This window comes from Pseudomonas sp. BNK-7 (assembly GCF_048072025.1).
GTDB lineage: Bacteria > Pseudomonadota > Gammaproteobacteria > Pseudomonadales > Pseudomonadaceae > Aquipseudomonas > Aquipseudomonas danubii.
In genome coordinates this window covers 111842-339606 of the sequence record NZ_CP182252.1, presented here as the reverse complement: position 1 = coordinate 339606, position 227765 = coordinate 111842, and the positions used below count along the sequence as shown (strand labels likewise).

At 61.6% G+C, this 227765-nt stretch carries 205 protein-coding genes and 2 pseudogenes (2 of these 207 running past the window's edge); 102 read left to right on the top strand and 105 right to left on the bottom strand.

Annotated features, from left to right (window positions below; translation table 11 throughout):
* The 9 genes from secY to bfr form a co-directional block, all read left to right on the top strand.
* A protein-coding gene (gene secY / locus ACMGF8_RS01565; RefSeq protein WP_007924182.1) for a preprotein translocase subunit SecY crosses the window boundary here: on the top strand, positions 1-1299 show its 3' portion. 30 nt of this gene lie to the left of the window's left edge; the window shows 1299 of its 1329 coding nt (coding positions 31-1329); the start codon falls outside the window, past its left edge; it ends in the stop codon at positions 1297-1299.
* Positions 1300-1323: 24 nt separating this feature from the next.
* Positions 1324-1440 (top strand): 50S ribosomal protein L36, encoded by a 117-nt coding sequence (gene rpmJ / locus ACMGF8_RS01560; protein WP_002555468.1) that lies wholly within the window; start codon positions 1324-1326, stop codon positions 1438-1440.
* 130 nt (positions 1441-1570) lie between these two features.
* Positions 1571-1927: a 30S ribosomal protein S13 gene (rpsM, locus tag ACMGF8_RS01555; protein WP_003186020.1), complete on the top strand. Its 357-nt coding sequence runs from the start codon at positions 1571-1573 to the stop codon at positions 1925-1927.
* 30 nt (positions 1928-1957) lie between these two features.
* Positions 1958-2347 carry a 30S ribosomal protein S11 gene (rpsK, locus tag ACMGF8_RS01550; RefSeq protein ID WP_007924177.1) on the top strand — a complete coding sequence of 130 codons (390 nt, stop codon included), beginning with the start codon at positions 1958-1960 and terminating at the stop codon, positions 2345-2347.
* Between the two features lie 18 nt (positions 2348-2365).
* Positions 2366-2986, top strand: coding sequence for a 30S ribosomal protein S4 (gene rpsD, locus ACMGF8_RS01545; protein ID WP_011063772.1), 621 nt, complete (start codon positions 2366-2368; stop codon positions 2984-2986).
* A 22-nt stretch (positions 2987-3008) separates the two neighbouring features.
* Positions 3009-4010, top strand: coding sequence for a DNA-directed RNA polymerase subunit alpha (locus ACMGF8_RS01540; protein ID WP_007970428.1), 1002 nt, complete (start codon positions 3009-3011; stop codon positions 4008-4010).
* Between the two features lie 42 nt (positions 4011-4052).
* Positions 4053-4439, top strand: a complete 387-nt coding sequence (gene rplQ, locus ACMGF8_RS01535) for a 50S ribosomal protein L17 (protein ID WP_007924175.1) — start codon at positions 4053-4055, stop codon at positions 4437-4439.
* A gap of 176 nt (positions 4440-4615) precedes the next feature.
* Positions 4616-6064: a catalase gene (locus ACMGF8_RS01530; protein WP_416758472.1), complete on the top strand. Its 1449-nt coding sequence runs from the start codon at positions 4616-4618 to the stop codon at positions 6062-6064.
* Between the two features lie 155 nt (positions 6065-6219).
* Positions 6220-6684, top strand: a complete 465-nt coding sequence (bfr, locus tag ACMGF8_RS01525; RefSeq protein ID WP_025129396.1) for a bacterioferritin — start codon at positions 6220-6222, stop codon at positions 6682-6684.
* 117 nt (positions 6685-6801) lie between these two features.
* Here the strand turns inward: bfr and uvrA are convergent, their stop codons facing one another.
* Entirely contained in the window at positions 6802-9636 is a 2835-nt protein-coding gene (gene uvrA, locus ACMGF8_RS01520) for an excinuclease ABC subunit UvrA (protein WP_102882401.1), read from the bottom strand.
* Between the two features lie 177 nt (positions 9637-9813).
* On the opposite strand from uvrA, the gene ACMGF8_RS01515 reads away from it, so the two are divergent.
* The 3 genes and pseudogenes from ACMGF8_RS01515 to ACMGF8_RS01505 form a co-directional block, all read left to right on the top strand.
* Entirely contained in the window at positions 9814-11208 is a 1395-nt protein-coding gene (locus ACMGF8_RS01515) for an MFS transporter (protein ID WP_102865263.1), read from the top strand.
* Between the two features lie 9 nt (positions 11209-11217).
* Positions 11218-11727 carry a single-stranded DNA-binding protein gene (locus ACMGF8_RS01510; RefSeq protein WP_011063767.1) on the top strand — a complete coding sequence of 170 codons (510 nt, stop codon included), beginning with the start codon at positions 11218-11220 and terminating at the stop codon, positions 11725-11727.
* 132 nt (positions 11728-11859) lie between these two features.
* Positions 11860-12141: pseudogene (locus tag ACMGF8_RS01505) on the top strand (site-specific integrase); the annotation flags it as partial.
* A gap of 18 nt (positions 12142-12159) precedes the next feature.
* On the opposite strand, the gene ACMGF8_RS01500 reads toward ACMGF8_RS01505, so the two are convergent.
* A protein-coding gene (locus ACMGF8_RS01500; RefSeq protein ID WP_416758469.1) for an IS3 family transposase occupies positions 12160-13310 on the bottom strand; the annotation gives its coding sequence in 2 pieces (ribosomal slippage) (positions 12160-13067 and positions 13067-13310; 1152 coding nt in all).
* A 523-nt stretch (positions 13311-13833) separates the two neighbouring features.
* Between ACMGF8_RS01500 and ACMGF8_RS01495 the strand changes: the two genes are divergently transcribed.
* The gene (locus tag ACMGF8_RS01495) at positions 13834-15006 is read left to right on the top strand and encodes a radical SAM protein (RefSeq protein WP_416758467.1); all 1173 of its coding nucleotides are present in this window, start codon (positions 13834-13836) and stop codon (positions 15004-15006) included.
* On the opposite strand, the gene ACMGF8_RS01490 is transcribed toward ACMGF8_RS01495, so the two are convergent.
* From ACMGF8_RS01490 to ACMGF8_RS01410, 17 genes are all read right to left on the bottom strand, one after another.
* On the bottom strand, positions 15003-16028 hold the full coding sequence (locus tag ACMGF8_RS01490; protein WP_416758465.1) for a methyltransferase domain-containing protein: 1026 nt from the start codon (positions 16026-16028) through the stop codon (positions 15003-15005). The genes ACMGF8_RS01495 and ACMGF8_RS01490 overlap by 4 nt on opposite strands.
* A gap of 323 nt (positions 16029-16351) precedes the next feature.
* Positions 16352-17173 (bottom strand): hypothetical protein, encoded by an 822-nt coding sequence (locus ACMGF8_RS01485; RefSeq protein WP_416758463.1) that lies wholly within the window; start codon positions 17171-17173, stop codon positions 16352-16354.
* Positions 17170-18012 (bottom strand): DUF692 family multinuclear iron-containing protein, encoded by an 843-nt coding sequence (locus ACMGF8_RS01480; protein WP_416758461.1) that lies wholly within the window; start codon positions 18010-18012, stop codon positions 17170-17172. Before ACMGF8_RS01480 ends, ACMGF8_RS01485 begins: the two co-directional genes overlap by 4 nt.
* Positions 18013-18039: 27 nt before the next feature.
* A complete protein-coding gene (locus ACMGF8_RS01475; RefSeq protein ID WP_306383404.1) occupies positions 18040-18237 on the bottom strand; it encodes a hypothetical protein in 198 nt (65 codons plus the stop codon).
* A 924-nt stretch (positions 18238-19161) separates the two neighbouring features.
* On the bottom strand, positions 19162-20214 hold the full coding sequence (locus ACMGF8_RS01470) for a hypothetical protein (protein ID WP_102865264.1): 1053 nt from the start codon (positions 20212-20214) through the stop codon (positions 19162-19164).
* Between the two features lie 14 nt (positions 20215-20228).
* On the bottom strand, positions 20229-22055 hold the full coding sequence (locus tag ACMGF8_RS01465) for a hypothetical protein (RefSeq protein ID WP_102865265.1): 1827 nt from the start codon (positions 22053-22055) through the stop codon (positions 20229-20231).
* A 3-nt stretch (positions 22056-22058) separates the two neighbouring features.
* Entirely contained in the window at positions 22059-23345 is a 1287-nt protein-coding gene (locus ACMGF8_RS01460) for a hypothetical protein (protein WP_102865266.1), read from the bottom strand.
* 13 nt (positions 23346-23358) lie between these two features.
* Positions 23359-24306, bottom strand: a complete 948-nt coding sequence (locus ACMGF8_RS01455; RefSeq protein WP_102865267.1) for a hypothetical protein — start codon at positions 24304-24306, stop codon at positions 23359-23361.
* Positions 24307-24372: 66 nt separating this feature from the next.
* Positions 24373-26799, bottom strand: coding sequence for a hypothetical protein (locus ACMGF8_RS01450; protein WP_102865268.1), 2427 nt, complete (start codon positions 26797-26799; stop codon positions 24373-24375).
* A 12-nt stretch (positions 26800-26811) separates the two neighbouring features.
* On the bottom strand, positions 26812-27999 hold the full coding sequence (locus ACMGF8_RS01445) for a hypothetical protein (protein WP_102865269.1): 1188 nt from the start codon (positions 27997-27999) through the stop codon (positions 26812-26814).
* The gene (locus ACMGF8_RS01440; protein ID WP_102865270.1) at positions 27978-29423 is read right to left on the bottom strand and encodes an alkaline phosphatase family protein; all 1446 of its coding nucleotides are present in this window, start codon (positions 29421-29423) and stop codon (positions 27978-27980) included. The genes ACMGF8_RS01445 and ACMGF8_RS01440 overlap by 22 nt, the downstream gene beginning before the upstream one ends.
* Positions 29413-30651, bottom strand: coding sequence for a metabolite traffic protein EboE (gene eboE / locus ACMGF8_RS01435; RefSeq protein ID WP_416758456.1), 1239 nt, complete (start codon positions 30649-30651; stop codon positions 29413-29415). The genes ACMGF8_RS01440 and eboE overlap by 11 nt, the downstream gene beginning before the upstream one ends.
* Complete coding sequence (locus ACMGF8_RS01430; RefSeq protein ID WP_102865272.1) at positions 30648-31532, bottom strand: TatD family hydrolase; 885 nt, start codon at positions 31530-31532, stop codon at positions 30648-30650. The genes eboE and ACMGF8_RS01430 overlap by 4 nt, the downstream gene beginning before the upstream one ends.
* 54 nt (positions 31533-31586) lie before the next feature.
* The gene (locus tag ACMGF8_RS01425; protein ID WP_102865273.1) at positions 31587-32354 is read right to left on the bottom strand and encodes an EboA domain-containing protein; all 768 of its coding nucleotides are present in this window, start codon (positions 32352-32354) and stop codon (positions 31587-31589) included.
* Positions 32351-33235 carry a UbiA family prenyltransferase gene (locus ACMGF8_RS01420; RefSeq protein WP_102865274.1) on the bottom strand — a complete coding sequence of 295 codons (885 nt, stop codon included), beginning with the start codon at positions 33233-33235 and terminating at the stop codon, positions 32351-32353. The genes ACMGF8_RS01425 and ACMGF8_RS01420 overlap by 4 nt, the downstream gene beginning before the upstream one ends.
* Positions 33232-35115, bottom strand: coding sequence for a 3-dehydroquinate synthase (locus ACMGF8_RS01415; protein WP_102865275.1), 1884 nt, complete (start codon positions 35113-35115; stop codon positions 33232-33234). The genes ACMGF8_RS01420 and ACMGF8_RS01415 overlap by 4 nt, the downstream gene beginning before the upstream one ends.
* Positions 35116-35878: 763 nt before the next feature.
* Positions 35879-36427: a cysteine hydrolase family protein gene (locus ACMGF8_RS01410; RefSeq protein WP_102865276.1), complete on the bottom strand. Its 549-nt coding sequence runs from the start codon at positions 36425-36427 to the stop codon at positions 35879-35881.
* Positions 36428-36586: 159 nt separating this feature from the next.
* Here ACMGF8_RS01410 and ACMGF8_RS01405 point away from each other — a divergent pair, with 159 nt between their 5' ends.
* Complete coding sequence (locus ACMGF8_RS01405; protein WP_243433865.1) at positions 36587-37528, top strand: GlxA family transcriptional regulator; 942 nt, start codon at positions 36587-36589, stop codon at positions 37526-37528.
* Positions 37529-37634: 106 nt separating this feature from the next.
* On the opposite strand, the gene ACMGF8_RS01400 is transcribed toward ACMGF8_RS01405, so the two are convergent.
* A complete protein-coding gene (locus ACMGF8_RS01400) occupies positions 37635-41921 on the bottom strand; it encodes a DEAD/DEAH box helicase (RefSeq protein WP_102865278.1) in 4287 nt (1428 codons plus the stop codon).
* 220 nt (positions 41922-42141) lie between these two features.
* Between ACMGF8_RS01400 and ACMGF8_RS01395 the strand changes: the two genes are divergently transcribed.
* Together ACMGF8_RS01395 and ACMGF8_RS01390 are read left to right on the top strand one after the other, a co-directional pair.
* Positions 42142-43026, top strand: a complete 885-nt coding sequence (locus ACMGF8_RS01395; RefSeq protein WP_102865279.1) for a sugar nucleotide-binding protein — start codon at positions 42142-42144, stop codon at positions 43024-43026.
* Positions 43019-43948 (top strand): NAD-dependent epimerase/dehydratase family protein, encoded by a 930-nt coding sequence (locus ACMGF8_RS01390; RefSeq protein WP_102865280.1) that lies wholly within the window; start codon positions 43019-43021, stop codon positions 43946-43948. The genes ACMGF8_RS01395 and ACMGF8_RS01390 overlap by 8 nt, the downstream gene beginning before the upstream one ends.
* A 60-nt stretch (positions 43949-44008) precedes the next feature.
* On the opposite strand, the gene ACMGF8_RS01385 is transcribed toward ACMGF8_RS01390, so the two are convergent.
* From ACMGF8_RS01385 to ACMGF8_RS01365, 5 genes are all read right to left on the bottom strand, one after another.
* Positions 44009-44707, bottom strand: coding sequence for an OmpW/AlkL family protein (locus ACMGF8_RS01385; RefSeq protein WP_041120027.1), 699 nt, complete (start codon positions 44705-44707; stop codon positions 44009-44011).
* Positions 44708-44885: 178 nt separating this feature from the next.
* Positions 44886-45407 carry a DUF3299 domain-containing protein gene (locus ACMGF8_RS01380; protein WP_102865508.1) on the bottom strand — a complete coding sequence of 174 codons (522 nt, stop codon included), beginning with the start codon at positions 45405-45407 and terminating at the stop codon, positions 44886-44888.
* Positions 45408-45432: 25 nt separating this feature from the next.
* Positions 45433-46698 carry an ABC transporter permease gene (locus tag ACMGF8_RS01375; RefSeq protein WP_102865281.1) on the bottom strand — a complete coding sequence of 422 codons (1266 nt, stop codon included), beginning with the start codon at positions 46696-46698 and terminating at the stop codon, positions 45433-45435.
* Position 46699: 1 nt separating this feature from the next.
* Positions 46700-47410 (bottom strand): ABC transporter ATP-binding protein, encoded by a 711-nt coding sequence (locus ACMGF8_RS01370; protein WP_102865282.1) that lies wholly within the window; start codon positions 47408-47410, stop codon positions 46700-46702.
* Between the two features lie 64 nt (positions 47411-47474).
* Positions 47475-48068: a DUF2796 domain-containing protein gene (locus ACMGF8_RS01365; RefSeq protein WP_207166639.1), complete on the bottom strand. Its 594-nt coding sequence runs from the start codon at positions 48066-48068 to the stop codon at positions 47475-47477.
* Between the two features lie 134 nt (positions 48069-48202).
* On the opposite strand from ACMGF8_RS01365, the gene ACMGF8_RS01360 reads away from it, so the two are divergent.
* Positions 48203-48544, top strand: a complete 342-nt coding sequence (locus tag ACMGF8_RS01360; RefSeq protein ID WP_102865284.1) for a hypothetical protein — start codon at positions 48203-48205, stop codon at positions 48542-48544.
* 92 nt (positions 48545-48636) lie between these two features.
* Here the strand turns inward: ACMGF8_RS01360 and trxA are convergent, their stop codons facing one another.
* Genes trxA through ACMGF8_RS01345 form a run of 3 tightly spaced genes read right to left on the bottom strand, consistent with a single transcriptional unit; the run spans position 48637 to position 50706 of the window.
* Positions 48637-49509, bottom strand: coding sequence for a thioredoxin (gene trxA, locus ACMGF8_RS01355; protein ID WP_102865285.1), 873 nt, complete (start codon positions 49507-49509; stop codon positions 48637-48639).
* 31 nt (positions 49510-49540) lie between these two features.
* Positions 49541-50251: a class I SAM-dependent methyltransferase gene (locus ACMGF8_RS01350; RefSeq protein WP_102865286.1), complete on the bottom strand. Its 711-nt coding sequence runs from the start codon at positions 50249-50251 to the stop codon at positions 49541-49543.
* The gene (locus tag ACMGF8_RS01345) at positions 50248-50706 is read right to left on the bottom strand and encodes a hypothetical protein (RefSeq protein ID WP_102865287.1); all 459 of its coding nucleotides are present in this window, start codon (positions 50704-50706) and stop codon (positions 50248-50250) included. The genes ACMGF8_RS01350 and ACMGF8_RS01345 overlap by 4 nt, the downstream gene beginning before the upstream one ends.
* Positions 50707-50835: 129 nt before the next feature.
* Here ACMGF8_RS01345 and nrdR point away from each other — a divergent pair, with 129 nt between their 5' ends.
* The 12 genes from nrdR (at position 50836) to ACMGF8_RS01285 (ending at position 59513) form a co-directional block, all read left to right on the top strand.
* Positions 50836-51300 (top strand): transcriptional regulator NrdR, encoded by a 465-nt coding sequence (gene nrdR, locus ACMGF8_RS01340; protein ID WP_019095943.1) that lies wholly within the window; start codon positions 50836-50838, stop codon positions 51298-51300.
* Positions 51297-52430: a bifunctional diaminohydroxyphosphoribosylaminopyrimidine deaminase/5-amino-6-(5-phosphoribosylamino)uracil reductase RibD gene (ribD, locus tag ACMGF8_RS01335; RefSeq protein WP_416758448.1), complete on the top strand. Its 1134-nt coding sequence runs from the start codon at positions 51297-51299 to the stop codon at positions 52428-52430. The genes nrdR and ribD overlap by 4 nt, the downstream gene beginning before the upstream one ends.
* A gap of 47 nt (positions 52431-52477) precedes the next feature.
* Positions 52478-53143: a riboflavin synthase gene (locus ACMGF8_RS01330; protein ID WP_102865289.1), complete on the top strand. Its 666-nt coding sequence runs from the start codon at positions 52478-52480 to the stop codon at positions 53141-53143.
* A gap of 16 nt (positions 53144-53159) precedes the next feature.
* Positions 53160-54251, top strand: a complete 1092-nt coding sequence (gene ribBA, locus ACMGF8_RS01325; protein WP_102865290.1) for a bifunctional 3,4-dihydroxy-2-butanone-4-phosphate synthase/GTP cyclohydrolase II — start codon at positions 53160-53162, stop codon at positions 54249-54251.
* Between the two features lie 91 nt (positions 54252-54342).
* On the top strand, positions 54343-54819 hold the full coding sequence (ribE, locus tag ACMGF8_RS01320) for a 6,7-dimethyl-8-ribityllumazine synthase (RefSeq protein ID WP_003185938.1): 477 nt from the start codon (positions 54343-54345) through the stop codon (positions 54817-54819).
* Positions 54816-55316: a transcription antitermination factor NusB gene (gene nusB, locus ACMGF8_RS01315; protein ID WP_102865291.1), complete on the top strand. Its 501-nt coding sequence runs from the start codon at positions 54816-54818 to the stop codon at positions 55314-55316. Before ribE ends, nusB begins: the two co-directional genes overlap by 4 nt.
* 18 nt (positions 55317-55334) lie before the next feature.
* Complete coding sequence (gene thiL / locus ACMGF8_RS01310) at positions 55335-56300, top strand: thiamine-phosphate kinase (RefSeq protein ID WP_102865292.1); 966 nt, start codon at positions 55335-55337, stop codon at positions 56298-56300.
* The gene (locus tag ACMGF8_RS01305; RefSeq protein WP_102865293.1) at positions 56297-56800 is read left to right on the top strand and encodes a phosphatidylglycerophosphatase A; all 504 of its coding nucleotides are present in this window, start codon (positions 56297-56299) and stop codon (positions 56798-56800) included. The genes thiL and ACMGF8_RS01305 overlap by 4 nt, the downstream gene beginning before the upstream one ends.
* A gap of 10 nt (positions 56801-56810) precedes the next feature.
* Positions 56811-57569: a transporter substrate-binding domain-containing protein gene (locus ACMGF8_RS01300; protein WP_207815984.1), complete on the top strand. Its 759-nt coding sequence runs from the start codon at positions 56811-56813 to the stop codon at positions 57567-57569.
* A 113-nt stretch (positions 57570-57682) separates the two neighbouring features.
* Entirely contained in the window at positions 57683-58300 is a 618-nt protein-coding gene (gene ribA, locus ACMGF8_RS01295) for a GTP cyclohydrolase II (RefSeq protein WP_102865295.1), read from the top strand.
* Positions 58297-58716: an MFS transporter gene (locus ACMGF8_RS01290; protein ID WP_102865296.1), complete on the top strand. Its 420-nt coding sequence runs from the start codon at positions 58297-58299 to the stop codon at positions 58714-58716. Before ribA ends, ACMGF8_RS01290 begins: the two co-directional genes overlap by 4 nt.
* Positions 58716-59513, top strand: coding sequence for a cobalamin-binding protein (locus ACMGF8_RS01285; RefSeq protein ID WP_207815987.1), 798 nt, complete (start codon positions 58716-58718; stop codon positions 59511-59513). The genes ACMGF8_RS01290 and ACMGF8_RS01285 overlap by 1 nt, the downstream gene beginning before the upstream one ends.
* A gap of 16 nt (positions 59514-59529) precedes the next feature.
* Here ACMGF8_RS01285 and ACMGF8_RS01280 read toward each other — a convergent pair whose 3' ends face one another.
* The 9 genes from ACMGF8_RS01280 to ACMGF8_RS01240 all read right to left on the bottom strand — a co-directional run bounded on the left by ACMGF8_RS01280 (position 59530) and on the right by ACMGF8_RS01240 (position 72246).
* Complete coding sequence (locus tag ACMGF8_RS01280) at positions 59530-61422, bottom strand: TonB-dependent receptor plug domain-containing protein (protein WP_207815988.1); 1893 nt, start codon at positions 61420-61422, stop codon at positions 59530-59532.
* 101 nt (positions 61423-61523) lie between these two features.
* Positions 61524-63422: a 1-deoxy-D-xylulose-5-phosphate synthase gene (gene dxs / locus ACMGF8_RS01275; protein WP_416758442.1), complete on the bottom strand. Its 1899-nt coding sequence runs from the start codon at positions 63420-63422 to the stop codon at positions 61524-61526.
* 112 nt (positions 63423-63534) lie between these two features.
* The gene (locus ACMGF8_RS01270; RefSeq protein WP_102882371.1) at positions 63535-64422 is read right to left on the bottom strand and encodes a polyprenyl synthetase family protein; all 888 of its coding nucleotides are present in this window, start codon (positions 64420-64422) and stop codon (positions 63535-63537) included.
* Positions 64419-64661 carry an exodeoxyribonuclease VII small subunit gene (locus ACMGF8_RS01265; RefSeq protein ID WP_011063724.1) on the bottom strand — a complete coding sequence of 81 codons (243 nt, stop codon included), beginning with the start codon at positions 64659-64661 and terminating at the stop codon, positions 64419-64421. The genes ACMGF8_RS01270 and ACMGF8_RS01265 overlap by 4 nt, the downstream gene beginning before the upstream one ends.
* Positions 64662-64970: 309 nt before the next feature.
* Entirely contained in the window at positions 64971-66284 is a 1314-nt protein-coding gene (locus tag ACMGF8_RS01260) for an MFS transporter (protein ID WP_207815992.1), read from the bottom strand.
* A gap of 20 nt (positions 66285-66304) precedes the next feature.
* Positions 66305-67243, bottom strand: a complete 939-nt coding sequence (locus tag ACMGF8_RS01255) for a LysR substrate-binding domain-containing protein (protein WP_207815993.1) — start codon at positions 67241-67243, stop codon at positions 66305-66307.
* Positions 67244-67320: 77 nt separating this feature from the next.
* Entirely contained in the window at positions 67321-69327 is a 2007-nt protein-coding gene (locus tag ACMGF8_RS01250; RefSeq protein ID WP_207816001.1) for a CocE/NonD family hydrolase, read from the bottom strand.
* Between the two features lie 49 nt (positions 69328-69376).
* Positions 69377-70678, bottom strand: a complete 1302-nt coding sequence (locus ACMGF8_RS01245; RefSeq protein ID WP_207816002.1) for an OprD family outer membrane porin — start codon at positions 70676-70678, stop codon at positions 69377-69379.
* Positions 70675-72246 (bottom strand): BCCT family transporter, encoded by a 1572-nt coding sequence (locus ACMGF8_RS01240; RefSeq protein ID WP_207816003.1) that lies wholly within the window; start codon positions 72244-72246, stop codon positions 70675-70677. Before ACMGF8_RS01240 ends, ACMGF8_RS01245 begins: the two co-directional genes overlap by 4 nt.
* Positions 72247-72840: 594 nt before the next feature.
* Here ACMGF8_RS01240 and ACMGF8_RS01235 point away from each other — a divergent pair.
* From ACMGF8_RS01235 to nirK, 7 genes are all read left to right on the top strand, one after another.
* Positions 72841-73632, top strand: coding sequence for a YfaP family protein (locus ACMGF8_RS01235; RefSeq protein ID WP_207166630.1), 792 nt, complete (start codon positions 72841-72843; stop codon positions 73630-73632).
* A gap of 37 nt (positions 73633-73669) precedes the next feature.
* Positions 73670-75382 carry a DUF2138 domain-containing protein gene (locus ACMGF8_RS01230; RefSeq protein WP_416758437.1) on the top strand — a complete coding sequence of 571 codons (1713 nt, stop codon included), beginning with the start codon at positions 73670-73672 and terminating at the stop codon, positions 75380-75382.
* Positions 75367-76026, top strand: a complete 660-nt coding sequence (locus tag ACMGF8_RS01225) for a DUF1175 domain-containing protein (protein ID WP_416758435.1) — start codon at positions 75367-75369, stop codon at positions 76024-76026. The genes ACMGF8_RS01230 and ACMGF8_RS01225 overlap by 16 nt, the downstream gene beginning before the upstream one ends.
* Positions 76023-80600 carry an alpha-2-macroglobulin family protein gene (locus ACMGF8_RS01220; RefSeq protein WP_279381758.1) on the top strand — a complete coding sequence of 1526 codons (4578 nt, stop codon included), beginning with the start codon at positions 76023-76025 and terminating at the stop codon, positions 80598-80600. Before ACMGF8_RS01225 ends, ACMGF8_RS01220 begins: the two co-directional genes overlap by 4 nt.
* Before the next feature lies 1 nt (position 80601).
* Positions 80602-82245: a DUF2300 domain-containing protein gene (locus ACMGF8_RS01215; RefSeq protein WP_102865310.1), complete on the top strand. Its 1644-nt coding sequence runs from the start codon at positions 80602-80604 to the stop codon at positions 82243-82245.
* Between the two features lie 3 nt (positions 82246-82248).
* The gene (locus ACMGF8_RS01210; RefSeq protein WP_207816005.1) at positions 82249-83064 is read left to right on the top strand and encodes a YfaP family protein; all 816 of its coding nucleotides are present in this window, start codon (positions 82249-82251) and stop codon (positions 83062-83064) included.
* 113 nt (positions 83065-83177) lie between these two features.
* On the top strand, positions 83178-84269 hold the full coding sequence (gene nirK / locus ACMGF8_RS01205) for a copper-containing nitrite reductase (RefSeq protein ID WP_102865509.1): 1092 nt from the start codon (positions 83178-83180) through the stop codon (positions 84267-84269).
* Positions 84270-84322: 53 nt separating this feature from the next.
* Here the strand turns inward: nirK and ACMGF8_RS01200 are convergent, their stop codons facing one another.
* The 22 genes from ACMGF8_RS01200 to ACMGF8_RS01095 form a co-directional block, all read right to left on the bottom strand.
* Entirely contained in the window at positions 84323-85405 is a 1083-nt protein-coding gene (locus tag ACMGF8_RS01200) for a dienelactone hydrolase family protein (protein WP_102865312.1), read from the bottom strand.
* Between the two features lie 126 nt (positions 85406-85531).
* Positions 85532-85981, bottom strand: coding sequence for a DUF3828 domain-containing protein (locus ACMGF8_RS01195; protein ID WP_102865313.1), 450 nt, complete (start codon positions 85979-85981; stop codon positions 85532-85534).
* A gap of 10 nt (positions 85982-85991) precedes the next feature.
* Positions 85992-86363 (bottom strand): cytoplasmic protein, encoded by a 372-nt coding sequence (locus tag ACMGF8_RS01190; protein ID WP_102865314.1) that lies wholly within the window; start codon positions 86361-86363, stop codon positions 85992-85994.
* A 167-nt stretch (positions 86364-86530) separates the two neighbouring features.
* Complete coding sequence (locus tag ACMGF8_RS01185) at positions 86531-87652, bottom strand: sensor domain-containing diguanylate cyclase (protein WP_102865315.1); 1122 nt, start codon at positions 87650-87652, stop codon at positions 86531-86533.
* Positions 87653-88101: 449 nt separating this feature from the next.
* Complete coding sequence (locus ACMGF8_RS01180; protein WP_102865316.1) at positions 88102-89199, bottom strand: DegT/DnrJ/EryC1/StrS family aminotransferase; 1098 nt, start codon at positions 89197-89199, stop codon at positions 88102-88104.
* Positions 89196-89558, bottom strand: coding sequence for a sugar 3,4-ketoisomerase (locus tag ACMGF8_RS01175; protein ID WP_102865317.1), 363 nt, complete (start codon positions 89556-89558; stop codon positions 89196-89198). The genes ACMGF8_RS01180 and ACMGF8_RS01175 overlap by 4 nt, the downstream gene beginning before the upstream one ends.
* Complete coding sequence (locus ACMGF8_RS01170; RefSeq protein WP_102865318.1) at positions 89558-90490, bottom strand: glycosyl transferase; 933 nt, start codon at positions 90488-90490, stop codon at positions 89558-89560. Before ACMGF8_RS01170 ends, ACMGF8_RS01175 begins: the two co-directional genes overlap by 1 nt.
* Before the next feature lie 121 nt (positions 90491-90611).
* Entirely contained in the window at positions 90612-91418 is an 807-nt protein-coding gene (locus ACMGF8_RS01165; protein ID WP_102865319.1) for a methyltransferase, TIGR04325 family, read from the bottom strand.
* Entirely contained in the window at positions 91415-92311 is an 897-nt protein-coding gene (locus tag ACMGF8_RS01160) for a glycosyltransferase family A protein (RefSeq protein WP_207816008.1), read from the bottom strand. The genes ACMGF8_RS01165 and ACMGF8_RS01160 overlap by 4 nt, the downstream gene beginning before the upstream one ends.
* A 1-nt stretch (position 92312) precedes the next feature.
* Entirely contained in the window at positions 92313-92990 is a 678-nt protein-coding gene (locus tag ACMGF8_RS01155; RefSeq protein ID WP_102865320.1) for an FkbM family methyltransferase, read from the bottom strand.
* Positions 92987-94318, bottom strand: a complete 1332-nt coding sequence (locus tag ACMGF8_RS01150; RefSeq protein ID WP_180988633.1) for a flippase — start codon at positions 94316-94318, stop codon at positions 92987-92989. The genes ACMGF8_RS01155 and ACMGF8_RS01150 overlap by 4 nt, the downstream gene beginning before the upstream one ends.
* Before the next feature lie 17 nt (positions 94319-94335).
* Positions 94336-95658: a UDP-glucose dehydrogenase family protein gene (locus tag ACMGF8_RS01145; RefSeq protein WP_102865322.1), complete on the bottom strand. Its 1323-nt coding sequence runs from the start codon at positions 95656-95658 to the stop codon at positions 94336-94338.
* 547 nt (positions 95659-96205) lie between these two features.
* Positions 96206-96733 (bottom strand): inorganic diphosphatase, encoded by a 528-nt coding sequence (ppa, locus tag ACMGF8_RS01140; RefSeq protein ID WP_011063696.1) that lies wholly within the window; start codon positions 96731-96733, stop codon positions 96206-96208.
* A 239-nt stretch (positions 96734-96972) separates the two neighbouring features.
* Positions 96973-97785: a zinc-dependent peptidase gene (locus ACMGF8_RS01135; protein WP_102865323.1), complete on the bottom strand. Its 813-nt coding sequence runs from the start codon at positions 97783-97785 to the stop codon at positions 96973-96975.
* 5 nt (positions 97786-97790) lie between these two features.
* Positions 97791-98447, bottom strand: coding sequence for a DedA family protein (locus ACMGF8_RS01130; protein ID WP_102865324.1), 657 nt, complete (start codon positions 98445-98447; stop codon positions 97791-97793).
* Between the two features lie 236 nt (positions 98448-98683).
* The gene (locus tag ACMGF8_RS01125; RefSeq protein WP_102865325.1) at positions 98684-99142 is read right to left on the bottom strand and encodes a GNAT family N-acetyltransferase; all 459 of its coding nucleotides are present in this window, start codon (positions 99140-99142) and stop codon (positions 98684-98686) included.
* 106 nt (positions 99143-99248) lie between these two features.
* Entirely contained in the window at positions 99249-100073 is an 825-nt protein-coding gene (gene eutC / locus ACMGF8_RS01120; protein WP_102865326.1) for an ethanolamine ammonia-lyase subunit EutC, read from the bottom strand.
* A gap of 11 nt (positions 100074-100084) precedes the next feature.
* Positions 100085-101479, bottom strand: a complete 1395-nt coding sequence (locus ACMGF8_RS01115; RefSeq protein ID WP_102865327.1) for an ethanolamine ammonia-lyase subunit EutB — start codon at positions 101477-101479, stop codon at positions 100085-100087.
* 51 nt (positions 101480-101530) lie between these two features.
* Complete coding sequence (locus tag ACMGF8_RS01110) at positions 101531-103726, bottom strand: ethanolamine ammonia-lyase (RefSeq protein ID WP_102865328.1); 2196 nt, start codon at positions 103724-103726, stop codon at positions 101531-101533.
* A gap of 28 nt (positions 103727-103754) precedes the next feature.
* A complete protein-coding gene (locus tag ACMGF8_RS01105; protein ID WP_416758425.1) occupies positions 103755-105191 on the bottom strand; it encodes an ethanolamine ammonia-lyase reactivating factor EutA in 1437 nt (478 codons plus the stop codon).
* A 25-nt stretch (positions 105192-105216) separates the two neighbouring features.
* Complete coding sequence (gene eutH, locus ACMGF8_RS01100) at positions 105217-106497, bottom strand: ethanolamine utilization protein EutH (RefSeq protein WP_115581015.1); 1281 nt, start codon at positions 106495-106497, stop codon at positions 105217-105219.
* 177 nt (positions 106498-106674) lie between these two features.
* A complete protein-coding gene (locus ACMGF8_RS01095; RefSeq protein ID WP_207166619.1) occupies positions 106675-108195 on the bottom strand; it encodes an aldehyde dehydrogenase family protein in 1521 nt (506 codons plus the stop codon).
* A 376-nt stretch (positions 108196-108571) separates the two neighbouring features.
* Here ACMGF8_RS01095 and ACMGF8_RS01090 point away from each other — a divergent pair, with 376 nt between their 5' ends.
* From ACMGF8_RS01090 to ACMGF8_RS01075, 4 genes are all read left to right on the top strand, one after another.
* Positions 108572-110491 (top strand): sigma-54-dependent Fis family transcriptional regulator, encoded by a 1920-nt coding sequence (locus ACMGF8_RS01090; RefSeq protein WP_102865332.1) that lies wholly within the window; start codon positions 108572-108574, stop codon positions 110489-110491.
* A gap of 136 nt (positions 110492-110627) precedes the next feature.
* The gene (gene mpl, locus ACMGF8_RS01085; protein ID WP_102865333.1) at positions 110628-111977 is read left to right on the top strand and encodes a UDP-N-acetylmuramate:L-alanyl-gamma-D-glutamyl-meso-diaminopimelate ligase; all 1350 of its coding nucleotides are present in this window, start codon (positions 110628-110630) and stop codon (positions 111975-111977) included.
* Positions 111974-112606, top strand: coding sequence for a flavin prenyltransferase UbiX (gene ubiX, locus ACMGF8_RS01080; protein WP_102865334.1), 633 nt, complete (start codon positions 111974-111976; stop codon positions 112604-112606). The genes mpl and ubiX overlap by 4 nt, the downstream gene beginning before the upstream one ends.
* Positions 112599-112886: a YceK/YidQ family lipoprotein gene (locus ACMGF8_RS01075; RefSeq protein ID WP_102865335.1), complete on the top strand. Its 288-nt coding sequence runs from the start codon at positions 112599-112601 to the stop codon at positions 112884-112886. Before ubiX ends, ACMGF8_RS01075 begins: the two co-directional genes overlap by 8 nt.
* A 61-nt stretch (positions 112887-112947) precedes the next feature.
* On the opposite strand, the gene ACMGF8_RS01070 is transcribed toward ACMGF8_RS01075, so the two are convergent.
* From ACMGF8_RS01070 to ACMGF8_RS01060, 3 genes are all read right to left on the bottom strand, one after another.
* Positions 112948-113589 carry an oxidoreductase gene (locus ACMGF8_RS01070; protein ID WP_102865336.1) on the bottom strand — a complete coding sequence of 214 codons (642 nt, stop codon included), beginning with the start codon at positions 113587-113589 and terminating at the stop codon, positions 112948-112950.
* Between the two features lie 28 nt (positions 113590-113617).
* Positions 113618-115336 (bottom strand): C13 family peptidase, encoded by a 1719-nt coding sequence (locus ACMGF8_RS01065; protein ID WP_102865337.1) that lies wholly within the window; start codon positions 115334-115336, stop codon positions 113618-113620.
* A 103-nt stretch (positions 115337-115439) separates the two neighbouring features.
* Positions 115440-115895, bottom strand: coding sequence for a MaoC family dehydratase (locus ACMGF8_RS01060; RefSeq protein WP_102865338.1), 456 nt, complete (start codon positions 115893-115895; stop codon positions 115440-115442).
* 178 nt (positions 115896-116073) lie between these two features.
* Between ACMGF8_RS01060 and ACMGF8_RS01055 the strand changes: the two genes are divergently transcribed.
* Genes ACMGF8_RS01055 through ACMGF8_RS01045 form a run of 3 tightly spaced genes read left to right on the top strand, consistent with a single transcriptional unit; the run spans position 116074 to position 117750 of the window.
* Positions 116074-116436 carry a CidA/LrgA family protein gene (locus ACMGF8_RS01055; RefSeq protein WP_115581012.1) on the top strand — a complete coding sequence of 121 codons (363 nt, stop codon included), beginning with the start codon at positions 116074-116076 and terminating at the stop codon, positions 116434-116436.
* Entirely contained in the window at positions 116433-117149 is a 717-nt protein-coding gene (locus tag ACMGF8_RS01050; protein ID WP_102865340.1) for an LrgB family protein, read from the top strand. Before ACMGF8_RS01055 ends, ACMGF8_RS01050 begins: the two co-directional genes overlap by 4 nt.
* Before the next feature lie 10 nt (positions 117150-117159).
* A complete protein-coding gene (locus ACMGF8_RS01045) occupies positions 117160-117750 on the top strand; it encodes an LON peptidase substrate-binding domain-containing protein (protein WP_102865341.1) in 591 nt (196 codons plus the stop codon).
* 43 nt (positions 117751-117793) lie between these two features.
* Here the strand turns inward: ACMGF8_RS01045 and ACMGF8_RS01040 are convergent, their stop codons facing one another.
* Together ACMGF8_RS01040 and ACMGF8_RS01035 are read right to left on the bottom strand one after the other, a co-directional pair.
* Entirely contained in the window at positions 117794-119110 is a 1317-nt protein-coding gene (locus ACMGF8_RS01040) for a bifunctional DedA family/phosphatase PAP2 family protein (RefSeq protein WP_102865342.1), read from the bottom strand.
* Between the two features lie 47 nt (positions 119111-119157).
* Positions 119158-119844, bottom strand: coding sequence for a DNA-3-methyladenine glycosylase (locus tag ACMGF8_RS01035; RefSeq protein WP_102865343.1), 687 nt, complete (start codon positions 119842-119844; stop codon positions 119158-119160).
* Between the two features lie 175 nt (positions 119845-120019).
* On the opposite strand from ACMGF8_RS01035, the gene ACMGF8_RS01030 reads away from it, so the two are divergent.
* The 13 genes from ACMGF8_RS01030 to ACMGF8_RS00970 all read left to right on the top strand — a co-directional run bounded on the left by ACMGF8_RS01030 (position 120020) and on the right by ACMGF8_RS00970 (position 132433).
* Complete coding sequence (locus ACMGF8_RS01030; protein ID WP_102865344.1) at positions 120020-121285, top strand: glutamate-5-semialdehyde dehydrogenase; 1266 nt, start codon at positions 120020-120022, stop codon at positions 121283-121285.
* Complete coding sequence (gene nadD, locus ACMGF8_RS01025; protein WP_102865345.1) at positions 121285-121929, top strand: nicotinate-nucleotide adenylyltransferase; 645 nt, start codon at positions 121285-121287, stop codon at positions 121927-121929. The genes ACMGF8_RS01030 and nadD overlap by 1 nt, the downstream gene beginning before the upstream one ends.
* Before the next feature lie 60 nt (positions 121930-121989).
* Positions 121990-122412 (top strand): ribosome silencing factor, encoded by a 423-nt coding sequence (gene rsfS / locus ACMGF8_RS01020; protein ID WP_015637171.1) that lies wholly within the window; start codon positions 121990-121992, stop codon positions 122410-122412.
* A gap of 9 nt (positions 122413-122421) precedes the next feature.
* Positions 122422-122889 (top strand): 23S rRNA (pseudouridine(1915)-N(3))-methyltransferase RlmH, encoded by a 468-nt coding sequence (gene rlmH, locus ACMGF8_RS01015; protein ID WP_011063671.1) that lies wholly within the window; start codon positions 122422-122424, stop codon positions 122887-122889.
* A gap of 12 nt (positions 122890-122901) precedes the next feature.
* Positions 122902-124797, top strand: coding sequence for a penicillin-binding protein 2 (gene mrdA / locus ACMGF8_RS01010; RefSeq protein ID WP_102865346.1), 1896 nt, complete (start codon positions 122902-122904; stop codon positions 124795-124797).
* A gap of 31 nt (positions 124798-124828) precedes the next feature.
* Positions 124829-125932 (top strand): rod shape-determining protein RodA, encoded by a 1104-nt coding sequence (rodA, locus tag ACMGF8_RS01005; protein ID WP_102865347.1) that lies wholly within the window; start codon positions 124829-124831, stop codon positions 125930-125932.
* A 5-nt stretch (positions 125933-125937) separates the two neighbouring features.
* Complete coding sequence (gene mltB, locus ACMGF8_RS01000; RefSeq protein ID WP_371826211.1) at positions 125938-126960, top strand: lytic murein transglycosylase B; 1023 nt, start codon at positions 125938-125940, stop codon at positions 126958-126960.
* Positions 126960-127961, top strand: coding sequence for a septal ring lytic transglycosylase RlpA family protein (locus ACMGF8_RS00995; RefSeq protein ID WP_102865349.1), 1002 nt, complete (start codon positions 126960-126962; stop codon positions 127959-127961). Before mltB ends, ACMGF8_RS00995 begins: the two co-directional genes overlap by 1 nt.
* A 177-nt stretch (positions 127962-128138) precedes the next feature.
* Positions 128139-129296, top strand: a complete 1158-nt coding sequence (locus ACMGF8_RS00990; RefSeq protein WP_102865350.1) for a D-alanyl-D-alanine carboxypeptidase family protein — start codon at positions 128139-128141, stop codon at positions 129294-129296.
* 80 nt (positions 129297-129376) lie between these two features.
* On the top strand, positions 129377-129652 hold the full coding sequence (locus tag ACMGF8_RS00985) for a DUF493 domain-containing protein (protein WP_011063665.1): 276 nt from the start codon (positions 129377-129379) through the stop codon (positions 129650-129652).
* The gene (gene lipB, locus ACMGF8_RS00980; protein ID WP_102865351.1) at positions 129652-130299 is read left to right on the top strand and encodes a lipoyl(octanoyl) transferase LipB; all 648 of its coding nucleotides are present in this window, start codon (positions 129652-129654) and stop codon (positions 130297-130299) included. Before ACMGF8_RS00985 ends, lipB begins: the two co-directional genes overlap by 1 nt.
* Position 130300: 1 nt before the next feature.
* A complete protein-coding gene (lipA, locus tag ACMGF8_RS00975; RefSeq protein ID WP_102865352.1) occupies positions 130301-131323 on the top strand; it encodes a lipoyl synthase in 1023 nt (340 codons plus the stop codon).
* A 162-nt stretch (positions 131324-131485) separates the two neighbouring features.
* Entirely contained in the window at positions 131486-132433 is a 948-nt protein-coding gene (locus ACMGF8_RS00970; RefSeq protein ID WP_102865353.1) for a S66 peptidase family protein, read from the top strand.
* Between the two features lie 43 nt (positions 132434-132476).
* Here ACMGF8_RS00970 and ACMGF8_RS00965 read toward each other — a convergent pair whose 3' ends face one another.
* From ACMGF8_RS00965 to leuS, 5 genes are all read right to left on the bottom strand, one after another.
* Positions 132477-133799, bottom strand: a complete 1323-nt coding sequence (locus tag ACMGF8_RS00965; protein WP_250330503.1) for a lytic murein transglycosylase — start codon at positions 133797-133799, stop codon at positions 132477-132479.
* A gap of 63 nt (positions 133800-133862) precedes the next feature.
* Positions 133863-134024 carry an alternative ribosome rescue factor ArfA gene (gene arfA / locus ACMGF8_RS00960; RefSeq protein WP_007927093.1) on the bottom strand — a complete coding sequence of 54 codons (162 nt, stop codon included), beginning with the start codon at positions 134022-134024 and terminating at the stop codon, positions 133863-133865.
* Between the two features lie 156 nt (positions 134025-134180).
* Positions 134181-135218, bottom strand: a complete 1038-nt coding sequence (holA, locus tag ACMGF8_RS00955; protein WP_115581007.1) for a DNA polymerase III subunit delta — start codon at positions 135216-135218, stop codon at positions 134181-134183.
* Positions 135219-135257: 39 nt separating this feature from the next.
* Positions 135258-135863, bottom strand: coding sequence for an LPS assembly lipoprotein LptE (lptE, locus tag ACMGF8_RS00950; protein WP_102865356.1), 606 nt, complete (start codon positions 135861-135863; stop codon positions 135258-135260).
* 90 nt (positions 135864-135953) lie between these two features.
* Entirely contained in the window at positions 135954-138560 is a 2607-nt protein-coding gene (leuS, locus tag ACMGF8_RS00945) for a leucine--tRNA ligase (protein ID WP_102865357.1), read from the bottom strand.
* A gap of 260 nt (positions 138561-138820) precedes the next feature.
* Between leuS and ACMGF8_RS00940 the strand changes: the two genes are divergently transcribed.
* On the top strand, positions 138821-139141 hold the full coding sequence (locus ACMGF8_RS00940) for a hypothetical protein (protein ID WP_102865358.1): 321 nt from the start codon (positions 138821-138823) through the stop codon (positions 139139-139141).
* A 123-nt stretch (positions 139142-139264) separates the two neighbouring features.
* Positions 139265-140026 carry a YdcF family protein gene (locus ACMGF8_RS00935; protein WP_102865359.1) on the top strand — a complete coding sequence of 254 codons (762 nt, stop codon included), beginning with the start codon at positions 139265-139267 and terminating at the stop codon, positions 140024-140026.
* Between the two features lie 45 nt (positions 140027-140071).
* Here the strand turns inward: ACMGF8_RS00935 and lnt are convergent, their stop codons facing one another.
* The 5 genes from lnt to miaB all read right to left on the bottom strand — a co-directional run bounded on the left by lnt (position 140072) and on the right by miaB (position 145666).
* The gene (gene lnt / locus ACMGF8_RS00930) at positions 140072-141595 is read right to left on the bottom strand and encodes an apolipoprotein N-acyltransferase (protein WP_250330540.1); all 1524 of its coding nucleotides are present in this window, start codon (positions 141593-141595) and stop codon (positions 140072-140074) included.
* 190 nt (positions 141596-141785) lie between these two features.
* Positions 141786-142625 (bottom strand): HlyC/CorC family transporter, encoded by an 840-nt coding sequence (locus tag ACMGF8_RS00925; protein WP_011063653.1) that lies wholly within the window; start codon positions 142623-142625, stop codon positions 141786-141788.
* Between the two features lie 42 nt (positions 142626-142667).
* Complete coding sequence (ybeY, locus tag ACMGF8_RS00920) at positions 142668-143126, bottom strand: rRNA maturation RNase YbeY (RefSeq protein WP_102865360.1); 459 nt, start codon at positions 143124-143126, stop codon at positions 142668-142670.
* Positions 143119-144138 carry a PhoH family protein gene (locus tag ACMGF8_RS00915; RefSeq protein ID WP_102865361.1) on the bottom strand — a complete coding sequence of 340 codons (1020 nt, stop codon included), beginning with the start codon at positions 144136-144138 and terminating at the stop codon, positions 143119-143121. The genes ybeY and ACMGF8_RS00915 overlap by 8 nt, the downstream gene beginning before the upstream one ends.
* A 199-nt stretch (positions 144139-144337) precedes the next feature.
* Entirely contained in the window at positions 144338-145666 is a 1329-nt protein-coding gene (gene miaB, locus ACMGF8_RS00910) for a tRNA (N6-isopentenyl adenosine(37)-C2)-methylthiotransferase MiaB (protein WP_162884095.1), read from the bottom strand.
* Between the two features lie 134 nt (positions 145667-145800).
* Between miaB and ACMGF8_RS00905 the strand changes: the two genes are divergently transcribed.
* The gene (locus ACMGF8_RS00905) at positions 145801-146127 is read left to right on the top strand and encodes a DUF1820 family protein (protein ID WP_007927079.1); all 327 of its coding nucleotides are present in this window, start codon (positions 145801-145803) and stop codon (positions 146125-146127) included.
* Between the two features lie 47 nt (positions 146128-146174).
* Here the strand turns inward: ACMGF8_RS00905 and ACMGF8_RS00900 are convergent, their stop codons facing one another.
* The 4 genes from ACMGF8_RS00900 to ACMGF8_RS00885 all read right to left on the bottom strand — a co-directional run bounded on the left by ACMGF8_RS00900 (position 146175) and on the right by ACMGF8_RS00885 (position 149692).
* Positions 146175-146729, bottom strand: coding sequence for a tetratricopeptide repeat protein (locus ACMGF8_RS00900; RefSeq protein WP_102865363.1), 555 nt, complete (start codon positions 146727-146729; stop codon positions 146175-146177).
* A gap of 221 nt (positions 146730-146950) precedes the next feature.
* Positions 146951-148234, bottom strand: coding sequence for a glutamate-1-semialdehyde 2,1-aminomutase (gene hemL, locus ACMGF8_RS00895; protein ID WP_102865364.1), 1284 nt, complete (start codon positions 148232-148234; stop codon positions 146951-146953).
* A gap of 18 nt (positions 148235-148252) precedes the next feature.
* Positions 148253-148876 (bottom strand): thiamine phosphate synthase, encoded by a 624-nt coding sequence (thiE, locus tag ACMGF8_RS00890; protein WP_102865365.1) that lies wholly within the window; start codon positions 148874-148876, stop codon positions 148253-148255.
* Positions 148877-148894: 18 nt separating this feature from the next.
* Positions 148895-149692 (bottom strand): hydroxymethylpyrimidine/phosphomethylpyrimidine kinase, encoded by a 798-nt coding sequence (locus tag ACMGF8_RS00885; protein ID WP_042941299.1) that lies wholly within the window; start codon positions 149690-149692, stop codon positions 148895-148897.
* Between the two features lie 291 nt (positions 149693-149983).
* On the opposite strand from ACMGF8_RS00885, the gene ACMGF8_RS00880 reads away from it, so the two are divergent.
* From ACMGF8_RS00880 to ACMGF8_RS00865, 4 genes are all read left to right on the top strand, one after another.
* A complete protein-coding gene (locus ACMGF8_RS00880; protein WP_207166612.1) occupies positions 149984-152350 on the top strand; it encodes a hybrid sensor histidine kinase/response regulator in 2367 nt (788 codons plus the stop codon).
* Between the two features lie 74 nt (positions 152351-152424).
* Positions 152425-154077, top strand: coding sequence for an acyl-CoA dehydrogenase family protein (locus tag ACMGF8_RS00875; protein ID WP_102865367.1), 1653 nt, complete (start codon positions 152425-152427; stop codon positions 154075-154077).
* 137 nt (positions 154078-154214) lie between these two features.
* Positions 154215-155687: an AMP nucleosidase gene (gene amn, locus ACMGF8_RS00870; protein ID WP_162884094.1), complete on the top strand. Its 1473-nt coding sequence runs from the start codon at positions 154215-154217 to the stop codon at positions 155685-155687.
* 146 nt (positions 155688-155833) lie between these two features.
* Positions 155834-156400: a pseudouridine synthase gene (locus tag ACMGF8_RS00865; protein WP_162884158.1), complete on the top strand. Its 567-nt coding sequence runs from the start codon at positions 155834-155836 to the stop codon at positions 156398-156400.
* Here ACMGF8_RS00865 and ACMGF8_RS00860 read toward each other — a convergent pair.
* Both ACMGF8_RS00860 and ACMGF8_RS00855 read right to left on the bottom strand, forming a co-directional pair.
* A complete protein-coding gene (locus ACMGF8_RS00860; RefSeq protein ID WP_003228500.1) occupies positions 156395-156604 on the bottom strand; it encodes a DUF2788 domain-containing protein in 210 nt (69 codons plus the stop codon). The two genes, ACMGF8_RS00865 and ACMGF8_RS00860, sit on opposite strands and share 6 nt — an antisense overlap.
* Positions 156605-156708: 104 nt before the next feature.
* Entirely contained in the window at positions 156709-157188 is a 480-nt protein-coding gene (locus ACMGF8_RS00855) for an Lrp/AsnC family transcriptional regulator (protein ID WP_102865370.1), read from the bottom strand.
* A gap of 413 nt (positions 157189-157601) precedes the next feature.
* Between ACMGF8_RS00855 and ACMGF8_RS00850 the strand changes: the two genes are divergently transcribed.
* A complete protein-coding gene (locus ACMGF8_RS00850; RefSeq protein ID WP_207816023.1) occupies positions 157602-158681 on the top strand; it encodes a DUF6515 family protein in 1080 nt (359 codons plus the stop codon).
* Here the strand turns inward: ACMGF8_RS00850 and ACMGF8_RS00845 are convergent.
* Together ACMGF8_RS00845 and ACMGF8_RS00840 are read right to left on the bottom strand one after the other, a co-directional pair.
* Positions 158675-159571, bottom strand: a complete 897-nt coding sequence (locus ACMGF8_RS00845) for a cation diffusion facilitator family transporter (protein WP_207816025.1) — start codon at positions 159569-159571, stop codon at positions 158675-158677. The genes ACMGF8_RS00850 and ACMGF8_RS00845 overlap by 7 nt on opposite strands.
* A gap of 26 nt (positions 159572-159597) precedes the next feature.
* Complete coding sequence (locus ACMGF8_RS00840) at positions 159598-160017, bottom strand: polyribonucleotide nucleotidyltransferase (protein WP_102865373.1); 420 nt, start codon at positions 160015-160017, stop codon at positions 159598-159600.
* Positions 160018-160147: 130 nt separating this feature from the next.
* Between ACMGF8_RS00840 and hrpB the strand changes: the two genes are divergently transcribed.
* Entirely contained in the window at positions 160148-162667 is a 2520-nt protein-coding gene (hrpB, locus tag ACMGF8_RS00835) for an ATP-dependent helicase HrpB (protein ID WP_110596238.1), read from the top strand.
* Positions 162668-162674: 7 nt separating this feature from the next.
* On the opposite strand, the gene ACMGF8_RS00830 is transcribed toward hrpB, so the two are convergent.
* Positions 162675-163751, bottom strand: a complete 1077-nt coding sequence (locus tag ACMGF8_RS00830; protein ID WP_102865375.1) for an endonuclease/exonuclease/phosphatase family protein — start codon at positions 163749-163751, stop codon at positions 162675-162677.
* Positions 163752-163838: 87 nt separating this feature from the next.
* Positions 163839-164501, bottom strand: coding sequence for a YciC family protein (locus tag ACMGF8_RS00825; protein WP_102865376.1), 663 nt, complete (start codon positions 164499-164501; stop codon positions 163839-163841).
* Positions 164502-164681: 180 nt separating this feature from the next.
* Here ACMGF8_RS00825 and ACMGF8_RS00820 point away from each other — a divergent pair, with 180 nt between their 5' ends.
* The 3 genes from ACMGF8_RS00820 to ACMGF8_RS00810 all read left to right on the top strand — a co-directional run bounded on the left by ACMGF8_RS00820 (position 164682) and on the right by ACMGF8_RS00810 (position 166702).
* Positions 164682-165446, top strand: a complete 765-nt coding sequence (locus ACMGF8_RS00820) for a DUF2076 domain-containing protein (protein WP_416758403.1) — start codon at positions 164682-164684, stop codon at positions 165444-165446.
* A gap of 137 nt (positions 165447-165583) precedes the next feature.
* Entirely contained in the window at positions 165584-166063 is a 480-nt protein-coding gene (locus tag ACMGF8_RS00815; protein ID WP_060841231.1) for an NYN domain-containing protein, read from the top strand.
* A gap of 27 nt (positions 166064-166090) precedes the next feature.
* The gene (locus tag ACMGF8_RS00810) at positions 166091-166702 is read left to right on the top strand and encodes a PolC-type DNA polymerase III (protein ID WP_102865378.1); all 612 of its coding nucleotides are present in this window, start codon (positions 166091-166093) and stop codon (positions 166700-166702) included.
* Between the two features lie 15 nt (positions 166703-166717).
* Here ACMGF8_RS00810 and ACMGF8_RS00805 read toward each other — a convergent pair whose 3' ends face one another.
* On the bottom strand, positions 166718-167170 hold the full coding sequence (locus ACMGF8_RS00805) for an Lrp/AsnC family transcriptional regulator (protein ID WP_060841229.1): 453 nt from the start codon (positions 167168-167170) through the stop codon (positions 166718-166720).
* A 159-nt stretch (positions 167171-167329) separates the two neighbouring features.
* Between ACMGF8_RS00805 and yedA the strand changes: the two genes are divergently transcribed.
* Positions 167330-168238, top strand: coding sequence for a drug/metabolite exporter YedA (yedA, locus tag ACMGF8_RS00800; RefSeq protein WP_102865379.1), 909 nt, complete (start codon positions 167330-167332; stop codon positions 168236-168238).
* On the opposite strand, the gene ACMGF8_RS00795 is transcribed toward yedA, so the two are convergent.
* The 3 genes from ACMGF8_RS00795 to ACMGF8_RS00785 all read right to left on the bottom strand — a co-directional run bounded on the left by ACMGF8_RS00795 (position 168239) and on the right by ACMGF8_RS00785 (position 175446).
* A complete protein-coding gene (locus ACMGF8_RS00795) occupies positions 168239-169294 on the bottom strand; it encodes an alpha/beta hydrolase family protein (protein WP_416758400.1) in 1056 nt (351 codons plus the stop codon).
* Between the two features lie 178 nt (positions 169295-169472).
* Positions 169473-172679 carry a discoidin domain-containing protein gene (locus ACMGF8_RS00790; RefSeq protein WP_416758398.1) on the bottom strand — a complete coding sequence of 1069 codons (3207 nt, stop codon included), beginning with the start codon at positions 172677-172679 and terminating at the stop codon, positions 169473-169475.
* A 337-nt stretch (positions 172680-173016) separates the two neighbouring features.
* Positions 173017-175446: a discoidin domain-containing protein gene (locus ACMGF8_RS00785; protein WP_416758397.1), complete on the bottom strand. Its 2430-nt coding sequence runs from the start codon at positions 175444-175446 to the stop codon at positions 173017-173019.
* A 273-nt stretch (positions 175447-175719) separates the two neighbouring features.
* Here ACMGF8_RS00785 and ACMGF8_RS00780 point away from each other — a divergent pair, with 273 nt between their 5' ends.
* On the top strand, positions 175720-177054 hold the full coding sequence (locus tag ACMGF8_RS00780; RefSeq protein ID WP_416758395.1) for a DEAD/DEAH box helicase: 1335 nt from the start codon (positions 175720-175722) through the stop codon (positions 177052-177054).
* Between the two features lie 78 nt (positions 177055-177132).
* On the opposite strand, the gene ACMGF8_RS00775 is transcribed toward ACMGF8_RS00780, so the two are convergent.
* From ACMGF8_RS00775 to ACMGF8_RS00760, 4 genes and pseudogenes are all read right to left on the bottom strand, one after another.
* Positions 177133-178365 carry a TIGR03862 family flavoprotein gene (locus ACMGF8_RS00775; protein ID WP_416758393.1) on the bottom strand — a complete coding sequence of 411 codons (1233 nt, stop codon included), beginning with the start codon at positions 178363-178365 and terminating at the stop codon, positions 177133-177135.
* Positions 178366-178550: 185 nt separating this feature from the next.
* On the bottom strand, positions 178551-179564 hold the full coding sequence (gene galE / locus ACMGF8_RS00770; RefSeq protein WP_102865385.1) for a UDP-glucose 4-epimerase GalE: 1014 nt from the start codon (positions 179562-179564) through the stop codon (positions 178551-178553).
* A 170-nt stretch (positions 179565-179734) separates the two neighbouring features.
* Positions 179735-180224: pseudogene (locus ACMGF8_RS00765) on the bottom strand (transposase); the annotation flags it as partial.
* Between the two features lie 300 nt (positions 180225-180524).
* Complete coding sequence (locus ACMGF8_RS00760) at positions 180525-181445, bottom strand: histone deacetylase (protein WP_102865386.1); 921 nt, start codon at positions 181443-181445, stop codon at positions 180525-180527.
* A gap of 75 nt (positions 181446-181520) precedes the next feature.
* On the opposite strand from ACMGF8_RS00760, the gene ACMGF8_RS00755 reads away from it, so the two are divergent.
* From ACMGF8_RS00755 to ACMGF8_RS00745, 3 genes are all read left to right on the top strand, one after another.
* On the top strand, positions 181521-182090 hold the full coding sequence (locus tag ACMGF8_RS00755) for a GNAT family N-acetyltransferase (RefSeq protein WP_060841221.1): 570 nt from the start codon (positions 181521-181523) through the stop codon (positions 182088-182090).
* Positions 182091-182193: 103 nt separating this feature from the next.
* Positions 182194-183063, top strand: a complete 870-nt coding sequence (tesB, locus tag ACMGF8_RS00750) for an acyl-CoA thioesterase II (protein WP_102865388.1) — start codon at positions 182194-182196, stop codon at positions 183061-183063.
* Positions 183060-183653, top strand: coding sequence for an HAD family hydrolase (locus tag ACMGF8_RS00745; protein ID WP_102865389.1), 594 nt, complete (start codon positions 183060-183062; stop codon positions 183651-183653). The genes tesB and ACMGF8_RS00745 overlap by 4 nt, the downstream gene beginning before the upstream one ends.
* A gap of 86 nt (positions 183654-183739) precedes the next feature.
* Here the strand turns inward: ACMGF8_RS00745 and ACMGF8_RS00740 are convergent, their stop codons facing one another.
* Complete coding sequence (locus tag ACMGF8_RS00740; RefSeq protein ID WP_102865390.1) at positions 183740-184711, bottom strand: hypothetical protein; 972 nt, start codon at positions 184709-184711, stop codon at positions 183740-183742.
* Positions 184712-185605: a neutral zinc metallopeptidase gene (locus ACMGF8_RS00735; RefSeq protein ID WP_110596228.1), complete on the bottom strand. Its 894-nt coding sequence runs from the start codon at positions 185603-185605 to the stop codon at positions 184712-184714. It abuts the gene before it with no gap.
* A 139-nt stretch (positions 185606-185744) separates the two neighbouring features.
* Between ACMGF8_RS00735 and pcaQ the strand changes: the two genes are divergently transcribed.
* From pcaQ to ACMGF8_RS00700, 7 genes are all read left to right on the top strand, one after another.
* Complete coding sequence (gene pcaQ / locus ACMGF8_RS00730) at positions 185745-186674, top strand: pca operon transcription factor PcaQ (protein WP_416758389.1); 930 nt, start codon at positions 185745-185747, stop codon at positions 186672-186674.
* Positions 186675-186777: 103 nt separating this feature from the next.
* Entirely contained in the window at positions 186778-187497 is a 720-nt protein-coding gene (pcaH, locus tag ACMGF8_RS00725) for a protocatechuate 3,4-dioxygenase subunit beta (RefSeq protein ID WP_416758387.1), read from the top strand.
* Positions 187498-187507: 10 nt separating this feature from the next.
* Positions 187508-188113: a protocatechuate 3,4-dioxygenase subunit alpha gene (gene pcaG / locus ACMGF8_RS00720; protein ID WP_102865394.1), complete on the top strand. Its 606-nt coding sequence runs from the start codon at positions 187508-187510 to the stop codon at positions 188111-188113.
* 216 nt (positions 188114-188329) lie between these two features.
* Positions 188330-189109, top strand: coding sequence for an IclR family transcriptional regulator (locus tag ACMGF8_RS00715; protein ID WP_207166600.1), 780 nt, complete (start codon positions 188330-188332; stop codon positions 189107-189109).
* Between the two features lie 422 nt (positions 189110-189531).
* Positions 189532-190584, top strand: coding sequence for a Gfo/Idh/MocA family protein (locus tag ACMGF8_RS00710; RefSeq protein ID WP_416758384.1), 1053 nt, complete (start codon positions 189532-189534; stop codon positions 190582-190584).
* Between the two features lie 7 nt (positions 190585-190591).
* A complete protein-coding gene (locus ACMGF8_RS00705; RefSeq protein WP_416758382.1) occupies positions 190592-191407 on the top strand; it encodes a sugar phosphate isomerase/epimerase family protein in 816 nt (271 codons plus the stop codon).
* Between the two features lie 102 nt (positions 191408-191509).
* Positions 191510-192388 (top strand): DMT family transporter, encoded by an 879-nt coding sequence (locus tag ACMGF8_RS00700; RefSeq protein ID WP_416758380.1) that lies wholly within the window; start codon positions 191510-191512, stop codon positions 192386-192388.
* Between the two features lie 6 nt (positions 192389-192394).
* Here ACMGF8_RS00700 and ACMGF8_RS00695 read toward each other — a convergent pair whose 3' ends face one another.
* Complete coding sequence (locus tag ACMGF8_RS00695) at positions 192395-194017, bottom strand: methyl-accepting chemotaxis protein (RefSeq protein WP_207166596.1); 1623 nt, start codon at positions 194015-194017, stop codon at positions 192395-192397.
* An 88-nt stretch (positions 194018-194105) separates the two neighbouring features.
* Positions 194106-195440, bottom strand: coding sequence for an MFS transporter (locus ACMGF8_RS00690; protein ID WP_207166595.1), 1335 nt, complete (start codon positions 195438-195440; stop codon positions 194106-194108).
* Positions 195441-195967: 527 nt separating this feature from the next.
* Here ACMGF8_RS00690 and quiC point away from each other — a divergent pair.
* The 3 genes from quiC to ACMGF8_RS00675 all read left to right on the top strand — a co-directional run bounded on the left by quiC (position 195968) and on the right by ACMGF8_RS00675 (position 199000).
* Positions 195968-197878: a 3-dehydroshikimate dehydratase QuiC gene (quiC, locus tag ACMGF8_RS00685; protein ID WP_115580992.1), complete on the top strand. Its 1911-nt coding sequence runs from the start codon at positions 195968-195970 to the stop codon at positions 197876-197878.
* A 104-nt stretch (positions 197879-197982) separates the two neighbouring features.
* Positions 197983-198660, top strand: a complete 678-nt coding sequence (locus ACMGF8_RS00680; RefSeq protein ID WP_115580991.1) for a TetR family transcriptional regulator — start codon at positions 197983-197985, stop codon at positions 198658-198660.
* A gap of 115 nt (positions 198661-198775) precedes the next feature.
* A complete protein-coding gene (locus tag ACMGF8_RS00675; RefSeq protein WP_102865403.1) occupies positions 198776-199000 on the top strand; it encodes a hypothetical protein in 225 nt (74 codons plus the stop codon).
* A 121-nt stretch (positions 199001-199121) separates the two neighbouring features.
* Here ACMGF8_RS00675 and ACMGF8_RS00670 read toward each other — a convergent pair whose 3' ends face one another.
* Together ACMGF8_RS00670 and aroQ are read right to left on the bottom strand one after the other, a co-directional pair.
* Positions 199122-199976, bottom strand: a complete 855-nt coding sequence (locus ACMGF8_RS00670) for a shikimate dehydrogenase (protein ID WP_207166593.1) — start codon at positions 199974-199976, stop codon at positions 199122-199124.
* Entirely contained in the window at positions 199973-200422 is a 450-nt protein-coding gene (gene aroQ, locus ACMGF8_RS00665; protein WP_102865405.1) for a type II 3-dehydroquinate dehydratase, read from the bottom strand. Before aroQ ends, ACMGF8_RS00670 begins: the two co-directional genes overlap by 4 nt.
* A 341-nt stretch (positions 200423-200763) precedes the next feature.
* On the opposite strand from aroQ, the gene ACMGF8_RS00660 reads away from it, so the two are divergent.
* The 9 genes from ACMGF8_RS00660 to ACMGF8_RS00620 all read left to right on the top strand — a co-directional run bounded on the left by ACMGF8_RS00660 (position 200764) and on the right by ACMGF8_RS00620 (position 211570).
* Positions 200764-201186 (top strand): DUF4160 domain-containing protein, encoded by a 423-nt coding sequence (locus ACMGF8_RS00660; protein WP_207166592.1) that lies wholly within the window; start codon positions 200764-200766, stop codon positions 201184-201186.
* Positions 201183-201629, top strand: a complete 447-nt coding sequence (locus ACMGF8_RS00655; protein WP_207166591.1) for a DUF2442 domain-containing protein — start codon at positions 201183-201185, stop codon at positions 201627-201629. Before ACMGF8_RS00660 ends, ACMGF8_RS00655 begins: the two co-directional genes overlap by 4 nt.
* Before the next feature lie 121 nt (positions 201630-201750).
* On the top strand, positions 201751-202272 hold the full coding sequence (locus tag ACMGF8_RS00650; protein WP_102865512.1) for an RNA polymerase sigma factor: 522 nt from the start codon (positions 201751-201753) through the stop codon (positions 202270-202272).
* A gap of 63 nt (positions 202273-202335) precedes the next feature.
* Positions 202336-203349 carry a FecR family protein gene (locus tag ACMGF8_RS00645; RefSeq protein WP_416758375.1) on the top strand — a complete coding sequence of 338 codons (1014 nt, stop codon included), beginning with the start codon at positions 202336-202338 and terminating at the stop codon, positions 203347-203349.
* Positions 203350-203480: 131 nt separating this feature from the next.
* Entirely contained in the window at positions 203481-206186 is a 2706-nt protein-coding gene (locus ACMGF8_RS00640) for a TonB-dependent hemoglobin/transferrin/lactoferrin family receptor (protein ID WP_416758373.1), read from the top strand.
* Between the two features lie 83 nt (positions 206187-206269).
* Positions 206270-206887 carry a heme acquisition protein HasA gene (locus tag ACMGF8_RS00635; protein WP_102865410.1) on the top strand — a complete coding sequence of 206 codons (618 nt, stop codon included), beginning with the start codon at positions 206270-206272 and terminating at the stop codon, positions 206885-206887.
* 218 nt (positions 206888-207105) lie between these two features.
* Positions 207106-208890, top strand: coding sequence for a type I secretion system permease/ATPase (locus ACMGF8_RS00630; RefSeq protein ID WP_250330516.1), 1785 nt, complete (start codon positions 207106-207108; stop codon positions 208888-208890).
* On the top strand, positions 208887-210236 hold the full coding sequence (locus tag ACMGF8_RS00625) for an HlyD family type I secretion periplasmic adaptor subunit (RefSeq protein ID WP_102865412.1): 1350 nt from the start codon (positions 208887-208889) through the stop codon (positions 210234-210236). The genes ACMGF8_RS00630 and ACMGF8_RS00625 overlap by 4 nt, the downstream gene beginning before the upstream one ends.
* The gene (locus ACMGF8_RS00620; protein ID WP_102865413.1) at positions 210233-211570 is read left to right on the top strand and encodes a TolC family outer membrane protein; all 1338 of its coding nucleotides are present in this window, start codon (positions 210233-210235) and stop codon (positions 211568-211570) included. The genes ACMGF8_RS00625 and ACMGF8_RS00620 overlap by 4 nt, the downstream gene beginning before the upstream one ends.
* 207 nt (positions 211571-211777) lie before the next feature.
* Here the strand turns inward: ACMGF8_RS00620 and trmA are convergent, their stop codons facing one another.
* Both trmA and ACMGF8_RS00610 read right to left on the bottom strand, forming a co-directional pair.
* Positions 211778-212857 (bottom strand): tRNA (uridine(54)-C5)-methyltransferase TrmA, encoded by a 1080-nt coding sequence (gene trmA / locus ACMGF8_RS00615; protein ID WP_102865414.1) that lies wholly within the window; start codon positions 212855-212857, stop codon positions 211778-211780.
* On the bottom strand, positions 212854-214149 hold the full coding sequence (locus ACMGF8_RS00610) for an NCS2 family permease (protein WP_102865415.1): 1296 nt from the start codon (positions 214147-214149) through the stop codon (positions 212854-212856). The genes trmA and ACMGF8_RS00610 overlap by 4 nt, the downstream gene beginning before the upstream one ends.
* A gap of 207 nt (positions 214150-214356) precedes the next feature.
* On the opposite strand from ACMGF8_RS00610, the gene ACMGF8_RS00605 reads away from it, so the two are divergent.
* Together ACMGF8_RS00605 and ACMGF8_RS00600 are read left to right on the top strand one after the other, a co-directional pair.
* Positions 214357-214806, top strand: coding sequence for a DUF4879 domain-containing protein (locus tag ACMGF8_RS00605; protein WP_102865416.1), 450 nt, complete (start codon positions 214357-214359; stop codon positions 214804-214806).
* A 62-nt stretch (positions 214807-214868) separates the two neighbouring features.
* Positions 214869-215420, top strand: coding sequence for a DJ-1 family glyoxalase III (locus ACMGF8_RS00600; RefSeq protein WP_102865417.1), 552 nt, complete (start codon positions 214869-214871; stop codon positions 215418-215420).
* Between the two features lie 3 nt (positions 215421-215423).
* Here ACMGF8_RS00600 and ACMGF8_RS00595 read toward each other — a convergent pair whose 3' ends face one another.
* From ACMGF8_RS00595 to ACMGF8_RS00585, 3 genes are all read right to left on the bottom strand, one after another.
* On the bottom strand, positions 215424-215714 hold the full coding sequence (locus ACMGF8_RS00595) for a HigA family addiction module antitoxin (protein WP_016966170.1): 291 nt from the start codon (positions 215712-215714) through the stop codon (positions 215424-215426).
* A gap of 15 nt (positions 215715-215729) precedes the next feature.
* The gene (locus tag ACMGF8_RS00590; RefSeq protein ID WP_016966171.1) at positions 215730-216008 is read right to left on the bottom strand and encodes a type II toxin-antitoxin system RelE/ParE family toxin; all 279 of its coding nucleotides are present in this window, start codon (positions 216006-216008) and stop codon (positions 215730-215732) included.
* Between the two features lie 215 nt (positions 216009-216223).
* Positions 216224-217462, bottom strand: coding sequence for an MFS transporter (locus ACMGF8_RS00585; protein WP_416758367.1), 1239 nt, complete (start codon positions 217460-217462; stop codon positions 216224-216226).
* A gap of 574 nt (positions 217463-218036) precedes the next feature.
* On the opposite strand from ACMGF8_RS00585, the gene ACMGF8_RS00580 reads away from it, so the two are divergent.
* The 3 genes from ACMGF8_RS00580 (at position 218037) to ACMGF8_RS00570 (ending at position 220767) form a co-directional block, all read left to right on the top strand.
* The gene (locus ACMGF8_RS00580) at positions 218037-219476 is read left to right on the top strand and encodes a cytochrome ubiquinol oxidase subunit I (RefSeq protein ID WP_102865419.1); all 1440 of its coding nucleotides are present in this window, start codon (positions 218037-218039) and stop codon (positions 219474-219476) included.
* Between the two features lie 3 nt (positions 219477-219479).
* Positions 219480-220487: a cytochrome d ubiquinol oxidase subunit II gene (cydB, locus tag ACMGF8_RS00575; protein WP_102882278.1), complete on the top strand. Its 1008-nt coding sequence runs from the start codon at positions 219480-219482 to the stop codon at positions 220485-220487.
* A gap of 112 nt (positions 220488-220599) precedes the next feature.
* Positions 220600-220767 carry a DUF2474 domain-containing protein gene (locus tag ACMGF8_RS00570; RefSeq protein WP_102865421.1) on the top strand — a complete coding sequence of 56 codons (168 nt, stop codon included), beginning with the start codon at positions 220600-220602 and terminating at the stop codon, positions 220765-220767.
* Between the two features lie 65 nt (positions 220768-220832).
* Here ACMGF8_RS00570 and ACMGF8_RS00565 read toward each other — a convergent pair whose 3' ends face one another.
* Complete coding sequence (locus ACMGF8_RS00565; protein WP_207166586.1) at positions 220833-221957, bottom strand: methyltransferase; 1125 nt, start codon at positions 221955-221957, stop codon at positions 220833-220835.
* A 214-nt stretch (positions 221958-222171) separates the two neighbouring features.
* Here ACMGF8_RS00565 and ACMGF8_RS00560 point away from each other — a divergent pair, with 214 nt between their 5' ends.
* The gene (locus tag ACMGF8_RS00560; RefSeq protein WP_416758364.1) at positions 222172-222948 is read left to right on the top strand and encodes a ferredoxin--NADP reductase; all 777 of its coding nucleotides are present in this window, start codon (positions 222172-222174) and stop codon (positions 222946-222948) included.
* 49 nt (positions 222949-222997) lie between these two features.
* On the opposite strand, the gene mscL is transcribed toward ACMGF8_RS00560, so the two are convergent.
* Positions 222998-223411 carry a large-conductance mechanosensitive channel protein MscL gene (gene mscL, locus ACMGF8_RS00555; protein ID WP_102865424.1) on the bottom strand — a complete coding sequence of 138 codons (414 nt, stop codon included), beginning with the start codon at positions 223409-223411 and terminating at the stop codon, positions 222998-223000.
* A 287-nt stretch (positions 223412-223698) separates the two neighbouring features.
* Between mscL and katB the strand changes: the two genes are divergently transcribed.
* The 4 genes from katB to ACMGF8_RS00535 form a co-directional block, all read left to right on the top strand.
* On the top strand, positions 223699-225240 hold the full coding sequence (gene katB / locus ACMGF8_RS00550; protein WP_207166584.1) for a catalase KatB: 1542 nt from the start codon (positions 223699-223701) through the stop codon (positions 225238-225240).
* Positions 225241-225307: 67 nt separating this feature from the next.
* Entirely contained in the window at positions 225308-225868 is a 561-nt protein-coding gene (locus ACMGF8_RS00545; protein ID WP_207166583.1) for an ankyrin repeat domain-containing protein, read from the top strand.
* A gap of 45 nt (positions 225869-225913) precedes the next feature.
* Positions 225914-227281 carry a DNA repair protein RadA gene (gene radA, locus ACMGF8_RS00540; RefSeq protein ID WP_025129215.1) on the top strand — a complete coding sequence of 456 codons (1368 nt, stop codon included), beginning with the start codon at positions 225914-225916 and terminating at the stop codon, positions 227279-227281.
* A 33-nt stretch (positions 227282-227314) separates the two neighbouring features.
* A protein-coding gene (locus ACMGF8_RS00535; RefSeq protein WP_374704529.1) for a hypothetical protein crosses the window boundary here: on the top strand, positions 227315-227765 show its 5' portion. Its footprint extends 278 nt past the window's final position; 451 of the gene's 729 nt are visible here — the first part of the coding sequence; the start codon lies at positions 227315-227317; the stop codon falls past the right edge of the window.

Below are 227765 nucleotides of genomic sequence, written 5' to 3'. Positions count from 1 at the left end.
GGCAAAGGCGGTATGTCTGAACTCTGGGCTCGTCTGCGTTTTCTGTTCCTGGCGATTATCGTCTACCGAATAGGCGCACACATCCCGGTTCCAGGTATCAACCCGGACCGACTCGCAGACCTGTTTCGACAGAATGAGGGGACCATTCTTAGCTTGTTCAACATGTTTTCCGGTGGCGCGCTGGAGCGGATGAGCATTTTTGCACTGGGGATCATGCCGTACATCTCGGCTTCGATCATCATGCAACTTATGACAGCCGTCAGTCCGCAGTTGGAGCAGTTGAAGAAGGAAGGTGAAGCTGGCCGTCGCAAGATCAGCCAGTACACCCGCTACGGCACTGTCGTCCTAGCTCTGGTTCAGGCCATCGGCATGTCCGTTGGTCTGGCAGGGCAGGGCGTTGCGTTCACTGGTGACTTTGGCTTCCATTTCGTCGCGGTATCCACGTTTGTGGCTGGTGCGATGTTCATGATGTGGCTGGGTGAGCAGATTACTGAGCGTGGTGTTGGCAACGGTATCTCGATGTTGATTTTCGCAGGTATCGTCGCCGGTCTTCCGAGAGCGATCGGGCAGTCTTTCGAGTCTGCGCGTCAGGGTGATATCAACATTTTTGCCTTGGTTGCGATCGGTTTGCTGGCAGTAGCGATTATCGGTTTTGTGGTGTTCATTGAGCGTGGCCAGCGTCGTATTGCTGTTCACTACGCCAAGCGTCAGCAGGGCCGCAAGGTTTTTGCTGCGCAGACCAGCCACTTGCCGCTGAAAGTGAATATGGCCGGTGTAATTCCTGCTATCTTCGCGAGCAGCATTTTGCTGTTTCCGGCTTCGTTGGGTGCCTGGTTCGGTCAGTCTGAAGGTATGGGCTGGTTGCAGGACATCTCGCAGTCGATCGCTCCTGGTCAGCCGTTGAATATTCTGCTGTTTAGTGCAGGGATTATTTTCTTCTGCTTCTTCTATACGGCGTTGATGTTCAATCCGAAAGACGTAGCGGAAAACCTGAAGAAGTCCGGTGCCTTTATTCCGGGCATCCGTCCAGGTGAGCAGTCGGCGCGCTACATTGATGGCGTTCTGACCCGCTTGACCATGTTCGGTGCTCTATATATGACGGCCGTGTGTCTGTTGCCCCAGTTCCTGGTGGTTGCTGCAAACGTTCCGTTCTACCTTGGCGGGACCTCGTTGCTGATCGTGGTCGTGGTTGTTATGGACTTTATGTCGCAAGTACAATCGCACCTCGTTTCCCACCAGTACGAATCCCTGATGAAGAAAGCCAACCTGAAGGGTTACGGCAGCGGCATGCTGCGCTAATCCATAAGGTTCGAGGAGTTGGTGATGAAAGTTCGTGCATCGGTGAAAAAGCTGTGCCGTAACTGCAAGATTATTCGCCGCGAAGGTGTTGTTCGAGTAATTTGCAGCGCGGAACCGCGTCACAAACAGCGCCAAGGCTGAGTGTGATTGTGCTTCAAGCCCGGCAGCTAGTGCGCTGCCGGGTTGATTATTTGTTATTACAGCGATATTATCTCGCGCCCTATTTCTTGGCTTCCGGGGCGTAGGTAGCTGTCAATTGGAGTCCCACTGAATGGCCCGTATTGCAGGCGTTAACATTCCAGATAACAAGCATACTGTTATCTCGCTGACCTACATCTATGGTGTTGGTCGCACTACTGCGCAGAAAATCTGTGCGGTGACTGGGGTCAACCCAGCTGCGAAGATCAAGGATCTGAGCGACGAGCAAATTGAACAGCTGCGTGGCGAAGTGGCGAAGTTCACCACTGAAGGTGACCTGCGTCGCGAAATCAACATGAAAATCAAACGCTTGATGGATCTGGGCTGCTACCGCGGTCTGCGCCATCGTCGTGGTCTTCCAGTGCGCGGTCAGCGTACCAAGACCAACGCGCGTACTCGCAAAGGTCCGCGTAAGCCGATCCGCAAGTAATCGCACCAGCGAATCGACAGGAATTTAGTCATGGCAAAACCTGCTGCTCGTCCTCGTAAAAAGATTAAAAAGACAGTGGTTGATGGCATCGCCCACATCCACGCGTCTTTCAACAACACCATCGTGACCATTACCGACCGTCAAGGTAACGCTCTTTCCTGGGCAACCTCCGGTGGTTCGGGTTTCCGCGGTTCTCGCAAGTCCACCCCGTTCGCTGCTCAAGTAGCTGCCGAGCGTGCTGGTCAAGCTGCGCTGGAATATGGCCTGAAGAACCTCGACGTTAACGTCAAGGGCCCGGGTCCAGGTCGTGAATCCGCAGTCCGCGCTTTGAACGGCTGTGGCTACAAGATCGCCAGCATCACCGACGTGACGCCAATCCCGCACAACGGGTGCCGTCCGCCGAAGAAGCGCCGCGTGTAATCCAGGAGATTGTAAAGAATGGCTCGTTACATTGGTCCAAAATGCAAACTGGCTCGTCGCGAAGGCACCGATCTCTTCCTGAAGAGCGGCGTGCGCGCTATCGAATCCAAGTGCAACATCGAAGCAGCTCCTGGCATCCACGGCCAGCGTCGTGGTCGTCAGTCCGACTACGGTACTCAGCTGCGTGAAAAGCAAAAAGTTCGTCGTATCTACGGCGTGCTCGAGCGTCAATTCAGCGGCTACTACAAACAAGCAGCTGGCAAGAAGGGCGCAACCGGCGAAAACCTGTTGCAACTGCTCGAATGCCGTCTGGACAACGTTGTATACCGCATGGGCTTCGGTTCTACTCGTGCCGAGTCCCGTCAGCTGGTATCGCACAAGTCGATCAGCGTAAACGGTCAGACCGTTAACGTTCCGTCCTACCAGGTTCGTGCTGGTGACGTGGTTGCTGTTCGCGAGAAAGCAAAAAATCAACTTCGCATTGTCCAAGCTCTCGATCTGTGTGCTCAACGTGGCCGCGTAGAATGGGTAGAAGTAGACACTGAGAAGAAGTCGGGCGTTTTCAAGAACGTTCCAGCTCGCAGTGATCTGTCCGCCGACATCAACGAAAGCCTGATTGTCGAGCTCTACTCCAAGTAAGGGCTAGAAAATAGGTGCATCCATGCAGATTTCGGTAAATGAGTTCCTGACACCCCGCCACATTGATGTGCAGGTTGTCAGTCCAACCCGCGCCAAGATCACCCTCGAGCCTCTCGAGCGTGGTTTTGGCCACACCCTGGGCAACGCGCTGCGCCGCATCCTGTTGTCCTCAATGCCCGGCTGTGCAGTAGTCGAGGCCGAGATTGACGGTGTGCTCCACGAGTACAGCGCCATCGAAGGTGTACAGGAAGACGTAATTGAAATCCTGTTGAACCTTAAAGGTCTGGCTATCAAGCTGCACGGCCGTGACGAAGTTACGCTGACCTTGTCGAAGAAGGGTTCGGGGGTGGTTACCGCTGCCGATATTCAGCTGGATCATGATGTCGAGATCGTTAACCCCGATCACGTAATCGCTAACCTGGCGTCTAACGGCGCCCTGAACATGAAGCTCGTAGTAGCTCGTGGTCGTGGTTATGAACCGGCCGACTCGCGTCAGAGCGATGAAGACGAAAGCCGCAGCATTGGTCGCTTGCAGCTTGATTCTTCGTTCAGCCCGGTTCGCCGTATCGCATACGTGGTGGAAAACGCCCGTGTCGAGCAGCGTACTAACCTGGACAAGCTGGTTATTGATCTGGAAACCAACGGTACTCTGGATCCTGAAGAGGCTATCCGTCGTGCTGCAACCATTCTGCAACAGCAGTTGGCTGCGTTCGTCGACCTCAAAGGTGACAGTGAGCCAGTGGTAGTCGAGCAGGAAGACGAGATCGATCCGATCCTGCTTCGCCCGGTTGACGATCTGGAACTGACTGTACGTTCGGCTAACTGCCTTAAGGCGGAAAACATTTACTACATCGGCGACCTGATTCAGCGTACCGAAGTAGAACTGTTGAAGACTCCGAACCTGGGTAAGAAATCCTTGACCGAAATCAAGGACGTTCTGGCCTCCCGCGGTCTGTCCCTCGGCATGCGCCTCGACAACTGGCCGCCTGCAAGTCTTAAGAAGGACGACAAGGCGACTGCCTGATCGTCGTAATCACCGAACGTTGTGTTTGGTAAGGAATGAACCATGCGTCATCGTAAAAGTGGGCGTCACCTGAGCCGCACCAGCTCGCACCGCAAGGCCATGTTCCAGAACATGGCGGTGTCGCTGTTCGAGCACGAGCTGATCAAAACTACACTGCCGAAAGCTAAAGAACTGCGCCGCGTTGCCGAGCCGCTGATCACTTTGGCCAAGACAGACAGCCTGGCTAACCGCCGTCTGGCTTTCGACCGTACTCGTTCGAAAGCTATCGTTGGTAAGCTCTTCAACGACCTGGGCAAGCGTTACGCTACCCGTGAGGGTGGCTACCTGCGCATCCTCAAGTGCGGTTTCCGCGCTGGCGACAACGCTCCTATGGCGTACGTTGAACTGGTTGATCGTGCTGTCGGCGGTGAAGCTGTATCCGCTGAGTAAGACGTCAGTCTGAAACAAGGAACCGGGCCTAGTGCCCGGTTTTTTGTATCTGTATGTATTATATATTTCTATCGTTAGCTAATGTGTAATGCATTGGATCTTGTAACACTGCTGGTCAATACTCTTCGTCAGCCGATTAGCCGGCAGTTTCACAGACTGACAGAGGAAGATTGTGCATGAGCCAGACCAAAACTCTTACTACCGCTAGTGGCGCTCCTGTCGCTGATAACCAGAATTCCCGTTCCGCCGGCCCTCGTGGCCCGCTGCTTCTCGACGATTTTCACCTGATCGAAAAACTCGCCCATTTCAATCGCGAGAATATCCCTGAGCGTCGCGTGCACGCCAAGGGCTCGGGTGCCTACGGCACTTTCACGGTCTCTCGCGACATCACCCAATACACCAGTGCCAAGTTGTTTGAAGCGGTTGGCAAGAAAACTCCGACCTTCCTGCGTTTCTCTACAGTAGGCGGCGAGCGTGGTTCGGCTGACACCGAGCGCGATCCCCGCGGCTTTGCCCTTAAGTTCTACACCGAAGAAGGCAACTGGGACATCGTGGGTAACAACACCCCGGTCTTCTTCATTCGTGACCCGCTGAAGTTTCCCGATTTCATCCACACCCAGAAGCGCCTTCCTCAGAGCAACCTGAAAAGTGCTCAGATGATGTGGGACTTCTGGTCGCATTCGCCTGAGGCGCTGCACCAGGTAACCATTCTGTTTTCCGATCGGGGCATTCCAGACGGTTACCGTCATATGCACGGCTTTGGCAGTCACACCTACAGCCTGATCAACGCCAAGGGCGAGCGGCACTGGGTCAAGTGGCACTACAAGACCAAGCAGGGCATCAAGAATCTGGCGCCGGCAGAGGCTGCACGTCTGGCGGGTGCCGATCCGGATTACGCTCAGCGCGACCTGTTCAACGCGATCGAGCGCGGCGACTTTCCGAAGTGGAGCGTGTGCATCCAGATCATGACTGAGGCGCAAGCCGCGGCGCACTATGAGAACCCGTTCGATGTGACCAAGACCTGGTCGCAGAAGGAGTTCCCGTTGATCGAGGTTGGCGAGTTGGAGTTGAACCGCAATCCGCTGAACTACTTCGCTGAGGTCGAACAGGCCGCTTTCGGACCAAGCAACATGGTGCCAGGGGTCGGGCTTTCTCCAGATCGCATGCTGCAGGGCCGGGTGTTTGCTTACGCCGATGCTCACCGTTATCGCGTTGGTACCAATCACCAGCAACTGCCAGTGAATGCGCCGCTGAGCCCGGTGAACAGCTATCAGCGCGACGGCTCCATGGCTTTCGGAAGCAATGGCGGTGCTGCGCCGAACTACGAGCCCAACAGCTACAGCGATGCGCCTAAGCAGGCTCCACGCTACGCAGAACCGCCCCTTGCCCTTAGCGGTGGCGCAGACCGCTACGATCATCGCGAAGACACCGACTATTACAGTCATGCAGGAGCTCTGTTCCGCTTGATGAATGATGAGCAGAAGGCTCTGTTGATCAACAACATTGCCGGTGCCATGACTGGAGTGACTGCTGATGTGGTTGATCGTCAGCTGCAACATTTCTATAAGGCTGACCCGGCTTACGGCGAGGGTATTGCCAAGGCTTTGGGTGTATCGCTCAAGTAAGTCTAAATAAGAAGCAGAACCGCCCTCATTTGGGCGGTTTTTGCGTTATTTATACTGCTTTTCTCAGATAATCTTCACTTTTTCGGTTATTTCTAAGTGACCTGCAAGTCAGCTTGGTTCACACTATCGACTTTCAAGCAGGGAGATGTAGGGCGATGCAAGGTCACCCGGACGTAATCGATTACCTCAACACGTTGCTGACGGGCGAACTGGCAGCACGCGACCAATATTTCATCCACTCGCGGATGTACGAAGACTGGGGCTTTACCAAGCTCTACGAGCGTATCAACCACGAAATGGAAGAAGAGGCGCAACACGCCGATGCCCTGATGCGCCGCATTCTGATGCTCGAAGGCACGCCGCGCATGCGTCCTGACGATCTCGACACCGGGACCACGGTGCCGGACATGCTGGCCAGCGACTTGCGCCTTGAATACAAGGTTCGCGCTGCGCTGTGCAAAGGCATCGAGCTGTGTGAACTGCACAAGGACTACGTCAGCCGCGACATTCTGCGTATCCAGTTGGCAGATACCGAGGAAGATCACACCTACTGGCTGGAGAAGCAGTTAGGCCTGATCAAATCCATCGGGCTGGAGAACTACCTGCAGTCGCAGTTCTGACTGCATAAGGCGTGGATACCGGTTCGTGAGCAAGCTCGCTCCTACGGTAGATGCGTCAAGCCTGAGATGTAAAAAAGCCCCTGTCACCGTGAGATGACAGGGGCTTTTTCATGGGGCTCAGGCTCGATCGCGGGTTAGCAGCGGCTTGAGGTAGTGCCCGGTGTGGGACTGCGGCATTTCCGCTACCTGTTCCGGGGTGCCGACGGCGATGATCTGGCCGCCTTTGGAGCCGCCTTCCGGCCCCAGATCCACCAGCCAGTCGGCCGTTTTGATCACATCCAGGTTGTGCTCGATCACTACCACTGTGTTGCCGTGATCACGCAGGCGGTGCAGGACGTCCAGCAATTGCTGGATATCCGCGAAGTGCAACCCAGTGGTCGGTTCATCGAGGATATACAGGGTCTTGCCAGTGTCACGCTTGGACAGCTCGCGTGACAGCTTGACCCGTTGAGCCTCGCCGCCAGACAGCGTGGTAGCCGACTGACCGAGCTTGATGTAGGACAGGCCCACATCCATCAGGGTCTGCAGCTTACGCGCCAGGGCCGGGACGGGAGCGAAGAATTCGCGGGCCTCCTCGATGGTCATTTCCAGCACCTCGTGGATGCTCTTGCCCTTGTACTTGATCTCCAGCGTCTCGCGGTTGTAGCGCTTGCTCTTGCACACATCGCAGGGCACGTAGATGTCCGGCAGGAAGTGCATCTCGACCTTGATCAAGCCATCGCCCTGGCAGGCTTCGCAGCGTCCACCCTTGACGTTGAAGGAGAAACGTCCAGGCCCGTAGCCTCGGGAACGGGACTCAGGAACCCCAGCGAACAACTCGCGGATCGGCGTGAACAGCCCGGTGTAAGTGGCTGGGTTGGAGCGCGGAGTACGGCCGATCGGGCTCTGATCGATATCCACGACCTTATCCAGGTGCTGCAGACCATTGATGCTGTCGTGAGGCGCTGCCTCTAGGGTCGTGGCACCGTTCAATGCTGTGGCGCTCAATGGAAACAGGGTGTTGTTGATCAGCGTCGACTTGCCCGAGCCGGAAACCCCGGTCACGCAGGTCAGCAGGCCGATGGGAATTTCCAGGTCGACATTGCGCAGGTTGTTGCCGCGAGCGCCCTTGAGTGTCAGGGACAGCTTCTTGTTGCGCGGCGTACGTTTGGCCGGCACCACGATCTTCACCCGGCCCGACAAGTACTTGCCGGTCAACGAGTCCGGGTGCGCCATGACTTCAGCAGCCGTGCCTTCGGCGACGATACGGCCACCGTGCACACCGGCGCCCGGGCCGATATCCACCACATAGTCGGCCAGGCGGATAGCGTCTTCGTCGTGTTCAACCACGATTACGGTGTTGCCAATATCCCGCAGGTGTTTCAGGGTCCCCAGCAGCCGATCATTGTCCCGCTGGTGCAGGCCAATGGATGGTTCGTCGAGGATGTACATGACCCCCACCAGGCCGGCACCGATCTGGCTGGCCAGGCGAATACGCTGAGCTTCGCCGCCGGACAGGGTATCGGCGCTGCGATCCAGGGTGAGGTAGTCGAGCCCGACGTTCACCAAGAACTGCAGGCGCTCGCGGATCTCCTTGAGGATCTTGTCGGCAATCTCACCACGGCGTCCGGTGAGTTTCAGCGTACCGAAGTAGTTCGTGGCATCGCCGATGGGCAGGCTGGTGACCGCCGGCAGGGTCTTCTCGCCGACCCAGACATGGCGAGCCTCGCGACGCAGGCGCGTGCCACGGCAATCCGGACAGGGCTGGGTGCTGAGAAACTTGGCCAGCTCTTCACGGACGGTGGCCGATTCGGTCTCCCGGTAGCGCCGCTCCAGGTTTGGCACTATGCCTTCGAAGGGGTGGGAGCGCTTGACGATGTCGCCCCGGTCGTTGAGGTACTTGAAGTCGACGTTCTGGGTGCCGCTGCCGTGCAGGATGACCTTCTGCTGATCCGCCGGCAGTTGGTTGAACGGCACTTCCAGGCTGAAGCCGTAATGAGAGGCCAGTGAACCGAGCATCTGGAAGTAATAGACGTTGCGTCGGTCCCAGCCGCGAATCGCCCCTTCGGCCAAGGTCAGTTCGCCATTGACCAGGCGCTTGATGTCGAAGAACTGCTTGACCCCCAGACCGTCGCAGGTAGGACAAGCGCCAGCGGGGTTGTTGAAGGAGAACAGCTTGGGTTCCAGTTCGCTGATGGCATGACCGCAAATCGGGCAGGCGAAACGGGCGGAGAAGATCATCTCTTCCCCCGGCTCGTCGTCCATCGGCGCTACCAGGGCAATCCCGTCCGCCAGTTTCAGCGCGGTTTCAAAGGACTCTGCTAGACGCTGCTGCAGATCGCCACGCACCTTGAAGCGGTCGACCACCACATCGATGGAATGCTTCTTCTGTTTATCCAGCTTCGGCAACTCGTCCAGTTCAAACAGCTTGCCGTTGACCCGGGCCCGCACGAAGCCCTGGGCCCGCAGCTCTTCAAAGACCGAGAGGTGTTCGCCCTTGCGCTCACGAATGACCGGGGCCAGCAGCATCAGCTTGCTGCCTTCGGGCTGCGCCAGCACCAGGTCGACCATCTGGCTGACGGTCTGGGCTTCCAGCGGAATGTCGTGGTCCGGGCAGCGCGGGGTGCCCACGCGAGCATAGAGCAGGCGCAGGTAATCGTAGATTTCGGTAATGGTGCCGACGGTGGAGCGCGGGTTGTGAGAGGTGGATTTCTGTTCTATGGATATCGCCGGCGACAGCCCTTCGATGGTGTCGACATCGGGCTTTTCCATCATCGACAGGAACTGTCGGGCGTAAGCCGACAGCGATTCGACATAGCGGCGCTGGCCTTCGGCATAAAGCGTGTCGAAAGCCAGGGACGACTTGCCGGACCCAGACAGCCCGGTGATGACGATCAACTTGTCCCGCGGCAGGGTCAGGTCGATGTTCTTCAGGTTGTGGGTGCGGGCCCCACGAATCAGAATCTTGTCCAAAAGTGGCCTCGATCGGCGGGCGTAAAGGCAGGAGTATAAAACCAAACACTGGATGGATGCACACTATCATGCGGTGCTTTTTTGCTCGCTGTTGGGGCTGCGCGGCAAAGCGTCGCCATATACCCCCTCAATCGATCGGACTGGTAGAATCGCCGCCGGTTCACATGAGGTTTATCCATGCACGATCCCCACAGCGAACGCATGAGTGGCAGCGAGACCCGCGCAGCGAGCGGTCTGGCCCTGGTGTTCGCCTTCCGTATGCTTGGCATGTTTATGGTACTGCCGGTCCTGGCGACCTATGGAATGGATCTCGCAGGAGCGACCCCGGCTCTGATCGGCTTGGCGATTGGCGCCTATGGTCTGACCCAGGCGGTTTTCCAGATTCCCTTCGGCATCATTTCCGACCGTATCGGTCGTCGCCCAGTGATTTACCTGGGGTTGATCGTGTTCGCCCTGGGCAGCGTGCTGGCGGCCAATGCCGATTCGATCTGGGGCGTGATCGCCGGACGAATCCTGCAAGGTGCCGGGGCGATTTCCGCCGCAGTGATGGCGCTGCTTTCGGACCTGACCCGCGAGCAGCACCGGACCAAGGCCATGGCCATGATCGGCATGACCATCGGCCTGTCCTTTGCCGTGGCCATGGTGGTCGGTCCGCTGCTGACCCGCAGCTTTGGTCTGTCGGGGCTGTTCCTGGCCACGGGTGCCATGGCCCTGGTGGGCATCCTGATCGTTGCTTTCATGGTCCCGCGCTCCACCGGCCCGTTGCAGCACCGCGAGTCCGGCGTGGCGCGCCAAGCGCTGATCCCGACCCTCAAGCATCCCGATCTGCTGCGCCTGGATCTTGGTATCTTCGTGTTGCACGCCATGCTGATGTCGAGCTTCGTCGCCTTGCCCCTGGCACTGGTGGAAAAGGCCGGTTTGCCCAAGGAACAGCACTGGTGGGTCTACCTCACCGCGTTGCTGATTTCCTTCTTCGCCATGATCCCGTTCATCATCTATGGCGAGAAAAAACGCAAGATGAAACGAGTTCTGCTCGGCGCGGTCAGTACGCTGCTGCTCACCGAGCTATTCTTCTGGGAGTTCGGCGACAGTTTGCGGGCGCTGGTGATCGGCACCGTGGTGTTCTTCACCGCATTCAACCTGCTGGAGGCGTCGTTGCCGTCGCTGATCAGCAAGGTCTCGCCGGCAGGCGGCAAGGGCACGGCGATGGGGGTGTATTCCACTAGCCAGTTCCTCGGTTCGGCACTGGGCGGCATCCTCGGCGGCTGGTTGTTCCAGCATGGCGGTTTGTCGGTTGTGTTCCTTGGATGCGCAGGTCTGGCTGCACTCTGGTTGGGCTTTGCTGTTACCATGCGCGAGCCTCCATATGTGACGAGCCTGCGCTTGCCGTTATCGCCTGAAGCGATCCGCGAAGCTGGTCTGGTTGAGCGCCTGAAAGCCGTCGCTGGAGTAACAGATGCCGTGGTGGTGGCCGAAGAGGCTGCCATTTACATCAAATTGGACACCGAATTATTGGATCGCGCGACGCTCGAGCAGTTGGTCAACTCAGCGCCGTCGCCGCGCGAAGCCTAGGAGAACGTTATGGCCCGTGGGGTTAACAAAGTCATATTGGTCGGTACTTGCGGCCAGGATCCCGAAGTTCGCTATCTGCCTAACGGTAACGCCGTGACCAACCTGAGTCTGGCCACCAGCGAACAGTGGACCGACAAGCAGACCGGTCAGAAGGTCGAGCGCACCGAGTGGCACCGTGTTTCGATGTTCGGCAAGGTCGCTGAGATTGCCGGTGAGTACCTGCGCAAGGGTTCCCAGGTCTACATCGAGGGCAAACTGCAGACTCGCGAGTGGGAAAAAGACGGCATCAAGCGCTACACCACCGAGATCATTGTCGACATGCAAGGCACCATGCAGCTGCTGGGTGGCCGTCCACAGGGCGACCAGCAAGGCCAGGGCGGCATGTCCAACTCGGCACCGCGTCCTCAGCAGTCCCGTCCTGCTCCGCAGCCACAGCGTGAGTCGCGTCCGGCGCCACAGCAGGCCGCTCCGCAGCCGGCACCGGATTTCGACAGCTTCGATGACGATATTCCGTTCTGAAAAACAGCTATTTAAGAAGTGACAAAATCTGAAGCGAAGCCATTGATCTGGCTTCGCTTTTTTATTGTTTACAGATTTTTGCGGAGTTAGAGCTACATTTTTTAAGCGTTTACCTCGCGAAGGTGTAAACAAATGGCTCTGAACCCGTATGCGGTAAAGAAGATTGTCTTGAGCTCTGGGGAGCGCCTGCCAGTGCTGATTGCACTTGCCACCGGTGCCCCCTTGTTCGAGCCGTCTGTTTACGTGCTCAGTGAGATTCGGGCTACCAACAGAGCGAGCAATACGATTGACCAGGTCTTGAGGTCAATCATGGTATTGCAGCTATTCCTCGACTCGAGTCAGATTGATATTGAGCAGCGGATTCGAGAGAGAAGTGTTTTTCGTTTGAGTGAGCTGGATGAGCTTGTTCGGCACTGAATCGCCCCGGATTCTCTAGACACCTTGCAAGCTCATTGCGTAACGCTTTTCAAACTCTACCGGTGACAGCTGATTGTTGAAACCATGGCGGCGTTTTGCGTTGTAGAACATCTCGATGTAATCAAACACATCACTACGAGCATCTTGCCGCGAGGTGTAGATTTTCCGCTTGATCCGTTCTCGTTTCAGAAGCTGGAAAAAGCTCTCGGCCACTGCACTGTCATGACAGTTGCCTCGGCGGCTCATGCTGGCAATCAAATTGTTTGCCTTCAAAAAGCTGCGCCAATCGGAGCTGCTGTACTGGCTACCTTGGTCGGAATGAACCATCACCTCTTGCTTCGGTTTACGCCTCCAAACCGCCATCAACAACGCATCAATCGCCAGATCACTGGTCATCTGCGACTTCATTGACCAGCCAACGACCTGACGAGAAAACAGATCCAGCACCACCGCCAAATACAACCAGCCTTCATACGTACGAATGTAGGTGATGTCGGTGACCCAAACCTTGTTGGGTTCCACGACATCGAACTGGCGCTTCAGCAAATTGGGTGAGGCGACCGCTGGCTTACCGCCGTGCTTTCCAGGGCGGCGTCGATACCCTGTCTGAGAGCGCAGACCTTCAAGACGCATCAGCCTCGCCACACGATGCCGACCACAATCCTCACCGACCTCGCGCAGATCGTCATGGATTTTGCGATATCCATAAACACCGCCGCTCTCCAGCCAGGAATGCTTGATTAAACCCAGCAGTCGCTGGTCGTCTTTGGCGCGTAAAGATTGTGGCTCAGACAGCCAAGCGTAATAACCGCTGGGATGGACTTTCAGCGTCAGGCAAAGCCGTCGAATCGAATAGTCGCCCGAGCGCCGCTTGATAAAGGCGTACTTCAGCCGCACTCCTTGGCAAAGTACGCGGCGGCCTTTTTTAATATGTCTCGCTCTTCAGTGACGCGCTTGAGTTCCGCTCGCAGACGACGCAGTTCAGCGTGCTGATCATCATCCTGCTGCCGTTCTTCTTGGGGTTTGCTGTAGCGCTTTATCCAGACATAGAGGCTATGCGTCGATACGCCAAGACGGGCCGCTACCTCAGCGACAGGCAGCTTCTTTTCGGTGACTTTATTGACTGCTTGGATTTTGAATTCTTCGGGGTAACGCGGGTTGCTCATGGCACCTCCTAATTGACCTCAGTTTAAGGCAAAGAGGTGTCTACGAAACCCGGGGCGATTCAGTAATTGGTCTGATGAGTATGATAGAAATTGGATATTTGACAGATTAAAAGTGAAATATATAGCTACTGGTAGCCAGCAGGTTGTCAGTAACTCCACCTGGCCCCGTTATGCCAAACTTAGAACGTGGTAAAGCATAATTGCTTGAGTATTGATGCTCAGGAATTGCCATAAGCTGAGTGGACTATCTCTCCTGTCGTCATGTCCCGGTAGATGGGGTATGGAGATTGGTGCCCAGTGACGCTAGCTCTTCGTTCCAGCAGGCGATAAGAAAGGATGATTCGGATGCTAAACCCAGCACACCGCGGGGTTGATTTATTATGGGGAAATTTAGTCGTCTATGTTCATTCTATCGTCTATTCTAAAAAGTAGTACTTTGGGGTTTAAAGTTCGCAAGCTTTTTTGTCTTTGGAGGTGGTAGAAGATGGGGGGGGCACTCGCGCCGAAATGTAGGCTTGCTGTCGTGAAAATCGCCAGCAGATGCAATCTAAATTGCTCATATTGCTATATGTATAATATGGGTGATGAAACTTATCGAGACCAACCTAAGGTGATGAGTGATGCTGTAGTTAATGCCCTTGTAGCGAAATGTGTAGAACACTGCAATGCTCACGGAATATCACAATTTACATTTGCATTGCACGGGGGGGAGCCATTATTGGCAGGACTTAAAAAATTTGAGGGTTTTATTGCTCATGCCCGTGAGCGAATGGGAATGGGCGGTATAAAAGTTCGGTTCGTCGTACAAACAAATGGGGTCTTACTAGATGATGTATGGTGCCAAAGTCTAAAAAAGGCAGGGGTCGCTGTCGGTATCAGCATCGATGGGCCTGCTTCCATACATGACCGTAAGCGCGTCACGCATCAAGGAAAAGGGTCTTACGAATCAGTGATAGCGGGCTTTAGATGTGCGCAAAAATGTGGCCTGACGCCTGGATTGTTGACGGTCATAGATCCTGCCTCGAATCCGAGTGATGCCTACGACCATTTTAAGGCTTTGCAACCAAGCCGTATTGACTTTCTACTTCCAGAAGGCAATCACGTCCAACCTCCGATTGGACTTGGAGCAACAAATACGCCATACGCTGACTGGCTATTGGCTGTTTTTGAGCGTTGGTGGGCAGAGGATGCACCATTTAGTGCTCGCTTATTCGAGCAAATCATAGGGGCGGTCTTAGGAGTTCCTTTTCGATCTGATGCCCTAGGAGGGCAGGAAAACGAGTTGTTAGTATTTGAAACCAACGGGGAAATTGGTCCTGTGGATGTATTGCGTGCAGCGGTGCCTGGTTCATCGTGCACTGGTATAAATGTTCTTTCCCATAGTTTAGATGAAGCGTTTCGTAATCACTCTGTGAGCCTCTATCATTCGAGTCATAACAATTTTTGTTCTCAATGTAGGCGCTGTCCAATTAATAAGATATGTGGTGGAGGATATCTGTCTCATCGTTTTGCACTGGGCACAGGCTTTGATAATCCCTCGGTCTACTGTCGTGACCTTACTACTTTGATTGTTACATTGCGTGAACGAGCGATTTCGATACTGCCGTCTGGCTTGCAGGTGCTAGCTGATGTACGTTCGATGTCTATTACTGAAGTTTTTTCACAGCAGTGTGGTGAGCTTATTCATAAGGGCTAGAGTTGTATGATATAGGAGAAGTGTGCTACTTCTTCATGTTCGCTCTCAAAGGCTTTCACCAGTGTGCAATCGGCATCTTTCAGTATTTTACGCCACGTTTCTATGTTTTTTGGAGGAACTCCTTGGCCCGTTAGTACCTGGGCTACGTCGTGAAATAGTGTCCGGCGAAAGCGTAGGCTTTCTCGGTCCTCGACGGTTCCCAAGCGCCCATAATAATCACTTAAAAGAAGGAGGCGGTTTGGGAAGGTGCTCTTTAGATTATATAACCATGAATGAATGCTTTCGAAAGACTCGTTGCCAAAAAAAGTATTTGCCAAGTTGGATGCGGTTATTATTTGTATCTCTTCTAGAGTGTTGGGTTCTAAGTGCTTAGAGATGTCGAGTGCGTTGCCATGGTAGAATTTTACGCGGTCATCAAGATTTGATGCTTGTGATACTGTCTGTGCCATCTGAATGGCGGCTATGTTAGTGTCGATGCCCCACGCTTGTATAGAAGTATTCTGAGTCGCAAAGTCGAGTAGGAGTCCGCCGGATCCACAACCCAAATCAATCAGCTTCGTAACATTAAGCTGCGAAAGCAGGTTCAACATGAATGAGTTGGTAATTCCACGATCTGCCTTAGAGAATGCCTGCGCGTGGCGTTGCCAATTGACTTTCTGAGCGCCAATGGAGGGACTGGCTAAAATTTGATGTAGGCTTTCCAAACAAGGTCCGAATGCACCGATATATTGGTCGAGTAAATGACCAAGAAATAATGGGTCGATAGTAGAGATGGATGTGTCAGACCCAGCACTAGTTGCTCCCTTGATGGGGAAAACGCCATACATCCTTTGTCGAACATAGTTTGTAAGTTTTTCAAATGTTTTTGCGTCGAAACCTTGCTCCGAAGCAATGTCCTCGATGGAACGATCCTTAGTTAAGGCTGCCATTGCACCCGTTTTATAAAAGCAATCAAGTATAGATATCAGATAGTAGCCTTCAAGCGCAGCAAAGATGTCGAGTTTTCCCTCCACCTCACTCATGGGGTGCTCGGTTGCGATGCAACCGCCCTCGCATCGCCAAGCTTTATGAGTGTTACAACGTCTTCGAGTGCAGGCATTAGGTTTAACTCCTCAAGATGAACTCGGTTTCCGATGGGCATGTGGCTTTCCAATCAATACAGGCTTTTCGGTTTGTGACTGCGCTGCGATGCTAGTCGGAGCTATGGGTGTCAATATATAAATGTACTAGCCGCAATACGGTGCGTTAAATGCCAATTCGCAATCGGCTAAATTTTTTTCCAGGGTGTGGTTGACCATATTTGCTTTGAACTCTAAAAAAACGGCTACCACGGGCAATGTTTCGTTTAGCTCTCGACTGTGTTTTCAGTTATCGATAATATAATCCCAGCATCGACTGCTTCTCTGGAGAAGTTCAAAATATCGTCTTTCGTTATCTCCAGCTTTGCTATTTTTGATAAGTTTTTTGCAATCGTAGAATAGCTAGTTGAGGTGGTTAGGTTGTGGAGTATGAAGGCTGTAAGCATATCAATCTCATTTATACTCACGCTTTCTGAATGCTGTTTTACCTGGTAAAGTAAGTAGTGATGATTCTCTTGGAAGTTTGAAACATTTGCCCCTTGGTTGATATGTTTTTTCATATCTATTAGGTCGAAGCGATGCTGGGCTACAACGCATTGGCCGTTCCAAACTACAAGCGGGCTAACAGTGGAATAATTTTTTTTAAGTAAAATATCGCGGAGAGACAGTTCATGATGTAACATTTCGGCTATCGCAAAGCTCGCCTTGTTGGATCTATGCACTAAATATGCCTTCAGTGCCTGAGATATCAGCGCGAGGTGCTGATCAGTTGACAATGGGCCATTTTGGCGTTTGTTGTAAAGTTCAGTTGAAAAAAGACTGAAGAAATCTAATTCTAGCCCGCTATCGGCCAACAGGCGAAATGTATATGGAAGCTCACGCCGAATCCCATTGTGCTTTACTTTGGTAATGAAACCTTGGAGCTGGACTAATCGCTGCACCAACTCCGGTCCTAAAATTCTAGCTGCGAAATCTTCGGTTGTCGGATGTGAAGTGTTTTGCGTGATAACTTTTTTTACCCTTGTAAGGAAATTTGGGTTTGAAAGGCATCTGGCGACTAGTGCCTGTGCCAGGTCGGAATCTATCACAGTGGTGATCTCGAAAGTGTTTCCCTGATTCGATTGATATCTTCAATTATGGTGTCTGTTGGAAAGTTTCCATCCCAGTTGTACTCCAACGTTATCGCTTTTGGTTTTACCCTGGTTTGAAGGCTCTCGAGTAACTCGAAAACTGAGTTGGGTGCACGACGAGAATGATCGTCCCACCAAATTTCGCCTTCAATATGAGTGCCTGATATATGTATTTCTACTATTCGCTCAGTCGGCAGTGCTAATAGTGTTTCATTAGTGTTAATGCCTAAATTTTCACAGGTGATTGTCAGGTGAGAAAGATCTAAAAGTAGCCCTGTCCCTAGGCTGCGGGTACACAGTTTTTGGATGAACTCGAGCTGAGACATAGTACTGCCCGGCATGTCAAAGTAAGTTGGTCCATTCTCCAAAATAATCGGTAAGTTAAAGAGCTTTGACCAATACTCGCTGTTCGAGATCACGCGATTTAGAATTGATTCACTGAACTGCGGGTTAACTGTATAGCCAATGCTAAAAGAGTCGCTACCTCCAACTAATGCCTCATGCATAGACCGGCCTTGATACTGTCCGTCAGCTTGTATGTATGCTAAATGCTCTCCAAGCCACGGAGTTTCAGTTTCCTTTATCCAGTGCTCTAGCTCCCTAACTATCTTGTCTTTGGGTGGAACATTTCCCGCGAGGGAGAGCGAGGCGCAGTGTAAAATAATAGATGTGTTGTCTCTGATTTCAATCGCTGAAGGAGTTTTGATTAACTGCTCAAAAGGGATTTCAATAAAATCGATTAGTTCGGGTACTTCACGCACTAGGCGAGATGCGTAATCCGCATGAGCGATACCCACTAATGTCCTCATAGTCAATGAGCCTCGTTAGTCAATAATCTGTCTGAAACCGGGCTCTAAGGTTTCTGGGATCGTTCCTATCTCATTGAATGTTAATGTGATTCGTCCTTTTTCATTAATGCATTTTATGAGGGCCTCCTTGGAGGCGTCATCCAGAAGTTCAAATTCCACCACTTGACGTCCAGAGACTGTAAACCGTTTATCCTTATCCTTGTCGTTAGCCATTTTGGTCTCCCGTATCAGCTGTCTTAGCTATCAAAAATTGAGTGATGTCGCCCTATTCAGCGCTTCCGAGGCTGCTGATGTTTAAACCATAGAAGGATTTCAAAAAAGCGCCAGCAGGTTTTTTGAATTTCCTTGTAGTGGATTGGTGATCGTGAAGGACTGCATGGATCGAGCTTTGAAAATACCAAGATGATCGGTGCTGACCTCAGAAACGCCAATATAGGTGAATGCAGATTTCTCGGGGGCGAGGGGGATTTTCGCTCTGAACGTACCCAGGCTCCGGAGAGCTGGCTTGTTTACCCTAGCGATGAGCAGAGAGGGTGGGGGGAGCGGATTTTCAATAAGCCGCTAGAGCTCTGAACGCTTATATCTACTGGCTACCGATAGGTAGCCAGCAAGATTTCGCCGTCCGGTTGTCATTAGTGCGTGCTTGAGTCCTTCTGCGGTTCTTGAGGTGATTCCAAGATCGCTTTACGTCCGTTCAATCAGCGCCAACAGAGCATGAGCTGATTTTGGAAATCAAGGTAGAAACTTCGCCGGAGTTTGATGAGGAGTACAATGCATTCTTAGAAATTGTTCATCAGATGATTTATCCAATGGATTGAGCTCCTCCAAACATGCATCGAGCGACCTAGACATCTTGGACGCTTGAGTGCTAACCACCTCTGCCTTTAATTGGCAGCTGTACCGTAAGTGTAAACAAGTTCGACCAAAGTCCTAGGTTGTTTACAGTAGCAGGTTGGATTTTTAGCATATGTAGTGCTAGATATTTGATGTTTATTGGATTTTTATTTATTTACAGTGGATAGGTATACAGAACCGTTCTGATTGCTCCCTCGAGCATTCAGTATCGATGAGAAAGGGGCCCCGTACAGGGCCCCTTTTTTATGCCGGACTGTTTCCTTTCAGGCGCTGGGATTGGGCTCAAAGTTGCACTCGGCGCAATCGACCGCTCAGGGCAACCACCTGATGATCCGGTGTGGGAATCGGCCGTCCACTGAGGCCCATGCCTTCGCTCACCAGCACCGCCCCCTCGACGCAGCACAGATTGGACGGTGTATCCAGTTCGTTGGCGAGCACTTGCACACTGCGTTGCTGCAGGTCGCAGCGCAGCAGCCGTCCACTGAAGCGGGCAAAGCCGCCGTGCAAGGTCTCGCCGGACCAGTCGGGCTGCAGGGGCTGCAACAGCCGGTCGCACAGTTCCAGCACCAGAATCCGCTCCTGCGGGTCCAGCGCCAGCCCGGTGGGCAATTGCAGCCCGCGAATCAGTACCTCGATCCTGCCACTCTCGGGCCAGACCCGGATTACCTGGCCCGCCTTGTCGGCGAAGTCGATGCCCTTTCGCGCCGGGTCACTGTGCAGCTCGCCAGAGAACAGGCTGATCAGCACCGCGTCGGTCTGTGGCTCATGCACCAGGGTCACGGGTACGGCTTCCTGGCCCTGATCCAGGTCGGGCAGTTGGGCCAGGATCTGCTCCTCACCCTGAGTGAACTCCACCAACTGGTTGGTATCGGGCTTGACCGCCAGCCAGCTCTGGCGCGCGGGGTGATAGCACAATGAGTTGAGGTTGCCGTGGCTGTGGAACAGCGGCTCGGGCGGGCTGTATTGCAGGTCCAGAAGCTTGGAACCGGCGACGTAATCGGTCTGGCTGGCCAGGTAGCGCCCGGCACCGAAGGCAATGTCCGACAGCCCCATGATTTCATCGCGCAGCATCCGCGACTGCATGTTCATCGAGCGAAAGCCCTTGGCCAGAACCTCGGGTGGCAGGTAGGTGCCGGGGGCGTGAGGATCTGGTCGCAGGCGACTGATGCGACCGCTGAACGCTTGATCCGGCAGGCCTGAGCCAGCTTCCACCAGCAGCAGGCTGCCATCGTTTTCCACGCAGATACCGCGAGGGTTGAGCAGCCCCTGGGCGATGATGCTGCTTGAGCGCAGCAACTGTTCCGGCTGGGCGGGAATGTGTAAAGCAACGGGCATGGTCTTCTCCTTGTTCAAGGTTGCCAGGGCGTGCCGTTGAGATAGGCGGTCAGCAGGGAGCGCTGGCTCGGCGACATCGAACGCACCACGGACATGTACAAGGTGGTGTTCTGGTACTCGGGGGATATCCGGGCCAGGATCGCCTGTTTGTAACCCATCACCGCGTCGGGTTGATTGAGCTGGATATAGCGCGACATGGCGGGGAAGGCCAGGTAATGAAAGCGCAGCACGTTTTGAAACGCCTGCTCCCAGGTGACGATGCTGCCGGTTGGAATGCCGAAGTCGCTCCAGGCGTACTTGCGGAAGTTGCTGAAGCTCTGGGTCAGAGGGTTGTTGTCGATGGTGTAGGTCAGTGTGGTGAAACCGGCCTGGGTATTGGAACCGGCGACGGGGACGACGTTGAAGCTCACCGAAGGTTGACCAGCCGGTACCGTTACCGAGTTCGGAAGCTCCAGGAAGTTCCAGTAGCGATTGGCTTGATAGGCGGCGGTCGCCGAGGCGTCGATGCTGATTGGCGTATCTTCCTGTACCGGTGCTCCCAGGTAACGGACTTGCAAGGTGATCTGCACGCCGCTGCTGTCGGGGTCCAGGTAGGTGTTGCGCTGATCGCTGTAGACCCGATACGGGCATTCGGGAGCCGACAGCGCCGGGTTGCGGGTGGTCCCGGGGGCACTGATGCACAAGGGCGTGCTCTGCACCAACTGTGTCTGGGTCGAGTTGAGCGGCACGTCGATGATGCCGCCGTACCGGTAGTAGTCCTGCAGCAGCGGGTCGCTGGGCTCAAAGCTCGCCAGGGGCGTTGTTCCGGCCGCAATGGTGACGGTCCCGTAGTCGGCGTTGGGACCGATGGGGCTGGTGATGTCGTCGCGTACAGCCCTGAACGTCTGCTTGGGGATCAGGTTGACCATGTCGATGCTCAGTTGCCCGTTGGCAACTTCGGCATAGGCAACGCTGTTGATGTTCAGGTCTTTGTCGGCATTGATGATTTGCCGGCCTGGCGGACAGATTTGCGGCTCATCGGTAAACGCCGTGGCCAGGGTGCCGATGACTCGGCCGATGCTCGGGTTCGGGCTGAACTGGTTGGCGGCGTAGTCGGCATTCAATTGCTCGGTAGTCAGGGTCGGACACATTTCGAACATCACGAAACGCAGCACGATCCCAGTCGCGTTAGGCGCTTCGATCAGGGCCCTGAGTCCGGCACTTTCCTTGTTGTAGCTGACGATGCTGCTCAGCGGAAAGGTCAGTTGAAAGGTGCCGCTGGCATGGAAGGAACCTGGTGAGTCCATGGTTGCCGGCTCCAGCACCCGGGTGTTGAGGTCGAAGCTGCTGCACACGGTATCCCAGCGAATCAGTAGCTCAGGCGTGTTGCCGTTGCCGATCTGCAGGCCTCCGACAAAGATCTGGGTCGTGGTGCTGGCTGTGGGGTCCAGGTCGACCATCATCGGGCCGGAGTAGGGCCCTTGTCCGGTGCCGGGTGTAACGGAGCCGAGTAGGTAGACCGGTTGGCCGACCATATCCCCTTCCAGCGCAATGTTGCCCGGGGTGCCTTGGGAACTGATCAACGCTTTGTGCAGTGTCACCACGTGTTCGCCATAGTGGTTCCAGCCGCCGGCCGTGTACCGGCTGTTGGGGCCGATTCTCGGGTCCGGGGCGTTGATCAGTTGGTACAGGTGCTCATCGCTGTAGGTCTTGGCCTGGTCCGCCACGGTCGAGGTGGTCAGGTCGAACAGCTCAAGGGACGTGGTGATGCCGTTGGGCAAGGTCGGCGAGTTGTTCGGCACGCTGACGTCGGTGGAGATACCGCCCCAGAAGTTCAGTCGGGGTCCATTCAATATGCTCATGTTCTATTCCTTATCCTTGGTGACGCTGCTGACCGGGGCTTGGGCGAATCTGAACAGGAAGGAGAAGTCGCTCTTGTACTGGCTGTTGAGCGGTGCCGCCATGGAGTGGCAGTTCATGCAGCTGCTGTTGGTCTGGATGTAGCTTTCCATGGTGACGTTGGCCGAAAGCGACGGCGTTGGCTGCCCCAACGGATTGCCGGGGTTGTCCGGCGACTGTGGGCGTTGGGTGGTGATCAACTGGTAGTACTTGAACACGCTCTGCTGTACCTGCGGATCGCTCTGGTACTGGGTATTGATCTGCTGGGTGACGTCCGTGATCGGGGTGACCCGGTTCAGCGGGTCAGGGGTGCTGAAGCTGCTACCGGGTTTGGGCGTACAGACCATCTTTCCCGCCTGTTGCTGCCACAGGCACGGGGACTGGTTGAGGCTTTCGGCGGGTGCCTTGGCGTTGAAGTAGGAGTAGAAAATCCCCGAGGCCGGTTGGTCCACCCAACGGCCCCCCAGCTGGGTCTTGGGCGGCACGTTGTCGACCTGCTCGAAGGTCGACCAGATCCACTGCGGGAACCCCTCCACCTTGCTGATGATGTGCAGCCCCACCAATCCCAAGTTGGCCTCGGTGGTGCCATTGGGCTGTCCCTGACTGTCGAACTGGGTGACCAGTGCCTTCATCGTCAGATAGCGGCTGCTGTCGTCGGCGCTGGTGAGGATGCGCCAGCTGCTCTTGATCTCGCCGGCGTTGTTGGGAAAGCCGATGTTCTTCGCGGCATCGACGACCACCGCGTTGTAGAAGTCGTTAGCGACGATGTAGTTGTAGGAGACCTCGTTGGCGGCGATGTCGTAGTAGGTCGGGTTGCCGCGCTGATCAATCAGCCAGCCGCCCACCGCCTGGTTGTCCGCTTGCACCACCTGAGTGTTCTTGACCGCGGCAATGTTGATCAGGCTGAGGTTTCTGCGGGGCAGTTGCGAGTTCCAGGGGCCCGGATTCTTGGCCCCGGGGAGGAAGGTCTCGCTGACGCTCTTGTAGGTCTGCCACACGGTATCGCCTGGGCTGCCCAGGGGCTTGCTGCAATCGGCCACTCCGCGCTGCCCCGCCTGGGCCGGCCAGTTCAGGTTGATGAACATCTGCCAGCTGTATTGATCGAAAGCCTGCTGCGAGGCGCCGGCGGCAGGCACCGTTGCTGTGGGTGGGCAGCTGGTTTGCGCCCCCGCTGCACTGGGTTGCAGGGCGCTGGCTTGCTGACTGCCCAGGCCAAGCAACAACAGGGCGGTGAAACGGCTCCAATGGTTCATGAGGCGGCTCCTGTCACTGCGGGGTGGGTGAAAGTTGGTTCCACTGTGGCCGTGCACCGTTCTTCAGCGATGGCGGTGGCGTGAAGAGCTGGCAGTCAGGCGGGTTGACCGGGCACATCTTCGCCACCTGGTCCCAGGTCTTGGCCGGGTCCGGCTTTGAATTGCTCCAGTTGCGGTAGTTCTGGCTGACGATGGGCGCGTTGGCGACGCTGGCATCACCGGAGAAATAGAACGACTGCGGATGTTGATAGGCCGGTTGGCCCGGCCCGTCGCTGGTGGCCTGCTTGTAGAAGGCATAGCCGAAGAGGATGGGTGGGCTGCCTTTGCCGGGTTTGAGCTCCAAGGCGTAGGCCTGCACGCTGCCGTCCAGGTGCTGGCTGCGGGCGGCGCTGTAGGGCAGGTGCTTGATGAAGTCCCGGCGCGGCGGATGGTTCATGGGCGAGAACAGGCAGCAGGCCGGCATGTCCTTGGGCCGGTCCTCGGGGTAGGTGAGGAAGTAGGCCTTGTTACCCAGGGAGACGAAGGAGCAGGTGTAGTTGTTGTCCTTGATCGGGAAGATCGGCAGGCAGTATTTCTCGTAGTGCTCCATCATCGCCCCGGAGCCGTCGCCGTCGGCCGGGACATAGTCGTTGTCGTAGTAGCTGCTGCCCTGGGACACGGTGTAGTCGGCAGGTTGCAGGGTGCTGGGCGGGCTGCTGTAGGGCGGCGGGTTCTTCTCGTAGTTGGCGGTGACCCGGTACATGGTCCAGTCACTGACCCAGGTTGCCGGATAGAGCGGATCGGTCGGCTCGCCGGCCTTGCGCTTGATCACGCAGTTGTTGTTCAGGGCGTCGCAGCCCTTGGTGTTGTGCACGCCCATGTTGAAGTAGACGTTGTCGGGGTATTTCTGGGCCCACAGTGTCTGGCTGGCGCACAGCAGGGTGGCGGCCAACAGCAGGCGCTTGAAGAAACTGGCGTTCATCTGACTCTCCTTTGCAAAGCCGGGCGACCGAGGTCGCCCGGTGTTCCAGTGCATGGCCGTTGCGGCTCAGCCTTGCTGATAGTCGTCGAGGTTCAGCTGGGTCGGCGGGTAGCCGGTGCTCACCAGGTCCTTGGCCCAGATTTCCAGCACCTGGCGACGGCTCTGCGGCAAGTCCCGGGTGATAGGCATGGCCAGGGTGCTGGCCTCCTGATACTCCTTGCTGATCAGTTTGATGAACTGCTCGATCGCGCCCTCGATGCGTTGCAGGGAGTTGAGCGGCATGTACTTGTTCATGATCGGGTAGAGGTAATAGAAGGGCTGGAGGATTTGCGGAAAGATGAAGCCGTTCCAGATCCGCACGTTGGCGTCGTCGAACTTGCACACGCCGTTCCAGTAGTCGATGAAGTCCTTGAGCATCTGCGGTTCTTGCGGCAGCACCCGCAGCGGCGAAAGGAAGTCGGTGAAGGCACCGGTGTAGGAGAAGCTGAACGGAATGCCCGTCGGATCGTCCTGGATGAAAAACCGCACAGTGGGGAAGCCCGGCGCCACGGCATGCACCGTCAACTGGGCAATGCCGTCGGCATTGGTCTGGATGCGGGTCAGGCTGTAGTTCACGGTGGCGCCCATGCCGGCGTCATTATCCAGTTGCCCGCTCATCGCTTGCGGGTTCTCGAACCTCAGGCAGGGCCTCAGATCGACCGCGGCCGGGGTTTTCAGGAACTTCTGATAGGTGATGGCGTTGCTGACCGGCTCATCGCACGCGGAACCCCTGACGATCATGGCACTCAGGCTCCTGCCACTGCCCTCCCTTAACAGGCTCGGATGCTGCGAACCGCCGATGAACTGGGGCATTCCCGGCTTGTTCTTGGCACGCGCTTTGGGATAGTCAGTGATCAGCACGAAATCTGCCGGGTTGCTGAACGCCAGGTAGTAGTTGCTGGTGGTCAGCATGTAGGCGTTGTTGTACTCGGCGACCCACAAGGTGGTGCCGGCCGTTGCGGGCTTGCCGTTGTTTTGCACCATGATGTTCAGCGTCCGGCTGTCACCGACGTCGATGAAGCTGCCGCTCTCGATGACTTCCGCGGTCCACATCTGCTGTTCGGCGGCGATGGTATCCGTGCCCTTCAGGCGCAGTGCCAGGTTGCCGTTTTTCAACAGGGCCTGGGCGCTGGTATCGAGGGGCAGGTCCAGCAGGCCGGAACGCTTGTCAAAGGCGCTCTGCTGATATTGCTCGTAGCTGACGCTGGTCAGGGGCTCGAAGTTGCCGCCCTGCTGGACCCCCAACTCAAAGTCGCCGACGTGGAACTTGGCGGCGACCGGAACAGCGTTGTTGCGGCCATCCAGATCGGGGGCGGCCGGGCCATCATGGACGTCCGGGTAGATCGGAAAGGTATTGCCCAGATCCAGAGACAGCGTGTCGCCGTGGAGCTCGGCGCTGATCACGCCCAGATTGACCAACTGTTCATCCGCATGGATCTGCGTATCGTCCGGGACCTTTTTGTAGAACGGCACCGAAGTCTTAGGCACCAGGCGCTGGCCGGCCGGTGCGGTGGGGAACTCATTGGCGAACCACAGGCCCAGGGTGCCAGCGGTGCGGCTGTAGGCCGGGTTGAAGAAGGTTTCGGTCGGGTTGTCCAGGCCCATTTGATAGAGCATCTGCAGCCTGGACATGTCCCAGGGCGCCTGGGAATGGCTGTTGACGATCTTGAAGTCGTTGAACAGGCCGTTCTTGTCATAGACGGTCAGGTAGGTGGTGAACCTGATCATCAGGCCCTGGGCGTTCTGACTGAGCATTTCATCCTGCAGGTTTTTCAACAGTTTTGAGTCGCCGATGACCCATTCCAGTTGGTCCTTGGGAAAGCAGGTCTGCCAGGTGGCCGTGACGTAGACCAGGCCGCCAAAGGCGCCCCAGTTGAAGTCGAGAAAGCGGTTGAGCATGCGGTACGTGTGTTTCAGGGTCAGGCCACAGGTGGCGTCACCGAGCACCAACTTGTCGAAGTACAGGGCGGTGAAGGTGTTCTGCCAGGGGCTGACGTCGACGAAGCGTGCGGCGGTCGGGGTCGGGTTGCCGAAGGAGTTGCCCAGCAGTTGGTAGGACTTGTTGATCAGCGGATCGCTGTCGATGTAGCTGTCGACCTTGGATTCCCCGCCGATGATCACCGAGCGCAACTGCTGGTAGTCCACGGTGCCGCAGGCGTTGTCGCCGAACAGATCCCACTCGGCGGGAATCATCGGGTAGTTGTTGGGATCGCCGTTGGTGGGCACCTGCAGCACGTAGTCCGGGACGTTCTTGTAGGCCAGCGGCGTGATGCCCCAGGGCATCAGCGTTTGCGGGGCATTCTTGTCGTTGATCCCGTACCGGTTCAGGAAAGGCCAGTTCATCTGCATCTTCACCGCGTCGTATAGCGGCAGCACATCGTTGTTGTTGAAGGTTGGCGGGTTCCAGAACATGAAACCGTTGAGGTAGATCCGTGGAAAGTTCAAGACGCTCATGGGCTGCTCTCCTTAGCGTTTCCACTGGGCGCGTTTGAGCGACCAGACGTAATCCAGTTTTTGATAACCGATGAAGTCTTTGTCCGGCAGTACGCTGGTGGGGTAGAGGATTCCGCCTGTGTGGTCGATGTTGAACGAGAAGAAGGTGTTCTTCTTCGTCGAATAGGCCGCCGTGCTGTGGCAGGCCAGGCATGAAGAACTGCCCTGGAACGCCGACTCCAGCTGGGAGTTGGCCAGCAGCTTGGGTTCGGCAAGGTTCTGGTCGTACTGCACGCCGATCAGTTCGTACTGGGCCAGGTTCGAATACTGCTGCTGGAAGCTGGTGTTCACCGGTTTGGCCGCCTCGGTGGGGCCGGTGATGTTGGTCATCGGCTTGGGTGGGGTGTCATTGGTGACGGTGTACTTGGGATTGTTGCGGTTTTCGAAGGTGGTCCAGACCCAGTCCGGGGTCAGCTTGTTGATCACATGCATGCCGCTCAGGGCGGCGTAGCCCACCTGATACTGGCCCGTGCTGTCGACGTAATAGGCCTGGGAGATGTAGTACCCGTCCTGGGTCAACAGGGCCTTGAAGTCCTGGTCGGCGCCGATCCAGAACCAGGAGGTTTTCAGCTCCCAGGCCGTGTCCGGGAAGTCCAGGTTGCTGGTGAGCTTGGCCAGGCCATCGCGGTTGTAGATCTTGTTGGCGACGATGTAGTTGAAGGTGTCCTCGCCCATCAACAGGTGAAAGCGCACCAACTGTTCGTTTTTCGACGGTGGCACCGGTGGGCCGCTGCGCATTTTCAGAGCCAGGCCATCCACCTGCTGGATGCCGTTCTGCGGGCTGCCTGGCATGTCGTTGCCGAGAAACTGAAACAGCCCTTTGGGGTCCATGCCCTGTTTTTGTGCCAGTTCCGGGACTTCGCTCGGCAGGTTTTCATGGTCGGAGTAGGGCAGGGGCTCGGCCCCCTTCAACAGGTAAACCTGATCGGAAGGCTTGAACGTTTCCCAGACCCGATTGTTGTTATGGCTGGCATCCGGCTGGTTGAGGCAGACAAACCAGTTCCAGGCCATGGTTTCCGGGCTCTGCTTGAACGTCGCCAGAGTGGTCGTGGGGTCGTCTGCGAAGGTCAGGAACTTGTTGCAATCGAAGGTGTTCGGGCTCTGTGCCTGAGCGAGACCGCTCAACACACTGAGTACCGCTATAGGGATGGTTCGCCGCATGGAATCTCCTTGGCTTGAGCCGTGTCGTCATAGGGGCGCCCTAGGAAATGCTCTAGGAGCAGGTGCTTTACCGCAGTGGCCGGCAGATGCTCCGGCAGTGGTAAATCGCAATCGGTGATCAATAGCGGTCCCACCTCATCGTTGCTCGGCAAGCGTCCGTGGCTGCCGCGAATCAGTCGGGTGTCCAGGGGAATCAGGTCCATGTAGTAGCGAAAGCCGAGCTTCTTCTGCAGCAGGCGGCGGGCGACCCGCAGCTTGGGAAAGCGGATCGCCGGATCGATGAACAGCTCCAGCGGGTCATAGCCCGGCTTGCGGTGGATATCCACGGTGCGGGCGAAGTCCGGGGCCAGGCGGTCGTCGAACCAGTAGTAGTAATCGAACCAGAAGCCCGGGGCGGCCACCGCCACCAGCTCGCCGCTGCGCGGGTGATCGAGCTGCCAGGCCCGCTGTTCGGTTTTATCCAGCACCTGCTCGATGCCCGGCTGGCGCTGCAGCAGGGCCTTGACCCGAGCAATGTCCCTGGGCTGGCGCACGTAGACGTGGGCGATCTGATGGTCGGCCACGGCAAAGGCGGCACTGGCGCCGGGGTCGAGCAGCTCCCAACTCAGGGAACGGCGTACTTGCAGCAGGCCCTGTTCCCGCAGCACGCGGTTGATGGAGATTGATTGCTGCACCGCTTCGATGCCGTATTCGGAAACCAGCATCACCGCCGCGCCTTGTTGCTGGGCAAAGTCCAGCAGGCGCCCGACTTCATGGTCGATGGCCCGCACTTCGTCGCTGATGGACGGATGCTCGGGCCCCAGGCGTTGCAGGCTGTAGTCCAGGTGCGGCAGGTAGATCAGTTGCAGGTCGGGGCGACTGATCTGGAACTCGGCGATGGCGCAGTCGACGATCCAGCGACTGGAGGCAATGCCCGCCGCCGGGCCCCAGAAGCCCGGAAAGGGAAACTCGCCAATCTGCCGTTCGATGCGTTCGTGCAGCCCGGGCGGTGACGAGTAGAGGCCGAACATCTTGCGCCCGTCGGCCGGGTAGTGGGGGCGTGGCGTAATGGCGGCATCCACCTCGGCGTACATGTTGAACCACCAGAACAGCTGGCTGCAGCGCAGGCCGGGGATCTCACGTTGCAAGGTCTGCCAGACCTTTTCACCCTGGATCAGCGCATTGGGCTGCAGCCAGAAGCGCACTTCGGCCTGATCGCGCAAATACCAGCCGTTGCCGACAATGCCGTGTTGCGAAGGTGGCAAGCCGGTGAGGATCGAAGCCTGTACCGTCGAGGTCACGGCCGGGAACACCGGGCGCAGCCGGGCCATTTTGGCCCGTTGCAGCAGGGCGTTGATCCGCGGCGTGGCCGGGCCCAGCAAGCTGGGGGTCAGGCCGACCACGTTGATCAGCAGCAGGGGCTGGCGCAGTGCTTCAGAGGGCATGGGCTGGCGCCTCCATGGGGGACGATTGCCCATGCAGCAAGTGCCGCTGGCGCAACTGTTGTTCAACCCACTGCAGCTCTGCGGCAATGCCTTTGAGCAGGGCTTGTTCGGTGTCCGGACGCAGGGTGCCGGGCAGTACGTTCCAGCTGTAGGTCTCGACTTCCAGCACCGGCTGGCACTGCGGATGGGCGGCGAGAAAGTCGAAGGTGCGCATCAGGGCCTGCTGGCTGCCGTTGAGCTCTGGCAACAGGAACTGTTCACTGAACAAGGGCACGTGAAAGTGAATGCGCAACTCGCGGCACTGGCCCTGCACCGCTTCCACCGCCTGTAGTGCCTTGGGCAGGTCGGCCCAGGCCAGCAGTTGGCCTTTGCGGTCACGGGCCTTCACCTGATGCAGGTAGGTGGCTTCGGCGAAGTTACCCAGGGCCTGCAGTACCTGCTCGCGGCGTGCCAGGTCCGTCACCGGCAAGTGACAGATCAGTGCATTGGACAGTTGGATCTTGCCCACCGGAATACGCGCCTGTAGCAGCCGTTGCAGCGATTGGTAACAGTCCTCGAAGACCACCGCCTGGTGGCAGACGTCGAAGCACAGCGCCAGGTATTGATGGTGGGGGTCGGTGGCTTTCCAGCGCTGAAAGAAGGCGATGGCCTGATCGGTGTTTTCCAGTACGCAGTCCGGCTCCATCTCCAGGCACAGCAGGATCTTCTTGCCGCTGCGTCGATGCAGGCTGGCCAGCCCGGCAGTCAACTGCAACAGCTGGGCCTCGGCCTGTTGTTGCTGGGCGTCGTCCCAAAGGGCGGCATAACCCAGGGGCACGCTGGAAATCACGCCCTGTTGGCAGTCCAGGGGCAGCGCGGCGGCGAGCAACTCCGCCAGTTGCAGGCTGTACTCCAGGCGTTGTGGTTCGGCCCAGGTCGGTCGGTAGACCTCGGCCTTCACCGCACCCTGATGGAACTGGCCGTAGGGAAAGCCGTTGAGGGACGTCAGGCGCATCCCGCTGTCGTGCAACAGCCCGAGGAAGGATTCGCGCACTGCGGGCTGCTGCAGCTCGGCGGCCGCCTGGGCGCTGATCCACAGGCCGCTGTCCTGCACCGCCAGGCCACGCTGGCGGCGCACCCCCTGGAAGTGCTGGAGGATCGAACTTTCCAGGCCGGCCACGTCCCGCGCCGGGTGCACGTTGCTGCAGTAACCGATCTGCGCGGCGCTCCAACCGGCCCGGGCGCTCATTTGACCACCGGTTCCTGGCCGCGCAGGGCGGAGTTGTCCTGCCATTGGCGACGCTGATCGATGGGCAGCGGGGTGCTCACCTGTTGCTTGTCGAGTTGTCCGCTCTGGGCGAAGAAATCCACCGGGTTATGGAACAGCACCTGTTCCACCTGAGCCTCGCTGAATCCGGAGGCGAGCATGGCCTGGCCGGTCTTGGGCACCTTGAGCGGATCGCTGATGCCCCAGTCGGCGGCGCTGTTGACCACCATCTTCTCGGTGCCGTACTCCTTGAGCAGGGCCACCATGCGCTGCTCCGACATCTTGGTGTTGGGGTAGATGGAGTGCCCGCGCCAGCAGTCGCTGTCCAGCACCAGGGGCAGGGTCAGTTCGTTGAGGTGATCGATGATCACCAGATGCTCGGCGATGCCCACTTCACGGATCACCGCCAGGGTGCGCTTGGTGCCGCCGATCTTGTCCCGATGTGGGGTGTGCACCAGCACCGGCAGGTTGAACTGCTTGGCCAGCTCCAGTTGCGCGGCGAGAAAGCGGTCTTCCTCGGGAGTGATGTCGTCGTAGCCGATCTCGCCGACCGCTACCACACCGTCCTTGACCAGGTAGCGCGGCAGGATCTCCAGCACCTCGTTGGCCACCGACAGGTCATTGGCTTCCTTGGGATTGAGGCCGATGGTGCAGAAGTGGTGAATGCCGAACATGCTGGCGCGAAAGCGCTCCCAGCCCAGAAGGGTGTCGAAGTAGTCAATGAAGCTGCCGACGCTGGTGCGCGCCTGGCCTTGCCAGAAGGCCGGCTCGATCACCCCGGTGATACCGGCGGCGGCCATGTTCTGATAGTCGTCGGTGGTGCGGCTGACCATATGAATGTGCGGGTCGAAGTACTTCGGCATGGTGAGTCCCTGATGCAGTGGTAGAGAAAATGGAGTGGGTGCGCCGGTGTCGAATCAGGCGTCGGGTGGCAAGTGCTGGAGCCAGTGCGGTGGCAGTCGTCGCTGCTGGCACAGGTGGCGCAAGCGTTGGCGCTGGGCCTGGCTCAACAGCTCGAAGGCGATGGCATGGGGCAGCCCGTCGCTGACACTGCGGAACGCCGCCAACTGTTCTTCCATATGCTCCAGGGCCAGTTGGTTGAGGTCGACGCTGTGGCGCTGGGCCAGGCCTTCGATGCGCCCACTGTCCAGGCCCATGCCCAGGGTCTTGAGCAGCAACTGGTGAAAGGCCCGGTCGTGGTAGTGGCGAGCGGGAAAGGGGTTGTCCAGGGCGAGGGCGGCGAACACTTCACGGTTGTTGGTACGTCCTGCCTGGAGCGCCAGTTCGAGGCTGCGACCCTCTGTGTCGAGGTCGTCGAGGACCCTGAGCAGCACGCTTTTTTCCTGGTCGTCGCCCCACAGAAACAGCTGGCGCAGCAGGGCCAGTTGATCGCCGCCGGCCTGCTGTTCCAGCAGTTGCTCCAGGAGCAAGGCGCGGGCCAGTTGAGTCCGGTTCCAGCCTGGGCTGGCGCTGACCTCGGCGTTGCCAAAGCGACGCTTGCACTGGCTGCTGAGCAGCACCAGGGTGTTGGCCGACGCTTGGCTGGCCAGTTGCTCCAGGGCGGCGAGCCACCAGCGGCGGTTCTCGTCGTCGAGCTGGTCGTCGAGTTGGCGGCGGCGTTCGGCAAAGGCCTCATGGCGCATGACGAGCGGGAGCGAGGCGGGGAAAGTGACGTCCATGGTCATGTCGGCTTGATCCAGCGTTGAAGGTGGGGCAGCAGAAAGAACACCAGCACGCACAGCAGGCTGCCCAGGGGTTGATTGGCCAGGGCCAGCACCAGGGCATCGAACAACGGCAGGGCGGCGAGGCCGGCACCGATAAAGGCACGAATCTGCCGCTGTTGCGGGTTGGCCAAATGACGCCGGTAGTGCCAGCCCAACCAGCCCAGCCACAGCAGCAGGACCAGCCAGAACACCCCGTTGTCTGCGTAAGCGGCGAGGGCCAGGGGGCTGAGCATCAGCAGCAGCGGCAGGCGGCTGAGCAGTTGGTTGCGATGCTCCAGTCGGGCCAGGTAGGTCAGGCCGGCGATGTAGGTGCCCAGCAGCGCGGCACACAGCCACAGCGGCTGCGGTGGCATGGCCAGGCTGGCGGCGGCGGTCAGGTACAGGGCCGAGCGGCAGCCGCCCATGAGCCAGACGCTGTGGGGGTATTTTTTGTGCAGCAGGTTGTAGGCCAGGATGAACAGCAGCAGCAAGCCGGCGCTGGCCAGCAGCCAATGGGGCTGCGCGATCAGGTGGCTCAGGCCCAGTACCGACAGCGCCGCTAGCAGCAACAGGGCAGCGGTGGCTAGGCTGACCTGAGTCCGGCTGACCAGGCCCAGGACAATCGGCCGCGGGTTCTGATGTTGCTGGTCCCAATCGGCATCCAGCAGGTCGTTGAGCAGCATCCCGGCCAGGTACAGCGCCGAGAGCGCCACCAGCAGCAGGGTCCACACCAGTGGCGAGGGCGGTGCCAGGGTGGTGGCGCTGCTGGCCAGCAACGCGGCGGCCAGGGCGTTGGTCCACACCGTCGGCAGGTTGGATACCCGGCCCAGGGTCAGCCAGGTGGTCAGGGAGGAGTGGCTCATTGGGCGCAGCCTTCGGTCCAGGCGAAGTCCGGCCCACCGAAACTGCTCAGACGCAGCAGGGCCTGCTCCATGACCGGCAGTTCGATGTGGTGCACATCGGTGGACTGGCCCAGGCGGTTGAGCATCGGGATCGACAACTGGCCCCCCAGGTGCTGGCGAAACTCCTCCAGCCCCAGCAGCACCAGGGAGCGGCCCTGGGCATCCTGCAACCGCAACTCCGGCGGGCACAGGTTGAAGCCGAGCTTGTCCAGCAGCTGCAACAGGCGCTGGGTTTCAGCATGGCTCAGCAAGCCGGTGGCATTGGCATAGAGCGCGTCCAGGGCCATGCCCACCGCCACCGCCTCACCATGGCGCAAGCGGTGCTGGCTGAGGTTCTCCAGCTTGTGCGCAGCCCAGTGCCCATAATCCAGGGGGCGGCCATTGCCCCGTTCGAAGGGGTCGCCGGCCCCGGTGATATGGCCCAGATGCAATTGCGCACAGCGGAAGATGGCGTAGCGGCTGGCGCTGTGTTCAAAGCTCGCCAGGGCCTCGGCCTGCTGCTCCATCCACTGGAAGAATGCAGCGTCCTTGATCACGGCCACTTTCACCGCTTCGGCCAGCCCGGCGATCTGGTCCCGGGGCGACAGGCTGAGCAGCAGCTGGAAGTCGTTGATCACTGCCGTGGCCGGGTAGAAGGCGCCCAGCAGGTTCTTCTGGGCGAACGCGTTGATGCCGTTCTTGACCCCGATGCCGGCGTCGTTCTGGGCCAGCACCGTGGTCGGGATGCGGATCAGCCGCATCCCCCGATGAAAGGTGGCGCAGGCATAGCCGACGGCGTCCAGTACCGCGCCGCCGCCCAGGGCCAGCACATAGCAATGGCGGTCCAGGCCGTGTTCAAGCATGTGGGCATACAACTGCTGGAGCACGTCCGGGGTCTTGCTCAGTTCGCCCGCCGGCACCGGGATCGGTGCGGCCTGCAGATGCAGGTCGGCGGCGTGGGCGCTGAAATAGGCGGCGATCTGTTGCGCCAGTTGTGGGCAGCACTGCAGCAATTGTTCATCGATGAACACCAGCACTGTGGTGCGTCCCTGTTGCGCCTGGACCAGTTGCCGGTGCAGGCAGGGATTGTCGGCCTGGAAAATGTGATCGGTGAACAGCACCGGGTAGTGGTAGCTCACCTCGAAGCGTCCTTCCAGAGGATGGTTTTGCTCCATCGGCGGCTGCGCAGCGCGAGGCTTGAGCAGGCTGCGGGCGCCCAGGACCAGCCCCGGCAGCACCATGCTGGCGAGAATGGTCGCCAGCAGTGCGTTCTGCTCCACCAGCAAACTGCCGATGGCGGCGTAGGCCAGGGCCAGCCCGGCATTGGCCAGGGTGGTGACCAGCAGGAACTGGCGCAGTGGATAACGCTGCATGCCCGCGGCCAGCACCGAGGTCTCTGCCAGCACTGGAACTCCGCGCAGGCAGATCAGCGACAGGGTGCTGAGGCGATAGGCCAGTTGCCCCGGCTGCCAGCTCCTGAGCCCCAGCCAGTTGGACAGCAGGCGAAAGTAGCCGGCCCCCAGCCAGTAGCCCAGACAGGCTCCCAGGCACAGGCCGCTGAAAATCACCAGATAGCCGCCAACGGCGCCCAGGACCGCAACGGCCAGCAGCGCCACCAGGCTGGAAGGCACCGGCAAGAGCACGTCCAGGGCCAGCAGGGTGACCAGCAGCAGAGCGAGGCTGGTGCGTTGCACGGGATCGGAAGGGAGGAAGTTGCCAAGGTGATTCAGCAACTGTTGGATCTGTTGTTCAAACAGCAGGAAGCTGGCGACCACCAGGATGGAAAACAGCACTAACGAGAGCCAGTAATTTTCGGCCGCACCCTTGAATGAAAAAACTCGAGGCAATGAACTGCGCTTCATCAAGCATCCCTCTTGATTAATATGACTAATTCCGTGTCAGTCTCAGCTGGGGCAGGCGGGGGGCGTCCGGTTATTGAGTTCCTCGACAGTTTTTTATTGGTTTTCTGGCGGCTGAAGAGCACTTCAGTGGCGAGTAGCTATCAACTTAGCCAAGGCCGCTGGATTTGCAAGTAAGGTGATTGAAGTGGCTCGCAAGGCTCTTTTCTGGCGCGCTGGGAAAGTATCGAGTTCTGCTGTTGATACTGTTGCAAACACCCTCCCCAGGGACGTGGTGCAACCTTGTTGCTTGGCTTTAAGGGCAATGAATCCGGGGGTGGGGAGTCCTGTGATAGGTGAGCTTGTTTTTTGTTATATGTATTATTCGCTTTGGCTATATTGAATTAGAGGTAACCGTAAGAAGTAAGCACTGAGATTTATAAGTGTTGATGTTATTAGGCGCGAAGCGACTCTTGGTAAAGCTCAAGGCAGGATTTGAAATAATCGGGGGTTAAAACATTTCCATTAGTTAGCTATTGAATGTCGACCATTGTTAATGGCGCCATTTATTTGACCGCTTTGAGTTGTGGCGACGAGAGTTTGGTCGCAACTAACAATTAGCCTGAATAACAAGAATCATTCGTAAGTAGTTCGGGAAGTTGTCTTGCTGGCGACAACAGGCGGTGTGGCGTCCTTGCCCGTGGATATCTGTCTGGGGCATGCCTGCCCAGACACAAACGGCGGTGAGGCTGAGCTCACCGCCATCGTCGGCGCAGAATGCAAGCGATCAGGCCGCGAGGAACTCTTCGGTGGACAGGACATCGGCGTAGGCGAATGCCAGGGCCGACATCACCGCGCTTTGTACTTGCGCCGCCGCTACTCGCTGGCCGTTGAACTCCAGGTCGAGGGTGGCACAGGCGTCGTGTATCACCTTGACCGGGTAGCCCAGGTCGGCAGCGGCCCGTGCGGTGCCCTCTACGCACATGTGGCTCATGTTGCCCACGATCACCAGTTCATCGATGCCCTGTTGCTGGAGGATCGCCTGCAGCTCGGTTTCCCGGAACGAGTTGACGAAGTGCTTGAGCACCACGGGTTCGTCGGCGCGGTTCAGCACCTTGGGGTGCAAGTGCGCACCCTCGGAGCCTGGGGTGAAAAAGGGCGCGCTGTCGGAGGTGAATTCGTGGCGGATGTGCACCACCGCCTGCGCCTTCTGGCGAAAGGCCTGGATCAGCCTTGCCGCGTTGTCCGCCGCTGCGTCGACCCCGACCAGGGGCCATTTGCCGTGGGCGAAGTAGTCGTTCTGGATATCGATTACGATGAGCGCCTGTTTGGCCATGGGTGTTGCCTCCAAGTGAGTGGATAACCTGGGGCCCAGTATCGGTGGCCCTTGCTCCCAGGAGGATTGGCCGCATCGACATTAACAGGGGGAAAACTGACAGTGGGCATTCAAGGCTCGGTCGCCGAACTGGGCGTACTGCTTTATCCCGGGGTGCAGATGGCGGCAGTGCATGGTCTGACCGATCTGTTCGAAGTGGCCAATCGGATTGCCGGTGAGCAGCCCCTGGCGCAACTGCCGCGGTTGCGGGTCAGCCATTGGCAAGCCTCTGAGGCACAAGGCCCACGGCGGATCTATGACAGCCAGGAGGGAGAGAGCGGCAAGCTACTGGCCGTGGTGATACCGCCTTCGTTGGCAGGTTTTTCCGCAAACCAGTCGTCCTCTGCCCTGGTGAGCTGGTTGCGCCAGCAGCATGCGGCCGGCGCCACGCTTGGCGGGGTCTGTGTGGGCTCGATCCTGTTGGCCGAGAGTGGCCTGCTCGATGGCCGCAGCGCCACCACCCACTGGACTTCGGCCAAGGCGTTCGCCGCCCGTTATCCACAGGTGCGCCTGGAGGCTGACCAGCCCATAGTCGACGATGGCGACCTGATCACCACGGCCGGGCTGATGGCCTGGGCCGAACTGGGACTGCGCCTGGTGGACCGCCTGCTGGGGCCGAGCATCGCCAGTGCCACGGCGCGTTTTCTGGTGATGGAGCACAGCGACAGCGCCAGCCAGTGCGGTAGCAATTTCGCGCCGATCCTCAACCATGGTGATGGGGCGATCCTCAAGTTGCAGCACTGGCTGCAGGCCAATGGCGCGGTGGATGTGTCGCTGCCGACGATGGCGCAACAGGCGGGTCTTGAAGAGCGAACCCTGCTGCGACGTTTCCGCGCCGCCACCGGCCTCAAGCCGACCCAGTACTGCCAGCACCTGCGGGTGGGCAAGGCGCGGGAGATGCTGGAGTTCACCAACGGCACCATCGATCACATCGCCTGGACCGTGGGTTACCAGGACCCGGCGACCTTTCGCAGCCTGTTCAAGAAAATCACCGGCCTGGCCCCCAGCGAATACCGCAACCGTTTCGGTGTGTCTCCCAGTGCCGCCAATCGAGGGCAATAGACCCGGCAGCGGTAAAGCCCGGCCCTGTAGCTGTTGGGAAGACCGGGCAATGGCCGGGGATTGACGCTGCCGCCTCTGCCAGCATGCCGGCTCCCGCAGGGGAGGGTCAGTGCTGGATGAGTTTGTTGCGCAGGGCCTGGGCGGCCTCGGGTTCCAGTTCCAGCCACCAGTGTTGGGTGCCGCCGATCTCGGCCGCGGCGGGCAGGCCGTCGCGATACACCAGGCGGTTGCCACTGAGTGCCGCCACCTTGGGCCCGGGCAGCAGGGTGCCGGCAAGGTTCAGCGGGTCCACGCCACACACCGCGATCAGGCTGCCGTCATGGGGCCGGCGGCGTACCTCCCGTAGCAGCGGGATGGCTTCCGGCAGGGCGAACTGCTCGCCGGCCAGACCGCTGACAAAGCGCCCGCCACGGATCTCTCCCCGGGCTTCCAGCCGATGGAAGGTGCGCAGCAGTTCGCGCCAGCTGGGCAGCCAGTCCGCCTCGCGTTCCAGCAGTCGCCAGAACACCACGCCGTAACGGCGCAGCAAGGTCATGGCCACCTGTTCCAGGGTGGCTGTCGAGTCTTGAGTCGCTGAACGACGCAGCAAGGCCCAGCGTCCGGCATCGTCCATGCCACCGACAAAGGCCCCGCGACCTCGTCGGCTGCTGCGGTTCTGGCGTTTGCTCGCCGGTGTAATCAGGGCGCGCAGCCCGGCGAAACTGTCGGCGTTCACCAGGCCGGCGCCCACCAGTTCCTGGAGCACGCTTTCCAGTTCGCTGCGCAGCAGGTGGGCTTCGTGCAGCAGCTCATCGAAAAACAGAGCGCCTTGCTGGCTCAGTACGCTGTGGACTTTCTGCGCCCTGGGCGAGAGCTCGTGGCTGTCGGCCGGACAGGTCAATGCGCTCCAGAGAGCGGCCTGGGAGCGTGGCAGCAGCACGATCGGCGTGCTGCGCAGGGCGCTGCTGGCGGTCTTGCCCGTGCTGTTGATCCGGCTCCAGACCACCTTGCCGCTGCGGCACAGCTCATCCAGCCAATTGGCGGAGTAATCCTTGATCCGCGCCGGCAGCAGGTCGCTGTCCCAGGCTGAGGCCGCCGCCGGGTAGCCTGCGAGCTGGCTGACCACTTCGGCGAGCATGGCGCTGCCCTGGCCTTGGGTGCCTGGGGACAGGTGCTGCCAGTCGAACAGGAAGCGCATGAAGTCCTGCAGGGCCACCGGTTCGATCTCCCGGCGCAAGCGCTTGACCGTGTAGCGGTGAATTCGTGCCAGCAGGTGGCGTTCGCACCACTGCTCTTCTTGGCAATCGGGGCTGAAGCGCCCCCGCAGTACATAGCCTTCGGTTTCAAGCTGGACCAGGGCCTGGATGATTTGCCCGGGAGGCAGCCCCAGGGGGGCGGCGATCTGGCTCAGGGTCTGGGGGGCAAAGCCGCTGAGGCGCGCGCGAATCAGTTCCACTCGCGCAGGTTCCGGGTCCCAGGCCTGATCGAAGCCGGGTACGGGTTTCAGGGCCGGCTGCAGAGGCGCTTGGGGATACAGGGCTTGCAGGCAGGTAATGCGTTCCAGGGCCAGCCATACCTGTTCACTGGGGCCCACCGGCAAGCGGCAGGCACGGCCTTGGGCTGTCAGGGTTGCCAGCCATTGCGGCCACTGGGGGTTGGCTTGGGCTTCAGCCTCGCTGATGGCGGCGAGGCTCATCAGGGCTTCGTGCATTTCATCGACCGTGGCCGGGTTTGGCCACGCCTCTTCAGCCACGGCGGTTATGGCGTCGGCATCCAGCGCGCCAAGGTCGTCGGTGGCTTGCGGGTCGCTCCAGCGCCGCGCCAATACCGCCTGAGTGCGGCGCTCTTCAAGGGGCGCGTCATCGAGAAAGGTGTAGGGCTTGGCGCTGAGAATTTCCGCCGCCAGGGGCGAGGGCGCCGGCAACTCGCGGCTCAGCAGGCGCACCTGGCCCTGTTCCATGCGCCGCAACAGCTGCAGCCAGCCTTCGCTGTCCATGGCGTCGTGCAGGCAGTCGTCGAGGGTCTGTTCCACCAGCGGGTGATCGGGGATTTCCCGTTCGCCGGCGAGGTTTTCCAGGCAGGCGATCTGGTCGGGAAACACACTGGCGATCAAGTCTTCGCTTTTCATCCGCTGGATCTGCGGCGCCACTTTGCGCCCGCCGCTGTAGCGCGGCAGTGCCAGGGCGATCCCGGCGTTCCAGCGCCAGCGCACGCCGAACAGTGGGGCGTCCAGCAGCGCCTGGATGAGGAGGTGCTCGGCGCTGTTGCTATGCAGATACCGCCAGACTTCATCCAGGGCGAAGCTGTGGCTGGTAGACAGCGACAGGACGATGGCGTCCTCGCTGGCGGCAGCCTGCAGTTCGAAGTTGAAGGTGCGACAGAAACGCTTGCGCAGGGCCAGTCCCCAGGCGCGGTTGATGCGGCTGCCGAAGGGGCTGTGGATCACCAGTTGGGTGCCGCCGGATTCGTCGAAGAAACGCTCCATGATCAGCGTGTCCTGGGACGGCAGGGCGCCCAGGGCCAGGCGCGCGGGCGCCAGGTAATCCACCAGTTGCTCGGCGCTGGCGCGGTTCAGCCCAAGCGCCTGCTGCAGCCAGTCGATGGCCGGTTGCAACTGGCCCGGCGTCGCGCCGAGCAGGGCGTCGAGTTGCGCCAGCAGGCGGGCCACGGCGCTGGACAGCTCGGTGCTGCGCCCCGGGGCCTCACCGAGCCAGAAGGGGATGTTCGGCGGCTGGCCCTGGGCGTCCTCGACCCGCACCTTGCCGGCTTCCACCCGCAGGATGCGATACGAGGTGTTGCCCAGCTGGAACACGTCGCCGGCAATGCTTTCCACGGCGAAGTCTTCGTTGACGCTGCCGATGTTCAGGCCCTGAGGTTCCAGCAGCACGCTGTAGTCGGCGTTGTCGGGAATGGTGCCGCCGCTGGTGACCGCCGTCAGCTTGGCCCCACGACGGCCGCGCAGGGTGCGGGTCAGGGCATCGCGATGCAGATAGGCGCTGCGCAGGCCTTGGCGACCGTTGAAGCCTTCGGCAAGCATCTGCAGCAGGGCCTGGTAGTGGGCCTGATCCAGCTCGGCGTACGGCGTGGCCCGGCGCAGCAGGTCCAGCAGCGCTCCTTCCGGCCATTCCTGGCAGCTGACTTCGGCGACGATCTGCTGGGCCAGCACATCCAGCGGCGCATGGGGGATCAGCAGACTGTCCAGCTCGCCGCGGTGCACGCAGTCCAGCAGAGCGGCACATTCGATCAGGTCGTCCCGGGTCAGGGCAAACAACCGGCCCTTCGGGGTGCCGCCGACCTGGTGGCCGGAGCGCCCGACGCGCTGTAAAAAGGCCGAGATCGAGCGCGGCGAGCCGATCTGGCACACCAAGTCGACATCACCGATATCGATGCCCAGCTCCAGGGAGGCGGTGGCAATCAACACTTGCAGGTCCCCGGCCTTGAGCCGCTGCTCGGCCTCCAGGCGCTGCTCTTTGGCCAGGCTGCCGTGGTGCGCGGCCACCGCCTGTTTGCCCAGGCGTTCGCTCAGGTGCCGGGCCAGCCGCTCGGCCAGGCGTCGGGTGTTGACGAAAATCAGCGTGGTGCGGTGTTCCCGGCTCAGGGTGGCGAGGCGCTCGTACACCAGCTCCCAGACATCATTGGCCATGACCGCCGACAGCGGCACCGGGGGCACTTCGATATCCAGGTCCCGGGGGCGGGCATGGCCGATGTCGACGATGTCGCAAGGCCGCTCATGCCCCACCAGAAAACGTGACACGGCCTCGATGGGTTTCTGCGTGGCCGACAGACCGATGCGCAACAGGGGCTCGGCGCACAGCGCCTGCAAGCGCTCCAGGCTCAGGGCCAGGTGGCTGCCGCGCTTGCTCCCGGCCAGGGCGTGGATCTCGTCGACGATCACGCTGCGGGTGCTGGCCAGCATCTTGCGTCCGGAGTCCGAACCCAGCAGCACGTAGAGCGATTCCGGGGTGGTGACGAGAATCTGTGGCGCGCTCTTGCGCATGGCGTTGCGTTCTTTCTGCGGGGTGTCGCCCGTGCGCACCGCGGTGCGGATGCACAGCTGCGGCAGGCCCATCAGACGCAGTTGTTCGGTGATGCCGGCCAGCGGCTGCTGCAGGTTGATCTGGATATCGTTGCTCAGGGCCTTGAGCGGCGAGACGTAGACCACCAGGGTGGCGTCCGGCAACTGGCCGCCAGCGGCCAGGCCCTGGCGCACCAGGTCATCGATCACGGCGAGAAAGGCGGTGAGGGTCTTGCCCGAGCCGGTGGGGGCGGCGATCAGGGTCGAGCGGCGCTGGGCGATCAACGGCCAGGCGCGGGCCTGGGCCGTGGTCACGGCGGCAAAGGTGCGCTCGAACCAGGCGCTGACGGCGGGATGAAAACCGTCCAGGACCGGGTTCATGGATTCGGCGAGGGTCATGGATGGGTTTATGCGGCCGCTCGGGGCAACTTGCAAGTAGCGTGCTGCGCAGCTGGCGCCGCAGTCGGCGCTGAGGGCACAAGGTCGCACCGACACTTTCTCAGTGACGCTTGCGCCACAAACCCGCAAAATGCAACGATTCCGGCAATTCTCGACGGTCAAACCCACGGGACTGGCCGATCCAAACCATCGTTCTGAACAGACTGGGCCTGCTGACTCTATGCGAATGCGCCTTATGTTACTGGGCGGCGGAAATGCCCTTGGGCAGGCGCTGATTCGCCTGGGTGCGGAGGAGGACATCGGTTTCCTCGCCCCCCGTCCGCCGCAAGACGGTTGGGATGCCGCGAGCCTCACGCAACTGCTCGACGACACCCGCCCGGATGCCTTGATCAACCTGGCTTACTACTTCGACTGGTTTCAGGCGGAGACGGTGAGCGAGGCACGCCTGAGTGCTCAGGAGCGCGCGGTCGAACGGCTGGCGGAGCTTTGCCAGCATCACAACATCATTCTTGCGCAGCCTTCGAGCTATCGAGTGTTCGACGGTTCCCGGGCCACCGCCTACAGCGAGAAAGACGAGCCGGTGCCCCTGGGGCTGCGCGGTCAGGCACTGTGGCGGATCGAGCAGAGCGTTCGCGCCACCTGTCCGCAGCACGTCTTGCTGCGTTTCGGCTGGTTGCTGGACGACAGCTCCGACGGCATTCTCGGGCGTTTCCTGGCCCGGGCCGAATCCCCGGAAGAACTGTTGATGGCGGACGACCGTCGGGGCAATCCGACCCCGGTGGACGACGCCGCGCGGGTGATCATCTCGGTGCTCAAGCAGCTCGATTGTGCCGCGCCGCTGTGGGGCACCTATCACTATGCCGGCCAGGAAGCGACCACGCCCCTGGCTCTGGGCCAGGCGGTGCTGACGGAAGCACGGCAACTGCACCCGCTGGCCATCGAGGCCCCGACTGCCCAGGCCCATGCCGCCTGTGGCGATGCTGCCGAAGAACCGCAGCACGCGGTGCTGGCCTGCAAGAAGATTCTTCATACCTTCGGGATCAAGCCGCGCGCCTGGCGTGCCGCGCTCCCGGCCTTACTGGATAGGTTTTATCGTCATGGCTGATGGCCCTGTATTGATCACCGGCGGCGCCGGTTTCATTGGTTCACACCTGACCGACGCCCTACTCGCCAAGGGCTACTCGTTGCGGGTGCTGGACGACTTGTCCACTGGCAAACCGAGCAACCTGCCGCTGGACGACCCGCGGGTAGAACTGATCGAGGGCGACGTCGCCGACGCGGGGTTGGTGAGCCGTGCCATGCAAGGCTGTTGCGCTGTGGCGCATCTGGCGGCGGTGGCCTCGGTACAGGCCTCGGTGGACGATCCGGTGCAGACTCACCAGAGCAATTTCATCGGCACCCTGAATGTCTGCGAGGCCATGCGCCAGTGCGGCGTCAAGCGGGTGTTGTTCGCCTCCAGCGCGGCCGTGTACGGCAACAACGGCGAAGGCCAGTCCATTGATGAGGACACGGCCAAGGCGCCGCTGACCCCTTATGCGGCGGACAAGCTGGCCAGCGAGCATTATTTTGATTTCTATCGGCGCCAGCATGGCCTGGAACCGGCGATCTTCCGCTTCTTCAATATCTTCGGTCCGCGTCAGGACCCTTCCTCGCCCTATTCCGGGGTCATCAGCATCTTCAGCGAGCGGGCCCAACAGGGGCTGCCCATTACCGTGTTCGGCGATGGCGAGCAGACGCGGGACTTTGTTTACGTCGGTGATCTGGTGCAGGTGCTGGTGCAGGCCATGGAGGCACCGCAGCTGGAAGTGGGGGCGGTCAACGTCGGCCTGAATCAGGCCACCACCCTCAAGCAGATGCTTGCGGCCCTGGCCGAGGTGGTCGGCGAATTGCCGGCCATCAGCTACGGTCCGGCCCGGGCCGGTGACATCCGTCATTCCCGCGCCAGCAACCAGCGTCTGCTGCAGCGCTTCACGTTTCCCGAGCCGACTCCGATGAGTGTCGGCCTCGCCCGCCTGATGGGGCGCTGAGGGAAAGTGCAGGCATGAAAAAGGCGCCTTTCGAGGCGCCTTTTTTTATTGTCGGCGGGCTTAGAACTTGTAGCCCAGACCCACCATGTAGACCCAAGGATCAACGTCGACATTGACCTTGGCACGGGTGCCGGCGGCCAGGGCGTTGTTATCCACGTACGCACGGGTATCGATATCGATGTAGCGCACCTGGGCGTTGACCATGATCTTGTCGGTCAGCATGTAGTCGGCACCGACCTGCCAGGCCAGGCCCCAGGAGTTCTTGGCGCGGAAATTGTCGAAACCTGCGGCCTGGGCGCGGCTGCCGACGTGCTCGTCGTAGATCCAGGTGTAGTTGATACCGGCACCGACGTAGGGCTGGAACGCCGATTTGCTATCCAGCGGGTAGTACACAACGCTCAGGGTCGGCGGCAGGTGTTTGAGGGTACCGAGCTTGCCGTTGGCGGCGGCCAGGGAGGTGTCCTTGATCTTCACATCGTGTTCGAACGGAGTGGCGGCCAGCAGTTCGATACCGACGTTATTGGTCACCATGTAGGCGAAGTTCAGACCCAGCTGAGTGTCGCTGCTCATGGTCGCCTTGCCGCCCAGGTTGGCGCCGGCCAACGGGCCGCTGTCGACCTTGACGTCGGAGCTGTTGGCTTTTGGATTGACGGTAATGGCACCGGCGCGGATCAGGATATCGCCAGCTTCATGGGCGTTGGCAATCGGGGCGGCGAGTGCGAGCGCGATCAGGGAAGCGCTAAGCAGAGACTTGTGCATGGGAGCTCCAAAGGACGATTCAAATTGGCTATGTCCAATGGTAAGGATCGTCAAGTTGACTGCCTTGACTCAGCTCAATGAAATGGCGAACCCCGGTGGCAGGGCTGAACTATTCTTTTGTTCTGCACTCTTTTGGCCTGGTGCCCGAACCCTGTCCGAGCCGGCACCGCTGCTGCACTCACTCCTGCAACTCATAGACATAGATCTTCTGCGCCGCCATCTGGTAGCCGGCGTCCGCCAGCTCGCTGGTAGAGGGTTTGACCTGCATGGCGCCCTCGATCCAGTAAGGCTGATACAGCTCGTCGAGCTTTACTCCGAGCTCGCTGGTGACGTGGACGATCTGGTTCGACGGCGGGGGTGGCACGTGGATGCAGGCGCCGAAGTAGGGCACCAGGAGAAATTCCGTGGTGCGGCCTTCCTCGTTTACTTCCAGGGGCACTATATAGCCGGGCAGGCGCACCGTCTGGCCGTCCAGGCTCTTCACCACCGGCGCATTGGGCAGGTCCTGCTTGGCGGCGGGGGCCGATTCGGCGGCCAGTGCATCGCTCATCTGCGACAGGTCGTGCAGCGGCTGCATGTTCGGCACTTCCGGCGGCGCGTCCGGCGGGATCATTTCCGACCAGGTCAGATCCTTCGGCGCTCCGGCCGCCCACAACGGCGTGGCGATCAGCAGCGACAGGGCAAGCAGGGGGCGCAGCAGGCGTTGGGCTTTCATAAAGCGGTGCTCATAAACGAATCGACAGGCCATCGGCCAGGGATTGCCGGTAGGCGCGCCAGGCCGGCACGCTGCCCATCAGCAGCGCGGCGATCAGGATACCGCCCAGCAACGTCCACTCATACTGGCTGGGCCAGGACAGCGGCAGGTACAGGCCGTAGTTCGATTGCACGTAGCCCTGGGCCAGGGCGATGCCCAGGTACAGCAGGCCCAGACCGGCCAGGACCCCGAACAGTGCCAGGGCAAAGGCTTCTAGTACCAGCAATGTTGCAATATGCCAGGGACGGGCGCCTACCGAACGCAGGATGGCCATCTCCCGGCGACGCTCGTTGAGGCTGGTGAGGATTGCCGTGAGCATGCCGATCAGGCCGGTAAGAACCACGAACAGCGACACCACGAACAAGGCTTTCTCGGCGGTGCCCATCAGGCTCCAGAGTTCCTGCAGGGCCACGCCGGGCAGGATCGCCAGCATCGGCTCGCCGCGAAATTCGTTGATCTCCCGTTGCAGGGCGAAGGTCGAAATCTTGCTGTTGAGGCCAAGCATGAAGGCGGTGATCGCCTGGGGCGTCAGGTCCAAGTTGCGCGCCTGATCGGCAGTAATACGACCGTCGCCACGGGCCGGCACACCGTTGTGCCAGTCGATGTGGATCGCCTCCATACCGCCCAGGCTGATGTGCAGCGTGCGGTCCACCGGAGTACCGGTGCGCTTGAGGATACCCACCACGGTGAAGGGTTTGTCGTCATGCTTGACCAGGCTGATGGCCGCCACGCCGTGGGCCAGCACCAGCTTGTCGCCAAGTTTGTAGTGCAGGGCATCGGCGACTTCGGCCCCCAGTACCACCTCGAAAGGATCACTGGCGAAAGCCCGGCCCACGGCCAGTTGCAGGCTCTGCTGATGACCGTACTGGTAGTGCTGGAAGTAGGCCTCGGTGGTGCCCATGACCCGGTAGCCACGATGGGAGTCGCCCAGCGAAATCGGGATCGCCCACTTCACCTTAGGGTTGTTGGCGAAGTGCTCGAAGCTGTCCCAGCGGATGTTGTTGGTGGCGTTGCCGATGCGAAACACCGAGTACAACAGCAGGTTCACCGAGCCGGAGCGGGCGCCGACGATCAGGTCGGTGCCGCTGATGGTGCTGGCGAAACTGGCCCGGGCTTCGGTGCGGACCCGTTCCACCGCCAGCAGCAGGCAGACCGAGAGAGCAATGGCGAAGGCGGTGAGGATCGCGGTGAAGCGGCGGTTAGCCAGGCTGGCCATGGCTAGACGGAACAGATACATCTCAGACCTCTGCGGGCGTGGCGGCGCGATTGAGTTCGGCCAGCGACAGGTTGCGATCAAACAGCGGCGCCAGGCTCTGGTCATGGCTGACGAACAGCAGGCTGGCTCCAGCCTCACGGCACTCGGCGAAGAGCAGTTGGATGAAAGCTTCCCGGGCGTCGTAGTCCAGCGCCGAGGTGGGTTCGTCGGCGATCACCAGCTCTGGCTGGCCGATCAGGGCCCTGGCGGCGGCGACCCGTTGCTGTTGGCCGATGGACAGCGAGTCGGCACGACGGCCGAGCAGGTCGGGGTCCTTCAGACCCAGATGGGCCAGCAAAGTGGCAGCCGCCTGATCGACGCTGCCGTGGCGCTGAATGGCGCGGCTGGCCCGCAGCCTGGAGAAGTGGCAGGGCAGTTCGACGTTCTCGCGTACCGAGAGAAACGGCAGCAGGTTGAACTGCTGGAAGATGTAGCCGGTGTGATCGACGCGAAAGCGGTCACGTGCTCCGGCGGCCAGCTCGGTCAGCTCCTGGCCCAGCAGGCGGATGCTGCCCTGATTGGGTTTCTGTACCCCGCCCAGCAAGCCCAGCAGCGTGGTCTTGCCGCTGCCGCTGGGGCCCTTGAGGAACAGTGTTTCGCCGGCTTCCAGGCGGAAACTCGGGATGTCCAGCAACTGAGGGTGGCCGGGCCAGCTGAAGCCCAGGTCGGACAGTTCGATGAGTGCTTGGGTCATGTTGGGCCGATCATGCAGTGAGTGGTGTAGCCGCCGCTGGAAGCCGCGGCTACAGGCGCAGCGCTTAGAACTTCAGGGTGGCAGCCTTGGCGGTGGCTTCGACACCTTGCTGGCCGTTTGGCGAAATCAGTTGTACCTGAATTTTCTGGGTGGCGGGGAAGGTCTTGAAGACTTGTCCCAGGTCGAGGTTCTTCAGGGCGTCCGGCTTGGCGCAGGTGAACTGGTAGTGAGCGTGGATCTCGCTGTGTTCGTGGTGATGTTCATGACCTGCCGCGTCCTTGTCATCGTCATCGTGGTCATCGGCTTCGGGCTTGTCGCCGAACAGCGGGCTCTCCAGTTCCTGTTTGGCCACTGTGCAGGCGGCGGCCTTGGGCAGGCTGAACAGCACCAGGGGCTGTTCCAGTTGAGTGCGGGCGGCAGCGACCTTGGCCTTGTCGGCGTCGGTGCTGGGGGCGTGTTCGAACCCCACCAGGTTCATCGCCGGGCTTTCCAGTTCCAGCTCCAGGGCCTGGCCGTCGAGCACCGCGTTCAAACGGGCCACGCCGTGTTCATGGGCGCCGAGGCTGCCGTGTTCATGCTCGTGATCATGGGCTTGCGCGGCCTGGGCAACGGCCAGCGGCAACAGGGCGAAGGGCAGGGCGAGTAGCAGACGGCGCATAGCAAGTCTCCAGGGCGAAGATGAAATAAATGTTATGTGATCTTATAACAATAGGCCGCAGAGTTTGACCGCCTGCTTGGCGTTGCGCAAGACGCGTGGGAGCATGCTCGTCAGAAAAATGTGGGAGCACAGCGATGTTGCGGATTCGTGGAAGCATCGGCGATTGGCCGGTGGATTTGACCCTGGAACTGGACGAAGGCGATTGGGCGCAACTGGGCGCGCAGTTGCAGGCGGCCAAGCCTGAAAGTGTCGCGGCAGCTACCCGGCCGGCCAGTCAGGACGATGCGTTGTGGCAGACCGCCAAGGATCTGTTGCGCAAGGCGGGCCAGATCAGCGGGCCCGAGTTGCTGGAGCAGTTGCAGGGGCTGACCGGCAGCGCGGCGGCGGGCAAGCGTTTGCTGGTGCGCTTGCGCCACTGCGCCGAGGTCAAGGTGATCAGCGGCGCCGATACGCCGCTCTACAGCTGGGTGCAATGATCCTGTAGGAGCCAGCTTGCTGGCCAATGGGTTCTGTCTGTCAGAACCCTTTCGCTGGCAAGCCAGCTCCTATATCAGCCGGCAGATCAGTCTCAGTACAGCGCGGCGAACAGTTTGCGGCGATACGCGGTCACCAATGGGTGATCGTTGCCCAACAGGTCGAAAACTTGCAGCAGGGTCTTGTGGGCAATGCCTTCGTTGTAGCTGCGGTTGCGCATGAAGAGTTTGAGCAAGGCTTCCAGCGCCGCTTCGTATTGCTGGCGGGCCAGTTGCTGGATCGACAGCTGGTAGGTTGCCTCGTCATCCAGCGGGTCCTTGGCCAGGCGCGCCTTGAGGTCGGCGGCATCCGGCAGGTCCGCGGCCTGCTTGAGGAAGGTGATCTGCGCCTTGGCACCGGCCAGGGCGGCCTTGTGTTCATCGCTCTTGACCGCGTCGAGCACGGTCTGGGCTTCGCCCAGTTCGCCGCGCTCGGCCAGGCAGCGGGCGTAGAGAATCAGGGCCTTGGCGTTGCTGTTGTCTTCCCCCAGCAGCACTTTGAGGAGGGCCTCGGCGTCGCCGATCCGGCCGTCGCTGAACAAGGCTTCGGCCTGCTCCAGCGGGTCGGCGGCAGGGGGTGGCGGCATCTGCACATGGGGTTCGAGCATCGCCCGTACTGCGGATTCCGGTTGTGCGCCGGCAAAGCCGTCCACCGGTTGACCGTCCTTGAACAGCACCACGGTGGGCAGGCTGCGGATGCCGAAGCGGGCGACGATGTCCTGCTCGATATCGCAGTTGACCTTGGCCAGCAGCAACTCGCCCTGATAGCTCTCGGCGATCTGTTGCAGCATCGGCATCAGCGCCTTGCAGGGCGCGCACCATTCTGCCCAGAAGTCCACCAGGACCGGTTTGTGGAAGGAATTCTCGATCACCGACTGGTCGAAATCAGCGGTGCGGGCGTCGAAGATATACGGCGTGTCCTGACTCATGGGGTATCTCGAATAAGCGGGAATGGAACCACTATAAAGTTGCGCGAAGTAGATCGCTATTGCCCGTGGCAGCCGGGTCGCCGGTGAATGGCCGCTGCGCGTGATACAGGCTCACATTGCGAAACTCCCAAGGCTCGGCCAGGTCAGGCAGCGTCAGGGCGTTGAGCATTTCCAGGCGCTGATACAGCGGGTGCTGGAAGTCCCTGACCCGGGAATCCGCCACCAGGGCTTCGCGGCCGCGGCTGAGGAATTCATCCAGCAGCGGCAGGTTGGCTCGGTCATAGAGCACGTCCGCCACCAGGATCAGGTCGAAGCGATCAGCCTCGGCGAAAAAGTCCGTTGAATAGCTCAGATCGACGTCGTTGAGTGCGGCGTTGGCACGGCAGGCGGCGATGGCCAGTGGGTCGAGGTCGCAAGCCACCACTTCCAGGGCACCAGCCTTGGCCGCGGCAATCGCCGCCACCCCGGAGCCGGCACCGAAGTCCAGCACCCGCTTGCCTTGCACCCAGTGCGGGTGTTCGGCCAGGTAACGGGCCAGGGCCAGGCCGCTGGCCCAGCAGAAACTCCAGTAAGGCGGTTCATGGAGAATGCGTCGGGTTTCTTCCGGGGTGAAGGCGCGGTCCATGTTCTGGGCGTCGATCAGCCAGAGTTTCAGGCGCGTGTCGGGCAGCTCGCAGGCCACCAGTTGCGCATCACCCAGCAGCTCGCTGAGGGCGTCTTGCAGGTCGAGCGGTACCTTCATGGGGCTTTGACGAATTGCAGTGGTCCCAGGGCCTGGGTGGTGGGTTGGTCGATGCGTACTGCCGGCAGGTGCAGGATCAACTGGCCGGATTGGCTGGCGCGGCCGCGCAGTTCGACCCGGGCGCCGGCGGGGAAGGCGTCGGGAGCGAAACGCAGGCGAAAGGGCAGAGCCTGGTTGGTACCGGTCAAGTTGTTGCTGGCCAGCAAGCGTTGCGGACGGCCGCGCTCATCGATTACCAACAGCGCCAGTTCGACGTTGGCGCCGGCCGGCACCCCGTCGAGGGTACCGCTCAGTTCGCGCTGGTAGGCCGGCAAGGGCCCAAGATCGGCAGGTTCCTGATTTTTTTGCGTGGTCTGTTGCTGTGAAGAAGAGGGGGCCGCAGGTTTTGGGGCATCGCTGCTGCAAGCGACCAGCAGGCTGACGAGACTGAGCAAAACGAGCGGTCTGAGCGGCATCTGAAGCTCCAACAAGGCGAATGTCCATGTGCGAAACATAATAGTCGGTCTGTATACCGTAAAGGCTATGGCTTGTCTTGCCAGTGGGATGCGCTACCATGGCCCTCCCTTTTTTTGTTGCCTGCCACCATGCACTGTCCCTTCTGCGGTGCCAACGACACCAAGGTCATCGACTCGCGTCTGGTCGCCGAGGGCGAACAGGTGCGCCGCCGGCGTGAATGCCTGGCCTGTGGTGAACGTTTCACCACCTTCGAAACTGCCGAACTGGTGATGCCGCGCCTGATCAAGACTGACGGCAGCCGTCAGCCCTTCGACGAAGAAAAACTGCGCGCCGGCATGCAGCGCGCCCTGGAAAAACGCCCGGTCAGTGTCGAGCGTCTGGAGGCGGCGCTGGTGCACATCAAGCATAAGCTGCGGGCCACTGGTGAGCGCGAAGTCAAATCCCTGGTCGTGGGTGAACTGGTGATGACCGAGCTGCAGAAGCTCGATGAAGTCGCCTATATCCGTTTCGCTTCGGTCTATCGACGTTTCCAGGACCTCAACGAATTCCGCGAAGAGATCGACCGTCTCGCCCGCGAGCCGGCCAAGCAATGAGCCTGTCCCCGGAGCAAGCGGTACTCGACGCGCACTACATGGCCCGTGCCTTGGAACTGGCGCGCAAGGGCCGGTACTCCACCCATCCCAACCCCCGCGTCGGCTGTGTCATCGTTCGCGACGGCCAGGTGGTAGGCGAAGGCTGGCATGTGCGGGCTGGTGAACCCCACGCTGAAGTCCATGCCCTGCGTGCCGCCGGGGAACTGGCCCGTGGCGCCACGGCCTATGTGACTCTCGAGCCTTGCAGCCATCACGGCCGCACACCGCCTTGCGCCGATGCCCTGGTCAATGCCGGGGTGGCGCGGGTGGTTGCGGCGATGCAGGACCCGAACCCGGAAGTGGCCGGGCGCGGCTTGCAGCGTCTGGCCCAGGCCGGCATCGACACCCACAGCGGAGTGCTGGAAGCCGAGGCCCGGGGGATCAACAAGGGTTTCCTGAAACGCATGGAGCACGGCCTGCCTTATGTGCGGGTCAAGCTGGCGATGAGTCTCGACGGTCGCACTGCCATGGCCAGTGGCGAGAGCCAATGGATTACCGGGCCAGCTGCCCGCTCCGCGGTGCAACGTCTGCGGGCCGAATCTTCGGTGGTGCTGACTGGTGCCGACACAGTGCTGGCGGATGACGCCCGGCTGACCGTACGCGCCGCTGAGCTGGGCCTGGACCCTGAGCAGACTGCCCTGGCCATGAGTCGCCCACCGCTGCGGGTGTTGATCGATGGCCGTTTGCGGGTGTCTCTCGACGCGCCGTTCTTCAAGGCCGGACCGGTGTTGGTGGCCACCTGTGCGGCCGTGGAAGAGCAATATGCCAACGGCCCGGAGTGCCTGATCGTTCCCGGCCCCGATGGCCAGGTCGACCTGCATCGCTTGCTGTTGGAGCTGGCCGCCCGTGGCGTCAATGAAGTGCTGGTGGAAGCCGGCCCGCGGCTGGCGGGAGCCTTTGCCCAGCAGGGGCTGGTGGACGAGTACCAGATCTTCGTCGCCGGCAAGTTCCTCGGTTCCTCGGCGCGGCCGTTGCTGGACTGGCCGCTGGCGCAGATGAGCGAGGCACCGTTGCTCAAGATCATTGAAATGCGTGCAGTGGGCGATGACTGGCGAGTCACTGCCATCCCGACCCCGCCAGCGAGCGTATAATTCCCGACTTTCGCCTACCCGGCGGCCCTGTTCTCGAGGAGGACTCCATGTTCACCGGCATCATCGAATCCATCGGCAGCATTCGCGCATTGACCCCAAAAGGCGGAGATGTGCGGGTCTATGTAGAAACCGGCAAGCTTGATCTGGCCGACGTCAAACTGGGCGACAGCATCGCGGTGAACGGCGTCTGCCTGACCGCAGTCGAGTTGCCGGGTGACGGTTTCTGGGCCGATGTCAGCCGCGAGACCCTCGATTGCACGGCCTTCCATCAGTTGAAAGCCGGCAGCCGGGTCAACCTGGAGAAAGCCCTGACCCCGACCACCCGCCTGGGCGGTCACCTGGTCAGCGGTCACGTCGACGGTGTCGGCGAAGTGGTGGCGCGGGAAGAAAATGCCCGGGCCATTCAGTTCCGCATCCGCGCACCGAAAGAACTGGCCAAGTACATCGCCCATAAAGGCTCGATCACCGTCGACGGCACCAGCCTGACGGTCAACGCGGTCAATGGCGCCGAGTTCGAGCTGACCATCGTGCCCCACACCCTGGCGGAAACCATCATGGCCGACTACCGGCCGGGTCGGCAGGTCAACCTCGAGGTCGACCTGCTGGCGCGCTACCTGGAACGCCTGCTGTTGGGTGACAAGGCTGCTGAAGCCACCACCGGCAGCAGCATTACCGAAAGTTTTCTGGCCGCTAACGGCTATCTCAAATCCTGACTCAAGGGGGTGCCGCGTGGCGCTCAACAGCATCGAAGAACTGGTTGAAGACATCCGCCAAGGCAAGATGGTCATCCTCATGGATGACGAAGACCGCGAGAACGAAGGCGACCTGATCATGGCCGCCGAGTGCTGCAAGGCCGAGCACATCAACTTCATGGCCAAGCACGCCCGTGGCCTGATCTGCATGCCCATGAGCCGCGAGCGCTGCGAGCTGCTCAAGCTGCCGCTGATGGCGCCGCGCAACGGTTCCGGCTTCGGCACCAAGTTCACCGTCTCCATCGAGGCCACCGAAGGCGTGACCACCGGCATCTCGGCCGCTGACCGTGCGCGTACCGTACAAGCGGCAGCGGCCAAGGACGCCAAGCCCGAGGACATCGTCAGCCCGGGTCACATCTTCCCGCTGATGGCCCAACCCGGCGGTACCCTGGCCCGTGCCGGCCACACCGAAGCCGCCTGCGACCTGGCGCGCATGGCCGGTTTCGAGCCAAGCGGGGTGATCTGCGAAGTGATGAACGACGACGGCACCATGTCCCGTCGTACCGAACTGGAAGCCTTCGCCGCTGAACACAACATCAAGATCGGCACCATCGCCGACCTGATTCACTACCGGATGATCCACGAACGTACCGTTCAGCGGATTGCCGAGCAGCCCCTGGACAGCGAACTGGGCCAGTTCAATCTGGTGACCTATCGTGATTCGGTGGAAGGCGACGTGCACATGGCCCTGACCCTGGGCGATATCTGTGCTGAAGAGCCGACCCTGGTGCGCGTGCATAACATGGACCCGCTGCGCGACTTGCTGATGGTCAAGCAGCCGGGCCGCTGGAGCCTGCGCGCGGCCATGGTCAAAGTGGCCGAGGCCGGCAGTGGCGTGGTGCTGTTGTTGGGTCACCCGCTGGATGGCGATGTACTGCTGGCGCACATCCGTGAAACCGCGGAACACCAGCCGGTGAAGAAACCCACCACCTACAGCATCGTCGGTGCCGGTTCGCAGATCCTTCGCGATCTGGGCGTCCGCAAAATGCGCCTGATGAGTGCGCCGATGAAGTTTAATGCGATATCCGGTTTCGACCTGGAAGTTGTAGAATACGTGCCCTCCGAATAAAAGCCGGTCGTTTCCGGCTTGAAATTCGCGGTTCAAATATCACTGAAGAGCGTGTGCTAGACACGCTCTGGCTCTTTAAGAGATTTGTCGAATGACCCTGAAGACCATCGAAGGTACCTTCATCGCCCCTAAAGGCCGCTATGCCCTGGTGGTCGGCCGTTTCAACAGCTTCGTCGTCGAAAGCCTGGTCAGCGGCGCGGTTGACGCCCTGGTTCGCCATGGCGTGAGCGAAAGCGACATCACCATCATCCGTGCCCCTGGCGCCTTCGAAATTCCGTTGGTCGCGCAGAAAGTCGCACAGAAGGGTGAATACGCGGCGATCATCGCCCTGGGCGCGGTCATTCGTGGCGGTACTCCGCACTTCGAATACGTAGCCGGCGAATGCACCAAGGGCCTGGCCCAGGTGTCCATGGAGTTCGGCGTGCCAGTGGCCTTCGGCGTGCTGACCGTTGATTCGATCGAACAAGCCATCGAACGTTCCGGCACCAAGGCCGGCAACAAAGGGGCCGAAGCTGCCTTGTCCGCCCTGGAAATGGTCAGCCTGCTGGCGCAGTTGGAGGCCAAGTGATTAGCGACGATAGCGATCGTTTCAACCCGCGCGATCCCAAGCCTGCCAACGCCGGCAAGCCATCCAAGAGCGCCAAGCGTCGCGAAGCCCGTCAGCTCGCGACCCAGGCGCTGTACCAATGGCACATGGCCAAGCATTCGCTGAACGAGATCGAAGCGCAGTTTCGGGTCGACAACGATTTCACTGACATCGACGGCGCCTACTTCCGGGAGATCCTGCACGGAGTTCCGGCCAACAAGAACGAGATCGACAACGCGCTCGTGCCTTGCCTGGACCTGGCCATCGATGAGCTGGACCCGGTTGAACTGGCGGTCCTGCGGCTGTCCACCTGGGAACTGCTCAAGCGCGTCGACGTGCCGTACCGCGTTGTGATCAACGAAGGTATCGAACTGGCCAAGGTTTTCGGTTCCACCGACGGCCACAAGTTCGTCAACGGTGTTCTCGACAAGCTGGCCCCACGCCTGCGTGAAGCTGAAGTGAAGGCGTTCAAGCGCTGAACCGCGCTTGCAGCTGCCATGGGCGAGTTTGAGCTGATCCGTAACTTCTTCGCTGCCGCGCCTTGTGCGCAAGGCGGCGAGGGTGTTGCCCTGGGGATTGGTGACGACTGCGCCTTGCTGGCGGTTGCTTCGGGCGAGCAGTTGGCGATTTCCACCGACACCCTGGTGGCCGGTGTGCATTTCGCCGATCCCTGCGACCCCTATCTTTTAGGCCAACGCTCCCTGGCGGTGGCTGTCAGCGATCTGGCTGCCATGGGCGCCACCCCGCTGGCCTTTACCCTTGCCCTGACCCTGCCGACGGTAAGCGCCGATTGGCTGCAGGCCTATGCCCGTGGCCTGAACGCCATGGCCCAGAGTTGCGATGTGCGCCTGATCGGTGGCGACACCACTCGTGGCTCGCTGACCTTGACCCTGACCGTCTTCGGGCGAGTGCCCGCAGGCCTTGCCCTGACCCGCAGTGGTGCCCGTGTGGGTGATTTGCTCTGCGTCGGCGGTGAGCTGGGCAATGCCGCCGGAGCCCTGCCGCTGGTCCTGGGCCAGCGCAGCGCTGATGCAAGCATCGCCGCCCCCTTGCTGGCTCACTACTGGTCACCGCAACCGCAATTGGCCCTGGGCCAGGCACTGCGGGGCAAGGCCACCTCGGCCCTGGATATCTCCGATGGCCTGCTGGCCGATTGCGGGCATATCGCGGCCGCTTCGAAGGTCGCCTTGCAGGTGGAGGTGGAGAAACTGCCACTGTCGCCAGCATTGTTGAGCTTTCTTGGAGAACAGGGTGCCCGCGCTGCGGCCTTGAGTGGCGGCGATGACTATGTCCTGGCCTTTACCTTGCCGCCTGCCGAGCTGGCGCCGCTGTTGGCGGCTGGTTGGCCGGTGCAGGTGGTGGGGCAAGTGGTGGCCGGGCAGGGTGTGACCCTGCTGGACGCCGGCGGCCAGGACATCACCCCCGGCACCCGGGGTTATCAACACTTTGCGGAGACACCGTGACAGATCATCCCAAACAGGTTCCGGCGGAGTTCGTACCGCCGTCGGTCTGGCGTAATCCCTGGCATTTCCTGGCGTTCGGTTTTGGTTCCGGCACCTTGCCCAAGGCGCCAGGCACCTGGGGCTCGCTGGTTGCACTACCCTTTATCCCGCTGTGGCAGATGTTGCCGGACTGGGGCTACTGGCTGATGCTCGGCGTCACCATGCTGTTCGGCTTCTGGCTGTGCGGCAAGGTCGCCGACGATCTGCGGGTGCATGACCACGAAGGTATCGTCTGGGACGAAATGGTCGGTATGTGGATCACCCTGTGGCTGGTGCCCGAGGGCTGGTACTGGCTGTTGGCGGGGTTTTTAATGTTCCGTTTCTTCGACATTCTCAAGCCGTGGCCGATTCGCTGGGTCGACCGGCATGTGCATGGCGGTGTCGGCATCATGCTCGATGATGTGCTGGCTGGCGTGTTTGCCTGGTTGGCGATGCAAGGGCTGGTGTGGTGCTTCAACTGAGGAATTAGGCATGGATGTCTGCCGCGTGCTGCTGGTGTTGCTGGTTGCCTGGAGCTGTTGCAGCGTCCGGGCCGGCGAGCTGCAGGCGCCATCCGGGCAGATTCGCATCGCCAGTGAGGTCTGGAGCGAATACACCGAGGCCGACGGCGATGGGTTGGCCTGGGCCATCCTGCGCGAAGTCTTCGAGCCCGTGGGAATCACCATCGAGCGTTGCAGCGTGCCTTATACCCGTTCGGTCGGGTTGGTGCAGCGCGGCGAAGTGGATGCACAGGTTGGGGCTTATCGCGACGAATCGCCGGGCGTGCTGTACCCGCACTGGAACTACGACACGGACCACATCTACGCCCTGGGCCTGGCGAGCAGTCCGGAACTGAGCCTGGCGACGCTCGGCAGTTACCGGCTGGTCTGGGTGCGTGGCTACAAGTACCAGGACTACCTGCCCAATGTTCGCCGCTACAACGAGATCCGGCGGCGTGTCGGTATCCTGCCGATGCTGCTCTACAGTCGCGCCGACTACTATATCGATGCCCAGACCGAGATCGATTATGTGCTGAGCCAGGCTCAGGACCCGAGCCAGTTCAAGCGCACCCATTTGGCCGAGCTGCCGCTGTACCTGGGGTTTGCCAGTAATCCCCGGGGCCGGGAAATGCGCGAGCTGTATGACCAGCGCATGGCGCAGTTGGTGAGTACAGGGCAATTACGGCCAATCTTCGAGCGTTGGAAGCAGCCTTATCCCTTTGATGGGAGTCCGCGTCCGGCGGTCCGTTGATCAAACTTATCGATCTTTATCTCCGATAATTCAGCCTAAGCGTGCAGTGGAGGCTGCTGTTACAATGCCGCCTCTGCGAATCTCCAGTCCTCATACAGATCAGGAGCACAACAGTGCCCGTCGTTTTTGTTGCCGCTTCCAAGCTGCCTACGCCTTTTGCGCAATTCACCATGCATGGTTTTCTCGATGAAGCCACCGGTCGCGAGCACGTGGTGCTCAGCCTGGGGGACATCGCCGATGGCGCGCCGGTTCTCGGTCGCCTGCACTCCGAATGCCTGACCGGCGACGCCCTGTTCAGCCAGCGTTGCGATTGCGGCTCGCAGCTGGAAGCCGCCCTGCGGGCCATCGCCCGGGAAGGTCGCGGGGTGCTGCTGTACCTGCGTCAGGAAGGTCGCGGTATTGGCCTGCTGAACAAGATCCGTGCCTATGAGCTGCAAGATGGTGGCGCCGATACCGTGGAAGCCAACGAGCGCCTGGGCTTTGCCGCGGATCAGCGTGACTACGGCATGTGCCTGCCGATGCTCGAGCATCTGGGGGTCAAGTCCCTACGCCTGATGACCAACAACCCGCGCAAGGTCAAGGCGTTGACCGAGATGGGCATCCAGGTTGCCGAGCGGGTGCCGCTGCACACCGGGCACAACCCCCACAACAAGCTGTACCTGGCGACCAAGGCCAGCAAGCTCGACCACATGATGGGCAACGAGCACCAGGGCGAGGTCGACCGCGCGTGACTCGGGGTCAAGTCAAACGGCGTCTGACCGTTAGCTGGTGGCAATACCTGGCCCTGGCCTTGCTGCCGCTGTTTGTGATCAACCTGGTGTTTGGTCAGGGCGAGGCCTTGATGCCAGTGCTGGCGATGCCATTCTTTATCGCCGGTACGGCCTCGATGTTCGTCAGCCTGCGTTTTTTCAACGGCTACAAACATGCCTTGATCGCCGCTGGCAAGGCCCTGGATACCCCTGAGGAACCTGCCGCCTGGATCACCCTGGCGGCCCGTCGTCGTGCCGCCTTCCTGGCGGCATCCTTGCCAGCCTGGATCGGTGCCCTGGCGGTGTTCGTCGGCCTGGAAGCGGTGCCGCTGATGCTCCTGGCCCTGTCCACCGCAGTGCTGTTCTACCTCTACCGTATTCCTCGTCAGCTCGGCTGATGTGGCGCTGGCTGGCGGTCCTGTGCCTGCTGGTCGGCACACCGGCACTGGCGGCGCAGCGGGTGGTCAGCCTGGCGCCGTCACTCTCGGAAATCGTCGTCGAGCTGGGGGCTTCCGACTTGCTGGTGGGCGTGCTGGATGCCGGTGAGCGGCCGGCACCGCTCAAGGACCTGCCTTCGGTAGGGCGTTACGGCCAGTTGGATATCGAGCGTCTGCTGAGCCTTCGACCGGATTTGCTTTTGCTCTGGCCGGGCAGCGTCGGCCCGGTCCAGCGCGATCAGCTGGCGCGCCTGGGGATCCCCACTTATGTCGCCGAGCCTCATGACTTCAAGCAACTGACGGCGCAGATCACCGAAATCGGCGAGCGTCTGGGGCGCTCGGCGGCCGCTCGTAAACTGGCCGCCGAGTTGGACGGGCAACTGGCCGGTTTGCGTGCCCGCTATCACCGCGAACCGGCATTGCCGGTGTTCTACCAGGTCTGGGACCGGCCGCTGTATACCGTGGGCGGTGGCCAGATCATCAGCGAAGCCCTGAGCGTCTGTGGCGCCCGCAATGTGTTTGCCGACCAGTCGTTGCCGGCGCCCCAGGTCAGCATCGAATCGGTGTTGCAGCGTAATCCGCAGGCGATCCTGGCCACCGCCCAGGGGCAGTTGGATGCCTGGAAGGCCTGGCCGCAGATCGCGGCGGTGCAGCAGGGGCGGCTGTTGCTGGTGAGGGACAAGGGGCTGGAGCGACCCAGTGGGCAGATGATCGCGGCGACGGCCAAGCTCTGTGCCTTGATCGCGCCTGAGCGCTGAGCCCCTTCGGCGGATCTTACAGCTCGGGCGTCCAGGTCACGCCGAGCATCCAGGTGCGGCCTTCGGTGCGGTAGCCATAGTCGCCGCCTTGGTAGCTGTAGAGCGCTCGGGAGTAGGACTTGTCGAAAAAATTGTCGAGCTTCAGGTCCAGTTTGATCTCGCGATTGACGGTCCAGCTGCTGCGCAATCCAACCAGCCCATAGCCGCCGAGTCGCGCCTGCTTCTGCGGAGCTTGATCTTCACGGCTATCGCTTACCAACTGCCAACTGGCGCCCAGGCCCAACTGCTCGAACTGCCGGTCCAGATCCAGGTTCAGGGTGCGCCTGGCTCGGCGTGGCAGTTGCTCTCCGCTCTGACGGTTGCGTGGGTCGATGATGGCGGCGCCAAGGCTGCTCTGCCAGCCGAACCACTCCTGCTTCAGGGCCGTTTCCAGGCCATTGATCCTCGCCGAGCCGATGTTCTCCGGGCGCTGCGCGCCGAAGTCGAAGATGATCGCGTCCCTGATGTCGGTACGGTACACCGATGTTTCCAGGCGGCTGCTTGGCGTCAGTTGGCTGCGCCATTGCAGTTCGTAGCTCCTGGAGTGCTCCGGCTTGAGGTCCGGGTTGCTGAAGCCTGGGTAATACAGGTCGCTGAAGTTCGGCGCACGGAAGCCTTCGCTGTAGGACAGCAGCAGGTCGTTGTCCGGATTCAGTGGCAGGGTCAGGGTGCCGCTCCAGGTGTTCTGGCTGCCGTACTGCTGGTTCTGGTCACGGCGCAGGCCCAGTTCGGTGGAAAAGCTCTCGCCTTGAAACCGATGCTGGATAAAGGCTCCACGATTCCAGCGGCTGTCTTCGGCGAAGTACAGCGGGGTGCTACCGATGAAAAAGGCCGGCCCGGTATTGAGTCGGTCCTCATACCAGTCGGCGCCAAGGATCAGGCTGTGCTGCGCATTCAGGCGCAGATCGTTTTGCCAGGCGAGCGAGTCGCGGTAGGTGTTAAACACGCTGTTTTGGTCGCTGAGCTTATCGCTCTTGAGGTCGCGGTTCTCGCTGTGGCCCAGTTCCAGTCGAGACTGCCAGTGATCATTAACCATTGCATCGATAAAGCCGCTGACGCTGCTGACGGTGAAGTCGGTGTAAAGATCCTGCTCCGGGCCGAACGGGTTGTCATAACGGCTGCGGCCTCGGTTATCCAGCAGGTTGAAGCCCACTTCCAGGTCGTCGCTGAGGGCATGGCTGAGGGTGAAGCTGAGGGATTGGTTGCGGTAGCCATCGTGATCCGCATCGCTGGGGTAGGAGGCGTGGGTCCAGTCGATTCCGGCACTTTCATCCAGGTTGGCGCCGAGGCTGAAGCGGGTCTGGGCGTCGCCGCCGGAAAGGCCCAGGCTGCGCTCCCAGGTCTGGTTGCTGCCAGCGGCGACGCGCATGCGCCCATGCAGTCCCGACTCGGCGCCGCGCCGGGTGAAGATCTGGATCACCCCGCCAATGGCGTCGCTGCCGTAGATCACCGAGCGCGAGCCGCGCAGCACTTCCACTCGCTCGATCTGCTCGACGCTGATGAATTGCAGATTGCTGTCGCCGGAGGATGAACTGCTGATGCGCTGGCCATCCACCAGCACCAGGCTCTGGGCCGAGTTGGTGCCGCGAATGAAAATGTTCGGCAGGTTGCCGCGTCCGCCGCTCTGGGCAACCTGGACCCCGGGCACCCGTTGCAGCAGGTCGGTCAGGCTGGTGGGTTGCAGGCGGTCGATATCTTCCCGGGTGAATACCGTGTTCGCCGCGCTGCTGTCGTTGCGCGCCTGTACCTGGCGGTTGGTGCTGATCAGTGTCTCGGACAGTTTCAATGCCTGATCGCGCCCGAGACTCTCGGCCAGGAGTTCAGTGCAAGGCAGGAGGCAAAGGGGCAGGGCAAATCGAGCAAGTTGCATGGCTATTCCATTAGCGCACTGCGGCCTTGACCGCGTACAGCGAAAGGTCGGGTCTTGCAGCACACGCCCGCGTGGCGGGCGTGTGCATTCGAGTGTGGCGGTTACAGGCCCAGCAGTTCCAGGCGCTGGCGCACCGAAGCTTCGATGCCAGCTTCGTCGAGGCCGCATTCGGCAAGCATCTGCGCCGGTTTGGCGTGCTCGACGTAGGCGTCGGGCAAGCCCAGGTGCAGGATCGGCTTGAGGATGCTTTCGCGGGCCAAAAACTCGCTGACCGCGCCACCGGCGCCGCCCATGATGGCGTTTTCCTCGATGGTCACCAGCAGTTCGTGGCTACCGGCGATCTCGCGGACCAGGGCTTCATCCAGGGGTTTGACGAAACGCATGTCGACCACGGTGGCGTCGAGCTTTTCGGCCACTTGCAGGGCTTCGGCCAGTTGCACGCCGAATACCAGCAGGGCCACTTGCTTGCCTTGACGGCGGATCACGCCCTTGCCGATCTCGATCGGTTCCAGGTCCTTGTCGATCGGCGCGTTGGGGCCGGTGCCGCGCGGGTAGCGCACGGCGGCGGGGCCGTTGTACAGGTGCCCGGTGCTGAGCATCTTGCGCAACTCGTTCTCGTCGCTCGGGGTCATCACCAGCATGCCGGGGATGCAACGCAGGTAGGACAGGTCGAAGCTGCCGGCGTGGGTCGGGCCGTCTTCGCCCACCAGGCCGGCGCGGTCGATGGCGAACAGCACATCGAGGTTCTGTACCGCCACGTCGTGGATCAGTTGGTCATAGCCGCGCTGCAGGAAGGTGGAGTAGATCGCCACCACCGGCTTGGCGCCTTCGCAGGCCATGCCGGCTGCCAGGGTCACTGCGTGCTGCTCGGCAATTGCCACGTCGAAATAGCGCAGCGGGAAACGCTCGCTGAAGGCCACCAGGTCCGAACCTTCCTTCATCGCCGGGGTGATGCCCACCAGGCGCGGATCGGCGGCAGCCATGTCGCACAGCCACTCGCCGAAGACGCCGGAATACTTCGGACCGCCAGCCTTTTTCGGTGCGGCCGCCGGAGCATCCAGGGGTTCCAGCTTGGTGATGGCGTGGTAGCCGATCGGGTCGACTTCCGCCGGGGCGAAGCCCTTGCCCTTCTTGGTCACCACGTGCAGGAACTGCGGGCCCTTGAGGTCACGCATGTTGCGCAGGGTGGCGATCAGGGTCGGCAGGTCGTGGCCGTCGATGGGGCCGATGTAGTTCCAGCCCAGCTCTTCGAACAGGGTGCCGGGGACCAGCATGCCCTTGGCGTATTCTTCGGTGCGGCGGGCGATTTCCCAGGCACCGGGCAGGCGCGACAGCACTTTCTTGCTGCCTTCGCGCATGCTGGCGTAGGTGCGGCTGGAGAGGATCTTGGCCAGGTAGTTGGACAGCCCGCCGACATTGCGCGAGATCGACATGTCGTTGTCGTTGAGGATCACCAGCATGTTGGCGTCCACTTCCGGCGCGTGGTTCAGCGCCTCGAAGGCCATGCCCGCGGTCAGGGCGCCGTCGCCGATCACCGCGATGGCCTTGCGCTCGCTGTGCTGCAGGCGGGCGGCGATGGCCATGCCCAGGGCGGCGCTGATGGAGGTGCTGGAGTGGCCGACGCCAAAGGTGTCGTACTCGCTCTCGGAGCGCCGCGGGAAGGCCGCTAGGCCGTCTTTCTGGCGCAGGCTGGCCATCTGTTCGCGACGACCGGTGAGGATCTTGTGCGGATACGCTTGGTGACCCACGTCCCACACCAGCCGGTCGTCCGGGGTGTCGAACACGTAATGCAACGCAATGGTCAGCTCGATGACCCCGAGGCCGGCACCGAAATGCCCGCCGGTCTGGCCGACCGTGTAGAGCAATTCCAGGCGCAACTCATCGGCCAGGGTTTCCAGCTCGGCTTCACCTAACCGACGCAGGCCGTCCGGCGTCTGGACACGGTCGAGCAGCGGCGTGGTAGGGCGTTTGCGGGGAATCTCATGAAACGTCGTGGGCATCAGGCGAATCGTTATAGGTATAGAAAGAGGCGGCAGTTTACCTTATGCATCGCAAGCTGCCCACGCGGAGCGCCGAACTTGGCCGATATGCGGTCCGGCTATCGGGAGTCGATCAGCTGCGGCGCTCGACGATATACCGCGCCAGCTCGCGCAAGGGCTCGGCCGCTGCGTCAAACGGACGCAGCGCATGCAGCGCCTGGTCCCGCAATTCCAGGGCGTATTCCTTGGCTGCGGCCAGGCCCAGCAGCGCCGGGTAGGTCGGTTTGTCCCGAGCGATGTCGGCACCCTGGCGCTTGCCCAGGGTGGCGGTATCGCTTTCGACGTCGAGGATGTCGTCCTGCACCTGGAATGCCAGGCCGACTGCCTGAGCGTAGGTCTGCAGGGCCTTGAGTTCGTCTTTCTCGGCCCGGCCGCTGGCCAGGGCCCCGAGAATCACGCTGGCTTCAATCAGCGCGCCGGTCTTGTGCCGGTGCATGTACTCCAGGGCTTTCTGATCGAGCTTGAGCCCCACCGAGCCCAGGTCGATGGCCTGGCCGCCCACCATGCCCGCCGGGCCTGCGGCCTGGGCCAGGGTGGTGACCATGCGCAGGCGGATCTCGGCGCTGGCGTCGCTCAGGCCCGGGTCCAGCAGGGCGCTGAAGGCCAGGCTCTGCAGGCCGTCGCCGGCGAGGATCGCGCAGGCTTCGTCGAACGCCTTGTGGGTGGTGGGCTGGCCGCGCCGCAAGTCGTCATCGTCCATGGCCGGCAGGTCGTCGTGGACCAGGGAGTAAGCATGAATCAGTTCTACCGCGCAGGCCGCGCCGTTGGCTTGCTCGGGCCGGCCGCCCAGGGCCTCGCAGGCGGCGTAGGCCAGCAGCGGGCGTACACGCTTGCCGCCATTCATCACGCTGTAGCGCATGGCTTCATAAAGACGGGCAAGTTCGGGGCTTGGCGCGGTGAACAGGGTGTGCATTGCAGCGTCGACGCGGGCCTGGCTGGTGGCCTGATAAGCGGCAATCATTCTGGCTGTTCCGCGTCGAAAGGTTGTTCGGCCAGTTCGCCGTCGCGCTCCAGCAGGATCTGCACCTTCTGCTCGGCCTGGGCCAGGGCGGCCTGGCAATCACGGGTCAGGCCGATGCCTTGTTCAAAGGCGGTCAATGAGTCTTCCAGCGACAGCTCGCCGTTCTCCAGACGCTCGACCAGGGTTTGCAGGTCGGCGAGGGATTGTTCGAAATCTAAGGCAGCTTTTTTGCGGGCCATGGCGGCTATCCCGGTTGACGTTAAACCGGCGCGACACTAGCAGACACCGGGGTTTCGGGCAAATGAGAAGCGCTCGCTGGCACGCGTTTCACTGGCCCTGGCTTGAGCGTTTCACGGGGTTTTTCCAGGGGTGCCGAGACGCTCCGGCAGGTCTTCGCTGCGTGGACTGGTGCGGCTTTCCAGAGGGAGTTCCAGGCCAGGCGCCGTGCTGTTGCCAGATCCAGCGTGGGTGGTCCATGGGCGGGCTCTTCGGGGATGAGCCGAATAAATGCGCTATTCGGCTCAGCGTCCAGTTGCACCCTGCCTGAATCAGGCGGATGCAGCGTCGGTCTTGAGCGTGCTGCGCCCTGGTTCACCGGGCGGTGGTGCCTGGATCAGCCACTCCCCGGGCACAGCCTCGATGCGTGGATCAAGGGTCGAGGCCTGCACGCTTGGCGGATGCTCGGGCATGGCCACGTGCTGCAACGGCGCGTCGTCGACCCGGAACTCCCCGCTGACCTTGCTCGGTTGTACCCGCCAGGCCAGCAGCAGGGCGAACAGCGAAAACACCATGTATAAGGCGTTGTGGCCATAGAGGTTCATCAGTGCGCCGCTGAGCAGCGGCCCCAGGCAGGCGCCGACGCCGTGGGTGGCCAGGAGCATGGCGCTCAGGGCCACGCGTTGGGGTTGCTCAATGTGGTCGTTGGCCAGGGCGACCGCCAGCGGGTAGAGGCTGAACAACAGCAGGCCGCTGAGGCAGGCGAACAGCAGCAAGAAGGTAAACGACAGGCCGAACAGCCCCCACAAAGGCACAGTCACCAGGCACAGGAGCAGCGCGCAGGCGCGGATCAGTCGCGCGCGGTCGAGGCGATCCGAAAGCCAGCCGAGCGGCCACTGGGCGCACAGCCCGGCCAGGATCGCCACGGCGACGAAAGTGCCGGCCTGGGCCGTGTCCAGGCCGCTCAAGGTGATGAACACTGGTGCCAGGGCATAGAACGAACCGACCAGCAGTCCGGTGATGAACACCGTGCTCAGGGCTTGCGGCACCCGGCGCCAGAAAAAGCCGATCTGCAGGGGTGCTGTCACCAGTTTGGCCGGGTGCAGGCGTCGGGTCAGGGCGACGGGTATCAGGCACGCGGCGAAACACAGGGCGACGATCAGCAGAGGCTTGAAGTCCAGCTCGGGACGCCAGATCAGCACGCTCTGACCCAGCATCAAGCCCAGGGAGACCGCCACCATGTAGCCGGCGAACACCGCGCCGCGCTGCTGGTTGCCCGCCTGCTCGTTGAGCCAGCTTTCGATCACCATGTACTGGTTCATCATCACCAGGCCGGTGATGAAGCGCAGCACCAGCCACAACCACAGATCTTCGAACAGCAGGTGCAGGAGCACGATCATGGTCGCGGCACCCGCGCAGGCGACGTAAGAGCGGATATGGCCCACGGCGGCAATCATCCGATGGCCGAACTTGGCGCCGCAGACCATGCCGGCGTAATAGGCGGCGGTCAGGCCACCGATCCACAGTTCGCCGACCCCGTCGCTGGTCAGGCGCAGGCCGATAAAGCTGAAGAACAGCCCGTTGCCGGCAAGCATCAGGAGGGTGGCGCAGTAGAGCGCGGGGAATGTCAGCAGGTTCAGGTTCATGAGTCGTCAGGTCGGGGCGATCAAGGGCCGGCGTCGTGGGCAAGGTGGGTGTGTTCCAGCAGCCATTGGCGAAAGCGGCGTACGGCGGATGGTGGATTGCGGTGGTGCGGTTGCATCAGGTTCAGGCGCCCGCGGCTGGGCATGCGCTGCGGCAGTGCGCGTTGCAGGCGTCCGGCGGCGAGTTCGTCCTGCAGCAGGCTTTCCCAGCCCAGGGCCACGCCCTGGCCCATCACTGCCGACTGCATCAGCAACTGGTAGCTGTTGGTGCGCAGGGCGTGTTGCGGGGAGTGATAGGTCGCGCCCACGGCGCTGAACCAGTCGGACCAGGTCAGCCAGTCGTGATAGTGGTCTTCGACAATCAGCAGCCGGTGTTCCTGCAGCAGGTGTTGCGCATCGCGAATCGGCCCCTTGCGGCTCAGGTAGTCCGGGCTGCAGACGCAGATCACCTGCTCCCCGGCAAAGACCGGGGTCAGCTCCAGGCCCAGGGGCGCCGGCAACTCGTCCAGGTGATAGAACAGTCCCAGGTCGTACTCGCTGACATCCAGGTGCTGGGGGCTTTCACTGCAGAGGATGCGGATGTCCAGCTCCGGATACAGGCTCTGGAACGCCGGCAGCAGGCGCGCCAGCCAGATCGAGCTGATGGTCGGGGTGCTGGCCAGGGTCAGTTGGCGCTCGGCGCCGCGGCGGCGCAGTTCCGCCGACTCGCGGTCCAGCTCGCGCAGCAGGCGCTGGATGGTGCGAAAGTAGCGCTCGCCCGCCGGGGTCAGGCTGATGCCCAGGTTGTGGCGGTGGAACAGCGGCCGGGCGAGGTTTTCCTCCAGCCGCTTGATCTGGCGGCTGACCGCGCTCTGGGTCAGGTTCAGTTCCTGGGCGGCCCGGGTAAAGCTCAAATGACGGGCCACGGCCTCGAAAGGCTGCAGGCAGTTGAGAGGGGGCAGATCGACGTTTCGATGCGACATGCGGGTACCAGTCTACAGGGGCGGGCGCTGTGTCCTGCGTCCCGCCGAGTCTCGGAGATTGGGCATCCTGCCACGCTTTACAGCGTGGATCGGGCGATCCGTTTGTGCCACTGGCGTTGATGGATCTGCCGGCCATCGAGTCGCGCAACCTGGGTGGCGCGCAGGTAGAACCATTGCGCGTCGGCGTGCAGGCCCAGGGTGCTGTCCACTTCCACCGACCAGGTGCCGCGACCGGCCCGGTAATGCCATTGGATATCGGCCCGGGTCGACAGCGGGTCCCAGGGCAGGGTGCGGTATTGCTCGGTGCAGCGCTGGTCGACCCACAGGCCGTGATCGAGCAAGCGCATGGCGCCCAGATCGTCATCGATACGCACGCAGACTTCGCCGCTGGCCGCGTCTTCGCTGAGGGTGCGCTTGGGGGCGGCGGCGCGGATGATTTCCAGGTTGGCCGGCGGGGCGCTTTGCGGGGCTTCGAACGGACACGCCACGGCTTCGCCGATGAACACCGGCAACTGCACGCTCTGCACCTCGGGCAGCAGGGTCAGGGTGGTCAGCTCCCGGGCCGGCCACAGCAACGGGAAGCTGGCGGTGCTCAACGCCAGGCGCAGGCGATAACCGGCCGGCAGGCGATAACCGACATGGTCGAGGTTGACGCGCACCTGCAGGGGCGCGCCGGGCTCGGGTGGGCTGGCCACGGCGAAGTCGTCGCGCAGCGACAGGTTCAGGGTGCCGTAGGTGATCTGCGCCACCTGACCGTCCGGGGCCACGGCATTGAGCCGGGCGACGATCTGCCCGCAAGGCTGGTCCGAGGTCAGGCGCAGGTCCAGGCGCACATCACCCAGCAAGGCCAGGGGCTCGCTCAAGGGCTGGCTGTCGAAGCACAGCGAATGAGCATCGTCCCGGCGCTGGTCGGTGGGGCCGTCCGGTCCGAACCAGATGGCGCAGTACTCGCCCTGATGCAGGCCGGTGGTCAGGGGCGAGCAAATGCTGCGACTTGCGCTCAGCGCTTGCGCTCCCACGCTGAGCCCGTTGTCGCTGAGGCTGAAGGTCTGCCACTGGATCTGTGGATCGGGCCAGCCGGCGGTCTGCACCCACACGCCCGGGCGTTCGGCGTAGCTGGCCTTGGGCGGCACGGCGTCCTGCAGGTAGAAGGTGCAGGCGGGCTCGTCCATCACCCCGTTGTCGATGCCCTTGAGCCAGTGGTCCCACCAGCGCTTGGCCTCCTGGAGAAAACCAATGGCCGGGTTGGGCACGGCAAAGTGCGGGTACTTGTGAATCCAGGGGCCGAGCAGGGCTTTCTTCGGGCCATTCAGGTGCTGCATCAGGCGCGGCACGCTGTTCTTGTAGGCATCGCCCCAACCGCCGATGCAGTACACCGCGGCCTTGATCGCCGCGTAGTCCTCGCACACCGAGCCCTGGCGCCAGTAGTCGTCACGGGTCTGATGCTGCAGCCAGGTTTCGGCCAGCATCGGCATGGCGTCCAGGCGTTGCTGCCATTGCGCCTGCCAGTCCGGTACCAGCAGCGGGTCCGGTACGGCGGCGCTGAAGTTGAGCATGGTGGCGGCCCAGCCCTGGTTTTCCATCAACAGGTTGCCACCCTTGTAATGAATGTCGTCGGCATAGCGGTCGTCGGTGGAACACAGGGTAATGATGGCTTTCAACGCTGCGGGTTGATGGGCTGCCACTTGCAGGCCGTTGAAGCCGCCCCAGGAGATGCCCATCATCCCCAGGTTGCCGTCGCACCAGGGTTGGGCGCAGAGCCAGTCGAGCACTTCCAGGGCGTCCTGTTGTTCCTGCGGCAGGTACTCGTCGGCCATCAAGCCCTGGGATTCGCCGTTACCGCGCATGTCCACGCGCACGCAGGCGTAACCCTGGCCCGCCATCCAGGGGTGGGTCAGGGCATCGCGCACGGCGGTGCCGTCGCGCTTGCGATAGGGCAGGTATTCGAGAATTGCCGGGTAACGCCGGGTGCCGGCGTCGGCCGGCAGCCAGATACGCGCGGCCAGTTGGGTGCCGTCACGCAGAGGGATCAGGCAGTGCTCGATCTCGCGGATCGGATGGGGAAAGTCGCGGATGACGTCCATGGGCTACTCCAGTCGAAAAAGGGGCCGGCACCGGGCCGAGCGCGGTGGATCACAGCAGGCTGAAGGGGTATTCGGTGACCAGGCGGATGTGGTCGATATCGCCGTTCGAGGTTCCGTGGATGCGGTAGGTGCCCTGGCGCAGGCTCAGGGACAGGTCCTTGGCGACGCCGCTCTGCACCCGGTAGCTCAGGTCGATGTCCCGCTCCCATTGGCGCTCCTTGTCGGCGTAGTAGCGGTAGGGGCTGTCCTGGGGGATCCGCCGGCCGTCGACATGGCTGCCACGGATGTAGCGGGTGCCGAAGGACAGGCCGGGCAGGCCCAGGTGTTCCAGGTCGAGTCGGTAGCCCAGGCTCCAGGAACGCTCGCCGGGGCCGTTGAAGTCGGCGATCAACGAGGCGTTGGCCAGGTAGATCGAGCCGTGGAAGCCGCCGCCGCTCAGGGCCAGGTAGTCGAAGGGCTGCTGGCCATGGATGCGTTGGTGGGCCAGGGTCACGGTGTGCGGGCCCTGGTTCAGGGCCAGCGCCGCCGACCAGGCCGTTACCGCGATATCCCCGGCCAGGGCCTTGCCGTCGTCCAGGGAGCGGTAGAGTCGCAGGTCCAGGTTCAGGCTGCGCCGCTCCTCGGCGTCCAGGGGCTGGTCGAGGTTGAGGTTGAGGTAGTGCTGGCGCCACAGGTCCTGGTAGCGCGAGCTGTAGAGCCCCAGTTCGACCTGCGGATGCAACTGGTAGGTGCCGCCCAGATAGCTGGCGTCGCCGCCCTCGACCCTGGCGTAACCGGCGTGGAAGCCGCCCCGATGGCCGGTCTGGTTGAAGTCCCGGGAGGCGGTGAAGTGCCCGCCCTCCAGCAACAGGCCTTCCACCTCGCGGCTGCTGAAGGCCAGGCCGGTGGCGGTCGCCGGCATCAGCCGGTTGTCGGCCAGGGCCAGCACCGGGGTCTGTGGCCGCAGGTCGCCGTACTTGAGCTCGGTATTGGACAGGCGCATTTTCAGCGCGGCCCCGGCGGTAGCCGATTCTCGGCGGCTGCTGCCGTCGCTGTCGCTGACCAGCATCATGGTGCGCGCCCGGCCACCACCGCTGTCGAGTCGGGTGGCGAAATAGGCATGGGCATCCAGGCCCCAGCCCAGGGTGCCCTGGGTGTAGCCGGAGGCGTAGTCCAGCTGCAGGCCCTGGCCCCACTCGCGGGCATCCAGGTCCAACTGACGATGGTCGTTGTTGCGGTAGTTGTTGCGCACCAGGACGTTGATTCGGCTGTCTTCGACAAAGCCCCGGGATTGCGCCTGACTGGCGTGGGCCAGCGCGGGGCAGAGCAGCGTCAGGCCCAGGCCGCCCAGGATCAGGAGACGGACGTTCATGGGATAGGCCCTCGTGGCGAGTGGCTTTCCCCGGGCTCTTGTGCTGGCCGCGGCGGTGTCAGCAATGCCGGGTTTTTCATCCAGATAATCAGCGCGCTGCTGGAGAGCAGGACAATCAGCATGCCCGGCAGGCCGCCCAGGTTGGAGAGCATCTTGACCCCGTCGATGCCGACGTAGGCCACCATCACCCAGGACACGCAGCCGATGATCGCGCCCCAGATCACCTTGAGCAGCGGGTTGCCGTCCAGATCGGAGTCGGCGGTGACCCCGCGACTGCACAGATTGCCGATGACGTCGGTGCTGGAGTCGGCAGCGGTGACGAAGGAAATGAAGGCAATGAACAGCAGGAAGGCAATGATCAGGCCGCTCGCCGGCAACTGCTGGAACACCTGGTACAGCACGTGCTCCACCCCTTGCTCGTTGAGCACGCGGTTGAGTACCCCATCACCCTGGGCGTCGAAGTACAGGCTGCTGCCGGAGAAGATGCAGATCCACAGGGCGGTGAACAGCGCCGGGTAGAGCATGGAGATGTGGATGAACTCGCGCACGGTATAGCCACGGCCGATCTTGCCCAGGAACATCGCACTCACCGGGGCCCAGGCGAACCACACCGACCAGTAGAACACCGTCCAGCTCTGGGGCCAGTTATCGCCACTGGCCGCGCCGGTGAACAGGCTGCGGCCGAAGAAGGTCTGCAGGTAGGTGCCGAAGGACTCGATGCCGAGGCTGAAGATGTACAGGGTCGGCCCGCAGACCAGAACGAAAAGCCCCAGCGCCAGCATGATCCAGGTGTTGAAGGTGGAGAACTTGACGATGCCCTTCTGCAAGCCGCTGGCGGCGGAGAACACGAAGGTGGCGACGATCACCGCGATGATCAGTCCCAGGCGCAGCGGTGTGGTTTCTCCGCCGATGTACTGGCTCAGGCCGCCGGACAGGGTCAGGGCGCCGGTGCCCAGGGAAGAGGCCATGCCCGCCACCAGGGCGAACATCGCCAGGGTGTCGATCAGTCCGGCATGGCGCTTGACCCATGCCTGGCCGAGCAGGGGTTGCAGCATGGCGCCGATGGAGAAGTGGCCGCGCAGGTTGTAGAACACCAGGGCGAACACCAGTGAGGGCACCAGATAGATGGCGTAGGGCGTCAGGGTCCAGTGCAGGAACATGCTGGACATGGCGAAGTGCTTGGCTTCGCTGCTGCCGGCTTCGATGTTCAGGCTCGTGGGCGGGCCATACAGGTGATAGAGCGGCTCGGCGGTGGTCCAGAACAGCACGCCGACCGCCAGGGTGGTGCACAGGGCCACCATGAACCAGCGCGGCTTGCTCAGCAGGGGCTTGGCGTCTTCGCCACCGATGCGCACCCGCCCCAGGGGCGAAAAGTAGACGATGGCGGTCAGTACCAGGAGGAAGAAGCTGCCGGCGCTGAACAGCCAGGAAAAGTTGTCGAGGATGATCCGGTTGAGCTGCCTGCTCACCGCCAGGAAACCCTGCAGATCAAGGTAGCTGGCGATCACGGCTGCCAGCAGAATCAGAAAGGTGGGCCAGAAGACCCAGGCTCTTAACGGATACTTCATCAGTGAGGCACTCCCGTTGCTTATCTTTTTTATGGCCAGGCGAGGCCGCAATCACAGGGCGCCGCGGTGCAACGCTGCGGCGTTCTTAGATAAGCGTTGAGTGGTGCGCTGTAGCAATCGACTAATGGGTATGGGGTCATTCCCTGAGGGAATGCGCGATGGCCCCTGGCTGCCATGGGCGATGGCCGGGCCGATTGGTGTAGCAGGCATTGCAGAGCGCTTGCCGCAGGGTCGATCGGCAGCCGTCGGTGGTTGGCGGCCGGACGCTTGCGAGTGCTGGAGAGAGGGGGCCTCTGGGGCAGATTCGTACTTGAACTAAGGGTTTTTCTTGTCGGCTGATGAGGTGTGCAATTAATGGCGTATAGCCACCTTTTTCGGCGCGGATAATGTCGCCGTAGTGGCACCTGCGGGCCGTACTTCAGCAGGGTGTCGATTGCCTTGCAAAATCCCTTTTCGCCAATTGTGCAACAGGCGCCAAGTCGCTAATCTGCGGCCTTTCCAGCGCCCTTTGTCGCCGGGCACTCTTTCCGAATATTCGCAGCCGCGCCGAGGATCTGGCGCCAGGGTTTTCCCATGCATGGCAGGACGCATTACATGCGCGTTTTATCCTCCCTCCTGCTGACCTTGCTGGTGGCCGGGGTGGCGTTCGCCGAACCTTCCGCCGAACTTCAGGAACCCCTGGCCGGCTGGCGCTATTCCGGACTGCTGGACCGTACCGAGCAGGACCGGGTGGCCTATCCGACGCCACCCATCGACCGTGGCATTCAACGCAACCGCACTCTGATCGAGGGCCAGCTCAAGGCGATCGGTCACTTGCGCCAGCCCCATAGCCTGTCGGTCAACGGCAATCCGCTGAACCTCTACACCGACGAACAGGGCCGCTTCGCTCGCCCTTATGCATTTGGCGCCGGCTCCAACAGCGTCGAAGTGCGCAGCTCCGAGGGCAAGTCCCTCAAGCGCGTGCAATTCTACGAAGCCAATCAGAACAAGACGCCCCCACGCATTCGCGTGGTGCTGGGCTGGGATGATCCCAAGGCCGAGCTGGACATGCACATCATCACCCCCGACGGTCAGCACGCGTTCTTCGGTCATCCCGGTTTGACCAACGGTGGCGGCCTGGACCCGGACGGCGTCGACGGGCCGGGCCCGGAAATGTTCACCATGACCGCGCCGCTGCGGGGCACCTATCTGATCTACGTCAACTACTGGGGCAACTTCGGCGGTGGCGGGTACAACTTCGACGAAGGCAGCAATCAGAACGAGGTGATCACCTCGCAGATCAACCTGATCCTTAACGAAAACACCGTCGATGAGAAACGCGAGACCTTTATCGTGCCCATGCGGGCCATCGGCGACCTGTTGCTGGTCAAGTCTTTCAACTATTGAACATCCCGCACCACGGATGAATTGGGCTTTGTGAATCATGAGCGAAAACACAGCATCCCCGGCGGCCGGCGTTCCCGGCCCTGTACAACCCGGTAGCAAACGGCGCTGGCCAGCACTGGTCGCGGGCCTGTGTCTGGTCGCCGCCGCAGTCGCGGGTGTGGGCTGCAAGCCCAAGACCCCGGTGGTCGAACTGGCCGGCGACAAGCTGGGCCTGAGTCGCCCCGACGGGCTACTGGAAACCCACTCCCTGACGCAACTGCCCAAGGACCTGCTGGCGGTGCCTTTCCTCAAGGACACCCTGACCGAAGACTTCGTCTTCTATTACCAGGCCCACGCCGACCGCCTGGGCCTGATCGGCAGCCTGCGGCGGATCATCTACGATCATGACCTGAAATTGCAGGACAACCTGATCGAGCAACTGTTCGACCAGCCGGCGGATGTGGCGCTGTGGCGCGGTGTCGATGGGCGTCTCAAGGATTTCCTGCTGGTGATGGATCGTGGCGGGCTGGCCAAGCTGCTGGAGCCCCTGGCCAAGGTTGCCCTGGACGACACGCAACTGAGCAAGCTGGCTGAGCTGAAGGTCGGCGGCGATGCGGTGACCCTCTACCAGTTGAACTACAACGCCGGTAAATCCCTGGCGTTCGCTTCCCACGGCGACAAACTGGTGGTGCTGTCCAACCCGGCCAAGCTGTATGACCTGAGCAGCGGTGCCGACGATGAGCATGGCGCCGTCTCCACCGCTGCCCTGGAAGCCCTGCTCAACGGTGACAAACTGTTCCCCGAAGCCTTTGGCCTGGAGGCGCGCAAGCCTGAAGTGCAGCAACGGTTGGCGGTCAACTCCAGTGTCCTGGCCATGGGTTACCAGCGTTTCATCCCCAACTTCGCCGGCCTGCGCTTCGACATGGACGCCAAGGGCTGGCACAGCTACCTGGCCATGCAAGAGCAGGACAACCAGCCGGCCTTCGACTTCAAGCCGATCTGGCAGGCCATGCCCATGGGCGCCAGTGCCTGCGTGGCGCTGCCCCTGGCAGCGGAGCAGCAGAAACCGTTGCTGGTCAAGCTCGGTGCCGAAGAAGCGGTGGCCAGCAGCCTGACTGAACACATGGCCGGCACCGCCGGCCTGTGCTGGTACGCCGATTCGCGGCTGTACACGCCGCTGCTGGTGGCCAGCCTCAAGGATAAGGACAACACCCAGCTCGATGGGGAACTGGGCAAGCTGTTCGGTTCCATGGTCGGGGCCCGGGAAAGCAAGGTGCCGGAGCGCATCTTCCCCGTGGTCGAGCAGCAGAACGGCGAGGTACACCAGTGGCAGCGCCAGGTCAGTTCCAACTTCGGTCAGTACCCGGCCAAGGAGGCCAAGGACCCGCAGGCCATCACCGGCCGCGCCTTCATGCAGGTCAGCCTGGCTCGCCATGGTTCGACCCTGGTGTTCTCCCTGGACGACAAGCTGGTGAGCAAGGCCCTGGATACTTTGGATAAACGCTTCCCGCCCCTGGCCGATGTGGTACCCAAGGATGCACTGATGCCGGTGTACCTGGGCCCGCAATCCCTGGCGCAGTTGATCCAGCAGGAAACCTTCGACAGCTTGCCCCAGGACATGGAGCCGGTGTTCAACAACGCTGCGCAAACCTACCTGGTGCCCAAGCTGCGCACCCTTGGCGGTTACGGCAAGTACGCCCTGACTCTGCCCGAAGGCAGCGAGCCCAACGGTCACTGGCAATGGCTGCCCCTGCAATGGCGCGCGCTGTGAGTGCATGGCGCAAGAGTCTTTCCAGCCTCGGCCTGCTGGCCCTGTTGCTGAGCAATGCCGTGGGCGCGAACCAGGTTCCGCCGCTGGACGTGCAGCAGTCCCAGGTGTTTCGCGCCTGGTTCGTGCGCATTGCCCAGGAGCAACTGAGCCAGGGGCCGAGCCCGCGCTGGTACCAGCAGGACTGCGCCGGCCTGGTGCGCTTTGCCGCCAACGAAGCGCTCAAGGCCCACGACAGCAAATGGCTGCGGGCCAACGGCATGTCCAATCGCTACCTGCCGCCGGAGCTGCAGCTGAGCGAAGGCCAGCGTGGCCTGGCCCAGCAGTGGCAGCAGGGCGGCGGCCAGACCGGGCCCTACGTCAACGCCATCAAGCTGATCCAGTTCAACAGCCATCTGGTCAGCCGTGACCTGGGCCAGGCGCGCCCCGGTGACCTGCTGTTCTTCGATCAGGGCGACGACCAGCACCTGATGATCTGGATGGGCCGCAACATCGCCTATCACACCGGCACCACCACCCCCACCGACAACGGCATGCGCTCGGCCAGCGTGCAGCAACTGATGACATGGAAGGACACTCGATGGATACCCGACCCCGCCAACCCCAACTTCATCGGCATCTATCGACTGAACTTCCTCACCCAATGAGCGAATCGCGTATGTGGCGTTTTCTGTTTCGACTGACTGTTGTTCTGACCCTCGCGGCCCCCGCGAGCCTGGTCAATGCCGAAGACTCGGTGCCGTCCAGCGATTACGCGGCGGTCTCCGGCGAGAGTTTCTTCCTCCTGGCCGACAGCAGCTTTGCCAGCGACGAGCAGGCCATGGTGCGCCTTGAGGCTCCGGGCCGGGATTACCGGCGCTTTCGCATGGAGCCCTACGGCGGCGCGGACATCCGGGTGTACCGGATCAACCAGCCGCTGGACTTCCTCAAGCGCCAGAAGAACCTGCACCGGGTGGTCAGTGACGGCCAGTTCAAGGGCGAGGGCCTGTCCAACACCCTGGCCTACCTGTGGGACAACTGGTATCGCAAATCCCGCCGGGTGATGCAGCGCGCCTTCTCCTACGAGTCACGCAAGCAGGTGACCGAGGAGGTGCCGGAACTGAAGGTCGGCAATTCGATGCTGGCGCCGACGCCCTATGACGCCCAGCCGCAGTTCGCCCTGATTCCGGGGCTGCCGCTGGTGACCCAGTTCCGTTATCCGCTGTGGCAGGCCAAGCCGATCCAGCCGCCGGCCGGGGTTGACCTGTCCGGCTCCTCCAGCCAGTTCATCAACGTCGCGCCGGGCAACGTCTATATCCCGCTGGGGCAACTCAAGCCGGGCCTGTACCTGGTGGAAGCCCTGGTGGGCAAGTACCGCGCGACCACCATGGTCTTCGTCTCCAACACCGTGGCGGTGAGCAAGATTGCCGGTGACGAGCTGCTGGTCTGGGCCGCAGGCAAGCATGAAGGCAACTCCGTGCCCAAGGTCAACGTGCTGTGGACCGACGGCCTGGGCGTGATGAACAGCGGCGCCACTGACGAGCAGGGCCTGGTGCGCCTGAAACACGTCAGCCCCGAGCGCTCCTACGTGATCGGCGAGGACCAGGAAGGCGGGGTGTTCGTCTCCGAGAACTTCTATTACGACAGCGAAATCTACGACACCAAGCTCTATGCGTTCACCGACCGGCCGCTGTATCGCCCGGGGGACTGGGTATCGCTGAAAATCGTCGGCCGCGAGTTCAAGAACGCCCGGGATTCGGTGCAGCCGGGTGCCGGCACGGTGAATGTCAGCGTGCTGGATGCCGCCGGCACCGCGCTGCAGAACCTGACCCTGAATCTGGATTCCAAGTCCGGCACACAAGGCCGTTTCCAACTGCCGGAAAATGCCGTGGCCGGTGGTTATGAGTTGCGTTTTGCCTACAAGGACCAGGTCTACAGCAGCGCCTTCCGCGTGGCCGAATACATCAAGCCGCACTTCGAGATTGCCCTGAGCCTGGCCAAGCCGGACTTCAAGACCGGCGAGCCGGTGAAGGGCAACCTGGTACTGCTCTATCCGGACGGCAAGCCGGTGGCCAATGCGCGCCTGCAGCTGAGCCTGCGGGCCCAGCAGCTGTCCATGGTGGACAACGAACTGCAGTACATGGGCCAGTTCCCGGTGGAACTGACCAGTGCCGAGCTGACCACCGACGCCAAGGGCAGTGCCACCCTCGACCTGCCAGCGGCCAGCAAGCCGAGCCGCTACATGCTCACCGTGTTCGCCAGTGACGGCGCGGCGTACCGGGTCAAGACCACCAAGGAAATCCTCATCGAGCGGGGCGCGGCGAGCTTCAGCCTGAGTGCACCACAGCGCTTCAGCGCCGCCGGTGACAAGGTGCAATTCAGCTACGTCAACCAGAACGCCGGTGAGCAGAGCCAGAAGGTTTCCCCCAGCCGCTACAGTTGGGTGCGCCTGGAGGACCAGTCCACCGGCGAGGGCAAGCTGGGTGAGGCCGACAAGGGCTTTGCCCTGGCCTTCGAACGTCCCGGCACCTACAACCTGACCCTGAAGGACGAGCACGACCGAGTGCTGGGCGGCACCAGCCACTCGGTCACCGGCGAAGGCGTTAAAGCGGTGCCGGGCACCGTGGAAATCGTTCTCGACAAGGCCGAATACAAGACCGGTGACGAAGCTCTGGCGCTGATTACCTTCCCCGAGCCGATAAACGATGCGCTGCTGTCGCTGGAGCGCGACAAGGTCGAAGCCACGGCGCTGCTGTCCAAGGGCGGCGACTGGCTGAAGGTGGAAAAACTCAGCCCTACCCAGTACCGCGCCCGGGTGCCGGTGAAGGACAACTTCGCACCGAACCTGACGTTCTCTGTGCTCTACACCAAGGGCGGCGAATACAGCTTCCAGAATGCCGGGATCAAGGTGCTGACACCGCAGATCGATGTGGCCATCCACACCGACAAGGACAAGTACCAGCCGGGTGACCTGGTCACCGTGGACCTGTCCACCCAGTTCGCCGGCAAGCCGGTGCCGGCGCACCTGACGGTCAGCGTGGTGGACGAGATGGTCTACGCGTTGCAGCCGGAAGTGGCGCCGAGCATCGACCAGTTCTTCTACCACCCTCGGCGTAACAACGTGCGCACCAGCGCCAGCCTGTCGTTCATCAGCTACGACGTGGCCCTGCCGGGCAGCCCCACCGCACCGGGCAAGGCCAACCGCAGCGAGCGTGGGGTCAAGGTGCTGGAGCGGCCACGTCGTGAAGACGTCGACACCGCCGCCTGGCAGCCGGAGCTGGTGACCGATGGCAGCGGCAAGGCGCGTTTCACCTTCCGCATGCCGGATTCCCTGACCCGCTGGCGCATTACCGCTCGGGCCATCGCCGATGACGGCCAAGTGGGGCAGAAGAAACAGTTCGTTCGTTCCGACAAGGCTCTGTACCTGAAGTGGAGCGGCCCGAGCCGCTTCCGCAGTGGCGACAAGCCGGACCTGGGGGTGTTTGCCTTCAGCCAGTCCGAACAACCGGTCAAGGCCGAGCTGGTGATTCATTACGCCGGGGAATCCCAGCGCCTGCCGCTGACCTTGAACAGCGGGATCAACTATGTGGCGCTGCCGGCCATTGCCCCGGGCAATGGCGAGTGGAGCGCCGAGCTGGTGCAGGGAGGCAAGACTGTGGACGCCCTGGCTGTGCGTCTGGTGAGCAGCGCGGCCGGCTGGCAGACGGTGCAAACCCAGAGCCTGGACGTGGTCAGCACCACGACGCCGTTGGGCCTGCCGGCCGATGCCGCAGAGATTCGCCTGCGTCTGGACGACAGCCCGCAAGCGCTGTTCCGTTCGGCCCTGGATGGGTTGCTGGAATACCCCTATGGCGGCGTCGAGCAGACCGCCAGCCAGTTGCTGCCGTTGAGCGTTGCCTACCCGGCGCTGGCCAGCAACCCGCAGATTCGCGATCGGTTGCGCCTGATCATGCAGAACAGCCGCCTGCGCCTGGTGCATATGGCCGGGCCGGAAGCGGCGTTCACCTGGTGGGGTGAAGACGCCGAACCGGATGCGTTCCTCACCGCCTATGCCTATTACGCTGACTGGAATGCCAGCAAGGTCATGGACCTGAACCTGCCGCCGGAACACTGGCAGCGGGTGCTGGAGGTCTATGCCAAGCAGGCCGGCAGCACGCCATTGCTGCAACGGGCGCTGATCCTGTCCTTCGCCCGTGAGATGAACCTGCCGATCAATACCCTGCTCAGGGGACTGATGGACGACCTGGCCAAGGTGGGGGCCGGTCCGGCTGCCAGCATGGATGACGACAGCAGCGACAGCCTGGTGATGGTGGACCCGGATTCGGCCCTCGGCCTGGCCAGCGCCCGGGTGCTGACAGCCGCCCTGGCGCGGGACGCCAAGGTCACGCCGCCACCTGCCTTCGTGGCGCAGTTGGAGGCGGCACAGCAGCAGGTCGACATCAGCTCGCTGCCGTTCGCTCAGGCAATGAATCTGTCCTTGAAGCCTTTCGATCAAGCGACGGCGCGCGCATTGCTGCAACGTCTGCTGCCATCGCAACCGACCCTGGACCGTGCTCTGGCCCTGACCTGGCTGCAGCGTAGCGTGGCCCAGTCGGCACCGGCCGAGGCCCTGAATCCGGGGCAGGGCTGGCAACAGCAGCAGGGCGCCAGCGGCGAACGCTACTGGCAGTGGCAAGGGCCGCAGGTGCCGGCCGTGCTGACCCTGGACAAGGTGCCGGAGCGTCCGCTGCAGGCCTCGGTCAGCTACCTGAGCAAGCTGGACATGGGCACGCCGTCGCCGGTGAACATTACCCGTCGCCTGTTGCGCCTGGTGCCCGGGGATGAAGCCTTCACCTTCAAGCTGGAGCCGGTGGGTAACAAGCCGATCGCCAGTGACGGCCTGTATCTGGACGAAGTGATCATTGCCAACGAGGGCAACCGGCCGCTGCTGTACGGCATGCTGGAAGTGCCGTTGCCGCCGGGCGCCGATGTCGAACGCACCACCTGGGGCATCAAGCTGGCCGGTCCAGCGGGCACTGAAGCGGCGTCCCTGGAAAAAGCGCGTTTCGAACCCGGGCAGATGAGTTACGCGGTGCCGCTGGATGCGTTGAACGACAACAGCGAAGTGCGTCTGCGGCATTTGATCCGCTTCTCCCAGAAGGGCCAGTTCAACCTGCCTGCGGCACGTTACTACCAGGTGTATGCGCCAGAGCATCAGGCCCAGGAACGTACGCCGGCACTGGGTCAGGTCACGGTCAAATAACATGACGCGGTGTTGGGCCTGGTTGTGCCTGTGTCTACTCCCTGGGCTGGTGACAGCCCAGGATGAGCCTCTGCGCCTGGCCTGGAAAGTCGCCCCGGACAGTGAGCTGGTGAGCCTGAGCAAGACTCAGGTGCTGGCTCGCGAGCCGTTGCCGCAGGATCTGCAAGCGCCCCTGGGCAGCATCTGGAAACTCTTCGTCTACGCCTGGCTGGTGGATACCGGCGCACAAGAACCGGCCTATGCCTGCCAGGGCAAGTCCAAGGACGAGGTCTATTGCTGCACGGCAGGCGGCAGCATTGCCCGGGATCAGGCCCTGGTTCGCTCCTGTGGTCTGTACTTCGAGCCTCAGCGCTTGCAGCTGTCCAGTGCTGACTGGCGCGCCTACTGGCAAGCGCGCAATGCTCCGAACTGGCTGCAGGACCTGGACCAGTTGCAACCCCAGACCCGGGTTCCGGTGACGCAACTGTTGCAGGTGCTGGCGCTGCTGCCAGCACGGGATACGGCGCGGCGCGTGCTGCTGGATGTGGTGCTCAATGCCGGTGACGGTGCCGTAGCGGGCGAGTTGGGTGGGCGCCTGCGGGTCAAGACCTGGAGCTGGCTGGCGGATCAGGACCCGCAGTCGCGCCAGGGCGGCTTTGCCGGTTGGCTGGTGGATGGTACGCCGCTGTGGGTGGGCGGGCGCGGTACTAGCCAGCGGGTGCTGAAGGACTACGCCCAGGCCCTGAACCAAGTGCTGCCGGACAATCCGCCTGTGGATAAAGGCCGCTGTGTGGAAGTCAGCCTGTTTTCCCGCTACCCGCTCAAAAGCGTCAGCCAGAAGGGTCAGCCAGCCAGGCCGGGCGCTCTGCAAGGGGATTATCGGGTGGAATTTGCCAACGGCAACCGGCTGGATATCCACAGCGCCGGCGAGTTGTTCCTGCAGCAAGACCCTGCGGCCCAGCGACTGGTGGCGCGCCTGGACCGTGAAGAATATGTGGCCCGTGTGCTGCAACGCGAGGCCAGCAGTGAACCGGCGGAGGCCGCCAAGGCCCTGGCCGTGGCGATCCGCACCTACCTGCTGCAGAACGCCGGACGCAGCGGCGAATGCCTGAGCATCGACGACAGCAGCAATCGCCAGCGGGTCGCGCCGCGCCCGGCGACCGCCCAGGCCCGCGCCGTTGCCGCCTGGACCAGTGATCTGGTGTTGGCCGGCACGCAAGTCACCTACCACTCGGACCTGAGTGCGCCGGACAAACTGTCCTGGCAGCAGGCCGTTGAACAGGCGCGCGCTGGCCAGCGTTACGACGCCATCCTGCTGCATGCCTACCCTCGGGCCAGCCTCAGCCGCTGGGACAACCCGGTGGCGTCTTGCGAACCCTTGCCCGCAGCTCAGGAGTGGCTGTTGAACCAGCGTCGGCGCTGGCGCCAGCCGCTGGAGCGAGAGATCGGCTACAACGAAATCAGCCAGTTCGCCGTGTGCCGCCTGAGCTTCGGTCGGCCCTACGTCGACCGCGAACGGCAACGCATCTACGTGCGTGGCGTGCTCTCGCTGCAAGACCGCCTCGACCTGACTCACGAATACCTGCACCTGGCCTTTGAAGCTCATCCCAACGGCCAGGATGAAACCTACATCGAAGGGCTCGCCCGTCATCTTTTATTGGAATAGGCCATGAAACTTCCTGCTCCCCCGGTCCTCCTGTTCCTTTGCGGAATGTTCAGCCTGCCCATGGCCCTGGCCGACAGCGGCATCCAGCTCGACACCCCCAAAGGCGGCTGGCGGACCCGCGCCGTCGATGGCGAGCAATACATTCAGGAGGTCAACTACCCGGCCTCTTCGGTGAACACGCCCCTGGGCCAGGCCGATAGCGCGCGTATCAGCGGGCAGATCAAAGGCGCGCCCAAAGCGAGCAAGGAGCCGGGCCAACTGATCGTCAATGGCGTCAGCATGCCGCTCAAGTTCAATGAACAAGGTGGTTTCGACCGGCCATATTCCTTCCCCAATGGCAGCAACAGCGTTGAAGTGCGCAGCCCGGACGGCCAGCAGCGCAAGCGCGTGCAGTTCCTCAATACCGGCGGTGGCGTGACTCCGCCCAAGTTGCGGGTGCTGCTGTCCTGGGACAGCGACAACACCGACCTCGACCTGCACCTGGTGACCCCAGACGGCGCGCACATCTGGTACGGCGAGCGCGTGGCCCCCAACGGCGCGGCCCTGGATGTGGACGTGACCACCGGCTACGGCCCGGAAATCTTCTCCATGCCGGCGCCGCTCAAGGGCCAGTACCTGGTGTATGTGAACTACTACGGTGGCGGCTATCGCAGTGACGATGAAGACGGCGGCCAGGAAAACGCCGTGCAGCCCCTGACCACGGCCCAGGTCACGGTGATTACCGAGGAGGGCACGCCGGATGAGAAGAGCGAATCCTTCATCGTGCCGATGCGGGCGCCTGGGGAGCTGACCCTGGTACGCAGTTTCAGCTATCCATGATCGGGCTCAATCTATCCGCCTGCCCGAGCATTGGTTCATTGCCCTGAGACAATACGGTTGCCCGGCGCTTGCCTTGCAATGAATCACCATTCATTGGCAGGGAAATGCGCAACATGGGTAGGTTTCAATCGTGGTTGAAGTGTTGTGTGGTGGTCGGCAGTTGTGCCTCCGGCCTGGTGTTGGCTGCCGGTGCCGACGGCTTGCAGAGGGTCAAGGTTGACCTGGTGGCACCGCCCCAGGTGCACGCCCATGAACAAGTGGTCAGCGGGCCGCCGAAGGTCGTGCAGTTTCGCATGACTGTGGAAGAGAAAAAGATGCAGGTGGATGACCAGGGCACCACCTTGCAGGCCATGACCTTCAACGGCTCCATGCCCGGCCCGACGCTGGTGGTGCATGAGGGCGACTACGTCGAGCTGACCTTGAGCAACCCGGCCAGCAACAGCATGCCCCACAACATCGATTTTCACGCCGCCACCGGCGCCCTGGGCGGGGCCGCGCTGACCCAGGTCGTGCCGGGCCAGGAGGTGGTGCTGCGGTTCAAGGCCGATCGTAGCGGCACCTTTGTCTATCACTGCGCGCCGTCGGGCATGGTGCCCTGGCACGTGGTCTCGGGCATGAGCGGAACCTTGATGGTGCTGCCTCGCGATGGCTTGAAAGACCCTGCCGGCAAGCCCTTGCACTATGACCGGGCCTACACCATCGGTGAGTTCGATCTGTATATCCCCAAGGACAAGGACGGGCATTACAAGGACTACCCGGACCTGGCCTCCAGCTACCAGGACACCCGTGAAGTGATGCGCAAGCTGACCCCGAGCCATGTGGTGTTCAACGGCCGGGTTGGGGCTCTGACCGGGGCCAATGCGCTGACCGCCAAGGTCGGGGAAAGCGTGCTGTTCATCCACTCCCAGGCCAACCGCGACAGCCGCCCGCACCTGATTGGCGGCCATGGCGACTGGGTCTGGACCACCGGCAAGTTCGCCAATGCCCCTTTGCGCAATCTGGAAACCTGGTTCATCCCCGGCGGTTCGGCGCTGGCCGCGCTCTACACCTTCAAGCAGCCCGGCACCTACGTGTACCTCAACCACAACCTGATCGAGGCCATGGAGCTGGGGGCCCTGGCTCAGGTCAAGGTCGAAGGCACCTGGGACGATGACCTGATGACCCAGGTAAAGGCCCCGGGGCCTATTGTTCCGGCCAAGCCTTGACCTGAAGCCGCGCCGTGGCCGCGGGGTTCAAGCCGCGGCTCCGAAACCTGGCATCAGAGGTTCAGGGCGAACTTCAGGTAGCCCGGGTACGCCTGGCGCCAATCGTCCTGGAAGGTGTGGCCTTCGGCATGTTCATGGCTCTGGACCTGGTTGCCGGGTTCCAGGGCCTGTTGCGTGGTGGCGGTGAGCTTCTGGTTGCTCTCGTGCTCTTGGGCGCCATGGACAATGACGATGCGCTTGTCCCGGGCCCGGGTTTCGCCGAACGGAATCCGGTAGCCGCCGGGGGACAGCAGCACCGCGCCGCTGTACTGCTGCGGGTATTCGGCGATCAGGTGCGAGGCGTGCTCGGCGCCTTGGGAGAAGCCCATCAGGGCAATGCGCGAGCGGTCGATGCGAGTCTGTTTTTCCAGTTTCTTCAACGCCGCGCTGACCGCTTCCTGAGTGGGCGCTACAGAGTGCTGCTGCCACATGAACTGGTGCTCATCGCGCTTGAGGGTGCCGTTGATGCCCACCAGCACGGCCTGCTCGCCCACAAGGTCGGTGCGCATATCGACGCCGTCGCTGCCCTCGGTGCCGAATCCCGATAGCCAGACCACCACCGGCCAGCCTGCGGCCGGGGCCTTGCCCTGGGGAATACTGAAGGCCGCAAGGCCGGCATCCTTGGCCTTGGCCGGGTAGTTCTGTTCCGCGGCTCGCAGCAGCTTCTGGTAGGCCGGGGTCTGCTGCAGGGATTGCAGTTCGTCGTCTTCCTTGAGAATCACCAACTGCCAGAAGCCTCGCTCGCGGGCCTGATCGAGGAATTCGGCGGCGCGCTTGTTCTTGTCCATGGCGGCCAGGCTCCCAGCCGCCTGGTAAGAGGCGTAGGCATTCTTCGGGTCGAGGCGGGCGGCGGTCAGGTAGTAGGCGAGGGCGCCAGCGTAGTTGTCATGCTGGCTCTTTTCGTTGTCCCCGGCCTCAATGAAATCCGCCGGCGTGGCCTCGTCCAGGTACAGGTTGGCCATACCGGCCAGGCCTTGCCAACGGCCCTTGGCGACGTCCTGTTGCGCATCGGCATGGGCCCAGGAACCGCTGAGGCTCAGAGCCCCGAACAACGAGAGGAATGACAGGGGCAGGCGTACTGCGGCCGGCAACGACATGACTGAGCGTCCTTTTTCAGTGAAGGAAGTCCCGGGCCGTTGCCCGAAACGGCGCGCAGCTTAGCATGGTGGATCGCCCTGGCGGACGACCCGTGCACTGGCTGGATTCAACGCCGAAATGCCAGATCAGTCGCTCTGATCGGCGGTGGAAAGTACCTCGTCGATCTTCCAGCAGCCCTTGTCCTTGATCATCCGCACATCGACGATCTGGGTGGTGTCCGGGGTGCTGCCCAGCGTCACCTGTTCCTTGGCGCTGGAGCCTTGGACCTGCGGTTCGCTGACCTTGATCTGGGTCAGCCACTCATCCATGTAGTCCTGGGCTTTGAGGAAGTAGTCCTCTTCCAGGCCGTCGGGGCTGGCCATCTGTTTCTTGATCTTGGCGATCAGCGAGTCCGTGACGTATTTCTTCATCTCGGGGACGCTGTCGGTGATCGGGTCCTTGTCTTCGCTGAAGGTTTGCAGGTACCAGCTGTAGAACGCCTGGGTGGCGGGTTTTGGCGAGCTGGCGCAGTCGGCCAGGGCGACCGACTGATGCATGGCGACCGCTGCCAGCAGCGAGCAGAACAGCATTCTCATGGGGAACCCCTTACGGATGGCGATAGATTTTGTAGGCAGGCTTCTGCACCCGATAGGAATGCCCCGGGTAAAAACCGTGCAGTTGCTTGAAGTCTGACACCCAGATGGTGCCGTTGAACATCGCCATGTGGCCGTGGGGGTGCCCGGGAATGGGCTGGATGATGACCACGTCGCCTGCTGCGGGCGCCTGGCCGGCCGGTTGCTCGATAAAACCGGCGGAGGTCAATGATGAGCCGAAATCCTTGGCCGAGTGCTTCCTGTGCAAAATCACCCCACCGCCACCGGCTTCGATCGCTTTGCGGGTATAGGCCGCGCAGCGCCCGGTACTGCCGGCGTGAGCGTGCGCGTTCAAGTGACTGATAGCGGCTTGTTTATTCCACATTCCTTGTTATCCGAGAGTCCTGAAGAGCGGCGATTCTATGCTTGCGCAACGGGGGCGGAAATACTGGCTAAGTGCCTTTTCTTCGGGCTTTGGGGGGCGTATCACAGTTATCGTTAAGGCCGCTAAAACCGCGTTGAGTCCACTTCGGCAAAGGTTGCCCTGACCATTCAACCCGGCTGTAGCTCAAGGACGTTGCGCGCCGCCGTTTGCACCCGGTTGCGCCCCCGGTCCTTGGCCCCATACAGGGCTTCATCGGCCAGGGAAAGCAGGCGCGGCAGATCGTAGCCTTGGGTTTCACTGGTTACTACGCCAATGCTGACACTGAGCAGCCCTGGCTCCAAAAGAGGCAACCGGGCAAATGCCTGGCGAATCCGTTCGGCGACCCGCACGGCGGACTGCTCGTCGGTCGACTCCAGCAGGCAAGCGAACTCTTCACCGCCGATGCGGGCAAACACGTCTTTGCCGCGCAGGGTGTCTGAGAGTACCCGGCTGAAGGCGATCAGCGCCTGGTCACCGGTCTGATGGCCAAAGGCGTCGTTCAAACGCTTGAAATGGTCCAGGTCGCACAACAGCAAGGCTATCGGCGCGCCTCGACGCTGGCATTCGAGCAGCATCCGCTCGCCATGGACCATGAACGCCCGGCGGTTGCCGATGCCGGTCAGGGCGTCACAGAAGGCTGCGGCCTTGAGGCGCAGTTCGACCCGTTCCTTGACCATGCACAGCGTCACGTAGGCGATGCCGATCACATACAGCATCGATTCGAACAACATGAGCGAGAACAGCGGCACTCCGGCGCCGTAGCCTTTGAGCACCTGATCCATGGCCAGGCCCTGGTCAATCACCGCGCGCACGCTGTAGAACACGGTGTGCAGCAGAGTCAGGGCCAGGGCAGGCATATAGGCAACTTCCAACTGCCGACGGCTGCGCCAGAACTCCAGCATGATCAGCAGGCCATAGCCGGCCACCAGCAGCGAATACACCGAGACCCGAACCGTCATCGACTGGTAGAACGCTGGAACCATGCACAGGGCCAGCCAGATGCCGGCCCCGGCGAGCATGCCCGGTGCATGGGGCGGACGTCCGGCGAATACCCGCATGGCCGTCCAGTTTAAGGCTGCGCTGAGTAAAAGGGTCACGTTGCCTAGGACCTTGGGCACCAGATCGGCCTCAAGGTCGCGCAAGCTGACAAGCAACATTCCGGCAGCCGCCAGCAACATCGTGCCGCCTAGGTAGGCCAATGCACGCTCACGGGTTTCCCGCAGCCAGGCATGGAAGGTTAGCAGTCCCATTAAGAAGAAAATGAAGACTGACACCACGAGCAGTGTGGGGATGTGAAGTTCCGTACTCAGGAATATGGCCAAGCATCCTATCAGGGCTGAGTTGCGAGTATTGGTGCAATTGTAAATGGTGCTGGAAACTTACAGTTGGAGCTCTTATTGGTCGTTTTTTGTTTCGTTCTGAACGTAAGTTGTAGGGGATGAGTTGATGTTATGTAAATGGTGTCGGGGTTGTCAGTGGGTTTTAAAGTTTGGTGGTTCAGGTGTTTTTTTGGGGGATGGTGTTGATTGAAAAGTAATTGTTCAAAAAAATGATGGTGTTTTGGTGTGCCACTTTAAATCTTATTGGGTTTTGTATGAGTGTGTTTTTGGGTGTTGAACAGGAAAGTGTTTAAACGGTGAGCTGGCCAAACAAGAGCTGGTCTGTGTTTGGCGCATAAGTGCTCTGTTGTTTTTTGAGCTTACCCGTGCTCGGCAATAAAACTATTCGCAGTTTTACATACGAAAAGAATATCTTCCTTAGTATGGAAGAAAGAGATGGGCAAGCTTAATGTGGTTTTGTGTATTTGCTCGGATATGGGGAAGCTACCGCTAATAATTCCCTTCATGGCAACCTGGTCGATAGGGGGGATCGGATAGTGAATTTCGGTCCCTACGCCATGCTCTAAGAGATAGTTTTTCAGCTTGTCGCGATGGGGGTGTCTTATATTGAAGATATGGAATACATCTCCAAAGTCTTCATTGCGAAGAGGCTTGATGAATGCCTTGTCAAGATGGGTGAAGTATATTTCAGCCAGAGCCTGTTTATGTTTGTTTATTTTCTCTAGTGACTTGAGTTTTATATTCAGGAACGCAGCTTGTAATTCATCAAGTCTGGAGTTGTAGCCCACTAATTCATTATGGTATTTTTTTACAGATCCATAGTTTCTTAGTTTTTTTATGACGCTATCTAGAGCCTCATTGGCACTTATAACAGCTCCAGCATCACCCAGCGCTCCCAGGTTTTTAGTAGGGTAGAAGCTGAAACAACCGAAGTCTCCAAAGGTGCCTGTTATCTTGCCCTTATAGGTCGAGCCGTGAGACTGAGCGCAATCTTCAATAAGGCGTAGTTCATGCTTTTTGCAGATATCTAGAATTGGATCCATATCGCAGGATTTGCCATATAAGTGTACAACCAAAATGGCTCGAGTTCGTTGTGTAATATGGGCTTCGATTTTACCAGGATCTATATTGTAAGAGTAAAGGCAGGGTTCAACCAATATAGGCTTCAATCCAAGGCGCACAATCGCGATAATGGTTGCAATATAGGTATTTGCTGGAACGATGACTTCATCTCCGGCTTGGAGGTCTAGTGCTTGCAGTGCAAGAACTAATGCATCAAGGCCGTTGGCGACACCAGTACAGTAATCCGCACTCAAATATTCAGCAAAAGCTGACTCGAATTGAGCGACATTCTTTCCTAGTACGTACCATCCACTTTCGAGCACTTGTTTGAAGGCGCTTTCATACTCCGTGAAGAAAGGAGCGTTCAGACGACCTAGATTTTCATATTCGATCATGGATATTTCTCATCAATATAGTCAGATGAATCATAAAGCTCAGAAGCTAGGACCAGTAAAGTCGCTGATGTGGTGAAATCTTGCATTGTATGCCAGTCTTTTGCATCCAAAAGCAAACATTGGTCAGGACTATCTAAAGTGTAGGTCCTTTTATCAGTTCCATCATCTACAAAAATTTTACAACTACCACCCAGGCAGATCAGCGCTTGTTTAGTAGTTTTATGACGGTGTCCGCCACGCTGACCTACAACATTGTAAATGTAATAAATTCGCTTTACTGAGAATGGTATCTGTTTTTCTATTACTGATAGAGATCCTCGTGCATCAGTAAATGTTGGGATAACTATCAGTTTGGCCATTATCTATAAAACCAGTTGATTAAATGAATATTATAACACCCGGTTATTTTTTGTCGCAACTTTCGTGCGAGGCTCCTCCAGTCATTGGGAGCGGGCCTGGTGATGGATAGGCTGCCAGTGGCTGACGTCTTGGTTTGAATTGACTGCTCAATTTGCATGAGATGCTTTACGTATGGCTGGTATACCATTTTTTTGGTTTTTTCGGAGAGTCTATACCCCCCAAGATCAACCTTCTGATCTGGTAGGATTTTAAATCCATGAAAGTGGAAAAAGACCAAGTCGAATGCTTGCTGCGTAGTCAACTCAGTGCCTGTTACCTGTTGATCAGTAAGAGTAAAGGCATATTGTTGTACATTCCAAGGGGCCACACCACCACCTAAATGGTAGAGCACATGAACCTCCTCGAAGCGTTCCGTCCAGTCGTCCAGATACTTCTGATCGCCGAAGCGCCCATCTTCGAACCTATCGAAACACCACTCTAGGCATGCTTCTGCCCACCAGCGAAGGGCTTTCATCCCTGCTTTTGTGGATTTGAAGGTCATGAATTGAACGCAGTATTTTCCACTGGTAGTCTCTTGATTGTATATCTCTGTGTAGCGGTGTTCCGTGATTAGGACGGAGTTGTTCTGCATCTCATCAATGAGAACGACTGGATTTGAAAAGAAATATAGATCTGCATCCAGATAGGTGCAGTTTTCTAAATTATAATGCTCTAGTGCATGCAGGATAGTAAAGGGAGTGCATGTCCAACAGTATTCACCTGGGCTACGCTCTTTCTTGACTGAGAGCAGCGCCTCGGTTTCAAACTCCTCTAGGGATACTATCGTTACGTTAGGAAGATTTTCGTTTGAAAGGTATTCGTAGGATAGTTTGTCAAATGCGAATATGAATAAATGAAAAGTCTGGCAGTTGACGCTCAAGGATTCATACATGGCAAGTCCTCGAGACATGTATCGAGAGTCAAATAATGTGCAAAAATTATACATGTTGCTATCCCTGAGGCTTTGGTTTTTCTTGGGTGTTTACGTTTGGGTGCAAGTTGATGGCTGAAAGTTAAGCGATTTTTTCAGCAAAGATCCCCATGTACTCACCGCCTTTGATGTCACCGTCAATATGTGTAGGGAAACATTCTAGGATTTTATAATTGTGGCTTTTCAAATAGCTGATTATCTTGTCAAGGTCGAGTATGCGACAGGGGTAGCTCGCTGAGTATATAGATGGATGTACCCGCTGTACTTTGATTATGTCTCGACCATTTTTTCCCATGGGGGTTCGATCAATCAAAACGAAGGGGGGGGCAACCGAGAGTAACCGTTCAAGCCACTCGTACGGCTCAGGTAGATAGTGCAGGACACTCGAGAGTAAAATTACATTTGGTTGATGCGCGCTGATACTTTCTTCAATGGTTTTATGAAAGCAAAGACTCTGGTCTTCAAGGTGTTCTGAACCGAAGCTTGTAAAATGTTCCTGCTCAACAATTGACCAATGTGTCTTCAGTCCAGAGATAAACAGTCGATTGTTGAAATAGCTACTGCCCAGGCTGCCCCCGAAGTCCAGCACATTCAGTTCGCCGGAGGAGCGAGCGGCAACATGCATTAGACAGGCCAGCGACTCCCAAGAGTATTGGGGGGACTCGAAAAGTACAGAGTCACGTTCACAAAAATACTCTCCACTCTTCACTTTAAGTGCGGCCTGTTTAACACTCTCAAAGATGGGGCCTGCGGCGTAGCCGTCCTTGCATTCGTCTTCAGCTTCTTGCCAGGATGGGTAGTCTCCCATAAAACCGAAACGTGAGCTTTTAATCGCTCTGTATGCGCTAAGAATTATTGGCGGTAGAAACTGCTTTATAATTTTCTTCATCGTATTCTCCGCATAATTGCACGAATGGCTCGGCGAAAAAAACTCGGTCTGGTGGAGTAGAAGTATTCCGTTATTCGAGTCCGGGCGACTGTATTCTCTTTTGTACTATTCAATGACAACGGGGGGTAATGTTTCAAAATGTCGGCATCAAAATGATTAGTTGTTTCAGAATGAGTGCCTGAGCCATCATTGCCAATATTATGGACGAATGATTGTGATGGATAAAGTGTAACCATTCCTCTTAGGAATGCAGATGCATACCAGCGTATAGCCCAGGAGTTATTTTTACCCTCCACTTGATCTTGAAGCATTTTTGTATATTTGTAGCCTCCTGAGAAGTCAAAATCCGCTTTGTCAGGGGCGTTATTAATTTGTTCTAGTAACAAGTTTCCATCGGCTTCAAAGTGTTGCCAGGCACGGTCCCAGGTTGCCCAGCCCCAGCAGTCTGCTCCCTTTATGAAAAAATAATTAGGCAGGTTTTTATTGTTTATCGGATAAATGTAGCCATGAATACTCGCGACCTCAGAGTGCTCTTGGTACATTTCAAGAGCGTCATTCATGTAGTTAAGAAAGTATGGGCTTGTAACTAAATCATCTTCTAAAATGATAGCTCGTTTGTATGTTTTTAGTGTCTCGCTAACACCGTCAATAATGGAGTTGGCGAGGCCGAAATTTGACTTTCGATGAATGATGGTGACTGACTGAAAACCATCTATTTTTGTGAGGTAAAGTCGAACCTTTAATACGTCCTCTGCACTTTGTTTGTTTTTTGCTGCGTCCGAGTAAATTATCAAGTCTGTTTTGGGAGCTAGCTTGTTAAGCTTTAATGAATCTATCGTGACTTGGAGATGATGGATGCGGTTATATACGAACAAAATAACAGGTGCGTACACATTAACCTCGAGCGTCGATAAAGATTAAGCTGTTACCTGTTTTTGCATAAAATTTATAGTCCAGATCCTGGAGGTATTGATATATGCGGTCTTTGAAAAATACTACTTCTTGGGAAAGAGACTCGGCAACTACAATTTTGGGGCGATATTTTTCCCAGTTGTTGGATTGCAGAACTTCAAGATCAAGACCTTCAACATCTACTGATAAAAAGTCAATTTTTCCATTGTAGCCGCTATCTTCGATAATGGAGGAAAGTGGGCTAACTTGAATTTTCCTTTTTTCAATAAGTCTGTATCCGTGGAAGCCGTCTCTTTTCTTAGCGAGAGCTTCGTCGAAAGTGTTCAGCGCAGGGTCATTAAACATATAATACATTAAGTGGCCTTCTGTGCTTGAGACACCTTTCTCGATAATGGTATCTCGTTTTCTCCAACGACTGAATTCTTCACCTACTCCAGGCAATGGGTCAATGCAGAGTCCACTCCAGCCTTTCTTGTAGAAGAAGTATGTATTTGAAAAGCGGAATGGGTGATGGCAACCTACTTCAAGATAAAATCCTTTATTTTTTTTCTCTAAAAGTCTGTCGATAATTAAATCTTCCCCCTCTTGTGCGTATGAGTTATTTGAGTAGTAGTGGCGATTAAAGATGCCTTTTATGATGCTCTTTAGTTTTTTTTTCATGATTTTTCCGAATGTCGAATCCCTAGTTGCATAAGGAATATTTTAGGATCAAATATGGCGGTTAGGAGAACTGCTGAGATGGAATAAGAAGCTACTGCTGCAATCGCGGCTCCTGTCATACCCAGTATCGGTATCAGAATCCAGTTAGAGGTTACAGAAATGGCGCCACCAATAAGTGTAGAGTAAAGCGACAGCATTGATCTTCTTTCATTTACAATCCATAGGCTGCGTGCGACTCCGAGAAAAACGGGTATGATTGTAAATATATGAATGCTAAGTATCGCAGCGGCGTCTTTATATGTCGGGCCGTAGAGTGCAGTAATTATGAAGGGTGATAGTGCTGATACTGCTATTGCAATTGTTACACTGCAGGCCAAAAAATATCTGAATATACTTAGAAGTGTATTGTTGTATGCTTCAGCGCTTTCTATTTTTTTCTTCGATATAAATGGAAGTAGAACGATACTCAGCGTCGTTGGTATGACATGCCACAAAGTAGATAGTGGGAGCATGGCGGAGTAAAGTCCAAGAGCCTCGGCTCCGAGGGAGTTTTTAATCATTAACTGGTCTATTCTCATGTAGGTCATGATGGATAGCCCGCTAATGATAAAAGGCCATGATTCTCGAAGGATTCTACGAGCACACTTTTTTGTTGCCAGCCATCTATTCTTTTTTGCAGATTTTTTGTAAATTATATAAAGGCCAATAGCGGTAAACGCCATATCTAGCGCGATAGCTGCTGCAAAAGCTTCCAAGGGTGCTTCGTATAATATTAGTGCAATCTTCGTGCTACTTGATAGTAAGTAGGCAATCATTTTTGCAACTACGGTTTTTCGATTTTGATTTTGACTTTGAAACCATAGATCTATTGTGTCGGCAGCTTGAAAGACTAAAACCGAGCCTGCTAGAGTTGCTAGTAGGACTATACGCTCGTGGAGTCCGTTCGTTACAATTAAGAACGCAATTATAGTTAGCCAACATAGAAGCCCAACTACCAGTCTCAGAACAAAAATTGTGCCAAGTATCTCGCCTGCATCGGAGCTTTTATGAGATATATCCCTAACTACGATGGATTCCGCACCTAAGCTTGCTATGGCTTGAAAGAATGCAATCAAAGTAATGGTATAAGAAAGCTCTCCAAGTTCAGTTGGTCCTAAGTAGCGCGCAACCCATGCACTAACAAACAATCCAAGTAGGAGGCGAAGGCCTTTGTCAAGTAGAAGCCAGCCGCTATTGTAAGCTATAACTTGTAAGTCGGCCCTAAGCTGTAGTTTTTTTAGAACAGATTTAGGTGTGAGCTTATGCAATAATAAAGTTAACTTATTCACGGAATTTATAGTCTGTACTAACGACCAATTGCATAATATTCAAAGCCCAAGCCCCCTATTCTTGTCGGTTCGTATAAGTTCCGACCATCAAAAATAACCGGCTGACTAAGTTTCGCTGAAATCAGCCCGAAATCGGGAGCTTTAAACGCCTGCCACTCAGTAATGATTACCAAGGCATCCGCTCCCTCCAGTGCCGCCTCTTTGCTTAGGCATAGGCGAAGGTCGGCCCTGTCTTGATAAATCCGCTGCGCCTCACTCATTGCTTCTGGGTCGAACGCTTGAACAATAGCTCCGGCTGCCCATAGCGCTTCCATCAATACTCTGCTGGGAGCTTCGCGCATGTCGTCGGTATTGGGCTTGAAGCTCAGACCCCAAAGCGCAAAGACCTTACCTTTTAGCTCACCCTTAAAATGGTTGAGTATTTTTTGGTATAAGACGCGCTTTTGTTCGTTATTACGATGCTCGACAGCTTTGAGAACCCTTGCGTCGAAATCTATGGATTCAGCGGTTCGAACCAGGGCTTGGACATCTTTGGGGAAGCAGGAGCCGCCATAACCTGCACCTGGATATATAAACTGATAGCCGATGCGCGGGTCGGAACCGATGCCTTGGCGAACCATTTCAATATCAGCGCCCAGTCTTTCCGCCAAGTTGGCCATTTCGTTCATGAAGCTGATTTTTGTCGCAAGCATGCAGTTGGCTGCGTATTTCGTCAGCTCCGCGCTGCGAACGTCCATGATAATGATTTTTTCATGGTTGCGGTTGAAGGGCGCATAGAGTTCGCGCATGGCATCTTCAGCGCGTTTGCTCGCCGTTCCAATCACAATACGATCAGGACGCATGCAGTCTGCTACCGCAGAACCTTCTTTCAGAAACTCTGGGTTTGAAACAACATCGAAACCAAGATCAGCTCTGTTGCGTTTGGAGAGGGCTGTGGCAACACACGCCCCCACTTTGTCAGCTGTACCTACAGGTACGGTCGACTTGTTGATGATGATTTTCGAGTTTTGCATGTTTGTCGCGATGGTTTCAGCTACCGTCAGGACGTATTTGAGGTCGGCTGAGCCATCCTCGTCGGGAGGTGTACCTACCGCGATGAACTGGATATCACCATGCATCACACCTTCGGCTGCATCAGTCGTGAATTGTAGGCGACCAGCCGCGTAGTTATTTGTTACTAGGGCCTCTAGACCCGGTTCATAGATCGGAATCTTTCCTTTTTTCAGGTTTTCGATTCTATTTTGATCAACATCAACGCACACCACATGATGTCCCACTTCAGCCAACACAGCTCCTTGGACAAGCCCAACATAGCCCGTGCCGAAAACGGTGACATTCATAAATAATCCTTTCTTAGAAAAACTGCAGATATGACCTGTAGCAGGGGGGCTAGGCAGTGCTCGGTGTTTTTGCCCCGTACCTTGTTGGTTCCTGACCTTTTTGTGCATAGGCTATCAGGGAGATTTTAGAATTGGGTAGGATTATTTCGGTGTAATTAAAAAGCCGGCTTGTGGCCGGCTTCTCGGGGACTGGCTTGGTTCATTTTTGGTAAACCGCACCAGCCTTCAAAACGTACACCCAGCTCTTGCGGCTGGCTGTGGGACTGGGCAGGAAAGTCATCCGCTTCGTCGGGCGATCTGACCGCAGGGAGGGTCGATGCGCAAATGTGGGGCGCAGCATACGCATATTCGCCGGCAATTCCCAGTGCGAAGCGCTATCCAGAGGCCCTGGGGACGAAAATAGTGCGTGGGAATTTGTTGCCGGGTGCGTGTTTGGTGCGGCCTTGTTGGCTGGCAGGACGATTGTGATGGGGGAACAGGTACGAAAAAGCCCCGATCACTCGGGGCTTTCTCTTGAAGCTTGTCGCTCGAAGCTTAACGCTGCTTCTCAGCCTTTATAGGCGGCAACCGACTTCAGGATCTCGGCGCGGGCTGCATCGGCATTGCCCCAACCGTCGATCTTCACCCACTTGCCTTTTTCGAGGTCTTTGTAGTTCTCGAAGAAGTGCTTGATCTGTTCCAGCAGCAGGGCTGGCAGGTCGGTGTATTCCTTCACGTCGACATACAGCTGGGACAGCTTGTCGTGAGGAACCGCGATCACTTTGGCGTCGCCGCCGCCGTCGTCGGTCATGTTCAGGATGCCCACTGGGCGAGCACGGATCACCGAGCCTGGCGCTACTGGGTACGGGGTCACGACCAGCACGTCGAGGGGGTCGCCGTCGTCAGCCAGGGTGTTGGGGATAAAGCCGTAGTTGGCCGGGTAGAACATGGGGGTGGCCATGAAACGGTCAACGAACAGGCAGTCGCTGTCTTTGTCGATTTCGTACTTGATCGGCGCGTGGTTGGCCGGGATTTCGATAGCGACGTAGATGTCGTTCGGCAGGTCTTTGCCCGCCGGAATCTTGCTGTAGCTCATTGGGCGTTGCCCCCGTTAGTTGACCAAATGACTTGGCCGGATTGACCAAAAAGTGGCGGCGATTATAGACACACTCCGCAACCGTTGCTACGTGCCAAGGGTCGTAGAACCTTGGTTGTACTGTCTCGCAGACATGTTCGGGCGAGCCTTGCGACCGGCGGTTTTGCCATCGGTCGGCAGGCGGTGCAGTGGTCTTTCAACTGGCCTTCAGATGAACAACGTATCGGCGCGACAGGACATTAGTGATGCGTTTGATAGACCGGATCTTCAGCTTGAAGTTGCTGCAGTCGGGCCAATGGATTCTGCCGATAAAACAGCTGCAACTGTTCATAGACTTTCGGATAGGCCGCCACGAGCAAGTCCGGGGCACTGAAGAAGTATTCGCTGGTGACGGCGAAGAACTCCGCCGGGTTTTCCGCCGCGTAGGGATCGATGGCGGTTTCGGCGTCCGGATCATGGTCGAGCTGGCGGTTGAGATCGTCGTAGGCACTTTGCATCACCTGCGCCCAGTCGCTGACTCGCATGTCGCTGTGCAGCGGCGGCAGGCCATTGGCGTCGCCGTTGAGCATGTCCAGCTTGTGGGCCAGTTCGTGGATCACCAGGTTGTAGGCTTCCCAGCCGCCGCTGGCTTGCACCCCGGGCCAGGCAAGGATGATCGGCCCCTGTTGCCAGGCTTCGCCGCTGTGCTCGCCGTCCCATTCATGCTCGATACCGCTGGCATCGCGGTGGCGCTGGGGGCTGAGGAAGTCGTCGGGATAAAGAATGATTTCATGGAAGCCCTGGTACCAGTTCAGGTCGCCCAGGTGCAGCAATGGCAGTTGCGCCTGGGCTGCCAGCAGCAGGCGTTGTTCCTGATGCAGCTCCACGCCGGGCAGGGCGGTGAGGTGCTTGTCATCGAGAAACAGCACGCTGGCCTCCCTGAGCCACTGGTCCTCGGCAACGCTGAGGCCGTCGAGGAAGGGCAGGTGCTGGCGCACCCGCTGCCAGGTTTCATCACTGACCGGGTGCTTGGCCAGTCGGCGCTTGCGGCGCCAGGCACTGAGGGACCACATGCTGTTTAGCGGGTTTCGGCTTTTTCAGCACTGCGGCCGAAGCGGCTGCGCAGCACGCCAATGATCATCGGCACCAGGGACAGCAGGATGATGGCCACCACCAGCAACGACAGGTTTTTCTTGATGAACGGTACGTTGCCGAAGAAGTAGCCCAGGGTCACCAGGCCGCCGACCCAGAGGATGGTACCGATCACGCTGAAAGCGAAGAATCGTGGGTAGGGCATGCGGGCCACGCCAGCGACGAACGGTGCGAAGGTGCGGATGATCGGCAGGAAGCGCGCCAGGGTTACGGTCTTGCCACCGTGTTTTTCATAAAAATCATGGGTTTTCTGCAGATAGTCGCGACGGAAGATCTTCGAATTGGGATTGCTGAACAACCGTTCGCCCGCGGTTCGCCCGATCACGTAATTGGTGCTGTCACCGAGGATCGCCGCCAGCATCAGCAGGCCCCCCAGCAGCACCGGGTCCATGCCGCCGCCCGCAGCGACTGCGCCGGCGATGAACAGCAAGGAGTCCCCGGGCAGGAACGGTGTCACCACCAGGCCGGTTTCACAGAAAATCACCAGAAACAGGATGGCGTAGATCCAGGTCCCGTAGTTTTTCACCAGCATGTCGAGGTAAACGTCGAGATGAAGGATTAGGTCGATCGGGTTGAAATCCATGGGGGCACCTGTGGTGACAGCCTGGCTCGGCAGGCCTGTGCGATGACTCGGAGAAAGGGACTACAAGGACGTGTAGCTTTTCTTACGCGCCGAAAAGGGCGGCCATTATAAAGGCAGAGAGGTGAAATGCGTGTTCAGATTGTAGCGGGGCGTTTCGGCGTGCAAAGCGCGGCAGGCCCCCTGGGATCACCACGGCCTGAGGGACTAAAGCGGCCCGCAGGCCGCTGTTGGTGAGATCAGCTATCGCTGAGAGGCAGGACGTAGTTCTTGAACTCGCTGTCTTCGCGAAAGCCCATGGACTCGTAGGTTTTCTGCGCCACGGCGTTGTTGCTGCTGGTGGACACACGCAAGCGGACGGCGTTGGTTTCCTTGGCCATCTTCTTTGCGGTGCGCATCAGGTTGTCGGCCACCAACTGGCGCCGGGCATCTTCAGCGACGTAGATGTCGTTGAGAATCCATACGCGCTTGAGCGACAGGGAGGAGAAGCTTGGGTACAGCTGGCAAAAACCCAGCAATTTGTTGCTGTCATCATCGGCCAGGGCCAGGTAGATCACCGATTCCTTGCGGCGCAGGCGCTTTTCCAGAAAGGCCCGGGACGAATCCGGATAGGGCAGGGCGCCATAGAACTCGCGGTATTTGACGAATAACGGGGTCAACAGATCCAGGTGCTCGAGGGTTGCTTGAGTAATCCGCATGGTGGCTCTCAACTTCAAGTGGATGTGACGGCACAGGTTGGATGACTCGGGCAGCCGTGTTCCGATGCTGCCCAAAGCGGAAAAAAAGCGCAATCGTCTTGCAAAATCACGCTTGGGGCGGCCCCAGAAGGAAGTTGCCCTTCATGTCTGCCGTTGAGTCGCTGTCCAGAGTCTGCACTTGCGCTTCGTCTTTGAGGTTTACTCCCGACAATTGCCGGCGGCAGGCTTCACGCATCAAGTACAGCAGGCGATGGGCGGCCATGCCATAGCTCAGGCCTTCCAGGCGCACATTGGAGATGCAGTTGCGATAGGCATCGGTGAGCCCGACTTTCGGCTGGTAGGTGAAGTACAACCCCAGGCTATCGGGAGAACTGAGCCCGGGACGCTCACCGATCAGGATCACAGTCATCTTCGCCCCCAGCAGTTCGCCAATCTCGTCGGCCACCGCTACCCGACCCTGTTCCACCAGGATCACCGGCGACAGCGACCAGCCTTCGGCAGCGGTCTGTTCCTCCATGCGCGCCAGAAAGGGCAGGGTGTGGCGATGCACCGCCAGGGCCGACAGACCATCGGCCACCACCACCGCCAGGTCGACCCCACCGGGATGGGCGCTGGCGTAGTCGCGCAGGCTCTGGGCCGATTCATCACTGAGCCGGCGCCCCAGGTCGGGGCGTTGCAGGTAGCTGTGGCGATCGGTAGCGGCGCTATGGAGCAGCAGGCTGTCACGGCCGCGCTCGGCCAGTTGGGCGCTCAGGCCGGCGTGGTCGAAGGGCAGGTGCACGGCATCCCGGGCCTGGGCGTGGGCGAATTGGAAGTCCAGTTGGGCACCGGTCGGCAGGCTGGTGCCGGTGCGGCCCAGGGCAATGCGCGCGGGGGTCAGGCGGCGCAGTTCCAGCCAGGGATTTTGCGAGTCGGTCGGATGTTTTTGCATGTGCCTGTTCCTTATCCCAGCTGGGCCAGTGCCTGGCGGAAAGCCGGTGGCAGGTTGTTGCCGAAATGCACCTTGCCGTCGGCCTGGGTGAAGATACCGGTCCTGGCTAGCCATTGTTCGAACTCAGGGGCAGGTTTCAGGCCCAGGGTCTGGCGAGCATAGAGTGCGTCGTGGAAGGACGTGGTCTGGTAGTTGAGCATGATGTCGTCGGAGCCGGGGATGCCCATGATGAAGTTGATCCCGGCCACGCCCAGCAGGGTCAGCAGGTTGTCCATGTCATCCTGATCGGCTTCGGCGTGGTTGGTGTAGCAGATGTCGCAACCCATGGGCACGCCCAGCAACTTGCCGCAGAAGTGGTCCTCAAGGCCGGCGCGGATGATCTGCTTGCCGTTGTACAGGTATTCCGGGCCGATGAAACCGACCACGGTGTTGACCAGGAACGGCTTGAAGTGCCGGGCCACGGCGTAGGCGCGGGTTTCACAGGTTTGCTGGTCGATGCCGAAGTGGGCGTTGGCCGAGAGGGCGCTGCCCTGGCCGGTCTCGAAGTACATCAGGTTCTGCCCGAGGGTGCCGCGGTTCAGGCTCAGGCCTGCTTCGTAGCCTTCCTGGAGTACGTTGAGGTTGATGCCGAAGCTGGCGTTGGCGGCTTCGGTGCCGGCAATCGACTGGAACACCAGATCCAGGGGCACGCCGCGATTGATGGCCTCGATGGAGGTGGTGACGTGGGTCAGCACGCAAGCCTGGGTCGGGATCTCGTAGCGCTGGATGATGGCGTCGAGCATTTCCAGCATGGCGCAGATCGAGGCGATGCTGTCAGTGGCCGGGTTGATGCCGATCATCGCATCGCCGTTGCCGTACAGCAGGCCGTCGAGAATGCTCGCGGCAATGCCCGCTGGCTCGTCGGTGGGGTGGTTGGGTTGCAGGCGGGTGGACAGGCGCCCGCGCAGGCCCAGGGTGCCGCGAAACTGTGTCACCACGCGAATCTTCTGCGCCACCAGGATCAGGTCCTGCACGCGCATGATCTTCGACACCGCGGCGGCCATTTCCGGGGTCAGGCCCGGCGCCAGGGCACGCAGGCTCTGCTCGTCGGCGGCGTCACTGAGCAGCCAATCGCGAAAACCGCCAACGGTGAGGTGGCTGACGGTGGCGAAGGCCTGCTTGTCATGGCTGTCGATAATCAGCCGGGTGACTTCGTCGGACTCATAGGGAATCAGCACTTCTTCGAGAAAGTGCTTGAGGGGGATATCCGCCAGGGTCATCTGGGCAGCGACCCGTTCGCCGTCGTTGAGGGCGGCGACACCGGCTAGAAAATCTCCGGAACGGGCCGGGCTGGCCTTGGCCATGACTTCCTTGAGGCTGTCGAAGCGATAGGTCTGAGAACCTACGCTGTGGGAAAATTGGGCCATCTCAGTCTCCGTTTCAACGATGTAGGGGCGTTGCCGAGTGCTGGCGGATCATCAGGATGCCACCTTCTTCAGCAGGTTTTCCAGACGGTTTCCGGCAGCCCGGTGGTGGAGGATGGCAAAGGCCTTTTCCGCCACCAGGCTGCCGCCTTCCAGCGGTGGCAGGCCACCGCTGTAGATGTTCGAAATCACCGTGTATTCGTAGCGAATGTCCGGATTGCCGCTGAACTGGGCGGCGGCGCGGCGTGCCTGGTCGTCCGGCAGGCGGTAGCCCAGGTAGGCGGACATGCTGCGCGAGGCCAGGGCATCGCCGCCGGGACGCTCGCCAATCAGCACGATGATCAGTTGCGGTTGCAGGGCTTCACCCACCGACTCCGCCAGCTTGACCCGGCCATAGGGCGCGAGGATCGGCTGGCCGATGCGCAGCTCCCGACTCTGCAGACCGTCCAGCAGCACCGGCAGCAGCTCGGGAATGTTGTGGTGGATGGCCTCGGCGCTGAGGCCGTCGGAAATCACGATCTGCACGTCGTTGTATTCCGGTTGCAGGCGCCGTAGCACCTCCTCGGTCAGCCGCGCGCCCAACTCCGGGTCCTGCAGGTGGGCCAGCTTGTCCGGGGCGGCAGTGCGCAGTTCCCGCAGGGGAATGGCGGCGATTTCGGCAGGGCGCAGGTCGACGTAGATCGCCTCTCGGGCCACCGCGAGGTTGGCGCGCACGGTCCGCGACACTGCGTTGGCCGGGCGTGGGCCGGCGTTGTCGAAGCCGTAGGTGGCCGGGGTGGACTCCAGCAGGCGCTGGAAATCAATGTCCGACTCACAGAAAATCCGCGGGTTGCCCCAGTTCGGTCCGCGTTCCACGTTGCCGTGGGCGTCCTCCTGGAAAATCCCCTTGCCCAGGGCCCAGCGCAGGTATTCCGGGGCCGGCGCCAGGTCATGGACTTCGCGCAGGGTCTGGTTGTCGTGGGCGCTGGTGTCGAAGTAGGCGAGCATGCGGTCGGTGCTCAGGTACACGTCCATGAAGAAGTTGGCACCGGCGGCGGTCAGCAATTCGGTGGCCATTTGCTGGCCTTCCAGGGTCACCTGGGAGTGCAGGGTGTAGCAGGGCGCCATGCCCATGGGCAGCCCCAGCAGCTTGCCCATGAACTGGTCCTGCAGGCAGGAATAGGTCATCTCGAAGTTGTCGAGGTGGGTTTCCGGGCCGATGAAACCGGTGACGTTGTTCACCATGTACGGCCGATAGCGCCGGGCCAGTCCGTAGCACAGGGCTTCGCAGGTGGTCATGTCGATGCCTTCGTGCTTGCCGTAGGTCAGCTCGCTGCCCTGGCCGGTCTCGAAGTACATGAAGTTTTCTGCAACATCGCGCAACGGGCCGCGTTCGGTCATGGTCTGCCAGGCCTGATCCAGCAACGGCACGGTGACGTCGAACTCGTCGGTCAGGGTGCGTTCGGTGCCGGCCAGGCTCTGGAACATGATTTCCACTGGCGCGCCCTGGTCGAGGCAGGCCAGTTGGGTCTTGATGTGGGAGAGCACGCAGATCTGCGTCGGCGCTCCGGTTTCCCTACGCAATTTATCCAGGTGACGCAGGGTGGCGCTGATGTTGTCCACGGTGTCGATGGCCGGGTTAAGGCCGATCAGCGCGTCCCCCGAGCCCATGCTCAGGCCGGTGTAGACCAGCAGCGTGATGCCGCTGAGGTTGTCGGTGGGATGGTTGGGCTGTAGCCGCGACGACAGAGTACCGGGCAGGCCCACCAGGGTCCGGGCCTTGGCCGCCGCGCCGCTCTTGAGCTTTTTCGACAGCAGGATCAGTTCATGCACGTCCAGCAGCTTGGCCAGGGCCGCCACCATGACCCCGGTCAGGGCCGTGCCGATACGGCGTATTTCAGTGCCATGGCTGCGCAGCAGGCGATCTTTCAGGGCGCCCAGGGTCAGGTCGGCGATTTCGCCAAAGACGCTGTGGTCGATGTCGTAGTTGACCTGCATGACGCTGTCGATGCGGCCGTGGCGATCGGTCAGTGGATGCTGGAAGTAGTGATCCAGGGTCAGCTCTGAGAGCACCTTGCGCGCCGCCTCGCGGGTGATTTCATCAGCCGCCGCGAGCCCTGCCACCCGGTCCCCGGCCTTGCTGATGTCGGCGGCGCCGAGCACCGCCTTGAGGCTGGCGAAGCCTATCTCGCGGTCCAGCACCCGGGTGCTGTAGGCCCGTTCGGCAAGCGCTTCGGGAAGGCGGATGTGCTGCAGTGCGGTGAGTGACATGGCAAGACGCTCCTTGGCCGGCATCGGCTCAGTGCACGCCGTAGAAGGCGACGGGCACGATGTGCTGGTGGGGTTTTCCCAGGTTGATGAAGTGTGCCGAACGCTCGCGTACTTCATCGATGACGATCAGGTTGCAAGATCTGCGCCCCCAATCCGTGGCGTAGTTGCCCAAGACCTTGCCGACGTTGCTTTCCAACAGCAGCACCAGCGGCCAGTCCGGGGCGGGTCGTGCCTGCTCCAGGGCGCGGGCCAGGCGTGCGCCCAGCTGTCGGATGTCCTCCAGTCGTGGCGCCTGGCCGTTGTCGAGCAATTGCAGGCAAGCGCCGTCGCAACTGCTCAGTGCCAGGGCCAGGGCGTCGTCCAGTTGCTGCTCGGTGGCATCCATGGGCAGCCGGGCGACGATGGGCAGGTCATTGAGCGGCAGCACCTCGGGCTGGGGCAGAAACAGGGTGCTGCCGGAAATCTCGGTGTTGTGCAGGGTCAGGCCGTAGACCGTGGCCCGGCCGCGGTTTTCCGGTACCAGCCGGGTGGCCGCGTGCACCAGTCGCGGGTGGCGGGCAATGGCCAGGGCCAGATCGATGCCCAGATCGCCGTAATAGGTGGTGCCGGGCATGGGTTCGCCTTGCAGGTGGCGATAGAGCAACTCGCCCACACCACCGGAAAAAGTCAGGGCCGGGCCGGCATTGCGTGCAGGGAGGATCAGCGGCAGTTGCTCGGTCAGTTGGCCCAGCGGGCCGGCAAAGAAGTGGCGATCACCTTCGGCAATGGCGACCAGGGCATCGATGTACCAATTGACCACCGCCTCCAGCTCGGAACGCTCCAGGACCTGTCCGGGATGCTTGCGGATTGCCAGGTGATCGAGCAGTGCCTGACCGAACTCCGATACGCCGCTGAGACGATAACTGCCCGGCTCGAACTGCAAGTGCCGGGCACCGATGAAATGGCAGCCGCTGGCCAGGACGTTGCCATCCAGGCCCCAGGCCGCGTTGGTGGTGCCCCCGCCGATATCCAGGTTGAGTATCGGTTGCCGAGCGTGGAAGCGGCTCAGCGCCGAACAGCTGCCCATGAAGGCCAGCCAGGACTCCAGCCCGCCGTCGTCGGCGCGCGTGATCAGGGCGTTGCCGATCAATTGGCCGACCAGTTGCGCCAGGGCCTGGGCGTTGTGCCGCCGCGCCGCCAGACCGGTGATGATCACGCCACCGGAAAACAGCTGTTGCGGGCTTACGCCGGCCTGTTCGAGCCAGGTTTCGATCAGGGCCCGGATCGCGGCTTCATCGATGACCTGGCCCTTGAACGGGGTGAACACCGGCTCGCCACGAAACAGTACCCGTGGCTCGTTGAGGGCCATGCGTCCGGTGATGCAGTGGCTGCTCAGGCTGGCCTGGGCGATCAGCGCGCTGCTGGTGGTGGACCCGAAGTCCAGCCCCAGCAGCAGTACCGATGCGCCGCCCGTGATGGCTTGCATGCAGGCGTTCCTCGCCGCGCCGCAGTCAGGCGGTGGCCTTCTGGCCTGCAGGTTCCGGCGTGTCCAGCGCAGTGCCGCCCAGGTACTCGCCCGGGGCGATGATGCCCGCTGCCCGATCCTGAGCTTCCAGTTGCAGCGCCTTGGGCACCGACAGCCAGTAGGCCAGGCCGACGGCGACGAAGCCGGCGCTGATCTTGCCGATCAGTACCGGCAGGATGATGGTGGGCTGGAAGTTGGCGGTGAAGGACAGGTGGTCCCCCAGCAGGAAGGCGGCGCAGACGCCGAAGGCGATGTTCACCACTTTGTCCTTGGGGGGCATGAGGCGCACCAGGCGGAACATGGCGAGGATGTTGGCGATGGTCGCCAGCATGCCGGCGCTGCCTACCGCGCTCAAGCCGATCTTGCCGCCGAGGTTTTCCAGAGGCTTGCCCAGGTATTTGCGCAGCAGGTAGACCATGGGGAAGGCGCCGGCCAGCATGATGCCGATGTAGCCGGCGGTTTCCAGGGCGCGGGTCTGGTCCTGGGCGTCGGCGATGATCGGGTGGAAGCCCCAGCCGCCAAATACCACGGAGAAGACCCCGGTGAAGTATTCGACGATGGAGAACACCAGCACCAGCTTGATGGCCGCGTCCATGGCGCGGCCGAAGATGATGAAACCCTTGATCATCATGTCCGGCAAAAAGCGCAGGCCCAGGGCCAGGGCCACGACGAAGATCAGGATCGGCAGCAGGTTGGCGAAGATGCTGCCCAGGCCCAGGGCCAGTTGGTAGCTGGCTTCACCGTTGGTGCTCACCAGTTCGCGTACCACCGGGTTGCTGAAGGCCAGGATCAGGCTGGCGATCATCACCCCGACGGGGATGGTGAGGATGCCGGACATGATCCCCAGGGCCATGTACTTGTGGTCGCGCTTGTCGAGCATCGCCAGGCCCATGGGGATCGAGAAGACGATGGTGGCGCCGCCCATGAAGCCGGTGATCAGGGCCATCACCAGGGCTTCCTTGCTGGCGGCCAGGGCCGAGGCCAGCTGATAGCCACCCATGTCCGAGGCGATGATCATGGTCGCCGCCAGGGCCGGGTCGGCGCCCAGGGAGTTGAAGAACGGACCGAAGACGGTCTCGATGACCACGGTCAGGTAGGGAATGGAAGCCATGATCCCTGCGGCCGGCACAAAGATGTAGCCGGTGGCATGGATGCCTTCCATGAATTCTTTGCCCAAGCCTCGCTCGCTGTCATAGATGGCGGCGAAGGCACCGATTACGGCGCAGAGCATGATGAGGTAGAGCACGTAGTTGCCGATCTGATCCATTGCGTTTGTCCCTTGTTATTGTTTTTCAAGCAGGGTCTGTGCACGACTGGTTTGGCGCAGAACTTCCGACAGCAGTGTTCCGTCCGGCCAGCCTTTGGCACCGGATCAGAGCAGGTGAACAAGTGCGGCAAGGCCGCGAAAAGGCCTCCCGGCGACCTGGGTCGCCGGGAGGGTCGATCAGAAGAAGCCCAGCGGGTTGATGTCGTAGCTCACCAGCAGGTTCTTGGTCTGCTGGTAGTGGTCGAGCATCATCTTGTGGGTTTCACGGCCAACGCCGGACTTCTTGTAGCCACCGAACGCGGCGTGGGCCGGGTACAGGTGGTAGCAGTTGGTCCACACGCGGCCGGCCTTGATCCCGCGGCCCATGCGATAGGCGCGGTTGATGTCGCGGGTCCAGACCCCGGCACCCAGGCCGAACTCGGTGTCGTTGGCAATCGCCAGGGCTTCGGCTTCGTCCTTGAAGGTGGTGACGCTGACCACCGGGCCAAAGATTTCTTCCTGGAACACGCGCATCTTGTTGGTGCCCTTGAGCAGGGTCGGCTGGATGTAGTAGCCGCTGGACAGGTCGCCTTCGAGTTTCTCCACCTTGCCGCCGGTGAGCAGCTGCGCGCCTTCGTTCTTGGCGATGTCGAGGTAGGAGAGGATCTTGTCGAACTGCTGCTCGGAGGCCTGGGCGCCGACCATGGTGTCGGTGTCCAGCGGGTCGCCGCGCTTGATCTGCTCGATCTTCTTCATCACCACTTGCATGAATTCGTCGTAGATCGACTCCTGCACCAGGGCGCGGGATGGGCAGGTGCAGACTTCACCCTGGTTGAAGAACGCCAGCACCAGGCCTTCGGCGGCCTTTTCGATGAACTTCGGTTCGGCCTGCATGATGTCTTCGAAGAAGATGTTCGGCGACTTGCCGCCCAGTTCCACGGTGGACGGAATGATGTTCTCGGCGGCGCACTTCATGATGTGCGAGCCCACCGGAGTCGAGCCGGTGAAGGCGATCTTGGCGATGCGCTTGCTGGTGGCCAGGGCCTCGCCGGCTTCACGGCCGAAACCTTGCACCACGTTGAGCACGCCCGGTGGCAGCAGGTCGCCGATCACTTCCATCAGTACGGTGATGCCCAGTGGGGTCTGCTCGGCGGGTTTGAGTACCACGCAGTTGCCGGCAGCCAGGGCTGGGGCGAGTTTCCAGGCGGCCATCAGGATCGGGAAGTTCCACGGGATGATCTGCCCGACCACGCCCAGGGGTTCATGGATGTGGTAGGCCACGGTGTTGCCGTCGATTTCCGCGGCGCTGCCTTCCTGGGCCCGCAGGCAACCGGCGAAGTAGCGGAAGTGGTCGGCGGCCAGGGGAATGTCGGCGTTCAGGGTCTCGCGTACCGCCTTGCCGTTGTCCCAGGTTTCGGTGATGGCCAGCAGTTCCAGGTTCTGTTCGATGCGGTCGGCGATCTTCAGCAGGATCAGCGAGCGGGCCTGTACCGAGGTGGCGCCCCAGGCGTCGGCGGCGGCATGGGCGGCGTCCAGCGCCTTGTCGATGTCTTCGGCGGTGGAGCGGGGGAATTCGGCAATCGGCTGGCCATTGACCGGCGAGGTGTTGGTGAAGTACTGGCCTTTGATTGGCGCAACGAATTCGCCGCCGATGTAGTTACCGTACTTGCTCTTGAACGAAACAATAGCGCCTTCAGTACCGGGGTGTGCGTAACGCATGGTGGGTATCTCCTGGCTTTTATGCTTATGGGGGAGGACGCGCTATAGCGCATACCAAGCGTAGAGCAAAGGTCGGGCCAGTGGGGTGCAGGCCATACGAATCAAGGGTTTGCGGATGTTTCGAAGCGGTGCCAACGGCAGCGTGTGACGAATCTGGTACGGCACTGAGTGACAGTTTGTAACCTGGATGGCACAAGCTGTGACTCATGGGTCAAGCCGGCATTGCAATGAAACAGCGGCTGGAGGATGCTGGTTCGCGTGTCGAATCTTGTCGGATAGATCTGATGGTCTGTCCTTCTTTACAGGGCCGATTGCGGCCTGCAGCGGCGCCAGTGTTCCGTCTGAGCGTGACAGCGCATCAGGAGAATAATAAGAAATGCACAGTAGTAATCATCTGAGTCGACATGCCCAGCAGGTGCTGACGGTGGCCCAGGGTAAAGCCCATTTGCAGGGCCCCGGCAGCGATCCTTCCATTGCTCGCTCCTGGCTGCGCTGCCTTGAGGACTATCACCTGGATCCGGCCCAGGCCATGGCCCCCACAGTGCTGGAGCATGGTCGCCTGCTGGAAAGTCGCGAACGCCTGCAGGATGTGCTGCAAATAGCCGGCACCGAGATGGCCAACCTGCACCAGCAATTGTCCGGCGCGGGCCATGCCGTGCTGCTGACCGATGCCCGGGGGGTGATCCTCAACTGCATCACCGCCCCTAGCGAGCGCAAGATTTTCGAGCATGCCGGTCTCTGGCTGGGCGCCGACTGGAGCGAGGCCCGGGAAGGCACCAACGGTATTGGCACCTGCCTGGTGGAGCGCCAGTCGCTGACCATTCACCAGGGCGAGCACTTCCGTGGCCGGCACACTGGCCTGACCTGCTCGGCGAGCCCGGTGTTCGATCCCCATGGCGAATTGCTGGCGGTGCTGGATGTGTCCTCGGCGCGTCAGGACGTTTCCCGGCAGAGTCAGTTCCACACCATGGCTTTGGTCAATCTCTCGGCGAAAATGATCGAGAGCTGCTATTTCCTGCGTTATTTCGAGAACCAGTGGCTGCTGCGCTTTCATCTGCAGGCGGAGTCTGTGGGGCTGTTCAGCGAGGGTTTGCTGGCATTTGACGGCGAAGGGCGAATCTGTGCGGTGAACCAGAGCGCCCTGAATCTGCTGGGGCATATTCGCGGTGGTTTGCTGGGCAAGCCGGTGGACAGCTTTTTCGACTGTTCCCTGGATGAATTGCTCAGTCGCGCCAGCATCAATGCCAGCGCCAGTTGGCCCTTGCGTACTCGGGATGGGCGGCGCTTGTTTGCCTTGTTGCGCGGTCAGCCGCACCCGGTATCGCAACCTGCGCCGCGGGTGCCGGCTGGTGTTACGTCGCCACGCACTTCAAGCATCTGCCTTGGGGATGAAGGGCTGCAGAATGATTTTCGCCGGGCCTCGCGGGTGTTCGAGCGTGATGTGCCGCTGTTGATCAATGGTGAAACCGGCTCCGGCAAGGAGGCTTTCGCCAAGGCCGTGCACCAGGGCAGTGCTCGTTCGGATAAAACCTTTGTCGCCCTCAATTGCGCGGCGATTCCGGAGAGCCTGATCGAGAGCGAACTCTTCGGTTATCGCGGCGGCAGCTTTACCGGGGCACGCAAGGAGGGCATGCGCGGCAAGTTGCAGCAGGCCGATGGCGGCACTTTGTTCCTCGATGAAATCGGCGATATGCCCCTGGCCCTGCAGACGCGTTTGCTACGGGTGTTGGAAGATCGCCTGGTGGTGCCGATTGGCGGTGAGCCGCAATCGGTCAACGTGCGGATCATCAGCGCCACCCACCGGGATCTGCTGGAGCGGGTCCGCGACGGCAGTTTCCGTGAGGATCTGTATTACCGGCTCAATGGTCTTGAGATCGCGCTGCCGGCCCTGCGCGAGCGCAGCGACAAATCCCAGTTGCTGGACTTTCTCCTGGCCGAAGAAGCGGGCGGGCAACCGGTGGTGCTGGACGAAGCGGCGCGTCAGAGCCTGTTGAGTTATTCCTGGCCGGGAAACGTGCGGCAATTGCGCAACGTCCTGCGAACCCTGGCGGCCTTGTGTGAAAACGGCCGCATTGGTCTGGAAGACCTGCCGCCGCTGATCCGCAACAGCCGCCCGGCGCCGGTTGGCGAGCCGGTTGCCGAAGCACAGGAGCGCCCCCTGGAGGACGCCGAGCGGGTTGCGCTACTGGCAGCCCTGGAGCAACAGCGCTGGCACATGACCCATACCGCCGAACAGCTGGGGGTCAGCCGCAACACCCTCTATAGAAAGCTGCGCAAACACGGTATTGCGCGTTAAACCGCACCTGTGACTGCCGGTACAGGGCCGCTTGCCTTGTGCCAGCAGCGGCAAGCTCAGCAGCCTCCCGGTCAGCTAATGGGTGCGATTTGCAGCCCTCTAGGCTAACCTGCGCCGATGTTTTATGAGGTCGACTATGCACATCCATATTCTCGGTATCTGCGGCACTTTCATGGGCTCGATGGCGGTTCTGGCTAAAGAACTGGGCCATCATGTCACCGGCTCCGACGCTAACGTCTATCCCCCCATGAGCACCCAGCTGCAAGCCCAGGGCATCGAGCTGACTCAAGGCTATGACCCGGCCCAGCTGGACCCGGCTCCGGATCTGGTGGTGATCGGCAATGCCATGTCCCGGGGCAACCCGGCCGTGGAGTATGTGCTGAACAAAGGCCTGCCCTATGTTTCCGGCCCGCAGTGGTTGGCGGACCATGTCCTGCAAGGGCGCTGGGTCTTGGCGGTAGCCGGCACCCACGGCAAGACCACCACCAGCAGCATGCTGGCCTGGGTACTGGAGCATGCCGGCATGAGCCCGGGCTTCCTGATTGGTGGGGTGCCGCAGAATTTCGCCGTTTCGGCCCGCCTGGGCGACACACCGTTCTTCGTGATCGAGGCCGATGAGTACGACAGCGCGTTCTTCGACAAGCGCTCGAAGTTTGTCCACTACCGCCCGCGCACCGCAATCCTCAATAACCTTGAGTTCGACCATGCGGACATCTTCCCTGACCTGGCAGCCATCGAGCGGCAGTTCCACCATCTGGTGCGGACCATTCCCAGCGAAGGCCTGGTGATTCATCCCACCACCGAACCTGCCTTGCAGCGGGTCATCGAGATGGGCTGCTGGACGCCGGTGCAGACCACCGGTGCCGATGGTCAGTGGCAGGTCAAGTTGCTCAGTGCCGACGGTTCGGCCTTTGAAGTGATGTTCGAGGGCGTGAGCCAGGGCGTGGTGGAGTGGGAACTGACCGGGCAGCACAACGTGGCCAATGCCCTGGCGACGCTGGCCGCTGCTCGTCATGTTGGCGTGGTGCCGTCGATGGGCATTGCTGGCCTGAGTGCGTTCAAGAGCGTGAAGCGCCGCATGGAGAAGGTCGCCGAAGTGCATGGCGTGACCATCTACGATGACTTCGCCCACCACCCGACGGCCATCGCCACCACCCTGGACGGCCTGCGCAAGCGGGTCGGCGACGCACCGGTGATCGCCATCATCGAGCCGCGCTCCAACTCCATGAAGCTTGGCGCCCACCGTGATGGGCTGCCGGAAAGCGTCAACCAGGCCGATCAGGTGATCTGGTACGCACCGGCCAACCTGGGCTGGGACCTGGCGGCAACGGCGGCCTTGTGTTCGGTGCCATCGATTGTCAGCGACTCTCTGGAAGGCATCATCGAACGGGTGAAAAGCCAGGCCAAGCCGGGCACCCAGGTGGTGATCATGAGCAACGGCGGCTTCGGCGGCCTGCACGGCAAACTGGCCGAGGCACTGCAATGAGCAACGGCCCGGAACGCATCACCCTGGCCATGACCGGTGCCTCGGGCGCCCAGTACGGTTTGCGCCTGCTGGATTGCCTGGTGCGTGAGGATCGGGAAGTGCACTTTCTGATCTCAAAGGCTGCGCAGTTGGTCATGGCCACGGAAACCGATGTGACCCTGCCGCCCAAGCCGCAGATGATGCAGGCCTTTCTCACCGAGTACACCGGTGCGGCGGCGGGGCAGATCCGGGTGTACGGCAAGGAAGACTGGATGTCGCCGGTAGCCTCGGGTTCCGGCTCGCCGGCGGCGATGGTGGTGGTGCCTTGCTCCACCGGCACCTTGTCGGCGATTGCTACCGGGGCTTGCAACAACCTGATCGAACGGGCTGCGGACGTGACCCTCAAGGAGCGCCGGCAGTTGATTCTGGTGCCTCGCGAGGCTCCCTACTCCAGCATTCATCTGGAGCACATGCTCAAGTTGTCGAACATGGGCGTGACTATCCTGCCGGCCTCGCCGGGTTTCTATCATCAGCCGCAGACCATCGATGACCTGGTGGACTTCGTCGTGGCGCGGATTCTCAATCTGCTGAACATCCCCCAGGACATGTTGCCGCGCTGGGGCGAGCATCATTTGAGCAGCGATGAATAAATCCCTGCTGATGCTGCTGGCTGCCCTGCAGTTGGGGGGCTGTGCCACGGTCCGCACCTTGAACGCTGCACAACCTGGGGCGCCGGTGGTGTATTCGGGGACGCGCCTGGATCTTTATGCCATGCAGGGTGGTTGCTGTGCCATGGACCGCTTTGGCGCCGAGGCACCGAGCTATCCGGGAGTAGACCTGCCGGCCAGCGCCTTGCTCGATACGCTGTTGCTGCCGTTGTCGGTGCTGACAGTGTTGGGGGTGGGGTTTCAGGCAACGGGCGGGTTGTAGTGTTTCGCCGGCAATCCGGTTCCTGCAGCTATGTGCAGGAACCGGATTGCCGGCGAGTGCTTTATTTACCTAGCTTGCGCAACTCATCGGATTCGACGACCCGAGTGCCGCTTTGCTCTTCCAGGGCCAACCGCCACATGGCGCGTGCCAACTGGCAGGCTTCGATGCCGTGGTACTTGCCCGGGATCAGTCGCGACAACGGGCCGGCCAGTTGTTCGGTCAGGCGCGGTTCGATCCGGTCTCCCAGCAGCAGTGACGGCCGGCAAATGGTCAGCTGTGGCCAGCCCTGCTGCTTAAGGGCCTCTTCCATTTCACCTTTGACCCGGTTGTAGAAAATCGATGACTTGGGGTCGGCGCCCAGGGCGCTGACCACTATCAGGTGCCGCGCGCCCATTTCCAGGGCGCGTTTGCCGAAGGCCACCACCATGTCCAGGTCCACCGCGCGAAAGGCCGCTTCGGAACCCGCCTGCTTGATGGTGGTGCCCAGGCAGCAGAAGGCGATCTCCACCTTGCCGCTCAGTTGCGGCAGGAATACCGCCGGATCGCCGACGGGGTTCTCCAGGCGTGGGTGCTTGCTTAGCGGGCGTCTGCTGGGTGCCAGAACACGAATGATGGTGGGCTCGTTGAGCAGGCGATCGAGCAGATGCTCTCCGGTCAGTCCGGAGGCGCCGGCGAGCAGGATATGCTGAGGCGTCAAGTACATAGTCATTCCCCCTTGATACTGTTTCAGCTTAGTTGCTCTGTGCTTCCTTGCTGCCTATAGAGACACTTTGCAGCGCTTTTCGTGCCTGCTGTTTGCGCAATTGTTGCCAATGCGCGATCACGCCTTTGGGGGCCCAGATCTGTGGTTCTGACGCTTCGAAACCATCGGCCTGTTCACGTTCGGCCACAGTGGCCCGGGCCAGCTTGAAGGCGTGCTCCAGGTCGTCGGTCTGGTTCAGTGCCTGGGCGAACATAGCATCGCCGAAGTAGGTGAAGTCGGCTTCTTCGGAACAGCCGAAAGATACCCGGTCGGCCTGGGAGGCGGTCATGATCAGGGTTCGTTCGTCCTTGAGCGCAGGGATGAAACCGCCCGAGTAGCAGGACGAGATGACGATGATCTTGTCGCGGTTTTTCAGGGGGGCCAAGGCGATGGCCAGTTCATCGGCTGGTAGGTCGGTCAACTCCATGCGCGGCTGATCCAGTACCAGTTCGTGCTCGCTGGTGCCATGGCTGGTGAGGTAGATGAACACCAGGTCCTCGGGGCCGCTGCGTTCGGCCAGGGTCTGTGCGGCGCGGCGCAGGTTCTCCCGGGTGGCCATGGGCCGGTTCATCAGGTGGTCCCGGTGGTTGACCAGGCGGATCTGACCGTAGGCGCCGAAGCGGCTCGCGAGCATGTTGCTGACGTAGTCGGCTTCGCGCAGGAAGACACTCTGCTTGCCGTCGCCGGCCAGGGTCAGGCTATAGAGTTCGATGGTCGGGCTGGAGGCAGGCACCGCATCGAGGGCCTCCTTGAGCAGGCGACCCTGGACCAGCAGAGCAGTTTCCAAGGGGTCCGGCAGTAGTTTGCCGTCGGCGTCGCGAACCCGCATGCCATTGCTCCAGATACCGCTTTGCACACTGCCATCGCGCAGCACCAGCACACCGTGGCCCTGGTAGTTGTCGCTGTCGAAGCCGCCGATGTAGAAGCTGCCGTCACTGAGGTTCAGTCGTCCTTCGCCGCTGAAGCGCCAGTCGCTGAAGGTGCCGACATAATGGCTGCCATCGGCGCCGATCAGCTCGCCCTTGCCACCCAGGGCGCCTTCCTTGAACTGGCCGATCCAGACGTCGCCGTCGGAGTTTTCGTAGCGGCCCTTGCCATTGAGCTGGTTGTGTTTGAAACCACCGACATAAATGTCGCCTTCGGCGCTGTTGAAGGTGCCGTTGCCTTCCAGTTGGCCGTTGACGAAGTTGCCGCTGAACTGGTTGCCGCTGGCATCGCTGCGCTGGCCTTCGCCATTGGGCTTGCCCTTGGCGAATTGCCCCTGGTACTGGCTGCCGTCCTCCAGCTCCAGGCGGCCCAGGCCCGAGTACAGGTCGGCCTTGAACTCGCCGCGATAGGTCATGCCGTCTTCTTTGAGGGTGCCTTCGCCGTCCCGGCGGCCTAGTTTGAAGCCGCCGCTGTAGCTGCTGTCCTTGGTGGTCAGGGTGCCTTGCCCGTGGAACAGCCCTTGCTGGAACTGGCCGCGATAGACCTCGCCATTGCTCCCGTGCCATTCGCCCTGGCCATGCCATTGGCCCTTGTCGAACTGGCCGGCGTACCAGCTGCCGTTGGGGTAGTCGATGCGTCCCTGTCCCTGGAGCAGGCCATTGACCAGGTCGCCGCGATAGCGCCCGCCGTCGGGCAGTCGGGCATCGGGCGGCAACAGCGATTCGCCGTCTCCGCAAGCGCTGAGCAAGAGAGTCAAGACCAGGGGTACAAGTGGGCGCATAACGGGTTCCGGATAATTAGGGGACCGAGTATGCCGCAGCGGTGTGACTTATATATAGAGAGGTTGAGCGAAACAGCATGAGCTGTTTCGCATCAGGGACATTTCAGACGAAGCAGAGCGAAAGAGGCTCAGCGATATAGGCAGGTTTTTCCTCGCCGTCGATTTCCAGGGTGGCCGTGGCCTTGAGCAGCCATTGGCCGGGTTTCTTCTCGGTGACGTCGGTCAGTTCGACCTTGAGACGCACCTTGGAGTCGACTTTCACCGGCTGGATGAAGCGCACGCTGTCCAGGCCATAGTTGACCACCATCTTCAGGCCCTCGGGCAGCACGAGGATGTCTTCCATCAGTTTGGGGATCAGCGACAGGGTCAGGAACCCGTGGGCGATGGTGGTGCCGAACGGCGTTTTCGCTGCCTTGACCGGGTCCACGTGAATGAACTGGAAGTCGCCAGTGGCTTCGGCGAACAGGTTGATACGCTCCTGGTCAATGGTGAGCCACGCGGAACGTCCGAGTTCCTTCCCGACATAATCTTTGAGCTCTGCAACAGGAACATAGGGCATTGAGACTCTCCTTGGTTCAACGATTTTTTAGTATTCGACCCAGTGCTTTGTGGTCTGAAGTATCCACTTTAGATCATCATGGCGATCCTTCCCGGTAAACATCCATGCTTTTGGCGAATGCCGGTTCATAGCGCCTGCGTGCTTATAATGCGCCACGGGATCTGGCTGGAGAGGCGGTATGTTGTTACGCGGTTTGACATGGCTGGTGCTGTTCCAATTGCTCGGCACGGCGCTCAATCATCTGCTGTTGCCCGTACTTCCCGGGCCGATCATCGGCCTGTTGTTGCTGCTGGTTTTTCTGGTGGTGCGCGGCGAAGTGGGCGAGCCGTTGAACCTGGCGGCCAGCAGTTTGCTGCGATACCTGCCGCTGTTACTGGTGCCGCCTGCGGTCGGAGTGATGGTCTATGCCCGGGATATTGCCGCGGACTTCTGGGCGATCAGTGGCGCGCTGGTGCTGTCTCTGGTGATCTCCATGGCCTTTGTCGGTGTGCTGATGCAGCGCCTGGTCAAGCGCCAGTCCCGCCAGGAGGACAGTCAATGAGTGTTGATTGGCAAGGCGCCTGGGCGGCGGTGATTCACCATCCGCTGTTCGGCATCGGCATCACCCTGGGTGCCTACCAGTTGGTGCTGGCGGCCTTTGAGAAAACTCGCTGGATGTTCCTGCAGCCGGTACTAGTGTCCATGCTGCTGGTGATCGGTGTGCTGCTCGGCTGTGGTTTGAGTTATGCGGAGTACCGCAAGAGCACCGAGATTCTGAGCATTCTGCTGGGCCCTGCCACGGTGGCCCTGGCGGTGCCCCTGTACCTCAACTTGCGGCGCATCCGCCAATTGTTCTGGCCGATATTGACTACGCTGGTGGTGGGCGGGGTGCTGGCCACCGGCCTGGGGGTACTGCTGGGGTGGTGGTTCGGTGCTGAGCACATGATCCTCATGACCATGGCACCCAAGTCGGTGACTTCGCCGATCGCTATGCTGGTGGCCGAGCAGATTGGTGGCGTCGCGGCTCTGGCGGCGGTGTTCGTGCTGATTACCGGGGTGATCGGGGCGATCTTCGGCCCGAGTATCCTCGACCGCCTGGGCGTTCATGGGCCTGAGGCGCGAGGCATGGCCCTGGGCATGACCGCCCATGCGGTGGGCACTTCGGTGGCCTTGCAGGAGAGTGAGGAGTGCGGCGCCTTTGCGGCGCTGGCCATGAGTCTGATGGGCGTGGCCACGGCGGTACTGCTGCCGTTGGCGGTGTCTTTGCTGGTTTAAGGATGGGTGTATGAGCCTGGCGCTGTTTCCTTTGAATACTGTGCTGTTCCCTGACTGCATCCTCGATCTGCAGATTTTCGAGGCGCGCTACCTGGACATGATCGGCCGCTGCATGAAGCAGGGTTGCGGCTTCGGGGTGGTGTGCATCCTGGAGGGCGAGGAGGTCGGTACGGCCGCGCCAGGCTATGCCCTGGTGGGGTGCGAAGCACTGATTACCGACTTTCACCAGCAGGACAATGGACTGCTGGGAATCAGGGTCAAGGGTGGTCGACGCTTCCGCGTGCTGGAGAGCGAAGTGCAGAAAGACCAACTGACGGTGGCCCAGGTCCAGTGGCTGGCGGAGGCTGCGGAGCAACCATTGCAGGATGAGGACGCAGACCTGATCGCGCTGCTCAAGGCTCTGGCCGAGCATCCGATGGTGGAGGCCCTGGACATGGGCAGCGAGGCCCAGGGGCAATTGTCCCTGGCCAATCAGCTGGCCTACCTGTTGCCCTTTTCCGAACAGGACAAGATCGACCTGCTGCAACTGGATGATCCGCAGCAGCGTCTCGATGCCATCCAGCAACTGCTGGATGAACTGCAGGGCGAGCTCTTCGCCTGAGACCTGAACCTCTAGCGGCGGCTACAGGTTGCCGCCTGCACGCTTAATAGGCGTATCGCAGCAGGGCGTGAGGCAGATGCCGTGTCGCCATGAACCCGCACAACAGCAGCATGACTGGCAGTAGCAGCCACCAGACCTTGGCCGACATCGGCTTGAGCGATTCTTGCCATTGAATCAGGGTCAGGCTGGCGGCGCAGACACAGGTCGCGAGCATGGCACCGGCGAGAATGTCGGTTGGCCAATGAGCCCCCAAGTAGACCCGGGACAAGGCAATGGATGCCGCCGGCAGGCAGCCCAGCAGCAGCCAGGTCAGGCGCATTCGTGGTGGCTGGCCACGGCCTGCCAATACCGCCAGGGTCAGGAACAGGGCGAAGGAGCCAGAAGAGTGCCCGCTGGGCATGCTGAAACTGGTGAGGGGCTCGGTCAGGACCTCGGGACGTACCCGCGCAAAGAACCATTTGCTGGCAGTGTTGGCCAGTGCGGTGCACATCAGGGTGGCGCCGGCGAATACGGCGTGACGCCATTGGCGCAGGGCCAGAAGTAGCAGGGTCAGTACTGCGCTGATGATGAACATGGCGCGAAACTCGCCGATCTGGGTGACCATCACCATGATCTTGTCCAGGGTCGGGTTCCGGTGTTCCTGCACCAGGGCGATCAGCCCCTGGTCGAACTGCGTGAGATAGGGGTAACCGATGAACAGCCCTGCCAGGATCAACAGGCTCAGGCCGGACATCAGCAGGGTAGCCCGACGATGGCGACGCAGGCTGCTGGCGACGCTCAAGCCGATCAGTATTGCGAGGCTGCCAGCTACCACACCGGCTTGTGGCCAGAAGCCTTCGGGCAGCGGCAGGCGAATCGCCGCACCCGTGGCCCAGCCTGGCAGCAGGTAAGCCACCGACCAGCCCGCGGCTGCCAGCAGGCTGACGGCGAAAAATCGTACAAATGGCATGTCGAACATGCCGGCAACCATTGGCAACATTGGCCGCAGCGGGCCGATGAAGCGTCCTACCAGCAGACTGGCGATGCCGTAACGCTGAAAATAGGCTTCGGCGCCGTTGATCCATTCCGGATGATGGCGCAGTCCCGGCAGGCGCCGGATGCTTTGGTGAAAGTGACGCCCCAGCAGGTAGGACACCACGTCCCCGAGCAAACCGCCGAACAACCCCAGAAGCAGGGTTTCTCCCAGTGACAGCGCGCCGTTGCCCGCCAGCACGGCAATCGCGAACAGTAGCACCGTTCCCGGAACGATCAGGCCGGCAATGGCCAGGCACTCCACGCAGGCCACAATAAATACAGCGGCGGCCAGCCATTGCGGGTTGGTGGTCAGCCAGGCGGTCACGCTGTCGAGCCATGGGCCCATAATTTCAACTCCATTGTCAGTGTCTGGCGGGTACGGGGTTGCGCTAATCAGTCGAGGATCAGGTAGTCGCGACCTTCGACTTGGCCACGGCGCAGCGGGTTCCGTGTGCAGTAGGGCGCATAGGCGGCATCGACGAAGCGGTACATCAGGTGTTCGTCACGACCGCGGGGGATACCCAGGCGGGTGGTCTGGATGATGTGCGGCACTGCGCTGCCGACGTCCTCGACGAAAAGGGTTTCGTGATCGAAGCGCTTTGCATCCCAGATTGGGACTTTCAAGCCCATGGCCTTGCACAGCAGGGTCTGGCCGGCGCATAGCTTTTGCGAGGGGCGCGGGCGGCCACTGGCGTCCGGGTTGTTCAGTAGCATCTGCGCCAGGCTGGCCGGGCCGGAGACAGTGTCAACCCAGGGATAGGCGGACTTGATCAGTACCGCATTGCCGGGCCCCTGGGCGCTGAAGTTCAACGAGTCGCCACCGCGTGCGTAATACATATAGATGTGGCCGCCATCGAGAAACAAAGCCTTACGCTTTTCTGTGTAGCCGAGGGAGGCGTGGCTGCCTTTTTCCTCGCAGTAATAGGCTTCGGTTTCGATAATGCGCGCGGATAACCACAGCTCGCCGACTTTATGGCGAATGACTTTGCCCAGCAGTTCACGGGCCAAAAGCTCGGCGTCACGGTCGAAAAAGCCGTCAGGCAAGGCTTTGGGCGGGTTCGCAGAGGTCAGGATGGACATGGTGACGAGGGTTATGGCGGAAAAAGTGACGTAATGGTAACAACTCCAGGCTTAATTCAGGCTGAACTGCGGGTATTTACACTCCATTTCGACCATCCGCCTGTGACCGCTGTCCGTGAACGGGCGCGACAGCTATAATCAGCCGCTTTCCTCTTTGCCAAGACCACACCAGACCATGACTGAGTCCGTTCTTGACTACATGACCCGTTTGGGTCGCGCTGCCCGCCAAGCTTCCCGGGTGATCGCCCGTGCCACCACTGCGCAGAAGAACCGTGCGCTGTTGGCGGCTGCCGATGCCTTGGACGCTGCGCGACCGGAGCTGACCGCAGCCAACGAGCAGGACCTGGCCAACGGCCGGGCCAATGGTCTGGAACCGGCTCTGCTGGATCGTCTGGCGCTGACTCCGGCGCGTATCGATGAAATGATCGAAGGCCTGCGTCAGGTGGCCAAGCTGCCTGACCCCATCGGTGAAATCCGCGACATGCGCTACCTGCCTTCGGGCATCCAGGTGGGCAAGATGCGTGTGCCCCTGGGAGTGATCGGCATCATCTACGAGTCCCGTCCGAACGTGACCATCGATGCTGCCAGCCTGTGCCTGAAGTCCGGCAACGCCACCATCCTGCGGGGTGGTTCCGAGGCCATTCATTCCAACCGTGCCATTGCCACCTGCATTCAGCAGGGATTGGCGGCTGCCGATCTGCCGCCTCACGTGGTGCAAGTGGTGGAAACCACTGATCGCGCCGCGGTGGGTGCGTTGATCACCATGCCCGAGTTTGTCGACGTAATTGTGCCTCGTGGCGGCAAGAGCCTGATCGAGCGGGTCAGCCGCGATGCCAAAGTTCCGGTGATCAAGCACCTGGACGGCGTCTGCCACGTGTATATCGATGTGGCGGCGGACCTGGACAAGGCGATTCGTATTGCCGATAACGCCAAGACCCAGCGCTACGCGCCGTGCAACACCATGGAAACCCTGCTGGTTCACGCCGCCATTGCCGAGCGCGTATTGCCGCCATTGGCTGCGATCTATCGCGACAAGGGCGTCGAGTTGCGTGGCTGCGAGCAAACCCGAGGAATTCTTGGCGCTGATGTGCTGCAAGCGACCGAAGAAGACTGGCGCACCGAGTACACCGCGCCGATCCTCTCGATCCGGGTGCTGGACAACCTGGAGCAGGCCATCGAACACATCAACACTTACGGCTCGCACCATACTGACTCCATCGTCACCGAGAACTTCAGTGACGCTCGGCGCTTCCTCAATGAAGTGGACTCCAGTTCGGTCATGGTCAATGCCTCTACGCGCTTTGCCGACGGTTTCGAATATGGCCTGGGCGCTGAGATCGGCATTTCTACCGACAAGCTGCACGCCCGTGGCCCGGTGGGCCTGGAAGGCTTGACCAGCGAGAAGTATGTGGTTTTCGGCGACGGTCACGTGCGCACTTGATGGGTAAACGTATCGGTCTGCTGGGCGGCACCTTCGATCCAGTGCATATCGGCCACTTGCGTGGTGCGCTGGAGGTGGCTGAATCCATGCAACTCGATGAGCTGCGCCTGACACCCAGTGCCAGGCCGCCGCATCGGGATACACCGCAGGTGTCGGCGCTCGATCGTCTGGCGATGGTCGAATATGCGGTGGCGGGCGTTTCACCCCTGGTGGTGGACGACCGTGAGCTGAAACGGGACAAGCCGTCCTACACCATCGACACCCTGGAGCAGATGCGGGCCGAGTTGGCCGCGGATGACCAGTTGTTTCTGTTACTGGGCTGGGACGCGTTTTGCGGCCTGCCCACCTGGCATCGTTGGGAAGAATTACTCCAGCATTGCCACATCCTGGTGCTGCAACGCCCGGATGCCGACAGCGAGCCACCGGATGCCTTGCGCAACCTGTTGGCGGCGCGCTCGGTGAGCGACCCACTGGCCCTGCAAGGGCCGGGGGGACACATTGCATTCGTCTGGCAGACGCCGCTTGCGGTGTCCGCCACCCAGATCCGTCAACTGCTGGCCAGCGGTAAGTCGGTACGTTTCCTGGTGCCTGACGCGGTCCTGGCCTATATCGATGCTCACGGACTTTACCGTGCGCCGAACTGAAGGAACGCTGCCGGCCTGTGCTGAGCGGCGCTCCAAACATACGAGCTGAACGAGTTTTATATGACTAACCAAGTAATGAAAGGCGAAGATCTGGTCAAGGTGGCTGTTGCCGCGCTGGAAGACGTCAAGGCCCAGGATGTCCTGGTGATCGATGTTCGCGACAAGCAAAGCATCACTGACTACATGATCATCGCCACCGGTACCTCCAATCGCCAGATCGGCGCGATGCTGGAAAAGGTCCGCGAGATGGTCAAGGCCCAGGGCGTGCGTCCGCTGGGTGAAGAAGGCAAGGGCGACAGCGACTGGGTGCTGCTGGACCTGGACGATGTGATCGTGCACATGATGACTGCCTCGGCTCGTCAGTTCTATGACCTGGAGCGTCTGTGGCAGGGCGCAGAGCAGAGCCGCGCGGCCGATGGCAAGCACCACAGCCCGGAGCATGGCCACGAGCACTTCACCAAGCTCAACAAAGACCAGCAATAAGGGACAGCTGTGCGCCTGCGTCTGATCGCTGTTGGTTCACGCATGCCCAAGTGGGTGGAAGAGGGGTGGCACGAGTATGCCAAGCGTCTGCCCTCCGAGCTGGCGCTGGAACTGGTGGAAATTCCGCTCAATACCCGGGGCAAGAACGCCGACGTGGCTCGCTTTATCCGTCAGGAAGGCGAAGCCATGCTGGCCAAGGTCGGGCATAACGAGCGCATCGTCACCCTCGAGGTGCACGGCAAACCCTGGAGCACCGAGCAGTTGGCGGTGGAACTGGATCGTTGGCGTCTCGATTCGCGCACCGTGAATTTCATGGTCGGCGGCCCGGAAGGGCTGGCGCCGGAAGTCTGTGCGCGAGCGGATCAGCGTTGGTCGCTGTCGCCGCTGACCTTGCCGCACCCGCTGGTGCGGATTCTCATCGGTGAACAGCTGTATCGCGCCTGGACCGTGTTGTCCGGGCACCCTTACCACAAGTAGCCCGCGCCCCTAATGTCCCAGCCGATCCGCATCAAGGACCACGAAAAAGACGCCCGTCTGGTGCGTAGCCGGGTCGTGTTCGGCGCCATTATGGTGGTCTGCCTGATTGGCGTGCTGATTGCCCGGCTGTATTACCTGCAGGTGATTCAGTACGACTATCACTCCACGCTGTCGGAGAACAATCGGGTGCATGTGCAGCCGATTCCCCCGACTCGCGGACTGATTTTCGACCGCAATGGCGTGGTAGTTGCTGATAACCGGCCCAGTTTCAGCCTGAGCATGACCCGCGAACGTTCCGGCAACTGGCAGCAGGTCCTCGATGTGATTGTCGAGGTGCTGGAACTGACCCCGGAAGACCGGGTGCTGTTCGAAAAGCGCATGAAACAGGGGCGGCGCCCTTTCGAACCGGTGCCGATCCTGTTCGAGTTGACGGAAGAGCAGATAGCCCGCATTGCGGTGAACCAGTTCCGTCTGCCCGGGGTGGAAGTGGTTGCGCAACTGGTCCGGCACTACCCGCAGGGCGCGCACTTTGCGCACTCCGTGGGCTATATGGGGCGGATCAACGAGAAAGAGCTGAAGTCCCTGGACCCGGTGAACTACAGCGGCACCCACCATATCGGCAAGACTGGCATCGAACGTTTCTACGAGCCGGAATTGCATGGCCAGGTGGGTTACGAGGAAGTTGAAACCAACGCCCGTGGCCGAGTGCTGCGGGTGCTCAAGCGCACCGATCCGATTCCCGGCAAGGACATTGTCCTGAGCCTGGATATCAAGTTGCAGGAGGCCGCGGAGCTGGCTCTGGGCGGCCGCCGCGGTGCGGTGGTGGCGCTGGACCCGAGCACCGGGGAAGTTCTGGCGATGGTCAGCCAGCCAAGTTTCGATCCGAACCTGTTCGTCACCGGTATCAGCTTCAAGGCTTATGCCGAATTGCGTGATTCCATTGATCGGCCGCTGTTCAACCGGGTGCTGCGCGGTCTGTATCCACCGGGTTCGACCATCAAGCCGGCGGTGGCGATTGCCGGGCTGGATGCCGGGGTGGTGACGGCCTCGTCCCGCGTTTACGACCCGGGCTACTACCAACTGCCCAACTACGATCACAAGTACCGCAACTGGAACCGAAGCGGTGACGGTTATGTCGACCTGGACACCGCGATCATGCGGTCCAACGACACCTATTTCTATGACCTGGCCCACAAGCTGGGGATCGATCGGCTCTCGGCCTACATGACCAAGTTCGGCATCGGCCAGAAGGTCTCCCTGGACATGTTCGAGGAATCCCCGGGGCTGATGCCGACTCGCGAGTGGAAGCGCGCCACCCGGCGTCAGGCCTGGTTCCCGGGAGAAACCCTGATTCTCGGGATCGGCCAGGGCTACATGCAGTCGACGCCGTTGCAACTGGCCCAGGCGACCGCTCTGGTTGCCAGCAAGGGCAAGTGGAACCGACCGCACCTGGCCAAGAGCATCGAAGGCGAGAAGCCGGTGGATCACAACCCGATGCCGGACATCGTCCTGCGCGACCCGTCGGACTGGATGAGGGTCAATCACGGCATGCAGCAGGTGATGCACGGCGCCCGCGGCACTGCGCGCAAGGCTGCGGTTGGTTCGCAGTACCGGATTGCCGGCAAGAGTGGTACTGCCCAGGTGGTGGCGATCAAGCAGGGCGAGAAATACGACCGCTCCAAGGTTCAGGAGCGCCATCGCGACCACGCCCTGTTTGTCGGCTTCGCCCCGGCGGAAAACCCCAAGATCGTGGTTTCGGTCATGGTCGAGAACGGCGAGTCGGGCTCCGGCGTTGCGGCTCCCGTGGTGCGCCAGGTGATGGATGCCTGGCTTCTCGGCCAGGACGGCCAGCTCAAGCCTGAGTTCGCCAGCCCTATCAGCGCGGAGGCTACGGCCCGTGAAGAGTAATTTTGACCGCATCCTCTCCAGTGAGGATGTGATGCGCCGTCGTGCGACGCTGTTGCAGCGCCTGCATATCGATGGCCCCTTGCTGGTGTTGCTGTTGACGCTGGCCGCCGGCAGCCTGTTCGTGCTGTATTCCGCCAGTGGCAAGAGCTGGGATCTGCTGGCCAAGCAGGCCACGTCCTTCGGCATCGGCTTGGTGTCGATGATTGTCATCGCCCAGTTCGAGCCACGTTTCATGGCGCGCTGGGTGCCTCTGGGCTATGTGTTCGGCGTGGTGTTGCTGGTGGTGGTGGACGTCATGGGCCACAACGCCATGGGCGCGACCCGCTGGATCAACATTCCCGGGGTGATCCGCTTCCAGCCGTCGGAGTTCATGAAGATCATCATGCCGGCGACCATCGCCTGGTACCTGTCCAAGCGCACCTTGCCGCCCCATCTCAAGCATGTGGGGATCAGCCTGATACTGATCGGCATTCCGTTCATCCTGATCGTGCGTCAGCCGGACCTGGGCACCGCCCTGCTGATCCTGGCCGGTGGCGCCTTCGTGCTGTTCATGGGTGGGCTGCGCTGGCGCTGGATTCTGAGTGTGCTGGCGGCCGCGGTGCCGGTGGCCATCGCCATGTGGTTCTTCATCATGCATGACTACCAGAAACAGCGAATCCTGACTTTTCTCGACCCCGAGAGCGACCCCCTGGGCACGGGCTGGAACATTATCCAGTCCAAGGCGGCCATCGGTTCCGGCGGGGTTTTCGGCAAGGGTTGGCTGCTGGGTACGCAGTCGCACCTGGACTTTTTGCCGGAGAGCCACACCGACTTCATTATTGCGGTCATGGGCGAGGAGTTCGGCCTGGTGGGCATTTGTGCGCTGCTGCTGATCTACCTGCTGTTGATCGGGCGCGGGTTGGTGATCACCGCTCAGGCGCAGACGCTGTTCGGCAAGTTGCTCGCAGGCAGCCTGACCATGACGTTTTTTGTTTACGTTTTCGTCAACATCGGTATGGTCAGTGGCTTGTTGCCGGTAGTGGGGGTTCCGTTGCCGTTCATTAGCTACGGAGGAACTTCGCTGGTGACGCTACTGTCAGCGTTTGGGGTTTTGATGTCGATCCATACCCATCGCAAGTGGATCGCGCAGGTTTGATTAAGGTGAAGAATTCAATGCAAGTAATGCGTGGCTGGGCTGCTCGGCATGCGCCGTGGGTCGGCCTGGTAAGCATCCTTGGTGCAGCGCAACCCGCGTTCGCCGGTGATTACGAAGGTTCGCCGCAAGTGGCCGAATTCGTTGGCGAAATGACCCGGGACTATGGTTTTGCCGGGGAACAGCTGATGGGGGTGTTCCGCGAGGCCGAGCGCAAGCAATCGATTCTTGACGCCATTTCGCGGCCGGCCGAGCGGGTCAAGCAGTGGAAAGAATACCGGCCGATGTTCATCACCGACGCGCGCATTGCCCGCGGTGTGGATTTCTGGCGTCAGCATGAGGCGGTTCTGGCTCGCGCCGAGCAGGAATATGGCGTACCGGCCCAGGTCATAGTGTCGATTATCGGCGTTGAGACCTTTTTTGGGCGTAATACCGGCAATTACCGGGTGATCGATGCGTTATCTACCCTGGGCTTCGATTATCCGCCCCGCGCCGAATTCTTCCGCAAGGAACTGCGCGAGTTCCTGCTGCTGGTCCGTGAAGAGCAACTTGATCCCTTGAGCCTCAAGGGCTCCTACGCGGGAGCCATGGGGCTGCCGCAGTTCATGCCGAGCAGTTTTCGCGCCTATGCGGTGGACTTCGACGGTGATGGCCACATCAATATCTGGACCAACCCGGACGATGCCATCGGCAGCGTTGCCAGCTACTTCAAGCGTCATGGCTGGGTGGCCGGCGAGCCGGTGGTGAGTCGCGCCGACGTGCGTGGCGATCGCGTGGACGAAGGCTTGACCACAGGGATAGAGCCGACCAAGACGGTCGGGGAGTTGCGGGCCCTGGGCTGGTCGAGTCATGATGCGCTGCGCGATGATCTGCCGGTCACCGCTTTCCGTCTGGAAGGTGACAGTGGCCCGGAATACTGGATGGGCCTGAAGAACTTTTACGCGATCACTCGCTATAACCGCAGCGTGATGTATGCCATGGCCGTACATCAGTTGTCTGAACAACTGGTCCAAGCACGGGGCGTCAAGTAATGCTGGCAATGCCAATCCGCAAACCCCTGAAGCTGGTGGCTTTTGCCGCGTTGTCCTTGTTGTTGGTCAGTTGCTCGACGAGCCGCTCGCCGCAGCACAAGTCCACGAGTGGCGTGCGCGCCATGCCGGGCCTGGACGTCAACCGTGCACACAAGGATGGCGCGCCCTGGTGGGACGTCGACGTCTCGCGCATTCCCGATGCGACCCCGACCCTGCACACCGGCCCGTACAAGGCCAACCCCTATACGGTGCTGGGCAAAACCTATTTCCCCATCCAGGAGTCCAAGAACTACGTGGCCTCCGGTACGGCGTCCTGGTACGGCACTAAGTTCCATGGTCAGAACACCGCCAATGGCGAGGTCTATGACCTGTACGGTATGAGTGCCGCACACAAGACCCTGCCGTTGCCCAGTTACGTGAAGGTCACCAACCTGGACAACAATCGCAGCGTGATCCTGCGGGTCAACGATCGTGGTCCGTTCTACTCCGACCGCATCATCGACCTGTCCTACGCGGCTGCAAAGAAGCTCGGTTATGCCGAGACCGGCACCGCTCGGGTCAAGGTCGAAGGCATCGATCCGCAGCAGTGGTGGGCCCAGCGTGGCCGTCCGGCGCCGTTGATGCTCAATGAGCCGCAAGTGGCGCAAAATAACGCGCCGGTGATCACGGCTTCGGCCGGTACTGTCGAGCAATGGACGCCGCCGCCCCAGCAACACGCTGCAGCGGTAGTTCCCGTACAAGTTAAAAACACTCCTGCAGCCGCCTCAGGCCAGTATCTGCAGGTGGGGGCCTTCGCCAACCCGGACGCTGCGGAGCTGTTGAGGTCTAAATTGAGCAGCATGGTGAGCGCCCCGGTGTTCATCAGCTCGATCGTACGTAATCAGCAGACGCTGCATCGGGTACGCTTGGGGCCATTCGGCACGCCGGGTGAGGCTCAGCAAGCGCAGAACAGTGTGCGCTTGGCTAACCTTGGCCAGCCCAGTGTGGTGACTGCCGAGTAAGAAGATTGAGGGTCCGCTTGCGGTATTGGGGGGCGGACCCTGGTTGTTGGCTCGTCGAACAACAAAAGCCCGGCAAGGGTCAGTGAGTGAGCAACTGAACACGCGACAGCCCTTTAGAAGGCTGTCTGAAATAGTTTTGCCCTCGGGCAAGTTTCCATTAGCAACTTCGAGAGACGGATGAACATCACCACCTTTGCCAAACGCCTGTGCCTGCTTGTCCCGCTGATCATCACGCCCGCCGCCTGGGCGGTCGAAGCGATGCCGTCGCCACCGCAACTGGCCGCCAAATCCTATGTGCTCATGGACGCCAGCAGCGGTAACGTGCTGGTGGAGAACAATGGTGACCAGCGCCTGCCACCGGCCAGTCTGACCAAGCTGATGACCGCCTACATCGCGACCCTGGAAATCCGTCGCGGCCAGATCGGCGAGAACGATCCGGTAACCGTCAGCGAGAATGCCTGGCGTACTGGCGGGTCGCGGATGTTCATCAAGGTGGGTTCGCAAGTCACCGTCAGCGACTTGCTGCACGGCATCATCATTCAGTCGGGCAACGACGCCAGTGTTGCGGTTTCCGAGCACATTGCCGGCAGCGAAGACGCTTTTGCCGACATGATGAACAAGACGGCTGCCGATCTGGGTATGAGCAACAGCCACTTCATGAACCCGACCGGCCTGCCGAACCCTGAGCACTACTCGTCGGCCCATGATATGGCGGTGCTGGCTCGCGCGATCATCCATGAAGACCCTGCCCACTATGCGATCTACTCGCAGAAGGAGTTCTTCTGGAACGGCATCAAGCAACCTAACCGTAACCTGCTGCTGTGGCGCGACAAGACCGTCGATGGTCTGAAAACCGGCCACACCGATGAAGCCGGCTACTGCATGGTGTCTTCGGCAGTACGTGATGGCATGCGTCTGATCGCCGTGGTGTTCGGCACCAACAGCGAGCAGGCCCGCGCCGCCGAAACCCAGAAGCTGCTGACCTACGGTTTCCGCTTCTTCGAAACCCAGACCTTCTACCAGAAAGGCACCGAGCTGGCTCAGGCGCAGGTGTGGAAGGGCACCTCTCATCAGGTCAAGGCCGGTCTGGCTGAAGATCTGACCATGACCATGCCTAAAGGCCAGTTGAAAAAGCTCGCCGCCAGCATGACCATGAACCCGCAACTGGTTGCGCCGATCGCCAAGGGCGACGTGATTGGTAAAGTCGAAGTGAAACTGGACGACAAGGTGGTGCACAGCGCTGACCTGATCGCCCTGGAAGCGGTCGACGAAGGTGGTATCTTCCGCCGCATGTGGGATAGCATCCGTCTATTCTTCTACGGCTTGTTCAACTGATATTGTCGACCTGCATGGCCCCCGCTCCGAAGTGGAGCGGGGGCCATGTCCGTCGTCCGGCTTACGAGGCCGTTACTGCCATGACAGACACTGACGTTAAGTCGCACAAGATTGAATTCCCCGTCGATGACTACCCGATCAAGGTGATCGGTGACACGGTTGTCGGCTTCAAGGACACCGTGATCGAGATCCTCGCCAAGTACGCCAAGCTGGACATCAAGTCCCTGGCCGAGCGTCAGAGCAGCAACGGCAAGTACACCACGGTACAACTGCACATCACCGCCACCGGTGAAGACCAACTGCGTGATATCAATAGTGCCCTGCGTGCTACCGGTGTCGTCCACATGGTGCTGTGATGCCACAGACGCTGGGCTTTCGTGAGCTTGGCCTGATGGCTTACGAGCCGGTCTGGCAGGCCATGCAGCGCTTTACCAATGAACGAGGCACCAGCGCCCCAGACGAAATCTGGCTGGTGCAGCATCCGCCGGTGTTTACCCAAGGCCAGGCGGGCAAGGCCGAGCATCTGCTGCTGCCGGGAGATATACCGGTGGTGCAGGCCGATCGCGGCGGACAGGTGACTTATCACGGTCCCGGCCAGTTGGTGGCCTACTTGCTGCTGGATGTGCGCAGGCTGGGATTCGGCGTGCGTGATCTGGTCAGTCGCATGGAGCAATGCCTGGTGGAGTTGTTGGCCAGCTACGGCGTGCCGGCGGCGGCCAAGCCCGATGCACCGGGTGTCTACGTCGAAGGGGCGAAAATCGCCTCCCTGGGCCTGCGTATCCGCCATGGATGTTCCTTTCATGGCCTGGCCTTGAACGTGGACATGGATTTGCAGCCGTTTCGACGGATTAACCCCTGTGGTTATGCCGGGTTGGCGATGACCCAGCTGAGCGACCATGCAGGGCCGATTGAATTTGCCGAGGTAAGTGCCCGGCTGCGTGCGCAGCTCGTCAAACACCTCGACTATGCTGAGCAGACGACCCTAACGGGCGGAATCGACTGATATGACTACTGCGCAAGACGCTGTTCAAACCCTGATCCCGACGGTGGATGTCTCCGAGCGGGCGCCACGTCCGAAAGTTGAAGCCGGCGTCAAATTGCGCGGTGCGGAAAAGGTTGCGCGCATTCCGGTGAAGATCATTCCGACCACCGAACTGCCGAAGAAACCGGACTGGATCCGGGTACGTATTCCGGTATCCCCGGAAGTCGACCGGATCAAGCAACTGCTGCGCAAGCACAAGTTGCACAGCGTCTGCGAAGAAGCATCCTGCCCGAACCTGGGCGAATGTTTCTCCGGCGGTACCGCAACCTTCATGATCATGGGCGACATCTGCACCCGTCGCTGCCCATTCTGTGACGTTGGCCACGGTCGTCCAAAACCTCTGGATGTCGACGAGCCGATGAACCTGGCAGTGGCCATCGCCGACCTGCGCCTGAAGTATGTGGTGATCACTTCGGTGGACCGCGACGACCTGCGTGACGGCGGTGCCCAGCACTTTGCCGACTGCATTCGCGAGATCCGCAAGCTGTCGCCGAACGTACAGTTGGAAACCCTGGTGCCCGACTACCGCGGTCGCATGGATGTAGCCCTGGAAATCACCGCTGCCACGCCACCGGATGTGTTCAACCACAACCTGGAAACCGTGCCGCGCCTGTACAAGGCTGCGCGTCCGGGCTCGGATTACCAGTGGTCGCTGACCTTGCTGCAGAAGTTCAAGCAACTGGTGCCCCATGTACCGACCAAGTCCGGCTTGATGCTGGGCCTGGGTGAAACCGACGACGAAGTCATCGAAGTCATGAAGCGCATGCGTGAGCACGACATCGATATGCTGACCCTTGGCCAGTACCTGCAGCCGTCCCGCAACCACTTGCCGGTTCAGCGTTTCGTGCATCCGGATACCTTCGCCTGGTTCGCCGAGGAAGGTTACAAGATGGGCTTCAAGAATGTCGCTTCGGGCCCGCTGGTACGTTCCTCGTATCACGCCGACGAACAAGCGAAACTGGCCAGAGAAGGCCTGGTTTCCTGATTTGCCTGCCCGCAAGGCTTGGGTCTTGCGGGCAGTTTCCCGGCTCTTTCGAGCACCTCTGCAGTCTCGGTTGTTTTTCGCCCACCCGGTCGCGTCATCCTCTTCTGTTTAACGAGATTCATGGCTACTGTGCTTGAGTGAATTCACACAGGGAGAATCTGCATGCCCATCCAACCGACTGCTGCCCTTCATGCTCACCTGCCGGTGCCGGCACTGGCTGCGGAAGGCGTCATCGGCCTTATTGCCCCCGCCGGTCCCGCAGTGCTGGATACCGAAAAAGCCTTTCAATGGATGCGTTCCCGTGGCTATACGCTACGGATCTTTCCCGGCGTTGGCCAGCAGGAGGGATATCTGGCTGGCAGCGACGAGGTGCGCCTCGATGACTTGCACAGCGCCTTTGCCGATAGCCAAGTCGACGCCATTGTGTGCCTGCGCGGGGGCTATGGCAGTCCGCGTTTGCTGGACAAGATCGACTTTGAGTTGCTGCGGCGCAACCCCAAGCCCTTTGTCGGCTATAGCGATATCACCGCCCTGCACCTGGCGATCAACCGCTATGCCGGGTTTGTGAGTTTTCACGGACCCATGCTCAATGCCGACCTGCTGGGTGACAAGCAACCGCCAACCGAGGCGTCCTTTTTCAACCTGCTCCGGGGCCAGGTAAAGGCGGGCAGTCTGCTGTCTCATCCCGTGGCTTTCCCATTGACCACTGTGGAGCCGGGCATTGCGTTGGGTCCGCTGTTGGGGGGAAATCTGTCGATGATTGCCTGCACGCTGGGCACGCCTTACGAAATCAATACCGACGGCGTCATCCTGTTTATCGAGGACGTCAACGAGCCTTTGTACCGTATTGACCGCTTGCTCAATCACCTGCGGCTGGCCGGCAAACTGGACAACCTGCGGGGCGTTTTGGTGGGGGATGTGGCCGGTGTGGACTTCAGCGCATTGTGCCGCCTGCTCAAGCAGACCTTCGAGCCGCTGCGGATTCCGGTGCTGGCAGGATGGCGCAGTGGCCATTGTGACCCGAACCTGACTTTGCCCATGGGCGCTCTGGTCAGGCTGGACGCAGGGGCGAGGGAGTTGACCCTGGCACAGGACGTGGTGTTCAAGTAGGGCTGGCCCTGGCGAAGGGGGAAGCCCTTCGCCAGCTCCGGGCTTAGCGGTTGCGCAGGCTGTCCAGCAACTTGTGAGTAGGGTAGCCGTCTGCGGGCCAACCCAATGCTTGCTGGGCGCTACGAATGGCTTTGCGGGTGTTGGCTCCGATGATGCCGTCGGGGTTGCCGGCGTCATACTGGTTGGCGTTGAGCAGGCTCTGCAATTCGATGCGCTCGGAGCGGCTCAGGGGCAGGTCGTCCTTGGGCCAGTCGCCACTGATCATGCCGGCGCCGCCGAAGCGTTCGGACAGCAGGTTGACTGCCAGGGCGTAGGACGATGAGTTGTTGTACCTGAGCACCGCACGGAAGTTATCCAGGATCAGGAACGCCGGCCCCCGATAACCCGCAGGCAGCAGCAACGAGGCGGACAATTGCTCTGATCCGTAAGGCAGCGCCTTGCCATTGGCGGTTGTCATCCCCAGGCGCATCCACTCGGCCACGGTCTTGCGGGTGGACGCATCGGCCAGGGCATAGTCGAAGCCGCTGTTGAGCTGGACTTCAACACCCCAGGGCTGGCCCTTTTGCCATCCTGAGCTTTGCAGATAGTGAGCGGTGGAGGCCAGGGCGTCGGCTGGGCTGTTCCAGATATCGCGCCGACCATCGCCGTCGAAGTCCACAGCGTGGGTGTTGTAGGTGGTTGGAATGAATTGGGTCTGGCCCATGGCCCCGGCCCAGGAACCCAGCATCTTCTCTGGCTGGATATCGCCGTGTTGAATGATCTGCAAGGCGGCAATCAGCTGGCTGTTGGCAAAGGCTGGGCGCCGTCCTTCATACGCCAGGGTTGCCAGGGAGCGAATCACCGACTTGTTGCCCTGGAAGTCACCGAAATTGCTCTCCATGCCCCAAACGGCCACCAAGGTCTGGCGATCAACCCCATAGCGCTGTTCGATCCGTTGCAGGATGTCGCTGTACTGGACCAGCAGTGCCTTGCCCTTGCGTACCCGTACCGGGGACAGCGCGCCATCCAGGTATTCCCAGACGGGGCGGGTGAATTCCGGTTGGCTGCGGTCGGCCTTGATCACGCTCATATCCGGGGTGATCCCGGCGAAGGCACGGTCGAATACATCGGCGCGAATCCCGGCGCCCAAGGCTTCGGCGCGGAATGCGTTCATCCATTCATCGAAGGTCTGAGTGGGCTGGATGTCCAGATTGTCGACGGCCAGTGGTGCGACGGTGGCAGGTGCGGCAAGGGGGGCTGCCTGGAGGTTGGGTAGCGGCTGGGCGTCGGCGGCAGTGGGTTTCTCCGCGCAGGCGACGAGTAGAACAAGGCTGGAGGCAGCGATCAGTTGGCGCATGTGCCAACGACGAGAAAGACAAAAGGGCATGCACAGGTCCAGAGAGAATAACAATCAGGTGCAGACCTTATCATGCCAACGGGGTTCAGGGCTTTAGGCGGCCAGAAAGTAAGAAGCCTCCCAGCTTTTAGACTGGAAGGCTTCGCGGCGGTAGCTGCCTTTGCCCTTGGCCGGGCGTTCCTGACGGCTGCGGAACAGTGGCTGGGCGATGATGGATTTGGCCTTGTTGGGGCCATGCTTGGATGGCTTGCTCATGGTGAGTGCTCGCTGTTTCAGGAATAGAAGTGTTGCGGCGCGAATCATCGGCCAGAGTGGAGTTGCTGTCTAGGGTCTGTTCCTGTTTGGTGACGAGCCGCGTTGCTGGGCCAAACGAGAACAGACCCTAGTGCAAGCAAAAGATAAGTAGCGCGATTATTCGGCAGGCAGGGCCAGGCGTTGGCCGGCCATCAGCAGCGACAGCCGGCTCAGGCTGCTCCAGGGCGAACCACTGGCTTGGCCCTTGATCTGGGCATCAATGCGCTGGGCATCCAGTAGCAATTGGCCCCAACGTTGCGCCGAATAGCGCTGCAAGGCTTTGCTCATCAGGGGTTTGCGCTTGTCCCAGACGGGAGGGCGAGCCTGACTGAACACCTTGTCCAGTGGTACACCCTGGCTGAATTGCAGTGCCAGGTTGGCCAGCAGTCGCAGTTCCCGGGACAGGGCCCAGAGAATGACCGGCGGTTCGACGCCTTCGCCCCTCAGTCCCTCAAGCATGCGCAAGGCATGGGCGGCCTCGCCGTTGAGAATCGCATCCACCAGCCCAAACACGTCGAAGCGAGCGCTATCGGCCACGGCGGCCTGTACCGTTTCGACGGTGATCTGCCCGCCTTCGGCCATCAGCTTGAGCTTTTCGATTTCCTGTGCGGCCGCCAGCAGGTTGCCTTCTACCCGGGCGGCGATCAGCTCCACGGCGTCCTGGCTGGCGGACAGGCCGGCCTGTGACAGGCGCTGGCGAATCCACTGTGGAAGCTGGTTGGCGTCCACCGGCCAGATCTGCACGAACTGAGTCTGGGCACCTTCGACCAGGGCCTTGCCCCACTTGGTCTTCTGTGCGCTGCCGTCGAGCTTGGGCAGGCTGATCAACAGCACCGTGTCTTCGGCCGGACGCGAACAGTATTCGATCAGTGCTGCTGCACCCTTGTCCCCAGGCTTGCCCGAAGGCAGGCGCAACTCCAGCAGGCGCTTTTCTGCGAACAGCGACATGCTGGCCCCCGCTTGCAGCAGGGTGCCCCAGTCGAAGCTGGCATCGGCGCTGAAGACCTGGCGCTCGTCGAATCCCTGCTGGCGCACGGCAGAGCGAATGGCGTCGGCGGCTTCCTGGCACAGCAGGGGATCGTCGCCGCTGATCACGTAGACCGGCGCTAGTGTGCCTTGCAGGTGTTTGCCGAGTTGGGCGGGGGCGAGTTTCATAGGCGGGGGCCAGAGGGGCGCCTGAGCGCCCCGCAAGGCTTACTGGTTCGGCAGTTCCAAGGGAGACTGTTGCGGAGTTTCCGCCTCAGCCTTGCGTGCGGCTTCCAGGGCCTCGGCTTCTGCCTTGGCTTTGGCCTCGGCGGTAGCCTGCAACTGAGCAAGCTGTTCCGGGGTCAGCAGTTGCAGGCGGATCAGCATGCGCTGGATCAGGTCGCGACGCATTTCCTTGCGGGTTTCCGACGATTCCTGATCCGAACCGGTGATGTTGTTGCCGTCGTGCAGGAAGACTTTCTGCACTTCCAGCTTGTCGTTGAGCAGGTGCAGGTTGTCGTGAGTCAGGATCTCGTACCTGAGGGTTGTGCTGATCTCGTATTCGGCCGAGCTGCCACCGCCGGTGTAGCTGAGCGTGCGCTGGGAGTTTTCCTCATTCAGCAGCACCAGCTTGTAGGGCGCGCCGGCATGGACCCGTACGCCACTGTTTTCCAGTTGCTGCTGGAGCATTTTCACGGTGGTGCCGTAGGCGTCCCGAGCACTCAGGTCGAGCTCCTTGATGGTCAGCTCCTGGGTTCCCGTGCCGCGCAACTGGAAGCCACAGGCGCTCAGCAGAACAGCCAGGCCCATCACCAGCAGGTTACGTTTGATCATGTATTGCTCCCCTTGAAACCATATGGGCCAACCTTGTGGCCCTGAAGGTTTTCGTTCGGCGCCCGGTCCCGGACCGGGCGCCCGATCCAATTAGCTGGCGACGATGTTGACCAGTTTGCCAGGCACCACGATGACCTTGCGGATGGTCAGGCCTTCGGTGAAGCGCAGCACGTTCTCGTTGCTGCGCGCCGCGGCTTCGACTTCTTCACGGCTGGCGCTGGCCGGCATTTCGATCTGGCCGCGCAGCTTGCCGTTGACCTGGATGACCAGTTGCAGGCTGTCCTGAACCAGGGCGCTTTCGTCCAATACCGGCCAGCCGGCGTCGATCACCGGGTCGGCGTGACCCAGGCGATTCCACAGTTCGTGGCTGATGTGCGGGGTGATCGGCGCCAGCAGCAAGGTTACGGTTTCCAGGCCTTCCTGAACCAGTGCGCGATCCTGCTCGGTACCTTGCGGGGCTTTTTCCAACACGTTCATCAGCGTCATCACCTGGGCGATTGCGGTGTTGAACTTGTGGTTCTGGCCCACGTCGTGGCTGGCCTGCTTGATGGCTTGGTGGATCGAGCGGCGAATGGCTTTCTGCTCGTCGTTCAGGCTGGCGATGTCCAGTGTGCCCGGCAGGCCCTGTGTGACATGTGCTTGAGCCAGGCGCCAGACGCGCTTGAGGAAACGGTGCGAGCCTTCAACGCCGGAGTCCGACCATTCGGCACTCATGTCTGGTGGCGAGGCGAACATCATGAACAGGCGGCAGGTGTCTGCGCCGAACTGGTCAATCATCGACTGTGGGTCGACGCCGTTGTTCTTCGACTTGGCCATCTTCTCGGTGCCGCCGATTTCCACCGGCAGGCCGTCCGCGATCAGCTTGGCGCTGATGACCTTGGCCTTGCTGTCGCGTTCGAGTTCGACATCCGCCGGGTTGAACCAGGTGTAGGCACCGTTGGCTTCACGACGGTAGTAGGTCTCGGCGATCACCATGCCTTGGGTCAGCAGGTTCTTGAATGGCTCGTTGGAGCTCACCAGGCCTTCGTCACGCATCAGCTTGTGGAAGAAGCGCGCGTAGAGCAGGTGCAGGATGGCGTGTTCGATACCGCCGATGTACTGGTCCACTGGCAGCCAATGGTCGGCTGCCGATTTTTCCACCAGGCCGCCTTCATAGTGCGGCGAGGCGTAGCGGGCGTAGTACCACGACGATTCGACGAATGTGTCCATGGTGTCGGTTTCACGCTTGGCCGGTGCGCCGCATTTCGGGCAACTGCACTCGTAGAACTCAGGCATGCGTGCCAGGGGCGAACCGGCGCCGTCCGGCACCACATCTTCCGGCAACACGACCGGCAATTGGTCTTCCGGCACCGGCACATCGCCGCAGCTGTCGCAGTGGATGATCGGGATCGGGCAGCCCCAGTAACGCTGGCGGCTGATGCCCCAGTCGCGCAGGCGGAACTGGGTACGCGATTGGCCGAGGTTCTTCTTCAGCAGGGCCACTTCGATGGCGTCGAACGCGCCGGGGAAGTCCAGGCCGTTGAATTCGCCGGAGTTGATCAGTTCGCCGTGCTCGCCGTAAGCGTCCTGCCAAGGGGCAGGCGTCTCATCGCCGGCGCTGGTGCGCACCACGGTCTTGATCGGCAGGCCGTACTTGCTGGCGAATTCGAAGTCGCGCTCATCGTGGGCAGGCACTGCCATTACTGCGCCATCGCCATAGTGCATCAGCACGTAGTTGGCGACCCAGACCGGAAGCTTCTCGCCAGTCAGTGGGTGCTCGACGAACAGCGAGGTCGGCAGGCCTTTTTTCTCCTGGGTCGCCATGTCGGCTTCGGCAACGCTGCCGCCTTTGCATTCAGCAATGAACGCCTGCAGCTCAGGGTTGTTGCGGGCGGCCAGGGTGGCCAGCGGGTGTTCGGCCGCGACGGCGACGTAAGTCGCGCCCATCAGGGTGTCGGGACGGGTGGTAAAGACTTTCAGGGTGCCGGTTTCGCCGATCGACGCCTGATCGTAAGGGAACTGCACTTCCATGCCACGGGACTTGCCGATCCAGTTGCGTTGCATGGTCTTGACCTGCTCGGGCCAGCCCGGCAGCTCGTCGAGACTCTCCAGCAGCTCATCCGCGTAGGCGGTGATCTTGAAGTAGTACATCGGGATTTCGCGCTTTTCGATCAGCGCGCCGGAGCGCCAGCCGCGGCCATCGATCACCTGTTCGTTGGCCAGGACGGTCTGGTCGACCGGGTCCCAGTTCACGGTGCCGTTCTTACGGTAGATCACGCCTTTTTCGAACAGGCGGGTGAACAGCCACTGTTCCCAGCGGTAGTAGTCCGGCTTGCAGGTGGTGACCTCACGAGACCAGTCCACCGCCAGGCCCAGGCTGCGCAGTTGGGTCTTCATGTAGGCGATGTTTTCGTAGGTCCACTTGGCCGGTGCGACGTTGTTCTTCATCGCGGCGTTTTCCGCCGGCATGCCGAAGGCGTCCCAACCCATGGGTTGCAGGACGTTTTTGCCTTGCATGCGCTGGTAGCGGGAAATCACGTCGCCGATGGTGTAGTTGCGCACGTGCCCCATGTGTAGCTTGCCGCTGGGGTAAGGGAACATCGATAGGCAGTAGTAAGTTTCCTTGCCTGGCTGTTCTCTGACTTCAAAGGACTTTTGCTCATCCCAGAACGACTGGGCGGCGGCTTCGATTTCACGGGGCTGATAGTGTTCGTGCATGGCTACTTTTGTACTGAATAGGGGTGGCCTAATCCTCTTCAACGCAACCTCGGGTAGTGATGGCGCCAAATACGGCGTTTTTCAGGGCCCGGTGGAGCTGGAAGTGGAGTTACAGGAAGCGCCGTAGCATACATGACCGCACTCTGCCGAGGGAAACCCTGATTGCTCGCGCGGGCCGTTGGTCGCGGCGGAGCGTCGCTTCCAGCTGTCCGACTAAGCTCAAAAAGGGGAGTGATTCTTATCTTCGATGAGGTGAACGGATGCTTGAGTCGCAGCGAAAAGTAACAGAACCGGAGGTGTATGAAAGGCTGCTGAATCGACTGGCTCTGGCCCTGGATGCGGCAAGAACTGCGGATCGACTGCGCAATGAACGGCCGGTCGAGTTGGAGCTGCGGGGGTTGAGCCCTGCTGAGTTCGAGTTGATCAGGGCCTACCTGGCCCGCAGTCAGCATGAAATGCAGGTTAATGTATCGGGCAGTCCGCAACACCAGGAAAGGCCCCGTTCGGCCAAGGTCATTTGGTTGAAGGATCAGGCGCCCCTCAGGGATTCGGTAAGCGTCCGGTCCCAGCAGTTCAAGTAGGTCACGAGCCCTTCATTGGGTTGAGAGGTCGTTGCCGAGGACCTCGAAAGCGAAAGTGCCTGGCAACGGTTGTTGCCGCATGGGTATCCCCTTTAGGCTTCGAGCATCTTTTGGAGATGCTCGATGCCTTTTCGTTATTTCATCAAACAGTTACTGCTGCCGCCCGGCATTCTCTTGCTGTTGCTTCTACTGGCCTGGAGTCTGCGTCGGTCCAGGCCTCGGCTGGCGCGATGGTGCTTTGTCCTGGGCTTGGGCGGCTTCTGGTTGATGAGCCTGCCGGTAATGGTGGAGTGGGGTGCCCGTGGGCTTGAACGGTTGCCGCCCTTGCCACAGAGCCAATGGGCCAGCCTGGCAGAGCAGGCGGACGCGATCGTGGTCCTGGGTTCCGGCCGTGAGCGGGGTGATCCGGCTTGGGGTTCTGATCAGCCCACGGGCGTGGGGTTGGAGCGCGAGCGTTATGCCGCGCGGCTGGCCAAGGCTTCCGGGCTGCCCCTGTTGACCAGCGGCGGCCTGCATTACGGTACGCCGCCCACCGAAGCTGCGCTGATGGCCGAATCGCTGCTCAATGACTTTGGCGTGAGCGTGCGCTGGCAGGAAGGTCGTAGCCGCACCACCTGGGAAAACGCCCAGTTCAGCGCCGAAGTCTTGCAGCCACTGGGTATCAAGCGCGTGGTGGTCGTGACCCAGGCCTGGCACATGCCCCGTTCGGTCTGGAGTTTTGAGCGCGCAGGGTTTGTTGTGGTGCCAGCACCGGTAGGATTTCTGGGCGTGGACAACGCTCGGCCGTTGGGAGGTTGGATGCCGGAGTTCAAGTCGATCTGGCAGAGCGGCCAGTTGCTGAACGAGGCGGTGGGCCAGTTAGGTTATCGCCTCTTTTATCGCTGATCACAGGGCCGACTCCAGTCGGAGCCGGCTTGCGGGCGAAGCTTTCTAAACGGTCTTGGCGATGCGGCTGGCCAACAAGGCCCAGCCAAACAGCAGGGCGCAGAGCACTGCCAGTGGCCATGAGCGCCACTGCAAGTACGGTGTCAGGTTATGCATGGGCACCACTTCGCCATAGAGAATGCCTCGTTCGAACTGTGGAATCTGCACGGTGATCTTGCCGAACGGATCAATCAGCCCGGTGACTCCGTTGTTGGTGGCGCGGATCATCCAGCGTCCGGCTTCCAGGGCGCGCATCTGCGCCATCTGCAAATGCTGAAGAGGGCCGATGGAGGTGCCGAACCAGGTGTCGTTGCTGATGGTCAGCAGCAGGTCGCTGCGGGCCGAAAGACCGGCGGCGAACTCAGGGTAGACCACTTCGTAACAGATGAACGGCGCAATCTGATACCCCTTGGCTTGCAGTAACGGCTGGTCGGCCGGGCCGCGGGCAAAATCCGACATTGGCAGGTTGAAGAAGTCGATCAGGCCACGCAGCAGCTCCTGCAGGGGCACATACTCGCCAAAGGGCACCAGTTTTTGTTTCAGGTAGGTGCCATCGCCTTCGCCGGTCACCGTGATGCCGTTGAAGTAGCGTTTTTCATGGTGCACCAGTTGGCGCACCGGAACGCCGGTAATCAATGCGGAATGACGCTCGGCGGCAAAGTTGCCCATCATCGTCAGGTAGCCCTCGGCGGACTCCTTGAGCACCGGAACCGCGGTTTCCGGCCAGACCAGCAGGTCAACCCGCTTGCTGCTGAAACTCATGTCGCGGTACAGAGCCAGTTGGGCATTGAGCTCGGCCGGGTCCCATTTCATGCTTTGTTCGATATTGCCCTGAATGGCGGCGACCGAAAGCGGATCACCTGAAGGGCTGGTCCAGGCGTGACCTTTGAGTGCCAGGCCAACTGCCCAGGGCGCAGCCAGCAGCAACAGGCCGGCGGCGATAAACCCCTTGCGTCCGGCCTTGATCAGGCGCGGCAGGTTGTAGAGCAATGCAGCGGTCAACGCCAGGGAGAAGGAAATCAGCCAGATGCCGCCCACAGGCGCGAGTCCGGCCAGGGGACCGTCGAGCTGGCTGTAGCCAGAGTAGAGCCAGGGGAAACCGGTAAGGAACCAGCCGCGAAACGCTTCCTGCCCCAGCCACAGGGCAGCGAAAGCCAGAGCATCCGCCAGCGGTGCTTCGTTGCGCCGCAGCCAGCGGGCCCAGAGCCAGGCGGGCAGGGCAAAGAACCAGGCAATGGCGGCGATGAAGGCCAGCATCAGCACGCTGGCGAGCAAAGCCGATGCGCCGCCGTAGGTGTGGATGCTGACGTAGATCCAGCTGGTACCGGCGCCGAACAGGCCGAAGCCGAAGCACCAGCCCCGGCCGAGGGCCTGGCGGGGCGTGAGCTCCCGCAGACCGGCATAGAACAGTCCTACCGCCAGCAGCGCCAGCGGCCAGATGTCATAGGGCGCCAAGGCCAGGGTGGTAATGGCGCCGGCTGCAACGGCTAGCAGGTTGCCGGGCCAGCCGGGTCGGGTTGAGCGCTGCAAGAGGCGTTTCATCAGCTCTTTCCTGTTTCGCGCCGGGCGGGGCACGAGGAGATGGGGTGGGTGGATTCAGATGAGCGGCGAATCCTGCAGCGCTGTTTGACAGTCCGCCCCCGAGATCTGTCGTCCCCAGGCCAGGTCGTTGGCCTGGGGACGATGATTCTGTGCGGGGGAGGGCTGATGCCCCTTGTCCTTAGCGGGAGATGGGGGTCAGGCGCAGCAGATGAATCCGCCGGCTGTCGGCGTTGAGCACGCGGAAGCGATAGGCGCCGATTTCAGTGATTTCGTTGCGTTTTGGCAAGTGGCCGAAAGCACTCATCACCAGGCCGCCCACGGTATCGAACTCGTCATCGGAGAAGTCGCTGTCGAAAAACTCGTTGAAGTTCTCGATCGGCGTCAGCGCCTTGATCAGGAAGTCGCCGCTGGGAAGCGGTTTGATGTAGCTGTCTTCCTCGACGTCATGCTCGTCCTCGATGTCGCCGACGATCTGTTCCAGCACGTCTTCGATGGTCACCAGGCCCGCCACGCCGCCGTATTCGTCGATGACGATGGCCATGTGGTTGTGGTTGGCGCGGAACTCGCGCAGCAGCACATTCAGGCGCTTGGACTCGGGGACGAAGGTCGCCGGGCGCAGCAGGTCCTTGATGTTGAAGCTGTCGCCGTTCTCCTTGAGGATCAGCGGCAGCAGGTCCTTGGCCAGCAGGACGCCCATCACGTCGTCATGGCTTTCGCCGATCACCGGGTAGCGCGAGTGCGCCGAATCGATGACTGCAGGCAGGAACTCCCGGGGTGTCTGGGTCGCCTTGATGCTGATCATCTGCGAGCGCGGAACCATGATGTCCCGGACTTGCAGGTCAGCTACCTGGATGGCGCCTTCGACGATGGCCAGCGCTTCGCTGTCCAGCAATTTGTTCTGATGGGCTTCGCGCAGCAGCTCCAGCAGCTCCTGGCGGTTTTTCGGCTCATGGGCAAAAGCCTGGGTCAGTTTGCCCAGCCATGACTTTTGCCCGTTGCTCGATCGATCTTCGCTCATAGCGATTGCTCTGAATCCTTGGTTGTTACAGGTGGTTGTTGATCAGCTTTCGTCGTCTGCATACGGGTCGGGGTGACCCAGCTCAGCAAGCAACGTTCGTTCCAGTGCTTCCATTTCTTCGGCTTCGTCATCATCTATATGGTCGTAACCCAACAGATGCAAGCAGCCGTGAATGACCAGATGGGCCCAGTGGGCCTTAAGTTCCTTGCCTTGTTCGGCGGCCTCGCGTTCGACCACCGCAATGCAGATCACCAGGTCCCCCAGCAAGGGGATATCCAGCAGTTCATCCGGCACGTCGGCAGGAAATGACAGCACATTGGTTGCGTAATCTTTGTGACGCCAGGTGTGATTCAGCTCACGGCCTTCGTCTTCGTCCACCAGGCGGATGGTCAGTTCCGAATCGGCGGTGCGCTGGCGCAGAGCCAGTTCGCACCACTGGCGGAACTCTTCATCGCTGGGGGCCGGCTGCTGGCTGGCGCGTTGCAGGTCAAGCTCAAGCATCGCGGCGGTTGCCTCTGTCGGCTGAAGCCTTGGCGGCCTCGTCCTCGGCTCGCAGCTCGAAGCGTTCATAGGCTTCGACAATGCGTTGCACCAGTGGATGGCGCACCACGTCCTTGGGCATGAAGTGAGTGAAGCTGATGCCGGGTACATCCTTGAGCACGTTGATCACTTGGGCCAGGCCCGACTTGGTGCCTTTGGGCAGGTCGACCTGGGTGATGTCGCCGGTGATCACTGCGGTGGAGCCGAAACCGATTCGGGTGAGGAACATTTTCATCTGTTCCACGGTGGTGTTCTGGCTTTCGTCGAGGATGATGAAGCTGTTGTTCAAGGTCCGGCCGCGCATATAGGCCAGAGGCGCGATCTCGATGACCTGGCGCTCGATCAGCTTGGCCACCTGTTCGAAACCGAGCATTTCATACAGCGCGTCATACAGCGGGCGCAGGTACGGGTCGATTTTTTGTGCCAGATCGCCGGGCAGGAAACCGAGCTTCTCGCCCGCTTCCACGGCTGGCCGCACCAACAGGATGCGCCGCACTTGCTCGCGCTCCAGGGCATCTACGGCGCAAGCCACCGCGAGGTAGGTCTTGCCGGTACCGGCCGGGCCAATGCCGAAGTTGATGTCATTGCCGAGGATTTCTTTGACATAGCGCTGCTGATTCAGGCCGCGAGGGCGAATCATGCCTTTCTTGGTGCGCAGGGCTATGGCGGCATCGGCCACCGATGGGTTGTCCAACTCTTCCACGGCGGATTCCTGGAGGAACAGGTGTACCAGGTCCGGCGATAGCTCGGTGCCCTTGGTTTCCCGGTAGAGACGGCGCAGAAGATTTTCCGCGGAGGTGGTGTGCTTGGGTTCGCCAATCAGCTCGAACTGATTGCCGCGGTTGCGGATCTCGATCATCAGGCGCTGTTCGATCAAGCGCAAATGCTCGTCGAATTGCCCGCACAGATTGGCGAAGCGGCGAGCCTCGAAGGGCTCGAGGATGAAACGATGAGGTTCTATGGGTGCGTTCAAGGTCGTTTTTTAGCCGCCCAACGGCAATTAAGATGAATTCAAGGATAACGCCAGCGGCCTGGGTGCGAAAGCTCTTATACGGTGCAATGGCCGGTGATGCTTTCTTTGTAGGAGTCGGCTTGCCGGCGAAGGTGTTCTTGAAGGTTTCTTCGCCAGCAAGCCCGCTCCTGCACAAGCCCGTTCCTACACAAGTCAGTGCTTACGATAACAGCGAGCCGCGCAGCGAATGGGGCTGCGCCGAATCGATGTGCACGTCGGCGAACTGGCCGATCAGTGTGGGATTGTCGCAACGGAAGTTGACGATCCGGTTGTTCTCGGTACGGCCCTGCAATTCGCCAGGGTCTTTCTTGGAGTAATCGGTGACCAGAATGCGTTGGGTCGAGCCGACCATTTGTCGGCTGATCTCGAATCCTTGCTGGTTCAGGCGATGCTGCAGTGCGTTCAGACGCTCCTTCTTCAGCGCTTCGGGTGTGTCGTCGGCGAGGTCTGCAGCCGGGGTACCTGGGCGCTGGCTGTAGATAAAGGAGTAGGAGAAGTCGAAGCCTACGTCCTCAATCAGCTTCATGGTCTGCTGGAAGTCTTTCTCCGTCTCGCCGGGGAAGCCGACGATAAAGTCCGAGCTGATGCAGATTCCCGGGACTGCCGCCCGTAGCTTGCGCAGCTTGGACTTGTATTCCAAAGCTGTGTGATTGCGTTTCATCGCCGCCAGAATGCGGTCCGAGCCCGATTGCACCGGCAGGTGCAGGTGTTTCACCAGCTCTGGTACTTCGGCATGAGCCTGGATCAGGCTGTCGGAGAACTCCAGGGGGTGCGAGGTGGTGTAGCGAATTCGTTCGATACCATCGACAGCGGCGACTACGCGGATCAACTCGGCCAGGTCCGCCATGCGCCCGTCGTGGGTCTGACCCCGGTAGCCGTTGACGTTCTGGCCCAGCAAGGTGACTTCACGCACACCGTTTTCCGCCAGGTGGATGATCTCGGCGATCACGTCGTCAAATGGCCGGCTGACTTCTTCGCCGCGGGTGTAAGGCACTACGCAGAACGTGCAGTACTTGCTGCAGCCTTCCATCACCGACACATAGGCGCTGGGGCCGTCGATGCGCGGCTCGGGCAGGTGGTCGAACTTTTCGATTTCCGGGAATGAGACATCCACTTGCGGCAGCTTGGTGGCGCGAGCGACGTCGATCATTTCCGGCAGGCGGTGCAGCGTCTGCGGGCCGAAGACCACGTCCACGTAGGGCGCTCGATCACGGATGGCCGCGCCTTCCTGACTGGCCACGCAGCCACCGACGGCGATCACCATGTCCGGGTTGGCCAGCTTCAGCTCGCGCCAGCGCCCCAGTTGCGAGTACACCCGGTCCTGGGCGCGCTCGCGAATGGAGCAGGTGTTGAGCAGGATGACGTCAGCGTCTTCGGCGCGGGCGGTGACTTCCAGGGCCTGATGTTCACCCAGCAGGTCCACCATGCGCGAGCTGTCGTACTCGTTCATCTGGCAACCGTGGGTTTCGATGTAAAGCTTCTTGGCCATGGACCTCGGTCTCACGTGATTCAAAGAACCGCGCATTATAGGGGCCATACCTACAGGTTCCTAGCGTTGTGCATCGGGTAGCTATGCTATAGTTCGCGCCCTATTTTTGTCCCCCGATGTGTTGCCCGCCCACCATGACCAAACGTGAAGCCCCAATCTATAAGGTGATTTTTCTCAACCAGGGCCAGGTGTTCGAAATGTACGCCAAGCAGATCTATCAAAGTGATCTGTGGGGCTTTCTGGAAGTGGAAGAGTTCGTCTTTGGCGAGCGCACGCAAGTGGTCGTCGATCCGAGCGAAGAAAAACTCAAGGCTCAGTTCGAAGGCGTTGTGCGCAGTTTTGTGCCGATGCATTCGATTGTGCGCATCGACGAAGTGGAGCGCCTAGGCACACCGAAGATCAGCGAGGCTCGTGGCGTAAGCAACGTCATGCCGTTTCCCATGCCAATGCCCGAAAAGTAAGCCTGGTTTGCGTAGGCGCCAGTTTGCCGGTGAGTTGCGTAAAGCGGTTACGGCAGGGGCGAGAAAGGCGAACGCCCATCGGCGCTTTGCAGTTCCATCAGGTATTTACGGAAGATCTGCCCCAGCACCTGGGTCGCAACTTCCAGTTCGTCACGCTGCATGTGCTCGGCGACTTCGTCGGCGGTGTCCAGGGCGTCTTCGGCACCATTGACCGCAGCCATCTTCAGCACGATGTAGGCTTGAACGTTGTTGGCCGGCACGCCTTCGCCGTGGAAGAACATGGTGCCGAGCTTGAACTGCGCCTGGGCATGGCCTTGCAACGAGGCCTTTTCGAAATAGCTCAGGGCTTGATTGAGGTCCTGCGGCGCGCCTTTACCCTCGTAGTAGAACTCACCCAACTCGTATTGCGCCTGTGCATCCCCTTCATCGGCGGCTTTCTGGCACGCGGCTAGCGCCTCGGCCTGTTCCTGTGCCTGGGGATCGAGGGTGCAGCGACCCATCGCTGGGATCAACAACGAGTTGCCGCCTGCTTGTGCGTGCGCGAGCAGGGGCTGAAGGAGCAACAGGCAGCCCAATGTCAGGGCGCGGCCGGTGCGGTTCATGGGAATCGACTTACCTCTGAGGGGCGCGCGGACCCGGCGAGGGGGTCCAATAAGCGCGCATTATGAAATAAGCAGGGCCAACCTTACAAAGTCTTTACTCGTTTTTCTGCTGCGTGGCCGCGATATCCGCTGGTTTGCCGCGTATTTCCCCCTTTGCCAAGGGAAAGTTCGAGTAAAGCACGAAGCTGGCATGGTTGATCACCATGCCAGCCATGTAGCGCTTATTTCAGGGCGGCAAATGCGCGCTCTGCGGCATCCAGGGTCAGTTGCAGTTCAGTCTCGCCGTGGGCGATCGAGGTGAAACCGGCCTCAAAGGCACTTGGCGCCAGGTACACGCCGCCTTCCAGCATCAGGTGGAAGAAGCGCTTGAACAGGTTGGCATCGCTGGCCATCACATCGTCAAAGGTGACGATATCGTCGGCGCCACTGAAGTACAGGCCGAACATGCCGCCCGCCTGAGTGGTGACGAACGGAATGCCTGCGGCATCGGCGCGTTGCTGCAAGCCTTCGAGCAGGCGGCTGGTGTAGTCGCTCAGTTCGGCGTGGAAGCCCGGGCGGCTGATCAGGCGCAGGGTGGTCAGGCCGGCAGCCATGGCCAGCGGGTTACCGGACAGGGTGCCGGCCTGGTAGACCGGACCCAGGGGCGCAATGTGTTCCATGATCTTGCGTTTGCCGCCGAAGCAGCCCACTGGCATGCCGCCGCCGATGATCTTGCCGAAGGTGGACAGGTCTGGAGTCACGCCGTAATGGGCCTGGGCGCCGCCTAAAGCGACACGAAAGCCGGTCATCACTTCGTCGAAGATCAGCACTACGCCGTGTTGGTCGCAAAGAGTGCGCAGCCCCTCGAGGAAGCCCGGTGCCGGCGGCACACAGTTCATGTTGCCGGCCACAGGCTCGACGATGATGCAGGCCACTTCCTGGCCCACTTCCGCCAGCATTTTTTCCACTGCAGCGATGTCGTTGAAGGGCAGGGTCAGCGTGTGTTTGGCGAAAGCTGCAGGTACACCGGCAGAGCTGGGTACGCCTTGAGTCAGGGCGCCGGAACCGGCCTTGACCAGCAGGCTGTCGGAATGCCCGTGGTAGCAGCCTTCGAACTTGATGATGCTGTCGCGACCGGTAAAGCCACGGGCCAGGCGAATCGCGCTCATGGTGGCTTCAGTGCCGGAGCTGACCATGCGCACCATTTCCATGGAGGGAACGATGGAGCACACCAGATCGGCCATTTCGGTTTCCATGGCAGTCGGGGCGCCGTAGGACAGGCCATGCTCCAGCTGCTTGCGTACCGCGTCCAGCACGTCCGGGTGACTGTGGCCGAGAATCATCGGGCCCCAGGACCCGACATAGTCGACATAGCGCTTGTCGTCTTCGTCAGTGACGTAGGCACCTTCGGCGTGCTTGAAGAACAGCGGGGTGCCGCCCACGCTCTTGAAGGCGCGGACCGGCGAGTTGACGCCACCAGGGATGTGTTTCTGGGCGTCGGCAAACAGGGTTTCGGAACGGGACATGATCGGGCTCTCAAAAAATCAGCTGTTGAATAGGGCGTTGAAGGCGCGGGCGCGACGGGTCACTTCGTCGGCGCTATCGGCGCCGAACAGGCCGTGAACCACCGCCAGCAGGTCGGCGCCGTGGTTCACCAGGGGAGCGGCGTTTTCCAGGGTGATGCCGCCAATCACGCAGATCGGCAGATGCAGGCTGGCCCGGGCCTGATCCAGCAACTCCAGGCTGGCCGTGGGCGCGCCGGGTTTGGTGGTGGAATTGAAAAAGCGGCCGAAGGCGACATAGCTGGCGCCTTCCTTCGCGGCTTGCTCGGCCAGTGGCAATTGGTCGTGGCAGGTCGATCCGATAATGGCCTGGCGCCCCAGCAGGGCGCGGGCCGGCGTCAGGGGACCGTCGCTCTGGCCCAGGTGCACGCCGGCACCGATGCGTGCCGCCAGCTCGGCGTCATCGTTGATGATCAGGCGGGTCTTGTAGCGCTCGCACAGGTTCAGCAGGGTTTCGGCTTCCCGCAGACGGCGGGCCTGGTCATCGCTTTTATCGCGGTACTGCAACAGGGTGACGCCGCCTTCCAGCGCTGCCTCCACGTACTTCAGGAACTTGCCGGCCAACAGCTGGCTGTCGGTGATGGCGTACAGACCACGTAGTTTCATTGAGCGGGCCTCATGACATTACGAGCAGAAATCCAACGGCAAGCGGCGCGGGACAAACTGGCCGCGGCCCAGTTGCTCGGCGTCGCGCAGGGTGCGCCAGGTGTAGTCCAGGGCCGACTTTACGGCGCTGGCCAGATGTTCGCCTTGGGCCAGACGTCCGGCCAGGGCACTGGCCAGGGTGCAGCCGGAGCCGTGGTAGCTGCCTGGCAGACGCTGGCAGGTGTAGGTCTCGCGCAGGCCGTCACGGCTGTACAGGCGATTGTGCACTTCGTGTTCATCGCCATGGCCGCCGGTGATCAGCAGGTGCTTGACGAACGGCAGGAGTTTTTCGGCGCATTGGTCGGCGCTGCCTTCTGGCAGTTCCGCAAGAATTCGGGCTTCGGGAAGGTTGGGAGTGGCAATGGTGGCCAGGGGCAGCAGGCGTTCGCGCATGGCGTAGCCCACTTCATCCTTGCCCAGGCGGCCACCGCCGCCGGCGCGCAGCACCGGGTCGCACACCAGGGGCAGGTGTGGGTGTGCCTGGAGCAGTTCGACCACGGTGTCGACCATCTCCAGGGAGCCCAGCATGCCCAGCTTGACCGCGGCGACAGTGGAGTCGTTGAGCACGGCATTGGCCTGGGCCAATACCCACTCGCGATCCAGAACGCGGAAATCGCTGACGTTGACCGTGTCTTGCACGGTCAGGGCGGTGACAGCCGGAGCTGCGTGACAACCCTGAGCCAGCAGGGCTTCGATATCTGCCTGCAAGCCGGCGCCACCACTGGGGTCGTGGCCGGAGAGACAGAGGACAACGGGGCGAGAGCTGTAGATATTCATGGGCGGCGAGCTTACCACCAAACGCTTTTTTTCGCGGCGCCTGGTGCGCAATGGAAGTTGTCGCTTTGCCGTGTTCGATCTTCTTGACCGATGCAACAGCTCTAGCTCGCTGGATTTCGCTGAAAGGCCCGTTCTAGAGCCTTTAGACTAAAATTTTCAATGGTGTTCATTGGCCATCAACGGCTATGCTAGAGTGCATTCAAACCAATAACAGGTCATGCCGGTCTTGCGTCTGCTCAAGGGAAATGGGGGACTTCCTGACACCACCGGACAAGCCACGCTGGGGCTTTAATGCGCTATTTGCTGATGTTGCTGTTGAGCTTGCCGATGCTGGCTGGCGCCGTCGAGTTCGACGAGTTCACTCAACGCTTGCCTTTGGGCCGAGTGATGCAAGTATTCGAAGACGCGGGTGGCGAAGCAACCATTGCCGATGTCAGTTCGGGGCCCTTGGCTGAGCACTTCAAACCCCACGATAAAGACACCCTCAATGCCGGTTACTCACGTTCGGCCTTCTGGCTGAAGATCGACCTTCAATACCGCCCCGGCAATCCCACGGCACAGCGCAGCTGGTTGCTGGAACTGGCCTATCCGCCCCTGGATCACCTGGATCTGTACGTCCCCGATGAAGCCGGTGGCTTTCGTCTGGCGGAGCGCACCGGCGATGCCTTGCCATTCGACAGCCGACAGATTCGCCAGAACAATTACCTGTTCAACCTGAATTTCTCCCCCCATGAGCACAAGACTGTCTATTTGCGCCTGGCCAGTGAAGGTTCGATCCAGGCGCCGCTGAGCCTCTGGTCCACCACTGCCTACCTTGAGGCGCAGCCAGTGCGGCTCTACGTGCTGGGGCTGATCTACGGGGTGTTGCTGGGCATGCTGGTGTACAACCTGTTCATCTATCTCAGCGTGCGTGACACCAGCTACCTCTACTACATCGTCTACATCGCTTCGTTCGGTCTTTATCAACTGTCGGTCAACGGTGCCGCAGTGGAGTACTTCTGGCCCAACAGTCCGTGGTGGGCCAATGCGGCGACGCCATTCTTCATCGGCGCCGCGGGGCTGTTCGGCAGTCAGTTCGCCCGCAGTTTCCTGCAGACCTCCCGGCACAGTCCCTGGGTTGACCGGGTGCTGCTGGCGCTGATGGCGTTCGGCGCAGTGGTCATGGCCTTGTCACTGATGACCAGCTACGCCCTGGCCTTGCGCCTGGCAACCACCTTGGCGCTGCTGTTTACCGTGGTGATTTATGTGGCGGGGATCGTCGCCTGGTGTCGCGGATTGCGGGTGGCGCGTTATTTCATCATTGCCTGGTCGGCCTTTCTGTTCGGTGGGGTGATCAACACCTTGATGGTGCTGGGTTACCTGCCGAACGTATTCCTGACCATGTACGCCAGCCAGATCGGCTCGGCGATCGAGGTGGCGCTGCTATCCCTGGCCCTGGCCGACCGGATCAACTCGATGCGTGAGCAACAAGCCCAGACGCTGCTTGAGGCCGGGCAGAAGCTTGAAGTGCTGAACCAGCAACTGGCTCACAGTAACCGTCTCAAGGATGAGTTCCTGGCTACCCTGACCCACGAGTTGCGTACGCCGATGAACGGTGTCATCGGCTCGCTTGAGCTGATGCAGACCCTGGAACTGGACCCGGAGATGGAGCAGTACCAGCAGACCGCCGCCGGCTCGGCACGGGACATGATGCGCATGGTCAACGGCATCCTCACGTTGACCGAACTGCAAGCCGGCAAGCTCAGCGCCCAGCGCCAGCCGTTCAGCCTGCGTTCGATGCTCAGCGCACTGCAAACCCAGTTTGGCGCCAGCGCGGCGGCCAAGTCCCTGTCCTTTCAGGTCGACCTCAGTGCCGGGCTGCCCGACCGCTTGCAGGGAGATCGCTGCAAGCTCAGCCATTGCCTGGAGTGCCTGCTGGAGAATGCCGTCAAGTTCACCCATTCCGGTGGCGTGGTGTTGCGGGTTGTCACCCGGTCTGTTTCGGCCGAGCGAGTGAGCCTGAGCTTTGAGGTGATCGACAGCGGGATAGGTTTTGTCAATCTGGACGAGGCGACGCTGTACCAGCGTTTCTTCCAGCTCGACGGTTCCATGACGCGTGAATACGGCGGATTGGGCATCGGCCTGGCGATCTGCCGGCAATTGGTGGACTTGCTGGGCGGGCAATTGACCCATGAGTCCACGCCTGGACAGGGCAGTTGTTTCCGCTTGCTGGTGGAGTTCGATGTCCAGGAACCCACTCCTCGGGCGCCGACAGCCCTTCATCGGCGTGCGCCCCAGGACTGTACCGTGCTGCTGATGGACGATAACGACGTCGATCAACTGGTGGTGCGGGGCATGTTGCTCAAGCTGGGGTACCGAGTTCGCACCGTCGGCAGTCCCACCGATGCGCTGCAACTGCTGGGGCGTGAACTTGTCAGCGCGGTGCTGATCGATGGCCAGATCACTGCAGCGCAACTGGGGGCATTTCGTCTTCAGGCCCAGGCAATGCCCGGATACGCCCACCTGCCCATCTTGCTGGCCTGCGCTCCTGGTACTGAAGGTTGTGCAGCGACAGCAGGGGCCGACTGCCTGGGCAAACCGGTGAAATTCGAGGCACTGCAAGCGGTGCTGTTGAAGCGGATACTTTGTGTTGAGCAAGGCGAAAGTGCCGATATTTAGGCTGATATGCCACTTTGTTCGGGGTGGAGCGGGTGCTTAACTGGGGTCTTGGCACACCCTGAAGGAGTCCCGCAATGAACCTCCACCAGTTCGCTGAAACTCACGAAGTCACCAACCAGCCGCCCGCCCTGGACGGCGCCAACCTCTATCGGATCGACCTGCCGTTACAGCAGTGGATGCGGCGCTTCGATGCCGGCTGGGCCGAATCCCGGGTCGATGCCTATGGCGCCCTGGCGGGTGGTCCGCTGATGGAGGCGGGGTTCCTGGCCAATCAGAACAAACCGGTGTTTTCCAGTCACGACCGCTTTGGTCACCGGATCGACCTGGTGGAGTTTCATCCGGCGTATCACCAGTTGATGCAGGCGGCCATCGAGGGCGGGCTGACTTCACTGCCCTGGACCGACCCACAAGCGGGGGCTCATGTAGCCCGCGCCGCCATGACCTATCTGCACAGTCAGGCCGAGGCGGGCAGCGGTTGCCCGTTGACCATGACGTTTGCCTGCGTGCCAGCGCTGAAACTGCAGCCGGACATCGCCGAGCAGTGGTTGCCGAAGATCCTCGCCACTCAATACGACCCACGTAATGTTGGCATGCAGCACAAGACCGGGCTGACGATTGGCATGGCCATGACCGAGAAGCAGGGCGGGACCGACGTTCGTGCCAATACCACCCGAGCCTATCCGGTGGGAGCCCCGGGACCGGGGCAGGCTTATGAGCTGGTGGGGCACAAGTGGTTCTGCTCGGCGCCGATGTGCGATGCCTTCCTGACCCTGGCCCAGACCGACAAGGGCCTGACTTGTTTCCTTCTGCCCCGTCATCGTCCGGATGACAGCCGCAACCAGTTCTATATCCAGCGCTTGAAGAACAAGCTGGGCAACCTCTCCAATGCTTCCAGCGAAGTGGAGTTCCGTGGCGCTCTGGCCTGGATGATCGGTGACGAGGGGCGCGGCGTACCCACCATTATCGAAATGGTCGCCATGACTCGCTTTGACTGCATGGTCGGCTCCAGCTCGCTGATGCGCCAGGCCTTGACCCAGGCCAGCCATCATTGTGCCCATCGCCGCGTCGGCGGGCGGGTGCTCAGTGAGCAACCGCTGATGCAGAACGTGCTGGCCGACCTGGCCTTGGAAAGCGAAGCGGCCCTGGCCTTGAGCATGCGCATGGGACGAGCCCTGGATCATCAGGACGATGCCCAGGAAGCGAAGTTCTCTCGGCTAGTGACGGCGGTGGGCAAGTATTGGATCTGCAAGCGCGCCCCGGCCATGATCAACGAGGCCGCCGAATGCATGGGAGGCGCCGGATATGTCGAAGACAGCATCCTGCCGCGGCTGTACCGCGAGGCGCCGGTGAACTCCACCTGGGAAGGCTCAGGCAACGTGCAATGCCTGGACGTGCTGCGGGCCTTGTCGAAAGAGCCCGGGGTACTCGATGTATTGTTTGCCGAGCTGGGGGGCGGGCATGGCGAGCAGCGTCTGGCGGCGCATATTGCGGCGCTCAAGGACAGCTTCAGGGACACCGGCGACATCCAGTACCGCGCCCGCCAACTGACCGAGGACATTGCCTTGGGCCTGCAGGCCAAGCTCCTGCTTGAGGCTGGTAATGAGGTGGTCAGCGACGCCTTTATCGCCAGTCGTCTTGGAGGGCAGAGCGGTCGGGTCTACGGTACCTTGCCCCGCGGGCTGGACGTAGCCGCCATTGTTGCCCGCTCCACGCCTCAAGGCTTCTGACCTTTCGTAGCAGCCGGCTTGTCGGCGAAGAGGCGTTGTCGCCATGGCCAGCGCCGACACGCCGGCTCCTGTAACTCCGCTGTTCCCGTGGGGCGGTGTTGCAGGCAAGATGAACGCCTGCAAGATCAGAACACAGGATGCTTACCGTGACCGAAGCTTTTATTGTCGTTCAAACCGCCGAGCAAGCCGTGGATCGGCTTGCTGCTTTGCATGAGCGGGCCACCACGGCCCTGAGCCAGGCGCTCAAGCGTTACCTCAAGGACCGGGTCGAGCCGGATGCTGAGCAAAGAGCGCTGTTTCGCTATCCCGAATTGCGCCTGACCTACCACTGCCATGGCGAAGTTCCGCAGACCACCCGGGCTTATGCCAAGGTGCAACTGCCGGGCACCTACAGCGTCACCGTCACTCATCCCGCGGCCTTTCGCAATTATCTGCTCGAGCAACTGGTGCCTTTGATGCATGACTTCACCGTCACGGTGGAAGTGGGTGTCAGCGAGCAGAACATTCCTTATCCCTATGTGGTGGAACAGGGCGACGAACTGGCCGGTTCCGGCGTAACCGCGGCGGCCCTGGCCCGGGTATTCCCCAGCACCGACCTGTCGGCTGCCACCGACGGTATCGCCGACGGTCTCTACGACTGGGAAAACACTCACCCGCTGCCTTTGGCGCTGTTTGATGCGGCGCGGGTCGATTTCTCTTTGCGGCGCCTGGTGCATTACACCGGCAGCGACTGGCGTCATGTGCAGCCGTGGATCCTGCTAACCAACTATCACCGTTACGTCGACCAGTTCATCGTCCATGGCCTGGAGCAACTGCGCAGTGATCCGCGTTTTGTGCGCATGGTCCTGCCGGGCAACGTGATCATTGAAAAGAGCATGGATCATGGCGAGGCTTCGGCAATCGCCGCTGGTGTTGTCTGGCATCGCTACCAGATGCCGGCCTATCACCTGCAGGCCAGCGATGGCCACGGTGTGACCCTGGTGAATATCGGCGTCGGCCCCTCCAATGCCAAGAACATCACCGACCACTTGGCGGTGCTGCGCCCTCATTGCTGGTTGATGATTGGCCACTGCGGTGGACTGCGGCAGTCCCAGACCATCGGCGATTACGTCCTGGCTCACGCCTACATGCGGCGTGACGGCATTCTTGATCGCGTGGTGCCGCCGAACATTCCGATTCCTGCCTTGGCCGAGGTCCAGCTGGCGTTGCAGCAAGCGGCGGCCAATGTCACCGGGGAGAAGGGCGAGCAACTGAAGAAGCGCCTGCGCACCGGTACCGTCCTGACTTACGACGACCGCAACTGGGAGCTGCGCTGGGCCGAGGAACGTCCGTTCATCAACCTGTCCCGGGCCGTGGCGGTGGATATGGAAAGCGGCACTATCGCGGCCCAGGGCTATCGCCTGCGGGTGCCTTACGGCACCTTGCTGTGTGTCTCGGACAAACCCCTGCACAGTGAGATCAAGTTGCCGGGGGCGGCCAATGCCTTCTACGAGCGGGCGGTCAGCCAGCATTTGAAGATCGGTATCGAAGCCGTGGACCTGATGCGCAGTGAGCTCAACTCCCTGCACTCGCGCAAACTGCGCAGCTTCGACGAGCCGCCTTTCCGCTAAGCGTTTAATCCATGGTCATTTGGCGATCAGGCCACTAGCATTGTCGGTCCTGATCGCTGAATGTTCCTGATCCCATGTCCCGTCCGTCCCGTCCTGCTTCCCGTCGCCCTGGCGCGAAGCCGTTTTCCGTTTCTCCCTCCAAGCGCGTGGCCAAGGCGCCACCGGCCGAGCCGAAGCTGATCCTGTTCAACAAGCCTTTCGACGTGCTGACCCAGTTCAGCGATGGTGAGGGACGGGCGACGCTCAAGGATTTCATCGCCATTCCCGGGGTCTACCCGGCCGGGCGCCTGGACCGCGACAGCGAAGGGTTGCTGCTGTTGACCAATGACGGGCAGTTGCAGGCGCGGATCGCCGATCCCAAGCACAAGTTGGCCAAGACCTATTGGGTACAGGTCGAAGGCGAACCCAGCGCTGAGCAGTTACAGCGCTTGCGTGACGGCGTGGAGTTGAACGACGGCATGACCTTGCCGGCTGAGGCGCGACGGCTGGAAGAGCCAGAGCTGTGGCCGCGCAATCCGCCAGTGCGCTTTCGCAAGAGCGTGCCTACTCATTGGCTGGAATTGGTGATTCGTGAGGGGCGCAATCGCCAGGTACGGCGCATGACCGCCGCCGTCGGCTTGCCGACCTTGCGGCTGGTGCGGGTCAGGATTGGCGACTGGACCCTGGATGGCCTGGATCAGGGCCAGTGGAAGGAAGTGCCGGCGCGCTTATAGAGCGCCGGATTCGATCAGGCCGATCACCACGCTCTTGATGATGAAGGCGGCCACGCCCAGGCCCAGTACGAAGAACAGGATAAAGGAGCCGAAGCGTCCGGCCTTGGACTTCTTGGCCAGGTCCCAGACGATGAAACCCATGAATATGATCAGGATGCTGACCAGACCGGTCATCATCCACTCTTCGAATACTGCTGGGTCCATCGATCATCTCCATTGCAGGCAGGTCAAAAAATGCCGGGCGAGTATACGCCATGGGACACTTGCCGAGCATTGATCTGCCTGCGTTACGTCGCCACAGCCGCTATTCAGCTGCGCAGGTGGGTCAGGGGCAGTTCGGTGCTGTTGAGCACCTGATTGAGCACGAAACTGGAGCGCACACTGGTCACGCCGTCGATACGGGTCAGGTGGCCGAGCAGCAACTTCTGATAGTGATCCATGTCCGGCACCACCACCTTGAGCTGGTAGTCGGCGTCCACACCGGTCACCAGGCTGCATTCCAGTACCTGGGGCAGGCTGCGGATGGCCGCTTCGAAGTTCTCGAAGCGTTCCGGCGTGTGCCGGTCCATGCCGATCAATACGTAGGCGGTCAGGCTCAGGCCGAGCATCTTGCGGTCCAGCAGGGCGACCTGGCGGGAAATATAACCGTCGTCTTCCAGTTGCTTGACCCGGCGCGAGCAGGGCGAGGGCGACAGACCGATGCGCTCGGCCAGTTCCTGGTTGGAGATGCGGGCATCGCGTTGCAATTCCGCCAAAATACTCAGGTCATAGCGGTCGAGTTTGCTCATCAATCAGGCCTTTGTCATAAGTATTGCGTTGAATTATCTATCTTGAGTTAAAAATTGCGCAAGAGGTGTTTTTGCAAGCAATCTTCGCAATCCGCTGTCGCCGGCCCAGGCCTATTCTTATCACCAGAATCACTGCCCGGACATAGAGTCCACTGCGGCCCGCCGAATCAGGCCTGCCGCGGCCGCCAACCCCACAGGGTTGATCCGGCCCCCGGGCTACACCCTGTCCAGAAGACGGAGTGAGGTGAGCCGGCGCCACAAGCGTCGAGCACGGACAAAATCTCAAGGGGTGGCCGACGGGCCGCCCTTTTTTATTGCCTGCGAAATAAGTCTCGTGACTGATAATCTGCTGCAGAACCGCCCCAGGCTTTTTCAGTCTTAGGTACAGGCCCCAATCCGCAGTGAGGAATAGCATGAAGTCGCGCATCTGGCGTTTGGCAGGTGTTGGTGTGTTGTGCGTGAGCGTCAGCGCGCAAGTGCTCGCCGATGAGCGGGACGAAAGACTGCAGGGAGCACCTTCCGGCGGGCAGCGTGAGCATGCCCCCGAAGGGCGTGGCGAGGGCCATCAGGGCGGTCCGGCGAACTCGCCTGAACGTGCGCAACCTGCCCCGCAGCAACCGCGTCCGCAGAATGAGATCATTCGTGGCGATAACAGCCGGCAGTTCGAACACAACGGCCAGAATCCGGGTGGGCAGTGGCAGAACCGTCCCCAGCATGATCCCAATCAGCAGGGGCGACCGGCTCCTCAGCAGCCGCAGCCGGCGCCAGGGCTGCCCATCCAGAGCCGTCCCGATACCGTGCGCCAGACCCAGGAACCCCTGCGCGGCTACTACCAGGACATTCCCCGGCGCAATGACTACAACCCGCATTGGCAGGCCGGTGGTCCAGGCTCGCGTCCCGACCATGGTCGCCCCGACGACTATCGCTGGCCGGGCCGTCCCGACGGGCATGGCAACGGCTGGGGGCCAGGTCCGCAGTATCGCCCGGGTTACGTGATTGACCGTTTCCCCGAGCGCAATTACCGGGTGCTTTACCGTGGCCAGGATTACTTTTTCTCGGGGGGCTATTGGTATCGTCCACAAGGTCCACGGTATGTGGTGGTGCGCCCGCCTTATGGGATTCGAGTGGCCTACCTGCCTGACTACGCGCGTGAAGTGTGGATCGGCAGCGCGCTGTTTTTCCTCGCTGCCGGGGCTTATTACACCTATGAAGCCAACACCCAGCAGTATGTTGTGGTCGAACCGCCCGTGGGTGTGCCGCCGCCGGACCAGCAGCCGGCTGGCAATGGCTATGATGTGCTGGCGTACCCGGTCAACGGCCAGTCGCCACAGCAGATCGATCAGGATCGCTACGACTGCTATCGCTGGGCGGTGCAGCAGAGTGGCTTCGATCCGGCCAGCGCAACCTATCAGCCGGCCCCGCAAGTGGTGCAGGCCTACCGTCAGGCCCAGGGCAACTGCCTGAGCTCGCGGGGCTACCAGGTCACTTACTGAGCCCTGGCGGTGTCGACCACTTCCTGCGGATCGGCGTGTACCAGTACCTCGGCCCGTGGATAGGCCTGGTGGATCGCGTCGGCGGCCCGATCGCTGATGGCGTGGGCCACCGACAGGCTCAGGTCGCCGGGCAGTTCCAGATGCAGTTGGACGAACCAGTGGCTGCCGGAAATCCGCGTGCGCAAGTCATGGGCGCCCAGCACGCCGGGCACACTGCAGGCCAGTTCCAGCATGTGTTGGCTGACATCGGCGGGCAGTTCCTCGTCCATCAGCACCGAGAAACTTTCCCGGGCGATCTGGATCGCGCTCCAGAGAATGTAGACGGCGATCCCCAGGCCGAACCAGGCATCCACCTGATGCCAGCCGAAGGCCGCCAGTACCAGGGCCAGGAGGATGCTGCCATTGAGCAGCAGGTCGGAGCGGTAGTGCAGGGAGTCGGCCCGTACCGCGTTGGAGCCGGTTTCGCGGATCACCCGATGCTGCAGGATCAATAGCGCCATGGTCAGCACCAACGACAGCCCGATCACCCCGATGCTCAGCCAGGGTGCGCCTACCGGTTCCGGGTGCTGCAGGCGTTCGAACGCTTGAAAGGCAATCAGCACCGCACTGCCGGCGATGAACAGCGCCTGGGCCATGCCCGCCAGGGACTCCGCCTTGCCGTGGCCGTAGCGGTGATCATCATCGGCCGGGCGCAGGGCGTAATGCACCGCCAACAGATTGAGCAGCGAGGTGAAGCCGTCGAGCACCGAGTCGGTCAGCCCCGCCAGCATGCTCACCGAGCCACTGAGCCACCAGGCGATGGCCTTGGTCACAATCAGGATGCCTGCCACCGTAACCGAGGCGCGGGTGGCCAGGCGCAGGAGGCGAGCGTGTTCCGGGTTGCCAATCATCGGCGGCGGGTTCCTTGAAGGTGGGGTCAGGCTGCAGGCTGCAGGCCGTACAAGGCCAATTGCTGCACGCTGCCCTTGTGCTGGATCAGGCGCGGATCATCCAGAGGGAAGCTGCCCCCCAGTTCGCTTTCCAGAATGGCCTGCAGTTTGCGGTTGTCGACTTTACCGTCGGCGCCAATGGCCTGCTGGAGTTTTTCCGGCGCGATTTGCGCGGTCTTGCCCGGCTCCAGGTAGATCGCCCCGGTGGCGAAGTCGACGCCAAAGGCGATCAGCCCCGGAATGACATAGAACAGCAGGCCCACGGCATCGAGCACCACCACCACTGGATCGATCTTGCCGTCGATCTGGCCGCGGCGGTCGGGAAAGAAGATCGAGCCACAGGCCGTGAGTTGGGTCAGCAGAGTGGTCACCAGAACGCCGCCAATGACACGGTGGGGAATACGCATGGATATCTCCTGGTAAATATGCAGACAAAGCGAAATGGAGCGGGGCATTGAGTCTTGTCGATCAGCACTCAGACCATGATTAACCCCAGGCAGTTCGCCGTTATACTCGCGCCTCTGTTTTGGAGCCAGCATGAATTCTTTGCCAATTGATGAAGTTTTGCCTGCATTGCGCGAGGCCCTGGCGGCGCGCCATGAAGCGGTGCTCGAAGCCCCGCCCGGTGCCGGCAAGACCACCCGTGTGCCCCTGGCGCTTCTGGATCAGGACTGGCTGGCCGGACAGACCATCCTCATGCTCGAACCCCGGCGCCTGGCGGCCCGGGCTGCGGCGGAGCGCCTGGCCAGCGAACTGGGGGAGAAAGTCGGTGAAACCGTGGGCTACCGCATCCGCCTGGAGAGCAAGGTCGGCCCGCGGACCCGTATCGAAGTGGTCACCGAAGGCATCCTCACCCGACGCCTGCAGGACGACCCGGCCCTGGAAGGGGTTGGCCTGCTGATCTTCGATGAGTTTCACGAGCGCAGCCTGGATGCCGACCTGGCCCTGGCCTTGAGCCTCAATGGCCGGGAGCTGTTTCGTGACGAGCAGCCCCTGAAGATTCTGTTGATGTCGGCGACCCTGGAGGGCGAACGTCTTTCCACGCTGCTGGGCGATGCGCCGATCCTGCGCAGTGAGGGGCGCATGTTCCCGGTGACCCAGCGCTGGGGTCGGCCGTTCCAGCCCGGCGAGTTCATCGAGCCGCGGGTGGTGCAGACCGTGCTTGAAGCCATCAACGATGAAAGCGGCAGCCTGCTGGTGTTTCTCCCAGGCCAGGCCGAGATTCGGCGAGTGCATCAGCAGTTGGCCGAGTCCTTGGGACAGCGCAGCGAGATTCTGCTCTGTCCACTGCATGGCGAGCTGGACCTGGCCGCCCAGCGCGCGGCCATCGATCCGGCCCCGGCGGGGCGGCGTAAAGTGGTATTGGCCACCAATATCGCCGAAACCAGCCTGACCATTAACGGCGTGCGGGTGGTGGTGGACGCCGGGCTGGCCCGAGTGCCGCGCTTCGATCCCGGCAGCGGCATGACCCGCCTCGACACCCAGCGTATCTCCCGGGCCAGCGCCACCCAGCGCGCCGGCCGGGCCGGGCGCCTGGAGCCTGGCGTGTGCTATCGCTTGTGGTCGGCGGATCAGCAGGAACAACTGGCGGCCTATGCCGGCGCGGAGATCCTTCAGGCCGACCTGGCCGGTCTGGCCCTGCAACTGGCGCGCTGGGGCGTGACCCCGAATCAGCTGGCCTGGCTGGACCCGCCTCCCAGCGCCGCTTATGCACAGGCCCAGGACCTGTTGCAGCGCCTGGGAGCGCTCAACGATGACGGCACACTGACCCGCCACGGTCAGGCCATGGCCGAGTTGCCGGCCCATCCGCGCATTGCCCACTTGCTGTTGCGCGGCCAGTCCCTGGGGCTGGCGCAGATGGCCTGCGACGTCGCGGCCCTGCTGGGGGAACGGGACATTTTGCGCGGGGCCGGCGCCGACCTGCACAGTCGCCTGGTGCTGCTTTCCGGGGAGGAGCGCGCGGCCCGTGGTGCCCAGGGTGGTGTCCAGCGTGCGCGGCAACTGGCGCGGCAGTACCGTGGCTACCTGCGAGGGCAGCCCGAGGCAGCGGTCGCCGATCCCGAGCATCCGCGCTGGCTTGGTGCCTTGCTGGCCCTGGCCTACCCCGATCGGGTGGCCCAGCAGCGCCGTCCCGGTGGTGCCGAGTATCGACTGGCCAACGGCCGTGCGGCGCTGTTCAGCGAAACCGACAACCTGATGAAGCAGCCCTGGCTGGTGATCGCCGACCTGGGCAGCCGCCAGGGCCAGCGTGAGGAGCGCATCTACCTGGCAGCGGATTTTGATCCGACCCTGTTCGATACGGTGCTGGCAGAGCAGGTGCGCAACGTCGACCAGCTGGATTGGGACGAGCGCGAAGGCGTGCTGCGGGCCGAGCGTCAACGCAAGGTTGGTGAGCTGGTACTCAGCCGTGAACCGCTCACCGGCCTGGACGAGTCAGCCCGTAGCCAGGCCCTGGTCAATCTGGTGCGGCGCAAGGGCCTGGAGCTGCTGCCCTGGACCCCGGAGCTGCGCCAGTGGCAGGCTCGGGTGACCTTGCTGCGGCAGCTGGATCTGGCGGACAAGGGCGAGAGCCAATGGCCGGATGTCAGTGATGGCGCCTTGCTCGCAGGGCTGGAGCAGTGGCTACAGCCCTACCTGGGCAAGGTGTCGCGACTGAGTCACTTTGCCAACCTGGAGCTGGCCAGCATTGTCCACAACCTGTTGCCCTGGCCGCTGCCCCAGCGCCTGGACGAGCTGGCTCCGCATCATCTGACGGTACCTTCGGGTTCCTCGATCCGTCTGGACTACAGTGAGCAGCCGCCGATTCTGGCGGTGCGCCTGCAGGAGCTGTTTGGGCTGTCGGACACGCCGCGGATTGCCGGTGGCCGCCAAGTGGTCAAGTTGCACCTGCTGTCGCCGGCGCGGCGTCCGGTGCAGGTCACCCAGGATCTGGCGAACTTCTGGCGCAGCACTTACGCCGAGGTGAAGAAGGATCTCAAGGGCCGTTATCCCAAGCATTACTGGCCGGACGATCCGCTGATTGCCGAGGCTACGGCGCGGATCAAACCCCGCAAGTAAAGCGGGGTTACAACGCCGGCAACAGGAACCGGGCAAGCACCGGCAGGTGGTCGGAGATGCGCTGGGTGTCGTCCTGGCGTACTCGGGATTCAACCCGCTTCAGTCGTGGGCTGTAGAACAGGTAGTCCACCGTGCGATCCGGGCCGTCGAGGCTCGGGTCGTTGGGGTAGTGGGTCAGCCAGCGAGCACGGTCGACCCCACTGGCCTGGGTGTTGCTGGGGATCATCGGGTACTTGTCCCATAGCAGGTGCAGCGGGCTGTCAGCGTTGTAGGGCGCGCGCTGTTCTTCGCTCAGGCGTTGGTACTGGCTCAGGGGCAGCAGGTTGAAATCGCCGCCAATCAGCCAGGGGGTGCCGCGGCTCTCCAGTTTGTCCAGAACCTTGGCAATGGCCGTCACCTGCTTGTGCTGAGTGTCGTCGGCGCGCTGTGCACGTTCCAGATGGGTGTTCAGCACCACCAGTTGGCCGCCATCGCTCAGGGGCAGGTAGCTCAGCAGCAGGGCGTCCTTGGGCTGGAACTGCCGGCTGATGAGCGGGTGCGGGGCAACCGGCAGTTGCAAGCGTTCGGCGTGATCGATGCGGTAGCGGCTGAGGGTCGCCAGTTGTCGGCCGACGCTGCCGAAAATGTGCGGCGAGGGCACGAAGTCCGCCTTCCAGTCGTAAGCCTGGGTGCTGCAGGGGTAGAGGTCGGCGAGCCGCTCCTGCAGGAGTTTGAGTTGATCCTGGTAGGCGCTGGCCTTGGCGCCGTTGTCCACTTCCTGCAGCAGCACCAGGTCCGGCTGTTCGTCGCGGATGACCCGGGCCACTTCGTCGAGGCTGAAGGCCATGTCTTCCAGGGTCGGACGTTCGTCCTCGCCCCGGGCCTGGTCGTTCCAGAACACGTAGCGCTTGCCCGCCAGGTACTGCAGGTTCCAGGTCATCACCTTGAGTGCCTGGCCCGGCACCAGCGGCGTGGCCTGGGCGCTGCAACTGACCGTCAGGGTTTCCTTGGGCAGAGGGCGCCAGGTCAGGCTGTAGATCAGGCCGGCCAGTACCAGGCCGATCAGGAGCAGGCTCAACAGGGTGATGCGCAGTAGACGGGTCATCGGCTCGGCTTATGGCGTTGCAGGATGGGCCGGAGCATAACCGAGTGCGCGGCGCTCACCCAAGGGGTAGAGCGGCCGCAAGGTGAATCAGCGGTTGTCCGTTGGCTCGTTGATGAGCATGAACAGGCGGAACAGCACCACGCTGGTGAACAGCTGCAGGAAGCTGTAAGCGCTGTCGATGGCCAGGGACAGGATCGGGTTGTGCGGATCGGGATAGGCGGTTTCGCTCGCCCCTTTGAGCAGCCACAACGGGGCCATGACCGCCAGGATGCACAACAGGATGCGCAGGAAGTGCCCGCGGCTCAGACGCAGGCTTTCCTTGATGGCCGCCAGGGGCGCCAGGCCCTTGAGCACCAGCAGGTACTCGGCGAAGGCCAGCACCACCATCAGCCACAGCCCCGGCAGCAAATACAGCGACAGCCCGAGAAGAATCAGCAGCGTGCTGACCGCCGTCAGCACGGCGAAGCGCGGCCACAGGCTCAGGGCCATGGCCCAAAGATCACGGTTGCGAGGCGATTCCCCCCGGGTGCGGGCGTCGAGAAACAGGATCAGCGCGCCGGTGTACAGCGGATAGAGCAAGAGCCCCACCACCACGCTGGAGCCGGGAAAGGCATTCTCGCCCAGGGCGCTGCTGACGCCTTGTTGCAGCAGCGCTTCGAGAATCACCAGGGGCAGGCACAGTTGGGCGATGCGGCCGAAGTTGCGTTGGAAAAAATAGAAAGAGTCGCGCAGAACATCTAACGGAGTCATTGATGGGGATCGCAGTTGACCAAGCGGTTGAACACTTTAACCGAAGCTGGCCCCTCGGGAGCAAACGTAAACCTTGAGTAAAGACCATTGAAAGTCGTCGCCCCAACCCCATAACTGGTGCGTACCGCGGCCCTGTGGGGGCACGGACCAGATTTTTACCGGCAATCTAAAGAGGTCGCCATGAACAGCGAAGAGCAAACCCTGATCGATGGACTGTTTTCACGGTTGCAACAAGCCGAGACGGACTCAGCTCCACGTGACGCCCAGGCCGAAGCGCGGATCAAGGAACACCTGATCCGCCAGCCTGCGGCCGGGTATTTCATGACCCAGGCGATCCTGGTGCAGGAGGCTGCCCTGAAAAGCCTCGATGAGCAGAACAAACAATTGAGCCAGCAAGTGCAGCAGTTGCAGGCCGAACTGCAACAGGCTCGCTCCCAGGCCCGCGCTGCAGCTCCGGCGGCCAGTGGCGGCTTTCTGTCGAGCATCTTCGGCGGTTCCCGCGAGCCGCAACCGGCTCCCGCGCAGGCCCCGAGTGTGGCGCCATCCTCCGGCGGTGGCTGGCGTGAGCCGTCGCGTTCTTCCTTTGGCGCGCCCCCGCAGCAGAATTTCGGCGCCCCGCAGCAGAACTATGCGCCGCAACCGGCACCGGCTGCCGGCAGCAGCTTCCTCGGTGGGGCCTTGAAAACCGTAGCCGGCGTGGCCGGCGGGGTGATGCTGGCCCAGGGCATCAGCAGCCTGTTCCACAGCAACCAGCAGCCTCAGGAAGTCGTCGAAGTCATCAAGGAAGAACCGGCACCGGCCAGCGACAACAGTGGCTGGGGCAATGACGATCAGCGGCTGGCCAACAACGACTCCTGGGGCAACAGCGACCAGGGCGGCTTCAGCAACGCCGATTACGGCAACGACGACAGTTCGTTCTTCTCCGACGACGATTCCTTCGTCTGAGGCTCCGTCGGTCCGGGGCAGGCACCTGCCCCGGACCGATTATTCGCGGAACATTCCTTGTGACTGGCATACTGGGTGACTTTTCGGGTCTTGAGCCCCGTTCCAGCCCCTGCGCTGCTGCGCCATGAGGATTAGCGGTGAAGAAAATCGCGGTGTTCGCCGACGTCCAGAACCTCTATTACACCGTCCGCCAGGCCTATGGTTGTCACTTCAACTACGCGGCGCTGTGGGCGGATATCAGCAAGCAAGGGCAGATCGTCGAAGCCTATGCCTATGCCATCGATCGCGGTGACAGCAAGCAGCAGCAGTTTCAGCAGATCCTGCGCAACCTGGGCTTCACGGTAAAACTCAAACCCTACATTCAGCGCAGCGATGGCTCGGCCAAGGGCGACTGGGACGTGGGCATCACCATCGACATCATGGACGCGGCCGCCCAGGTCGACGAAGTGGTGCTGGCCTCCGGCGACGGCGACTTCGACCTGCTGCTCGAGCGCATCATCCACAAGCATGGGGTCAGCGCGGTGGCTTATGGCGTGCCGGGTCTGACTGCCAATTCGCTGATTCGCGCCGCTACCCGCTATGTGCCGATCGAAGGCGCCTTGCTGCTGAAAAGCTGATCATTTTTTATACGGAGCTGCACAGGTTTGGAACGTATTGCCGTCATCGACTTTGAAACCACCGGAATCTCCCCGAGCAGCAGTTGCCGGGCCACGGAAATCGCCGTGGTGATTCTTGAGCAGGGGCGCATCGTCGAGCGTTACCAGAGCCTGATGAATGCCGGCGTGCGGGTGCCGGGCTTTATCGAACAACTGACCGGCATCAGCAACGCCATGCTGCGCAGCGCCCCGCCAGCGGATCAGGTGATGAACGAGGTCAACGAGTTTGTCGGCACCACGCCGTTGCTGGCCCACAACGCGGCCTTCGACCAGAAGTTCTGGGATTTCGAACTGGGGCGGATCAAGCGCACCCGCTTGCAGAATTTCGCCTGTTCCCTGCTGCTGGCCCGGCGCCTGATGCCGGCGGCGCCGAACCACAAGCTGGGCACCCTGACCTCATTCGCCGGCTTGCCCCACACCGGTCAGGCGCACCGGGCCATGGCCGATGCGGAAATGGCCGCCAACCTGGTGGCGCATCTGGCGGGCGAGCTGCGGCACACCCATGGCGTGCGTGAGCTGTCCCACGACTTTCTCTGCAAGCTGCAGAAAGTCCCGGCGGCCAAGATCCCCGAGCACCTCAAACGTCAGCGCGGGGGCTGAGCCCAGGCTCCGGATTCATTTGCCGTTGCTTTCCAGTTGCCCCAGGGGTACCCGCCGTTCGATGGCGCTGGACAGCACGATGGAAGTCTTGCTGAAACCGAACTGGGCCACGCGATTGATCAGTTCCTCCAGCTCCGGCATCGAGCCCACGGCAGCCTGCATGATCACGCAAGGATCTCCCGTCACCCGATGACACTCGGTGAGCTGGGGGATCTTGATCAGTTCGTCATAGTTCTTCTGGTTGCCATGCTGGGCCAGGCGCAGTTCGATCACGCACTGGATCGGCAGCCCCACCTTGGCCATGTCGACCTTGGCCTGATAACCGGTGATCACGCCGCTGGCCTCCAGCTTGGCCACGCGCTCGGCCACTGCCGGCGCCGAGAGGTTGACCTTGCGCGCCAGCTCGGCGTAACTCGCCCGGCCGTTTTCCAGCAGGCTGGCCAGGAGCAAGCGATCGTATTTGTCCATGGAAGGCCTCTAATAGGTACGACTTTCGAAAGCACGGCATATAGCCCTGAACTCCATGTTTTGGAAAGTGTACTGCCGTTATAAACACTTTTTGTAACTTAAGTTCCCCGGGTCACCTTTCTAGAATAGTTCTCCCCCTGCCTGCTCCGAGCTGCCCCCATGCCTGGCCAAAGCCGTTTTCCCTTGCCGTTGATTGCCGCCTTTTTTGCCCTGTACGTGATCTGGGGGTCGACCTATCTGGTGATCCGCATCGGCGTCGAGTACTGGCCACCGTTGATGCTCGGCGGTGTGCGTTTCATCATCGCCGGCAGCTTGATGTATGCCTTCCTGCGCTGGCGCGGGGTTCCGGCACCGACCTGGGCGCAATGGAAGGCCGCGGGGATCATCGGCGTGTTGCTGCTCAGTTGCGGCAACGGTGCGGTGACGCTGGCCGAACACTCCGGGGTGACCTCTGGAGTGGCGGCCCTGGCGGTGGCCACGGTGCCTTTGTTCACCTTGCTCTGCGGCTATTTCTGGGGTGCACGCAATACGCGTCTGGAGTGGGCCGGGATCATCCTCGGGATGATCGGTATCGGCATGCTCAACCTGGGTTCCAACCTGCAATCCAGCCCGCTGGGTGCGGCCTTGTTGCTCTTCGCCGCTGCGGCCTGGGCCTTCGGTTCAGTGTGGAGCAGGCACCTGCCGCTGCCTCAGGGGGCCATGGCCAGCGCTGCGGAAATGCTCGTCGGTGGCGTGGTGCTGATGATCGGCAGCGTCTTGAGCGGCGAGCATCTGGACGCCATGCCGCCCCTGGAAGGCTGGTTGGCCCTGGCCTATCTGGCCGGCTTCGGGTCGATCATCGCCTTCAACGCCTACATGTACCTGCTCAAGCACGTGCGGCCGGCCGCGGCCACTAGCTATGCCTACGTCAATCCGGCGGTGGCGGTGCTGCTGGGGATCGTCTTTGTCGGTGAAACCATCGGCATCGAGGAGGGCCTGGCCATGCTGGTGATCATCAGCGCGGTGGTACTGATCGGCCTGCCCCAGTGGCGCAAGCCGAAAGCCGCTCCTCAGCAAGAGGTTGTCTGATCAGCCTGCCGGTGGTTGGCCGGCAAGCTTCTGATCCAGAAAGTCGCCGATCAGCTTTGCCACCTGCCGGTGGATGCCCTGGCGATCACCGGCATCGCCATCGCGGCAGATAATCTCATCCCCAGGCGCCTCTTCCTTGAGCAGGGCCACGGCGCCTGGCTTGCAGACTTGCATGAAGCTGAAGTGGCTGGCATTGGCCAGGACCTCATAGCGCGAAGGCGGGGACGCCAGATGGGCGTTCAGATAGCCCGACTCTTCTTCCACGGGCATGTCCGCGATGTTCACTCCGGCCCCCAGGACCAGAACCGGTGTGTGCAGTGTCGACAAACTTTCGGGGGTAAAGCCGCGGGCGAACCCCAGGTCCAGCGCAACGACGGCCTTGACTCGCGTGTCCCGCAGATCGGTGCTCAGCGGGCCCTGATTTTGCGCGGTGATTCCCAGTTCCGGAGCTATGTGGCAAAGGCGTGGATTGGGATGCAGCCGGCATTCCTCCAGGTAACGTTCCGGGCTGTAGCGGGCGCCGGCCAGCGCGGTGACCGTCCAGCCGCCCAGGGAGTGGCCGATGGCGGCGATGCGCTGCGGGTTGACCGTGCCGGCCAGGGTGTTATCGCGGGTGAGCCTGTCGATGACCCGGCTCAGGTCACGCGGGCGCTCCCAGAGCTTGGCGGCTTCCGCGGGGCGCTGGTCGAATGTGGTGGTGCCCGGATGGTCGGGAGCCGCGACTATATAGCCTTGGTCCACCAGGCTCGATACCAGCCAGCTGAGATTGCGCCAGTTGCCGCGATAGCCATGGGACAGCACCACCAGCGGATGGGCAGAGCCGCTAGGGGCGGCATTCTTGATGGTCGCTACACCCTGGAAAATCGGGTTTTCAGCCGATGGCAGGAGAGGGACGGTGGCCGTGGTGGGGTACCAGAGGGCGACATGCAGGGGGCGCTGCTGACTGGCGTCCGCCAGCGTCACTTCACGAAAGCCGATGAGTTCGGCGGCCTGCACCTGGGACAGGCACAGGGAAAGGCCCGCTAGCATCCATGCGGACAGGGCAGATTTGCGCATTCGGATCTCCATTGGCAAAGCATCGGTGTTCTGCCAGTGGGGGCGCGCCTTGGAGGAGTCGACGGCGTTCAGCGGCAGAGGGCGGACGACGACTGATGGCAGTCGCCGCCCATCCTTTTACCTGAAGTGGCCGGGAAAGGGTGACCGGATTGCGGAGCAAGCGGTCACGCCTCAGGCATCAGTTACAGGCGCCGGCGTCGCGCCAGACCTTGCCACTGCCTTCGCCACCGACACTGGCAGCAGACGGCTCGTTGCCTTTGGTCCACCAGCGGGCGATGTAGTAGCGGCCGTTGTGGCTGACCTTGTCGTTGGCCAGGTAGGTACCTTGACGGCTCCAGGCGCCCAGGCAACCGGCTGGCGACTCCACGCTGTCGGCCAGCACGGTCACGCTATGGTCGCGGCTGACCGTGTGGCTGCCGTTGCCCAGGTTCAGGGTGAAGCGGTAGCTGGTGTCCTTGTCGCGCTTGGGCGCGACAAAGGTCAGTTTCGACCCCGAGGCCTGGAAGGCGACGCTGGGCGTCACGGTCCATTGGTAGCTCAGCGCCAGACCGGCCGGATCGCTGGAGCCTGCGGCATCCAGGGTCACCGTTTCACCGCCCTTGGCCTGGCTGACGCCGGCGATGCTCGCCACCGGCGGCTTGACCGGCGCCGGCTTCTCGGCCAGGACCTTGACCTGATGGGTGCGGGTGGCGCTGTGCTTGCCGTTGTTCACCGTCAGGTTGACGTTGTAGGTGACATCCTGCTCGGCCTTCGGGGCGACGAACTTCATCAGGGTGCCTGCGGCGTCAAAGGCGACGCTGGGGCTGATGCTCCAGCTGTAGCTGAGCTTCAGGCCCGCCGGGTCGCTGGACCCTGTGGCGTTGAGGTACACGGTTTCTCCGGGCTTGGCCTCGCTCGCGCCGCCGATGACCGCTACCGGCGGTTTGACTTCCTCCACCGGTGGCTCGACCGGTTTCTCACCCTCGCTCTGGCACGGGCCCAGGTCCCGCCAGACCTTGCCGGCGCCGTCCGGGCCGGTGGTGCTGGCCAGGCCCGGCTCGGCGCCGGAGGTCCACCAGCGAGCCTGGTACTGACGACCTTTCCACTGCACCACATCGTTGCCGACGTAAGTGCCTCTGAGCGTCCATTCCGGTTTGCAACTGGCGGTGCCGGCCTTGCCCTTGATCAGCATCTCGTGGGTCCGGGTGCTGCTCTGCTTGCCGTTGCTCAGGGTCAGGGTGAAACGGTAGCGGGTGTCTTCCTGCAGCTCGGGCGCGGTGAAGCTGATGCGCGCGCCGTCGTAGTCGAAGTCCAGGCGCGGCGAGGCTTCCCAGGCGAAGCTCAGGGCATTGCCCTGGGGATCGCTGGAGGCCGAGGCATCGAGGACGATCCTGTCCCCGGCGTTGGCTTCGGTCTTGCCGCTGATCACCGCCACCGGAGGTTCACCGGCATTCACGGGCTTGAGGGACGCGGCCTTGACCTCGTTGTCGGCGCTGAATTCGCCGTCGGCCAGCAGGGTCCAGCCGCCGTTCACGCTGCTGCTGCCGTAGACCTGATAGCCCTTGATGTTGCCGCTCAGGCCGGCGTCCTGGCGCGGCAGGTAGTGCAGTTGCGAGAAGCGGCTGTCGGCTCCCAGGTCGATCAGTATTTCATGGGGGTAGCGCGCCCCCGCCGCCGTGCTCCAGTAGGAGTTGGGGTTGCCGTCGATGGCGTGGTTGCCGACCGCTGCGCCAGGCACCGCGCTGCTGGTGGACATGACCTTCCAGCTATTGCGGGGCAGGGCCTTGCCCTTGGCATCCACCAGCAGCAGTTCGGCGACGCTGGCGTTGTCCTTGCCGTCCGCCGCGGAGGTGGCGACGAATTTCAGGTAGCGGCCCTGGGCCGTGTCCTGGGTCAGGCCATAGGCGTGGCCTTCAAGCACCTGGTCCTGGGTGGCGCGGTGGTCGGTGTTGACCGCCAGGTACCAGCGTCCCGGCTGCGGGTTGTTGACCCCCAGGGAGACGTTGTGGCTGCGTGCCGAGCGATAGTCGTAGCTCGAGCCGCTGGGCTGGGCGCCGCGCTTGAGCAGCAACTGGATCTGGCCGGCCTTCTCGGTAAGTTCGCCGTCCACCACGGTGAATACCAGGCGCCGGGTGCCTTCGGGCACATCCACCGGGAAGTAGCGCGTCTGACCGCTGGCCAGGCTGACTTTCTGGTTGAGGATCGAGGTGCTTTGCTCCTGTTCGAGCGGAATCACGGAAGGGCTGTAGGCCGACATCAGCGCCGCGTTTTCCCGCCAGACCCGGGCCATGTTGGCGGTTGTCGCGTTGCCCAGCGGCACGCCGCGGCTGTCCTTGACGTCCGGGTTGGAGAAATAGCCCACATGGTTGCCGCAGAGGATAGTGCCGACCCGACCGTTGTTGTAACCGAAGCGGTAGTGGCTGCCATCGGAGCAGTGGCTACCGCCGATGTTGTGGGCCAGTTCGTGACGGAACACGGTGGACGATTTGATGGAGTTGATGGTGTAGCGCCCGGGTAGCTGGCCCCAACCCACAGCGGTGTTCTCCCCGGGGATGCCAACGACGAAGCTGGCGACCACGTCCGGGCTGTAGCGGCGCATGCCTTCGGCGAAGACGTTGCGCACCTGATTCACGTTGGGGCTGGTGATGGCGACATCCTTTGGCACAACTTGAGTGCCCACCAGGCGCAGGCGCACGCCCTGCACCTTGGACTGTTGCAAGGCGCGGTTGACCGAGGCTACCTGGACCAGGGCGTAGGCTTCGTGGTCACCGATATAGTCGGCGGCGGCCTGGGAGAACCCGGCCAGCAGGTCGATCACGGTTTCGCCCTGGACGTTGCGGTCGACCTGGAAACTGCGCAGGCCGCTGCGTGATTCCTTCTGGGCTGGCGGCTCGCTGCCGTCATTGGCGATGTAGTCGACGCTCGACGGGTCAAAGGCCGCCCCGGGGTCGAGGTGGATCAACGACTGCTGGCCGTTGGCGTCGCCGCGAATGATCGCATTGGCGTCCGGCAACAGGGCGAGAAAGCTGCCGTCGGGACGCGCGGCGAGGGTCATCTCTCCGGGGGCGCTGAGGGTACGGGCACGTCCTTCCAGCTGGCCGGTCATGACCCGCAGATCCTTGAAGGTATCGTCCTGTTGCGGGACCAGGCTGCGGATGCGCATCCCGGTGACCTGTTGCAGCTGTTCGGTGCCGGTTTCGGCCGCGCCGAATGGCATGGCCCTGGCACCGGGCATCGGCAGGTTGATGAAGTGACCCTGGGTCACCGTCGCGCCCTGAGTCGCATCGGGAGTGGGCTGGCCGACATCGGCCTGCACCATGCCCAGGGGCAAGAGCAGGGCGGCGCCCAGGCTGGCGCCCCATAGGCGGGTAGCGCGGGACAAGGCAGTCAATCTGAAGCTCGACATAACTATTCCTGGAAAGTCTCGGCGCGGTGCGAAACCTGGCGAACAGGACCGCTAAAGCGTCCGCGCTGAGAAGGTGGATAAGGAGTTTTGCCGGCGGAGGGCATCATAGGCAGGGGCGCTCCGGGCGTACATCGAACAGGGGGCTTTTCGTACCGGTCCTAGGTGCCTGGCAGGATCGCCGGAGTGGGTGGGGCGGAGCGTCCAGGCCGCTAAACAACAGCATGGGTGCGGTGCCACAGAGAGGTTGGCGAGGTCACGCAGGCAGCGGCCGCAGGGGCCGTCGCCTGTGCTGGGGGAAGGGGGCTGGTTGCCGGGGGCGTGAAGCCCCCGGCGGCTGTCAGTGACAGGGGCCGAGGTCGTTCCAGACCTTGCCGCTGAAGTCCGGCCCGGTGAACGCCGGATTGCCCGGCTCCTGGCCTTGGGTCCACCAGCGGGCGAGGAAGAAGCGCCCGTTGTGGCTGACTTTCTGACCGCCCAGGTAGGCCTTGCTGCGATTCCAGGCAGCTGTGCAGCCGGGCGCCGTTTGCGGTGGGGCGAGGACCGTGACGCTGTGCTCGGCGGTGGCGGTTTTCTGGCCGTTGTCCACGCTCAGGGTGAAGCGGTAGCGGGTGTCCTGCTTGAGCTGCGGGGCGTTGAAGCTGACGCTTGCGCCGTCATGGCTGAAGTCCAGTGCCGGCGTGACTTGCCAGGCAAAGCTCAAGGCTTTGCCTTGTGGGTCGCTGGAGCCCGAGGCATCCAGCAGCACCCGTTCACCGGCGTTGGCCTGGCTACGACCGCTGATCACGGCGACAGGTGGCAGGCTGGCCTCGACTGGCTTGAGGGCAACGGACTTGACCTCGTTGTCGGCACTGAACTCGCCTTTGGCCAGCAGCGCCCAGGCGCTGGTCGGGCTGTCGCCGCCATACACTTCGTAGCCCTTGATGTTGCCGGCGGCATCGTTGTTTTGCCGCGGCAGGTAGTTCAAGGAGGAGAAGCCCCGCTCTGCTCCGAGGTCGATGATGATCTCGTGGGGATAGCGGGCGCTGCCCGAACTCCAGTACGAGCTCGGTTTGCCATCGACGAACCACAGGCTGTTGTCGATGCCGGAGGTCTTGCCGTTGACCGAGTGGACGCGCCAGCCGCTTCTTGGCAGCGGCTTGCCCTTGGCGTCGGCCAGGAGCAGTTCGGCGATGCTGGCGACGTTGCTGCCGTTGATCGACGACGTGGCGACAAAGCGCAGGTAGCGAGCCTGGCTGGTTTCCCGGGTCTTGGCGAAGACATGGCCTTCGAGCAACTGGTCGCTGGCGCTCTTGTTCTTCTCGGCTCGTACCCCGACGTACCAGCGTCCGGGCTTGGGATGATTGACCCCCAGGGCGACGCCATGGTTTTCCAGGGAGCGGTAGTCATAGTCGCTGGCGCTGGGGCGGGTGCCGTGCTTGAGCAGCAGTTGCACCTTGCCCGCGCGTTCATGGCGCGGGCCGTGGTTGATCGACAACGCCAGGCGCTCGGTGCCTTCGGGAATGTCCAGGGCCTCGTAGTGGATCGCGTCCCGTCGCAGGTCGATGGATTTGCTCAGCAGCGGTTGGGCTTCCTCGTGATCCATGGGAATCACCGCCGGGCTGTAGGCGGACATGCGCTGGGCGCCTTCACGCCACAGGCGGGCCATGTTGGCGGTGCCCAGCTGGCCCAGGGGCACGCCCAGGTTGTCCCTGACCTCCGGGTTGGAGTAGTAGCCCACGTGGTTGCCACACAGGATCGTGCCCACCCGGCCGTTGTGGTAGCCGAAACGGTCGCTGCTGCCGTCCGAGCAATGATCGCCGCCGATGTTGTGCCCCACCTCGTGGCGGAAGGTGGTGGGGGACTTGATGTTGTTGATCGAGTAGCGGCCGTTGATATTGCCCCAGCCGAGCATGGTGTCGACCCCCGGGGTGCCGACGAAGAACCCGGTCACCAGGTCGGGGCTGTATTGCCGCATGCCTTCGGCGAACAAGGTGCTGACCTTGCGCATGGTGCCGTCGGGGCCGGAGGTGATCGGGTGATCCTCGGCAATCACCTGGGTGCCCACCAGGCGCAGGCGTACCCCTTCGATCTGTGACTGGCGCAAGGCATGGTTGACCGAGGCGACCTGGGCCAGGGCGTAGGCTTCGTGGTCGCCGATGTAGTCGGCGGCGGCCTGGGAGAAACCGGCCAGCAGGTCGATGACGGTTTCGCCCTGGGCGTTGCGGTCGACCTGAAAGCTGCGCTGGCCGTTGCGAGTCTGCAGCAGGTTGGGCTCCTGGGCTTGCTCGGACTGCACATAGTCGATGTTGCCGGGCGCATGGGAGTGCCTGGTTTCGGCGGGGATCAGCGTCTGCTGGCCATTGGCATCGCCGCGAATGGTGGCATTGGGCAGCAGGGCAATGAAGCTGCCGTCGCTGCGGGCAGTGACGATGACATTGCTTTCACCGAATGCCAGGCGAGCGGGGCCCTGGGCCCGGCCCACCAGGACCTTGATGTCCTTGAAGCGATCGTCCTGATCCAGGCGCAGGGCGCCGATGCTCAGTCCGGTGGCCTGGGTCAGGCGCTCGGTACTGGCGGCAGGCGCGTTACGCAGCCTGGGATCGGGGTTCAAGGCCTGGATGTCGATGAACGGGCCGCTGATCACCGCGGCGCTGGCAACGGCAGATGTGGCGGGTGATGTCTCGTCGGCCAGGGCCGGGTTGGCCAAGGGCATGAGCAGGACGGCACCCAGGCCGGCTGCGCGGATGGCGTCGGCCAGGGAAAGGGGAGGCAATGTGCGGTGGGGCATAACCACTCCAGGAAAGGCACAGCGCAGTGCGAAACCTGTTTGGGGAATCGTTGAGTGACAGGCGCTGATGAGGTGTGTTTGGGAGGTTTGCCGGCGCGATGAATCTTATGAATCGACCTGTTGCTTGTACATGTCCGCCAGGCCTTTTCGGTCATGTACGAGACGGTGGATGGCCGGAGATGCCAAGCGGCGGTCGGGAAAGCAAGCGCGCAAAAGTGCGGTAAACTGCCGGCCATTGCCTCCCTGTGCTGACTTTTTCCTACGGTACCCCCAATGACATTCGCCACTCTTGGCCTGATCGACCCCTTGCTGCGCGCCCTTGAAACCCTCGGCTACCAGACCCCGACCCCGGTACAGGCACAAGCCATTCCGGCGGTGCTGGGCGGTCGTGACCTGATGGCGGCGGCCCAGACCGGCACCGGCAAGACTGCCGGTTTTGCCTTGCCGCTGCTGCAGTTGCTGACCATGGAAGGGCCGAAGGTCGACAGCAACTCGGTGCGCGCGCTGATCCTGGTGCCGACCCGGGAGCTGGCCGAACAGGTTCACGAAAGCGTGCGTCAGTACGCCGAGCACCTGCCGCTGCGCACCTACGCGGTGTACGGCGGGGTCAGCATCAACCCGCAGATGATGAAGCTGCGCAAAGGTATCGATCTGCTGGTGGCGACCCCGGGGCGCCTGCTGGACCTGTTCCGCCAGAACGCGGTGAAGTTCAACCAGTTGCAGACCCTGGTGCTGGATGAGGCCGACCGCATGCTGGATCTGGGCTTCTCCGAGGAGCTCAAGAGCATCTATGCCGCGCTGCCGAAGAAGCGCCAGACCCTGCTGTTCTCCGCCACGTTCTCCGACGCCATCCGCCAACTGGCCGGGCAGATGCTCAACGACCCGCTGAGCATCGAGGTCAGTCCGCGCAATGTGGCCGCCAACACGGTCAAGCAATGGGTGGTGCCGGTGGACAAGAAGCGCAAGCCGGAGCTGTTCAGCCACCTGCTGCGCAAGAACCGCTGGAAGCAGGTGCTGGTGTTCGCCAAGACCCGCAACGGCGTGGATGCGCTGGTGGAAAAGCTTCAGGGCCAGGGCGTGAACGCCGACGGCATCCATGGCGACAAGCCCCAGGCCACGCGCCAGCGCGCCCTGGACCGGTTCAAGGCCAGCGAGATCCAGATCCTGGTGGCCACCGACGTGGCGGCCCGTGGCCTGGACATCGAAGACCTGCCGCTGGTGGTCAACTTCGACCTGCCGATCGTCGCTGAGGACTACATCCACCGCATCGGTCGTACCGGCCGTGCCGGCTCTACCGGTGAGGCGATTTCCCTGGTGTGTGCCGACGAAGTCAACCTACTGTCGGCAATCGAGATGCTCACTCGCCAGACCTTGAAGCGCCATGAAGAGCAGGATTTCGAGCCCGAGCACCGGGTACCGGAAACCGACGCCAGCGGTCAGGTGGTGAAAAAACCGAAAAAGCCCAAGAAACCGAAAACGTCCGGCGGTGGCGGCAAGCGCAACCTGGGCAAGTGGGTGGACAGTGGTGAAGTGGCCGAAGCCCCGGCGGTGAAACCGGTACGCAAGGTCCCGGCGTTCAACACCGGGCCACGCAAGCGCAAGCCTTGATCTGAATTGTGCTGACCTCTTCGCCGGCCAGTCGGCTCCTACAATCCCCCGTAGGAGCCGGCTGGCCGGCGAAGCTATTTATGGCCGGTGTTGCAGCCACTCCAGCATTCCCAGCCCGGCCCGACGGCCGCTGGCAAAGCAGGCGGTCAGCAGATAACCGCCGGTGGGGGCTTCCCAGTCGAGCATTTCCCCGGCGCAGAACACCCCGGGCAGTTGCTCCAGCATCAGTCTTTCATCCAGCGCTTCGAAGGCGACGCCGCCGGCGCTGCTGATGGCTTCGTCCAGGGGCCGTGGGCGTACCAGGGTCAAGGGCAGTGCCTTGATCGCCGCCGCCAGGCGCGCCGGATCGTTGAAGGTGTCGGCGCCCGTCAGCTCCCGCAGCAACCCCGCTTTCACCCCCTCGATCCCCAACTGACTCTGCAGGTGCTTGGCCATGGAGCGCGAGCCACGCGGCTTGGCCAGGGCGGCCTGGACCTTGTCCCGAGGCTTGCCCGGCAGCAGGTCGATATGAATGGTGGCTTGCCCGTGTTGGTAGATGCTGTCGCGGATCGGCGCCGACAGGGCATAGATCAGACTGCCTTCGATACCGCTGGCAGTGATCACGCATTCCCCCAGCCGGGGGATGTCGTCATTGAGGCCAATGGCCACGTTCTTCAGCGGCGCTCCGGCGAATTTGCTGCGCAGCAACTCGCTCCAGGCACTGACCTCGAACCCGCAATTGCTTGGTTGCAAGGGGGCTACCTGCACTCCGCGCTGTTGCAGCAGGGGCAGCCACGCTCCATCGGAACCCAGGCGCGACCAACTGCCACCGCCCAGTGCCAGCAGGGTGGCATCGGCCTCTACCGCGCGCTCGCCTTCGGGGTGCCGGATGCGCAGGCTGCCGTCGGCATTCCAGCCCAGCCAGCGGTGCCGGGTGTGGATAACCACCCCGGCGTCGCGCAGGCGCTTGAGCCAGGCGCGCAGCAGCGGCGCGGCTTTCATGTCGGTGGGGAAGACCCGTCCCGAGCTGCCGACGAAGGTGTCGATACCCAGGCCGTGAATCCACTGGCACAAGGCCTCGGCGCCGAACTCGCGCAGCAGCGGGGCGATGTGCGGGGCTCGCTCGGCATAGCGCGAGAGGAAGGCCGGGTAGGCTTCGGAGTGGGTGATGTTCATGCCACCGACCCCGGCCAGGAGGAACTTGCGGCCCACCGATGGCATGCCGTCGTACAGATCGACCCGAACGCCGGCCTGGCTCAGTACCTCGGCAGCCATCAGGCCGGCGGGGCCGCCGCCGATGATCGCGACGTGGGAAGTAGGGGAGGGGGACATCAAAAAGCCTAGAAAATGGGAGGGGTGGTTATTGTAAGCACTGCTCGGGAACAGCAGTTGCTGGATGAGTTGCCGGCCATTGGTACAACGTCATGACCGGCAGTAACCAAGTCCTTGACTAAATCTGCACGAACCCCGTAAACGCATGAAGCAGTCGCGCTGGCCAGTGCAGTCTTCATCTAAAACTACCGGTACCCATCTGGGTTATTCGACTGCCAACGCCACGTATCCTCCATCATCTCCTTCAACCCGAGCTCCGCCTTCCAGCCCAGATCCTGAAGTGCCTTGGACGGGTCTGACCAGCATTGCGCAATGTCGCCTTGGCGACGTGGGGAGAACGTGTGGGGAATGCTGCAGCCAGAGGCGTCCTCAAAGGCCTGGATCATCTCCAGTACTGAGTAACCCACCCCAGTCCCGAGGTTCCAGGCATTTATACCGGTGTGCTGGGAAATGTAGTTCACGGCTGCTACGTGCCCTTTGGCAAGATCAACGACATGAATGTAGTCCCGAACACCGGTGCCATCGGGGGTCGGATAGTCGTTGCCATAGATGGAAAGCCTTTCGAGTTTTCCCACTGCGACACGGCTTATGTAGGGCAGTAGATTTTCCGGCAGGCCGTTGGGGTCCTCGCCCAGAAGTCCACTCTGATGTGCGCCCACCGGATTGAAGTAGCGCAGCAGGGCAACTGACCAGCGTGGATCGGCAGTTGCCATATCCTGCAGCATCTTTTCGACCATTAACTTGGAGGTGCCATAGGGGTTGGTAGGTGTTCCCAGCGGGCAGCTCTCGACAATCGGTATCTGCACCGGGTCGCCGTACACTGTGGCGGAGGAACTGAACACCAGGCGGTAGACGCCTGCGGTGGCCATGGCCTGGCACAAGGTGATGCTGCCACTCACGTTGTTCTGATAGTAGGACAAGGGCTGCTTTACGCTCTCACCGACGGCTTTCAGGCCAGCGAAGTGCAGTACCACATCAATCTCGTGCTGGGTAAAAATACGGTCAAGGATGGCGCGGTCGCAAACATCACCTTGAACAAATACAGGGGTGCTACCGGTAATTTGTTGCACGCGCTGTAGCGAGAGCATGGAACTATTGCACAGGTTATCCAGAACCACCGCCTCGTGGCCTGCTTGAAGCAATTCCAGCAATGTGTGTGAACCGATATACCCTGCACCGCCAGTTATTAAGAACCGCATAGTTATGAGCCTGTTTCAAGTGAGTGCTGACAGTCCGGCCGCAGTATTATCTGGATCTGATGGTGGATTTTGAAAAATGATACAGCACTGCCAATAGGTTTTTAACGCTTTCATTCTGACAACATAATAAAATTTGCTCGCGTCAAGCCCGATGTCCAGTGCGCTTGTCAGATCGCGAGATCTTGCTTTTGATCACTCGCAAACGTGGTCCCCTCATACAAATACACGGTGATGTCCCGGAAAAAGCGCTCGACCATGTTCATCCAAGAGCTGAACGTCGGGGGGAATGCACTTGGAAGTGTTTATGTTTTTCCAGCGACGCTTTCATATTGGGATGTTTGTGGGTGGTGTAGTTGTCGGTAATCAAATGCAGTTGTAGATGCTTGGGTATTTCTCGATTGATCTTCTTGAGAAACTTCCAGCCACTGTTGATGCCGATGTTGATATTCAATATTCCTAATCAAATGCCCCTGAAGTGAGTCCAGGCCGTGAACAGCGTGGCGGAGCCATGACGCACATAATCGTGCGACTGCATGATGCTTCGGCAACTCCATCGAGCTTTACCGATGCGAGGTTGAGTGACTGGCTCAAGGACGCGACGCACAGCTTCGCGGGGCAGAAAAGGTTTACGGCCCCACCTGGCTTATCGAGCAAACCGTTATCTGGCAACGAGTGTGGGCGTCGAAAAACGCCAGGGAGGTGTGTCGCTACCCTGATCAAAAAACAGACACCGCTCTACAAGCCTTGCAGAGCAAGGGATCTAGCGCCTTTCACTCAGGTTATCCACAGGCAGCTCCACAGGTATTGGGGGTAAGCGATCCACAACAACATGACCGTCTGGTGACATTGATCAAAAAACAGGCGATAGCCTTGAAGCCCCGTAGAGCAAGGGCTGTAGAGGCTTTCTCCCAGGTTATCCACAAGCCGCTCCACAGTGGATGTGGGTAAGGCCGCAAGGGCTCAGTAGCAGCCTGACGACTCCCAGACGCGTTGTGCGCTGTGGTGGAGGATGCCGTGGCGTCGGGCCAGGGCCTGGCGGTCCTTGCTGTAGCCACCGCCGATCACGCCGACCACCGGGATGTCGCGGCCCAGGCAGTGGCTCATGACCCGCTCGTCACGCTCGGCCAGGCCGGCATCGGTGAGCTTGAGGTAGCCCAGGGCATCGTCCTGGTGCACGTCGACCCCGGCGTCGTAGAGCACTAGATCCGGCTGATACAGGGGCAGCAGGTAGTTGAGAGCGTCGTCCACCACCTTGAGGTAGTCGGCGTCGCCCATGCCCATGGGCAGCGGGATATCCCAGTCGCTCTGGGCCTTGCGTGCGGGGAAGTTCTTTTCACAGTGCAACGAGACGGTCACCGCGTCGGGGGTATGTTGCAGGATCCGAGCGGTGCCATCGCCCTGATGCACGTCACAGTCGAAGATCAAAACCCGCCCCACCCGCCCGCTTTGCAGCAGGTAATGGCTGATCACGGCCAGGTCGTTGAAGATGCAGAACCCCGCCGGGTAGTCGTAGTGGGCGTGGTGGGTGCCGCCGGCCAGGTGGCAGGCCAGGCCATGTTGCAGCGCCTTTTCGGCCGTCAGCAGGGAGCCGCCGACAGCGCGCACCGTGCGCCGGGCCAGGGCTTCGCTCCAGGGCAGGCCGAGACGCCGCTGGTCTTCCCGGGACAACTCGCCGCTCATGTAGCGTTCGATATAGCCAGGGTCGTGGGCCAGGGCGAGGATTTCGGCCGGGCACAGCTCGGGGCGCAGCAGATCGGCATCGTGGGTCAGGCCACTGTCCACCAGGTGGTCGCGCAGCAGGCGGAACTTGTCCATGGGAAAGCGGTGCTCCGCCGGGAACTCGGGGCTGTAGTCGTCGTGATAGATCAGTGGCAATGACATGGCATTTTCTTAGAGGAACCCGTGAAGGATCCTACCAGCGATGTAGACTTGCACCCACGGAAACGGAGGGGCCTGATGGAGCCAATACTGCAACTCGAAAGCGCGCGTCTGCTGCTGCGCCAGTGGCGTGACGATGATTTACCGGCATTTGCCGCGATGTGTGCCGATCCGCAGGTCATGCGCTACTTTCCCGCGCCCTTGAGTCGTCTGGAAAGTGCCGCGCTGATCGGGCGCATACGCGGGCATTTCGCCGAACATGGCTTTGGCCTCTGGGCGCTTGAACGTAAGGATAACGGTGCCTTTATCGGCTTTACCGGGCTGCTGGAGGTGGGCTTCGAAGCGACCTTTACCCCTGCGGTGGAGATCGGCTGGCGCCTGGCCCGGGAACACTGGGGCCTGGGGTATGCCAGCGAAGCGGCCTGGACCGCCTTGCGTTGCGCGTTCGATCGACTGGCCCTGGACGAAGTCGTGGCCTTCACCACCCGCAATAACCTGCCGTCGCAGAAAGTCATGCAGGCCATTGGCATGCATCACGCGGCCCAGGAGGATTTCGAACACCCTAAACTCGCCGCCGATCATCCGTTGCGCGAGCATGTGCTGTACCGCATTACCCGCGAACAATGGCTGGAAACCTTGCATGGATAGCAGGCGCGCACGTTTAGAATGTGCCGACGAGATACCTGGCCCCAATTGATATCACCGCCGCAGCCGAGATTGCGCGGTGTTGCCCTGTGTGAGGAGAGTCTGAATGAGTCATGTGCTGGATGATCTGGTCGATCTGTTGACCCTGGAAGCCATTGAAGAAAACCTGTTTCGCGGTCGCAGCCAGGACCTGGGTTTTCGCCAGCTGTTTGGCGGCCAGGTGCTCGGCCAGTCGTTGTCCGCGGCCAGTCAGACGGTAGAGGAGGCACGCCACGTGCATTCCATGCACGGCTACTTCCTGCGTCCCGGCGACGCCGCCTTGCCAGTGGTCTACCAGGTGGATCGGGTGCGCGACGGTGGCAGCTTCAGCACCCGGCGGGTGACGGCGATTCAGAAGGGCAACCCGATCTTCACCTGCAGTGCTTCCTTCCAGTACGACGAAGAAGGCTTCGAGCACCAGAACAGCATGCCCCAGGTGGTCGGGCCGGAGAACCTGCCGTCGGAACTGGAAATCACCACCCAGCGTGCGCACCTGATTCCCGAGCACATGCGCGAGAAGCTGCTGTGCCCCAAGCCCATCGAAGTGCGCCCGGTGACCGAGAAGGACCCCTACAACCCGCAGCCGATGGACCCGGTGAAGTACGTCTGGTTCCGCGCCGACGGCGCCCTGGCGGACATCCCGGCCCTGCACAAGTACCTGCTGGCCTACGCGTCGGACTTCGGCTTGCTGACCACCTCGATGCTGCCTCATGGCAAGTCGGTGTGGCAGAAGGACATGCAGGTCGCCAGCCTCGATCACGCCCTGTGGTTCCACGCCGACCTGCGGGCCGACGACTGGCTGCTGTACGCCATGGACAGCCCCTGGGCCGGTAACTCCCGGGGCTTCTCCCGGGGCAGCGTGTTCAACCGTGCCGGTCAACTGGTAGCCTCGGTGACTCAGGAAGGGTTGATCCGTCATCGCAAGGATTGGGCATGAGTCTTTCAGACATAGAACATTGGGTGTTCGACATGGACGGCACCCTGACCATCGCCGTGCATGATTTCGCGGCGATCCGCCAGGCGCTGTCGATTCCTCCGGAGGACGACATCCTCACTCACCTGGCGGCCTTGCCGGCAGAGGAGTCTGCGGCCAAGCACGCCTGGCTGCTGGAGCACGAGCGCGACCTGGCCCTGGGTTCGCGCCCGGCGCCGGGTGCGGTGGAACTGGTGCGGGAACTGGCCGGACGCGGTTATCGCCTGGGCATACTCACCCGCAATGCCCGGGAGCTGGCCCACGTGACCCTGGAAGCCATCGGCCTGGCGGACTGCTTTGCCGAAGCTGATGTGCTGGGGCGCGATGAGGCCCCGCCCAAACCCCATCCCGGTGGTTTGCTCAAGCTGGCCGAGGCTTGGGATGTGGCACCGCAGCGCATGGTCATGGTCGGTGACTACCGCTTCGACCTGGACTGCGGGCGTGCCGCGGGAACGCGCACGGTGCTGGTGAACCTGCCGGACAACCCCTGGCCGGAGCTGACCGACTGGCATGCCCGGGATTGCGCGCAGTTGCGCGAACTGCTGTCGGCCTGAGGGCCTGTTCGCTGATAAGTCGGTTCTTACCCGTCCTGTAGGAACCGCCTTGCCGGCGAAAGCGTCATTTCAGACAGCGCCTTTCTCTACTTGAACAGCGCCGCCTGCCCTGCGGGGGAGGTGAACATCTTGTCGCCGTCATGCCCGACCCCGGGCACTTCCACCAGCCGTTGTGGCAAGCCTTGCGGGTGACGCCGCATCAGGTAGTCGAAGTAGTTGTGCCCGCGAATCAGCCGGTAGGCGCCCTGGGTCTCGGCCGCGCAGCTCTTGTCCAGGGCCGGGTGGTTGGGGTCGATGTCCTGCTGGCCCAGCAGGTAGGTGATGTGGCGTGTCACGTAGCCTTGTTCGAGCTGCGCCGGGGATGGGGCGCTGGCATAGGCCGGGAGCCGATTCAGGCCATATTTCCAGTCGTTGAACCCCGGGCAACTGGCCGGCTCGAAAGCCACCGGGCGCGTTGCATCGAAGTAGGCGTAGGACGACGGATTGGCGATCACGTAGCGCAGTTCGATTCCGGACTGCTTCAGCTCGGCATGTTGCCCTGTGGTCAGGGCATAGCGCTGCACCACCTGGGCGCCGCCGGAGTGGCCGGCAATCACCACTTCCTTGAGTGCAGGAAAGAACTGGCGGTCCTGCAGACGCTGGAGGACGGCATCCAGTACCGCGTAGGAGCTGATGGCCACGGGGCCGGCAGCAGGTTCGCCGGCCATCCAGTCATTACCTTTCCAGCGCAGTAGCGCGTCCGGTAGCTGATGGCGGGCGATGTCACTCTGGTTGAGAAACTGGGGGGCGATCACCAGGGTTGCGGCGCTTTGCCCTGCTTGTCGTGAAGCACTTTCGCCGCTCTTGAGGTAAGTCTGGGCGTTGCGCAGCCGACCGTGAACCATGATCAGCGCGCGCTGCACCCCAGGCAGTGGCTGGCGCCAGTCCTGGCTCAGGCCCAGGGCCAGTTGCCCGCCCTCCAGGGGCAGGCGTTCGGGGCTGACGACCTTGACTGTGTGTTCCGCGGCCTGGGCGCCCAGGCAGCCCAGGCACAGTAATGCCGCCAGCAGTCGGCCCATCTACAGGCTCTTGGCGGCGAAGGTGTCGCACTGGCCAACCTGGCCCTGGCTGAAGCCGGTCTTGAACCAGCGCACCCGTTGCGCCGAGGTGCCGTGGGTGAAGGAGTCCGGTACGACCCGGCCCTGGCCCTGTTGCTGCAGTCGGTCGTCACCGATGGCATTGGCAGCGTTCAGGGCTTCTTCCACATCCCCGGGCTCCAGCCAGTTCAGGCGCTTCTGCCCATGGTAGGCCCAGACCCCAGCCAGACAGTCGGCCTGCAATTCCTGGCGCACCAGTAGACCGCCGTCACCTTCCATTTGCCGGCCTTGCTGGCGTGCGGCCTGCATTTTCGCTGAGACCCCCAGCAGGGTCTGTACGTGGTGCCCGACTTCATGGGCAATCACGTAGGCCTGGGCGAAGTCGCCGGCAGCGGAAAAGCGCTGGGCCATCTCGCGGAAGAAGTCCATGTCCAGGTACACCTGCTGATCGGCAGGGCAATAGAAGGGGCCGCTGGCAGAGGTGGCGGAGCCGCAGGCGGAGTTGACCCGGCCACGGAACAGAATCAGCTTGGGCGCCTGATACTGGCGGCCGGCCTGCTGGAAGATCTGGCCCCAGGTGTCTTCGGTGTCGCCGAGGATGGCGCGGACGAACTCCGCCTGCTCGTCATTGGCCGGTGGGCTCTTGCGCGCCTGGGTGGTGGCCGGGGCCGAAGTCTGGCCGCTCTGGCCCACCAGTTGACCGAGGATCTGCAGCGGGTCCTGGCCGGTGGCCCAGCCGATACCGACGATCAGGATGATCGCCGTCAGGCTCAGCCCCTTGCCACCGCCAAAACGCAGGCCGCCACCACCGCCGCCACCACTGTCATTTCGCGCATCCACGACGTTGTCGCTGCGCCGGCCTTTTTTCCAAAGCATGGGGGAGTCCTCGTTTTTTCTGCTGGTCAGTGTTGCTGCTGGCATGCAGCGGCGCCAGTCCGGTCGTCAGGGATTTTTGCGCACGCTACCATGGCCCGATCGCGGATCTCTCCGCTCCTGGCGCATTCGGGGCTTCCTATTGAACATCGATACCCGCATCAAATTCCGTCACTTGGTGTGTTTTCTTGAAATGGCCCGCCAAGGCAGCCTGGCGCGGGCCGCCGACGTGCTGTCGGTGAGCCAGCCGGCAATGTCGAAAACCCTCAAGGAACTGGAGGAGCTGCTGGACACTCGGCTGTTTGCCAGGAGCAAGGCCGGGCTCAGCCTGACCGAAGCCGGGCGAGCCTTCCTGCGCTATGCAGGGCCTTCGGTGCAGGCCCTGCGCGAAGGCGTCAGCAGTTTGCGCGGCGGCGAATACGCCGCCGGGCTGGTGCGCATCGGTGTGTTGTCCACGGTGGAAAGCCTGCTGCTGCCGGAGGTGATGCGGCGCCTGCACCAGCGGCATTCGGCGTTGACCGTGAGTGTGCTGACCGGCCCCAGCGCTCATCTGCTTTCGCAACTGCGAGTCGGTGACCTGGATCTGGTGGTTGGCCGCATGACCGAGAGTCCGGAGATCCACGGCCTGAACTTCGAGCACCTGTACAGCGAATCCATGACCCTGGTGGCCCGCCCCGAGCATCCCCTGGCGGCCGGGCCCCTGGATCGCGATGCGCTCAGCGCCTATCCGCTGGTACTGCCCCTGGCTGGCACCAGCATTCGCAAGCACGCCGACAGCCTGTTCATTCAGTGCGGTATCGCCCAGTCGCAACAACGCCTGGAAACCCTGTCGGTGGCCCTGAGCCGGCGCTACACCCTGTCCAGCGATGCGCTGTGGATAGCGCCACTGGATGCGGTGCGCCTGGATCTGGCCAATGGCGAGTTGCAGGAGCTGGATCTGGGCCTGCGCGAGCCTGGCGGTTCGGTGGGTATCTCCAGCAATGCCAGCCTGCCGCTGTCCCTGGCGGCGCAATGGGCGGTGGACGTGCTCAGGGAAGTGGGGCGGGCCTATCACGAGGGCAGTTATCCATAACCTTTTGGTTATGGATGGCGGGCGGCTTTTCAATTTTCCCCACTCCTGGTTTGTTTGAAACTGCGCCGGCTGCGCTCCATAAATCAAACAACAGGAGATCGACATGTCTGATGCAGACAACAGTCGCTTCGTGATTCGCGACCGTAATTGGCACCCCAAGGCCCTGACCCCCGACTACAAGACCTCCGTCGCCCGCTCGCCGCGCCAGGCACTGGTGAGCATTCCGCAATCGGCCAGTGAAACCAGCGGCCCGGACTTCTCCCACTTGCGCACCGGGCGTTTTGATAACGACTTGCTGCTCAACTTCAACCACGGCGGCTTGCCGATCGGGGAGCGGATCATCGTTTCCGGGCGAGTCTGCGATCAATACGGCAAGCCGGTCCCCCACACCCTGGTGGAGATGTGGCAGGCCAACGCCGGTGGCCGCTACCGGCACAAGAACGACCGCTACCTGGCGCCCCTTGATCCGAACTTCGGCGGCGTCGGCCGAGCCCTCACCGACCGTGACGGCTACTACAGCTTCCGCACCATCAAGCCCGGGCCTTACCCATGGCGCAACGGTCCCAACGACTGGCGCCCGGCGCATATCCACTTCTCCATCAGCGGCCCGTCGATTGCCACGCGGCTGATCACCCAGCTGTATTTCGAAGGCGACCCGTTGATCCCGCTGTGCCCGATCGTCAAGTCCATCGCCAACCCGGACGCGGTGCAGAGTCTGATCGCGCGCCTGGACATGGGCAACGCCAACCCCATGGATTGCCTGGCCTACCGCTTCGACATCGTGCTGCGCGGCCAGCGCAAGACCCACTTCGAAAACTGCTGAGGAGCCTGCCATGCCTGTTCAATTGCTGCCTGAAACCCCCTCGCAAACGGCCGGCCCCTATGTGCACATCGGCCTGGCCCTGGCGGCGGCGGGAAATCCGACCCGTCCCGAGGAGATCTGGAACCAGATGGCCAAGCCCGATGCGCCGGGCGAGCGGATTCTGCTGATCGGCCATGTGTACGACGGCAACGGCCACCTGGTGCGCGACTCCTTCCTGGAGTTCTGGCAGGCCGATTCTGCCGGGGTCTACGACCCGGTGTTCGACACGGAAAAGCCCTTCAACTGCTTTGGCCGCACCGCCACCACCTTCGATGCCGGGGAATGGACCCTCCATACCGTCAAGCCCGGGGTGGTGAACAACGCCGCCGGCGTGCCGATGGCGCCGCACATCAACCTGTCGCTGTTTGCCCGGGGCATCAACATCCACCTGCATACCCGGCTGTACTTTGCCGACGAGCCGGAGGCTAACGCCCAGTGCCCGGTGTTGAACCTGATCGAGCAGCCGCAACGTCGGGAAACCCTGCTGGCCCACCCCTGTGAAGTGAACGGCCAGCGCGCCTACCGCTTCGATATCCGCATTCAGGGTGAGGGCGAGACGGTGTTCTTCGATTTTTGACCCAGCGTCCCGCCACCGATGGCAAGCTTCGGTCCTGACTGGTTTATGGAAGGCTGTTCCAAAAAATAGCCGGGCTCGGCTAATCTGCGCACAAGACGTTGTGCCGGGCCCCAAGGTCCGGCCTCGTCGCTTCTGGGCGGTCATCGAACCCTGCCGCGCAGTTCCCCAACCGGCCCGTTGTCACTAGAATCGGCCAAATTTTGTCGGGACCCGACCATGGCTGGCAGTCAAATCGAACGCGTCTTCAGCGTTCTCGAACGTCTTACCGGTGATCCCCGCGGCCTGCCGTTGCAGACCCTGGCGGAACAACTGGAGATCCCCAAAAGTGCAACCCATCGCCTGCTGGCGGAGTTGATTCGCCTGGGCTACGTGCGCCAGAACCCGGACAACCTGCGTTACCAGCTGTCCACCCGGCTGGTGGCCATGGGCTTTCGCTACCTTGCGGTCAGCGGTGCCGACATTGTCCAGCCGGTGCTCGATCGTCTGGCCCAGGAGTCCGGCGAGCTGGTACGCCTGGGGGTGATCGAAGGCGAGCGCCAGACCTGGATCGCCAAGTCCCAGGGCGCCCGTTCCGGCCTGCGCTACGATCCGGACATGGGCCGCGAGGCGCCGCTGTTCTACACCGCTTCCGGGCATGCCTGGCTGGCCACGCTGAGTGACGCCGAGGCGTTGTCGCTGGTGGAACGCCAGGGTGTGGAGCCCCCGGCGGACCTGGGGCCCAATGCACCGCGCTCGAACATCGAGTTGCTGGAGCGCCTGCGTCTGGCCCGCGAGCAGGGCTATGCCTGGGTCGAAGAAAGCTCGGCGGTCGGCACCTCGGCGATTGCCGCGGTGGTGCGCCATCCCATCGATGGCCGGGTGGTGGGCGTGCTCAGCATCGCCGGTCCCAGCGCGCGCCTACCGTTGGCGCGCCTGCATGAACTGGCGCCGTTGCTGCTGCGATTTGCCGAAGAGCTGTCGGCCGCCAGCCAGGCTTCCGAACTGTTCAACCTGTAGCCGCTGCCGAGCCTGCGAGGCTGCGCAAAGGCCCGCAGGGCCTTGCCTGGCGATCTACCGTCGAGCAGGTGGTGGCCTTGAGACCGCCGCGTCTGTTGCACAGCCGTTCGCAGCCTGCGGCAGCGGCTACAAAGGCTTCGGTATGGCCTTGTCCTCTGTAGCCGCTGCCGAGCCTGCGAGGCTGCGCAAAGGCCCGCAGGGCCTTGCCTGGCGACTTACCGTCGGGCGGGTGGTGGCCTTGATATCGCCGCGTCTGTTGCACAGCCGTTCGCAGCCTGCGGCAGCGGCTACACGGGCCTCGGCTCGGCACAAAGCCGTTCGATAATCGGACGGTATTTTTTATCCCTCTTGTATGAAAATGGAACTGAGTTCTAAATATTTGGAATTCATTGTCCCTATAACAATCACAAGAGGATCTTCCATTGAACCCGCCACTGCGCATTGCCCTGATCGGCGTCGGCAACATGGGGCAGCAGCACTACCAGCACCTCAATACCCTGGCAGAGGCCCGGCTGTGCGCCGTGGCCGATCCCGGGCCCCAGGCGCAAGCCATTGCCGGGCAATGGCAGGTGCCGCATTTCAGCGATCACCGGACCTTGCTCAAGGACGTGCGCCCGGATGCGGTGATTGTCGCCAATCCCAACAACCTCCACGTCAGCACGGCCCTGGATTGCCTGGCTGCAGGCGTGCCGGTGCTGCTGGAAAAACCCGTGGGTGTGCACCTGGATGAAGTGCGCGAGCTGGTGGCGGCATCGCGCAACACGGGCGTGCCGGTGCTGGTGGGCCACCATCGACGACACAACCCGTTGATCGCCCGTGCCCATGCTCTGGTGCACAGCGGCGCCCTGGGTCGCCTGACCAACGTCACCGCGCTCTGGCAGTTGCGCAAACCCGAGAGCTACTTCGATATTCCCTGGCGCCGCGAGGCCGGGGCCGGCATGTTGCTGACCAACCTGATCCACGACCTGGACCTGTTGCGCCACCTGTGTGGCGAAGTGCGACAAGTGCAGGCCATCACCAGCAACAGCGTGCGCGGCTACGCCAACGAAGATTGCGCCGCGGTGCTGTTGCAGTTCGACAACGGCGCCCTGGGCAGCCTGACCGGTTCCGATGCCGCGGCCGCGCCCTGGAGCTGGGAGCTGGATGCCGGGGAGAACCCGGTGTACCCGCGCCAGGCCGATCAGCCTTGCTACCTGCTGGCCGGCACCGAGGGCGCGCTGAGCATTCCCCAGCTCAAGCGCTGGCATTACGCCGAAGCCGGGGAGGGTTGGCATCAACCCTTGCTGATGCAGCAGGAAGCCTTTGACCCGGGCGAGGCTCTGCGCTTGCAATTGCTGCACTTCGTCCAAGTCGCCCGCGGCGAAGTCGCGCCCCTGGTCAGTGCCGCCGATGCCGCGCGCACCCTGGCGCTGGTTGAAGCGATTCGCCAGGCCGCGGCCACGGGTCGCGCCTGCACCCCCACCCCGATTGAGTGAACGACTGATGAGTGAACGGATTTTTTCCCTGGCCAGCCTGACCGTGCTGGAGCTGTCGCCGCCAGAGATGGTGGAAGTGGCGGCCCGGGCCGGCTACAGCCATGTCGGCCTGCGCCTGGAACCGGCGACCCCGGAGGAGCATCACTTCCCGCTGGTGGCGGATGCCGGCTTGCGTCGCCAGACCCTGGCGCGCCTGCGCGATGGCGGCGTGCGGGTGCTGGATGTGGAGATCCTGCGGCTCAAGCCGCAGACCCGGGTGGGGGACTTCGAAGCGCTGCTGGCGGTGGGCGCCGAGTTCGCCGCCAGCGAGTTGCTGGTGGCGGGCAATGACCCGGACGAGGCGCGCATGACCGACAACTTCGCCGCCCTGTGCGATCTGGCGCGGCAGTACGGGTTGCACCCGCACCTGGAGTTCATGCCCTGGACCGACGCGCGCAACCTGGAGCAGGCCGTGCGGGTGGTGGAAAACGCCGGTCGTGACAATGGCTGCGTGCTGGTGGACGCCTTCCATTTCGACCGTTCGGGTTCGCGTCTGGCGGACCTGGCCAAGGTCACTCCGGCGCGCCTGCGTTACGCGCAGTTGTGCGACGTTGCCGGGCCGCGTCCGGACGACATGCAGGAGATCCTGCGCCAGGCCCGTAACGAACGGCGTTTTCCGGGGCAGGGCGATTGTGATCTGGCGGGGTTGCTCAAGTGTCTGCCGCCGGAGTTGCCCCTGAGTCTGGAAATTCCCACGGTGCAATTGCTCGAACAGGGCGTGAGTGCCTTGCAGCGGGCACAGATGGCGCTGGATGCAACTCGCGCGCTGCTGGCCAGGACCTGAGTGGGCGGGAGGGCTTTCGCCGGCAAGCCGGCTCCTACAAATACCCGCTAGGAGCCAGCTTGCCGGCGAAGCTGTGTCTTCAATCACCTTCAAGGAATGCCCATGACCCGCAGCACGCCCCTTTCCGGGATCAATCAGCCTTTCAAGGGCATCCTGCTGATCGTCCTGGCGACCTTTCTGTTCGCCAGCCACGATGCCCTGTCCAAATACCTCTCGGGGTTCTTCCCGGTGATCATGGTGGTCTGGGCCCGTTACCTGATCCATACCTTGCTGATGGCCGGGATCTTCCTGCCGCAATCGGGCCTGCGGGTGCTGCGCAGCAAGCGACCGCTGCTGCAAGTGCTGCGGGCCTTGTGCCTGCTGAGCACCAGTTTGCTGTTCACCTCGGCACTGCTGTTCATTCCCCTGGCCGAGGCCACGGCGGTCAACTTTCTCGCGCCAGTGCTGGTCACCGCGTTGTCGGTGACCTTGCTCGGCGAACAGGTGACCCGCGGCCAGTGGCTGGCGGTGATCTGCGGTTTTGTCGGGGTGCTGATCATCGTCCACCCGGGCGGTGAACTCTTCACGCCGGCGGTGTTGCTGCCGTTCTGCTCGGCGCTGTTCTTCTGCTTCTATCAGTTGCTGACGCGCAAGCTGGCCGAGCATGACAGCCCCACCACCAGCAACTTCTTCGCCGGGCTGTGCAACACCCTGGTGATGAGTGCGCTGGTACCGTTCTTCTGGCAGACCCCGGGCTTTGTCCATGGCGTGCTGATGCTGGCGCTGGGGGCCTGTGGCATGTGCGCCCACCTGTTCCTGACCCAGGCCTTCCGTCACGCGGCGCCGGCGCTGCTGGCGCCGTTCGGCTATTGCCAGATTGTCTTTGCCGGGCTACTGGGCTGGCTGCTGTTCAACCACACGCCGGATGCGATTACCCAAGTGGGCATCGCCGTGATCTGCCTCAGCGGGCTGGCGGCGGCCTGGCAGCAACGCCGCCGCTGAGACGACTCAGAAGCGGAAGCGCACCACCAGGTTCTGCAGGCCGGCCGCCAGGTGCGACAGCTCCTGGCTGGTGGCGTTGGTGCGCGTGGCGGCGTCGGCGCTTTCCAGGGACAGGTCGCGGATGTTCAGCAGGTTGCGGTCCACTTCACGGGCCACCTGGGCCTGTTCTTCCGAGGCACTGGCGATCACCAGGTTGCGCTCGTGGATCTGCTCCATGGCCCGGGTGATTTGCCCCAGGGCCAGCCCGGCCTGTTCGGCGATGGACAGGGTCTGGGCCACCCGCTGACTGTTGCCGTGCATGGACTGCACCACGCTGTCGGTGTCGCCCTGGACCCGGCCGATCATCTGTTCGATTTCCTGGGTCGACTGCTGGGTGCGATGGGCCAGGGCCCGCACTTCGTCTGCCACTACGGCAAAACCACGCCCGGCTTCACCAGCCCGCGCGGCCTCGATGGCGGCGTTCAGGGCCAGCAGGTTGGTCTGTTCGGCAATGGCGCGGATCACGTCCAGCACCTTGCCGATTTCCCGTGACTGCTCGGCCAGGGTCTGCACTTGCTGCAGGGCGGTGCCGACATCGCTGCTCATGGCCTGGATCGAGTCCAGGGTCTGGATCACCCGGGCCTGCCCCTGGGTCGCCTGGGTGGTGGACTGGCGGGTGGTGTCGGAGGTGGACACCGCGTTGCGTGCCACTTCCTCGACGGCCGCGGTCATCTCGTTGACCGCGGTGGCGGCTTGCTCGATTTCGTTGTGTTGCTGCTGCAGCCGGCTGGAGTCCTGGTGGGTGCTCTGGCTCATCTGTTGCGCGGCGGCGGCCAGTTGGGTCGAGGTGCTGCTGATCAGTTGCAGGGTTTCACGCAGGCTCGCCTGCATGCTGGCCAGGGCCTTGAGCAGGCGCGCGGTTTCATCGCTGCCCTCGCTGTGGATCGGGCGGCTGAGATCGCCAGCGGCCACTTGCTCGGCCACGCCCACGGCCTGGCGGATGGGCACGACGATGCTGCGAATCAGCAGCCAGGCCAGGCACAGGGTCAGCAGGGCGACGGCGATCAGGGCGCCGATCACCGTGACTTTGACCTGGGTGTACAGCGCGTCTGCATGCTGGGCCGACTGGCTGACTTCCTCGGCGGTCAGGTTCATCAGTTCGGCGAACTGGTCGCCGGTCTGGGTCGAGTAATCCTGGATCCTGCCGTTGAGCAGGGCCGTCATCTCGCTGCTGCGATTGTCCTGGGACAGGGCTTCGTACTGGGCCAGGGCCTGTTGGTAGCTCTTGACCGTGGCGAGGAATGTCTCGTACTGCACCCGGTTGTGATCGCCCACCAGCGGCGCGAACCTGGCCAGGGCCTGGTCGAGCCAGGCTTGCACCTGATGCAGGCGGGCAATGGTGCTTTCCAGCACTTTGGGTTCACGGTTGAGGGCCATGCGCAGGCTCAGCACGCGGATGCTCAATACGTAGTCGCGCACTTCTCCCAGGTAGCGGGTGCTGGGCAGGGAAATGTTTTCGGTGTGCTGGCCGGTGGCGCGGACTTCGGCCACTTGCTTGAGGGCGAACAGCCCCTGCAGCAGGACCAGCAGGGCAATCACGCCGAAGCTGATCACGGCGCGTTTGGCGATGCTCAGGTTACCCAGCGTCATGGGACGATCTCCGAGTGTGGAAAAACAAAAGGGGGGAGGGTGGCGATAAAAAAACGCAGGCCCTGGGCGGGCCTGCGTGAAAGGAGCATCAGTCTTCTACTTGAGGAATCTTGCGCGGGGCCATGAAGTACATCCAGGTCAGGGCGATGAAGTACATGGCCGGGATCAGGGTGAACAGCAGGGTGTAGTTGTTGTTGGTGACGGTGAGGATGTGGCCGACGATCTGGGTCATGAACATGCCGCCGATGGCCGCGCACATGCCGCCAAAGCCGAACACGGTGCTCATCATGTGCTTGGGCGTGTAGTCCATCACCAGGCTCCAGATGTTGGCGGTCCAGGCCTGGTGGGCACCGATCCCCAGGGAGATGGCGAACACGGCCAGCCACAGGTTGGCGGTGCCGGCGGCCATGATCACGCCGATGATGCAGCAGGCGAACAGGAACATCGACAGCAGCCGCGCCTTGATCGGGTTCATGCCGCGTCCGATCAGGAACGAGGAGAGGATGCCGCCACCGACGCTGCCGAAGTCGGCGGTCAGGTAGATGATGATCAGCGGGATGCCCATCTGGGTGACGTTGATCCCCAGGTTGTACTGCTGGTTGAGGAACGGCGGCAGCCAGTACAGGTAGAACCAGAACACCGGCGCGGTCAGCGAGTAGGCCAGGGCGAAGGCCCAGGTGCCGCGCATGCGCAGGATGCGGCTGAAGGGCACGCGGGTCGGCTCGGGTTCCACCTGTTGCTGGATATAGGCCAGTTCCGAGGCTTTGACGCTGGGGTGATCTTCCGGGTTGAAGTACTTCAGGCCCCAGAACAGCAGCCAGACGCCGCCCAGTGCCGCCATGCACAGGAACGCCGCTTGCCAGCCCCAGGCGTGGAGGATCAACGGCAGCAGCATGGGGGTGAACATAGCGCCGACGTTGGTCCCGGCGTTGAAGATGCCGGTGGCTACCGCGCGTTCGCCGGCCGGGAACCACAGGCGCGTGGTCTTCACGCAGGCCGGGTAGTTGGCGGCTTCAGTGAGCCCGAGAATGAAGCGGCAGACCATGAAGCCCGCCGCCGAAGTGGCCAGGCCATGGGCGCCGGTGGCCAGGCTCCAGAGCAGCACGGCGAAGAAGAACACCCGTTTCACGCCGACTCGGTCGATCAGGCGCCCTTGCAGCACGAAGCCCACGGCGTAACCGACCTGGAACCAGAAGTTGATATTGGCGTAGTCCATCGCCGTCCAGTTCATTTCCTTGGCCAGGATCGGCTGCATCACGCCCAGTGCGGCGCGATCGATGTAGTTCAGGGTGGTGGCGAAGAACACCAGGGCGAGCATGCCCCAGCGGGTCTTGCCGACGGCCATGGCGCCGCGGATCTTGTCGCCGATGCCGCCGGCAACACTGAGGCTCGGGGCGATGCGAGAGCTTTGGGAAGGAATCATATAGGCCATCCGTTCAGTGACTGACGAGCCAGGGCTCGTCGGAACTCAAGGGCGCGTGATCAATCGTCAGCGAGGGCATGAGCGCCAGGGACTGGGTGATTGATCGGCTGGTTTGGTTCGTCGAGCCGTTGATTGCGGGCCGGCGAACGCCATCGGTACGACGATCCGCTCAGGGCAGTAGCGGGTCGTGATCCAGGGTGCCGATTGAGGCCGTTCCAGGCGCGAGCCAAAGGGATGAGCAGCAGGGCGGGGCGTTGAGTGCAAGCATGAGGATGTACCCGATTTTTAAAATTTTTATGGTGTGTTCTGGGTCTGGGTGATTGAAGCCACGATTTCTTGGGGCGGCTCAATGTGCTGTCGATGGTGCGCAGTGGCTGAAAAATCGTCAATTCGCCAAGCGGCTTTTTGTTCGATAATCGAACACAAAACTAACTGGTTCGTACACTTTAAATCATGCTGTGGAATAATCCGCAACATCGAATAAAAGGCTCGGGTGCCACCGGCCGTCATCCCCCGGGAGTTCAATCATGCAGCGTTCCATTGCCACCGTTTCCTTGAGCGGCACCCTGCCGGAAAAACTCGAAGCCATCGCCGCCGCCGGCTTCGATGGGGTGGAGATTTTCGAGAACGACCTTCTCTATTACGACGGTAGCCCTCGGGAGATCAGGCAGATGTGCGCCGACCTGGGGATCGCCATCACCCTGTTCCAGCCATTCCGGGATTTCGAGGGCTGCCGCCGCGATCGCCTGTCGCGCAACCTGGAACGTGCCGAACGCAAGTTCGACTTGATGCAGGAGCTGGGCACCGACCTGGTGCTGGTGTGCAGCAACGCCCAGGCCGACAGCCTCGGGGACCGGCAGATTCTCATCGATGATTTGCACCTGTTGGCCGAACGGGCCGCGCTGCGCGGCTTGCGCATCGGCTACGAAGCCCTGGCCTGGGGCCGTCACGTGAATACCTATCAACAGGTCTGGGACATCGTGCGCAGCGCCGATCACCCCAACCTCGGGGTGTTGCTGGACAGCTTCCATACCCTGTCGCTCAAGGGCGACCCGGCGGCGATTGCCGAGATTCCCGGGGACAAGATCTTCTTCGTGCAGATGGCCGATGCACCGATCCTGGCCATGGATGTACTGGAGTGGAGCCGGCATTTCCGCTGTTTTCCAGGACAGGGCGAGTTCGATCTGCCGGGCTTTCTGGCGCCGATCATCAAGAGCGGCTACACCGGGCCGCTGTCCCTGGAAATCTTCAACGACGGCTTTCGCGCCGCGCCGCCGCGGGCCAATGCCGCCGACGGCTTGCGCTCCTTGCTGTACCTGGAGGAGAAGACCCGCGAGCGCCTGCTGCAGGAGGCGCAGCCGGTGGCCAACCTGGACACGCTGTTCGCCCCGCCAGCGGTTGAAGCCTATGGCGGCACCGAGTTTCTCGAGTTCGCGGTGGACGATGCCCTGGGTGCCAAGCTGGGGAGCTGGCTGGAACGCCTGGGTTTTGCCAAGGCCGGACAGCATCGCTCCAAGAACGTGAGCCTGATGCGCCAGGGCGATATCAACCTGATCCTCAACTCCGAGCCCTATTCCTTCGCCCACAGCTTCTTCGAGGCCCATGGCCCTTCGGTGTGTGCCACGGCCATCCGGGTCAAGGACAGCGCCAAGGCTCTGGAGCGGGCGGTGGCCTACAAGGGCCAGCCTTATCGCGGGCTTGTAGGCCCCAACGAGCTGGAACTGGCGGCGGTGCGCGAGCCCGATGGCAGCCTGATCTATCTGGTGGACCCGCAGCAGGGCGGCCAGCACCTGTACGACACCGACTTCAACATGCATGACGGTGTGCAGGCCAAGGGCGGCCTCAAGCGTATCGACCACATGGCCATGGCCCTGCCGGCGGACAGCCTCGACAGTTGGGCGCTGTTCTACAAGAGCCTGCTGGATTTCGAGGCCGATGATGAAGTGGTGCTGCCCGATCCTTATGGCCTGGTGAAAAGCCGCGCCCTGCGCAGCCGTTGCAGCTCGATCCGCTTGCCGCTGAACATCTCGGAGAACCGCAACACCGCGATCTCCCATGCACTGTCCAGTTATCGTGGTAGCGGGGTGCATCACATTGCCTTCGACTGCGACGACCTTTTTGCCGAGGTCAGCCGGGCCAAGCAGGCCGGAGTGCCGCTGCTGGATATTCCGCTCAATTACTACGACGACCTGGCGGCGCGTTTTGATTTCGACGACGAGTTTCTCAGCGAACTGGCCTACTACAACGTCCTGTATGACCGCGATGCCCAGGGCGGCGAGCTGTTTCACGTCTACACCGAACCGTTCGAGGGGCGGTTCTTCTTCGAGATCATCCAGCGCAAGAACGGCTACGCCGGCTATGGTGCGGCCAACGTTGCGGTGCGCCTGGCGGCCATGGCCAAGTCTCGCAGTGGCGCGGTGCGCCAGGCCAAGTTGTAGCGTATTGGTAATCGGAGGCGGTAATCCACCGCCTCTGTGCTTTCTTTCGCGACTGGACGCGGCCCATAATCGCCCGCGTGTTCAGTGATGGCCGTGAGCCCAGAATGACAATGACCAGTGAACGCTCGATTGCGTCCGATGAGCCTGCTCTCGAACCGCGCAAGAGTCGCAAGAACAACCCGGAAAAAACCCGCGAGAACATCCTTCAAGAAGCCATTGTCGAGTTCGTCCAGCAGGGACTTTCCGGTGCGCGGGTGGATGCGATCGCCGAGCGCATCCATACCTCCAAGCGCATGATCTATTACTACTTCGGCAGCAAGGAGCAGCTGTACGTCGAAGTCCTGGAAAAACTCTACGGCGATATCCGCAGCACCGAGAGCCGCCTGCATCTGGCCGAGCTGGCGCCGCGGGAGGCGATTCGCCGGCTGGTGGAGTTCACCTTCGACCACCACGACCGCAATGTCGATTTCGTGCGTATCGTCAGCATCGAGAACATCCACAAGGGCGAGTACGTCAAGCAGTCCGGCGTGATCAAGGCGATGAACAACACCATCCTCCATGCCCTGGGCGAGATCCTTGAGCGCGGTGCGCAGGAAGGCGTGTTCCGCAGCGGCCTGGACCCGCTGGACGTGCATTTGCTGATCAGCTCGTTCTGTTTCTATCGGGTGTCGAACCGTCATACCTTTGGCGAGATCTTCCAGATCGACCTGCCGGACGAAGCCATCAAGCAGCGGCACCGGGAAATGATCTGCGAATCGGTGCTGCGCTACCTGCAGGCCTGACCCGGAGCTTTAGGGCCGGGTTGGCTGGTCAGGCGCTGGCTTGCTGGCGAAAGCGTCCGTAAGATCGCCTCGCCACCCCGGCTCTCGCATCATCCCCCACGACAAGGAAGGCACCATGGGTAACCCCGTCCCAACGCTTAAAATCATCCTGATCCTGATGATCGTCGTTGACTCGTTCTGGTTCGGTGAGCGCCTGCTGTCCCTGACCGGTTTCAGCGTGTTCGACTGGCTGCCGAGCTCGCTGATCAATGTAGTGGGCCTGTTCGGCAGTCTGCTGATGATTCTCTTCAACGTGCTGTTGATCGGCCTGCTCGCGCGCCTGCAGCTCAAGCCCGAGTAAACGCAGTACCTGTAGCCGCTGCCGAAGGCTGCGAACGAGCCGCAGGCTCGCCAGCGTCCTGACGGATGCCGAGGCCCCTGCGGGGCCTGTCGCAGCCTGCGGCAGCGGCTACAGGCGTGTTTCAGCCATTCATGCTGTGGAAGTGCGCCAGCATGCGTTGAGGGTCGGCGCTCTGACCGCTGAACAGCTCGAACGCCTTGACCGCCTGGAACACCGCCATGGTGCCGCCGTCCAGGGTTCGGCAACCCAGGGCGCGGGCATTGCGCAGCAGCTCGGTTTCCAGTGGGAAGTAGATGATCTCGGCCACCCACAGCTCCGCCCGCAGCAGTTCCACCGGCACCGGCGTGCCCGGCAGCTTGGCCATGCCCATGGGCGTGGTGTTCACCAGGCCGTCGGCGCTCGCCAGGGTGCTGGGCAGGTCGGTGCCGGCCTTGGCCCGACCGGCGCCGAAATGCTGGTTGAGGTTGTCCGCCAGGCTCTGCGCCCGCTGGTTTTCCACATCGAAAATGCTCAGTTGCTCCACACCCTCACTGAGCAGAGCGTGGGCCACTGCCGCTCCGGCGCCGCCGGCCCCCATCTGCACCACGTGCCGCCTGGCCACGCCTTGCAGACCGCGCCGGAACCCTTCGGCAAACCCCAGGCAGTCGGTGTTGTGACCGACCCGTTTGCCGTCCTTGAGGACCACGGTGTTGACCGCGCCGATGCCGCGAGCTTCCGGGGACAGTTCGTCCAGTAGCGGCAAGATGCTCTGCTTGCAGGGAAAGGTGATGTTCAGGCCGGTGAAGTTCATCCGTTCGGCGGCGCTGAGCAGGTCGGGCAGGGCGCTGCTGTCGAGCCCCAGCTGGTCCAGATCGATCAGCCGGTACAGGTAGCGCAGGCGTTGCGCGTCGCCTTCGTGTTCATGCAGGGCCGGGGTGCGTGAAGCCTGGATGCCGGCGCCGATCAGTCCGGCGAGTACGCCTGTATGGCCTGTCATAGACCTTGCTCCTTGAACCGCAGGCTGAAGTGTTCCAGCGCCAGGCGATAGCCGTGGCTGCCAAAGCCGCACATCACCGCCAGGGCAATACCCGAGACAAAGGAGTGATGGCGGAAGGGTTCGCGGGCGTGGACGTTGGACAGGTGCACTTCGATCACCGGCAGTTCACTGGCCACCAGCGCATCGCGGATCGCCACCGAGGTGTGGGTCCAGGCGGCGGGGTTGATCACGATGCCGGCGCAGCGCCCGCGGGCGGCGTGGATCCAGTCGAGCAATTCGCCTTCGTGGTTGGTCTGGCGAAACTCCACGGCCAGGCCCAGTTCCTCGGCGGCACGGCCGCACAAGGCCGAGACATCGGCCAGGGTTTCGTGGCCGTAAGTGGCAGGTTCACGGCTGCCGAGCAGGTTCAGGTTCGGGCCGTTAAGCACCAGAACGATAGGACGCATGGGGGTAGATCTCCGTTGTTATTGTCAGCCTCGGGAGCGGGTACGAGGCACTGGGGAGGTAAATTGTACTAACTGGTTAATTTGGTCAATTGATGGCCGAGAGCGGAACCCGGGAAGGCTGATTAAGTGTTCGATAACCGAACGCTGTTATGGGCGATGGCCGTGGCGAGGCCTTGCCCGGCAATAAATGCTGACGACTTTGCGGCTGCCCGGAGGCCTTCCTGACCTTCTCCGGGACTAACCTCAAGCAGGTCACCTCACTGCTGCCCTTTCAGGCCGGTGGTCGGATTAATCATGGAAACACGAGTCTTTGGACTCAATAACCTAACGGATGGGTTAGCATGAAAGTGTTCGTTTACAAGGGCTATGCGGTCGTCGTCATGTTGCGTGACGAACATTGCCCTCCCCATGTGCATGTGGATGGCGGTCGTTGGAGTGCCCGTTTTCGCTTCAGCTTCTGGCACAACGGTGTCGAGCTCTGGGACGTTGTCCCCCATGGCCGTCGCCCGGCACTGGCAGTCCTTGAAGGCTTGCGCCAGGCCTTGAAGCAACGGGTGCATCTGGCTCGGCGTATCGGGTGGAGCAAGCTGCGCACCTTGTGCCTTGAGCAGCAGTTGTGGGATTGGCAAGCGAACGCTGTGGTGGAAGGTTCAAGCGCCGGCTGCGGGGTGTACCTGATCGAGTCAGCGCATTACGAGGAACAACGAAACCTGACTCGCCTGACCCTGGTGGGTGCGGCGCAAGGAGTGGAGATCGAACTATGAAAGTCGTCAAAGCAGCGGTGCCTGTCGATGTGCCCTTGACCCAGGAGCAGCTGGATCAAGCGGTCGAACGTGGTGAGGCGCGTCACGACGCGGGTTTGCAAGTCAGTACCTTGAGCTATGCGGCCGGGGGCCTGTGCCTGGGCTTTGCCGATGGCAGCTCGATTCATTTGCCTGTGGACAACTATCCGGAGCTGGCGGCGCTGAGCGACACCCATTTGCAGCAACTGCAGCTGGGCTTTTCCGCCACGGCGGTGTGCCATGAGGCCCTGGACCTGCAGGTGTCGATTGTCGGGCTGCTGTCGGCCAGCGAGCCGCTGATGAAACTGGCGACCCAGTTGGTCGCCTCCCGCAACGGTCGGCAAAGCAGCGCGGCCAAGGCTCGGGCGGCGCGCCTGAACGGCAAGAAGGGCGGCCGGCCGCGCAAGGTCGAGGTGCCAGCCTAGGTCCTGGAAAGCGGCTGGCAGCTGGTGTAAGCGATCGCTAATGAATACTGATATCAATTGAAAATCATTCTCGACTGACCGTAAGATGCCGGCAATTTCCTTCATGTTCCAGGGAGTCGGTTTGTCGGACGTGGATCTCAAGGGACTGTTTCTCAAGCATGCCGCGACCTTGCGTGGGTACCTGGCGCGCAAGGTACGGGACCCGCAGTTGGCCGCAGATCTGGTGCAGGAGAGTTTTCTGCGGCTGGCCGAGCAAACGCGCGGTGAGCGGATCGACAACTCCCAGGGCTATCTCTACCGCACGGCGAACAACCTGCTGATCGACCATGTACGTCAGGAGGCGCGGCGCAAGACCGAGACCGTGCCCCATGAAGTACTGGCCGACATCGAGGATGAGGCGGCCGGGTTGGAGGCTCAGGCGATGGCGCAACAACAGCGCAAGGCACTGAAACAGGCGATCACGGAGCTGCCTGCGCGCACTCAGGAAATCTTCCGCCTGAACCGTATCGAAGGCATGACCCACGCCGAGGTGGCCCGGCACCTGAATATCTCCGACAGCTCGGTGCAAAAGCACCTGTCCCGGGCGCTGGCTTATGTGATGCAACGCCTGCAGGCTACCGACGGTCGGCCGGTTGACCAGTGAGTTACGGTAAAAGTCGGGGTCAGACGTCACTGCTTATATATAACGAGAAATCGAGATTCACACGTGAATAGCCAGGGTCCGCAAGAGCGCAGTATCACCGAGGCCGCCGCCGATTGGGCGGTGCGTTTGCACGCGGGAGGCCTGAGCGCCACCGAGCAGGCGCAGCTTGCCCAATGGCAGGCCGAGGACCCGCGTCATTCCCAGGCTCTGGTGTTTGCCCGGCAGACCTGGGAGGCCTTGGGCGAGCTGCGCCTGGACCCCGAGCTGGCGGCCACTGCCCCACCAAGACGCCAGGTGGAACGGCCTGCGGCGACAATACAGCGCCCGCGCCGTCGACGCCGGCTGGTGCGGGTCGCCAGTGCGGCCATGCTGGTTCTGGCGGTGGCCCTGGGCTGGCTGCAAGGGCCGCAGGCACTGCTGTACCTGCAGGCCGACTACCAGACCGACAAGGGCGAGGTGCGCACCGTGCAACTGGCCGATGGCAGCCAAGTGGAGCTGGACTCGAGCAGTGCCATTCGCCTGGATTACAGCGGCGACAAGCGTCAGATCCAATTGCTGGCCGGCTCCGCAGTGTTTGATGTGGCGCCCATGGTCGGTGAGGAGCAACGACCTTTCATTGTGCACAGCGCTAGCGGCCAGACCCGGGCCCTGGGCACCCGTTTTGTGGTCGGGCGCGAGAGCGATCAACAAGCCTGGGTTGGGGTGTTGCAGCACAGTGTCGCCGTGAGCCTGGATACCCCGGCGCAACGCGGCGTTTCCGAGCGGGTTCTGCAAGAGGGACAGAGCGTGCGCTATGACTCGCAGTCGGGGGTGGTGGCACTTGATGGGCTCGACCTGCAGCGCGCCACCAGTTGGCGGCGCGGCGTCCTGGTGTTCGACCGCCAGCCCCTGAGCGCGGTAGTGGAGCGCCTCAATCGCTATCGATCCGGGCGAGTGGTGCTGGCCAACAGTGCCCTGGCCCAGCGTCAGGTCAGCGGTGTATTCCGTCTGGATATGCTCGACGCGGCCCTGGTCACCCTCACCCAGGAGTTGCAGGTGCAGCGTTTCGACCTGGCCGGCGTCAGCCTGATTTATTGAGGCCGGCGGGCCTTTTTTACCTTCGGCGAAAAATAACTGAAAAAACCTTACTGAGTTTTCCTGCCTGGCACGTCTAGCTAATTGAGATGCATTCGCATGCACTAAAAGTAGCCAGCGCAGGAATCAGGAACATGAGGGTAGGCAGTCGCACTGGAATTCACGCCGCAAGTCGTCTGGCCCTGGCCATTCACTTGGGCGTAGCAGGGCTGTTGGCAGGAGGCGGTTTGTTGCACGCGGCAGAGCCCGTGGGCCTAGCCCCGCAGAGTGCTCAGCAACCACGCGAACTGGATTTCGATATCCCTGCCCAGGCCCTCGGCAGTGCGGTGCTGGCTTTTGCCGAGCAGGCCGGGGTACAGGTGCTGTTCGACAGCTTGCGCCTGCATGGCTTGCACAGCTCGCCGCTCAAGGGCCGCTACAGCGCCGAGGAAGGACTGGCCCGGCTGCTGGGCAATGCGCCGGTGGAGTACCGCTTTAGCGGCGAGCGCCAGGTGACCCTGAGTCGGGTGGAAACCGGACGTGATGGCGCCCTGGCCTTGGCCCCCACCACGATTTCCGGTGACCTCGAAGGCCGGCAGAGCGATTGGGTGTACAACGCGCCACGCTCGGTGAGCGTGGTCGGGCGCGAGCAACTTGATCGCAATCCACCGCGGCATGCCGCCGAAATGCTGGAGGAAACGTCCGGCGTGTATTCGGCGCTCAGCCAGCAGGACCCGGGCGTGTCGGTGAACATCCGCGGTATCCAGGACTATGGTCGGGTCAACATGTCGGTGGACGGCATGCGCCAGAACTATCAGCAGAGCGGCCACCAGCAGCGCAACGGAACGCTCTATGTCGACCCCGAGCTGCTCTCCGAAGTGGTGGTGGAGAAGGGCGCCACCTCCACCATGGGCGGCGCCGGCGTCATTGGCGGGGTTGCCAACTTTCGCACCCTCGAGGCCCGCGACCTGCTCAAGCCCGGCCAGGAGATCGGTGGCCGAATTCGCCTGACCACCGGCTTGGGCGGCCGCCGCAACGGCACCCACTTCATCGGCAGTTCCGCCTTCGCCATCGGCACCGAAGTCTGGGACATGCTGCTGGCCGCCAGTGAACGACACCTGGGCGACTACAAGCCAGGGACCCGTGGCGGCATTGGCGAATTGCGCACCGGCAGCTGGATGGACCCGTCGATCAATGATCGGGTGAAGCATTCCAAGGTGGCCTATTCCGCTTCGGTGATGCGCTCGCGCCTGGTCAAGCTGGGGCTCAACCTGCCCCAGGACCAGCGTCTGCAACTGAGCTACCTGACCACTGAGGTGTCCTACGACGACGCCAACATGATGAACACCGAGAACAAGGATCAGCTCTGGGAAAAACTCGGCAGCAGCGATGTGCATTCGCAGAACTTCGGCCTCGACTACAGCTACACCCCGGACAACCCGCTGATCGACTTCAAGGCCAAGCTCTATTACGTCGACAACAGCAATGACCAGAGCACCCTGACCCGCCGCAGCAGCCCTGGCTACTCGATCACCTACCAGACCGATACCTATGGCGCCCAGGCGCAGAACACGTCGACCTTTGCCTTGGGCGGGCTGTCCACGCTGAAGGCCAACTACGGCCTGGAGTTCTTCTACGACAAGGTCCGCCCCGACTCCAGCCAGCCGGTGCCGAAGGGCTCGGCGGTCAGCGCCTCGCCTGCGGCGAGCATGACCCCCGAGGGCGATCGAGCCCTGGGTAGCCTGTTCACCCGCCTGGACTTCGACTACGACGGTTGGCTGAACCTCAATGCCGGCTTGCGTTACGACCGCTACCGCCTGCGCGGCGAAACCGGAATCAACACCCGCACCTTCGTGATCGGCAAGACGCCCCAGCAAATCTCGGTGCCGGTGGCCTATGACATCGACAACCAGGCAGGGCGCTTCTCGCCGACCTTCGGCCTGTCGGTCAAGCCCGGGGTCGAGTGGCTGCAACTGTTCGCCAGCTATGGCAAGGGCTGGCGGCCACCGGCGGTGACCGAAACCATGATCACCGGACGCCCCCATGGTGGAGGTTCTGAGAGCACCTTTCCCAACCCCTTCCTCAAGCCAGAGCGCTCCACCACCTGGGAAGCGGGGGTCAACGTCTTCAAGGAAAACCTCTGGTTCAACGATGACCGCCTGGGCATCAAGGTGGCCTACTTCGATACCCGGGTCGATGACTTCATTTATATGGCCATGGGCGTGCAGCCCCCGGGCTATGGCTCACCCGGCATCGGCAACAGCGCCTACGTCAACGATCTCAGCAGCACCCGCTTCAAGGGCGTCGAGTACCAGCTCGACTATGACGCCGGTCGCGCCTACGGCCAGCTCAATTACACCCACATGATCGGCGACAACGATTTCTGCATGAAGACCGCCTGGCTGGGAGGGGTGACCCAGCCGGTGAAGAACGGCACAGGGCGGGGCGCGATTGTCACCGGCATGCGTCCCGATGAGGCGGCCAACAATGCCAGCCGCTGCAACGCCGCGATCCTCGGTTCGGCCGAACACATGCCCATGGACCGCGGCACCCTGACCCTGGGCGCGCGCTTTTTCGAACGCAAACTGGATATCGGTGCCCGGGCCCGCTACAGCGCCGGCTACTCGATCGCCGGCTCGGCGACCGGGACCGTGAGCCAGACCGGCGTCTACCCGGCCGACTGGAAGCCCTACACCGTCTACGACCTGTATGGCAGCTACCGCGCCACTGAAGAACTGACCCTGCGCCTGGCCATGGAAAACGTCACCGACCGCGCCTACCTGGTGCCCCTCGGCGATGTCCTGGCCTTCACCCTCGGCCGTGGCCGCACCTTGCAGGGCACTGTGGAATATCAGTTCTGACCGCTTTTGCCCATTGAAGGGCAAAACCGCAGCAGGCACTGGCGTGCTGCGGACCTGACCCACCTAATGTATTGGAGTTTTGCATGAGCATTTCGATCTCTTACAGCGCTACCTACGGCGGTAACACTGTTGCGCAATACCTGACTGACTGGTCGGCCTACTTCGGCGACGTCAACCACCGCCCAGGCGAAGTGGTTGATGGCACCAATACCGGTGGTTTCAACCCGGGCCCGTTCGACGGCACCCAGTACGCCATCAAGAGCACCGCCAGCGACGCCGCCTTCGTGGCCGACGGCAACCTGCATTACACCCTGTTCAGCAACCCGAGCCACACCCTGTGGGGCTCGCTGGACAGCGTTTCCCTGGGCGACACCCTCGCCGGTGGTTCGGGCAGCAACTACCACCTGGTCAGCCAGGAAGTCAGCTTCAGCAACCTGGGCCTCAACAGCCTGAAAGATGAAGGCCGTGCCGGTGAAGTGCATAAGGTGGTCTACGGCCTGATGAGCGGCGACAGCTCGGCGCTGGCCGGCGAGATCGATGCCCTGCTCAAGGCGATCGACCCAAGCCTGTCGGTGAACTCCACTTTCGACGACCTGGCCGCCGCCGGTGTGGCCCACGTCACCCCGGCTGCCGCCGCCGCAGCCGATGTCGGCCTGGTGGGTGTGCAGGACGTGGCCCAGGACTGGGCACTGGCCGCCTGAGTGCCGGCTTGAGGCATAAAAAAGCGAATGCAGGATCGCTCCTCCATTCGCTGGTCTGACTCACCTCCGTCGCCCGAGTTTTCGAAGGCCAGGGCGGCGGAGGTGGCAAATTCTGGGGAGCGTCGGGGTGCCTGTCAACGCACCGGGCGCGCCTCTTGTCGTTCCGCTCTGCCTGAGCGGAAGACCCTGTATCCCTAAACTCTGCACAGGACACCTTGATGAGCAGGCCGAATCCACTTGCCGCTTCCGAGACGCTGGCGGCCCTGACGGCCTACAAGGGCGGCTTCTTCAACATCGGCCTGTTCTCGGCGGTGATCAATTTGCTGATGCTGGCCCCGGCCCTGTACATGCTGCAGGTCTACGACCGGGTGCTGGCCTCGGGCAATCAGATGACCCTGTTGATGCTGACGCTGATGATCCTCGGCCTGTTCGGCCTGATGGGGGCGTTGGAGTGGGTGCGCAGCCAGGTGGTGATCCACCTCGGCACCCAGATGGACATGCGCCTGAACCAGCGGGTGTATGACGCGGCGTTCGAGGCCCAGCTCAAGGGCAGCCCCCAGGCCGCCGGCCAGGCCTTGAATGACCTGACCGCGCTGCGCCAGTTCGCCACCGGCAATGCCTTGTTCGCCTTCTTCGACGCGCCCTGGTTCCCGGTCTATCTGCTGGTGATCTTCCTCTTTCACCCCTGGCTCGGTCTGTTGGCCCTGTGCGGTGCGCTGCTGTTGGTGGCGCTGGCCTGGATCAACCAGCATATCTGCCAGGCACCGCTGGCCCAGGCCAGCCAGTTGTCGATCATCACCAGCCAGCAGGCCACGGCCAACCTGCGCAACGCCGACGCCATCGAAGCCATGGGCATGCTCGGCGCGCTGCGCGAGCGCTGGTTCGTCGGTCACCAGGGCTTTCTCGCTCAGCAGAACCTGGCCAGTGAAAAGACCGCCACTATCAGCGCCTGGTCCAAGGGCGTGCGCATGGCCTTGCAGTCCCTGGTATTGGGCCTGGGCGCGTGGCTGGCGGTGCAGGGGCAGATCACTCCGGGGATGATGATCGCCGGCTCGATCCTCATGGGCCGGGTGCTCAGCCCCATCGACCAGTTGATCGCGGTGTGGAAGCAATGGAGCTCGGCGCGCCTGGCCTACGAGCGCTTGTCCGAGCTGTTGCAGGCCAACCCGCCACGGCCGGTGCGCATGAGCCTGCCGACGCCCAAGGGCAAGTTGAGTGTCGAGCAATTGAGTGCCTGTGCCCCGGGAAGTCGCCGTCCGGCCCTGAGCAACCTCGGCTTCACCCTGGAGGCCGGCCAGGTCCTGGGGGTGATCGGCCCTTCCGGTTGCGGCAAGTCCACCCTGGCCCGGCTGTTGGTCGGTGCCTGGACGCCCCTGACGGGAAAGGTGCGCCTGGATGGCGCGGACCTGGCCCAGTGGGACAAGCAGCAACTGGGCCCGCATATCGGCTACCTGCCCCAGGACATCCAACTGTTCGCCGGCAGCATTGCCGAGAACATCGCGCGTTTCGGTCCGCTGGACTCCGATCAGGTCCTGCAGGCTGCGCAAATGGCCGGGGTGCATGAGTTGATCCTGCAACTGCCCCAGGGCTATGACACGCGCCTGGGTGAGGGTGGTGCCGGGCTGTCCGGCGGGCAGCGCCAGCGCATCGGCCTGGCGCGTGCGTTGTACGGCTTGCCGGCGCTGATCGTGCTCGACGAACCCAACTCCAACCTTGATGAAGCTGGCGAACAGGCGCTGCTGCAGGCCATCGGCCAACTCAAGCAACGGCAGCGGACCCTGGTGCTGATCACCCACAAACCCAATGTGCTGAGCCTGACCGACCAGCTGATGATTCTGCGCGAAGGCCAGCTGCAAGGCTTCGGCCCGACGGCGCGGGTGCTGGAAGCGAACCAGAAAGCCAAGGCCGCGCCGCCGCCCGCGGTACCGGTGAGCAATCCGGTGACCAGCCTGAACATGAATTACCGACTGGGCGTGGCCGGCGGCGAAGGGAAGAAAGCATGAGCGCGAGGTTATCCACAGGCCGCACGGCGCCTGCCCCAGGGCCCGCAGCGAACAATGTGTTGGTCCTGGACGAAAGGAAGTATTCACGCCTCGGCTGGCTCCTGGTGCTGGGAGGCTTTGCCGGGTTTATCGGCTGGGCCGCCCTGGCGCCGCTGGACAAGGGCGTGGCAGTGTCGGGCAAGGTCATGGTCTCGGGCCATCGCAAGACGGTGCAGCACCAGAGCGGCGGCATCGTCGAGCGGATCGAGGTCAAGGAGGGCGACCGGGTCAGCACCGGGCAGGTGTTGCTGCGCCTCAACGAGACCCCCCTGCGCACCCAGATGCAGTCCTTGCGCAGTCAGTACTTGGGTTCCCTGGCCAGCGAAGCGCGACTCAATGCCGAGCGCGATGGCGCCAGCGAGATCGTCTTCGATCCACAGCTCCAGGCCTTGGCGAGCGAACCTGAGGTGGCCGCCAGCCTGGCCCTGCAACGACAGCTGTTCAGCAGTCGGCGCCAGGCCCTGAGCATGGAGCAACAGGGCATTGCCGAGACCATTGCCGGCTCCGAAGCGCAGTTGCGCGGTACCCGGGATTCCCAGGCCAGCAAGCGGCAACAGCGCAGTGCCTTGAACGAACAGTTGCAGGGCCTGCGGGAGCTGGCCCGGGACGGCTACATCCCACGCAATCGCCTGCTGGACAGCGAACGCCTGTACGCGCAGATCGACGGCTCGATCGCCGAGGACTTCGGCCGCATCGGCCAGTTGCAGCGGCAGATCCTCGAACTGCGCCTGCGCATCCGCCAGTCCACCGAGGATTTCCAGAAAGACCTGCGCAGCCAGTTGGCCGACACCCGGATTCGCACCGAAGACCTGCGCAATCGCCTGGCCTCCGCCGAGTTCGAACTGGCCAACAGCCAGGTGCGCGCCCCGGCTGCCGGTGTGGTGGTGGGCCTGGAGGTGTACACCGAGGGCGGCGTGATCAAGCCGGGCCAGCCGCTGATGGACATCGTGCCCCAGGACGAGCCGCTGCTGGTGGAGGCGCGGGTGCCGGTGCAACTGGTGGACAAGGTGCACCCGGGGCTGCCCGTGGAACTGATGTTCTCGGCCTTCAACCAGAGCACCACGCCGAGGGTGCCGGGGGAGGTGACCCTGGTGTCCGCCGATCGCCAGGTCGACGAACGTACCGAAGAGCCCTATTACACCTTGCGCGCCACGGTCAGCGCCGAAGGCATGCAGCAGTTGCAGGGCTTGCAGATCCGTCCGGGAATGCCGGTGGAGGCCTTTGTCCGTACCGGCGAGCGCTCGATGCTCAACTACCTGTTCAAGCCGTTGCTGGACCGGACCCATATGGCGTTGGTGGAAGAATGACTCGCGCCTTTTGCTTCCTCGCGCTGCTGTGCCTGCTGAGCAGCCCGTCGGCCCTGGCCCTGGGTTTGCTCGATGCCTACGATCTGGCTCTGCGTAACGACCCGACCTTCCAGGCGGCGATCAAGGAGCGCGATGCCGGTGAAGAGAACCGGGCCATCGGCCGTGCCGGGCTGTTGCCGAACCTGTCCTGGAGCTACAACAATTCGCGCAACCAGTCCGAGGTGACCCAGGACACGGTTCGTGGCGATGTCACCACCGATCGTGACTACCGCAGCTACGCCTCGACCCTGACCCTGCAACAGCCACTGCTGGACTACGAGGCCTATGCGCGCTATCGCCAGGGCTCGGCCCAGGCGCTGTTTTCCGACGAGCGTTTTCGCGGCAAGAGCCAGGAACTGGCGGTGCGCCTGCTCAGTGCCTACAGCCAGGCGCTGCTGGCCCAGGAGCGCATCGAGCTGAGCCGGGCACAGAAGCGCGCCTACGCCGAACGCTTGCAGCTCAATGAACGTCTGCTCAAGGGCGGCGAGGGCACCCGCACCGATGTGCTGGAGACCCAGGCCCGTTTGAGCCTGGCCCTGGCGCAAGAGATCGAGGCCCAGGACCAGCAGGATGCGGCCCTGCGCGAGCTGCAAGCCATAGTCGGCGAGCCGTTGCAGATCGACGAGCTGGACCCGCTGACCCGGCAGTTCGAGATCCAGCCGCTGCTGCCCAACCGCTTCGACAGTTGGCGTGACCTGGCCATGGCCAACAACCCTGAACTGGCTTCCCAGCAGCAGGCCCTGCGGGCGGCGGAATACGAAGTGGAGCGCAAGCGCGCCGGGCACCTGCCCAAGATCAGCCTGTACGCCAGCAGCCGGCAGACCCGCTCTGATTCGGAGAGCACCTACAACCAGCAGTACGACACCAACACCGTGGGTATCCAGGTCAGCCTGCCGCTGTTTGCCGGTGGTTCGGTCTCGGCCTCGACCCGCCAGGCGGCCAGTCAGCTGTCCCAGGCGCAATATGAACTGGATGCGCAAACCGCCAACACCCTCAACCAGCTGCGCAAGCAGTTCAACCTCAACACCAGTGCGGCGGCCAAGGTCCGCGCCTATGAAATGGCCGTCAGCTCAGCCGAGGCCCTGGTGACCGCGACCCGCAAAAGCGTGCAGGGTGGCGAGCGGGTCAACCTCGATGTGCTGGACGCCGAGCAGCAACTGTTCACTGCCCGTCGTGACCTGGCGGATGCCCGGCATGCCTACCTGCTGGCACGGATTGAGCTCAAGTATTACGCCGGCCTGCTCAATGAACAGGACCTGCAGCAACTGGCCGGGTACTTTCAACCCGCGGGCTGACCTTGTAGCCGCTGCCGCAGGCTGCGACCGGGGCGCCGCCCCGCACACCCGGCGACGCAGACGTGCCTGATGCACCGCGGTGTCAGGTTTGCGCCAGCTTCGCAGTCGATCGCAGCCTGCAGCAGCGGCTACAGGAAGCGGTAGGGGGATCGGCGGCCGTGAATGACAACGGCCGTCTCGAGGACGGCCGTTGGGCAGCGGGGCAAATCAGCGGCGGGTCAGCAGGACCCCGGATTCCATGTGGTGAGTCCAGGGGAACTGGTCGAACAGCGCGCAGCGGGTGATGCGGTGGGTGTCATGCAACTGGGCGATGTTGGCCGCCAGGGTTTCCGGGTTGCAGGAGATGTACAGGATGTTGTCGAAGCGCCGGGTCAGTTCGCAGGTGTCCGGGTCCATGCCGGCCCGGGGCGGGTCGACGAACACGCTGCCGAATTCGTAGCTCTTCAAGTCCACGCCCTGCAGGCGGCGGAACGGCCGCACTTCGTTCAGGGCTTCGGTCAGCTCTTCGGCGGACAGACGCACCAGGGTGACGTTATCCACAGCGTTTTCGCTGAGGTTGCTCAAGGCGGCGTTGACCGAGGTCTTGCTGATCTCGGTGGCCAGTACCTTGCGCACCCGGGTGGCCAGGGGCAGGGTGAAGTTGCCGTTGCCGCAGTACAGTTCCAGCAGGTCGTCCTGGCGTTCGCCCAGGGCTTCATAGGCCCAGTTGAGCATCTTCTGGTTCACCGTGCCGTTGGGCTGGGTGAAGGCGCCTTCGGGTTGGCGATAGCTGAAGGTACGCCCGCCGACTTCGAGCTTTTCCACCACGTAGTCCTGGCCGATGACTTCGCGTTTGCCCTTGGAACGGCCGATCACACTGACATTGAGGTCGGCGGCCAGTTGGCTCGCGGCCTTGTGCCAGTGCTCGTCCAGCGGGCGGTGGTAGCACAGGGTGATCATCGCATCGCCCGCCAGGGTGGTGAGGAACTCCACCTGGAACAGCTTGTGGCTCAAAGGCGCGCTGGCTTGCCAGGCGGCCTTGAGCCGGGGCATCAACTGGTTGATGCGTTGGCTGGCGATGGGGAACTCTTCAATGAGGATCGGCGTGCGTTTGTCGTCCTGGGAGAACATCGCGTAATGGCGTTCACCGGCCTCGCGCCACAGGCGGAACTCGGCCCGCAGGCGGAAGTTCTGCAGGGGCGAGTCGAAGACCTGGGGCTCGGGCGCAGCGAAGGGCGCCAGCAGGTCACGCAGGCGCGTGACCTTGTCGTTCAATTGGGTGCTGTAGCTTGCGGCGTCAAAAGTCATGCGGCGAACCAACCCAGCTTGATCACGAACAATATCGACAGGATCACCAGCGGTGCGTTCAGCTCGCGGGCGCGGCCCGACAGCAGCTTGATCGCGGTCCAGGCAATGAAGCCGAAGGCGATGCCGTTGGCGATCGAATAGGTGAACGGCATGGCCAGGGCGGTGACCACCACCGGGGCGGCGACGGTGATGTCTTCCCAGTCGATTTCCGCCAGGCCCGAGGTCATCAGCACGGCCACGAACAGCAGTGCCGGCGCGGTGGCGAACGGTGGCACGCTGGCCGCCAGCGGCGAGAAGAACAGTGCCAGCAGGAACAGAATCGCCACCACGATGGCGGTCAGGCCGGTGCGGCCACCGGCGCTCACGCCCGCGGCGGATTCGATGTAGCTGGTGGTGGTCGAGGTGCCCAGCAGGGAGCCGGCCATGGCGGCGGTGCTGTCAGCGATCAGCGCGCGGCCCATTTTCGGCATGTGGCCGTCCTTGCCCATCAGGCCGGCGCGCTTGGCGACGCCGATCAGGGTGCCGGAGTTGTCGAACAGATCAACGAACAGGAAGGCGAAGATCACGCTCACCAGACCAATGTCCAGGGCGCCCTTGATGTCCAGTTGCAGGAAAGTCGGGGCCAGGGACGGAGGCATCGAGGTCACGCCGGCGAACGGGGTGAAGCCCATGATGATCGAGGCAATGGTCACCGCGAGGATGCCGATCAGCACCGCCCCGCGCACTTTCAGCGCTTCCAGGGCGACGATCAGGGCAAAGCCCAGGGTGGCGAGGATCGGTGCCGGCTTTTTCAGATCACCCAGGCCGACCATGGTGGCCTGGTTGCTGACCACGATGCCGGCGTTGTGCAGGGCGATCAGCGCCAGGAACAGGCCGATACCGGCAGCAATCGCCGAGCGCAGCGGCAGGGGGATGCTGTTGATGATCCATTCGCGGATTCTGAAGATCGACAGCAGGAAGAACAGCACCGCCGAGATGAACACCGCACCCAGCGCCACTTGCCAGGTGTGGCCCATGTGCAGGACCACGGTGTAGGTGAAGAAGGCGTTCAGGCCCATGCCCGGCGCCAGGGCGATCGGGTAGTTGGCGATCAGGCCCATGATGGTGGAGCCGATGGCGGCAGCCAGACAGGTGGCAACGAACAGGGCGCCCTTGTCCATGCCCGTCTCGCCGAGAATGCTCGGGTTGACGAAGAGAATGTAGGCCATGGCCAGGAAGGTGGTGACGCCCGCAAGAATCTCGGTGCGCACGTTGGTGTTGTGTGCCTTGAGTTGAAACAGCCTTTCCAGCATGTCTGCTCCCCGTGGCGCCGCCGGGCGCCGTGAATGTATCGACTCCAACAGCAAAGCACAGACTTTATAAGGTGCCTGTGGATTTGCCCTGGGTCGGAAAAAGCCGCGCATCATACCAGCAGCGTGGGCCAATGGCTGCGATCGTCGGCGATGTTTTGCACTGCTGGCAAGTAGCGCATACTGCGCGCTGCTTTTAAGGGGGGATTTATGCGCAGCACAGTGAAAATGACAGCATTGACGCTGCTGGGGGCAGCAGCCTGCTGGTTGGCGTCTCCGGCCCTGGCGCGTTCGGCGCCGCCGTTGAGCCAGGTGGAGATTCTCAAGGTGCTGTCACCTTCCTGCGGCCTGGAAGATGTCTCCGATGGGCGTGAACGCACCCAGTGCGACCACAACGGTCCGAACATCAAGGTCTACGTGCTGGAGATCGGCTACGGCCGCGAGCCCCATGTGAACCTGGACGGTTTCGAGGTCGACGGCACTCGCTCGCCGGTGTGCGAGGACGGCTCCGCCTATGTGCCCTGCGGCAACTCGGGAATCACTGTGGGCTACATCTATGTCTTCGACCTGGCGGGCAAGCAGGAAGGCACCTTCAGCTTCAGCAACACCTCGATCAACGCGCCGGGCAATACCCTGAGTGCGCAGATCTACATCAGGTAGCCCCGAACGGCGTTCGGCAAAGCTGACTAAGCTCTAAAGACCTTCCTTGTGGAGTCATCCCCATGACCTTCAGAGCCTTGGTCACCCTTGCCGAAGGCATTGATGACCTGCAAAGCGTGACCCTGATCGACGTACTGCGCCGTGCCGAAATCGAGGTGTTGGCGGCCAGCGTCGAAAACCGGCGCATGCTCACCTGCGCCCGCGGCACCCGACTGACCGCCGACGCCATGCTGGTGGATGTGCTGGCCCAGCGTTTCGACCTGATTGTGCTGCCCGGCGGCGCGGTAGGTGCCCAGCATTTGGCTGGCCATCAACCCTTAATGCAGCTGCTCAAGGATCAGGCGGCCGCTGGCAGGTTCTTCGCCGGCATCGCCGAAGCACCGGCCCTGGCCTTGCAGGCCTATGGCGTGCTGCGCCAGCGGCGCATGACCTGCCTGCCCAGCGCCAGCCATCAGCTGTTGGGCTGTACCTTTGTCGACCAGCCGGTGGTGGTGGATGGCAACTGCATCACCGCCCAGGGTTCCGGCGCGGCCCTGACGTTTGCCCTGGCCCTGGTGGAGGCGCTGTGCGGTCGCGGCAAGCGCGCCCAGGTGGCAGCAGAGTTGTCGGTATAGGGCTCAGCCGACATGGGCCGCGATAGGCTCGATCACCGGTTGCAACTCCTGTTCGGTGTGCCAGATGTCGTAATCGGCCTGCACCGCCAGCCAGACCTTGGCCTTGCCGATTCCGGCACGTTCCAGGCGGACCGCCAGTTCCGCGCGGATCGGCGCATGGCCGTTCAACACCTTGGACAGATGCGGGCGGGCATAGCCGATATGCCGGGCCAACTCCGTCACGCTGATGCCCAGCTCAGGCAAGACATCCAGGCGCAGGGTGTCACCGGGGTGGGGTGGGTTGTGAATGGGCATGATCCTGCCTCCTGTTCAGTGGTAGTCCAGATAATCGACCAGTTCGATATCCGAACCTACGAAACGAAAGATCACTCGCCAGTTGCCGGACACCACCAAAGACCAATAGCCGTGCAGGTCGCCCTTGAGTGGGTGCAGCCGCCAACCCGGCAGGTTAAGGTCTGCCGGTTCGCTGGCGTGATCCATGAACGACAGCTGGCGGGCCAGCCGGCGTGCATGCTCAGCCCGTATTCCACGAGTCGATCCGGTTTCATAGAAGGCGCGCAGGCCTTTGTGCTGAAAGGACTTGATCATGGGGAGTGAGTGTAAGGCGATACCTTACACTCTTCGTAGCGGTTTTGTATTGCAGAGAATGATCAACACGCTGTTACGAGGTGGTTGCGTGCATTGATTGTTGTTGGAGAGGGCCGGCTACAGCGACCTGCTGGAGGCGGCGAAATGGCGAGCCGTCTCTGAGGCTCAGCCCAGCCACTGAGGCTTGAACCTGGCCGCGCTCGCCCGGCGCGGCATCAGGCCTTGGATTGCTCGACTGATTCGATCATCCGGTCGCGCTGGGCCAGGGTCGGGAACAGCTTGATCCAGACCCCGGTCACCAGCAGCGTGCCGACCCCGCCCAGCACCACCGCCGGCACGGTGCCGAACCAGTGGGCGGTCAGCCCGGATTCAAATTCCCCCAGCTGGTTCGAAGCACCGATGAACAAGCCGTTCACCGCGCTGACCCGGCCGCGCATTTCGTCCGGTGTTTCCAGCTGCACGAAGGACGCGCGGATCACCATGCTGATCATGTCCGCCGCCCCCAGCACCACCAGCACCGCCAGGGAAAACCAGAACGAAGTCGAGAGGCCGAAGGCGATGGTGGCCACGCCGAATACGCCGACGGCGGTGAACATCACCCGCCCGACCTTGCGCTCGACGCTGAAACGCGCCAGCCACAGTGACATCAGCAGTGCGCCCACCGCTGGCGCCGAACGCAGCAGGCCCAGGCCCCAGGGGCCGGTCAACAGGATGTCCTTGGCGAACACCGGCAGCAATGCGGTGGCGCCGCCCAGCAACACCGCGAACAGGTCCAGGGAGATGGCGCCGAGGATGTCCGGGCGGCTGCGGATGAAGCGAATCCCCGCCAGCAGCGAATCGAGGGTGGCCTTGCCCTTGTTCAGCGGCGTCTGCCGGGCCGGCAGGTTGAGCATCAGCAGGCAGGCGATCAGGTACAGGACCACGGTGGGGCCGTAGACCCAGACGCTGCCGAAGGCATACAGCAACCCGCCCAGGGCCGGGGCGACGATGGTCGCCGACTGTTGCGCCGATTGCGCGGCGGCCACCGCCCGGGGAAACAGCGCCGCTGGCACGATGCTCGGCAGCAGGGCCTGGGTGGTGGGCATCTCGAAGGAACGGGCGCCGCCGAGGAGGAAGGCCAGGATGAAGATCATTTCCCGGGTCACGCTGTCGGTCAGGCTGCCGACGGCCAGGGCCAGGGCGATCAAGGCTTGTAGCGACTGACAGATAGCCGCCACTCGGCGCCGGTCGTAGCGGTCGGCCACGTGCCCGGTGTGCAGCATGAACAGCACGCGCGGGGCGAACTCCACCAGTCCCACCAGGCCCAGGTCGAGCACGTTGCCGGTCAGTTGGTAGAGGTTCCAGCCGATGGCCACGGTGAGCATCTGGAAACCACTGGCGGTGAAGATCCGGGCCAGCCAGAAAGCGATGAACGGGCGATGGTGACGGAGCAACAGAGGCGTTTGGCTGGGCATCGGGCGGTCAATCTGAGCGTGGAGTGCGACGAGGTTATCACCAAGATGTAACCAGTAGTTGCGGCGTGCGGGAAAATCGTTAGCTGCGCATCTATCTCCTTTTTTGCTCGCATGCCGGGCCGCCAACCCTTGTAGCCGCTGCCGCAGGCTGCGAACGGCTCCGGAGGAGACGCCAGGCTCTTGAGTACGCCGCAGGTTCGACGGGCAATCGCCAGGCAAGACCCTGCGTACCGAACGCGGCCCGGCCTTTCGCAGCTTCGCAGGCTCAGCAGCGGCTACAGGCGTTTTGTGTGGGGAAAAGCCGGGAAAACCCCGGGTTTGGCGGGGTGAGGCAAGCTGTCACGCGGCAAATAACCACAGAGTTGCGCGCTGAAAATAGGACTACTCTTTTAACGTTGCTTGATCCAGATCAAAACCTTTTCCAGTGGTTTGATGTGGCGGCCCAAGGGCCAGAATCCCTACGTTGCGATGGTTTAAAAAAGAACGAATCCGAATTCGCCGAACTCCATATCCGTGGGGGCAGTAGGCGCTGGCCTTTGGCCCGCAGCCGGTTTTACCTGATAGAGGAAAGCTTATGTTCGGTTTAGAGGCGCTTGATCTCGCCCGAATTCAGTTCGCATTCACCGTTTCGTTCCACATCCTGTTCCCGGCCATCACCATTGGTCTGGCGAGTTATCTGGCGGTACTCGAAGGCCTGTGGCTCAAGACCCGCGACGATACCTATCGTGATCTTTACCACTTCTGGTCGAAGATCTTCGCTGTCAACTTCGGCATGGGGGTGGTGTCCGGTCTGGTGATGTCCTACCAATTCGGCACCAACTGGAGCCGTTTCTCCGATTTTGCTGGTGCTGTCACCGGCCCCTTGCTCACCTATGAAGTGCTCACCGCGTTCTTCCTCGAGGCTGGTTTCCTCGGGGTCATGCTGTTCGGCTGGAACAAGGTCGGGCGCAAGCTGCACTTTTTCTCCACGGTGATGGTGGCCATTGGCACGCTGATTTCGACCTTCTGGATTCTGTCCTCCAACAGTTGGATGCAGACCCCGCAAGGCTTCGAAATCGTTGACGGCCGAGTGATTCCGGTGGACTGGCTGGCGGTGATCTTCAACCCGTCATTCCCCTATCGCCTGGCGCACATGGCGGTGGCGGCGTTCGTCGCCACGGCGTTCTTCGTCGGCTCGTCCGCAGCCTGGCACTTGCTGCGGGGGCGCGACAACCCGGCCATTCGTCGCATGCTGTCGATGGCCATGTGGATGGCCCTGATCGTGGCGCCAGTGCAGGCGGTGATCGGTGACTTCCACGGTCTTAATACCCTCAAGCACCAACCGGCGAAAATCGCCGCCATCGAAGGTCACTGGGAAAACGTCGGTAATGAGCCGACCCCGCTGATCCTCTTCGGCTGGCCGGACATGAAGGCTGAGAAAACCAAATACGCAGTGGAAATCCCTTACCTGGGCAGCCTGATCCTCACCCACTCGCTGGACAAGCAGGTGCCGGCGCTCAAGGAGTTCCCGCCCGAAGACCGTCCCAACTCGACCATTGTGTTCTGGTCGTTCCGGGTCATGGTGGGCCTGGGCATGCTGATGATCTTCACTGGCCTGTGGAGTGTCTGGCTGCGCAAGCGCGGCACCCTCTACACCTCGCGTCCGTTCCTGTACCTGACGTTGTGGATGGGGCCGTCCGGCCTGATCGCGATCCTGGCGGGCTGGTTCACCACCGAGATCGGCCGTCAGCCCTGGGTGGTCTATGGCCTGATGCGCACGGCGGATGCTTCGTCCGCACACAGTTTTGTGCAGATGAGTATCACCCTGGCGTTGTTCGTGGTGGTGTATTTCTCGCTGTTCGGCGTGGGTCTGGGCTACATGATGCGCCTGGTGCGCAAAGGCCCGGTCACCAACGAAGGTGCCGAAACCAGCCACGGTGGTCCCGGGCAGAAACGTACTCCGGCCCGTCCGCTGTCCGCAGCCGACGATGACCACGACGCCGACCACGGCACCCGCCTGAACAAGGGGAACTGAGTCATGGGTATTGATCTTCCGCTGTTGTGGGCCGTGATTATCATCTTCGGCATCATGATGTATGTGGTCATGGACGGCTTCGACCTGGGGATCGGGATTCTCTTCCCGTTCGTCAAGGACGACCGCGACCGTGACGTGATGATGAACACCGTCGCCCCGGTTTGGGACGGCAACGAGACCTGGCTGGTGCTGGGGGGCGCGGCCTTGTTCGGCGCCTTCCCGCTGGCCTACTCGGTGGTGCTCTCGGCGCTGTACCTGCCGCTGATCCTGATGCTGATCGGCCTGATCTTCCGCGGGGTGGCCTTTGAGTTCCGCTTCAAGGCCAAGGAAGACAAGCGTCATATCTGGGACAAGGCGTTTATCGGCGGCTCGGCGGCGGCGACCTTCTTCCAGGGCGTGGCTTTGGGTGCATTCATCGACGGCTTGCCGGTGGTGGACCGCCAGTTTGCCGGTGGCTCCCTGGACTGGCTGACGCCCTTCACCCTGTTCTGCGGCCTGGCGCTGGTGGTGGCCTATGCCTTGCTCGGCTGCACCTGGCTGATCATGAAGACCGAAGGCAAGCTGCAGCAGCAGATGCATGACCTGGCCCGGCCCCTGGCCTATGTGGTGCTGGCGGTGATCGGCATCGTCAGTATCTGGACGCCCTTGGCCCATGCCGACATCGCGGCGCGCTGGTTCACCCTGCCCAATCTGTTCTGGTTCCTGCCGGTGCCGATCCTGGTGCTGGTGACCATGTACGGCCTGCTCCGTGCTGTGGCCCGCAACGCGCATTACACGCCGTTCCTGTTGACCCTGGTGCTGATCTTCCTCGGCTACAGCGGCCTGGGTATCAGCCTGTGGCCGAACATCGTGCCGCCGTCGATCTCCATCTGGGACGCCGCGGCGCCGCCGCAAAGCCAGGGCTTCATGCTGGTGGGCACCTTGTTCATCATCCCGTTCATCCTGGGCTACACCTTCTGGAGCTACTACGTGTTCCGCGGCAAGGTCACCCACGAAGACGGTTACCACTAGGCAGGAGCCGGCTTGCCGGCGAACAGGCCCTTGCACCTTGTGCCTGGCTGGCCGGCGCTTTCACTGGCCAGCCAGCCCCGGCGAGGGTTTGGGTCAAGCAGGAGTTGAAATCATGAGCGATAAACACTCTTTGCAGGAAATCGAACAGGCGGAAAAACAGCCCCTGTGGCGGCGCCTGGGCTGGCTGGCGATGATCTGGGGTGGCAGTGTGCTGGCCCTGTTCGTGGTGGCCAGCCTGATGCGCATGTTCATGAGCGCCGCGGGCCTGACTACCCACTGATCATCCCATCCCGTGCCTTGCGGCGCGGTTTCAACCCTCCGCCAGCGGAGGGTTTTTTTTGCCTGTTACTTGCGCGCTTTGAGGATCACGAACTTGGGCGTGGCCGCCACTTGTTCGACGCCGCGGAACAGCCGCGCCAGCTTGCTGTGATAACCCAGGTGACGGTTGCCGACGATATACAGCGCACCGCCCACCACCAGGGCTTCCCGGGCCTGCTGGAACATGCGCCAGGCGAGGAAGTCGCCCACCACCTGTTGCTGGTGGAACGGCGGGTTGCACAGCACCACGTCCAGGGACTGCGGCGCCTGACCGGCCAGGCCATCGCCGGCGCGCATCTGGGCTTCGCGCTCGCCCAGCAGTGCCTGCCAGTTCTCCCGTGCCGACTGCACGGCCATGAAGGATTCGTCCACCAGGGTGTAGTGGGCCTGGGGGTTGTCCAGGGCGCTGGCGATGGCCAGCACGCCGTTGCCGCAGCCCAGGTCCGCGACCCGGGCGCTGCCGAGGTTCTGTGGCAGATGCGGGAGGAAGGCGCGGGTGCCGATGTCCAGACCTTCGCGGCAGAACACGTTGGCGTGGTTGAGCAGCTCGATGGCCGGCTGCTCCAGGCGATAGCGGGTCGGGTAGGGCGATGCGACCGGCGGTCTGGCTTCTGGCGTGGCGACCAGCAGGCGGGCCTTTTTCACCGCCAGGGAGGCCTGCACCGGGCCGATGTAGCGCTCCAGCAAGTCACCGGCGGCGCGGGGCAGGTGCTTGACCATGGCCGCCGCCACGACCTGGGCGCCAGGGGCCAGTTGTCCCTGCAGGCGGATCAGCTGTTCTTCCAGCAGGGCCAGGGTCTTGGGCACGCGGATCAGCACCCGGTCGAAGGGGCCGTGCAACGGCTCGCTGGCCGGTATCACCCGCAGGGCGTCGAAGGGCAGGCCGTTGCGCACCAGGTTCTTTTCCAGGGCCAGGGCGCCCAGGTACGAATCGCCGCTGCTGCTGACCTGGACCTTGCCCAGCAGGCTCGCGGCCAGGGCGCCGAAGCTGTCGTTGAGGATCAGCACCCGGGTATCGCTGGTCGGTTGCTGCTCGGCCAGATGGTTGAGCAGGTATTCGTCCGCTGCGTCGAAGGCTTGCAGCGGCTCGTTTTGCTGTTCGGGCTGGCGGATCAGGTCGAGCTGGGCGAAGGGGCTTGCAAGCAGGGGCATGGGGCGGACTCTAGGTAATCGGTGAATGTCCCGGCGGTGGGGGCTGTCGCGCGCACGGGAACCCTCGAACAGCGCAGGCGCGGGCCGTTCGAAGCGGGGCTAAATGGTACGTTTTTTTGCCGGGGATTGCCCGCGCTCTATGCCACTACAAACCGCCGGTGTTTCTGTCCGGCGCTTTGCGGGACACTAGCGCATCGCTTTTGTGGAGCCCGTCATGACCGCCAGTGAAGAAAAGTACACTCGCCAGACCCTGCTCGAGATCCAGCCGCTGACCTCCAGCCTGTTCACCCTGCGCACCACCCGGGATGCGGGTTTTCGCTTTCGCGCCGGGCAGTTCGCTCGTATCGGGGTGACCAAGGCCGATGGCAGCACGGTGTGGCGCGCCTATTCCATGGTGTCGTCGCCGTTCGACGAGTTTCTCGAATTCTTCTCCATCGTGGTGCCCGGCGGCGAGTTCACCAGTGAGCTGAGCCGCCTGGAAGTGGGGGACAGCCTGCTGGTGGATCGTCAGGCCTTTGGCTATCTGACCCTGGATCGTTTCGTCGACGGTCGCGATCTCTGGTTGTTATCCACAGGCACCGGGATTGCGCCGTTCCTGTCGATCCTCCAGGACTTCGAGGTCTGGGAGAAATTCGAACGCATCATCCTGGTCTACAGCGTGCGCGAGGCCAGGGAGCTGGCCTATCAGCAGTTGCTTGCCGAGTTGCCGCAACGTGAGTACCTGGCCGAGTTCGCGCATAAGTTGCAGTTCATCAGCACCGTGACCCGCGAGCAGCACCCGGGCAGCCTCAATGGGCGCATCACCCAACTGATCGAGAACGGCGAGCTGGAACGCGCCGCTGGCGTGGAACTGACCCCCGAGCATTCCCGGGTGATGCTCTGCGGCAACCCACAGATGATTGACGACACCCGTGCGCTGCTCAAGCAGCGAGGGATGAACCTGAGCCTGAGTCGACGGCCGGGGCAGGTGGCGGTGGAGACTTACTGGTAACCAAAACGGCGCCTTGGGGGCGCCGTTTCTTCGAGTGCTGAAGCCTGTATCAGGGCTTGTTGTTCTGCGCCTTGAGCAGATCGCGGATCTCTCCCAGCAACTCTTCTTCCTTGGTCGGTACCGGTGGCAGGGTAGGGGCCACGGCTTCTTCGCGTTTCAGGCGGTTGATGACCTTGACGCCCATGAAGATGGCGAAGGCGATGATGAGGAAGTCGATGATGCTCTGGATGAACTTGCCATAGGCCAGAACCACCGCGGGTGTATCCCCTGCCGCCGCTTTCAGCGTGACTGCCAGGTCCCCGAAGTTCACCCCACCGACCAACACGCCGATGGGCGGCATGACCACGTCGCCGACAAAGGACGAGACGATCTTGCCGAACGCGGCGCCGATGATGATACCCACGGCCATATCGACCACGTTACCTTTGACCGCGAAGGCCTTGAACTCACTTAGCACGCCCATAGGTTATTCCTTGTTACAGATGAGGTTGGTTACGGCAGTGTAATTCAGCAAAAAGCATTTTGCCGACACAACTTTTAACAGCACGCGAGGTTATTGACCGATAAACAGGCAAAGAGTTTTTTCAAAGTGCCATCGGATCGCGCGCGATATACCCCGCATTTGACGAGATAACCAGAACATTCTGTCAATCGATGGGTTATGGCCTTTCTATTTATCTTTCAAATGTTTAGTCACTAGCCTCTAGCAGGCGCACCGAGATGCGCCTTATATAACTAGAGGAATTCAACATGACCGCTTCTCTTGGCCTTGGGAGTTTTTCCCAGCGACGCGTACTGGGCGTGCTTGCCGCCAGTCTGCTTTCCCTTTCCGTACAGGCCGCTACGCTGACCCGCGACAATGGCGCGGCAGTGGGCGATAACCAGAATTCACAGACCGCAGGCGCCACCGGCCCGGTGTTGCTGCAAGATGTGCAACTGATCCAGAAACTTCAGCGTTTTGATCGCGAGCGCATTCCAGAGCGCGTGGTACACGCCCGTGGCACCGGCGCCCACGGCACCTTCACCGTCACCGACAACCTCAGCGACCTGACCCGTGCCAAGGTGTTTGCCGCCGGCGAGGTGACTCCGGTATTCGTGCGTTTCTCGTCGGTGGTGCATGGCAACCACTCCCCGGAAACCTTGCGTGATCCACGGGGTTTCGCCACCAAGTTCTATACCGCAGAGGGAAACTGGGACCTGGTCGGCAACAACTTCCCGACCTTCTTCATTCGCGATGCCATCAAGTTCCCGGATATGGTGCACGCGTTCAAACCCGATCCGCGTACCAATCTGGATGATGACTCGCGACGTTTTGATTTCTTCTCTCATGTTCCCGAAGCCACTCGCACATTGACCGAGCTGTATTCCAACTCCGGAACTCCGGCCAGTTACCGGGAAATGGATGGTAATGGGGTGCACGCCTACAAGTTGATCAACGCCAAGGGTGAAGTGCACTACGTGAAGTTTCACTGGAAGAGTCTGCAAGGTCTGAAGAATCTCGATCCGAAACAGGTGGTCGAGGTACAAGGGCGTGATTACAGCCATATGACCCATGACTTGGTAACCCACATTAATAAAGGGGACTTTCCCAAGTGGGACTTGTATGTCCAGGTATTGAAACCCGAAGACTTGGCCAAGTTTGATTTCGATCCCCTGGACGCCACCAAGATCTGGCCGGATGTACCCGAGCGCAAAGTGGGACAGATGGTGTTGAACCGTAACCCCGCCAACGTCTTCCAAGAGACTGAGCAAGTGGCCATGGCCCCGTCCAACCTGGTACCGGGGATCGAGCCGTCGGAAGACCGCCTGCTGCAAGGCCGGGTGTTCTCCTACGCCGATACCCAGATGTACCGCATCGGCGCCAATGCTCTGCAACTGCCGATCAACGCACCGAAGAACCCGGTGAACAACGGCAACCAGGACGGCGCGATGAATCTGGGCCACACCAGCACGGGGGTCAACTACCAGCCGAGCCGCCTGATGCCCCGCGAAGAGCCGCAAACCGCGCGCTACAGCCAGCTGGCACTGTCGGGCAGCACCCAGCAGGCGAAGATCCAGCGCGAGCAGAACTTCAAGCAGGCCGGTGATCTGTACCGTTCCTTCAGCAAGAAGGAACGTCAGGACCTGATCGACAGCTTCGGCGGCTCCCTGGCCACCACCGATGACGAGAGCAAGCACATCATCCTGTCGTTCCTGTATAAGGCCGACCCGGAGTACGGCACCGGCGTGGCCCGTGTGGCCAAGGGCGACCTGACTCGGGTCAAGGCGCTGGCGGCCAAGCTGAGCGATTGATCGAGCGCGTTTCACTCCGTCACGCCCGCCTGGGCGTGACGACTTTTTCCGACAGAGGAGTCGCGCCATGCGTCTTTTTACAGCGCTGCTGTCAGCGGCCTGTTCGTTTGCCGCCTACGCGCAGCCGGCGGCCGAACCCGCGACCGCCGCCGACCCGGTGGCGGTCAAGGTGCAGCTGGAACACTACTATTTCGATGCCGCCCGCCGGGGCGATGTGGAAATGCTCGACACCTTTATCGAGGCTGGTTACTCCCTCGATACCCAGGATGAAAAGGGCTACACGGCATTGATCCTCGCCGCTTATCACGGCCAGGGTCCGGCAGTGGAGCGCCTGCTGGACGCCGGCGCCAATGCCTGTGCCCAGGACAAACGCGGCAACACGGCGTTGATGGGGGCGATCTTCAAGGGCGAGGTGCAGATCGCTCGGCGTTTGCTGGCGACCGATTGCAGTCCCGATCAGCGCAATGGCGCCGGGCAGACGGCGGCCATGTACGCCGGGTTGTTCAAGCGGGTCGAACTGTTGGACGCCTTGGCCGCCAAGGGCGCTGACCTGAATGCCGAAGACCCGCTGGGCAATAGTGCCACGCGTCTGGCCAGCGGGCAGATACGCACCACGGCGCCGCGCTGATCGGTTCCAGCTGAGCTATCATCGCGGTTTTTGCCGGGGGTTCAGATGGCCAAGGCCAAGCGCATGTACGGCTGCACCGAGTGCGGCTCCACCTTTCCCAAATGGGCCGGGCAATGTGGCGAGTGCGGGGCCTGGAACACCCTGACCGAGACCATGATCGAAAGCGGTGGTGCCGCGGCTCCCGCCGGGCGCACTGGCTGGGCCGGGCAACAGGCGCAGATCAAGACCCTGGCAGAAGTCAGCGTCGAGGAGATTCCACGTTTCTCCACCGCTTCCGGCGAACTCGACCGAGTGCTGGGCGGCGGCCTGGTGGACGGCTCGGTGGTGCTGATCGGTGGTGATCCGGGGATCGGCAAGTCGACCATCCTGCTGCAGACCCTGTGCAACATCGCCACGCGCATGCCGGCCTTGTACGTCACCGGCGAGGAGTCCCAGCAGCAGGTAGCGATGCGCGCCCGGCGGCTGGGCCTGCCCCAGGATCAGTTACGGGTGATGACCGAGACCTGCATCGAAACCATCATCGCCACCGCTCGGGTGGAAAAACCCAAGGTCATGGTGATCGACTCGATCCAGACCATCTTCACCGAACAGCTGCAATCGGCTCCCGGCGGCGTGTCCCAGGTGCGCGAGAGCGCTGCCTTGCTGGTGCGTTACGCCAAGCAGAGCGGCACGGCGATCTTCCTGGTGGGCCACGTGACCAAGGAAGGCGCCCTGGCCGGGCCGCGGGTGCTGGAGCACATGGTCGACACCGTGCTGTATTTCGAGGGCGAGTCCGACGGTCGCCTGCGGTTGCTGCGGGCGGTGAAGAACCGTTTTGGTGCAGTCAACGAGCTGGGTGTCTTCGGCATGACCGACCGCGGTCTGAAGGAGGTGTCCAACCCTTCGGCGATTTTCCTCACACGAGCTCAGGAAGAAGTGCCCGGCAGCGTGGTGATGGCCACCTGGGAAGGCACCCGGCCGATGCTGGTTGAAGTCCAGGCGCTGGTGGATGACAGCCACCTGGCCAATCCGCGCCGGGTCACCCTGGGCCTGGATCAGAACCGCCTGGCCATGCTGCTGGCGGTGCTGCACCGCCACGGCGGGATTCCGACCCATGACCAGGACGTGTTCCTCAACGTGGTGGGTGGGGTCAAGGTGCTGGAAACCGCCTCCGACCTGGCGTTGATGGCCGCCGTGATGTCGAGCTTGCGCAATCGTCCGCTGCCCCATGACTTGCTGGTGTTCGGTGAAGTCGGCCTGTCCGGTGAAGTGCGTCCGGTGCCCAGCGGCCAGGAGCGTTTGAAAGAGGCCGCCAAGCACGGCTTCAAACGGGCCATCGTGCCCAAGGGCAATGCGCCGAAAGAGTCGCCGCCGGGCTTGAAGATCATTGCCGTGACCCGCCTGGAACAGGCGTTGGATGCGCTCTTCGAATAAATCGAGCTGGGCTCTCATGGAAGGAAGCAGGTAATGGGCATGACAAAGTTGAAGGGCTGGTGGCTGGGCCTCAGCCTGCTGTGTGGCAGCGGCTTTGCCGTGGCGCAGCCGAGCGAGGTGCCCGAGGGCTATCGCGTGGCCCAGCAAGTGCTGGTGGGCGATGGTTCGCTGCTGGAGGTGCTGGAGGATGTGCGCATCACGCCGCAACTGCACGCCGACAGCTGGGGCAATGGCCTGGACGCCGACAGCTTTGCCCAGTCCGAGGACGATCACCCGACCACGCCCTTGGGCGCTCAGGTGCGCCTGGTTTCCGACAGCGGCGAGGTGCTGGCGCAGAAGCCCCTGGACTATCCCCTGGCCACGGTGGAAAAGGCGCCGCTCAACGGCCTGCCATCGCCGGCGTTTTTCCTCACTGTCGACCAGACCGCCCCCATGGGCAGCTACAGTGGTCCGGCCACGCAAGTGCTGATGCCGCAGCAGGGTC

Coding starts and splice junctions, on each gene's coding strand:
- rpmJ (WP_002555468.1), top strand. CDS start 1,324: ATGAAAGTTCGTGCATCGGTGAAAAAGCTGTGCCGTAACTGCAAGATT.
- rpsM (WP_003186020.1), top strand. CDS start 1,571: ATGGCCCGTATTGCAGGCGTTAACATTCCAGATAACAAGCATACTGTT.
- rpsK (WP_007924177.1), top strand. CDS start 1,958: ATGGCAAAACCTGCTGCTCGTCCTCGTAAAAAGATTAAAAAGACAGTG.
- rpsD (WP_011063772.1), top strand. CDS start 2,366: ATGGCTCGTTACATTGGTCCAAAATGCAAACTGGCTCGTCGCGAAGGC.
- ACMGF8_RS01540 (WP_007970428.1), top strand. CDS start 3,009: ATGCAGATTTCGGTAAATGAGTTCCTGACACCCCGCCACATTGATGTG.
- rplQ (WP_007924175.1), top strand. CDS start 4,053: ATGCGTCATCGTAAAAGTGGGCGTCACCTGAGCCGCACCAGCTCGCAC.
- ACMGF8_RS01530 (WP_416758472.1), top strand. CDS start 4,616: ATGAGCCAGACCAAAACTCTTACTACCGCTAGTGGCGCTCCTGTCGCT.
- bfr (WP_025129396.1), top strand. CDS start 6,220: ATGCAAGGTCACCCGGACGTAATCGATTACCTCAACACGTTGCTGACG.
- ACMGF8_RS01515 (WP_102865263.1), top strand. CDS start 9,814: ATGCACGATCCCCACAGCGAACGCATGAGTGGCAGCGAGACCCGCGCA.
- ACMGF8_RS01510 (WP_011063767.1), top strand. CDS start 11,218: ATGGCCCGTGGGGTTAACAAAGTCATATTGGTCGGTACTTGCGGCCAG.
- ACMGF8_RS01490 (WP_416758465.1), bottom strand. CDS start 16,028: ATGAGTGAGGTGGAGGGAAAACTCGACATCTTTGCTGCGCTTGAAGGC.
- ACMGF8_RS01475 (WP_306383404.1), bottom strand. CDS start 18,237: ATGGCTAACGACAAGGATAAGGATAAACGGTTTACAGTCTCTGGACGT.
- ACMGF8_RS01470 (WP_102865264.1), bottom strand. CDS start 20,214: ATGCCCGTTGCTTTACACATTCCCGCCCAGCCGGAACAGTTGCTGCGC.
- ACMGF8_RS01465 (WP_102865265.1), bottom strand. CDS start 22,055: ATGAGCATATTGAATGGACCCCGACTGAACTTCTGGGGCGGTATCTCC.
- ACMGF8_RS01460 (WP_102865266.1), bottom strand. CDS start 23,345: ATGAACCATTGGAGCCGTTTCACCGCCCTGTTGTTGCTTGGCCTGGGC.
- ACMGF8_RS01455 (WP_102865267.1), bottom strand. CDS start 24,306: ATGAACGCCAGTTTCTTCAAGCGCCTGCTGTTGGCCGCCACCCTGCTG.
- ACMGF8_RS01450 (WP_102865268.1), bottom strand. CDS start 26,799: ATGAGCGTCTTGAACTTTCCACGGATCTACCTCAACGGTTTCATGTTC.
- ACMGF8_RS01445 (WP_102865269.1), bottom strand. CDS start 27,999: ATGCGGCGAACCATCCCTATAGCGGTACTCAGTGTGTTGAGCGGTCTC.
- ACMGF8_RS01440 (WP_102865270.1), bottom strand. CDS start 29,423: ATGCCCTCTGAAGCACTGCGCCAGCCCCTGCTGCTGATCAACGTGGTC.
- eboE (WP_416758456.1), bottom strand. CDS start 30,651: ATGAGCGCCCGGGCCGGTTGGAGCGCCGCGCAGATCGGTTACTGCAGC.
- ACMGF8_RS01430 (WP_102865272.1), bottom strand. CDS start 31,532: ATGCCGAAGTACTTCGACCCGCACATTCATATGGTCAGCCGCACCACC.
- ACMGF8_RS01425 (WP_102865273.1), bottom strand. CDS start 32,354: ATGACCATGGACGTCACTTTCCCCGCCTCGCTCCCGCTCGTCATGCGC.
- ACMGF8_RS01420 (WP_102865274.1), bottom strand. CDS start 33,235: ATGAGCCACTCCTCCCTGACCACCTGGCTGACCCTGGGCCGGGTATCC.
- ACMGF8_RS01415 (WP_102865275.1), bottom strand. CDS start 35,115: ATGAAGCGCAGTTCATTGCCTCGAGTTTTTTCATTCAAGGGTGCGGCC.
- ACMGF8_RS01410 (WP_102865276.1), bottom strand. CDS start 36,427: ATGGCCAAACAGGCGCTCATCGTAATCGATATCCAGAACGACTACTTC.
- ACMGF8_RS01405 (WP_243433865.1), top strand. CDS start 36,587: ATGGCGGCAGTGCATGGTCTGACCGATCTGTTCGAAGTGGCCAATCGG.
- ACMGF8_RS01400 (WP_102865278.1), bottom strand. CDS start 41,921: ATGACCCTCGCCGAATCCATGAACCCGGTCCTGGACGGTTTTCATCCC.
- ACMGF8_RS01395 (WP_102865279.1), top strand. CDS start 42,142: ATGCGAATGCGCCTTATGTTACTGGGCGGCGGAAATGCCCTTGGGCAG.
- ACMGF8_RS01390 (WP_102865280.1), top strand. CDS start 43,019: ATGGCTGATGGCCCTGTATTGATCACCGGCGGCGCCGGTTTCATTGGT.
- ACMGF8_RS01385 (WP_041120027.1), bottom strand. CDS start 44,707: ATGCACAAGTCTCTGCTTAGCGCTTCCCTGATCGCGCTCGCACTCGCC.
- ACMGF8_RS01375 (WP_102865281.1), bottom strand. CDS start 46,698: ATGTATCTGTTCCGTCTAGCCATGGCCAGCCTGGCTAACCGCCGCTTC.
- ACMGF8_RS01370 (WP_102865282.1), bottom strand. CDS start 47,410: ATGACCCAAGCACTCATCGAACTGTCCGACCTGGGCTTCAGCTGGCCC.
- ACMGF8_RS01365 (WP_207166639.1), bottom strand. CDS start 48,068: ATGCGCCGTCTGCTACTCGCCCTGCCCTTCGCCCTGTTGCCGCTGGCC.
- ACMGF8_RS01360 (WP_102865284.1), top strand. CDS start 48,203: ATGTTGCGGATTCGTGGAAGCATCGGCGATTGGCCGGTGGATTTGACC.
- trxA (WP_102865285.1), bottom strand. CDS start 49,509: ATGAGTCAGGACACGCCGTATATCTTCGACGCCCGCACCGCTGATTTC.
- ACMGF8_RS01350 (WP_102865286.1), bottom strand. CDS start 50,251: ATGAAGGTACCGCTCGACCTGCAAGACGCCCTCAGCGAGCTGCTGGGT.
- ACMGF8_RS01345 (WP_102865287.1), bottom strand. CDS start 50,706: ATGCCGCTCAGACCGCTCGTTTTGCTCAGTCTCGTCAGCCTGCTGGTC.
- nrdR (WP_019095943.1), top strand. CDS start 50,836: ATGCACTGTCCCTTCTGCGGTGCCAACGACACCAAGGTCATCGACTCG.
- ribD (WP_416758448.1), top strand. CDS start 51,297: ATGAGCCTGTCCCCGGAGCAAGCGGTACTCGACGCGCACTACATGGCC.
- ACMGF8_RS01330 (WP_102865289.1), top strand. CDS start 52,478: ATGTTCACCGGCATCATCGAATCCATCGGCAGCATTCGCGCATTGACC.
- ribE (WP_003185938.1), top strand. CDS start 54,343: ATGACCCTGAAGACCATCGAAGGTACCTTCATCGCCCCTAAAGGCCGC.
- thiL (WP_102865292.1), top strand. CDS start 55,335: ATGGGCGAGTTTGAGCTGATCCGTAACTTCTTCGCTGCCGCGCCTTGT.
- ACMGF8_RS01300 (WP_207815984.1), top strand. CDS start 56,811: ATGGATGTCTGCCGCGTGCTGCTGGTGTTGCTGGTTGCCTGGAGCTGT.
- ACMGF8_RS01285 (WP_207815987.1), top strand. CDS start 58,716: ATGTGGCGCTGGCTGGCGGTCCTGTGCCTGCTGGTCGGCACACCGGCA.
- ACMGF8_RS01280 (WP_207815988.1), bottom strand. CDS start 61,422: ATGCAACTTGCTCGATTTGCCCTGCCCCTTTGCCTCCTGCCTTGCACT.
- dxs (WP_416758442.1), bottom strand. CDS start 63,422: ATGCCCACGACGTTTCATGAGATTCCCCGCAAACGCCCTACCACGCCG.
- ACMGF8_RS01270 (WP_102882371.1), bottom strand. CDS start 64,422: ATGATTGCCGCTTATCAGGCCACCAGCCAGGCCCGCGTCGACGCTGCA.
- ACMGF8_RS01265 (WP_011063724.1), bottom strand. CDS start 64,661: ATGGCCCGCAAAAAAGCTGCCTTAGATTTCGAACAATCCCTCGCCGAC.
- ACMGF8_RS01260 (WP_207815992.1), bottom strand. CDS start 66,284: ATGAACCTGAACCTGCTGACATTCCCCGCGCTCTACTGCGCCACCCTC.
- ACMGF8_RS01255 (WP_207815993.1), bottom strand. CDS start 67,243: ATGTCGCATCGAAACGTCGATCTGCCCCCTCTCAACTGCCTGCAGCCT.
- ACMGF8_RS01250 (WP_207816001.1), bottom strand. CDS start 69,327: ATGGACGTCATCCGCGACTTTCCCCATCCGATCCGCGAGATCGAGCAC.
- ACMGF8_RS01245 (WP_207816002.1), bottom strand. CDS start 70,678: ATGAACGTCCGTCTCCTGATCCTGGGCGGCCTGGGCCTGACGCTGCTC.
- ACMGF8_RS01240 (WP_207816003.1), bottom strand. CDS start 72,246: ATGAAGTATCCGTTAAGAGCCTGGGTCTTCTGGCCCACCTTTCTGATT.
- ACMGF8_RS01235 (WP_207166630.1), top strand. CDS start 72,841: ATGCGCGTTTTATCCTCCCTCCTGCTGACCTTGCTGGTGGCCGGGGTG.
- ACMGF8_RS01230 (WP_416758437.1), top strand. CDS start 73,670: ATGAGCGAAAACACAGCATCCCCGGCGGCCGGCGTTCCCGGCCCTGTA.
- ACMGF8_RS01225 (WP_416758435.1), top strand. CDS start 75,367: ATGGCGCGCGCTGTGAGTGCATGGCGCAAGAGTCTTTCCAGCCTCGGC.
- ACMGF8_RS01220 (WP_279381758.1), top strand. CDS start 76,023: ATGAGCGAATCGCGTATGTGGCGTTTTCTGTTTCGACTGACTGTTGTT.
- ACMGF8_RS01215 (WP_102865310.1), top strand. CDS start 80,602: ATGACGCGGTGTTGGGCCTGGTTGTGCCTGTGTCTACTCCCTGGGCTG.
- ACMGF8_RS01210 (WP_207816005.1), top strand. CDS start 82,249: ATGAAACTTCCTGCTCCCCCGGTCCTCCTGTTCCTTTGCGGAATGTTC.
- nirK (WP_102865509.1), top strand. CDS start 83,178: ATGGGTAGGTTTCAATCGTGGTTGAAGTGTTGTGTGGTGGTCGGCAGT.
- ACMGF8_RS01200 (WP_102865312.1), bottom strand. CDS start 85,405: ATGTCGTTGCCGGCCGCAGTACGCCTGCCCCTGTCATTCCTCTCGTTG.
- ACMGF8_RS01195 (WP_102865313.1), bottom strand. CDS start 85,981: ATGAGAATGCTGTTCTGCTCGCTGCTGGCAGCGGTCGCCATGCATCAG.
- ACMGF8_RS01190 (WP_102865314.1), bottom strand. CDS start 86,363: ATGTGGAATAAACAAGCCGCTATCAGTCACTTGAACGCGCACGCTCAC.
- ACMGF8_RS01185 (WP_102865315.1), bottom strand. CDS start 87,652: ATGGGACTGCTAACCTTCCATGCCTGGCTGCGGGAAACCCGTGAGCGT.
- ACMGF8_RS01180 (WP_102865316.1), bottom strand. CDS start 89,199: ATGATCGAATATGAAAATCTAGGTCGTCTGAACGCTCCTTTCTTCACG.
- ACMGF8_RS01175 (WP_102865317.1), bottom strand. CDS start 89,558: ATGGCCAAACTGATAGTTATCCCAACATTTACTGATGCACGAGGATCT.
- ACMGF8_RS01170 (WP_102865318.1), bottom strand. CDS start 90,490: ATGTATGAATCCTTGAGCGTCAACTGCCAGACTTTTCATTTATTCATA.
- ACMGF8_RS01165 (WP_102865319.1), bottom strand. CDS start 91,418: ATGAAGAAAATTATAAAGCAGTTTCTACCGCCAATAATTCTTAGCGCA.
- ACMGF8_RS01155 (WP_102865320.1), bottom strand. CDS start 92,990: ATGAAAAAAAAACTAAAGAGCATCATAAAAGGCATCTTTAATCGCCAC.
- ACMGF8_RS01145 (WP_102865322.1), bottom strand. CDS start 95,658: ATGAATGTCACCGTTTTCGGCACGGGCTATGTTGGGCTTGTCCAAGGA.
- ppa (WP_011063696.1), bottom strand. CDS start 96,733: ATGAGCTACAGCAAGATTCCGGCGGGCAAAGACCTGCCGAACGACATC.
- ACMGF8_RS01135 (WP_102865323.1), bottom strand. CDS start 97,785: ATGTGGTCCCTCAGTGCCTGGCGCCGCAAGCGCCGACTGGCCAAGCAC.
- ACMGF8_RS01130 (WP_102865324.1), bottom strand. CDS start 98,447: ATGGATTTCAACCCGATCGACCTAATCCTTCATCTCGACGTTTACCTC.
- ACMGF8_RS01125 (WP_102865325.1), bottom strand. CDS start 99,142: ATGCGGATTACTCAAGCAACCCTCGAGCACCTGGATCTGTTGACCCCG.
- eutC (WP_102865326.1), bottom strand. CDS start 100,073: ATGCAAAAACATCCGACCGACTCGCAAAATCCCTGGCTGGAACTGCGC.
- ACMGF8_RS01115 (WP_102865327.1), bottom strand. CDS start 101,479: ATGGCCCAATTTTCCCACAGCGTAGGTTCTCAGACCTATCGCTTCGAC.
- ACMGF8_RS01110 (WP_102865328.1), bottom strand. CDS start 103,726: ATGTCACTCACCGCACTGCAGCACATCCGCCTTCCCGAAGCGCTTGCC.
- ACMGF8_RS01105 (WP_416758425.1), bottom strand. CDS start 105,191: ATGCAAGCCATCACGGGCGGCGCATCGGTACTGCTGCTGGGGCTGGAC.
- eutH (WP_115581015.1), bottom strand. CDS start 106,497: ATGGATCAGATCGGCAACTACGTGCTCTACCTCATCATGCTCTGCGCC.
- ACMGF8_RS01095 (WP_207166619.1), bottom strand. CDS start 108,195: ATGCGTTACGCACACCCCGGTACTGAAGGCGCTATTGTTTCGTTCAAG.
- ACMGF8_RS01090 (WP_102865332.1), top strand. CDS start 108,572: ATGCACAGTAGTAATCATCTGAGTCGACATGCCCAGCAGGTGCTGACG.
- mpl (WP_102865333.1), top strand. CDS start 110,628: ATGCACATCCATATTCTCGGTATCTGCGGCACTTTCATGGGCTCGATG.
- ubiX (WP_102865334.1), top strand. CDS start 111,974: ATGAGCAACGGCCCGGAACGCATCACCCTGGCCATGACCGGTGCCTCG.
- ACMGF8_RS01075 (WP_102865335.1), top strand. CDS start 112,599: ATGAATAAATCCCTGCTGATGCTGCTGGCTGCCCTGCAGTTGGGGGGC.
- ACMGF8_RS01070 (WP_102865336.1), bottom strand. CDS start 113,589: ATGTACTTGACGCCTCAGCATATCCTGCTCGCCGGCGCCTCCGGACTG.
- ACMGF8_RS01065 (WP_102865337.1), bottom strand. CDS start 115,336: ATGCGCCCACTTGTACCCCTGGTCTTGACTCTCTTGCTCAGCGCTTGC.
- ACMGF8_RS01060 (WP_102865338.1), bottom strand. CDS start 115,895: ATGCCCTATGTTCCTGTTGCAGAGCTCAAAGATTATGTCGGGAAGGAA.
- ACMGF8_RS01055 (WP_115581012.1), top strand. CDS start 116,074: ATGTTGTTACGCGGTTTGACATGGCTGGTGCTGTTCCAATTGCTCGGC.
- ACMGF8_RS01050 (WP_102865340.1), top strand. CDS start 116,433: ATGAGTGTTGATTGGCAAGGCGCCTGGGCGGCGGTGATTCACCATCCG.
- ACMGF8_RS01045 (WP_102865341.1), top strand. CDS start 117,160: ATGAGCCTGGCGCTGTTTCCTTTGAATACTGTGCTGTTCCCTGACTGC.
- ACMGF8_RS01040 (WP_102865342.1), bottom strand. CDS start 119,110: ATGGGCCCATGGCTCGACAGCGTGACCGCCTGGCTGACCACCAACCCG.
- ACMGF8_RS01035 (WP_102865343.1), bottom strand. CDS start 119,844: ATGTCCATCCTGACCTCTGCGAACCCGCCCAAAGCCTTGCCTGACGGC.
- ACMGF8_RS01030 (WP_102865344.1), top strand. CDS start 120,020: ATGACTGAGTCCGTTCTTGACTACATGACCCGTTTGGGTCGCGCTGCC.
- nadD (WP_102865345.1), top strand. CDS start 121,285: ATGGGTAAACGTATCGGTCTGCTGGGCGGCACCTTCGATCCAGTGCAT.
- rsfS (WP_015637171.1), top strand. CDS start 121,990: ATGACTAACCAAGTAATGAAAGGCGAAGATCTGGTCAAGGTGGCTGTT.
- mrdA (WP_102865346.1), top strand. CDS start 122,902: ATGTCCCAGCCGATCCGCATCAAGGACCACGAAAAAGACGCCCGTCTG.
- rodA (WP_102865347.1), top strand. CDS start 124,829: ATGCGCCGTCGTGCGACGCTGTTGCAGCGCCTGCATATCGATGGCCCC.
- ACMGF8_RS00995 (WP_102865349.1), top strand. CDS start 126,960: ATGCTGGCAATGCCAATCCGCAAACCCCTGAAGCTGGTGGCTTTTGCC.
- ACMGF8_RS00990 (WP_102865350.1), top strand. CDS start 128,139: ATGAACATCACCACCTTTGCCAAACGCCTGTGCCTGCTTGTCCCGCTG.
- ACMGF8_RS00985 (WP_011063665.1), top strand. CDS start 129,377: ATGACAGACACTGACGTTAAGTCGCACAAGATTGAATTCCCCGTCGAT.
- lipB (WP_102865351.1), top strand. CDS start 129,652: ATGCCACAGACGCTGGGCTTTCGTGAGCTTGGCCTGATGGCTTACGAG.
- lipA (WP_102865352.1), top strand. CDS start 130,301: ATGACTACTGCGCAAGACGCTGTTCAAACCCTGATCCCGACGGTGGAT.
- ACMGF8_RS00970 (WP_102865353.1), top strand. CDS start 131,486: ATGCCCATCCAACCGACTGCTGCCCTTCATGCTCACCTGCCGGTGCCG.
- ACMGF8_RS00965 (WP_250330503.1), bottom strand. CDS start 133,799: ATGCCCTTTTGTCTTTCTCGTCGTTGGCACATGCGCCAACTGATCGCT.
- arfA (WP_007927093.1), bottom strand. CDS start 134,024: ATGAGCAAGCCATCCAAGCATGGCCCCAACAAGGCCAAATCCATCATC.
- holA (WP_115581007.1), bottom strand. CDS start 135,218: ATGAAACTCGCCCCCGCCCAACTCGGCAAACACCTGCAAGGCACACTA.
- lptE (WP_102865356.1), bottom strand. CDS start 135,863: ATGATCAAACGTAACCTGCTGGTGATGGGCCTGGCTGTTCTGCTGAGC.
- leuS (WP_102865357.1), bottom strand. CDS start 138,560: ATGCACGAACACTATCAGCCCCGTGAAATCGAAGCCGCCGCCCAGTCG.
- ACMGF8_RS00940 (WP_102865358.1), top strand. CDS start 138,821: ATGCTTGAGTCGCAGCGAAAAGTAACAGAACCGGAGGTGTATGAAAGG.
- ACMGF8_RS00935 (WP_102865359.1), top strand. CDS start 139,265: ATGCCTTTTCGTTATTTCATCAAACAGTTACTGCTGCCGCCCGGCATT.
- ACMGF8_RS00925 (WP_011063653.1), bottom strand. CDS start 142,625: ATGAGCGAAGATCGATCGAGCAACGGGCAAAAGTCATGGCTGGGCAAA.
- ybeY (WP_102865360.1), bottom strand. CDS start 143,126: ATGCTTGAGCTTGACCTGCAACGCGCCAGCCAGCAGCCGGCCCCCAGC.
- miaB (WP_162884095.1), bottom strand. CDS start 145,666: ATGGCCAAGAAGCTTTACATCGAAACCCACGGTTGCCAGATGAACGAG.
- ACMGF8_RS00905 (WP_007927079.1), top strand. CDS start 145,801: ATGACCAAACGTGAAGCCCCAATCTATAAGGTGATTTTTCTCAACCAG.
- ACMGF8_RS00900 (WP_102865363.1), bottom strand. CDS start 146,729: ATGAACCGCACCGGCCGCGCCCTGACATTGGGCTGCCTGTTGCTCCTT.
- hemL (WP_102865364.1), bottom strand. CDS start 148,234: ATGTCCCGTTCCGAAACCCTGTTTGCCGACGCCCAGAAACACATCCCT.
- thiE (WP_102865365.1), bottom strand. CDS start 148,876: ATGAAACTACGTGGTCTGTACGCCATCACCGACAGCCAGCTGTTGGCC.
- ACMGF8_RS00885 (WP_042941299.1), bottom strand. CDS start 149,692: ATGAATATCTACAGCTCTCGCCCCGTTGTCCTCTGTCTCTCCGGCCAC.
- ACMGF8_RS00880 (WP_207166612.1), top strand. CDS start 149,984: ATGCGCTATTTGCTGATGTTGCTGTTGAGCTTGCCGATGCTGGCTGGC.
- ACMGF8_RS00875 (WP_102865367.1), top strand. CDS start 152,425: ATGAACCTCCACCAGTTCGCTGAAACTCACGAAGTCACCAACCAGCCG.
- amn (WP_162884094.1), top strand. CDS start 154,215: ATGCTTACCGTGACCGAAGCTTTTATTGTCGTTCAAACCGCCGAGCAA.
- ACMGF8_RS00860 (WP_003228500.1), bottom strand. CDS start 156,604: ATGGACCCAGCAGTATTCGAAGAGTGGATGATGACCGGTCTGGTCAGC.
- ACMGF8_RS00855 (WP_102865370.1), bottom strand. CDS start 157,188: ATGAGCAAACTCGACCGCTATGACCTGAGTATTTTGGCGGAATTGCAA.
- ACMGF8_RS00850 (WP_207816023.1), top strand. CDS start 157,602: ATGAAGTCGCGCATCTGGCGTTTGGCAGGTGTTGGTGTGTTGTGCGTG.
- ACMGF8_RS00845 (WP_207816025.1), bottom strand. CDS start 159,571: ATGATTGGCAACCCGGAACACGCTCGCCTCCTGCGCCTGGCCACCCGC.
- ACMGF8_RS00840 (WP_102865373.1), bottom strand. CDS start 160,017: ATGCGTATTCCCCACCGTGTCATTGGCGGCGTTCTGGTGACCACTCTG.
- hrpB (WP_110596238.1), top strand. CDS start 160,148: ATGAATTCTTTGCCAATTGATGAAGTTTTGCCTGCATTGCGCGAGGCC.
- ACMGF8_RS00830 (WP_102865375.1), bottom strand. CDS start 163,751: ATGACCCGTCTACTGCGCATCACCCTGTTGAGCCTGCTCCTGATCGGC.
- ACMGF8_RS00825 (WP_102865376.1), bottom strand. CDS start 164,501: ATGACTCCGTTAGATGTTCTGCGCGACTCTTTCTATTTTTTCCAACGC.
- ACMGF8_RS00820 (WP_416758403.1), top strand. CDS start 164,682: ATGAACAGCGAAGAGCAAACCCTGATCGATGGACTGTTTTCACGGTTG.
- ACMGF8_RS00805 (WP_060841229.1), bottom strand. CDS start 167,170: ATGGACAAATACGATCGCTTGCTCCTGGCCAGCCTGCTGGAAAACGGC.
- yedA (WP_102865379.1), top strand. CDS start 167,330: ATGCCTGGCCAAAGCCGTTTTCCCTTGCCGTTGATTGCCGCCTTTTTT.
- ACMGF8_RS00795 (WP_416758400.1), bottom strand. CDS start 169,294: ATGCGCAAATCTGCCCTGTCCGCATGGATGCTAGCGGGCCTTTCCCTG.
- ACMGF8_RS00790 (WP_416758398.1), bottom strand. CDS start 172,679: ATGTCGAGCTTCAGATTGACTGCCTTGTCCCGCGCTACCCGCCTATGG.
- ACMGF8_RS00785 (WP_416758397.1), bottom strand. CDS start 175,446: ATGCCCCACCGCACATTGCCTCCCCTTTCCCTGGCCGACGCCATCCGC.
- ACMGF8_RS00780 (WP_416758395.1), top strand. CDS start 175,720: ATGACATTCGCCACTCTTGGCCTGATCGACCCCTTGCTGCGCGCCCTT.
- ACMGF8_RS00775 (WP_416758393.1), bottom strand. CDS start 178,365: ATGTCCCCCTCCCCTACTTCCCACGTCGCGATCATCGGCGGCGGCCCC.
- galE (WP_102865385.1), bottom strand. CDS start 179,564: ATGCGGTTCTTAATAACTGGCGGTGCAGGGTATATCGGTTCACACACA.
- ACMGF8_RS00760 (WP_102865386.1), bottom strand. CDS start 181,445: ATGTCATTGCCACTGATCTATCACGACGACTACAGCCCCGAGTTCCCG.
- ACMGF8_RS00755 (WP_060841221.1), top strand. CDS start 181,521: ATGGAGCCAATACTGCAACTCGAAAGCGCGCGTCTGCTGCTGCGCCAG.
- tesB (WP_102865388.1), top strand. CDS start 182,194: ATGAGTCATGTGCTGGATGATCTGGTCGATCTGTTGACCCTGGAAGCC.
- ACMGF8_RS00745 (WP_102865389.1), top strand. CDS start 183,060: ATGAGTCTTTCAGACATAGAACATTGGGTGTTCGACATGGACGGCACC.
- ACMGF8_RS00740 (WP_102865390.1), bottom strand. CDS start 184,711: ATGGGCCGACTGCTGGCGGCATTACTGTGCCTGGGCTGCCTGGGCGCC.
- ACMGF8_RS00735 (WP_110596228.1), bottom strand. CDS start 185,605: ATGCTTTGGAAAAAAGGCCGGCGCAGCGACAACGTCGTGGATGCGCGA.
- pcaH (WP_416758387.1), top strand. CDS start 186,778: ATGTCTGATGCAGACAACAGTCGCTTCGTGATTCGCGACCGTAATTGG.
- pcaG (WP_102865394.1), top strand. CDS start 187,508: ATGCCTGTTCAATTGCTGCCTGAAACCCCCTCGCAAACGGCCGGCCCC.
- ACMGF8_RS00715 (WP_207166600.1), top strand. CDS start 188,330: ATGGCTGGCAGTCAAATCGAACGCGTCTTCAGCGTTCTCGAACGTCTT.
- ACMGF8_RS00705 (WP_416758382.1), top strand. CDS start 190,592: ATGAGTGAACGGATTTTTTCCCTGGCCAGCCTGACCGTGCTGGAGCTG.
- ACMGF8_RS00700 (WP_416758380.1), top strand. CDS start 191,510: ATGACCCGCAGCACGCCCCTTTCCGGGATCAATCAGCCTTTCAAGGGC.
- ACMGF8_RS00695 (WP_207166596.1), bottom strand. CDS start 194,017: ATGACGCTGGGTAACCTGAGCATCGCCAAACGCGCCGTGATCAGCTTC.
- ACMGF8_RS00690 (WP_207166595.1), bottom strand. CDS start 195,440: ATGATTCCTTCCCAAAGCTCTCGCATCGCCCCGAGCCTCAGTGTTGCC.
- quiC (WP_115580992.1), top strand. CDS start 195,968: ATGCAGCGTTCCATTGCCACCGTTTCCTTGAGCGGCACCCTGCCGGAA.
- ACMGF8_RS00680 (WP_115580991.1), top strand. CDS start 197,983: ATGACAATGACCAGTGAACGCTCGATTGCGTCCGATGAGCCTGCTCTC.
- ACMGF8_RS00675 (WP_102865403.1), top strand. CDS start 198,776: ATGGGTAACCCCGTCCCAACGCTTAAAATCATCCTGATCCTGATGATC.
- ACMGF8_RS00670 (WP_207166593.1), bottom strand. CDS start 199,976: ATGACAGGCCATACAGGCGTACTCGCCGGACTGATCGGCGCCGGCATC.
- aroQ (WP_102865405.1), bottom strand. CDS start 200,422: ATGCGTCCTATCGTTCTGGTGCTTAACGGCCCGAACCTGAACCTGCTC.
- ACMGF8_RS00660 (WP_207166592.1), top strand. CDS start 200,764: ATGAAAGTGTTCGTTTACAAGGGCTATGCGGTCGTCGTCATGTTGCGT.
- ACMGF8_RS00655 (WP_207166591.1), top strand. CDS start 201,183: ATGAAAGTCGTCAAAGCAGCGGTGCCTGTCGATGTGCCCTTGACCCAG.
- ACMGF8_RS00640 (WP_416758373.1), top strand. CDS start 203,481: ATGAGGGTAGGCAGTCGCACTGGAATTCACGCCGCAAGTCGTCTGGCC.
- ACMGF8_RS00635 (WP_102865410.1), top strand. CDS start 206,270: ATGAGCATTTCGATCTCTTACAGCGCTACCTACGGCGGTAACACTGTT.
- ACMGF8_RS00630 (WP_250330516.1), top strand. CDS start 207,106: ATGAGCAGGCCGAATCCACTTGCCGCTTCCGAGACGCTGGCGGCCCTG.
- ACMGF8_RS00625 (WP_102865412.1), top strand. CDS start 208,887: ATGAGCGCGAGGTTATCCACAGGCCGCACGGCGCCTGCCCCAGGGCCC.
- ACMGF8_RS00620 (WP_102865413.1), top strand. CDS start 210,233: ATGACTCGCGCCTTTTGCTTCCTCGCGCTGCTGTGCCTGCTGAGCAGC.
- trmA (WP_102865414.1), bottom strand. CDS start 212,857: ATGACTTTTGACGCCGCAAGCTACAGCACCCAATTGAACGACAAGGTC.
- ACMGF8_RS00610 (WP_102865415.1), bottom strand. CDS start 214,149: ATGCTGGAAAGGCTGTTTCAACTCAAGGCACACAACACCAACGTGCGC.
- ACMGF8_RS00605 (WP_102865416.1), top strand. CDS start 214,357: ATGCGCAGCACAGTGAAAATGACAGCATTGACGCTGCTGGGGGCAGCA.
- ACMGF8_RS00600 (WP_102865417.1), top strand. CDS start 214,869: ATGACCTTCAGAGCCTTGGTCACCCTTGCCGAAGGCATTGATGACCTG.
- ACMGF8_RS00595 (WP_016966170.1), bottom strand. CDS start 215,714: ATGCCCATTCACAACCCACCCCACCCCGGTGACACCCTGCGCCTGGAT.
- ACMGF8_RS00590 (WP_016966171.1), bottom strand. CDS start 216,008: ATGATCAAGTCCTTTCAGCACAAAGGCCTGCGCGCCTTCTATGAAACC.
- ACMGF8_RS00585 (WP_416758367.1), bottom strand. CDS start 217,462: ATGCCCAGCCAAACGCCTCTGTTGCTCCGTCACCATCGCCCGTTCATC.
- ACMGF8_RS00580 (WP_102865419.1), top strand. CDS start 218,037: ATGTTCGGTTTAGAGGCGCTTGATCTCGCCCGAATTCAGTTCGCATTC.
- cydB (WP_102882278.1), top strand. CDS start 219,480: ATGGGTATTGATCTTCCGCTGTTGTGGGCCGTGATTATCATCTTCGGC.
- ACMGF8_RS00570 (WP_102865421.1), top strand. CDS start 220,600: ATGAGCGATAAACACTCTTTGCAGGAAATCGAACAGGCGGAAAAACAG.
- ACMGF8_RS00565 (WP_207166586.1), bottom strand. CDS start 221,957: ATGCCCCTGCTTGCAAGCCCCTTCGCCCAGCTCGACCTGATCCGCCAG.
- ACMGF8_RS00560 (WP_416758364.1), top strand. CDS start 222,172: ATGACCGCCAGTGAAGAAAAGTACACTCGCCAGACCCTGCTCGAGATC.
- mscL (WP_102865424.1), bottom strand. CDS start 223,411: ATGGGCGTGCTAAGTGAGTTCAAGGCCTTCGCGGTCAAAGGTAACGTG.
- katB (WP_207166584.1), top strand. CDS start 223,699: ATGACCGCTTCTCTTGGCCTTGGGAGTTTTTCCCAGCGACGCGTACTG.
- ACMGF8_RS00545 (WP_207166583.1), top strand. CDS start 225,308: ATGCGTCTTTTTACAGCGCTGCTGTCAGCGGCCTGTTCGTTTGCCGCC.
- radA (WP_025129215.1), top strand. CDS start 225,914: ATGGCCAAGGCCAAGCGCATGTACGGCTGCACCGAGTGCGGCTCCACC.